Source organism: Nitratireductor lacus, assembly GCF_056431025.1.
In genome coordinates this window covers 53,998-261,378 of record NZ_JBWKMB010000003.1, presented here as the reverse complement: position 1 = coordinate 261,378, position 207,381 = coordinate 53,998, and the positions used below count along the sequence as shown (strand labels likewise).

Annotated in this window: 188 protein-coding genes, 3 tRNA genes, 1 pseudogene and 1 other annotated feature (1 of these 193 only partly in view); of the genes and pseudogenes, 93 read left to right on the top strand and 99 right to left on the bottom strand. The window is 62.6% G+C overall.

The features are described from left to right. Positions 1-83: 83 nt before the first annotated feature. Positions 84-476 carry an ACT domain-containing protein gene (locus tag AC07E3_RS04320; RefSeq protein ID WP_478360399.1) on the top strand — a complete coding sequence of 131 codons (393 nt, stop codon included), beginning with the start codon at positions 84-86 and terminating at the stop codon, positions 474-476. 479 nt (positions 477-955) lie between these two features. On the opposite strand, the gene rpmF is transcribed toward AC07E3_RS04320, so the two are convergent. Together rpmF and mtgA are read right to left on the bottom strand one after the other, a co-directional pair. Next, the gene (rpmF, locus tag AC07E3_RS04315) at positions 956-1,138 is read right to left on the bottom strand and encodes a 50S ribosomal protein L32 (RefSeq protein ID WP_007007560.1); all 183 of its coding nucleotides are present in this window, start codon (positions 1,136-1,138) and stop codon (positions 956-958) included. A 151-nt stretch (positions 1,139-1,289) separates the two neighbouring features. Next, on the bottom strand, positions 1,290-2,066 hold the full coding sequence (gene mtgA, locus AC07E3_RS04310) for a monofunctional biosynthetic peptidoglycan transglycosylase (protein ID WP_418793058.1): 777 nt from the start codon (positions 2,064-2,066) through the stop codon (positions 1,290-1,292). A gap of 139 nt (positions 2,067-2,205) precedes the next feature. Between mtgA and AC07E3_RS04305 the strand changes: the two genes are divergently transcribed. Then, complete coding sequence (locus AC07E3_RS04305; RefSeq protein WP_478360398.1) at positions 2,206-3,114, top strand: polyprenyl synthetase family protein; 909 nt, start codon at positions 2,206-2,208, stop codon at positions 3,112-3,114. A gap of 194 nt (positions 3,115-3,308) precedes the next feature. Then, a complete protein-coding gene (locus AC07E3_RS04300) occupies positions 3,309-5,768 on the top strand; it encodes a hybrid sensor histidine kinase/response regulator (RefSeq protein ID WP_478360397.1) in 2,460 nt (819 codons plus the stop codon). A 53-nt stretch (positions 5,769-5,821) separates the two neighbouring features. On the opposite strand, the gene AC07E3_RS04295 is transcribed toward AC07E3_RS04300, so the two are convergent. Next, positions 5,822-6,157, bottom strand: a complete 336-nt coding sequence (locus AC07E3_RS04295) for a cupin domain-containing protein (RefSeq protein ID WP_025029517.1) — start codon at positions 6,155-6,157, stop codon at positions 5,822-5,824. Positions 6,158-6,295: 138 nt separating this feature from the next. On the opposite strand from AC07E3_RS04295, the gene AC07E3_RS04290 reads away from it, so the two are divergent. After that, positions 6,296-6,823 carry a MarR family winged helix-turn-helix transcriptional regulator gene (locus tag AC07E3_RS04290; RefSeq protein ID WP_478360396.1) on the top strand — a complete coding sequence of 176 codons (528 nt, stop codon included), beginning with the start codon at positions 6,296-6,298 and terminating at the stop codon, positions 6,821-6,823. 3 nt (positions 6,824-6,826) lie between these two features. Here AC07E3_RS04290 and ispG read toward each other — a convergent pair whose 3' ends face one another. Further along, on the bottom strand, positions 6,827-8,104 hold the full coding sequence (gene ispG, locus AC07E3_RS04285) for a flavodoxin-dependent (E)-4-hydroxy-3-methylbut-2-enyl-diphosphate synthase (RefSeq protein WP_478360395.1): 1,278 nt from the start codon (positions 8,102-8,104) through the stop codon (positions 6,827-6,829). Between the two features lie 175 nt (positions 8,105-8,279). On the opposite strand from ispG, the gene AC07E3_RS04280 reads away from it, so the two are divergent. Continuing rightward, the gene (locus AC07E3_RS04280; RefSeq protein WP_223005429.1) at positions 8,280-9,077 is read left to right on the top strand and encodes a 3-hydroxybutyrate dehydrogenase; all 798 of its coding nucleotides are present in this window, start codon (positions 8,280-8,282) and stop codon (positions 9,075-9,077) included. A 62-nt stretch (positions 9,078-9,139) separates the two neighbouring features. Here AC07E3_RS04280 and AC07E3_RS04275 read toward each other — a convergent pair whose 3' ends face one another. Further along, on the bottom strand, positions 9,140-9,754 hold the full coding sequence (locus AC07E3_RS04275) for a TetR/AcrR family transcriptional regulator (protein ID WP_223005430.1): 615 nt from the start codon (positions 9,752-9,754) through the stop codon (positions 9,140-9,142). Positions 9,755-10,066: 312 nt separating this feature from the next. Between AC07E3_RS04275 and AC07E3_RS04270 the strand changes: the two genes are divergently transcribed. From AC07E3_RS04270 to AC07E3_RS04260, 3 genes are all read left to right on the top strand, one after another. Beyond that, on the top strand, positions 10,067-11,206 hold the full coding sequence (locus tag AC07E3_RS04270) for an efflux RND transporter periplasmic adaptor subunit (protein ID WP_336070147.1): 1,140 nt from the start codon (positions 10,067-10,069) through the stop codon (positions 11,204-11,206). A gap of 121 nt (positions 11,207-11,327) precedes the next feature. Beyond that, positions 11,328-14,489, top strand: a complete 3,162-nt coding sequence (locus AC07E3_RS04265) for an efflux RND transporter permease subunit (protein ID WP_336070145.1) — start codon at positions 11,328-11,330, stop codon at positions 14,487-14,489. Between the two features lie 130 nt (positions 14,490-14,619). After that, positions 14,620-14,778 carry a DUF3309 domain-containing protein gene (locus tag AC07E3_RS04260; RefSeq protein WP_007010814.1) on the top strand — a complete coding sequence of 53 codons (159 nt, stop codon included), beginning with the start codon at positions 14,620-14,622 and terminating at the stop codon, positions 14,776-14,778. 45 nt (positions 14,779-14,823) lie between these two features. On the opposite strand, the gene AC07E3_RS04255 is transcribed toward AC07E3_RS04260, so the two are convergent. Together AC07E3_RS04255 and pyc are read right to left on the bottom strand one after the other, a co-directional pair. Beyond that, positions 14,824-16,011: an MFS transporter gene (locus AC07E3_RS04255; RefSeq protein WP_478360394.1), complete on the bottom strand. Its 1,188-nt coding sequence runs from the start codon at positions 16,009-16,011 to the stop codon at positions 14,824-14,826. A 95-nt stretch (positions 16,012-16,106) separates the two neighbouring features. Then, positions 16,107-19,571 (bottom strand): pyruvate carboxylase, encoded by a 3,465-nt coding sequence (gene pyc / locus AC07E3_RS04250; protein WP_478360393.1) that lies wholly within the window; start codon positions 19,569-19,571, stop codon positions 16,107-16,109. Positions 19,572-20,217: 646 nt separating this feature from the next. Here pyc and AC07E3_RS04245 point away from each other — a divergent pair. The 9 genes from AC07E3_RS04245 to AC07E3_RS04205 all read left to right on the top strand — a co-directional run bounded on the left by AC07E3_RS04245 (position 20,218) and on the right by AC07E3_RS04205 (position 29,889). Next, the gene (locus AC07E3_RS04245) at positions 20,218-20,550 is read left to right on the top strand and encodes an ArsR/SmtB family transcription factor (RefSeq protein ID WP_478360392.1); all 333 of its coding nucleotides are present in this window, start codon (positions 20,218-20,220) and stop codon (positions 20,548-20,550) included. Positions 20,551-20,561: 11 nt separating this feature from the next. Next, the gene (locus AC07E3_RS04240) at positions 20,562-21,071 is read left to right on the top strand and encodes an arsenate reductase ArsC (protein WP_478360391.1); all 510 of its coding nucleotides are present in this window, start codon (positions 20,562-20,564) and stop codon (positions 21,069-21,071) included. Between the two features lie 9 nt (positions 21,072-21,080). Further along, on the top strand, positions 21,081-22,160 hold the full coding sequence (gene arsB, locus AC07E3_RS04235; RefSeq protein WP_478360390.1) for an ACR3 family arsenite efflux transporter: 1,080 nt from the start codon (positions 21,081-21,083) through the stop codon (positions 22,158-22,160). Between the two features lie 11 nt (positions 22,161-22,171). Further along, complete coding sequence (arsC, locus tag AC07E3_RS04230) at positions 22,172-22,570, top strand: arsenate reductase (glutaredoxin) (protein WP_478360389.1); 399 nt, start codon at positions 22,172-22,174, stop codon at positions 22,568-22,570. Between the two features lie 59 nt (positions 22,571-22,629). After that, on the top strand, positions 22,630-24,024 hold the full coding sequence (locus AC07E3_RS04225) for a DHA2 family efflux MFS transporter permease subunit (protein ID WP_478360388.1): 1,395 nt from the start codon (positions 22,630-22,632) through the stop codon (positions 24,022-24,024). A gap of 160 nt (positions 24,025-24,184) precedes the next feature. After that, the gene (locus AC07E3_RS04220; protein ID WP_478360387.1) at positions 24,185-25,987 is read left to right on the top strand and encodes a DEAD/DEAH box helicase; all 1,803 of its coding nucleotides are present in this window, start codon (positions 24,185-24,187) and stop codon (positions 25,985-25,987) included. Positions 25,988-26,056: 69 nt separating this feature from the next. Continuing rightward, positions 26,057-26,112, top strand: a sequence feature (sul1 is cis-regulatory element that is thought to sense ions involved in sulfur or methionine metabolism; They are found in Alphaproteobacteria). A 72-nt stretch (positions 26,113-26,184) separates the two neighbouring features. Continuing rightward, on the top strand, positions 26,185-27,669 hold the full coding sequence (locus AC07E3_RS04215) for a SulP family inorganic anion transporter (RefSeq protein ID WP_478360404.1): 1,485 nt from the start codon (positions 26,185-26,187) through the stop codon (positions 27,667-27,669). Between the two features lie 111 nt (positions 27,670-27,780). Then, positions 27,781-28,635, top strand: a complete 855-nt coding sequence (locus tag AC07E3_RS04210; protein WP_478360386.1) for a universal stress protein — start codon at positions 27,781-27,783, stop codon at positions 28,633-28,635. A gap of 87 nt (positions 28,636-28,722) precedes the next feature. Continuing rightward, on the top strand, positions 28,723-29,889 hold the full coding sequence (locus AC07E3_RS04205) for a diphosphate--fructose-6-phosphate 1-phosphotransferase (RefSeq protein ID WP_478360385.1): 1,167 nt from the start codon (positions 28,723-28,725) through the stop codon (positions 29,887-29,889). 127 nt (positions 29,890-30,016) lie between these two features. On the opposite strand, the pseudogene AC07E3_RS04200 reads toward AC07E3_RS04205, so the two are convergent. Then, positions 30,017-30,318: pseudogene (locus tag AC07E3_RS04200) on the bottom strand (alkylphosphonate utilization protein). 111 nt (positions 30,319-30,429) lie between these two features. Further along, positions 30,430-31,311, bottom strand: coding sequence for a LysR family transcriptional regulator (locus tag AC07E3_RS04195; protein ID WP_336070119.1), 882 nt, complete (start codon positions 31,309-31,311; stop codon positions 30,430-30,432). Between the two features lie 145 nt (positions 31,312-31,456). Here AC07E3_RS04195 and AC07E3_RS04190 point away from each other — a divergent pair, with 145 nt between their 5' ends. The 7 genes from AC07E3_RS04190 to AC07E3_RS04160 all read left to right on the top strand — a co-directional run bounded on the left by AC07E3_RS04190 (position 31,457) and on the right by AC07E3_RS04160 (position 39,529). Further along, positions 31,457-32,953: a CoA-acylating methylmalonate-semialdehyde dehydrogenase gene (locus AC07E3_RS04190; RefSeq protein ID WP_065818072.1), complete on the top strand. Its 1,497-nt coding sequence runs from the start codon at positions 31,457-31,459 to the stop codon at positions 32,951-32,953. 372 nt (positions 32,954-33,325) lie between these two features. Further along, the gene (locus AC07E3_RS04185) at positions 33,326-34,249 is read left to right on the top strand and encodes an ABC transporter permease subunit (RefSeq protein ID WP_336070116.1); all 924 of its coding nucleotides are present in this window, start codon (positions 33,326-33,328) and stop codon (positions 34,247-34,249) included. Then, on the top strand, positions 34,249-35,640 hold the full coding sequence (gene livM / locus AC07E3_RS04180) for a high-affinity branched-chain amino acid ABC transporter permease LivM (protein ID WP_336070114.1): 1,392 nt from the start codon (positions 34,249-34,251) through the stop codon (positions 35,638-35,640). The genes AC07E3_RS04185 and livM overlap by 1 nt, the downstream gene beginning before the upstream one ends. Next, on the top strand, positions 35,640-37,184 hold the full coding sequence (locus tag AC07E3_RS04175) for an ATP-binding cassette domain-containing protein (protein WP_336070112.1): 1,545 nt from the start codon (positions 35,640-35,642) through the stop codon (positions 37,182-37,184). The genes livM and AC07E3_RS04175 overlap by 1 nt, the downstream gene beginning before the upstream one ends. After that, complete coding sequence (locus tag AC07E3_RS04170; protein ID WP_065818076.1) at positions 37,181-37,915, top strand: ABC transporter ATP-binding protein; 735 nt, start codon at positions 37,181-37,183, stop codon at positions 37,913-37,915. Before AC07E3_RS04175 ends, AC07E3_RS04170 begins: the two co-directional genes overlap by 4 nt. After that, the gene (locus AC07E3_RS04165; RefSeq protein ID WP_065818077.1) at positions 37,915-38,268 is read left to right on the top strand and encodes a DUF6867 family protein; all 354 of its coding nucleotides are present in this window, start codon (positions 37,915-37,917) and stop codon (positions 38,266-38,268) included. Before AC07E3_RS04170 ends, AC07E3_RS04165 begins: the two co-directional genes overlap by 1 nt. Before the next feature lie 160 nt (positions 38,269-38,428). Further along, a complete protein-coding gene (locus tag AC07E3_RS04160; RefSeq protein ID WP_478360384.1) occupies positions 38,429-39,529 on the top strand; it encodes a branched-chain amino acid ABC transporter substrate-binding protein in 1,101 nt (366 codons plus the stop codon). 342 nt (positions 39,530-39,871) lie between these two features. Here AC07E3_RS04160 and AC07E3_RS04155 read toward each other — a convergent pair whose 3' ends face one another. After that, on the bottom strand, positions 39,872-40,699 hold the full coding sequence (locus AC07E3_RS04155; RefSeq protein ID WP_478360383.1) for a ferredoxin--NADP reductase: 828 nt from the start codon (positions 40,697-40,699) through the stop codon (positions 39,872-39,874). 195 nt (positions 40,700-40,894) lie between these two features. On the opposite strand from AC07E3_RS04155, the gene AC07E3_RS04150 reads away from it, so the two are divergent. Together AC07E3_RS04150 and AC07E3_RS04145 are read left to right on the top strand one after the other, a co-directional pair. Continuing rightward, positions 40,895-42,982 carry a hydantoinase/oxoprolinase family protein gene (locus AC07E3_RS04150; protein WP_478360382.1) on the top strand — a complete coding sequence of 696 codons (2,088 nt, stop codon included), beginning with the start codon at positions 40,895-40,897 and terminating at the stop codon, positions 42,980-42,982. After that, complete coding sequence (locus AC07E3_RS04145; protein ID WP_478360381.1) at positions 42,979-44,730, top strand: hydantoinase B/oxoprolinase family protein; 1,752 nt, start codon at positions 42,979-42,981, stop codon at positions 44,728-44,730. Before AC07E3_RS04150 ends, AC07E3_RS04145 begins: the two co-directional genes overlap by 4 nt. A gap of 189 nt (positions 44,731-44,919) precedes the next feature. Here the strand turns inward: AC07E3_RS04145 and AC07E3_RS04140 are convergent, their stop codons facing one another. From AC07E3_RS04140 to AC07E3_RS04120, 5 genes are all read right to left on the bottom strand, one after another. Beyond that, a complete protein-coding gene (locus AC07E3_RS04140; protein WP_478360403.1) occupies positions 44,920-45,837 on the bottom strand; it encodes an esterase-like activity of phytase family protein in 918 nt (305 codons plus the stop codon). 88 nt (positions 45,838-45,925) lie between these two features. After that, positions 45,926-47,812 (bottom strand): cobaltochelatase subunit CobT, encoded by a 1,887-nt coding sequence (gene cobT / locus AC07E3_RS04135; protein WP_478360380.1) that lies wholly within the window; start codon positions 47,810-47,812, stop codon positions 45,926-45,928. A gap of 24 nt (positions 47,813-47,836) precedes the next feature. Beyond that, a complete protein-coding gene (locus tag AC07E3_RS04130) occupies positions 47,837-48,184 on the bottom strand; it encodes a GFA family protein (RefSeq protein WP_478360379.1) in 348 nt (115 codons plus the stop codon). A gap of 74 nt (positions 48,185-48,258) precedes the next feature. Then, positions 48,259-49,245: a cobaltochelatase subunit CobS gene (cobS, locus tag AC07E3_RS04125; protein ID WP_336070100.1), complete on the bottom strand. Its 987-nt coding sequence runs from the start codon at positions 49,243-49,245 to the stop codon at positions 48,259-48,261. 102 nt (positions 49,246-49,347) lie between these two features. Continuing rightward, entirely contained in the window at positions 49,348-49,965 is a 618-nt protein-coding gene (locus AC07E3_RS04120; protein ID WP_090328565.1) for a J domain-containing protein, read from the bottom strand. Positions 49,966-50,110: 145 nt separating this feature from the next. On the opposite strand from AC07E3_RS04120, the gene AC07E3_RS04115 reads away from it, so the two are divergent. Then, positions 50,111-50,392, top strand: a complete 282-nt coding sequence (locus tag AC07E3_RS04115) for a BolA family protein (RefSeq protein WP_025029548.1) — start codon at positions 50,111-50,113, stop codon at positions 50,390-50,392. Positions 50,393-50,410: 18 nt separating this feature from the next. On the opposite strand, the gene AC07E3_RS04110 is transcribed toward AC07E3_RS04115, so the two are convergent. From AC07E3_RS04110 to AC07E3_RS04100, 3 genes are read right to left on the bottom strand one after another with little or no spacing between them, the layout of a single operon-like run. Further along, positions 50,411-51,676, bottom strand: a complete 1,266-nt coding sequence (locus tag AC07E3_RS04110) for an HlyC/CorC family transporter (protein ID WP_336070099.1) — start codon at positions 51,674-51,676, stop codon at positions 50,411-50,413. Further along, a complete protein-coding gene (gene aroB / locus AC07E3_RS04105; RefSeq protein WP_478360378.1) occupies positions 51,673-52,800 on the bottom strand; it encodes a 3-dehydroquinate synthase in 1,128 nt (375 codons plus the stop codon). Before aroB ends, AC07E3_RS04110 begins: the two co-directional genes overlap by 4 nt. Next, on the bottom strand, positions 52,797-53,417 hold the full coding sequence (locus AC07E3_RS04100; RefSeq protein WP_478360377.1) for a shikimate kinase: 621 nt from the start codon (positions 53,415-53,417) through the stop codon (positions 52,797-52,799). The genes aroB and AC07E3_RS04100 overlap by 4 nt, the downstream gene beginning before the upstream one ends. A 149-nt stretch (positions 53,418-53,566) precedes the next feature. Between AC07E3_RS04100 and AC07E3_RS04095 the strand changes: the two genes are divergently transcribed. The 3 genes from AC07E3_RS04095 to AC07E3_RS04085 all read left to right on the top strand — a co-directional run bounded on the left by AC07E3_RS04095 (position 53,567) and on the right by AC07E3_RS04085 (position 55,702). Next, positions 53,567-53,716 carry a hypothetical protein gene (locus AC07E3_RS04095; RefSeq protein WP_007010270.1) on the top strand — a complete coding sequence of 50 codons (150 nt, stop codon included), beginning with the start codon at positions 53,567-53,569 and terminating at the stop codon, positions 53,714-53,716. Between the two features lie 8 nt (positions 53,717-53,724). Beyond that, positions 53,725-54,651: a site-specific tyrosine recombinase XerD gene (locus AC07E3_RS04090; protein ID WP_336070476.1), complete on the top strand. Its 927-nt coding sequence runs from the start codon at positions 53,725-53,727 to the stop codon at positions 54,649-54,651. A 100-nt stretch (positions 54,652-54,751) separates the two neighbouring features. Continuing rightward, the gene (locus AC07E3_RS04085; protein ID WP_478360376.1) at positions 54,752-55,702 is read left to right on the top strand and encodes an acetyl-CoA carboxylase carboxyltransferase subunit alpha; all 951 of its coding nucleotides are present in this window, start codon (positions 54,752-54,754) and stop codon (positions 55,700-55,702) included. 7 nt (positions 55,703-55,709) lie between these two features. Here AC07E3_RS04085 and AC07E3_RS04080 read toward each other — a convergent pair whose 3' ends face one another. Together AC07E3_RS04080 and AC07E3_RS04075 are read right to left on the bottom strand one after the other, a co-directional pair. Beyond that, positions 55,710-56,357, bottom strand: coding sequence for a Vgb family protein (locus tag AC07E3_RS04080; RefSeq protein WP_478360375.1), 648 nt, complete (start codon positions 56,355-56,357; stop codon positions 55,710-55,712). Positions 56,358-56,392: 35 nt separating this feature from the next. Next, positions 56,393-57,613, bottom strand: a complete 1,221-nt coding sequence (locus AC07E3_RS04075; RefSeq protein ID WP_478360374.1) for an HTH domain-containing protein — start codon at positions 57,611-57,613, stop codon at positions 56,393-56,395. 112 nt (positions 57,614-57,725) lie between these two features. Here AC07E3_RS04075 and AC07E3_RS04070 point away from each other — a divergent pair, with 112 nt between their 5' ends. Further along, positions 57,726-58,502 (top strand): DUF899 domain-containing protein, encoded by a 777-nt coding sequence (locus AC07E3_RS04070; RefSeq protein WP_478360373.1) that lies wholly within the window; start codon positions 57,726-57,728, stop codon positions 58,500-58,502. Next, on the top strand, positions 58,489-59,013 hold the full coding sequence (locus AC07E3_RS04065; protein ID WP_478360372.1) for a copper chaperone: 525 nt from the start codon (positions 58,489-58,491) through the stop codon (positions 59,011-59,013). The genes AC07E3_RS04070 and AC07E3_RS04065 overlap by 14 nt, the downstream gene beginning before the upstream one ends. A gap of 15 nt (positions 59,014-59,028) precedes the next feature. Here the strand turns inward: AC07E3_RS04065 and AC07E3_RS04060 are convergent, their stop codons facing one another. The 3 genes from AC07E3_RS04060 to AC07E3_RS04050 are packed head-to-tail and all read right to left on the bottom strand — an operon-like array spanning position 59,029 to position 61,204. Then, a complete protein-coding gene (locus tag AC07E3_RS04060; RefSeq protein ID WP_336070091.1) occupies positions 59,029-59,760 on the bottom strand; it encodes an amino acid ABC transporter ATP-binding protein in 732 nt (243 codons plus the stop codon). After that, positions 59,757-60,431: an amino acid ABC transporter permease gene (locus AC07E3_RS04055; protein WP_336070090.1), complete on the bottom strand. Its 675-nt coding sequence runs from the start codon at positions 60,429-60,431 to the stop codon at positions 59,757-59,759. The genes AC07E3_RS04060 and AC07E3_RS04055 overlap by 4 nt, the downstream gene beginning before the upstream one ends. Before the next feature lie 29 nt (positions 60,432-60,460). Beyond that, a complete protein-coding gene (locus tag AC07E3_RS04050; protein ID WP_223005460.1) occupies positions 60,461-61,204 on the bottom strand; it encodes an amino acid ABC transporter substrate-binding protein in 744 nt (247 codons plus the stop codon). A 447-nt stretch (positions 61,205-61,651) separates the two neighbouring features. On the opposite strand from AC07E3_RS04050, the gene AC07E3_RS04045 reads away from it, so the two are divergent. Next, positions 61,652-62,926, top strand: coding sequence for a L,D-transpeptidase family protein (locus tag AC07E3_RS04045; protein WP_478360371.1), 1,275 nt, complete (start codon positions 61,652-61,654; stop codon positions 62,924-62,926). 2 nt (positions 62,927-62,928) lie between these two features. Continuing rightward, positions 62,929-63,159: a sulfurtransferase TusA family protein gene (locus tag AC07E3_RS04040; protein WP_478360370.1), complete on the top strand. Its 231-nt coding sequence runs from the start codon at positions 62,929-62,931 to the stop codon at positions 63,157-63,159. A gap of 228 nt (positions 63,160-63,387) precedes the next feature. On the opposite strand, the gene AC07E3_RS04035 is transcribed toward AC07E3_RS04040, so the two are convergent. Continuing rightward, positions 63,388-64,488, bottom strand: coding sequence for a CobW family GTP-binding protein (locus tag AC07E3_RS04035; RefSeq protein WP_478360369.1), 1,101 nt, complete (start codon positions 64,486-64,488; stop codon positions 63,388-63,390). A gap of 5 nt (positions 64,489-64,493) precedes the next feature. Further along, positions 64,494-65,609 carry a D-alanyl-D-alanine carboxypeptidase family protein gene (locus tag AC07E3_RS04030; RefSeq protein ID WP_478360368.1) on the bottom strand — a complete coding sequence of 372 codons (1,116 nt, stop codon included), beginning with the start codon at positions 65,607-65,609 and terminating at the stop codon, positions 64,494-64,496. A 402-nt stretch (positions 65,610-66,011) separates the two neighbouring features. Between AC07E3_RS04030 and AC07E3_RS04025 the strand changes: the two genes are divergently transcribed. The 3 genes from AC07E3_RS04025 (at position 66,012) to AC07E3_RS04015 (ending at position 69,485) form a co-directional block, all read left to right on the top strand. Then, a complete protein-coding gene (locus AC07E3_RS04025; protein ID WP_478360367.1) occupies positions 66,012-67,175 on the top strand; it encodes a M20 aminoacylase family protein in 1,164 nt (387 codons plus the stop codon). Positions 67,176-67,252: 77 nt separating this feature from the next. After that, positions 67,253-67,329 (top strand) — tRNA-Arg (locus tag AC07E3_RS04020). 140 nt (positions 67,330-67,469) lie between these two features. Further along, positions 67,470-69,485: a DUF4139 domain-containing protein gene (locus AC07E3_RS04015; protein WP_478360366.1), complete on the top strand. Its 2,016-nt coding sequence runs from the start codon at positions 67,470-67,472 to the stop codon at positions 69,483-69,485. A gap of 6 nt (positions 69,486-69,491) precedes the next feature. On the opposite strand, the gene AC07E3_RS04010 is transcribed toward AC07E3_RS04015, so the two are convergent. After that, on the bottom strand, positions 69,492-70,100 hold the full coding sequence (locus tag AC07E3_RS04010; RefSeq protein WP_478360365.1) for a hypothetical protein: 609 nt from the start codon (positions 70,098-70,100) through the stop codon (positions 69,492-69,494). A gap of 16 nt (positions 70,101-70,116) precedes the next feature. Then, positions 70,117-70,593 (bottom strand): MarR family winged helix-turn-helix transcriptional regulator, encoded by a 477-nt coding sequence (locus tag AC07E3_RS04005; protein ID WP_007010256.1) that lies wholly within the window; start codon positions 70,591-70,593, stop codon positions 70,117-70,119. A gap of 222 nt (positions 70,594-70,815) precedes the next feature. On the opposite strand from AC07E3_RS04005, the gene ectA reads away from it, so the two are divergent. The 5 genes from ectA (at position 70,816) to AC07E3_RS03980 (ending at position 75,681) form a co-directional block, all read left to right on the top strand. Continuing rightward, entirely contained in the window at positions 70,816-71,418 is a 603-nt protein-coding gene (ectA, locus tag AC07E3_RS04000) for a diaminobutyrate acetyltransferase (RefSeq protein ID WP_322340359.1), read from the top strand. A gap of 46 nt (positions 71,419-71,464) precedes the next feature. Continuing rightward, positions 71,465-72,754, top strand: a complete 1,290-nt coding sequence (gene ectB / locus AC07E3_RS03995; RefSeq protein WP_478360364.1) for a diaminobutyrate--2-oxoglutarate transaminase — start codon at positions 71,465-71,467, stop codon at positions 72,752-72,754. 5 nt (positions 72,755-72,759) lie between these two features. Continuing rightward, positions 72,760-73,152, top strand: a complete 393-nt coding sequence (locus AC07E3_RS03990; protein WP_065817039.1) for an ectoine synthase — start codon at positions 72,760-72,762, stop codon at positions 73,150-73,152. A gap of 87 nt (positions 73,153-73,239) precedes the next feature. Beyond that, a complete protein-coding gene (gene thpD, locus AC07E3_RS03985) occupies positions 73,240-74,175 on the top strand; it encodes an ectoine hydroxylase (protein ID WP_478360363.1) in 936 nt (311 codons plus the stop codon). 21 nt (positions 74,176-74,196) lie between these two features. Further along, positions 74,197-75,681 carry an aspartate kinase gene (locus AC07E3_RS03980; RefSeq protein ID WP_478360362.1) on the top strand — a complete coding sequence of 495 codons (1,485 nt, stop codon included), beginning with the start codon at positions 74,197-74,199 and terminating at the stop codon, positions 75,679-75,681. A 124-nt stretch (positions 75,682-75,805) separates the two neighbouring features. On the opposite strand, the gene AC07E3_RS03975 is transcribed toward AC07E3_RS03980, so the two are convergent. The 4 genes from AC07E3_RS03975 to AC07E3_RS03960 form a co-directional block, all read right to left on the bottom strand. After that, positions 75,806-76,099: a GNAT family N-acetyltransferase gene (locus tag AC07E3_RS03975; RefSeq protein WP_478360361.1), complete on the bottom strand. Its 294-nt coding sequence runs from the start codon at positions 76,097-76,099 to the stop codon at positions 75,806-75,808. Positions 76,100-76,101: 2 nt separating this feature from the next. Next, complete coding sequence (locus tag AC07E3_RS03970; RefSeq protein ID WP_478360360.1) at positions 76,102-76,722, bottom strand: alpha/beta hydrolase; 621 nt, start codon at positions 76,720-76,722, stop codon at positions 76,102-76,104. A gap of 3 nt (positions 76,723-76,725) precedes the next feature. Beyond that, positions 76,726-77,658 (bottom strand): ring-cleaving dioxygenase, encoded by a 933-nt coding sequence (locus AC07E3_RS03965; RefSeq protein WP_478360359.1) that lies wholly within the window; start codon positions 77,656-77,658, stop codon positions 76,726-76,728. 172 nt (positions 77,659-77,830) lie between these two features. Continuing rightward, entirely contained in the window at positions 77,831-78,862 is a 1,032-nt protein-coding gene (locus AC07E3_RS03960) for a PRC-barrel domain-containing protein (RefSeq protein ID WP_478360358.1), read from the bottom strand. Between the two features lie 212 nt (positions 78,863-79,074). Here AC07E3_RS03960 and AC07E3_RS03955 point away from each other — a divergent pair, with 212 nt between their 5' ends. Next, entirely contained in the window at positions 79,075-79,992 is a 918-nt protein-coding gene (locus AC07E3_RS03955) for a diacylglycerol/lipid kinase family protein (RefSeq protein ID WP_478360357.1), read from the top strand. 54 nt (positions 79,993-80,046) lie between these two features. On the opposite strand, the gene AC07E3_RS03950 is transcribed toward AC07E3_RS03955, so the two are convergent. The 4 genes from AC07E3_RS03950 to AC07E3_RS03935 form a co-directional block, all read right to left on the bottom strand. Continuing rightward, positions 80,047-80,556: a Dps family protein gene (locus AC07E3_RS03950; RefSeq protein ID WP_336070071.1), complete on the bottom strand. Its 510-nt coding sequence runs from the start codon at positions 80,554-80,556 to the stop codon at positions 80,047-80,049. Between the two features lie 45 nt (positions 80,557-80,601). Continuing rightward, complete coding sequence (locus AC07E3_RS03945; RefSeq protein WP_007010243.1) at positions 80,602-80,796, bottom strand: hypothetical protein; 195 nt, start codon at positions 80,794-80,796, stop codon at positions 80,602-80,604. An 87-nt stretch (positions 80,797-80,883) separates the two neighbouring features. Then, complete coding sequence (locus AC07E3_RS03940; RefSeq protein ID WP_244423529.1) at positions 80,884-81,309, bottom strand: hypothetical protein; 426 nt, start codon at positions 81,307-81,309, stop codon at positions 80,884-80,886. Positions 81,310-81,333: 24 nt separating this feature from the next. Continuing rightward, complete coding sequence (locus tag AC07E3_RS03935) at positions 81,334-81,672, bottom strand: ElaB/YgaM/YqjD family protein (RefSeq protein ID WP_065817031.1); 339 nt, start codon at positions 81,670-81,672, stop codon at positions 81,334-81,336. A 133-nt stretch (positions 81,673-81,805) separates the two neighbouring features. On the opposite strand from AC07E3_RS03935, the gene AC07E3_RS03930 reads away from it, so the two are divergent. Further along, a complete protein-coding gene (locus tag AC07E3_RS03930; RefSeq protein WP_478360356.1) occupies positions 81,806-82,999 on the top strand; it encodes an AI-2E family transporter in 1,194 nt (397 codons plus the stop codon). On the opposite strand, the gene AC07E3_RS03925 is transcribed toward AC07E3_RS03930, so the two are convergent. Beyond that, positions 82,929-83,678 (bottom strand): Crp/Fnr family transcriptional regulator, encoded by a 750-nt coding sequence (locus tag AC07E3_RS03925; RefSeq protein WP_065817029.1) that lies wholly within the window; start codon positions 83,676-83,678, stop codon positions 82,929-82,931. The genes AC07E3_RS03930 and AC07E3_RS03925 overlap by 71 nt on opposite strands. 143 nt (positions 83,679-83,821) lie before the next feature. On the opposite strand from AC07E3_RS03925, the gene AC07E3_RS03920 reads away from it, so the two are divergent. After that, a complete protein-coding gene (locus tag AC07E3_RS03920) occupies positions 83,822-84,223 on the top strand; it encodes a response regulator (protein ID WP_336070068.1) in 402 nt (133 codons plus the stop codon). Here the strand turns inward: AC07E3_RS03920 and AC07E3_RS03915 are convergent. Next, the gene (locus tag AC07E3_RS03915; protein ID WP_336070067.1) at positions 84,220-84,771 is read right to left on the bottom strand and encodes a sigma-70 family RNA polymerase sigma factor; all 552 of its coding nucleotides are present in this window, start codon (positions 84,769-84,771) and stop codon (positions 84,220-84,222) included. The genes AC07E3_RS03920 and AC07E3_RS03915 overlap by 4 nt on opposite strands. 5 nt (positions 84,772-84,776) lie before the next feature. Continuing rightward, complete coding sequence (locus tag AC07E3_RS03910; RefSeq protein WP_065817027.1) at positions 84,777-84,983, bottom strand: NepR family anti-sigma factor; 207 nt, start codon at positions 84,981-84,983, stop codon at positions 84,777-84,779. Positions 84,984-85,186: 203 nt separating this feature from the next. Here AC07E3_RS03910 and AC07E3_RS03905 point away from each other — a divergent pair, with 203 nt between their 5' ends. The 3 genes from AC07E3_RS03905 to AC07E3_RS03895 all read left to right on the top strand — a co-directional run bounded on the left by AC07E3_RS03905 (position 85,187) and on the right by AC07E3_RS03895 (position 86,699). Next, positions 85,187-85,981 carry a response regulator gene (locus AC07E3_RS03905; protein ID WP_223005837.1) on the top strand — a complete coding sequence of 265 codons (795 nt, stop codon included), beginning with the start codon at positions 85,187-85,189 and terminating at the stop codon, positions 85,979-85,981. Between the two features lie 132 nt (positions 85,982-86,113). Further along, on the top strand, positions 86,114-86,281 hold the full coding sequence (locus AC07E3_RS03900; RefSeq protein ID WP_007010234.1) for a DUF1328 domain-containing protein: 168 nt from the start codon (positions 86,114-86,116) through the stop codon (positions 86,279-86,281). A 91-nt stretch (positions 86,282-86,372) separates the two neighbouring features. Continuing rightward, positions 86,373-86,699 carry a hypothetical protein gene (locus AC07E3_RS03895; RefSeq protein ID WP_478360355.1) on the top strand — a complete coding sequence of 109 codons (327 nt, stop codon included), beginning with the start codon at positions 86,373-86,375 and terminating at the stop codon, positions 86,697-86,699. Positions 86,700-86,765: 66 nt separating this feature from the next. On the opposite strand, the gene phoB is transcribed toward AC07E3_RS03895, so the two are convergent. The 10 genes from phoB to AC07E3_RS03845 form a co-directional block, all read right to left on the bottom strand. Beyond that, positions 86,766-87,452: a phosphate regulon transcriptional regulator PhoB gene (gene phoB, locus AC07E3_RS03890; RefSeq protein WP_025030226.1), complete on the bottom strand. Its 687-nt coding sequence runs from the start codon at positions 87,450-87,452 to the stop codon at positions 86,766-86,768. A 37-nt stretch (positions 87,453-87,489) separates the two neighbouring features. Beyond that, positions 87,490-88,200 (bottom strand): phosphate signaling complex protein PhoU, encoded by a 711-nt coding sequence (gene phoU / locus AC07E3_RS03885; protein WP_007010231.1) that lies wholly within the window; start codon positions 88,198-88,200, stop codon positions 87,490-87,492. A 22-nt stretch (positions 88,201-88,222) separates the two neighbouring features. After that, a complete protein-coding gene (gene pstB / locus AC07E3_RS03880; protein ID WP_025030225.1) occupies positions 88,223-89,038 on the bottom strand; it encodes a phosphate ABC transporter ATP-binding protein PstB in 816 nt (271 codons plus the stop codon). Positions 89,039-89,052: 14 nt separating this feature from the next. After that, positions 89,053-90,369: a phosphate ABC transporter permease PstA gene (gene pstA, locus AC07E3_RS03875; protein ID WP_336070064.1), complete on the bottom strand. Its 1,317-nt coding sequence runs from the start codon at positions 90,367-90,369 to the stop codon at positions 89,053-89,055. Then, complete coding sequence (pstC, locus tag AC07E3_RS03870; protein ID WP_336070063.1) at positions 90,366-91,838, bottom strand: phosphate ABC transporter permease subunit PstC; 1,473 nt, start codon at positions 91,836-91,838, stop codon at positions 90,366-90,368. The genes pstA and pstC overlap by 4 nt, the downstream gene beginning before the upstream one ends. Positions 91,839-91,942: 104 nt before the next feature. Beyond that, positions 91,943-92,980, bottom strand: coding sequence for a substrate-binding domain-containing protein (locus tag AC07E3_RS03865; protein ID WP_478360354.1), 1,038 nt, complete (start codon positions 92,978-92,980; stop codon positions 91,943-91,945). A gap of 659 nt (positions 92,981-93,639) precedes the next feature. Beyond that, entirely contained in the window at positions 93,640-96,945 is a 3,306-nt protein-coding gene (locus tag AC07E3_RS03860) for a response regulator (protein WP_478360353.1), read from the bottom strand. 201 nt (positions 96,946-97,146) lie between these two features. Continuing rightward, positions 97,147-97,222: transfer RNA gene (locus AC07E3_RS03855), tRNA-Glu, on the bottom strand. Between the two features lie 51 nt (positions 97,223-97,273). Then, on the bottom strand, positions 97,274-97,678 hold the full coding sequence (locus AC07E3_RS03850; protein WP_478360352.1) for a VOC family protein: 405 nt from the start codon (positions 97,676-97,678) through the stop codon (positions 97,274-97,276). A 2-nt stretch (positions 97,679-97,680) separates the two neighbouring features. Then, the gene (locus tag AC07E3_RS03845; protein WP_478360351.1) at positions 97,681-98,055 is read right to left on the bottom strand and encodes a fimbrial protein; all 375 of its coding nucleotides are present in this window, start codon (positions 98,053-98,055) and stop codon (positions 97,681-97,683) included. Positions 98,056-98,081: 26 nt separating this feature from the next. On the opposite strand from AC07E3_RS03845, the gene AC07E3_RS03840 reads away from it, so the two are divergent. Beyond that, the gene (locus tag AC07E3_RS03840; RefSeq protein ID WP_478360350.1) at positions 98,082-99,131 is read left to right on the top strand and encodes an RluA family pseudouridine synthase; all 1,050 of its coding nucleotides are present in this window, start codon (positions 98,082-98,084) and stop codon (positions 99,129-99,131) included. 201 nt (positions 99,132-99,332) lie between these two features. Further along, positions 99,333-100,256 carry an RNA polymerase sigma factor RpoH gene (gene rpoH, locus AC07E3_RS03835; RefSeq protein WP_065817017.1) on the top strand — a complete coding sequence of 308 codons (924 nt, stop codon included), beginning with the start codon at positions 99,333-99,335 and terminating at the stop codon, positions 100,254-100,256. A gap of 166 nt (positions 100,257-100,422) precedes the next feature. On the opposite strand, the gene AC07E3_RS03830 is transcribed toward rpoH, so the two are convergent. After that, positions 100,423-101,910: a hypothetical protein gene (locus tag AC07E3_RS03830; protein WP_478360349.1), complete on the bottom strand. Its 1,488-nt coding sequence runs from the start codon at positions 101,908-101,910 to the stop codon at positions 100,423-100,425. 74 nt (positions 101,911-101,984) lie between these two features. Next, entirely contained in the window at positions 101,985-103,283 is a 1,299-nt protein-coding gene (locus AC07E3_RS03825; protein ID WP_336070055.1) for an adenylosuccinate synthase, read from the bottom strand. Between the two features lie 239 nt (positions 103,284-103,522). Here AC07E3_RS03825 and AC07E3_RS03820 point away from each other — a divergent pair, with 239 nt between their 5' ends. Together AC07E3_RS03820 and serA are read left to right on the top strand one after the other, a co-directional pair. Beyond that, positions 103,523-104,698: a phosphoserine transaminase gene (locus tag AC07E3_RS03820; RefSeq protein WP_478360348.1), complete on the top strand. Its 1,176-nt coding sequence runs from the start codon at positions 103,523-103,525 to the stop codon at positions 104,696-104,698. 66 nt (positions 104,699-104,764) lie between these two features. After that, a complete protein-coding gene (gene serA, locus AC07E3_RS03815; protein ID WP_336070053.1) occupies positions 104,765-106,363 on the top strand; it encodes a phosphoglycerate dehydrogenase in 1,599 nt (532 codons plus the stop codon). 54 nt (positions 106,364-106,417) lie between these two features. Here serA and AC07E3_RS03810 read toward each other — a convergent pair whose 3' ends face one another. Further along, positions 106,418-107,311 carry a DMT family transporter gene (locus AC07E3_RS03810; RefSeq protein WP_336070052.1) on the bottom strand — a complete coding sequence of 298 codons (894 nt, stop codon included), beginning with the start codon at positions 107,309-107,311 and terminating at the stop codon, positions 106,418-106,420. A gap of 294 nt (positions 107,312-107,605) precedes the next feature. Here AC07E3_RS03810 and AC07E3_RS03805 point away from each other — a divergent pair, with 294 nt between their 5' ends. Together AC07E3_RS03805 and AC07E3_RS03800 are read left to right on the top strand one after the other, a co-directional pair. Beyond that, positions 107,606-108,958: a sugar transferase gene (locus tag AC07E3_RS03805; RefSeq protein ID WP_478360347.1), complete on the top strand. Its 1,353-nt coding sequence runs from the start codon at positions 107,606-107,608 to the stop codon at positions 108,956-108,958. Positions 108,959-109,134: 176 nt separating this feature from the next. Then, positions 109,135-110,058 (top strand): sugar kinase, encoded by a 924-nt coding sequence (locus AC07E3_RS03800; protein WP_478360346.1) that lies wholly within the window; start codon positions 109,135-109,137, stop codon positions 110,056-110,058. Position 110,059: 1 nt separating this feature from the next. Here AC07E3_RS03800 and pbpC read toward each other — a convergent pair whose 3' ends face one another. The 13 genes from pbpC to AC07E3_RS03735 all read right to left on the bottom strand — a co-directional run bounded on the left by pbpC (position 110,060) and on the right by AC07E3_RS03735 (position 127,389). Beyond that, positions 110,060-112,129 (bottom strand): penicillin-binding protein 1C, encoded by a 2,070-nt coding sequence (gene pbpC, locus AC07E3_RS03795; RefSeq protein WP_478360402.1) that lies wholly within the window; start codon positions 112,127-112,129, stop codon positions 110,060-110,062. Positions 112,130-112,156: 27 nt separating this feature from the next. Beyond that, positions 112,157-117,619: an alpha-2-macroglobulin family protein gene (locus AC07E3_RS03790; RefSeq protein ID WP_478360345.1), complete on the bottom strand. Its 5,463-nt coding sequence runs from the start codon at positions 117,617-117,619 to the stop codon at positions 112,157-112,159. A gap of 117 nt (positions 117,620-117,736) precedes the next feature. Further along, a complete protein-coding gene (locus tag AC07E3_RS03785; protein ID WP_478360344.1) occupies positions 117,737-118,510 on the bottom strand; it encodes an aspartate/glutamate racemase family protein in 774 nt (257 codons plus the stop codon). Between the two features lie 4 nt (positions 118,511-118,514). After that, positions 118,515-119,831 (bottom strand): TRAP transporter large permease, encoded by a 1,317-nt coding sequence (locus tag AC07E3_RS03780; RefSeq protein WP_478360343.1) that lies wholly within the window; start codon positions 119,829-119,831, stop codon positions 118,515-118,517. Then, positions 119,831-120,328: a TRAP transporter small permease gene (locus tag AC07E3_RS03775; RefSeq protein WP_478360342.1), complete on the bottom strand. Its 498-nt coding sequence runs from the start codon at positions 120,326-120,328 to the stop codon at positions 119,831-119,833. The genes AC07E3_RS03780 and AC07E3_RS03775 overlap by 1 nt, the downstream gene beginning before the upstream one ends. Before the next feature lie 57 nt (positions 120,329-120,385). Beyond that, entirely contained in the window at positions 120,386-121,399 is a 1,014-nt protein-coding gene (dctP, locus tag AC07E3_RS03770) for a TRAP transporter substrate-binding protein DctP (protein ID WP_478360341.1), read from the bottom strand. Between the two features lie 61 nt (positions 121,400-121,460). Beyond that, positions 121,461-122,444 (bottom strand): 3-hydroxybutyryl-CoA dehydrogenase, encoded by a 984-nt coding sequence (locus AC07E3_RS03765; RefSeq protein ID WP_478360340.1) that lies wholly within the window; start codon positions 122,442-122,444, stop codon positions 121,461-121,463. Continuing rightward, on the bottom strand, positions 122,444-123,520 hold the full coding sequence (locus AC07E3_RS03760; RefSeq protein WP_478360339.1) for an NAD/NADP octopine/nopaline dehydrogenase family protein: 1,077 nt from the start codon (positions 123,518-123,520) through the stop codon (positions 122,444-122,446). Before AC07E3_RS03760 ends, AC07E3_RS03765 begins: the two co-directional genes overlap by 1 nt. Positions 123,521-123,579: 59 nt before the next feature. Then, positions 123,580-124,020, bottom strand: a complete 441-nt coding sequence (locus AC07E3_RS03755; RefSeq protein WP_007009260.1) for a RidA family protein — start codon at positions 124,018-124,020, stop codon at positions 123,580-123,582. Continuing rightward, positions 124,017-124,541: a MarR family winged helix-turn-helix transcriptional regulator gene (locus AC07E3_RS03750; protein WP_478360338.1), complete on the bottom strand. Its 525-nt coding sequence runs from the start codon at positions 124,539-124,541 to the stop codon at positions 124,017-124,019. Before AC07E3_RS03750 ends, AC07E3_RS03755 begins: the two co-directional genes overlap by 4 nt. Positions 124,542-124,553: 12 nt before the next feature. Beyond that, complete coding sequence (locus tag AC07E3_RS03745; protein WP_478360337.1) at positions 124,554-125,840, bottom strand: TRAP transporter large permease; 1,287 nt, start codon at positions 125,838-125,840, stop codon at positions 124,554-124,556. Next, entirely contained in the window at positions 125,840-126,349 is a 510-nt protein-coding gene (locus AC07E3_RS03740; RefSeq protein ID WP_322340333.1) for a TRAP transporter small permease, read from the bottom strand. Before AC07E3_RS03740 ends, AC07E3_RS03745 begins: the two co-directional genes overlap by 1 nt. Further along, complete coding sequence (locus AC07E3_RS03735) at positions 126,349-127,389, bottom strand: TRAP transporter substrate-binding protein (RefSeq protein WP_478360336.1); 1,041 nt, start codon at positions 127,387-127,389, stop codon at positions 126,349-126,351. The genes AC07E3_RS03740 and AC07E3_RS03735 overlap by 1 nt, the downstream gene beginning before the upstream one ends. Before the next feature lie 195 nt (positions 127,390-127,584). Here AC07E3_RS03735 and AC07E3_RS03730 point away from each other — a divergent pair, with 195 nt between their 5' ends. The 8 genes from AC07E3_RS03730 to AC07E3_RS03695 are packed head-to-tail and all read left to right on the top strand — an operon-like array spanning position 127,585 to position 136,029. Next, positions 127,585-128,550, top strand: coding sequence for a PDR/VanB family oxidoreductase (locus AC07E3_RS03730; protein ID WP_478360335.1), 966 nt, complete (start codon positions 127,585-127,587; stop codon positions 128,548-128,550). A 40-nt stretch (positions 128,551-128,590) separates the two neighbouring features. After that, on the top strand, positions 128,591-129,922 hold the full coding sequence (locus AC07E3_RS03725) for an aromatic ring-hydroxylating dioxygenase subunit alpha (protein ID WP_478360334.1): 1,332 nt from the start codon (positions 128,591-128,593) through the stop codon (positions 129,920-129,922). After that, the gene (locus AC07E3_RS03720) at positions 129,922-130,404 is read left to right on the top strand and encodes an aromatic-ring-hydroxylating dioxygenase subunit beta (protein WP_223005496.1); all 483 of its coding nucleotides are present in this window, start codon (positions 129,922-129,924) and stop codon (positions 130,402-130,404) included. The genes AC07E3_RS03725 and AC07E3_RS03720 overlap by 1 nt, the downstream gene beginning before the upstream one ends. 11 nt (positions 130,405-130,415) lie before the next feature. After that, the gene (locus AC07E3_RS03715; RefSeq protein WP_478360333.1) at positions 130,416-132,056 is read left to right on the top strand and encodes an AMP-binding protein; all 1,641 of its coding nucleotides are present in this window, start codon (positions 130,416-130,418) and stop codon (positions 132,054-132,056) included. Continuing rightward, positions 132,056-133,240 (top strand): thiolase family protein, encoded by a 1,185-nt coding sequence (locus AC07E3_RS03710; protein ID WP_478360332.1) that lies wholly within the window; start codon positions 132,056-132,058, stop codon positions 133,238-133,240. Before AC07E3_RS03715 ends, AC07E3_RS03710 begins: the two co-directional genes overlap by 1 nt. Continuing rightward, positions 133,237-134,496 carry an SDR family NAD(P)-dependent oxidoreductase gene (locus AC07E3_RS03705; RefSeq protein WP_478360331.1) on the top strand — a complete coding sequence of 420 codons (1,260 nt, stop codon included), beginning with the start codon at positions 133,237-133,239 and terminating at the stop codon, positions 134,494-134,496. Before AC07E3_RS03710 ends, AC07E3_RS03705 begins: the two co-directional genes overlap by 4 nt. Beyond that, positions 134,493-135,296 carry a cyclase family protein gene (locus AC07E3_RS03700; protein WP_478360330.1) on the top strand — a complete coding sequence of 268 codons (804 nt, stop codon included), beginning with the start codon at positions 134,493-134,495 and terminating at the stop codon, positions 135,294-135,296. Before AC07E3_RS03705 ends, AC07E3_RS03700 begins: the two co-directional genes overlap by 4 nt. Positions 135,297-135,300: 4 nt before the next feature. Then, positions 135,301-136,029 (top strand): SDR family NAD(P)-dependent oxidoreductase, encoded by a 729-nt coding sequence (locus AC07E3_RS03695; RefSeq protein WP_478360329.1) that lies wholly within the window; start codon positions 135,301-135,303, stop codon positions 136,027-136,029. Positions 136,030-136,143: 114 nt separating this feature from the next. Here AC07E3_RS03695 and AC07E3_RS03690 read toward each other — a convergent pair whose 3' ends face one another. The 3 genes from AC07E3_RS03690 to AC07E3_RS03680 all read right to left on the bottom strand — a co-directional run bounded on the left by AC07E3_RS03690 (position 136,144) and on the right by AC07E3_RS03680 (position 139,709). After that, the gene (locus AC07E3_RS03690; RefSeq protein ID WP_478360328.1) at positions 136,144-137,019 is read right to left on the bottom strand and encodes a LysR family transcriptional regulator; all 876 of its coding nucleotides are present in this window, start codon (positions 137,017-137,019) and stop codon (positions 136,144-136,146) included. Between the two features lie 33 nt (positions 137,020-137,052). After that, positions 137,053-138,504: an SLC13 family permease gene (locus AC07E3_RS03685; RefSeq protein ID WP_478360327.1), complete on the bottom strand. Its 1,452-nt coding sequence runs from the start codon at positions 138,502-138,504 to the stop codon at positions 137,053-137,055. Between the two features lie 119 nt (positions 138,505-138,623). Next, the gene (locus AC07E3_RS03680) at positions 138,624-139,709 is read right to left on the bottom strand and encodes a DUF418 domain-containing protein (protein WP_478360326.1); all 1,086 of its coding nucleotides are present in this window, start codon (positions 139,707-139,709) and stop codon (positions 138,624-138,626) included. Positions 139,710-139,927: 218 nt separating this feature from the next. Here AC07E3_RS03680 and AC07E3_RS03675 point away from each other — a divergent pair, with 218 nt between their 5' ends. Further along, entirely contained in the window at positions 139,928-140,527 is a 600-nt protein-coding gene (locus AC07E3_RS03675; RefSeq protein WP_478360325.1) for a TetR/AcrR family transcriptional regulator, read from the top strand. Beyond that, positions 140,524-141,735: a serine hydrolase domain-containing protein gene (locus AC07E3_RS03670; RefSeq protein ID WP_478360324.1), complete on the top strand. Its 1,212-nt coding sequence runs from the start codon at positions 140,524-140,526 to the stop codon at positions 141,733-141,735. Before AC07E3_RS03675 ends, AC07E3_RS03670 begins: the two co-directional genes overlap by 4 nt. A gap of 126 nt (positions 141,736-141,861) precedes the next feature. Here AC07E3_RS03670 and AC07E3_RS03665 read toward each other — a convergent pair. Continuing rightward, positions 141,862-141,951 (bottom strand) — tRNA-Ser (locus tag AC07E3_RS03665). 258 nt (positions 141,952-142,209) lie between these two features. On the opposite strand from AC07E3_RS03665, the gene AC07E3_RS03660 reads away from it, so the two are divergent. From AC07E3_RS03660 to AC07E3_RS03600, 13 genes are all read left to right on the top strand, one after another. Beyond that, complete coding sequence (locus AC07E3_RS03660; RefSeq protein WP_007009232.1) at positions 142,210-142,863, top strand: 50S ribosomal protein L21; 654 nt, start codon at positions 142,210-142,212, stop codon at positions 142,861-142,863. An 83-nt stretch (positions 142,864-142,946) separates the two neighbouring features. Then, positions 142,947-143,216, top strand: coding sequence for a 50S ribosomal protein L27 (gene rpmA, locus AC07E3_RS03655; RefSeq protein WP_007009231.1), 270 nt, complete (start codon positions 142,947-142,949; stop codon positions 143,214-143,216). Between the two features lie 123 nt (positions 143,217-143,339). Further along, positions 143,340-143,933: a GNAT family N-acetyltransferase gene (locus AC07E3_RS03650; RefSeq protein WP_065816987.1), complete on the top strand. Its 594-nt coding sequence runs from the start codon at positions 143,340-143,342 to the stop codon at positions 143,931-143,933. 110 nt (positions 143,934-144,043) lie between these two features. Further along, entirely contained in the window at positions 144,044-145,081 is a 1,038-nt protein-coding gene (gene obgE, locus AC07E3_RS03645; protein WP_478360323.1) for a GTPase ObgE, read from the top strand. Between the two features lie 7 nt (positions 145,082-145,088). Next, positions 145,089-146,243, top strand: coding sequence for a glutamate 5-kinase (gene proB, locus AC07E3_RS03640; RefSeq protein ID WP_478360322.1), 1,155 nt, complete (start codon positions 145,089-145,091; stop codon positions 146,241-146,243). Then, complete coding sequence (locus tag AC07E3_RS03635; RefSeq protein ID WP_478360321.1) at positions 146,244-147,530, top strand: glutamate-5-semialdehyde dehydrogenase; 1,287 nt, start codon at positions 146,244-146,246, stop codon at positions 147,528-147,530. Positions 147,531-147,544: 14 nt separating this feature from the next. After that, positions 147,545-148,186, top strand: coding sequence for a nicotinate-nucleotide adenylyltransferase (locus AC07E3_RS03630; RefSeq protein WP_255606394.1), 642 nt, complete (start codon positions 147,545-147,547; stop codon positions 148,184-148,186). A 138-nt stretch (positions 148,187-148,324) separates the two neighbouring features. Further along, positions 148,325-148,720 (top strand): ribosome silencing factor, encoded by a 396-nt coding sequence (gene rsfS / locus AC07E3_RS03625; protein ID WP_007009225.1) that lies wholly within the window; start codon positions 148,325-148,327, stop codon positions 148,718-148,720. 60 nt (positions 148,721-148,780) lie between these two features. Then, complete coding sequence (gene rlmH / locus AC07E3_RS03620; RefSeq protein WP_336069982.1) at positions 148,781-149,263, top strand: 23S rRNA (pseudouridine(1915)-N(3))-methyltransferase RlmH; 483 nt, start codon at positions 148,781-148,783, stop codon at positions 149,261-149,263. 157 nt (positions 149,264-149,420) lie between these two features. After that, positions 149,421-150,728, top strand: coding sequence for a murein hydrolase activator EnvC family protein (locus tag AC07E3_RS03615; RefSeq protein WP_336069980.1), 1,308 nt, complete (start codon positions 149,421-149,423; stop codon positions 150,726-150,728). Continuing rightward, complete coding sequence (locus AC07E3_RS03610; protein ID WP_336069978.1) at positions 150,718-152,043, top strand: S41 family peptidase; 1,326 nt, start codon at positions 150,718-150,720, stop codon at positions 152,041-152,043. The genes AC07E3_RS03615 and AC07E3_RS03610 overlap by 11 nt, the downstream gene beginning before the upstream one ends. Positions 152,044-152,243: 200 nt before the next feature. Further along, positions 152,244-153,419 carry a divergent polysaccharide deacetylase family protein gene (locus AC07E3_RS03605; RefSeq protein ID WP_478360320.1) on the top strand — a complete coding sequence of 392 codons (1,176 nt, stop codon included), beginning with the start codon at positions 152,244-152,246 and terminating at the stop codon, positions 153,417-153,419. Positions 153,420-153,436: 17 nt separating this feature from the next. Next, entirely contained in the window at positions 153,437-153,958 is a 522-nt protein-coding gene (locus AC07E3_RS03600) for an RNA pyrophosphohydrolase (protein WP_336069973.1), read from the top strand. A 70-nt stretch (positions 153,959-154,028) separates the two neighbouring features. On the opposite strand, the gene AC07E3_RS03595 is transcribed toward AC07E3_RS03600, so the two are convergent. The 8 genes from AC07E3_RS03595 to AC07E3_RS03560 all read right to left on the bottom strand — a co-directional run bounded on the left by AC07E3_RS03595 (position 154,029) and on the right by AC07E3_RS03560 (position 163,176). Next, positions 154,029-154,874, bottom strand: a complete 846-nt coding sequence (locus tag AC07E3_RS03595; RefSeq protein WP_478360319.1) for a M23 family metallopeptidase — start codon at positions 154,872-154,874, stop codon at positions 154,029-154,031. A 381-nt stretch (positions 154,875-155,255) separates the two neighbouring features. After that, positions 155,256-155,660 carry a F0F1 ATP synthase subunit epsilon gene (locus AC07E3_RS03590; protein ID WP_336069967.1) on the bottom strand — a complete coding sequence of 135 codons (405 nt, stop codon included), beginning with the start codon at positions 155,658-155,660 and terminating at the stop codon, positions 155,256-155,258. Between the two features lie 63 nt (positions 155,661-155,723). Further along, complete coding sequence (gene atpD / locus AC07E3_RS03585; RefSeq protein ID WP_336069965.1) at positions 155,724-157,262, bottom strand: F0F1 ATP synthase subunit beta; 1,539 nt, start codon at positions 157,260-157,262, stop codon at positions 155,724-155,726. Positions 157,263-157,285: 23 nt separating this feature from the next. Beyond that, positions 157,286-158,161, bottom strand: coding sequence for a F0F1 ATP synthase subunit gamma (locus AC07E3_RS03580; RefSeq protein ID WP_349365966.1), 876 nt, complete (start codon positions 158,159-158,161; stop codon positions 157,286-157,288). Between the two features lie 12 nt (positions 158,162-158,173). Next, on the bottom strand, positions 158,174-159,703 hold the full coding sequence (gene atpA, locus AC07E3_RS03575) for a F0F1 ATP synthase subunit alpha (RefSeq protein ID WP_223005511.1): 1,530 nt from the start codon (positions 159,701-159,703) through the stop codon (positions 158,174-158,176). Next, on the bottom strand, positions 159,703-160,263 hold the full coding sequence (locus AC07E3_RS03570) for a F0F1 ATP synthase subunit delta (protein ID WP_336069957.1): 561 nt from the start codon (positions 160,261-160,263) through the stop codon (positions 159,703-159,705). Before AC07E3_RS03570 ends, atpA begins: the two co-directional genes overlap by 1 nt. Positions 160,264-160,489: 226 nt before the next feature. Then, the gene (locus AC07E3_RS03565) at positions 160,490-160,885 is read right to left on the bottom strand and encodes an AGROH133_08824 family phage infection protein (RefSeq protein WP_478360318.1); all 396 of its coding nucleotides are present in this window, start codon (positions 160,883-160,885) and stop codon (positions 160,490-160,492) included. 104 nt (positions 160,886-160,989) lie between these two features. Beyond that, positions 160,990-163,176, bottom strand: coding sequence for a primosomal protein N' (locus tag AC07E3_RS03560; protein WP_478360317.1), 2,187 nt, complete (start codon positions 163,174-163,176; stop codon positions 160,990-160,992). 106 nt (positions 163,177-163,282) lie between these two features. Here AC07E3_RS03560 and fsa point away from each other — a divergent pair, with 106 nt between their 5' ends. Further along, positions 163,283-163,936, top strand: a complete 654-nt coding sequence (gene fsa, locus AC07E3_RS03555; RefSeq protein ID WP_090328692.1) for a fructose-6-phosphate aldolase — start codon at positions 163,283-163,285, stop codon at positions 163,934-163,936. 189 nt (positions 163,937-164,125) lie between these two features. On the opposite strand, the gene AC07E3_RS03550 is transcribed toward fsa, so the two are convergent. The 3 genes from AC07E3_RS03550 to leuS all read right to left on the bottom strand — a co-directional run bounded on the left by AC07E3_RS03550 (position 164,126) and on the right by leuS (position 168,459). Beyond that, entirely contained in the window at positions 164,126-165,136 is a 1,011-nt protein-coding gene (locus AC07E3_RS03550; RefSeq protein WP_478360316.1) for a GNAT family N-acetyltransferase, read from the bottom strand. Between the two features lie 115 nt (positions 165,137-165,251). Next, entirely contained in the window at positions 165,252-165,797 is a 546-nt protein-coding gene (lptE, locus tag AC07E3_RS03545) for an LPS assembly lipoprotein LptE (RefSeq protein WP_478360315.1), read from the bottom strand. Positions 165,798-165,843: 46 nt separating this feature from the next. Next, positions 165,844-168,459, bottom strand: coding sequence for a leucine--tRNA ligase (leuS, locus tag AC07E3_RS03540; RefSeq protein ID WP_478360314.1), 2,616 nt, complete (start codon positions 168,457-168,459; stop codon positions 165,844-165,846). A gap of 111 nt (positions 168,460-168,570) precedes the next feature. Here leuS and AC07E3_RS03535 point away from each other — a divergent pair, with 111 nt between their 5' ends. Then, on the top strand, positions 168,571-169,233 hold the full coding sequence (locus AC07E3_RS03535) for a YggS family pyridoxal phosphate-dependent enzyme (RefSeq protein WP_478360313.1): 663 nt from the start codon (positions 168,571-168,573) through the stop codon (positions 169,231-169,233). Positions 169,234-169,237: 4 nt separating this feature from the next. Here the strand turns inward: AC07E3_RS03535 and AC07E3_RS03530 are convergent, their stop codons facing one another. Both AC07E3_RS03530 and AC07E3_RS03525 read right to left on the bottom strand, forming a co-directional pair. Further along, positions 169,238-169,564 carry a hypothetical protein gene (locus AC07E3_RS03530; protein WP_322098565.1) on the bottom strand — a complete coding sequence of 109 codons (327 nt, stop codon included), beginning with the start codon at positions 169,562-169,564 and terminating at the stop codon, positions 169,238-169,240. 189 nt (positions 169,565-169,753) lie between these two features. Continuing rightward, positions 169,754-170,662: a LysR family transcriptional regulator gene (locus AC07E3_RS03525; protein ID WP_478360312.1), complete on the bottom strand. Its 909-nt coding sequence runs from the start codon at positions 170,660-170,662 to the stop codon at positions 169,754-169,756. A 122-nt stretch (positions 170,663-170,784) separates the two neighbouring features. Between AC07E3_RS03525 and AC07E3_RS03520 the strand changes: the two genes are divergently transcribed. Then, positions 170,785-171,972, top strand: coding sequence for an MFS transporter (locus tag AC07E3_RS03520; protein WP_478360311.1), 1,188 nt, complete (start codon positions 170,785-170,787; stop codon positions 171,970-171,972). A gap of 33 nt (positions 171,973-172,005) precedes the next feature. After that, positions 172,006-173,040, top strand: a complete 1,035-nt coding sequence (locus AC07E3_RS03515; protein ID WP_478360310.1) for an aldo/keto reductase — start codon at positions 172,006-172,008, stop codon at positions 173,038-173,040. A 71-nt stretch (positions 173,041-173,111) separates the two neighbouring features. On the opposite strand, the gene AC07E3_RS03510 is transcribed toward AC07E3_RS03515, so the two are convergent. Beyond that, positions 173,112-173,384 (bottom strand): usg protein, encoded by a 273-nt coding sequence (locus AC07E3_RS03510; RefSeq protein ID WP_007010905.1) that lies wholly within the window; start codon positions 173,382-173,384, stop codon positions 173,112-173,114. 295 nt (positions 173,385-173,679) lie between these two features. Between AC07E3_RS03510 and acs the strand changes: the two genes are divergently transcribed. Beyond that, positions 173,680-175,635 carry an acetate--CoA ligase gene (gene acs / locus AC07E3_RS03505; RefSeq protein WP_478360309.1) on the top strand — a complete coding sequence of 652 codons (1,956 nt, stop codon included), beginning with the start codon at positions 173,680-173,682 and terminating at the stop codon, positions 175,633-175,635. A gap of 562 nt (positions 175,636-176,197) precedes the next feature. On the opposite strand, the gene AC07E3_RS03500 is transcribed toward acs, so the two are convergent. Further along, positions 176,198-176,653, bottom strand: coding sequence for a thermonuclease family protein (locus AC07E3_RS03500; RefSeq protein ID WP_336069917.1), 456 nt, complete (start codon positions 176,651-176,653; stop codon positions 176,198-176,200). Between the two features lie 41 nt (positions 176,654-176,694). Continuing rightward, positions 176,695-176,901, bottom strand: a complete 207-nt coding sequence (locus AC07E3_RS03495; protein ID WP_336069915.1) for a DUF1674 domain-containing protein — start codon at positions 176,899-176,901, stop codon at positions 176,695-176,697. 122 nt (positions 176,902-177,023) lie between these two features. Here AC07E3_RS03495 and htpX point away from each other — a divergent pair, with 122 nt between their 5' ends. The 3 genes from htpX to AC07E3_RS03480 all read left to right on the top strand — a co-directional run bounded on the left by htpX (position 177,024) and on the right by AC07E3_RS03480 (position 181,207). Continuing rightward, positions 177,024-178,022 (top strand): zinc metalloprotease HtpX, encoded by a 999-nt coding sequence (gene htpX, locus AC07E3_RS03490; RefSeq protein WP_336069912.1) that lies wholly within the window; start codon positions 177,024-177,026, stop codon positions 178,020-178,022. Beyond that, complete coding sequence (locus tag AC07E3_RS03485) at positions 178,019-179,380, top strand: RsmB/NOP family class I SAM-dependent RNA methyltransferase (RefSeq protein WP_478360308.1); 1,362 nt, start codon at positions 178,019-178,021, stop codon at positions 179,378-179,380. Before htpX ends, AC07E3_RS03485 begins: the two co-directional genes overlap by 4 nt. Before the next feature lie 105 nt (positions 179,381-179,485). Then, entirely contained in the window at positions 179,486-181,207 is a 1,722-nt protein-coding gene (locus tag AC07E3_RS03480) for a heparinase II/III family protein (protein WP_478360307.1), read from the top strand. 201 nt (positions 181,208-181,408) lie between these two features. Here AC07E3_RS03480 and AC07E3_RS03475 read toward each other — a convergent pair whose 3' ends face one another. Next, positions 181,409-182,437 carry an alpha/beta hydrolase family protein gene (locus AC07E3_RS03475; RefSeq protein WP_478360306.1) on the bottom strand — a complete coding sequence of 343 codons (1,029 nt, stop codon included), beginning with the start codon at positions 182,435-182,437 and terminating at the stop codon, positions 181,409-181,411. A 156-nt stretch (positions 182,438-182,593) separates the two neighbouring features. Between AC07E3_RS03475 and AC07E3_RS03470 the strand changes: the two genes are divergently transcribed. Then, complete coding sequence (locus AC07E3_RS03470; RefSeq protein WP_478360305.1) at positions 182,594-183,607, top strand: AraC family transcriptional regulator; 1,014 nt, start codon at positions 182,594-182,596, stop codon at positions 183,605-183,607. Here the strand turns inward: AC07E3_RS03470 and AC07E3_RS03465 are convergent. From AC07E3_RS03465 to AC07E3_RS03455, 3 genes are all read right to left on the bottom strand, one after another. Then, positions 183,598-184,221 carry a LysE family translocator gene (locus tag AC07E3_RS03465; protein WP_065816955.1) on the bottom strand — a complete coding sequence of 208 codons (624 nt, stop codon included), beginning with the start codon at positions 184,219-184,221 and terminating at the stop codon, positions 183,598-183,600. The two genes, AC07E3_RS03470 and AC07E3_RS03465, sit on opposite strands and share 10 nt — an antisense overlap. 4 nt (positions 184,222-184,225) lie before the next feature. Further along, entirely contained in the window at positions 184,226-184,678 is a 453-nt protein-coding gene (locus tag AC07E3_RS03460) for an Lrp/AsnC family transcriptional regulator (RefSeq protein ID WP_007008348.1), read from the bottom strand. Between the two features lie 225 nt (positions 184,679-184,903). Continuing rightward, a complete protein-coding gene (locus AC07E3_RS03455; protein WP_478360304.1) occupies positions 184,904-185,329 on the bottom strand; it encodes a GNAT family N-acetyltransferase in 426 nt (141 codons plus the stop codon). A gap of 142 nt (positions 185,330-185,471) precedes the next feature. Here AC07E3_RS03455 and purH point away from each other — a divergent pair, with 142 nt between their 5' ends. Then, positions 185,472-187,088, top strand: a complete 1,617-nt coding sequence (purH, locus tag AC07E3_RS03450) for a bifunctional phosphoribosylaminoimidazolecarboxamide formyltransferase/IMP cyclohydrolase (protein ID WP_478360303.1) — start codon at positions 185,472-185,474, stop codon at positions 187,086-187,088. Between the two features lie 18 nt (positions 187,089-187,106). Here purH and AC07E3_RS03445 read toward each other — a convergent pair whose 3' ends face one another. Beyond that, a complete protein-coding gene (locus AC07E3_RS03445) occupies positions 187,107-188,507 on the bottom strand; it encodes an MFS transporter (RefSeq protein WP_478360401.1) in 1,401 nt (466 codons plus the stop codon). A 28-nt stretch (positions 188,508-188,535) separates the two neighbouring features. Then, entirely contained in the window at positions 188,536-193,320 is a 4,785-nt protein-coding gene (locus tag AC07E3_RS03440) for an NAD-glutamate dehydrogenase (RefSeq protein WP_478360302.1), read from the bottom strand. A 123-nt stretch (positions 193,321-193,443) separates the two neighbouring features. Between AC07E3_RS03440 and AC07E3_RS03435 the strand changes: the two genes are divergently transcribed. Next, entirely contained in the window at positions 193,444-194,025 is a 582-nt protein-coding gene (locus tag AC07E3_RS03435) for a peroxidase-related enzyme (protein ID WP_336069886.1), read from the top strand. Positions 194,026-194,050: 25 nt separating this feature from the next. On the opposite strand, the gene AC07E3_RS03430 is transcribed toward AC07E3_RS03435, so the two are convergent. Beyond that, positions 194,051-194,599: a L,D-transpeptidase family protein gene (locus tag AC07E3_RS03430; RefSeq protein WP_040665095.1), complete on the bottom strand. Its 549-nt coding sequence runs from the start codon at positions 194,597-194,599 to the stop codon at positions 194,051-194,053. 156 nt (positions 194,600-194,755) lie between these two features. On the opposite strand from AC07E3_RS03430, the gene AC07E3_RS03425 reads away from it, so the two are divergent. Then, on the top strand, positions 194,756-195,439 hold the full coding sequence (locus AC07E3_RS03425; protein ID WP_065816950.1) for a response regulator transcription factor: 684 nt from the start codon (positions 194,756-194,758) through the stop codon (positions 195,437-195,439). Positions 195,440-195,494: 55 nt separating this feature from the next. Next, positions 195,495-195,950: a cyclic nucleotide-binding domain-containing protein gene (locus tag AC07E3_RS03420; protein ID WP_336069879.1), complete on the top strand. Its 456-nt coding sequence runs from the start codon at positions 195,495-195,497 to the stop codon at positions 195,948-195,950. Positions 195,951-196,040: 90 nt separating this feature from the next. On the opposite strand, the gene AC07E3_RS03415 is transcribed toward AC07E3_RS03420, so the two are convergent. The 6 genes from AC07E3_RS03415 to tesB all read right to left on the bottom strand — a co-directional run bounded on the left by AC07E3_RS03415 (position 196,041) and on the right by tesB (position 203,279). Then, positions 196,041-196,850: an exodeoxyribonuclease III gene (locus AC07E3_RS03415; RefSeq protein WP_336069876.1), complete on the bottom strand. Its 810-nt coding sequence runs from the start codon at positions 196,848-196,850 to the stop codon at positions 196,041-196,043. A 135-nt stretch (positions 196,851-196,985) separates the two neighbouring features. Further along, positions 196,986-197,585: an outer membrane lipoprotein carrier protein LolA gene (locus AC07E3_RS03410; protein ID WP_478360400.1), complete on the bottom strand. Its 600-nt coding sequence runs from the start codon at positions 197,583-197,585 to the stop codon at positions 196,986-196,988. Positions 197,586-197,727: 142 nt separating this feature from the next. Beyond that, entirely contained in the window at positions 197,728-200,274 is a 2,547-nt protein-coding gene (locus AC07E3_RS03405; protein ID WP_478360301.1) for an FtsK/SpoIIIE family DNA translocase, read from the bottom strand. A 209-nt stretch (positions 200,275-200,483) separates the two neighbouring features. Next, positions 200,484-201,827 (bottom strand): ammonium transporter, encoded by a 1,344-nt coding sequence (amt, locus tag AC07E3_RS03400; RefSeq protein ID WP_090328731.1) that lies wholly within the window; start codon positions 201,825-201,827, stop codon positions 200,484-200,486. A 28-nt stretch (positions 201,828-201,855) separates the two neighbouring features. Then, entirely contained in the window at positions 201,856-202,194 is a 339-nt protein-coding gene (locus AC07E3_RS03395; RefSeq protein ID WP_065816944.1) for a P-II family nitrogen regulator, read from the bottom strand. 218 nt (positions 202,195-202,412) lie between these two features. Beyond that, positions 202,413-203,279 carry an acyl-CoA thioesterase II gene (gene tesB / locus AC07E3_RS03390; protein WP_065816943.1) on the bottom strand — a complete coding sequence of 289 codons (867 nt, stop codon included), beginning with the start codon at positions 203,277-203,279 and terminating at the stop codon, positions 202,413-202,415. Between the two features lie 124 nt (positions 203,280-203,403). On the opposite strand from tesB, the gene AC07E3_RS03385 reads away from it, so the two are divergent. The 3 genes from AC07E3_RS03385 to AC07E3_RS03375 all read left to right on the top strand — a co-directional run bounded on the left by AC07E3_RS03385 (position 203,404) and on the right by AC07E3_RS03375 (position 206,382). Next, positions 203,404-204,648: a ubiquinone biosynthesis hydroxylase gene (locus AC07E3_RS03385; RefSeq protein ID WP_478360300.1), complete on the top strand. Its 1,245-nt coding sequence runs from the start codon at positions 203,404-203,406 to the stop codon at positions 204,646-204,648. 46 nt (positions 204,649-204,694) lie between these two features. Beyond that, a complete protein-coding gene (locus AC07E3_RS03380) occupies positions 204,695-205,132 on the top strand; it encodes an OsmC family protein (protein WP_065816941.1) in 438 nt (145 codons plus the stop codon). Positions 205,133-205,260: 128 nt separating this feature from the next. Further along, complete coding sequence (locus AC07E3_RS03375) at positions 205,261-206,382, top strand: Glu/Leu/Phe/Val family dehydrogenase (RefSeq protein WP_478360299.1); 1,122 nt, start codon at positions 205,261-205,263, stop codon at positions 206,380-206,382. Positions 206,383-206,436: 54 nt separating this feature from the next. Here the strand turns inward: AC07E3_RS03375 and msrA are convergent, their stop codons facing one another. After that, positions 206,437-207,078, bottom strand: a complete 642-nt coding sequence (gene msrA / locus AC07E3_RS03370) for a peptide-methionine (S)-S-oxide reductase MsrA (protein ID WP_478360298.1) — start codon at positions 207,076-207,078, stop codon at positions 206,437-206,439. A 162-nt stretch (positions 207,079-207,240) separates the two neighbouring features. After that, on the bottom strand, positions 207,241-207,381 hold the end of the coding sequence (locus AC07E3_RS03365) for a succinate dehydrogenase iron-sulfur subunit (RefSeq protein WP_065816939.1). 642 nt of this gene lie beyond the right edge of the window; 141 of the gene's 783 nt are visible here — the last part of the coding sequence; the start codon falls outside the window, past its right edge — the gene reads right to left on this strand; its stop codon occupies positions 207,241-207,243.

Below are 207,381 nucleotides of genomic sequence, written 5' to 3'. Positions count from 1 at the left end.
ACCATCTCGAGCGCTGTCTGTTCGGGGGCCGGTGTCTTCAACATGACCCAGTGAATCAAAAACCCCCGGCAAATGCCAGGGGTTTGTCAGCAGTCTGGACGCCCGTTCTTACGACGGGCGTTTTCGTTTTCTGCTGCGTAGAGCGGGAGCGCGCCGCAACGCTTTATGCGGAAGCGGAAGGTGTTTTTCAGGAAGAGGAAGGCACGACGCTCGTGCTGCCGCTGGCGCGCGCCGGGGCGCTTGGCTTCGACACGCAGATGCCGATGCGCCGGATCGTTCTTGAAGTCTATTCCGCGCTCGACGGCGTGGGGCTGACAGCCGGCGTGGCGACGGCGCTGGCAGATGAAGGCATCCCCTGCAACGTGGTCGCCGCCTACCATCACGATCACGTCTTCGTGCCGGAGGAGATGGCCGAAGAAGCGCTCTCGATCCTGCAGGCGCTGCAGCGACGGGCAAAAGCCGGAAAAGATATCTGAAACAAAAAAAAGACCGGTGAGTGACCGGTCTCTTACAATCGAAACAACGTTCAATCATTTACGTCCTAAGCGCCATCGATCTGGATCGGGTAATCGGATAAGGGAGTTCGCGATCAAAACAACCCTACACCCTTCCTTTATTATCGGTGACCGAGTACAGCACTCAAACATTCCGCGTAGGTATCAAGAATGTACTGGCGATCAGGACTCTTTTCGTCGCGCACTGGCCCCTGCCTGAGATAATAACCCTCCACAGCCGCGACATGTATCAACAACTTATACGCAACCTGTTGCGGTGAGTTTTCACCGATGTGAATCACTGCCGGATCAGTCATTTTATCCTCCCGTTATTAGCAACAGTGAAATTTTAACAACGCCTACCTCAGTGTCGAGTCAGATATGTGCCTGGAAAGCAAAACAATTGACAAAAAAAGACCGGCCAGAGACCGGTCTTTTCGCAATCCACTGGAAAAAGGCGCTTATGCGTCCTTCGGCTCCAGAACCTGACGGCCGCGATACATGCCGGTCTTCAGGTCGATGTGGTGCGGACGACGCAGCTCGCCCGAATTCTTGTCTTCGACATAGGTCGGTGCCTTGATGGCATCGGCCGAGCGGCGCATGCCGCGCTTCGAAGGCGTCGTTTTCCTTTTTGGTACAGCCATTGTCCTGCTCCGCTAATCGGTCAAAGGCCGTTGCGGCCCCTTGATCCAGGGCCCAGCATTTCGGCCGGGAATTGGAAGTCGGCGTGCCTATACACCTCCAAACGGGTTTTGGCCAGTGGGGCGCAGCGCATTTTTTGGAGAATCGCCGTAATCAGGGTTTCAGGCACCCCACATAACCGCCCGCCTTGCGCGCCCGCTGCTCGATGTTTGCGGCGAGCCGGCTGAGGCCGCCCGATGGCTTTGCCGGGTTGCGCTCCAGCGGGTTGGGCAGCGTCACCGCCAGAAGGGCCGCCTGCCGGCGGGTAAGCTCGGAAGCCGGCCGGCCGAAATAGTGCTGCGCCGCAGCTTCAGCACCATAGATATTCGGTCCCCACTCGACGATGTTCAGATAGATTTCAAGAATGCGCCGCTTGGAAAGCACAAGGTCCAGATAGACGGCCAGGGGCAGTTCCAGCCCCTTGCGAACGAAGGAACGGCCCTGCCACAGATAGAGGTTCTTCACCGTCTGCATCGGAATGGTGGAAGCGCCTCGGGCCTTTTCCCCGGAAAGCGCATCATTGATGACAAGGTTCAGCGCCGCCCAGTCTATGCCATCATGGGCGCAGAACTGCCCGTCCTCCGACATCAACACGGAGTACTGGATCAGCGTGCCCATTTCCTCGAGCGATTTCCAGCGGCGGTCATACCCCTCAAGCGTCGCCAGGTCCCGCAGCATCAATGTAGAGACCGGATGAATGAACGGGACCTTGTAGAGAATTGTCAACCCGGCCGGAATCAGTGCCAGAACGGCAAGGACGATCACAACACGGCGAAGAAGCCATCCACGCCAGCGACGCGCAGACCCCGTCCGTGTTTTGCCGCTGCGGCCACGGCGTCTGCCGCCTCTGGCCGACGGCTTTTTCTCGGGATCGACTGTCGGGCCGCTCAAACCTGTTCCCCCGCTGTCATGTACGCCTCTAAAAAACAGCTTTTCGCATAGCGGTCCAATGCCTGCGGCGCAATGGCACCGGCAATCGGGCTTGACCCGGGCGCCCATTAGCGGCATCGCTCCGGGCATGGAAGAGACGATGATACTCCCGTTCGAGGTTAAACTGGCCGCTGGCGCGAGCCTGGTTGAGAACACCCTGCGCGATCTGCTCGATGCGCGCCCGCTTGAGGGTGAGCTTTATAGGCCCGAACGACTGCTCAAAGCCATGCGCCACGGCGTGCTGAACGGCGGCAAGCGCCTGCGTCCCTTTCTCGTTCTTGAAACAGCCGCGCTCTTCGATGCAAGCGACGACACGGCGGCGCTGCGCGTGGCGGCAGCGCTGGAGTGCGTGCATTGCTACTCCCTCGTCCATGACGACCTGCCGGCGATGGACGACGACGACCTGCGCCGGGGCCAGCCGACCGTGCATCGCGCATTTGACGAGGCCGCGGCGATCCTTGCTGGCGACAGCCTGCTGACCTACGCATTCGACATTGTGAGCGCCCCCGAGACGCCCTTGCCAGCAGAAGCGCGGCTCGCGCTCGTCAACCGGCTTGCCCGCGCTTCCGGCATCGGCGGCATGGCCGGTGGGCAGGCGCTGGACCTGGCCGCGGAAGGCTCGAGCCTCAGTGAAGAAGAAATACTTCGCCTTCAGGCCATGAAGACGGGAGCCCTGATTCGGTTCGCCTGCGAGGCCGGCGGCGTGGTCGGCGGCGCACAACCGGCAGAAATAGAGCGTCTTGGTGAATTCGGCGCTGCCATCGGACTGGCCTTCCAGTTGGCCGACGATCTTCTGGACCTCACATCCAGCAGCGAAACAATGGGCAAGGCGACCGGCAAGGACGCCGCCGCCGGCAAGGCGACACTGGCAGGCCTGCATGGCGTCGACTGGACGCGCCGTCAGTTGAATGGGCTTGTCGCCCAGGCAGAGGATATTCTGGAGCCATTCGGCGAGCGCGCAGAGACCCTGCGGCAGGCCGCGCGATTTGTGGCCGATCGACAGAATTAAGCCCAGCTTTCTGCATCTTTTTTCTTGCGAGCCGGCAACAATGCGGCTCGTCTTGCTTTTCTGAATGTGGAATTTGACGTCACTACGCCGCCTTCGATTTTGGAAGGCCGTGTAAAAACACGTTCTTTTAGCGTTAATCAGACATTAATCCGGATGCTCAATTCTTACGGTATTGGGATGTCTTGGGAAGAGTAATGCCTACCGTAGGTACACAGCAGTATATGCGCGGGCGCCTGGTCGTGCTTCTGATTGGCTTCGTGGTCGCGGTTGCCATGGGAACCGGGTTCCTTCTTTGGCAGACACAGGTCACCAAGAATCAGGTGCGCTTCGGTGCGTTCATCAGCCATATGGCCGATGCCACCAACGATGTGATTCACAATGCGCTGCGGCTGGAGCAGGCTGAGCTCATCTCGCGCGGCGACGCCGCCGAGACTGAAGCGAGCCACAGCGCGCTCGAGATGGCTCTGGCCAGATTGAACGACGCCTATCAGGCGCTCGAGTTCGCCATCAGCGGGGAAATAACCACGCTGGAAAGCCAGCGTCTTAGCAACCTTCAGGTCGGCGGCAACGCAGGCGCACCGGTCCCGCAAACCACCCCGACCGCGACCGACATTACGGGACATACCGTCCCGGCTTCGGTGCGGCGTATCTGGCTTGGCCAGAATGGGGAACCGGCGCTCCGCAGCCAGATCCGCGACATCATCTCGCTCGCCAACAGGCTGGAGGTGTTCACCGACTATGAGAACGCCACGGCACGTCGCGTTTTCAAGCAATTGCAGACACTGGCCAACACGCAGGTGCGCCCGGAGCTTAAGCGCATCTCCGATCTGCTCAATGCGGGGATGATCGAAAGCCATGGCACCCTCCAGTGGGGTCTCTTCGGCGTTGCCGTGGCCATGGTTAGCGCAAGCCTCCTGCTCGCGCTTCGCATTTTCGAGCCAATGATCCGCCGCATCTCCAAAGCGCACCAGGATCTGCACAGCGCCAACATTTCGCTCGCCGCCGAGAAGATAAAGGCGCAATCCGCCGACCGCACGAAATCGGAGTTCCTGGCCAATATGAGCCACGAGATCCGCACGCCGATGAACGGCGTCATGGGCATGGCGGAACTGCTCGCCCGCACCAATCTCGACCAGCGCCAGGCGATGTTCGTCGACGTGATCGTCAAGTCGGGCACCGCTCTTCTGACGATCATCAACGACATCCTTGATTTTTCCAAAATCGATGCCGGTCAGCTCAAACTGGTCGAGGCACCCTTTCGGCTTAGAGAAGCGATCGAGGATGTGGCCGCACTCGTCTCGTCTCGCGTGGCCGAAAAGAATCTGGAACTCATCGTTCGTGTTGACCCGGAGCTCTCCGCGTCCTTTATCGGTGATGTGGGGCGTTTCCGGCAGATCGCCACGAACCTTGTCGGCAATGCCGTAAAGTTCACCGAACGGGGGCATGTGCTGATCGACGTTTCGGGGAAAACCGAAGGAGGCACAACGCAGGTTACGGTTCGTGTGGAAGACACCGGCATTGGCATTCCGCCGGACAAACTGGAAGCGGTTTTCGACAAGTTCGCGCAGGTCGACTCCTCCTCCACCCGCCGTCACGAAGGAACGGGTCTCGGGCTCGCCATCGCCGTGAAGCTTGCCGAACTGATGGGTGGTTCGATTGAAGCGACAAGCGAGGTCGGAAAAGGCTCGACCTTCATTTTCACCCTGCCGTTCGCCATTGACACGGCAAACGTGATACAGGCGACAGCACCCGTCGACGTTTCCGGGGCCCGTGTTTTCGTGATCGACGACAATCCGATCAACCGCGAAATCCTTCTGGAACAGCTGAACAGCTGGGGCTTCGAATGCGCTGCCGCGGAAAGCGGCGCCGTTGGCCTTGCCTTCCTTCAGCGCTCTGCCCAGCTCGACGCACGCGTGGACTGCGTGATCCTCGATTACCAGATGCCCGACATGAACGGCGCCGACGTCGCCAAGAAGATCAAGGCCGATGCGGCACTCGCCGGCATCCCGCTTGTCCTCCTGACATCGGTCGATCAGACGGACACCGCGAGTCTCGTCAGCGAATGCGGCATCGCCGCCCATCTCAACAAGCCAACGCGCTCATCCATGCTTCTCGAAACACTCGTCTCCGTGATGCAGGTAAGCCGCGCCCTCCCAGATCAGCCGCAGGGCGATGCCCCTGCCCCGGCGAAGCCGATCCAGATTCATGCCTCGACACCGCTTGAGCGCGGTCTTTCGGGGTCGCGCGGCGCCAACGGGCCGCTCGACGTTCTGGTCGCCGAGGACAACGAGGTGAACCAGCTGGTGTTCAGCCAGATTCTTGATGGAATGGGCCTGAAATACAGGATTGCAGGCAACGGCAAGACGGCAGTGGAGATGCTGCGCACGCTGAAGCCCGGGCTCGTTCTCATGGACGTTTCCATGCCGGAGATGAACGGCTACGAGGCAACGGCCGCGATCCGGGAGCACGAAGCCGCGAGCGGTACGCATACTCCGATCATAGGCATCACCGCGCACGCACTGAGGGGCGACCGCGAAAAATGCCTGGGCGCCGGCATGGACGATTATCTGCCCAAGCCGATCTCCCCGCAGAAACTCGCCGAAAAGATCACGCACTGGCGCAACGATCCGGAACAGCTTACCGCAAGCGCCTGAGAGAGGCCGGTGAGCCACAGACCCGCCGGCCCCGCCGGCCCCGCCTGCATGCCTTAAAGGTTCTCCTGCTCGATGCGACCCGACGCATGGATGCAGACAATGTCGAGACGTTCAGATCCGACATTGGCAAAGCTGTGCGGCGTGTCGGCCGGGACGACGACAATATCGCCGGCATGCGCCCGCACCGTCTCATCGCCCACCGTGAACTCCGCCTCACCCGAATGCAGCACCCAGGTTTCCGAATAGGGATGCTTGTGCAGGCCGGTGGCGTGGCCGGGCGGACTGTTCATGACAAACATCGAAACCTGTCCGCCATATGGTTCTCCCTCGAACGTCACGGTCCCCTTCGGGCTCGGCTTCTGCTGTGAACGTCTGATGATCTCAAACATGGCTGTCTCTCCCTTCCTCCTCAAGTGTCCGCAGGCGATGGCCTGAGAGCTAGTATCTTAACGCAAAGATAGTTGCAATATATCTTTGTGTCAATATATATAGTGAGCATTCGGAGTCGCAGACGATAGAGGGCCTTGATGAGCATTGAGAAAACCGGCGAGGATCATGTCGATCGCCTGCGCGCGCAGTGGGCACGCGAGCTTCCTGACCTGGACACGAGCCCCATGAGCATTCTCGGCCGCATCTACCGGCTTTCAATGCTTGTCCGCCCCGGTATCGAGGAAACCTTCGCCGCCTTCGATCTCGATCGCGGCGAGTTCGACGTCATCGCCACCCTGCGCCGCGCGGGGCCGCCCTACCGGCTGACGCCAACCGAACTCTACAAATCCCTGATGATCACTTCGGGCGGCCTGACACACAGGCTGAAACGCCTTGAAAAGGCCGGCCTGGTCGAGCGTATCCCCTCGCCCGAGGATGGGCGCAGCATGATCGTCGGTCTGACGAGCACCGGGATAAAGCGTGCTGAAGAGGCCTTCCGGGCAGACATGGAAAGCGAGCTCGCCCTCTTCGCCTCGATGCCAGCCGCGCGTCGCGAACTTCTGGCGGAACTCTTGCGCGAGCTCACCCAGAATGTGACGTCAAACCTGGCAGACCGGGAAAACTAAACTTTATTCCGCCGCCTCGCGGGAGCCGAAACGCTTTTCGATATAGTCGCCGACCATTTTTTCAAACTCCGCGGCGATGTCCCCGCCCCGCAGCGTCGCGGCCTTCCTGCCGTCGATGAAGACCGGTGCAGCGGGAGTCTCGCCCGTGCCAGGCAGCGAAATGCCGATATCGGCATGTTTGGATTCGCCCGGCCCATTGACGATGCAGCCCATCACCGCAACCTTGAGGCTTTCCACTCCCGGATACTTCTTGCGCCAGACCGGCATGTTCTTGCGCAGATCGCCTTCGATCTTCTGGGCCAGTTCCTGAAAGACGGTCGACGTCGTACGGCCGCAGCCGGGGCATGCGGCAACCACCGGCAGGAACTGGCGGAAGCCCATGGTCTGCAGAAGCTCCTGTGCCACCTGCACCTCGCGGGTGCGGTCGCCACCGGGCTCCGGCGTCAGCGAAATGCGGATCGTGTCGCCAATACCCTGCTGCAGCAGGATGCCCATCGCCGCCGACGAGGCAACGATACCCTTCGTGCCCATCCCGGCTTCCGTGAGCCCGAGATGCAGCGAATGGTTGGAGCGCCGTGCGAGTTCGGTATAGACCGCGATCAGGTCCTGCACCTGGCTCACCTTGGCCGACAGGATGATCCGGTCACGGCCGAGGCCGATCTCCTCGGCAAGTTCCGCCGAAAGCAGCGCCGACTGCACGATGGCCTCGCGCGTCACCTCCTGCGCCGTCATGGGCGAGCCATTGTCCTGGTTCTCGTCCATCAGGCGCGTCAGCAGCTCCTGGTCGAGCGACCCCCAGTTGACGCCGATGCGCACCGGCTTGTCGTATTTGATCGCCGTTTCGATGATCGCAGCAAACTGGCGGTCCTTCTTGTCCTTGAAGCCGACATTGCCGGGGTTGATGCGATATTTCGCCAGCGCCTCTGCACAGGCCGGATGATCGGCCAGCAGCTTGTGGCCTATATAGTGGAAATCGCCGACCAGCGGCACGAAAATGCCGACGCGCTCCAGCCGCTCGCGGATGCGCGGAACGGCAGCCGCCGCCTCGTCGCGATCGACCGTGATGCGCACCAGCTCCGAGCCCGCGCGGTGAAGCGCCGCCACCTGCGCGACCGTGCGGTCCACATCCGCCGTGTCGGTGTTCGTCATCGACTGGACGACCACGGGCGCATCCCCGCCGACAATGACGTTGCCGACGGCAACACCCACCGCATCACGCCGCGGGAATGGCGAAGAGAAATAGCCGCTCACAGATTTGCTGGCCGTGAATGTTCCGGTCATGGGGGAACTGTCCCGTTTTCAGCCGTATCGGGCTTGAGGTGGCCGAGACCGGCCCGAATGTCAATGGCGCAGAAGCGCATTTGCGCAGATCGCCTCGCTTGACAGCGTCTGCATCCGTCGCTTTGCTGCGCTGCAGCATCACTCCAGTTCCCCAGCTTCAACGAAGGGCCATGCCATGCAGGACGAACCGGGCAAGCACAATCGGACCGCTGTCATCACCGGTTCAACCTCCGGCATCGGCCTCGGTGTCGCCGAAGCGCTGGCAGCCAGCGGCTGCAACATCGTGCTGAACTCGTTCACCGACAGCGCCGACGACCACGCTCTTGCAGAGAAGCTTGCCGATGATCACGGCGTGAAAGCGACCTATGCGCGCGCCGACATGTCGGACCCGAACGCCTGTCGCGAGCTTGTCGAACACGCGGTAAAGCGCTTCGGTGGCCTCGACATTCTCGTCAACAATGCCGGCATACAGCATGTCGCTCCGGTCGAAGAGTTTCCCGTCGAAAAGTGGAACGCCATTCTGGCGATCAATCTTTCGTCATCCTTCCACACCATCGCCGCTGCGATCCCGCACATGAAGAAGGCCGGCCGCGGCCGCATCGTCAACATAGCGTCGGCGCACGGCCTGCGCGCCTCACCCTTCAAATCCGCCTATGTGGCCGCCAAGCATGGCGTCGTGGGCCTGACCAAGACAGTCGCTCTGGAACTGGCTGAGACCGGCATCACCTGCAACGCCATCTGTCCCGGCTATGTGCTCACGCCTCTGGTGGAAGCGCAGATTCCCGACCAGATGAAAGTGCATGGCATGGATCGTGAGACGGTCGTACGCGAAGTGATGCTCGCCAGACAGCCGACCCGCGAATTCGTCACCATCGAGGAACTGGGTGGGCTGGTGGTCTTCCTGTGTTCCGACCATGCGGCCCAGATGACCGGCACGGCCCTGCCCATGGATGGCGGCTGGACGGCACAATAGAACTGGCCGGGGCCGATTCCGCTGCAGGGATTGCAGGAATGCAAACGCCCCGGATCAGGGCCTCAGCCGCGCCCCGGCTGCGCCGCGGCCATGGAAATCTCGAGAATGCGCACCAGCCGCCCCGCGCCTTCTATCGCCGGCTTACCGCACAGTCCGCGCATGCGCATGCCTTCGAGACCGTCAAGCAGGATCTCGGCCAGCCCCCGCGCGGAGAGACCCTGCCCCTCGAGATCGGCACGCGTCCGGGCTGCCTCGTCCGCCACCGCCGCCTCGACGATGGAGGTTAGCCCGTCACGCCACTCGGCGATGATGTCGGCGGCGATCTTGTTCTCCATATCGAGAATCTCCTGCCCGTGCGCCGACTGGTCGATGGTTTCGATCAGTCCGAACAGGGCGCGATCGAGCGCCGTCATCATTCGCTCGCCAAAAGTGCCGTCTTCAGCCAGTCCCTGCCGCGCGCCCTCGAGCGACTGTTCGAGAACACACGCGCCAATGGCGCGAAAAATATCGGCCTTGTTGCGAAACTGGAGGTAAAGCGCGGGCCGGGAGACCTCGGCCGAGCGGGCAATGTCGTCCATCGTGGTTCGCGCGAAGCCATAGGCGAGGAACACCTTCATGGCGCCATCGAGGATACGCTCCCGCTTCGGATCATCGGTACATCTGGCGATCAGATTCATTGCCTGCACTTTCTTTCAATGACCATTGACAAAATAACGGATTTTGTCAATATGTCCCAACCTTCGCGCAACATGCGCGCAGAGGCCGCCTGTATTTGCTCGCACTCTGGTTCCGGGCCAACGTTCGTTGATGTCAGGAGCAATAGCCGTTTGGCTTTTGTAAAGCCCGCGCGTGCGATATAGGAGCGTGCTTTTGTCGCAAGATACGGGCTTCGTGCCCTTGCGCCCAGGCGAATTGAATTCTGCGCGGGCAGTCCCCATATCGGGCCAGTCCTTACTTGACCGGCCGGCTCTATCGCATCGGAAAACGACATGCCGAAGATAAGGTTGCATAAACTTGCCGCGATTGCCGTTCTGGTCGCGACAACCGCCTGGATCGCTACGGGGGAATTCTCCTCTGCCGGCAGCGCCAGCGAGGAAACACAGACCGTTGCGCAGCGCCCGGAGAACAAACCGGCGGAAGCGCAGACGGTTACCGTCGCCACACCGCCGCGCATCGATCATTCACGCACAATCCGCGTTTCCGGCAAGACCGCCGCAGACAAGCGCTCCGCCCTGGCCCTGCGTGCCGGTGGCGTCGTTTCGGAACTGCCGGTTTCCAAGGGTGACAATGTCTCTGCCGGCGACCTGATCCTGAGGCTTGAGACCGAGGACAAGGAAGCCGCGGTCGAAACCGCGCGCCAGGTCCTGGCGCAGCGCGAGGCCGAATCCGAAGCCGCTGACCGTCTGGCCAAGTCCGGAAATCTGGCACGACTGCAACTCGACAGCGCCCGTTCTGCACTGGCCAGCGCCCGCTCACAGCTTGAAGCGGCCGAAGCCGACCTTGCACGCATTACGGTTCGCGCCCCCTTCGACGGCATCATAGATAAAGTCGACGTGGAGCTCGGTTCCTCCGCCATGCAGGGCCAGGAAGTCGCCACGCTCATCAAACTCGACCCGGTGATTGCCGTGGGCGAGGTCAGCGAACACGATCTCGGTTCCGTCGATGTCGGCGACGGTGCGGAGGTTCGGCTTGTCAACGGCTCCAGTGTCAGGGGCGAAGTGCGCTTCGTCAGCCGTGAAGCCTCGGAACAGACCCGCACCTTCCGCATCGAAGTGGCGGTACCCAATCCGAACGGCGACATCCCAGCGGGCATGACTGCGGAGATCAACATTCATGCCGAGCCGGTGGAAGCTGTGGCCCTGCCGCGCTCCGTGGTCACGCTGAACGAGGACGGTGAACTCGGCGTCCGCGCCGTTAATGACGACAGCAAGGTCGTGTTCTACCCCATCGATCTGGTCGACGACACGCCGCGCGCCCTCTTCCTTGCGGGCATCCCGGCCGACGCCCGGGTGATCGTTTCCGGGCAGGATCTGGTGACCGAGGGCGATGCGGTGAAGACCGAGGTTGCCGATCAGAAGCTGATACGGGAACTGGCCGGCGTCCTCGCCTCTGAAATGACCAGCCGCTGAGGCAGTCCGCAACGGCGGAATCCGGTTTCCGCCCGGGAGGCTGCAAGACAACGAAACAGAGCGCCTCCGTTATCAGGAGAACGACGGCAGTGCGCTGACGGGACAAGACAGGACCTGCCCGATGGACATCGTCCGTATTGCAATTCAGAACGCCAGGCTGACCTTATCCATCCTGCTCTTCTTCGTGATCGCCGGGTCGCTGGCCTATGTCAGCATTCCGAAGGAAGCCGAGCCGGATGTTCCGATCCCGATCATCTATGTGAGCCTGACCTATCAGGGTATCTCGCCCGAGGATTCGGAACGGCTCCTGCTTCGCCCCATCGAAACCCGGCTGAAAAGCCTGGAGGGCGTCAAGGAAATGCGCTCCTCCGCCTATCAGGGCGGCGGTTTTGTCCTTGTCGAGTTCCAGGCCGGCTACGACTTTTCCAACGCCATCGAGGATGTGCGCGCCAAAGTGGCCGATGCCCGGCGCGAGCTGCCGCAGGGCGCCGACGAACCTTCGGTGCATGAGGTCAATATCTCGGAATTCCCAATTCTGGTCGTAACGCTCGCCGGCAATGTGCCGGAGCGTGTCCTGTCCACCGCTGCGCGGGAGCTCAGGGACCGGATCGAGGAAATTCCCGGCGTGCTCGAAGGCACGTTGCAGGGCTCACGGGACGAACTGGTCGAGATTCTCATCGATCCGATGAAACTGTCGTCCTACGGCCTGCAGCTCGACCAGATGATCAATGGTGTCAACGCTTCGAACAGCCTGGTGGCAGCCGGCTCGCTGGAAGGCGAAGCCGGACGCTATGCGGTCAAGGTGCCTTCATTGATCGAAACGGTCGAGGACGTGGCCAACCTGCCGATCGTCTCCAGCCCGGATGCCGTTGTGCGCGCCCGCGATCTGGCCGCGATCCGCTCCACGTTCAAGGATGCCGAGACCATCACCCGCCTGAATGGCAGAAACGCGATCGCCATCGAGGTCAAGAAGCGCGTCGGCGCCAATCTCGTCGAAACGGTCGATTCGGTTAAGGCCGCGGCCGCCGAATTCGAGCAGGCCGCCGATGGCAACATCACCGTGTCCTACAGCCAGGACAAGTCGGTGATGATCCGCGATATGCTGAAGGACCTTCAGAACCACGTCCTGATCGCCGTGATCCTGGTCTTCATCGTTGTCCTTTACACCCTCTCCGGCCGCGCCTCCCTGCTGATCGGCCTTGCGGTTCCCGCATCCTTCCTGATGGGCATTTATGCGCTCTCGCTCGGTGGTTTCACCGTCAACATGGTGGTGCTCTTCAGCCTCATTCTGGCAGTCGGCATGCTGGTGGACGACGCGATCATCGTGACCGAATTCGCCGAACGCCGCATGACCGAAGGCATGGACAAGGCGCAGGCCTTCGAGCTGGCGGCCAAACGCATGGCCGGTCCCGTCATTGCCGCTACCATGACCCGCATCGCTGCCTTCTCGCCACTCCTCTTCTGGCCGGGCATTGTCGGCGAGTTCATGAAATACCTGCCGATCACGCTGATCGTCACGCTCAGCGCGTCCATGATCTACGCCCTGATCTTCACCCCCACTCTCGGCGCGATTTTCGCCAAGGCGCATGTCGAGGAAGAGCAGAAGCCCGATGGCTGGTATATGAAGCTCGTGAAGCAGGCCGTCCGCTTTCCGAAAACCGTCCTGCTTCTTACGGTCGGACTTCTCGGCGGCATCATCTATTCCTACTCGCAATACGGCGCCGGCGTTGAATTCTTCCCCAATGTCGAGCCGGAATACGGCCTGATGTATGTCCACGCCCGCGGCAATCTCTCTCTCGAAGAGATGGACAGGCTGACAAAGCCCGCCGAGGAAAAGCTGCTCAACTGGCCGGGCATCGAATCCGTCTACACCCGCGTCGGCAAGACCCGCGGCGGCGGGCAGGACATCGATGAAGATGTCATCGGCGTCATCCAGTATGAGTTCATCGACTGGCGCGAACGTGAGCCGGCCAGCAAGATTCTCGACGATCTGCGCCGTGAACTCGCCGGCACGCCGGGCGTTGAGATCGAGGTTCGCGTGCCCGATGCAGGGCCGCCAACGGGACAGCCGATCCAGATTCGCCTTTCGGCAGCGGATCCGGCCAACCTGAACGATCAGGCTGCGGATGTCGCGCGGGCGATCGCGAATGTTCCGGGAGTCATCGATATCTCTGATGGTCTTCCCCCGCCCGGCATTGACTGGGCGATCAAGGTGGACCGCGCCCGGGCCGCGCAGTACGGGATCAGCCCTGTCTCCGTGGGTACCGTGGTTCAGCTCGTGACCAATGGTCTGAAGCTCTCGGAATACCGGCCCGCCGGCGTCGACGACGCTGTCGATATCCGCCTGCGCCTGCCCGAGGACCGGCGTACTCTCTCCGCGCTCGACCAACTGCGTGTGCAGACTTCGCAGGGGCCGGTGCCGATTGCCAACTTCGTCTCGCGCGAACCCGAACGCTCGACCGGCATCCTCAACCGCATCGACGGTCAGCGCACCATCGTGGTCAGCGCCAATGTGGCAAGCGGCTATCAGGTCTCCGCTGTTCAGGCCGAGGTCACCCAGACGCTGAGCGATATGGATCTCGGCGCAACGCGCTGGAAGCTCGCCGGCTCGAACGAGGAAAGCGAGGAGGCGAGCGCCTTCCTGTCAAAAGCGTTTGGCGCGGCGATCTTCCTGATTTTCGTGGTGCTCCTTGCCCAGTTCAACAAGTTCACCAGCGTCTTCCTTGTGCTGATGACCGTTGTCATGGCCACCATCGGCGTGTTCCTCGGCCTGCTCATCACCGGTCAGCCCTTTGGCATCGTCATGTCCGGCATCGGCGTGATCGCGCTCGCCGGCGTGGTGGTGAACAACAACATCGTGCTGATCGACACTTATGACAGGCTGCGGCACGAGGGCTGGAAAAAGCAGGAGGCCATCCTGCAGACCTGCCGCGAGCGCGCACGGCCGGTGATGTTGACGGCCATCTCTGCCGTGCTCGGCGTTCTGCCGATCGCCTTTGGTCTGGGCCTCGAACTGTTCCACCAGGAGATCACCATCGGCGCACCCTCCACTCAGTGGTGGATTTCGCTGTCCGGCGCCATCGTCTACGGCCTGACCTTCGCAACGGCTCTGACCCTCATCGTGACCCCCTCGGCCCTGATGGTGTTCACGCGCGAAACCCTTCCGGCCGGACAGAAGCGGCGCGGCCTGTTCGCGCGTCTGTTCCGGCGCGGAAAAAAACAGGAGGCTTCGACGAAGACTTCCGACATTCCGGAAGCCCCCTTCCCCAGACCGGCTGAATAGCAGGCCCAGCCTGTCAGATTTGCGGGCCGGCACGCTCTTCGCAGCGTGCCGGCCCGTTTTTGTCTCGAGGGAACCTGAAGCCATCTGAAGCGTTGAATTGCAAGGCTTTCAAGACAGCGAGGAGAACGCGATGTCGCTCGGCACAATCCTCATCATCATTCTCATCCTCATCCTGCTCGGTGCCATTCCCGCGTGGCCGCATTCGCGTGGATGGGGCTACGGACCGTCAGGCATACTCGGCCTGATCCTTGTCATCGTCCTGATCCTGATGCTGATGGGCAATATTTAGAGCATCGGATCCAAAAGGGGGTACGCTCCAGGCCCGGATCCGGTGTCAGGCTCCGCCAGCTGGCTGGACGGCGATCGTGTCAGCGGAGCTGACGAGATTGGCCAGCATCAGGACGCAGGCGAGCAGAACCGAAAACGCGATGAAGATCGGTGCGAAACCGGTTCTCTCGGCGATGAACCCCACAAGCGAGGGGGCAACGAGCATGCCGGAATAGCCGATCGTGGTTGCAACGCTCATGCCTGCTCCAGGTGAGAGCCCGGGCTGATTGCCGGCCGCGGAAAAGACGATCGGCACCATGTTGGCGATCCCCATCCCGCTTAACGCAAAGGCGATCGTCGCCAGCATGGGCGTCGGGGCAAGCCCTGCCCCGAGCATGCCGACAGTCGCAACGACCCCCGAATAACGCAATGTGCGCACGGCACCGAAACGGTTGCGCAGCCGGTCGCCGGCAAACCGCATCATCGCCATCGTGCCTGAAAACGCCGTGAAGGCGAGGCTCGCCTCGGCAATGCCGGCGCCCATTTCCTGCCGCAGGTAGAGTGCAGCCCAGTCGAGCACCGCGCCTTCCGGCAGCATGCAGATGAGTGCGACCAGTCCCGTCACATAGATCATGGGGTTGCGCGGCAGCCCGCCGCGCCCATGCCCCGCCTGCCCCGCCTGCCCCGCCACAGGCCGCGCTTCGACAATCAAAAAGGGAAGCGCGATGAGCACAAGCGCAAAGGCGAACGCAACCACCATGCCCGCATGCGCCATGTAGCCGTAGCGCTCGAGAAGCAGACCGCCGACACCGGCGCCGACAAAGCCGCCGAGGCTCCAGAAACCGTGCGAGGAGGACATCACCGCCCGCCCGAGCGACCGCTCCACCGCCACGGCATTGGCGTTCATGGAAATGTCCATCGCCCCAAGAAACGCACCAAAAAAGACCAGCGCCGCAACCATCTGCCAGATCTGCGTGGCCGCGACCAGACCGGCAAAGGACAGCGCGCATATAAAAGCGGCGACCCGCAGGATGGCGCGGGAACCGAAACGGCCGATCAGATAACCGCAGAGCGGCATGACCGACACCGCGCCGCAGCCGAAAACGAGGATCAACAGCCCAAGTGCCGTCTCACTCAGATCGAAACGCGAAGCAACCACGGGGATCTGCGGTGCCCAGCTACCCACCATGAAGCCGTTGACAAAGAATGAGGCCGCAACGGCCCAGCGCCCGATGGACGCGTTCCGGAAAGACATGTGGGGCTCCAAAAAGGAAACGGCGCATCAGGAAAACCACCTGATTGCGCCGCATCTAAATCGGTTTAATCGCGCACGTCAATCCATGGCGTCAATCACCCACTCTCGAACACGACCAGAAGGTCCTTGGCGTCGATCTGATCGCCGGCGCCCACAAGAACCTCGGCAATCGTCCCGTCGCGTTCGGCGTGAAGCGCGGTTTCCATCTTCATGGCCTCGATGGACAGAAGCACATCGCCGGACTGCACGCTCTGTCCCGGCTTGACGGCGAGCGTGGAAACCACACCCGGCATCGGCGCCCCCACATGCGCCTCGTTTCCGGCCTCCGCCTTGCGGCGGGCAGCGGAAGCGGATGCACCGTGAACCCTGTCGGGAACCTTGACCCGGCGGGGCTGGCCATTGAGCTCGAAGAAGACGGTGACCATGCCCTTTTCGTCCACCTCGCCGACGGCAAGACAGCGAATGACGAGCGTCTTGCCGCGCTCGATGTCGACGAAGATCTCATCCTCCGGCTCCATGCCGTAGAAATAGACCGGTGTCGGCAGAACGCTGACGGGGCCGTAGCTTTCCGATGCGGCGGCAAAGTCGGTGAAGACTTTCGGATACATCAGCCAGGACGAAAACTCGTACTCGCTGACCTTCCGGCCAAGCTTCTCTTCCAGCGCCTTCCGGTCGGCCTCAAGGTCTGCAGGTTCGAGCAGGGAGCCCGGGCGCACGGTGATCGGCTTGCCGCCCTTCAGAACCTTCTTCTGCAGGGCCACCGGCCAGCCCGCAGGCGGTTGACCGAGATCGCCATGCAGCATGGAGACGACCGAATCCGGGAAGGCGATATCCTTCTCCGGGTTTTCGACATCGGCGACCGTCAGGTCCTGCGAGACCATCATCAGTGCCATGTCGCCCACGACCTTGGAGGAGGGCGTGACCTTGACGATGTCGCCGAACATCATGTTGACGTCATGATAGGCGCGCGCGACCTCGTGCCAGCGGGTCTCTAGACCCAGCGAGCGGGCCTGCTCCTTCAGATTGGTGAACTGCCCACCCGGCATTTCGTGCAGATAGACCTCGGAAGCCGGGCCTTTCAGGTCGCTCTCAAAGGCCGCATACTGGTTGCGTACGGCCTCCCAGTAGAAGGAGATGCGGCGCACCCATTCACGGTCGAGCCCGGTATCGCGGGCATCCCCCTTGAGCGCCTCGACGATGGAGCCGAGACAGGGCTGCGACGTATTGCCGGAGAGCGCGTCCATTGCCGCATCCACCGCGTCCACGCCGCTTTCCACGGCAGCAAGCACCGTCGCGGCGGAAATGCCGGACGTGTCATGCGTGTGGAAATGGAGCGGCAGGTCGGTCGCCTCGCGCAGCGCCTTGAACAGCACGCGCGCAGCACCCGGCTTCAGAAGGCCCGCCATGTCCTTGATGGCGATGATGTTGGCACCGGCAGCTTCAAGCTCGCCAGCGAGACCGACATAGTATTTGAGGTCGTACTTGGCGCGGTCCGGGTCGAGCAGATCGCCCGTATAGCAGATCGTGGCTTCACACAGCTTGCCTTCGGAGCGCACCGCGTCCATCGCCACGCGCATGTTCTCCACCCAGTTGAGGCAGTCGAACACACGGAAGAGATCGATGCCGCCTGCGGCCGCCTGCCTGACGAAATGCTGCACGACATTGTCGGGATAATTGGTGTAACCGACGCCATTCGCCCCGCGCAAAAGCATCTGTAAAAGCAGGTTCGGAGCGCCCTCGCGGATGCGTGAAAGGCGCTCCCACGGGTCCTCCGTCAGGAAACGCATGGCGACATCGAAGGTCGCCCCGCCCCAGCATTCCAGCGAAAGAAGCTCTGGAAGCGCGCGGGCATAGACACCGGCAATGCGCGCCATGTCGAAGGTGCGCATGCGTGTTGCGAGCAGCGACTGGTGCGCATCGCGCATGGTGGTGTCGGTGACGAGCACACGCTCCTGCTCGCGCATCCATTTTGCGAACCCCTCGGCGCCGAGACTGTCGAAAGTCTGCTTGCTGCCATCCGGCACCGGCATGTCCACATAAGGCACATGCGGTGCGGCTGCCTCGGCATTGGGCAGTGCCCGACCGCGCGCCTCGGGATGGCCGTTCACCGTGACATCGGCCAGATAGTTGAGGAGCTTGGTGGCGCGATCCTGCCGCCTGACCTGCGTGAAGAGCTCGGGCGTCTCATCGATGAACCGCGTCGTATAGGAAGCGTTGCGGAAATTCGGGTGACTAATGATCGCTTCAAGGAAGGTCAGGTTGGTCGCCACGCCGCGAATGCGGAACTCGCGGAGCGCACGGTCCATCCGGGCGATCGCCTCTTCGGGCGTCGGCGCCCAGGCCGTGACCTTTTCCAGGAGCGGATCGTAGAACCGCGTGATGACGGCGCCGGAATAAGCCGTACCGCCATCGAGCCGGATGCCGAAACCGGTCGCGCCGCGATAAGCGGTGATGCGGCCGTAATCGGGAATGAAATTCTGCTCCGGGTCCTCGGTGGTGATGCGGCACTGGAGGGCATCGCCATTGAGGCGGATATCGGCCTGCGCGGGCACGCCCGACGCCTTGTCGCCGATCTTCTTGCCTTCCAGAATGTGGATCTGCGCCTTCACAATGTCGACGCCGGTGACCTCTTCGGTGACCGTGTGCTCCACCTGGATACGCGGATTGACCTCGATGAAATAGAATGCGCCCGTATCGGCATCCATGAGGAATTCGACCGTGCCGGCACCGATGTAATTGGTCGCCTCCGCAATCTTCAGCGCGTATCCGCACAGTTCGGCGCGCTTCTCGTCGTTGAGATAGGGTGCGGGCGCACGCTCCACGACCTTCTGGTTGCGGCGCTGGATGGAGCAGTCGCGCTCGAACAGATGCACGGCATTGCCATGCGTATCGCCCAGCACCTGCACCTCCACATGGCGCGCGCGCTCGACCAGCTTTTCCAGATAGACCTCGTCCTTGCCGAAAGCGGCCTTGGCCTCGCGCTTCGCCTCGGTGACTTCATGCTCCAGGTCCTCGCTGCTGCGGATAACGCGCATGCCGCGCCCGCCGCCGCCCCAGGAAGCCTTGAGCATGACCGGGAAGCCCACCTCCTCGGCCATCTCGGCAACCCTGGCCATATCGTCCGGCAGCGGCTCCGTTGCCGGAACCACCGGCACACCGACCTCAATGGCCAGATTGCGGGCAGCAACCTTGTTGCCAAGGCGGCGCATGGTCTCGGGCTTCGGTCCAATAAAGACAATGCCGTTTTCCGCACAGGCTTCGGCGAATTCCGGGCTCTCCGACAGGAGACCGTAGCCTGGATGAATGGCATCCGCGCCCGAAAGTTTGGCAACGCGGATCACCTCATCGATCGACAGATAGCTCTCGATGGGGCCGAGATCGCGTTCCAGATGCGGCCCGCGCCCGACCTGATAGGATTCGTCCGCCTTGAACCGGTGCAGCGAATACTTGTCCTCCTCGGCCCAGATGGCCACCGTTCGGATATCGAGTTCATTGGCTGCGCGAAAGACGCGGATGGCGATTTCGGAACGGTTTGCGACGAGGATCTTCTTAATCTGCACTGGCAAGAACTCCGGGAAGAGAAGGATGGTGCGGGGTTGCCCGGCGCGAAACTCCCCTCCGCGCCAAAACGACGCGGTATGATTAGCGTGGACGATGCTGCGGTGCAAACTTTCTTGACGTGGAGGAAGATTCGCGGGTTTCGAAGCAACGATTCTCCGTTTCGTATGGTACCGCCCCCCCCTGCTTCAGCCTGATGGATGGCTCCATCTTCTTCGTCCAGGCGGACGGGAGCGAGACGCGGGGCCCATTGAGAGGCGGCTCGAGGTGCCGCAGAGTGCGCAGGAACACAGCCAGGTGCTCGCTCATGCTCCGTTTGAAGAGTGCACGCCAGCGTCAAACGCCCCCCTCTCCCCGTTTGCGGTTAGAAGGTGAGGATGAGGGGCAGGCGCCATCACCTGCAAGGATGCCGACAGAGGTGGAGAAGGCCGCAAGGCACCGCCAGCCCCTCATCCCCCTGCCGGGACCTTCTCCCCGTCAGGACGGGGAGAATGAGGTCGTCATCCCGGGCTTGACCCGGGACCCATTGGGAAAATGAGCAAGAGCACGGCCCGGTTTTCATCCAGCCACCTCCCAATGCGTCTTGACGCCATTCCGCAACCATGCAAAAAACACTTTAATATATCGATAAATCCGGATATTTCGATAATGCAGAGAACCGAAGCCATAGACGCTCTCGCCGCGCTCGGTCAGGAGACCCGGCTCGATGTGTTCCGCCTGCTCGTCAAGGCAGGGCCGGAGGGGCTGCCGGCGGGCGAGGTCGCGGTGCGGCTGGGTGTCGTGCAAAACACCGCCTCCGCGCATCTCAAGGTTTTGGCACAGTCGGGCATGATCCGAGCCGAGCGGGAAGGACGCGTCATTCGCTACTCCGCCGACATGACCGGCTTCCGCGATCTCCTCGCCTTCCTCATGGAAGACTGCTGCAACGGAAACCCCGAACTGTGCCGCCCCGCCATCGAGGCGGCGACCTGCCATTGCTAGGAGGCGAGACCATGCGTGATCAGCCCTTCAACGTGCTCTTTCTGTGCACCGGGAACTCGGCCCGCTCGATCCTCGCTGAAGCCATCCTGAACCGCGTTGGCGCAGGCCGCTTCAACGCTTACTCGGCGGGCTCCCAGCCGCGTGGCGCGGTGCATCCCTATGCGCTGGAACTGCTGGAGCATATGAACCACGACGTTACCTTCGCACGTTCGAAAGACTGGGTAGAGTTTGCAACGCCCGATGCGCCGAAGCTGGATTTCGTCTTCACCCTTTGCGATAGCGCCGCCGAAGAGGCCTGTCCGGTCTGGCCGGGCCAGCCGATGACGGCGCACTGGGGCCTGCCGGACCCGGCGGCAGCCACCGGCACCGAGGCCGAAAAGCATCTGGCCTTTGCCGACACCTATCGCATGCTCAACAACCGCATTTCCATTTTCACGGCGCTGCCGCTCGCCTCGCTCGACCGGCTTTCCCTGCAGCGCCGCCTAGATGATATCGGCCGCACACGGGCTCACTCCGAATAGGATTCACTGATGACCGACCATATTCTGAACCACAGTGACGCCCCGGCGGGTGGCATCGGCTTCTTCGAGAAATACCTGTCCGTGTGGGTGGCGCTCTGTATTATCGCAGGCATAGCGCTCGGCAATCTGGTCCCGGGCGTGTTCGGTTTTCTCGCTTCACTCGAATACGCCTCGGTCAACCTGGTCGTCGCCGTTCTCATCTGGGCGATGGTTTTTCCGATGATGGTCAATGTCGACTTCGCGAGCCTCAGCCATATTGGCGACCGCCCCAAGGGGCTTGTCCTGACGCTCGCCGTCAACTGGCTCATCAAGCCCTTCACCATGGCAGCCCTTGGCGTTCTGTTCTTCGAATATGTTTTTGCGCCGTGGATCGAGCCCGCCGATGCGCAGCAATACATTGCCGGCCTCATCCTTCTGGGTGCAGCACCCTGCACGGCGATGGTTTTCGTGTGGAGCCAGCTCACCCGGGGCGACGCCACCTACACGCTCGTGCAGGTCTCTCTCAACGATGTGGTGATGATCTTCGCCTTCGCGCCCATCGTCGCTCTGCTGCTCGGCGTGACCGACATCGCCGTGCCGTGGGAGACGCTGCTTCTGGCCACCGGCCTTTATGTGGTGATCCCGCTTGTCGCCGGGTTCCTGACCCGGAAATGGCTGACCGCCCGCGCCTCGGGCGCGGAGGCGCAAAAGGCGGTTGCGGATTTCACCGCTTCGCTGAAACCCGTTTCCGTGATCGGCCTTCTGGTCACTGTGGTGCTGCTCTTTGGCTTTCAGGGGCATGTCATCGTCGAGCGGCCGATCCTGATCGTGCTGATCGCGGTGCCGCTCCTGATCCAGTCCTATGGCATCTTTTTCCTGACCTATTTCGCGGCCCGCATCTGGAAAGTGCCGTTCAATGTCGCCGCGCCCTGCGCCCTTATCGGCACGTCGAACTTCTTCGAGCTTGCCGTCGCCGTCGCCATCAGCCTGTTCGGCTTGAATTCCGGCGCGGCACTTGCCACGGTGGTCGGCGTTCTGGTCGAGGTGCCGGTGATGCTGTCGCTGGTGGCCTTCGCCAACCGCACCCGAGACTGGTTTCCCACGAGCTGAGCGAGACAAACATGACCGTCACCATCTATCACAATCCCAAATGCGGCACCTCGCGCAACGTGCTGGCCATGCTTCGCGAAGCCGGCGAGGAGCCACAGGTGATCGAATATCTCAAGACCCCGCCCGGCCGCGAAAAACTGGTGTCGCTGATTGCCGCCATGGGCGTGTCGCCACGCGCGATCCTGCGCCAGAAGGGCACGCCCTATGACGAGCTTGGCCTTGGCGAAGACAAGTGGAGCGACGATGAACTGATCGACTTCATGGTCGCGCACCCGATCCTGATGAACCGCCCCATCGTGGAAACCCCGCTTGGCACAAAGCTCTGCCGCCCGTCTGAGACCGTGCTGGAGCTCCTGCCGGAGGGCGCGGTGAAAGCGTTCACCAAGGAAGACGGCGAGGTGGTGCGGTAGCAGGCTGCGACGTGATCGCGCGTTGACTTCAGCTCCGGGCCGGTTGAGAGTTCCGGCCCGTGAGCACGGATCGCAAGACACCGCCGCCGGCCATCCCCGCGCGGATATGGAAGATCGCCGCCGTCACCGGCGCCGGCGCCTTCATGGCGATGCTCGATTCCACGGTCGTCAATCTCGCGCTCGAAACGATACGGGAAGATTTCGCCACCACGCTGCCTTTGATCCAGTGGATTGCCACTGGGTATCTGGTCGCGCTGGCAATCTCCCTTCCGGCCGCCGCCTGGCTCGGAAACCGTTTCGGCTATGGCCGCCTTTGGGCGTTCAGCCTTGCGGGGTTCACGGGCGCATCGGTGCTCTGCGCCATCGCGCCCGGGCCGTGGTCACTGATCGCCGCCCGTTTTCTTCAGGGGCTGGCCGGTGGTCTCATGGTGCCGGCGGGACAGGCGATCATCGGCGCAACCGCAGGCCCCAGGCAGCTTGGCCGCATCATGGGCGCGCTTGGCCTTGTCGTTGCGCTGGGACCGGCCATCGGCCCGGCGATTGGCGGGCTCCTGCTCGATCATGCGTCATGGCGCTGGCTGTTCTGGATCAACGTTCCGGTCGGCGTTGCAGCGCTTCTTTTCGCAAAGGGGCTTGTGCCAGCCGGCGACCGGGACGAGACGCGGCATCTCGATATTGCGGGCCTGCTTCTGCTCGGCGCCGGGCTGCCGCTCTTCCTCTATGGCGCCACCGAATTCGGTGCCGAAGGCCTCACACGCACCAATCTTGTCTGTGTCGTCGCCGGCCTCGTCCTCGTCGCAGGTTTCGTCGCAAACGCCACACGTGCGCGGCCACCCCTTATCGACCTCGCGCTTCTGCGGAGGCCGGTCTTTGCCACGGCCACGCTCACAACCGGCCTGACCGGTGCCAACATGTATGGCGGGCTCCTGCTTCTGCCGCTTTACCTCCAGGTGATCGCGGCCCGCGACACGGTGGAGACCGGATTTCTGCTTTTGGCCATGGGGCTCGGCAGCGCTCTGGCCCTGCCGGTCGGCGGCGCGCTGACAGACCGTTTCGGCGCGGGACGGGTAACGCTTGTCGGCGCACTAGCGCTCCTCCTGAGCACCTTGCCCTTCCTTCTGCCCACGCCGCTCCCGGCCCTGTGGCTGGCACCGCTTCTCGTCGTCAGGGGCATCGGCATGGCGCTTGGCCAGATGCCGGCCATGACGGCTGCCTACGCCGCCGCGCGCAAGGAAGAAATGGGCGATGCGGCAACGCTGGTCAATATCGTGCAGCGTGTCGGCGGTGCGGTTGGTGCTGTCCTGATCGTCGTCCTTCTCGCCCATGCGGATGGTGCCAGGGGCTATTTCAATGCGTTCGTGACGCTCTCAATCGTCTCGGCGGCCACCATGCTTCTCGCCCTGGTCATGATGCGCCTGACGGCGCGAGACGAGCGCGAGGCCGCTGCCGGCTGAGCGTTCGAAGCAAAGGGAATTTGACACCCCCCGCTGTACATTTGCCTCAGACACGCGTAGTAGGGCGCAAAAGCGTTGGTGAAATCGCCGCGCTGCGCGCCCTCCAGACCATCTGCCACAGACGATCTCACAAAGCGCGCTCATTTCCGAAAGAAGATGAATGACCGAGTTCGAAGGCATTGTGCCAGCGCTTGGCCGGGCGTTGGACAAGCGCGGCTATACCGAATTAACCCAGGTTCAGAAGGCTGTTCTGGAACTGGAACCTGAAGGCGCCGATGCGCTTGTTTCCGCGCAGACAGGCTCCGGCAAGACCGTCGCCTTCGGCATCGCGCTGGCGCCAAGCCTGCTTGACGGCGCGGAAAGCTTTGATCGTGCCGCCGCCCCGCTCGGCCTCGCCGTTGCGCCGACGCGCGAACTGGCGCTTCAGGTCAAGCGCGAGCTGGAATGGCTTTACGCCGAAACCGGTGCCGTGATTGCCTCCTGCGTCGGCGGCATGGACATCCGCACCGAGCGCCGCGCGCTGGAGCGCGGTGCCCATATCGTCGTCGGCACACCCGGCCGCCTGTGCGACCACATCCGCCGCAATGCGCTCGACATGTCGGACCTGCGCGCTGTCGTTCTGGACGAGGCGGACGAGATGCTCGATCTCGGCTTCCGCGAGGATCTGGAATTCATTCTGGATGCCGCTCCCGCCGAGCGCCGCACGCTCATGTTCTCGGCGACCGTCTCGCGCACCATCGCCAATCTGGCGAAGAATTATCAGCGCGATGCAGTGCGCATCACCACGGCTGCCGAGCAGAAGCAGCATGGCGACATTGAGTATCGCGGCTTCCTTGCCATTCCGCAGGAGCGCGAGAACGCCATCATCAACGTGCTGCGCTATCATGAGGCGCGCAATGCGCTGGTGTTCTGCAACACGCGCGCCACGGTCAACCATCTGACGGCGCGGTTCAACAATCGTGGTTTCTCGGTCGTGGCCCTCTCGGGCGAGCTCAGCCAGAGCGAGCGCACCCATGCGCTGCAGGCCATGCGCGACGGGCGCGCCCGTGTCTGTGTCGCGACGGATGTTGCTGCCCGCGGCATCGACCTGCCCAATCTCGAGCTCGTGGTTCATGCGGATCTGCCAACCAATTCCGAAACGCTGCTGCACCGCTCTGGCCGCACCGGCCGTGCAGGCCGCAAGGGTGTCAGCGCGCTCATCGCTGCGCCCAATGGTCGCCGCCGGGCCGAGCGCCTTCTGCGCGATGCCAAGGTGCGGCTTGAGTGGACAAGCCCGCCCTCCGCTGAAGAGGTTCTTCAGCGCGATGACGAACGCCTGATGGCTGATCCGCACCTCGAAGACCCCATTCAGGAAAACGAGGGAGACTTCGTCAAAGCGCTTCTTGAGAAGCACGGGGCCAAGCAGATTGCGGCGGCCTTTGTCCGGCTTCACCGCGCAAAACTCTCTGCGCCGGAGGATGTCACGGAAGTGACCATCCAGGATGGTGGCGGCATGCGCGAGGAGCGCGCGCCGCGCCGTGAGGAATTCGACGAGAGCGTCTGGTTCTCGCTGTCGGTTGGCCGCAAGCAGAATGCCGAGCCACGCTGGCTCATCCCGCTTCTGTGCCGCGCGGGCGAGATCACCAAGCGTGAGATCGGCGCGATCAAGATGCAGCAGGACGAGACCTTCGTTCAGCTCGATGCCGCCTGTGTTGACCGGTTTCTTGCCGCGATCGGCCCGCAGGCCGTTCTGGAGCGCAGCATCCGGGTTGTGCAATTGGACGGAGCGCCTGATTTCGCAGCGCGCAGCAGCGGGCCAAAACCCTTTGCCGGAAAGCGCAGGCCGGCCGGCAAGCCGCACCGCAAGGGCGGCGAATGGCGCGACGATGCCAAGCCATGGGCGAAGAAAGACGGCAAACCCGGCAAGCCGAAATTCGCCAAGCCCGCTGGCGGCAAGAAGAAGGCGCGCAAGAAGCCGGACTGACGCAAGCCCCTTCAGGAGACGAACAATGTTGCGCCGCAGCATCATCCGGGTTAAACACCGCGCATCCGCTTAGGACCCGGTGAAACTCCGGGTGGCTCTGCCGGCCGCTGATCCGCCGGCGCAACCTCGATCGTTTCTGTCTTTCCCGGCCGCAGAAGCCTGTCGGCGGTTGGGAGGTCATGTCTCCTGAAGGTTCCATGTTCTCGCTTTCCCATTACCGTGACGAATGGTTCGGCAATATTCGCGCCGATCTCCTTTCCGGCCTCGTGGTCGCGCTTGCGCTCATCCCCGAAGCCATCGCCTTTTCCATCATTGCCGGTGTCGACCCCAAGGTCGGGCTCTACGCCTCCTTCTCCATCGCCGTCATCACCGCCATTGCCGGTGGCCGGCCGGGCATGATCTCCGCGGCGACCGCCGCCACGGCCGTGCTCATGGTCACGCTGGTCAAGGAGCATGGGCTGCAATATCTGCTCGCCGCCACGGTGCTGGCCGGCCTGTTGCAGATCGGGGCGGGGCTCTTGAAGCTCGGCCATCTGATGCGCTTCGTCTCGCGCTCGGTCATGACCGGCTTTGTCAACGCTCTGGCGATCCTGATCTTCATGGCGCAGCTGCCCGAGCTGATCGGTGTGCCGAACCTCACCTATGTGATGGTCGCCGCCGGCCTTGCCATCATCTATCTGTTCCCGCGCCTGACCAAGGCGATCCCGTCGCCGCTCATCTGCATCATCGTGCTCACCACGGTGTCCATCGCCTTCGGCCTTGATGTGCGCACGGTGGGCGACATGGGCGAGCTTCCCTCCACCTTCCCGGTCTTCCTCATTCCGGACATTCCGCTCAATCTGGAAACGCTGCAGATCATCCTGCCCTATTCGGCGGCGGTGGCAGCGGTTGGCCTTCTGGAATCGCTCATGACAGCCTCGCTGGTGGATGAGCTCACCGACACGCAGAGCAACAAGAACCAGGAATGCGTCGGACAGGGTCTTGCCAACACCGCCACCGGCTTTATCGGCGGTATGGCCGGCTGCGCCATGATCGGCCAGTCGATGATCAATGTGAAATCCGGCGGGCGCGGGCGTCTTTCCTGCTTTGTCGCCGGTGTCTTTCTCCTGTTCATGATCGTGCTTCTGGGCGACTGGGTGCGGCAGATCCCGATGCCCGCACTTGTCGCCATCATGATCATGGTCTCGATCGGCACCTTCTCATGGTCGTCGATCAGGAACCTGCGCGAGCATCCGCTCTCCTCCTCCGTGGTCATGCTCGCCACGGTCGTCTGTGTGGTGGCAACCCACAATCTCGCCATTGGCGTGCTGGTCGGCGTGCTTCTCTCCGGCATCTTTTTCGCCGGCAAGATCGCTCAGATCTTCCGCGTCACCTCCACCCTTTCGGAGGATGGGCGTCAGCGCACCTACCGTGTCGAGGGCCAGCTCTTCTTCGCTTCCGTCGAGGATTTCAACGCTGCTTTCGACTTTAAGGAAGGGCTGGACAAGGTCACCATCGATGTATCGCGCGCGCATATCTGGGACATTTCCAGTGTTGGCGCACTGGACATGATCGTGCTCAAATTCCGCCGCGACGGTGCCGAGGTGGAAATCGTCGGCATGAACGAGGCCAGCGAAACCATCGTCGACAGGCTCGGCATTCACGACAAGCCGGGCGCGCTTGAGAAGCTGATGGGTCACTAGATCGCCGTGCGTCCTTTCGGACGCACAAAGGACGATCTAAATTTTTGATTGAGCATCGGTATTCCCGAAAACCGGATTCCACTTTTCGGCCCGATGCTACAGGGGAAATAGATGTCAAAGATCACCGCATTCATCGACGGCTCCATCTATTCGCAGAGCGTCTGCGAACACGCGGCATGGATCGCCGGAAGGCTCGAAGCCTCCGTGGAGCTTCTCCACGTCCTTGGCCGCCGTGAGACGGGCAGCGCCCCGTCGGATCTCTCCGGTAACATCGCGCTTGGCGCGCGGTCATCGCTTCTCAAGGAGCTGTCCGAGCTTGACGAGCAACGCGCGCGCCTTGCCATGAAGCGCGGCCGTGCAATCCTCGAAGATGGCGAAGCCGCCGTGCGCGCCGCCGGCATTGAAAAGGTCTCGGGCCGCATTCGCCATGGCGATGTGGTCGAGACGGTGGCCGAAGTGGAGGAAGGTTCCGATCTTCTGGTGATCGGCAAGCGCGGCGAGGCGGCGGATTTTGCGAAGCTGCATCTGGGCTCCAATCTCGAGCGCGTGGTGCGGTCGAGCCACCGCCCGGTCTTCGTCGCCAACCGCGCCTTCAAGCCGATCGACAAGGTGCTCGTCGCCTATGATGGTGGTGCGAGCAGCATGAAGGCGGTGGATGCCATGGCGCGCTCGCCGCTCTTCGCCGGCCTGTCCGTCAAGCTTCTCACGGTGGGAAGCGACACCAGCGAGGCGCGCAACCGGCTCGCCGATGCCGAGGCCGTGTTGCGCGGCGGTGGCATCGAGGCGACAAGCGAAGTGCTGCCCGGTCAGCCCGAAACGGTCATCTCCGAGCGCGTCGAGAGCGAGAATTTCGGTCTGCTCGCCATGGGCGCCTACGGCCACTCGCGCATCCGCAGCCTGATCATCGGCTCGACGACGGAGGCGATGCTGCGCTCCTGCAAGATTCCGGTCATGCTCTTCCGCTAATCCTGCATGCGGGCACGGCGGCTCTTTTCAGCGTCGCGCCCGCCATGCCATGAATGGCAGACCCGGATTGCAAGGAAAGAGCGAACCATGGCCGAAACCTTCGTCATCGCCCAGGGCGGCGGTCCCACCGCCGTCATCAACCAGACCGTTGCCGGTGCGACGCTGGAAGCCATGAAGCTCTATCCCGGCTGCCGGGTGCTCGGTGCGCTGCATGGCGTGCGTGGCATTCGCGACGGGCGCTTCGTCACTCTCTCCGATCTCACCGAGATCGAGCTTCGGCGCATCGCTGCGACGCCGAGTGCCGCGCTCGGCTCCACCCGCGACAAGCCCGACGCGGCCTATTGCGAAGAGATCATGAAAGGTCTGAAGGAAGTCGGCGCCGACGCCTTCATCAACATTGGCGGCAACGACACGTCGGGTACACAGGCCATTCTGCGCGATGCATCGGGCGGTGGCATGACCTTCATGCACGCGCCAAAGACCATCGACAACGATCTGATGGAAAACGACCACACGCCGGGCTTCATCTCGGCGGGCGAAATGGTCGCCGGCGCCTTTCTGAGCATCGATCTCGATTTCCGCGCTCTGCCCGGTGTCTATGTGGGCATCGTCATGGGCCGCCATGCGGGTTTCCTGACAGCAGCCGCTGCCGCCTGGGCGCTCGATGAAGAAAGCGGCCCGCATCTCGTCTATGTGCCCGAACGCGCCTTCGAGCGCGGCCGCTTCATCGAGGATGTCAAGGCCACGGTCGCCCGCCACGGGCGCTGTGTCGTGGCCATGTCGGAGGGGGTCTCCGATGCCGATGGGCGCTCGCTCATCGAAACGCTGGTGCCAGCCGAGATGCAGGAGCGTGATGCCCACGGCAATCTCAAGCTCTCCGGCAGCGATCTCGGTCAGGCCATCGAGCGCATTCTGGCCGAGGATCTTGCCGGCCAGCGCGCCCGCGTCGACACGTTCGGCTATCTGCCGCGCGGCAACATCGCCACGACCAGCGAGACCGATGCGCGTGAGGCTTTCGAGGCCGGCGCCTTCGCTGTCCGCTCGGTGGAAAAGGGCGACGGATCCGTCGCGCTTCAGTTCGATGGCGAAAGGACGGTGTGCCGTCTGGTCGATCTCGATGCCGTTGCCGGCAAGACGCGCCACATGCCCGAGACCTATCTCAAACCGGATGAAAACCGTCTTTCAGACGAGGGCCTCGCCTATCTGCACCGTCTCCTGCCGCGCCGCTACGATCCGGCAAGGCCGTTTGTGTAAGCTTCGCTTTCTTGGAACGTGTCGCGCTTGCGTTGGGGCTTCGAAGGCCTACAGCGCCGCGCGTCTTATAAGACGCGCAAAGGACGCTGTAACACTTTCAAATGAATTCATTTGAAAGCGACATGCATTAACGTTTGCGCACGAATTCCGTGCGCAGCACAAGACCCTTGATGCCTTCGTGACGGCAGTCGATCTCTTCCCTGTTGTCCGTCAGGCGGATCGTCTTAATCACGGTGCCCCGCTTCAGCGTCTGGCCCGCGCCCTTCACTTTCAGGTCCTTGATCAGCGTTACGGAATCGCCATCCGCCAGCGGATTGCCTCAGCGTCGACGACCGCACTGCGCTGCGCCTCAAGGGCGGCCATTTCCGAGGCCGGCATCCATTCGCCGGTCACGTCGTCATACACATACTCGTCATTGCTGTCGGTCATATCGTGCCTTTCCTGTGCCGTGCTCCGGCATGTCTGCAATCGGTTCCATAGCCCACGCATACGACCTTGGCCACCTCCGTGCGGAGTTGGGAGGCAACAGGCAGACAGCCGTCAGCAGAAGAGATGCCGCTCCCTGTCCACCAGCTCGCCGATGAAGGCTGACGTCACCTGAATGCGGCGCGTCGGGCGCATGGATTCGTGATAGACCGTCCAGTAGCTGCGACGGATCGGTTCGGCCCAGTCGAGTGCGATCAGCTCTTCATCCCCGCGCGCGATAAAGGTGTGCAATATGCCAATGCCCGCGCCGGAGCGCACCGCTTCCACCTGGCCCATGGCTGAGGAAACGGCAAAGTCGGCAGTCCAGTTTTCCGAGATTTCAGCGGCGTAGTCGAGCGTCGGGCTGAACACGAGATCGGGCACATAGCCAACAAGCCGATGACGGCCAAGGTCGGCGGCACGCTTCGGCAGATCGTGTTTCCTGGCATAGGCGCGGGAAGCATAGAGCCCGAGCGTGTAATCCACCAGCTTGGCGGCCACAAGCCGGCCTTCCGTTGGGCGGTCCACCGTCACGGCAATATCGGCCTCCCGGCGCGATAGCGAGAGCGAACGGGGAACGGGCACAAGCTGTACGGAAAGTCCCGGGTGCCGCTCGGTCAGGGCGCCGAGTCGCGAAGCGAGGAAAGCCACGCCGAAACCGTCCGGCGCGCCGATCCGCACCGTGCCGGTCACATCCTCGCTTTCGCCGGCGATTTCCGCCCGCGCGGCGATCATGTCGGCTTCCATGCGCTCGGCGGTTGCCAGCAACTGCTCGCCCGCGGCCGTGAGTTCGGTTCCGGTGGTCAGTCGGTGAAAGAGCTTTGCCCCGATGGACACCTCCAGTGCCGCCACGCGGCGAGAGACCGTCGCATGGTTGAGTCCGAGCCGCTTCGCCGCGCCAAGAATCTGCCCGGCCCGCGCGACGGCCAGAAAAACGCGCACATCGTCCCAATTCAATCGACCCTCCCATGCTCGATATTTTTCGCACGCGACATTTTATTTCGACTTTATTTTTTGCACAACGGTTGCTGTGCGTGTCACGTTGCAAATCCGGGAGCGAGTAGAGAGAATGGCGCCAACTTCAAAATCAGGGAGAAGTCTTATGGAGGATTTCGGTCACTTCATCGGCGGTAAGCATGTCGCCGGAACGAGCGGGCGCAGTCAGGACGTCATGCAGCCCATGGATGGCACGGTGCGCTGCAAGGTTGCTCTTGCCAGCGCCGCCGAAGTGCGCGCTGCGGTCGAGAATGCGAAAGCAGCACAGCCCGGATGGGCGAAGACCAATCCACAGCGCCGCGTGCGCGTGCTCATGAAATTCCTTGAACTCGTGCACCGCGACTATGACGAGCTTGCCGAGCTTCTCGCCCGCGAACACGGCAAGACCATTCCCGATGCCAGGGGCGATATTCAGCGCGGGCTCGAAGTGGTCGAGGTGTGCATCGGCGCGCCGCACATGATGAAGGGCGAATACACCGAGGGCGCGGGCCCGGGCATAGACGTCTATTCCATGCGCCAGCCGCTCGGCGTGGTGGCGGGCATCACGCCCTTCAACTTCCCGGCCATGATCCCGCTCTGGAAGATCGCGCCGGCCATTGCCTGCGGCAACACTTATGTGCTGAAGCCTTCCGAGCGCGATCCGGGTGTGCCGATGCGCATTGCCGAACTGTTCCTCGAGGCGGGTTTGCCCGAGGGGGTTCTCAATGTCGTCAATGGCGACAAGGAAGCGGTCGATGCGCTTCTCGACGATCCGGACATCAAGGCTGTCGGTTTCGTGGGCTCCACGCCGATCGCGCAATACATTTACAGCCGCGCCACCGCCAACGGAAAACGCGCGCAGTGCTTCGGCGGTGCGAAGAACCATCTTATCATCATGCCGGATGCCGATATGGATCAGACGGTCGATGCGCTGATCGGTGCCGGTTACGGCTCCGCCGGCGAGCGGTGCATGGCCGTTTCGGTGGCTGTGCCGGTCGGCAAGGAGACGGCCGACAGGCTGGTTGAGAAGCTCATCCCGCGTGTCGAGAGCCTCAAGGTCGGTCCCTCTACTGATGCTTCTGCCGATTTCGGCCCCCTCGTCACCCAGCAGGCGCTGGAGCGCGTGAAGGGGTATGTGGACCTCGGCGTCAAGGAAGGCGCGAAGCTTGTCGTCGATGGCCGCGATTTCAAGATGCAGGGCTATGAGAACGGCTACTATATGGGTGGCTGCCTCTTCGACAACGTCACGAAAGACATGCGCATCTACAAGGAAGAGATATTCGGCCCGGTGCTCTCCGTGGTGCGCGCCAACACCTATGAAGAAGCGCTCGCGCTGCCGAATGACCATGAGTTCGGCAATGGCGTTGCCATCTTCACCCGCGACGGTGACGCGGCACGTGATTTCGCAGCCCGCGTGGATGTCGGCATGGTGGGTGTGAATGTCCCCATTCCAGTGCCGATTGCGTATTATACTTTCGGAGGATGGAAGGCGTCCGCTTTCGGCGATCTGAACCAGCACGGGCCGGATGCGTTCCGCTTTTACACCAAGACCAAGACGGTCACCTCACGCTGGCCTTCAGGCGTGAAGGATGGTGCGGAATTCGTCATTCCGACAATGAATTAGGCGGATTTCCGCCTCTTTTCTCCAGCGTTTCGCAAGGCCCGCATCTGCATACGATGCGGGCCTTTTCTCTGTTGGTGTGGATGAAGCCGTTTTGTTCTTTTTTGTCTAAAACTTGCAATATTGATGCGAGTTTACCGTAAATTCCGAGAGAATCTGCGCAAAGCGCTCAAATTTTTCCCGTCAATGCAATGACATTGCATTGGTCCAGTGCTAGCTTCCCGCGTCAACAAGAGCCGGAGAAACCGGCCTTCGGTCTGGAGCCGGTCGTGGGAAGTTTGCCGTTGCAATCGGGCGTCATTCCTCTACGACTATCAAGGGGAAAGAATAAGAAATGCGCCTGAGTGGCGACATTTCAGGGGAGTTGCATATCACATGGAATATTTCGTCCAGCAGCTTATCAACGGGCTGACGCTGGGTTCCATCTATGGGCTGATCGCCATTGGCTATACCATGGTCTATGGCATCATCGGAATGATCAACTTCGCGCATGGCGACGTCTTCATGATCGGTGCGTTCATCGCTCTGGCGATGTTCCTCATCCTGACGACCGTGCTCGGGTTCGCGTTCCTGCCCGTGGTGTTGCTCATCGTGCTCATCGTGGCCATGATCTTCACGTCCGCCTGGGGGTGGACGGTCGAGCGGCTCGCTTACCGGCCCCTGCGCGGTTCCTTCCGCCTCGCTCCGTTGATCACCGCAATCGGCATGTCGATCGTTCTGCAGAACTTCGTCCAGATCACGCAGGGTGCGCGCGTCAAACCGCTGCCGCCGCAGATCCAGGGTGGCATAACGCTGATGGAAGGAAGCGCGACCGGCATTTCGGTTCAGCTTTCCTACATGCAGATCATCATCATCCTGACGACCATTGCGCTGATGGCGGGCTTCACGCTGCTGATCACCCGCACGCCGCTCGGTCGCGCGCAGCGCGCCTGTGAGCAGGACCGCAGGATGGCTGCGCTTCTGGGCATCAATGTCGACCGCACCATCTCGCTCACCTTCGTCATGGGGGCGGCACTGGCTGCCGTGGCCGGCCTGATGTTCGTGCTGCTTTACGGCGTGATCGATTTCTACATCGGCTTCCTTGCCGGCGTTAAGGCGTTCACCGCGGCTGTTCTGGGCGGCATCGGCTCGCTTCCCGGCGCCATGCTGGGCGGGCTTCTGATCGGTCTGATCGAGGTGTTCTGGTCGGGCTATTTCTCGGTCGAATACAAGGATGTCGCGGCCTTCTCGATCCTGGCAATCGTGCTGATCTTCCTGCCCTCCGGTCTTCTCGGCCAACCTGAAGTGGAGAAGGTCTGATGGCGACGAACGGTTCGAACAGGGCGGTCGCTGGGCCGCAGAACGACCCCAATTCCTTTGCCGCTTCGGTTAAGGACGCCGCTACTGCCGGCTTCCTTGTCGCGGTGCTCGGCTTCTTCTTCATCGGCATCCGCACGGACATCGCGCCCGGCGGTCTTGATCTCAAGATGCGCTGGGGCGCGTGGATCGTCTCGATCCTCGTCGTCTTCGCGGGCCGGCTCCTCCTCAATCTCTTCGTGCTCAAGACCGACAGTCCGGTCACGCGGAAGATTGCCGGCGCGATGCCGAGCGGCTCGCGCTTTGCCGGAACGGGCAAATGGCTCATGCGGGCGCTCTTTGCCTTTGCGCTCGTGCTGCCCTTCTTCTTCACCACCTTCTTCCCGGGCAAGGATCGTCAGTTCATCGATCTGGCCATTCTGATCATGACCTACATCATGCTCGGCTGGGGCCTGAACATTGTGGTGGGGCTCGCAGGCCTTCTCGATCTGGGTTATGTCGCCTTCTATGCGGTCGGCGCCTATTCCTTCGCGCTGCTTGCACAGTATCTCGACATGGGCTTCTGGTTCGCGCTGCCGCTGGCAGGCATTCTCGCAGCCTGCTGGGGCATCGTGCTTGGCTTCCCGGTGCTGCGCCTGCGCGGTGACTATCTGGCGATCGTCACACTTGCCTTCGGTGAGATCATTCGCGTCGTGCTCCTGAACTGGTACGAGTTCACCAATGGGCCGGACGGCATCTCGGGCATTCCCAAGCCCACATTCTTCGGTCTGGAGCTGAAGCGTGGCGAGGGCGGCTTCGCCGATTTCTTCGGCATCGCCTACGATCCGATCCAGCGTTTTATCTTCCTCTACTACATCATCTTCATTCTGGCGCTGATCACCAATTTCGTGACCATGCGTCTGCGGCGCCTGCCCATCGGGCGCGCCTGGGAAGCGCTGCGTGAGGATGAGATCGCGTGCCGTTCGCTCGGCATCAACACGCGCAACACCAAGCTTACGGCCTTCTCCATCGGCGCAATGTTCGGCGGTTTTGCAGGCTCCTTCTTCGCCACGCGCCAGGGCTTCATCTCGCCGGAGAGCTTCACCTTCCTGGAATCGGCGATCATTCTCGCCATCGTGGTTCTGGGCGGTCTCGGCTCGCAGGTGGGCGTGGTGATCGCGTCGATCGTGATGATCGGCGGCATCGAGATGCTGCGCAATCTCGGCTTCCTTCAGCAGGTCTTCGGCTCCGGTTTCGACCCGGTACAGTATCGCATGCTGATCTTCGGCCTCGCCATGGTGCTCATCATGGTGTGGAAGCCGCGCGGCCTGATCTCGACCCGCGAGCCATCCGTGGTTCTGAAGGAAAAGAAACGTATCGGCGCCGATATGGTGGCTCAGGGTGAGGGACACTGATGGACGCGGCAACGACCATGAAAAACTCTGATCCGTCGACGCCCGGCTGGGACCGCGATCCGGTCCTGAGCGTCGAACATCTGACCATGCGCTTCGGCGGCCTCGTGGCCGTCGGAGACCTCTCCTTCAATGTCGGCCGGGGCGACATCACCGCCCTGATCGGCCCCAATGGTGCGGGCAAGACCACGGTCTTCAACTGTGTCACCGGCTTCTACAAACCGACCGAAGGGCGCATCGTGATGCGTCATGGGCCCGGGCGGCAGCAGGATGACGTGGAAACGGTGACTGATAGCGGCAAACGCTGGAAGACCACCGGAAACGGTGCCGTCTATCTTCTTGAGCGGATGCCCGATCACGAGATCTCGCACAGGGCCAAGGTGGCGCGCACCTTCCAGAACATCCGCCTGTTCGGCGGCATGACCGTTTTGGAAAACCTGCTTGTCGCCCAGCACAACCCGCTGATGGTGGCTTCCGGTTTCTCCATCGGCGGCATTCTGGGCCTTCCGAGCTACAAGAAGGCGCAGAAGGAGGCCGTCGACAGGGCTGTCTACTGGCTGGAGCGCACGAATCTCATCGATCGAGCCGACGATCCGGCGGCCGATCTGCCCTATGGCGCGCAGCGCCGCCTGGAGATCGCGCGCGCCATGTGCACGAAGCCGCAGCTTCTGTGCCTCGATGAGCCGGCCGCCGGCCTCAACCCGCGCGAATCCGCCGAGCTCAACGAGTTGCTGAAATATATCCGCGACGAGCACGACGTGTCGGTGCTGCTGATCGAACATGACATGGGCGTGGTGATGGAAATCTCCGACCATGTGATCGTGCTCGATTACGGTGTGAAGATCTCCGACGGGCCAGCGGATTTCGTCAAGAACGATCCCAAGGTCATCGCGGCCTATCTGGGTGTCGACGACGAGGCTGAGATCGACATGCCCGAAGTGCGCGAGGACATCGAAAAGGTTGCAGGCGACGGGCCTGAGAAGAAAAAGACGGCGGCCAAGCCCAGAGCCGTCCCCGCCGAGAAGAAGACGACATCAAAGGCAAAACCGTCGTCAAAGGCCTCGACTGCGAAGACATCAACGACCAGATCCACGGCAACAAAAGCGCCCTCTACAAAGGCTTCGAGCGCCGCAGCGAAACCGAAATCCGCTCCGTCCGCCAGCGAGGTGAAAATCGCCAATGCCGGCGACTATCCGGGCAGCCAGCCTCATGGCACAAAGAAGCCGCGTGCGGGTGGGGCCAACAATCTCACCCGCGTCAAGGGCATCGGCCCCGCCAGCGAAAAGAAGCTGAATGCACTCGGCATCTGGCATTTCGACCAGATCGCTACGTGGAAGAAGGCCGAGGTGCAGTGGGTCGGCTCCTATCTCGCCTTCCCCGGTCGCATCGAGCGTGAAGAGTGGGTCAAGCAGGCGAAGGTGCTCGCCAAGGGCGGTGAGACCGAGTTCTCCAAACGTGTCGACAAGGGTGAGGTGGCCAGCAGCGTTCCCGGCAAGCGTGGCGCACAGCCCAAAAAGAAGACCACCGGTAAGGGAGGCAAGGCATGAGCGCTCAGAACGAACCCTTGCTCTCGGTGCGCGGCGTCGAGACCTACTACGGCAACATCGTCGCTCTGCGCGGTGTCGACATGGATGTTCATCGCGGCGAGATCGTCACCATGATCGGCGCCAATGGCGCCGGCAAGTCGACGCTGATGATGACCATCTGTGGCGATCCGCGGGCCCGCAATGGACAGATCGTCTATGACGGCATCGACATCACCATGATGCCGACGCACGACATCGTCAGCCTCGGCATCGCCCAGTCGCCGGAAGGCCGACGCATCTTCCCGCGCATGACGGTGATGGAAAATCTGCAGATGGGCGCAGCCCTCGTCGATCCAAAGTATTTCGACGAGGACATCGCCAAGGTCTTCAAGCTGTTCCCGCGCCTCAAGGAGCGGATTGGCCAGCGCGGCGGAACGCTCTCGGGCGGCGAGCAGCAGATGCTCGCCATCGCGCGGGCGCTTATGAGCCGGCCCAAGCTTCTGCTTCTGGACGAGCCGTCGCTCGGTCTTGCACCGCTGATCGTGAAGCAGATCTTCGACGCCATCCGCGAGTTGAACGAGAAAGAGGGGCTGACGGTCTTCCTGGTCGAGCAGAATGCATTCCACGCGCTGAAGCTCGCCCATCGCGGCTATGTCATGGTCAACGGCAATGTGACCATGAGCGGCACGGGCGCGGAGCTTCTCAAGAAGGAAGAAGTGCGCGCGGCGTATCTCGAAGGCGGGAGGCACTGATGGAACACGCAAACGGACCGATCTGGGAAGTCACTTTCTGGGAGTTCTTCTTCGTCACAATTCTTCTTGCAGGCAGTGCAGCCTACCTTACGGGCCGCGCCATGGCGCGCACCTGGCAGGCCGATGCACAGCTTGCCTTCTACATCGTGCTTCTGGCGGCAGCGACGCGCTTCATCCATTTCGCGCTGTTCAGCGGCACGCTGCTCTCGCTTCACTACTACATCGTCGACCTGATCGTGTTGCTGATTATCGCTTTTGTCGGCAAGCGTATTACGCGCGCCGGGCAGATGGCGACACAGTATAGCTTCCAGTATCGGCGCAGTGGACCGCTCGGCTGGCAGCGTTCAGGCTGAACGGATTCATGATTAACTGGTATGAAGCCTTTATTTCTTTTTTGAATTGGGGTTTCATGCCGATTAAGCGGGCCGGTGCGGTCCGCAAAGGCCAAACCGGAAAACCAAACACCATTTCCGGAGAGCCAAGGGAACTTCTGGTGTTTTAAAGGGAGAAGTCATGAAAAAGGCACTTATGGCTGGCGCAGCACTCAGCCTCATGATGACCGGTTCCGCCTGGGCGGACATCACGATCGCAGTCGCTGGCCCCATGACGGGTCAATATGCTTCCTTCGGTGAGCAGATGAAGGCCGGCGCTGAACAGGCCATTGCCGACATCAACGAAGCCGGCGGTGTCAACGGCGAGATGCTGAAGCTGGAAGTGGGTGATGACGCCTGCGATCCCAAGCAGGCTGTCGCTGTTGCCAACCAGTTCGCAGGCTCCGGCGTTTCCTTCGTTGCAGGCCACTTCTGCTCGGGTTCGTCCATCCCGGCATCGTCGGTCTATGCCGAGGAAGGCATTATCCAGATCTCGCCGGCTTCCACCAACCCGGCTTTCACCGACAACCGGCCCGGCCCGGGCATCTTCCGCGTCTGCGGTCGTGACGACCAGCAGGGTGATGTGGCAGGCAAGTTCCTCGTCGAGAACTTCGGCGACAAGAAGGTGGCCTTCGTCCACGACAAGACCGCCTACGGCAAGGGTCTCGCCGACGCGACCATGGCGGCTTACGAGGCTGCTGGCGGCAAGCCGGCTCTCTACGAAGCCTACACCGCCGGTGAAAAGGACTACACCGCGCTCGTCTCCAAGCTGAAGCAGGAAGGCATTGGCGTTCTCTATGTCGGCGGCTACCACACGGAAGCCGGCCTCATGGCGCGCCAGATGCGCGAGCAGGGCATGGACACGGTGCTCGTCTCCGGTGACGCGCTCGTCACCGACGAGTACTGGGCCATCACCGGCGATGCGGGTGAGGGCACGCTGATGACCTTCTCGCCCGATCCGCGCAAGAACGAGATCGCAAAGCCGGTCGTCGACAAGCTGCTTGCCGCCGGCAAGACGGCTGAAGGCTATGCGCTCTACACCTATGCCGCCATCCAGGCATGGAAGGATGCCGTCGAGGCAGCCGGTTCCACCGACTACGATCCGGTCGTTGCCGCACTCAATGACGGCACGTTCTCGACCGTTCTCGGCGACCTGTCCTTCGACGACAAGGGCGACGTCACGCTGCCGGGCTATGTCTTCTACGAGTGGAAAGGCGGCAAATACGACTACCTCGAGCAGTAAGCCACTGGCTTGATGTGAGGTCTGGCGGCCCGGCAGCGATGCCGGGCCGTTTTCTTTTGGTGAAGGGCCTGCCACCAACGTCTATCCGCCTGCCACCCCGCTCTCTTCGTCATCCTCGGTCCTGAACCGAGGACCCATGCCTGAACATCAAGCATAAACCGCAGCTTCTGAAGAACGCTCGTCTCTATTGCGCCTGCGCCTGCGCGACGGCATGGATCCTATGGTAAGCCATCGGATGACGAGGCAGGGGTTTGCATTGAGGTGCTCAGACGCGTCAGCCGGTAGGGCAAAGGGGAATGAGGCGTTAGCCGCACCTCCTTCGTAACCTCAATGCAAGAGCAATCAGCCGACGAAAGCGCGTTCGACGACGAAATCGGCCGGCTCGGCGTTGGAGCCTTCCTTGAGGCCCGCCTTCTCGACCAGTGCCTTCACATCCTTGAGCATGGCCATGGAGCCGCAGATCATCACGCGGTCGTTCTCGCGGTTGAACGGCTCGGTGCCGAGCGCCTTGAACAGACCGCCATTCTCGATCAGCGTCGTGATGCGGCCCATCACGGGCGAGGTTTCGCGCGTGGTGGAAGTGAAATGGGTCAGGCGCCCGTCGACCAGCTCGCCGATCAGCGGATCGTCCCTGAGAGCGGTCACCAGTTCCTTGCCGTAGTCGAGCTCGGCCACGTCGCGGCAGGTGTGGGTGAGAATGATGTTGTCGAACTTCTCATAGGTCTCCGGATCGCGGATCAGGCTCGCAAAGGGCGCGATGCCCGTGCCGGTGGAGATCATGTAGAGGTTTTTCGCCGGCGTCAGCGCATCATTGACCAGCGTGCCCGTGGACTTCTGACGCATGAGCACCGTGTCGCCGGGCTGGATCTTCTGCAGATGCTGGGTCAGCGGACCATCCGGCACCTTGATGGAGAAGAACTCCACTTCCTCGTCCCAGGCGGGACTGGCGATGGAATAGGCGCGAAACACCGGCTTTTCCGCATTGGGCAGGCCGATCATCACGAACTCGCCGGAGCGGAAACGGAAGCTCTGCGGACGGGTGATGCGGAAGGCGAACAGATTGTCCGTATAATGCTTCACCGACGTTACACGCTCGGCAAAACAGCCGGCGGGAATCGGGAATTCGGTGGTCTTTTCGGCCTCGGTTTCGCGGAGCGCAGCGCTGTCCATCGGTACTTTCCTCGTTCGATCGGAAGTCTCTATGCCTGTTTCGGGTGCGGACGCAAACTCAAATCACGGCATTAATGGCGGCTCTTGCCTACCGAGATTATTAGTATACAAATGAATTTGACGTCAAGTTTCGAGCGTTCGACACCTATTTCATATCGTCGGGTCAAAAAAGGTTTCGCATTCCGGATTTTCCCAATGAATGAGAAAAAAGGCATCAATTCGGGTTCTGTGGTCGCCGGCATCGATGTGGGCGGCACCTTCACTGACCTGATCCTGATCGACACACGCGAAGGGTCGGATATGGGGCCTCGTGTGTGTGTCGCCAAGACCCCGACCACCATCGAGAACCAGGCCTTCGGCGTCGTCAACGCCATCCGCGAGACGGAGGTTCCGGCCTCCGAGATCGGCCTGATCGTGCATGGCACGACCACCACGACCAATGCGGTGCTGGAGCGGCAGCTTGCCAGAACCGGCATGATCACCACCGCCGGTTTCCGCGACATCATCGAGCTTGGCCGCCGCACACGGCCACAGGCCTATGGCATGACAGGAACCTTCACTCCGGTGGTGCCGCGCAACCTGCGGCTCGAAGTGGATGAGCGCATGGACGCCGCCGGCAATGTGCTCACACCGGTCGATGAGGATGGCGTGCGCGCGGCGGTGAAGGCGCTGCTCGAAGCGGGCTGCGTTTCGCTGGTGATCCACTTCCTGCATGCCTATGCGAACCCGGCGCATGAGAAGCGCGCTGCCGAAATCGCCGCCGAGATCTGGCCCAACAATTACATCACCACTGGACATGCACTTCTGTCGGAAGCGCGCGAATTCGAGCGCGGCGTGACGGCCGCCGTCAACGCCTCGGTGCAGCCGATCCTGGAGCGCTATGTCGCCCGGCTTTCCAATGAGCTGCGAGAGCTCGGCTATGCGCGCGACTTTCTGGTGATGAACGGCAATGGCGGCATGATTTCGGCTGCCCATGTGGCCCGTGAGGCCGCCAAGACGGTGATGTCCGGCCCGGCCTCGGGCGTGATGGCCGCCGCCTTTACCGCGCGGCGGGCGGGCGTCGACAATCTCATCACCTACGATATGGGCGGCACCTCCACCGACGTGGCGCTGGTGCGCGGGGCGCAGCCTGCCGTCTCCAACGAGATCGAGGTGGAATATGCCATGCCGATCCACGTGCCCATGGTGGACGTGCATACAGTCGGTGCCGGCGGCGGCTCGATCGCGCGCGTCAACGATGCGGGGCTTCTGGAAGTGGGGCCGCAGAGTGCGGGCGCAAAGCCCGGCCCGATCTGCTATGGCCGTGGCGGCACGGAGCCGACCATCTCCGACGCCAATCTTCTTCTGGGCCGGCTGAACTCGAAAAAACTTCTCTCGGTCGACAATCCGGTTTCCGTTTCCGATGTGGAGGCGATCTTTGCAGACAGGCTTGGAAGCCGTCTGGGACTTTCCGGCGTGGAAGCGGCGGGAGCGGTGCTGCAGATCGCCAATATCAAGATGGCGGGCGCGATCCGCATGGTTTCGCTCGGCAAGGGGCACGACCCGCGCGACTTTGCGCTGTTTGCCTTTGGCGGCGCGGGGCCGCTGCACGCGGCGGCCCTTGCCCGCGAACTGGGCATTCCGCGCGTGATGGTGCCGGCGCGCCCCGGCATCACCAACGCGCTTGGCTGCGTGGTGGCGGACCTCAGGCACGATTTCGTGCGCACGGTGAACCGGCCTGTCGCGAGCCTCGACGTGGCGCTGGTCAAAAGCGTGCTCGAAGAGCAGCGCGCCGAGGGCGAGGCGCTGATCGCGGAAGAGACGGTGCAGCCGGAACGCATCGAATGCGTGCACACGGCGGACATGCAGTTTGTCGGGCAGACGCATCTCATCAATGTGCCGCTGCCCGGCCCCGAGATCGATCGGGACACGCTGCAGACGCTTTTCGAGGACGCCTATTACAAACGCTTCAAGGTGCGGCTGCCGGAGATCCGCGCCAATCTCGTCAATCTCAACACGTCCGTGATCGGTGTGCGCGCCGATATCGATCTTGCCAGCCTGATCGACCCGGCGGGACGTGTGGCAACGCTGGCCGAAGCGCTGAACGAAAAACGACAGGTCTGGTTTGCCGGCGACTGGCACGACACGCCGGTCTATGCCCGCGAAAAGCTGCCGCTCGATGCGGTGATCGAGGGACCGGCGATCCTTGAACAACTCGACACGACAACTGTGATCGAACCCGGCGACCGGGCCGCATCCGATGCCGATGGGAACATCATCATCACGGTGGGAGCGGGCCGATGAACGACACCTCTTCTCTCGACGCCATAACGCTCTCTGTGATCCAGGCGGCGCTACAGCAGGTGTGCGACGAGATGGACCTGACCTTCTCGCGCGCCGCCTTCTCGCCCGTCATCGCCGAGGCAAACGACCGTTCGGACGGCATCTACGCCGCCGAGGATGGCGCGCTGATTGCGCAGGGCTCAGCCGGTCTGCCGGTCTTTGTCGGCGTGATGCAATATTCCACGCGCACGCTCATCGAGCGCATCGCGGGTGGCGAGACGGCAGCGCCCGAACCCGGCGACATCTACATCGTCAACGACCCGTATCTCGGCGGCACGCATCTCATGGATGTGCGCTTCGCCATGCCCGTGTGGCGCGATGGGAAAATCTTCTGCTGGCTTTCCAACACCGGCCACTGGCCGGACATTGGCGGCGCGGTTCCCGGCGGCTTTTCCGCCTCCGCCACCGCGGTGGAACAGGAAGGGCTGCGCCTGCCGCCGGTGAAGCTTTTCAAGAAGGGCGAACTCGACCCGGAAATCTACGCGATCATCTGCTCCAACATCCGCGTTGCCGACCAGCGCATCGGCGATATTCGCGCGCAGGGCGCGGCTTTGGAAGTGGGTGCCGAGCGGCTGACGCAGGTGCTCGACCGCTATGGCGACGAGACGGTGCGGCAGGCCATCGCCGAACTGCGCACCCGCGCGGCGACACAGATGCGCGCGCTGATCGCGCCGATCCCCGACGGGGTTTATCGCGGCGAGGCTTTCGTGGATTCCGACGGCGTGGTGGACGAACCGCTGATCATCGCGCTGGCCATCGAAAAGAAGGGCGACACGCTGACCTTCGATTTCGAAGGATCGAGCCCGCCCTGCATTGGGCCAATGAACAGCGTGCTCGCGACAACGCTTTCCTCCGTCTATCTGGCCATGCGCCACATCTTTCCCGAAGTGCCACTGAGCGCCGGCGCGTTCGAGCCGCTGATCATCAATCGGCCGGAGGGCACGTTTCTTGATGCGCGCTATCCGCGCCCGGTCTCGGGCTGTGCGGCAGAGGTTTCGCAGCGCATTGCCGAGGCCGTGTTCGCCGCCATGGTGAAGGCTCTGCCGGAAAAGGTCACCGCCGCGCCTGCCGGCTCCAGCGGAAATTTTGCGCTTGGCGGGCATGACCCGGCGCGTGGGCGCGATTTCGTGATGTACCAGATTTCCGGCGGCGGCTATGGCGGCAATGCCGACCATGACGGGCTGACCAATGGGTGCTCCACCATCGGCATCTCGAAATCACCTCCGGTGGAGGTGATGGAACAGGCCTTCCCCGTGCTCTACCGGCGCTATGCGCTGCGCGAGGGCTCCGGCGGTGCCGGCGAGCATCGCGGCGGGTTCGGCCTTTCCTATGAGGTGGAGCTTCTGCGCGGCGACGCCCGCGCCTCCTTCGTGATGGACCACGGCTGCACCGGCCCGCAGGGCGTGCTCGGCGGCAGGGACGGCAGGGTGAACGAGGTGACGGTGTGGCGCGATGGCAGCGCCCATGTGCCGCCGCATCTTTCCAAGGAACAGGATATTCCGCTGAAAGCCGGTGACCGGGTTTGTGTCGGCACGCCGGGCGGCGGCGGCTATGGCGATCCGCTGAAGCGCGCGCCGGAGAAGGTTTTGCGGGACGTAGCGCTCGGATATTACACGGCGGACGAGGCCGAGGCGCTGTTTGGCGTGGTGCTCAGCGCGAATGGTCAGGCGGTGGACGAAGTGGCAACGCAGGCGAAGCGCAGCGGCTGAGAGGGTTGAGCCAGGCGCCCTCGCCCTTCGCCTTTCGGCAAGCTCAAGAAGCTCAGGATGAGGGCTGTTGATATGCTCGCGTGTTTCAGCAGTTGCTTCGTGCGGCGACGCTCAAGTAGCCCTCATCCTGAGCTTCTTGAGCTTGCCGAAAGGCGAAGGGCGAGGGTGCTTGGTGCCATAGGGCGCCACTCACTCCCCAAGCAGCCGAAACTCCAGATAGAGATTGCGCTGCAGGAGCGAGTGGTTGTCGTCGGACATGAGCGAGACCATGGTCGCGCCATCGGCGCGCTGCCAGACATCGAGCGCTTCCATATTGTCGATCTGATGATCCATGCCGGCGGTGAAGAGCACCGGGCCGTCGGCCACCCTGCCCGGCGCAATGGTTGCGCTATCGATCCGGCGAATGCGCATGGCCACACCGCTGGCGAAGGTGAAGCGGCGCTCCAGCAGAAGCAGATCGCCATCGGGCAGAAACGCGCCATCGGTGATGTCGAAACCCTCGGAGCGTGCGACGGTGAAGACGCCCTTCATCGGCCCTTCGAGAATGGCGGCAAAGCAATTGCCATCCTCATCGATGCTGCGCTCGGCAACGACGACACGCGCCCCGTCCAGCCGCCCGCCCGGCGGCGCATAGGCGATGGTTTCGAAGCCGCGATTGCTGCGCAACTCCTCTCGCGGAACGAGATAGTCCAGATCGCGGATGGCAGCCCCCATGGCATCGCGCTCGATCTCGAACTCGGCAATGCGCTGAACGCGCTCGAAGCTCACCGTCGCCAGTTCGCCCCTGACGGCAATGCCTTCGGCATCGGTGGTCCATTTCTCGCGGGTGGAGTTGCCGTCGCCGTCCACCATGGGCTGCATGGAGAACTCGGCAAAGCCGGACGGACGCCCCTCGGCATCCCGGGTCAATGTTCCGAAGAACCAGAAGCCGGTGTCGGAAACGCCGATGAGACTGGCACCGGGCGAGGTGAAGCGAAAAGACGAAAACGCGCCAAAATGATCGACCGGCGAGGTCATGGAAAGACCGCCGACAAACTCCAGCGGTCCGAAACGCGTGTCGTGAGAACCGACGGCAAAATGGCGGATGGGCACCGCATTGACCGCCATGGGAATGGCCGGTTCCTGAGCCTTTACCGGGATGGCGATCGCAAGGGTGAGCGCCGCAAGAAACAGGCGCAGGCCCAAGGGACGCAGACTAGCCCGCACGCCGCACCGCGCCGCCGCCGCGGCGCGCGCCCTCTTCCTCGAAGAGCGAGGCTAGCTGCTCGGTCATGGCGCCGGCCAGTTCCTCGGCATCGACAATGGTGACGGCGCGGCGATAATAGCGCGTGACGTCGTGGCCGATGCCGATGGCGAGAAGCTCGACCGGCGAGCGGGTCTCGATCAGATCGATGACCCCGCGCAGATGCCGCTCCAGATAATTGCCGGGATTGACCGACAGGGTGGAATCGTCGACCGGCGCGCCATCGGAAATCATCATCATGATCTTGCGCTGCTCGGGCCGCGCCATCAGGCGCTGGTGCGCCCACAACAGCGCCTCGCCGTCGATGTTTTCCTTCAGAAGCCCCTCGCGCATCATCAGGCCGAGATTGCGCCGCGCGCGGCGCCAGGGCGCGTCGGCGCTCTTGTAGATGATGTGGCGCAGATCGTTCAGGCGGCCGGGATTGGCGGGCTTGCCATCCTTCAGCCATTTCTCGCGCGCCTGCCCGCCCTTCCACGCACGCGTGGTAAAGCCGAGGATTTCGACGCGCACGCCGCAGCGCTCCAGCGTGCGGGCCAGAATGTCGGCGCAGGTGGCGGCCACCGTGATCGGCCGGCCGCGCATGGAGCCCGAATTGTCGAGCACCAGCGTCACCACCGTGTCGCGGAAATTGGTGTCGCGCTCCTGCTTGAAGGAGAGCGGCTGCATGGGATCGATCACAAGGCGCACCAGACGCGCCGTGTCGAGCACGCCCTCTTCCAGATCGAAATCCCAGGAGCGGTTCTGCTGCGCCATCAGGCGGCGCTGCAGCCGGTTCGCCAGACGCCCGACCACGCCCTGCAGATTGGCAAGCTGCTTGTCGAGGAAGGCGCGCAGGCGGTCGAGCTCCTCTTCGTCGCAAAGCTCTTCGGCACCGATGGTCTCGTCGAACTCGGTGGTGAAAACCTTGTAGTCGATATCGCGGGCGGCCTGGTCGAACGGGCTGTCTGGACGGCGCGCCTCTCCGGGCGTTTCCGAATCGAGCTCGTCATCCTCGGAAACATCGTCGGCGGTGGTATCGCCGGCTTCGCTTTCGCCGGTCTCGGTGTCCTCGCTCTCGCCGCTGGATTCCTCGCCCTCGCTCTCTTCTCCGCCGGATTCGTCCTCTTCGCTCTGCTCGGCCTGTTCCTGGGCCTCGGGCGCGTCGCTGTCTTCCTCGCTTTCCTCGGTCTGCTCCTCCTCGGCAAGGTCCTCGCCAAGGTCGATGGAGGAAAGGAGTTCACGCACGGCGCGGGCAAAGCCGTTCTGATCGTCGATCTGGCTCGCAAGCGCCTCAATGTCGGCTGACGCCTTGTCTTCGACCCAGTCGCGCCAGAGCGACACGAGCTTTTCGCCGCTCTTCGGCGCAGGGCGGCCCGTGAGCTTTTCGCGCACCATCAGCGCGATGGCCTCCTCAAGCGGCGCATCGGCCCTTTCGGTCACGTCGGCGAGGTTGGCGCGCTCATATTTGTCCTGCAGCATGGCGGCGATGTTGTCGCCCATGCCCTGCATGGCGCGCGAACCGATGGCCTCGACGCGCGCCTGCTCGACGGCATCATAAATGGCGCGCGCCTCATTGCCTTCCGGCGCGAGGCGACGATGCAGGTCGATGTCGTGGCAGGCACGGCGCAGCGCCATGGAATCGCCAATGCCACGCGTGACGGTGAGCGCCTCGGCGCTCACCCGCTTGGGCAGATCCGGAAGCCGCGCGCGGCTGCCCGTGAGCGATGGCTTGTCCTTGGAGAAGGACACCTCCAGCTCGTGATCGCCGGCAACGGCGCGCATGCAGGCAGTGGTGGCCCGCTTGAACGGGTCGAGCGGTGCATCGGCGGGTTGTCCGGGCTTTCGGTTGGTCTGGCTCACGGGTCGTCTTTTCTCGCGATCGGCTCAGCGGGCGCGGCCGTCATATTCCTGCGGCTTGAGACCGTTGAGGTCGACACCGTCGAGGCAGCGCACATTCACCGCCGCCATTTTCGTGCCGTCCGGCATCGCGCCCCGCGCGAAGGATTCCATACCGCAGCTTGAGCAGAAGAGATGCTCGATCGTGTCGGTGTTGAAGCGATACTCCGTCAGGCTGTCATCGCCCTTTTCCAGAGTGAAATTGTCGAGCGGCGTAAAGGCGAGAATGCTGCCGCGCTTGCTGCAATAGGAGCAATTGCAGGTGATCGGATTCTTGAGATCGACATCGGCGCTATAGCGCACGGCGCCGCAATGACATCCACCCTGGTAACGCATCCGTTCCTCCTGGAACTGTGTGTTTTTCCGCATTTCTGCGGACGTCAGGTGTTTCCACCTGACTGCAAAATGCTTTAGCTCAGCGCAACGTTGGCAGCGCTCTCCGGCAGTTCCTCGCCAAAAGCGCGCTGGTAGAACTCGGCGACAAGCGCCCGCTCCAGTTCGTCGCACTTGTTCAGGAAGGTCAGGCGGAAGGCGAAGCCGACATCGCCGAAGATCTCGGCGTTTTCGGCCCACATGATCACCGTACGCGGGCTCATGACGGTCGACAGGTCGCCATTCATGAATGCCGAGCGCGTCAAATCGGCAACGCGAACCATGCGCGAGATCGTCTCGCGGCCCTTCTCGTTCTGGAAGTGCTTGTTCTTGGCCTGAACGATGGCGACTTCATCGTCATGCGGCAGATAGTTGAGCGTGGTGACGATGGACCAGCGGTCCATCTGCGCCTGGTTGATCTGCTGCGTGCCGTGATAGAGGCCGGTCGTGTCGCCGAGGCCGACCGTGTTGGCGGTGGCGAACAGGCGGAAGGCAGGATGCGGACGAATGACGCGGCTCTGGTCGAGCAGGGTCAGGCGGCCCGACGATTCCAGCACGCGCTGGATGACGAACATCACATCCGGGCGGCCGGCGTCATACTCATCGAAGACGAGCGCGACATTGTGCTGGTAGGCCCAGGGCAGGATGCCGTCCTTGAACTCGGTGATCTGCTTGCCTTCCTTGACGACGATGGCGTCCTTGCCGACGAGGTCGATACGGCTGACATGGCTATCGAGATTGATGCGGACGCAGGGCCAGTTGAGACGGGCGGCCACCTGCTCGATATGGGTCGACTTGCCGGTGCCGTGATAGCCGGCAACCATCACGCGGCGATTGTGCGCAAAGCCTGCCAGAATGGCGAGCGTCGTCTGCTTGTCGAACAGATAGTCGGGATCGACATCCGGCACGTGGGAATCGGCCACGGAATAGGCCGGCACAACCATGTCGGACTCAAAGCCGAACGTGTCTTTCACCGAAACGGTCGTATCGGGCAAATTGGCGATATCGCGGTCAATCTTGTTCATCATGCCTCCAGCGGCCAGGCCCGTGCCTGCATCGCTTGAACTGTTCGTTTTTCCGGAGCGTCTCATCAGACTTTGTTCAACGCGTCTTATCAGACGCCCGCTTTAACAGAAACCCGCCTGTTTCAACAGACGGTATGCTTCAAGCACGCTTCTGAGCCGGTCTTCAGAACCCCGGTCGCCACCATTCGCATCGGGATGGTGCTGCTTCACCAGATCCTTATACCGCGACTTGATCTGTTCGCCAGTCGCTTGTGCCCCCAGGCCCAGTGTTTCCAGCGCCTTGGCCTCAAGCGGCTTCAGCCGCTTTTCGCGCGGCTTGCGCGCGGCCTGCTGCTCGCCGAACATGTTGAACGGGTCGCCCATCCGGTTGTGATAGGCAGCACGTCCCGAGCGATAGGTCGAAAAATCGGCCGCTGCACGCGTCTCGCCACTGCCGCCCATCTTCCAGGTGGGGCGATGCCCGGTCAGCGCTTCCTTCTGGTAGCGCGCGACTTCCGTGTCGCTGAGACCCGAGAAGTAGTTGTAACCCTTGTTGTATTGCCGTGCGTGATCGACGCAGAAGCGGAAATACTGCCCCTCCGCGTGACGCCCCACGGGCGCACGATGCATGCCAGGCTCATCGCAGCCATCCCACTGGCAGCGTGGCGCGCGAGATTTCGCCTCCGCCTGCGGGTCGGGTCGAATGCGAATTTTCTCGAAATATTTCGAGTAGGGTTTCATATCGGACTGCGTGTCACCAAATCAGTGTGGAAGTATGGCCGCTCAGCGCCGGGATACAAGAATTGACTTTTGGCCAAAGTTCGACCTAGCGCTTGAATCGAACGTGAATTTGGGGATGTCCCCCATATGGTGTGAGGAGACGCGATTGTCCATCCAGTCAACGATAGAAAGCAAGCTGACCAGCGCATTTTCGCCGGAGCGGCTTGCCGTGATCAATGAAAGCCACCTGCACGCGGGCCATCAGGAGCATTTCGACGGAACCGGCGAGACGCATTTTCGTGTGCGGATTGTCGCAGAAGCCTTTGCCGGCATGAGCCGCGTCGAGCGGCACCGCGCGGTCAACGAACTGCTTGCCGAAGAGCTCAAGGACCCCGTACACGCGCTGGCCATCGAGCCCGCAGCGCCGGGCGAGCCGACGCGCTGGTGATACGGCAGTACCGGGCGGTTACCCCAGCGGCCTGATCCGCAGCCTTGTGATGCGGTTCTTGTCACGCTTCATGACGATGAAGCGCTTGCCGAAGAAGGTGAACGCCTGCTTCTCGTCCGGAATGGTCTGGGTCTCGTGGATGACGAGACCCGCGATCGTCGTCGCCTCCTCGTCCGGCAGGTCCCAGTCGAGTGCGCGGTTCAGGTCGCGGATCGGCACGGAACCTTCCACGACGATGGAGCCGTCTGCTTCCTGCTTGACGCCCTGCACCTCCACATCGTGTTCGTCGGCAATGTCGCCGACGATTTCCTCGATGATGTCCTCGAGCGTTACCAGGCCCTCCACCTCGCCATACTCATCGACAACGATGGCGATGTGCGCCTTGCGGCGCAGAAAGGCGTTGAGCTGGTCCTGCAGCGTGGTCGTGTCGGGCACGAACCATGGTTTCGACGCCACTTTGGCGATGTCGATCCTGGTATAGTCGTTCTGCACATCGCCCAATGCGCGCAGCAGGTCCTTGGCGTGGACCACGCCGACAATGTTTTCCGTCGAGCCCTTCCAGATCGGGATGCGGGTATAGGGGCTTTGAAGGATCTCGCGCACCACGACTTCGGGCGCCTCATCCGCATTGACCGAGCGCATGTTGGTGCGGTGGATCATGACGTCGGAGACTTCCAGTTCATGCAGATCGAGCAGACCTCCGACGCGATCACGATCCTGCTTGACCACAGCGCCCTCGCGGTGCAGGACCTCCACGGTGCCGCGCAGCTCTTCATGAGCTGAGAGCATCGATTCGCGGCTTTGCAGGTCGACGCCAAAGATGGCCAGAAGAAGCCGGACGATGCCATTGGCGAGCGACGACAGGAAGCCGAACAGAAGAACCACGACGCGCGCGAAGGGCGACACGGTGAGTGCGAAAAGCTCCGGCTTCGCCAACGCCCAGGACTTGGGCAGGATCTCGGCGAAAATAACAAGAAGAACGGTCATCATCACGGTGGCATAGAGCACGCCAGCGTCGCCGAAGAGTTTCAGGAACAGGCTGGTCGTCAGCGCCGAAGCGAGGATGTTGACCAGATTGTTGCCGATCAGCAGCGCACCGACGAGCCGGTCGCGCCGCTGGATCAGCCGGTCGACCAGGCCGGCGCGTGCGTCGCCATTTGCCTCCATCGTATGGAGCCTTGCCCGCGAGACGGCGGTCATACCTGTCTCGGTTCCCGAAAAGAGAAAGGAGAGCGAGATCAGGCCCAGAATGATTCCACCAGTGATCCACATCTCGGCTGTCATTGCGAAAGAGCTCCCTCAAGAAAGGACAGGACCTGGCTGGTCGGCACGTCTTTCGCAACGAAAGACTGGCCGACGCCGTGGGTGAGAATGAAGGTGAGCGCGCCGCGCGACACCTTCTTGTCCTGCGCGATATAGGTCAAAAGCTGTTCTGCGCCAGGCAGCCCCCCCGGCACGTCGGAAAGCCGGGTCGGCAGGCCGACAGCGGCGAGATGCGCCTCGACGCGCTCGGCATCGTCGGGGCTTGCCAGATTGAGCTGCGTGGAGAAGCGATGCGCCAGAGCCATGCCGATGGCCACGCCCTCGCCATGCACAAGACGCGCGCTGTCATAACCGGTGGCTGCCTCCAGCGCGTGACCGAATGTGTGGCCGAGATTAAGCAGTGCGCGGTCGCCCTTTTCCAGCTCGTCGCGGGCCACCACATCGGCCTTGGCCTGACAGGACTGCGCGATCGCCTCAACCCGCTCGGACCCGCCGGCAAACACCGCCTGCCAGTTTTTCTCCAGCCAGGCAAAGAACTCCGGCCGGTCGATGAGGCCGTATTTGGCGACTTCGGCGTAGCCCGCGCGGAACTCGCGCGGCGAGAGCGTGTCGAGCACCGCCGTATCGGCAATGACAAGCTGCGGCTGATGGAACACGCCGACGAGGTTCTTGCCATGGGCGGTGTTGATGCCGGTTTTGCCGCCGACGGAGGAGTCCACCTGGGCGAGCAGCGAGGTGGGTGCCTGCACGAAGTGCATGCCGCGCCGCACGATGCCGGAAGCGAAGCCCGCCAGATCGCCCACAACGCCACCGCCAAGCGGAATGACGATGTCGCCGCGCTCGAGCCGCGCATCGAGAATGCCGGACACCACCTCTTCAAGCGTTGCGAAACTTTTCGAGCGCTCGCCGGGGGCAACGGTGATGGCGGTCGCCTCGATGCCGGCGTCAGCGAGACTGCCCTGAAGCGTCGCCAGGTGATTTTCCGCGACATTGGCGTCGGTGATGATGGCAGCGCGCACGCCGGGAAGACGGCGCGCGATCTCCGCACCCGCCCGCCGAAGCAGGTCCGGCCCGATCAGGATGTCATAGGAGCGCGCGCCAAGCGAAACATGCACTTTGGCGGGCGCGGCATTCACATCGTTCATGATCGGGTGTCCTTCCGGCGTTCGTCCTCCCCTTTCGGGGCCTGGTTCTGCAGATGGTCGTCAAGGGCGGCAATCACCTCGGCGACGATGACCTCCTTGGCCTCGTTGCGCGAGTGAACAACGATGTCGGCCTCGGCATAAAGCGGGTAGCGCTCGTCCATCAGGCGGCGCATGACCCCTTCGGGATCGTCATTGTTCAGGAGCGGCCGGTTGGAGCGGCGGCCGACGCGTTCCATCAGGGTCGGCAGGTCGGCCTTCAGCCAGACCGAGATGCCGCGGCGCGCGACGGCCCGCCGTGTCTGCGCGCTCATGAACGCGCCGCCGCCGGTGGAAACGACACGCGGCCCGCTTTTAAGCAGACGCGCGATCACCCGACGCTCCAGCGAGCGGAATTCGCTCTCTCCATAGGCCGCGAACAGGTCCGGCACCGTCATGCGCGAAACGGTCTCGATCTCGTGATCGCTGTCGATGAAGGGCAGCTTCAGTGCATCGGCCACACGCCGGCCAATCACCGTCTTGCCGGCACCCATCAGGCCGACGAACACAAGCGAGCGCCTGCCAAGCCGGTGGGCGAGATTTTCGATATCTGGAACGGGTAGGTTTTCGGTGACTGTCATGCTCGCGCCTCTGCCTGCCGGTTTCGACACAAAAGCCATGATCCGTCAAGCGCTTGACAGGCAGGCAACGCAGTTACCCGCTTGCAATCGACAGACCGGCATCCCATAAACGGACTGGGCAGGGGAAGTCAGAATGGGGCATTGAAGGCATGCCGACGCTTTTTCGGCTATTGATGATCATCGCGGTGCTGGCCGGGCTGGTTTATGGTGCGATGGTCGCCCTCGTGACCTTCGTGGAACCGCAGACCGGCGAGATGAGCGTGCGGATCCCGGCAGATAAACTGAACCCGTCACAATGACCTCCCGGATCGGCAGCGGCGCGCGGATCGAGGCCTTTCTGGAGATGATGGCCGCCGAGCGCGGCGCCAGCGACAACACGCTTGCCTCCTATCGCCGCGACCTGGAAGACGCCGCCCTGCACATCGCAGCAAAGGGACAGGCCCTGCAGGATGCCGGTGCTGACGATCTGCGCGATTTCCTCACCGCCCTCTCCGCTCAGGGTTTTGCGGCAACGACCCAGACCCGCAAGCTCTCGGCGCTCAGGCAGTTTTTCCAGTTTCTCTATGCTGAAGGCCTGCGCGGCGATGACCCGACAGGCGTGCTCGACAGCCCGAAAAAGGGGCGCGGCCTGCCGAAGACGCTGAGCGAGGAGGAGGCCGGAAACCTGCTGGAACGGGCTGAAACGGAAGCTCGCGAAGCCGCCCCGGGCACCCCGGAACACATTGCCGCATTACGGCTCCATGCGCTGCTCGAAGTGCTCTATGCCTCGGGGTTGCGCGTTTCGGAGCTGGTGAGCCTGCCGGTCACGGTTGCGCTGCGGGACGAGCGCTTTTTCGCCGTGCGCGGCAAGGGCGGCAAGGAGCGCATCGTGCCGCTTTCAGGCAAGGCGCGCGCGGCCATGCAGGCCTGGCTCGCGGTGCGAAAAGCAAACCCCTCCCGGGCAGAAAGCACCTGGCTCTTTCCCGCCGGTTCCGAGAGTGGTCACCTGCCACGGCAGGTCTTTGCACGGGAATTGAAAGGGGTCGCCGCGCGGGCGGGCATCGACACGGCAAAAATCTCGCCGCATGTGCTGCGCCACGCCTTTGCAAGCCATCTTCTGCAGAACGGCGCGGACCTGCGCGCCGTGCAGGAACTGCTCGGCCATTCGGACATATCCACGACGCAAATCTACACGCATGTGCTTGAAAAACGCCTTGCCGAGCTGGTTCAAAAGCACCATCCGCTTGCCGATTAGCTTCATGAACGTTATGTGGAGCGTCACATTACCGGCGGCAGGCCGTGTTCAACCCAGAGATGCCTCTATCGCAGTGTCTCGTGTTCGATTTGGCGAGTGAATGTACAACTATCTCGATTTTGAAAAGCCCGTTGCCGATCTCGAAGGCCAGATCCTTGAACTGAAAAAGCTCGCCGAAAGCGGCGAAGCGGTGGACGTCGCCGATGAGATCGCACGCCTTGAGAAGCGCTCCAAGGATGCACTGGTAGAAATCTACCGGTCTCTGACGCCCTGGCAAAAGGCACAGGTGGCCCGCCATCCCGACCGCCCGCACTGCCTCGATTATGTGCACGGGCTCTTCACCGACTTCACGCCGCTGGCCGGCGACCGCGCCTATGGCGAAGACAATGCGGTGATCGCCGGCTTTGCACGTTTCAATGGCGAATCCGTTGCGGTGATCGGGCAGGAAAAGGGCAATGACACGCAGAGCCGGCTGAAGCACAATTTCGGCATGGCCCGGCCCGAAGGCTACCGCAAGGCGGTGCGTGTGATGGACCTGGCGGACCGTTTCGGCATCCCGCTGATCAGCATCGTCGACACGACCGGCGCCTATCCCGGCATTGGCGCGGAAGAACGCGGGCAGGCGGAGGCCATCGCCCAGTCAACGTCCAAATGCCTTGGCCTGAAGGTTCCGAACATCGCCGTCGTTATCGGCGAAGGCGGGTCGGGCGGCGCAATTGCGATTGCCACCGCCAACCAGGTCTACATGCTGGAACACGCCATCTATTCGGTGATTTCACCCGAGGGGGCCGCCTCCATCCTGTGGCGGGACTCCGCACGCGCCAAGGATGCGGCCACCAACATGAAGATCACCGCGCAGGACCTGATGACCCTCAAAGTGATCGACGGCATTGTCCCCGAGCCGATCGGCGGCGCGCACCGCGCACCGGAAAAGGTGATCGCGGCGGCCGGCGACCAGATCGAGAAGGGTTTTGCCGAGATGGCCAGCGGCAAGATGGATTACCGCGAGCATCGCCGCGAGAAGTTCCTCGCCATCGGCCGGACTCTATAGGTCTCGATCAGGCGGCGGAAGCACGCTGCGGTCTGCGCACCACCCGGACGGTGCCGCTGTTTCCGCCACCGCAGAAAAAGCGGTCTCCGCCGTCGGATTCAAGACCCGAAATGCCCATACCGGATGGCATGTCCAGTTGGGTTAGCACTGCCCCGGTTTCAGGGTTGATGCGTCTCAATTCGCTTTCGTCTCCTTCCCACGTACCGTGCCATAGCTCTCCGTCCACCCAGGTGACACCCGTAACAAATCGGGTGGATTCGATGGTACGCAGGATTGCACCGGTCTCCGGGTCGATCTTGTGGATTTTCCGATCACGATACTGACCGACCCAAAGCGCGCCATCGGCCCAGGCGAGACCGGAGCAGCCTCCGTCCTGCGGTGCAGGAATGCTGGCCAGCACCGAACCCGTTTTCGGGTCGATTTTCTGAATCCGGTCTTCCGCGATCTGAAACATGTGCGTGCCGTCGAAAGCCGTGCCCGCCATAGCCGTCATCTCGATCGAGCGAACGATCTGGCCGGTTCCGGGATCGACTGCGTTCAACCTGTCTCCCGAAGCAAACCACACGTTCTGCCCGTCATGGGTGACACCGTGAACGGCCTCCACGTCCGGGAAGGGGCCGTATTCCTGAATGATGTCTGCGCTTGATCTGGTCATGATCCGTTTCCTTTCCGGTTGATCATGGCCCGAGCCTAGCCGCCGGTGATTTTGGCAGGGAGTAACAAGTTTGTCGGGAATCCTGGCAGCGTCGGCACGACCCAGCGACAGGCCCGCCCGCGCCCGAAAGACCGCACCTTACCCTCCTCCCTCAACCGTTCGAGCGCCCGCTGCACGGTGCGGGAGCTGACGCCGAGCGCAAGCGCAAGGGCAGCGCTGGACCACGCCTCACCATCGCCGAGCAGGGCAAGCACATCGGCATGGCTGTCTTCGACAGGCTGCGCCAGAACGGCCACGTCGCGTCCGCTTGCGATGGTCAGCACGAAACCGTCTTTCGTGGCACGCAGCTTTGCATGCGGGCGCAGCAACGCGCGCAGTCTGCCGATCTCCACCCGCAGCCGCGCACGGTGGGACTCATCCGCAACCTTGCCTCCAAAGGCCCGCGCCACGAGGTTTGCGCGTGAAGCGTCTCGCGGCCAGGCTTCCGCCAGCGTTCGCGCAAGGGCAAAAAGAACCGGGCGTGTTCCGAGCCGGATCGTCTCGCCGGCACTGCGCACCACGTACCGGCAGGCATCCACAACGACTGTATCCGACGCAAAAAGCGCCTCCACCTGATCGAGCTGGAGCAGCCCTTCACGCCCTTTCGCGATCAACCTGGCAGCCGGCGCCGCCAGCGCCCGCCTGGCAGCATCGACCTCGCTCACCAGCGCTGGGATGCCCGCCTGCACTGCAGCCGCGGCGGCGCGTTCCAGCGCGGCTCTCGCCTTGCCTGCCTCGACGCGGCGCATGGCGATGCCGGCGACCACCATCTCGTATCCGGCCTGCGCCTGCAGAGGCAGAAGCCCCGGATCGAGCGCACCAAGCTCCCGCTCGGCCTCATCCAGACGGCCGATCAGGAGGAGATGCCGGGCTGAGAGATAACGGGCATAGGCGGCGTTGACGGTATCGCCGTGGCGCGACAGCATTCTGCGTGCGCGCTCAAGCGCCTTCTCCGGCCAGCCGAGATCGCGCGAGACAAGGGCAATCTCGGCTTCCGCCACGACACAGCGCGCGCGGGCCCTGTGTTCGCGCGGGCTGAAGGCACGGCCGGCACGACGCAGGAGCGCCTTGGCAATATCCAGATCTCCAAGCTGCGCCATGGCGATGCCGCGCAATGCCAGCGCCGGCGCATCGCTGCGCAGGGCGATGCGATTGAGCGCGCCCAGAGGGTCACCCGCCGCCAGGGCACGGCCCGCTGCCGTGATCAGAGCGTCCATCTAAATCGCGCCACGATTGTCACTCTCACCCCTGAAAACCGGCCTCTACTCTACCGGACAGCCGCCAACCGACAAGACGCGGATGAAGGGCGGCGGAGAAAAGGAGAAAACCATGACCACACACGCGATCGGAACACGCGAGGAATGGCGCGAAGCGCGCCTGGCGCTTCTGCAGGAAGAAAAAGAGCTCACCAGACGCAGCGATGCGCTGGCGCAGAAGCGCCAGCAACTTCCCCGGGTGCGCATCGACAAGGCGTATCGCTTCGATACCGAGGCGGGCGAAGCCACGCTGGTGGACCTTTTTCAGGGACGCTCGCAGCTTCTTGTCTATCATTTCATGTTCGGCCCGGACTACGAGGCGGGATGCCCCTCCTGCTCGGCCATTGCGGACGGATTTGACGGCTCGGTGGTGCATCTGGCCAATCACGACGTGACCCTGATGGCCATATCCCGCGCGCCGCTTTCAAAGCTGATGGCTTTCAGAAAGCGGATGGGCTGGTCCTTCCCGTGGGCATCTTCCGGCCGGAGCGATTTCAACCAGGATTTCGGTGTGAGCTTCACGAAAGAGCAGCAAAGCGAGGGCATCGAATACAACTTCCGGCGCGAACCGCCGATGAAGAACACACTGGCCGGCAAGACGATGCAGACCTGGGAGGGTGACAGCCCCGTTGCCCAGACCGCCGCGATGACGGGAACCGACGTGCCCACCTTTACACGCGAAAGGCCGGGTGCCAGCACCTTCGTGCTGGAGGACGGAGTGGTTTACCACACCTACTCCACCTATGCCCGCGGACTGGACGGGCTGTGGGGCATGTATCAGTGGCTCGACCGCGCGCCCATGGGGCGCAATGAAACGGGCATGTGGTGGCGCCACCATGACAAATACTAGAACGCTGCCCGTGGCCCTGGCCCTTGCGGCAACGCTGGGGCTGGCAGCCCTCTGCTGGGGCTTCATGGCACAGACGATGGGCGACATGCAGATGGGACCGGCTGCCTCGCCCGGCCCGTTTCCTGCCTTCATCGCCATGTGGATCGCAATGATGGCCGCGATGATGCTGCCCGGCATCGCACCAACCGTCGTGAAGACAGCCAGAGACGGCGCTTCCAGTCCCGCCGTTCTGGGCTTCGTTGCAGCCTACCTCATCGTCTGGGCCGCGATCGGCCTGCCGGTCTATATGCTCTACCAGCCGCACGGCACCACCATGGCGGGCATCGTCACGATGGCTGCGGGCCTTTACGAGTTCACACCCATCAAGAAGGAAGCGCGCCGTCGGTGCTGCCGCGGTCCCCTCTCGTCGGGTCTTGAGTGCGGGTTCTTCTGTGTCGTCATGACGATCGGGCTGGGGCTCGCCATCATCGCCGTTCCGGAACACGTGCCCGGCCTCATGCCGACCATGTGACACCAGCCGGCCCGGTCAAAGCACCTTGCGCAGAAATGCGCGGGTGCGCGGGTCCTTCGGATCGGTGAACATCGCGTCGGGCGGACCCTGCTCGACGATCTTCCCGCCATCCATGAACAGGATGCGGTCGGCTATGTCGCGGGCGAACTGCATCTCGTGGGTGACGATCAGCATCGTCTGGCGCGCATCGGCGACGCGCTTCAGCAGTTGCAGCACCTCGTCCACCCATTCGGGATCGAGCGCCGAGGTGGGCTCGTCGATCAGCATGATCTCGGCCTCTGCCGCCATGGCGCGGCCAATGCCGACGCGCTGCTGCTGGCCGCCGGAAAGTGCCGCCGGGTAGCTCTGCGCCTTGTCGGCGAGACCGATCGTTGCAAGAATCTCCTCGGCGCGGGCGTGCGCCCTGGCCTTCTCCCAGCCCCGGACGGTGATCAAACCCTCGGCGATGTTGTCGCGCGCGGTCATGTTGGCAAAGAGCGCATAATTCTGGAACACGAAGGAGGTCTGTCGTCTGAGCGCGAGTTCTTCTGCGGCCCTGACCCGGCGTGCATCCACCGTTACCGGGCCAATGGTGATCATCCCCTCATCGGGCTTTTCGAGAAAGTTGAGCGAGCGCAGCAAAGTCGACTTCCCTGTGCCGGACGGGCCGATGATGGCAACACGCTCACCCGAACGGATATCGAGATCGATGCCATCCAGAACGGTATTGTCGCCGAAACGCTTGGTGAGCCCCCGGACAGAGATCATCGCGCCACCGCCTTCCCGAGCCGTGCTTCGAGCTGGCGCTGGACGACCGTCAGCGCCTCGACGATGACCCAGTAGACAATGGCGACGAGAATGAAGGCCTCGAAATAGAGAAAGCTGCCGGCCGCTTCCTTCTGTGCCGCGCCCATCAGCTCCGTCACACCCAGCGTGAAGGCAAGCGAGGTGCTCTTGATGATATCGACGAAGTAGTTGACGAGCGTCGGAGCAGCTATGCGGGCCGCCTGCGGCAGGATGATGCGACGCATCATCTGCGCTGTCGTCATGCCGACGGAGCGCGCCGCTTCCCATTGTGAACGGTCAACCCCGAGGATCGCGGCGCGAATGCTTTCGGCCATATAGGCCGCGAAATGCAGGGTGATCCCCATGATGGCCGCGGTGACGCCATTGATGGCTGTCAGGAACGAAAACACCTGCGGCAGGCCGTAATAGAACAGGAAGAGCTGCACCAGAAGCGGCGTGCCGCGAAAAAAGCTGATGAAAACCTGAGTGAAGCCGTCGAGCAGGGGCACGCGCATGACGCGCACAATGGCCATCAGCGAGGCGAGCAGCAGCGCAAAAACCATGGCCACCGACGCCATGGCGAGCGTCAGCGGCACATATTTGAGAAGCACGGGGACGAGCCCCAGCATGTAGTCGAGATCAAGCGGTCTCATCGTCCCCGGCTCTCATTGGCGTTGCGTGTTTACTGGGTAATGTCGGTGCCGAACCATTTCTGCGAGATTTCGGTCAGCGTGCCGTTTTCCTTCAGCGTGGTGATGGCCGCGTCCACGCGGTCGCGCAGCGCCTTGCCTTCATCGTCGTTGCGGAACGGGAGCGCGTTGCGGATCTCGGAGAAGGGCTGGCCGGCGAGCGCCAGCGGCAGCGGCGTTTCCTTGATCACCTGGCTGGCGCTGACGCGGTCCATGACGAAAGCGTCGACGCGGCCGAGCGCCGTGTCCTGCTCGAGATTGCTCTCATAGGTCTTGATGTCGATCTCGTCGGCATAAGGCAGTTCGCGCAGAAGCTGCTCGAAATTGGAGCCGAGATTGACGGCGACCGAGCGGCCCTTGAGGCTTTCGGGTCCGGTGATCTCACCCTCATTGCCCTTCTTCACGACCACCTGCGCACCGTCGATCACATAGGGCTGCGAGAAGGCGAATTTCGCTTCGCGCTCGGGCGTGATGGTGATCTGATTGGCGATGGTGTCGATGCGGTTCGATTCGAGCGCGCCGACGAGGCCGGAAAAGCTCATGGTGACATATTCCACCTCGTCACCCGTCTCCTTGACCACGGCATCGATGAAATCCACCTCGAAACCCTGAAGCTTGTCCTGCTTGACGAAGGTGAACGGGAAATAGCCTCCCGACATGCCGACACGAATGGTCTCTGCCTGGGATGCCGAAACGGTGGCGGCGAAAATTGCGGCTGCTAGTGCCAGTTTGCGCATTGTAATCTCCAGCGGCGCCCTGCGCCTGCGTGTTGCTTGGTGCGGCACAAATAGTCAGTGTAGAAAAATTTTCTATAGGTCTGCCGATTTCCTTATTTAAAAAGCAAAATTCTTATACTTATGGCGCAGAGAAGCGTATCGGATGCCAAAAATAGGGATTGTTTGAGTATGATTTAACCGCTTTGTCATAGGCACGAAGGCGATCTACCGGGCAGAAAGCCAACTCGCGAACACGCTTCAGCCTCTTGCGCGCACAACATTCCTCCCCTAGAAGCCGCGAAAAGGCCACAAAGCCCGACAAAATGCCACGAAATGGTCACGGCATGGCTGCAATGCCTAACGAGCCGGGTAATCTTTTCGAAAGCATAAGGGTTCATTTTCTATAAGCGGAGTGCCATTTTAGATTCTCCGCACGGGGGCCAAATAGGCGGGACACGACAACCATCCATGACACGCCTGATCAAATACGCCTTCTTGCTGTCGACAGCGTTTGCGCTGGCTGCATGCAACGAAACACTTGAAGACATCGCGCCGAAGGCCGAGCGTCAGTTGCCGGCGCGCGTCGTGCAGACGATGAAGGCCAAGGGGATGAGCAAGACCTCTCCCGTGATGATGCGCATCTTCAAGGAAGAGGGAAAGCTGGAAGTCTGGAAGGCCAAAACCAATGGCCGGTACGACATCATAGCCAGCTATGACATTTGCAAATGGTCGGGCCAGCTCGGGCCGAAATTCACCGAGGGCGACCGCCAGGCGCCGGAAGGTTTCTACACGATCCGCCCCGGCCAGATGAACCCGAAGTCGAGCTATTACCTCGCCTTCAACATCGGTTTTCCGAACGCTTACGATCAGGCCAATGGCCGCACCGGCAAGCACCTCATGGTGCATGGCGCCTGCTCGTCCGCAGGCTGCTACTCGATGACCGACGAACAGATCTCGGAAATCTATGCTTTCGCCCGCGACTCCTTCAAGGGCGGGCAGCGTGAGTTCCAGGTCCAGGCCTTTCCGTTCCGCATGACGGCTGAAAACATGGCCCGCTACCGTAGCGACCCGAATTACGATTTCTGGAAAATGCTCAAGGAAGGTTACGACCACTTCGAGCTGACCAAGATCCCGCCGAAGGTGGATGTGTGCGGCAAGCGCTATGTGTTCAACCGTGAGGCCGCGGACGGAGAGCGTCTTTCGCCGACCGCTGCATGCCCGCCGATGAGCCAGCCCGAATCGCTCCTTACGGCCTACCGGCAATACCAGGCGCAATACGACATCGCTTTCAACAGAGCCCTGAAGGCACAGTCGACCGCTACACGCTCCGAGACCATCGCCGGGCACGAGGAAGCGCGCCTGGTGGCGGACTGGAGCAAACGCCGCGCGCGGGGCGAAAAGGTCTCGCGCCTGCCGCCCAACATTCCCTCGCCGACCGCGGTCGCCGAGGCGCCTCAGCCGGCATCGACACCTGCCGTTGCAGCCACGGCTTCGGCCTACACGGCAGAGCCTGCCTCACGCCTTCAGAATGCGCTGGAAGCCGTCGCTGGCCAGCCTGAACAGCAGGAGCCGGCGGAAAGCACCGCCGCAGCCGTGGCACCGGTGCCGACAGAGGGCGCCGTTCCGAGCCCGACACCGCGACCGGACGCGAGCGCTGAACGCACAGCCTCCGTCCCGGCTCCGGCAACGGGTGGCCAGGCCCCTTCGCTGCGGCGCCGCATTCAGAACATCTTCAGCCGCTGACCGTGACGGTTGCACCGCAGACATACGACCTCAAGGGGCTAAACTGCCCCTTGCCGGTGCTGAAAGCGCGCAAGCGCCTTGCCGGCATGCCGCGCGGCGACCGACTGTGGCTCGAAACCACCGACCCGCTGGCGGTGATCGACATTCCCGCCTTCTGCAACGAGAACGGACATCTGCTCGTGGAGACGGAAGCGACAAGCGGCGGGCATCGCTTTCTCGTGGAACGCGGTTAGAGCATCGGACCGAAAAGTCGAATCCGGTTTTCGGATTGTTCCGATGCTCCATTTACAGTTTAGATCGTCCTTTGTGCGTCCGCATGGACGCACGGCGATCCAAGCCGGCGGTCAGCAGTGGCGTTAAATGACCTGAACTTTAAACGGCGCAGAAATCAGAGACATATCCGTCCCACATTCTTCCCAAACACTGGGTCAGCGCCCAATTGCGTCGACGCGGCGCGCGGTTCAACGGCGAAAGCCCGCTATGGCGAGCGGATTGTCCTCAAGGGCAGCCCTGTCGGGCGTGTCGACCGCCGCATCGCCCATGAACGCCGAGAACAGCCCCTTCACATAGGCTTCGTCGAGCCCCGTACCGATGATGACGAGACGCACGCCGCGCGTATCGTCAGGCCATTTCGCCAGAAGGCGCGGTTCGTGCAGAACCTGTCGAACCCCCTGCACGACAAGCGGACGATCCGGCTGCCCGTGCAGTTCGACAATGCCCTTCAGCCGCAGGATCTGCGGTCCGCACTGGCTGCGCAGAAGGTCGAGAAAATTATCGAGCGCCGGGCCTGAAATGGGCCGGTCGTGCGTCAGCAGGATCGTGTCGTAGGCTGCACTGTGCCCATGGTCATGGTGATGGTCGTGCCCATGATCGTGTCCATGGTCGTGATCGTGATCGTGATGATGATATGGCTGAGCATCACGCAACGCCCCGGCGGCGCGTGCGCCGATGTCGAGCGCACTGCAGTCAATGATGGCAGCAGCCTCCATCCCCTCTGCCACGAGCGGCTGGAGACCCGGTGCAAGCTTTGCGAGGTACGATTCCAGACCGAAGAGCGCGTCCGCCACAACCGCATCGGTCTTGGTGAGGAGAAGCCGGTCGGCCACCGCCACCTGATGCCGCGCCTCTTCGTGCGCTTCGAGCGTCTCACGCCCGTGCATCGCGTCAACCAGCGTGACAACGCCGTCCAGCCGGTAACGCGCAGCCAGGGCCGGATGCGCGGCGAGAGCCTGCAGAACCGGCACCGGATCGGCAAGGCCGGTGGTTTCGATGACAACGCGTTTGAGACTGTCTGCACGGCCATCCGCGAGGCGCTCATCCAGCCCCAGAAGCGTGTCGACCAGCGCGCCGCGGACCGTGCAGCACAGACAGCCATCCGACAGTTCGATGATGCCGTCGGATGCCTCTTCCACCAGCAGATGGTCGATGCCCACGGCACCGAACTCGTTGACGATCACGGCGGTGTCCGAAAGTGCCGGATCGCGCAGCAGCCGATTGATCAGGGTTGTCTTGCCGGCGCCGAGAAAACCCGTGACGAGGGTCAACGCGATGGTGCGGGACATGGTGATCAGCCACCCTGCGCGGTGTCGGCGGTGGCGCTTTTCAGCGGATATTCCGGCCGCGGCGTGGGGATCGGCACATCGGCATAGCGCGGCACCGACGGTGCCGGGCCGGTGGCGCCGCCCAGAGCGATCGTTACGGCGCGCGGCTCGTGGTCCATCGCCGACAGGTAAGGCGAGCGCTGAACCAGGAGACCGTCGTCGTCACCGCGCTCGAACCGGGCCTTGACCGCCGCTTCGGAACAGACCTCGGGGCGCAGGTCGACCGCCACATTGCGGCCTTCGCCATAAGGCGCGAACGCGGTGATGGAGGGCGAGACCGAGCTCTGAATCCTGAAGCCCTCGGCAAGCAGGCGTGCGGCTTCCTCACCGCGCTCCACCTGCGATGGAGCACCCAGCACGATCGTCGCAAGCGTGCGGCCGTTGCGCGTGGCCGTGGCAGCGAGATTGAAGCCGGACGAGCACACATACCCCGTCTTCATGCCGTCCGCGCCGGGAAAACGGCCGATCAGCCAGTTGTAATTCGGCAAAACCCTGTCGCCGGTGCGGATGGCCTCCATCGAGAAATAATGCGCGTGCTGCGGGAACTCGGTGCGGATGGCCCGCACGAGAAGCGCCAGATCACGGGCGGTGGTGTATTGCTCGGTTGAGAAGAGACCGTGCGGGTTTACGTAGTGCGTGCCGGACATGCCAAGCTTGCGGGCAGCCGCATTCATGCGCTTTGCAAACGCATCGACCGAACCGCCGACGTTCTCGGCAATCGCCGTAGAGACATCATTGGCGGACTTGACCATGATCAGCTTGATGGCGTTGTCGAGCGTCAGCACCGAGCCTGCCGGATAGCCCATCTTGCTTGGCGGCTCCCGCGTCGCACGTTTGGAGATCGTCACCGGAGAGTTGAACTGCAGCTCGCCATCCCTGACCGCCTCGAACGCCACATAGGCCGTCATCAGCTTTGTGAGCGATGCCGGATACCAGCGCTGGAATGCGTCTTCATGAGACAGAACCCTGCCGCTGTTGACGTCGAGAACGATTGTCGGCCCTGCCGACGCCGGCATGACTGCCGCGACCATCCCCATCACTGCCCCGGCCACCATCGGCGCGGCAAACCTTGCGAAACACATGCGCATTATCCGAATTTCATGTCCGCCTGAAATATCAGGCTCCGTTGTTGACCCGTATACCGGTTATTGTCACCTGTGCCTGCGACAGATGGTCAACGACCGGCCTCAAGCCCCGTTCGCTCCATATCGGCGCGTCCGGGTGCATTTAACGCGAACCGGGCACTTATAGCAAAAAACCACAAAGCCGGCGCCTGCTTCGCGCTCCAGAATACCGATGCGGGGCGAACAAAAGCCCAAGCTGGTCCAACCGGATCAGCTTGCAATCACGCGTGATCACATCTTACCTATTGCTGACTTCAGGAAGATGACCACGGGATGCATGCGGCCCCTCCGGTACCTGCGCGAAACCCGCCTCGTCATGAAGGGCAAATGCCGGCAAAAATTTGAAGGGAACAGCAAAACATGCCGATTTTGAATCGTTCTGCGGAATTGCAGGCCGAAATCGCCGAATGGCGCCGTGACATCCACCGTCATCCCGAGCTTCTCTTCGATGTGCAGCGCACCGCCGGCTTCGTGACGGAGAAACTCACGGAATTCGGCTGCGGAGAGGTTGTGACCGGGCTCGGCAAGACCGGTGTGGTGGGCATCATCGAAGGCAATCTCGGCGACGGGCCGACCATTGGCCTGCGCGCCGACATGGACGCTCTGCCGATGACGGAGATGACGGGCAGGCCCTGGGCCTCCACCATTCCCGGCAGGATGCATGCCTGCGGCCATGACGGGCACACGGCCATGCTGCTCGGCGCTGCGAAATATCTCTGCGAAACGCGCAATTTCAGGGGCCGTGTCGCGGTGATCTTCCAGCCCGCCGAAGAAGGCGGCGGTGGTGGCAACGAGATGGTCAAGGATGGGATGATGGAGCGCTTCGCCATCGAGCGTGTGTTCGGCATGCACAATCTGCCGGGCCTGCCCGTCGGCCAGTTCGCCATCCGCCCCGGGCCGATCATGGCGGCCACGGCGGAGTTCGTGATCACCGTGAAAGGGCGCGGCGGCCACGCTGCCATGCCGCATACGGTGGTCGACCCGATTCTCGCTGCAAGCCAGATCGTGACGGCACTGCAAAGCATCGCTTCGCGCAATGTGCATCCGCTCGATTCGGTGGTGGTTTCGGTCACAAAGTTCCACGCCGGCGACGCCTTCAACGTCATTCCCGATTCCGTGGAGCTCGCCGGCACCGTGCGCACCCTGAAGAAGGACGTGAACGCCGATGCCGAAAGCCGCATGCGCGCGATCTGCGCGGGCGTGGCTGCCGCCCATGGCGCCACGGTGGAGGTGGACTACGATTCCAACTATCCGGTGACGTTCAACCATGCCGACGAGACCGCCTTTGCGAGTGCGATAGCAAGCGAGATTGCCGGCGCGGCCAATGTGGACACCGACATCACGCCAACGATGGGCGGCGAGGATTTCTCCTACATGCTGGAAGCCCGCCCGGGCGCTTTCATCTTCATCGGCAATGGCGACAGCGCCGCGCTGCACAACACGGCCTACGATTTCAACGACGACGCCATCCCGCACGGGGTGAGCTACTGGGTGCGCCTGGCCGAGACCGCCCTGGCGGCATGACGCAGGGGACGGCGCCCTGCACGCCGTCCCATTTGATCTTGGCGAACCGGCTTCATCGCGTTATGAGAGGGCTCAGCGGTCCCGTAGCTCAGCAGGATAGAGCATCAGATTCCTAATCTGAGGGTCACAGGTTCGAATCCTGTCGGGATCGCCATTTTTGCTGGGTCCAGCCCGATGACATCGCCCTGCCGGCCTGCGATGCGCACTTTTCCCCAAACGCGCCACGATCCAATCCAGATACACTGATAACGAAGGTGCGTTCAGGACTTTCTCAAGGCAGCGTGGAGACATGACGTGACAGCGAAACCTTTCCCCGGCGTGAACCGGAAAATTGCCCGCACCGCCCTGTTCGGCGCCTGTTTTGCATTTGCTCAGGCTGTGCCACCGGCCCTTGCCGACATCATCGATAGCGGGAGAATCGAAAGAATCACGCTCTCATCCGGCGGGCTGGCCGAGATCAGGCGCTCCGCCCGCATCGACGGGGATGGCACGCTGCGCATCGACATTCCGCTCGACCAGGTGGATGATTTTCTGAAAAGCCTGGTGGTGAGCGATCCCGCAGGCACGATCGATGCCGTCACGCTCGACGGGCTCTCGCCGGTCGAGGAGACGTTCCGGCGGCTGCCCTTCAGCCCCGGTGAAATGGGCTCCGTGCCGGCGCTGGCCGCTGCGCTTCAGGGCATCTCCGTGCGCGCCACCTCGGGCGGACGCACCGTCGAGGGCATGATCCTCGGTGTCGAAACGCAACAGACGGGCAGCGAAACGGCCCCCCGCATCGAGCGGGTTCTCTCGGTGATGACGGCGGACGGAACGGTTGAAGTTCTGAAGCTTGGAACCGACACCCAGCTCGATATCCGCGACGAGGCGATGCGGGAGCGGCTGCGGGAGGCGGCGAAGGTGAGCGGACGCGGGCGCACCGACGCCATCCGCTCCGTGGCGGTCACGCTATCGGGAACGCGCGCGCGCGACATCGCCCTCTCCTATGTGGTGCCGGCGCCCGTGTGGAAGACCGCCTACCGGCTGGTTTCGGCCGGAGAGGAGACCGCCCGCCTGCAGGCCTGGGCGGTGATTGAAAACGCGACCGGCGAGGACTGGGAAGGCATCGGGTTGACGCTTTCTTCCGGCGCGCCGGTGACCCTCGCCCAGAGGCTGCATCAGCGCTACTGGAGCGAACGCCCGGACATTCCCGTTGCCGTGGGCAACGCCGCGCCGCCGCGGCCGGACGATGCAGCTGGCATCGAGATGGCCGAAATGAACGCCGCCCCCCGGCACATGCGCGCCCTGGGCGGGGCAGCAGCACCCGCCCCGATGGCGGATATGGCCATGATGGAGCCTTCGGCACCGACCAATGGCAGCCAGGCGCGCGAGGGCGAGACGAGCGCCACCTACCAGTTGCCGAACGCCGTCGACCTCGCAGCAGGGCAGAGCCTTTCCGTGCCGTTCGTGGACGCAAAGGTCCGGGCAGAGCGGGTCTCGGTCTTCCAGCCTGAAAACGGCGGAATCCACCCTGTCGCAGCCGTGTTTCTGAGAAACGACACCGAGGCAAGCCTGCCGCCCGGCATCGTCACGGTCTATGACGGGGCGAACGGCTATGTGGGCGATGCGCAGCTCCTGGGCATTCCCGCCGGCGAAAGCCGAATGGCAAGCTTCGCCAGCGACCGCAAGGTCGAGATCACGACCGAAACGAAACCGCACGAGATCGTCGGCAAGGCGGCCATCACCGATGGTATCCTGCTCACGACGACGGTTTCGCGGATCACCACGACCTATGCGATCAAGGGCGCTGCGGACGCGAAACGCACCGTTCTGATCGAGCACCCGCGCCGTGACGGATGGCAGATGACCTCTGACGCGCTCGACAGCGCCACACCGACGCATTACCGCCTGCGCGCCACTGTGGAGGCCGGAGGGAAATCCACCGCCAGGACCGTGATGGAGCGCAGCCGCACGGAGAACTTCGCCCTCATCGATGCCAGCGCCGACGCGCTTTATGTCTGGGCCGGCTCGGCAGCCGACGACGAAACCACGAAGAAGCTGAAGGCGCTCGCCGCGCTCAAACGCGAGGCGGCGACTGCCGAACGCACGCTCGCCAGTGTGCAGCAGGCGCTGGAACGAACCGCCGGAGACCAGGCCCGCATCCGCGACAATCTGGGCTCGGTTCCCCGCGAAAGCGCATTGGCAGAACGCTATATGCGCATGCTTGAAGAACAGGAAAACCGGATCGCCTCGCTCGGTGAGGAGAGAGCCCGGGCAGAAACCGAGATGGAACGCCTGAGCAGCGAGGTGCGGGCGTTTATCGACGGGCTCTGATCACTCTCAGGCGTCATCCATGGAGCCGGCTCCAAACGCTGCGCCGGCTCCGACTGGCGCCAGCGCACCGGCTGCACCGTCACGGTCGGCAAGTCGCGCCAAAAGAAAGCGACGAAGCCCAAAGAGCCCCATGACCGGGAGAGCGACCGTCGTGAGAGGACCGCCGCCGGCAAGGAAGAAAGACCAGAGGATCGTGATCGCAGACGCAAGGAGAAGCGCCAGCGAATAAGGGCGGTGAACGCCCGGCGCCCCGTCGACGCCGATAAAGCCCCGGCGCGTGAAGATCAGCGCGCATCCGGTCACGAAGATAGTGATCAGAACGCCCTTATAGGCGACCTCGACAATGGCGTCCCCCCAGGCGGGCATGCCAAAACGGTAGAGACCGACGATCAGCGGCGTGATCACGAGAAGGTGGATGTTGATGCCGAGAAGCACCGGGTGGAACCGCCAGCGGCAGACACGGAAGCCCACAAGCATGCATGCGGCAAGCGCTGCCCCGATCCAGCCCGTCAGTTCCTGATCTGCTCCACTGCGCCACAGCGCGACAAAAACCAGCGACGGCAGGCTTTCGACAATATCCGTCAGCCATTCGCGCTGCATCGACGTCCCGAACATGCCTCTTTACCCTCTCCTATTTGCGATCCACCGCACCGACGTCCAGCAGCGGTGCGGCATCGAGCGCGCCGGCATTGAGCATTGCACCGACACGCTCAAGGGCTGCAACGATCATGCCCTGTTCCCAGTCCGGCAGGGCCTGAAACTGCTCTGAAAAGGTCTTCTGCAATGGATCGGGCGCAGCGCTCAACAGCGCCCGGCCCTCTTCCGTCGGCGCCACCCAGACCACACGCTTGTCGCGCTCACTGCGCGTGCGGGTGACGAGGCCACGCGCCTCCAGCTTGTCGACCAGAGAGGTGGCGGTCGCCTGCCCGACACCGGCCTTGCCGGAGATGTCCTTCGGGGTGGCCCGGCCTGCCGCAGCGACAATTTCAAGCACGATGAGCTGCGGTGTTGTCAGCCCTGTCGCCCGGGCAAGTGTGCGCGCGTTGAGCTCTGTTGCACGCAGGATTCGCCGCAGCGCGATCAGGCTTGTTTCAGTACGATCTTCCATGCCGCCATTCCCCAGGACTTCGGAGGCCGAAGGGGCGATTCTCGGTCGCCGCTCTCCACTCGCACACAAATAGCAGAGAAAAGATATTTTGATTAGCGAATAAAATCTTCCTCGGAAACCATTGCATTTCATGGGCTTGCGCAGCTCGTGGAACCATTTTCAATTCCAGCGGTTGAAATATCCTTCGATAGTCATAATATTCGGCGCGCTATGAGGAGACCAATGGCCACCACTGATATCAAGCTTGTACGCAAGCGATCGTCCGAAATTGTCTATCGCCCCCCGCGCAAGGAAGACGGCGCGGACGTATGGCGGCTCATCCAGTCCTGCGAGCCGCTCGACGAAAATTCCCTTTATTGCAATCTCTTGCAGTGCGACCATTTCGGCGACACATGCATTGCCGCCGAAAGAAGCAGCGACGGCGCGCTGGTCGGCTGGATTTCAGCCTATCTTCTGCCGGACGAGGACAACACATTGTTCGTCTGGCAGGTCGCCGTGGACCAGAGCGTCCAGGGCATGGGCGTCGGCAAGAAGCTGCTCGCCGCACTGCTCGACCGGGAAGCCTGCGAGAACGTGCAGGCGCTCAAGACCACCATCACCTCCGACAACAAGGCAAGCTGGGGTCTGTTTTCCTCGCTTGCCCGCAGGCGCGGCGGCCAACTGAGCCACGAGCCTTATTTCCGCAAGGATGCGCATTTCGATGGCAGGCATGCCACCGAACACATGGTGACGATCCGGTTCACCGAAGACGCATCCGGCGAATTAGGCGGAAACTGGATTTCTCTGCGCAATGCAGACGAAGCCCGGAGCGACGATGCCGCCTGACGGCGACACAAAAATCCGCACGACCGAACAATCCGAAGGAAAAAAGATGACGACCGTTACGACGGACGACAAACAGATTTTCACGCGACGCGAATCGGAAGCGCGCAGCTATTGCCGCAGCTTCTCCACCGTGTTCACAAAAGCCAGCGGCTCGACCCTGACAGACGCCGAAGGCCGGGACTACATCGACTTTCTGGCCGGCTGCTCGAGCCTGAACTATGGTCACAACGACCCGGACATGAAGGCCGCGCTGATCGAGCATATTGAGCGCGACGGCGTCACGCACGGGCTCGACATGCACACCGATGCCAAGGCCGAGTTCCTCAAAACCTTCGAGCGTCTCATTCTTCGCCCGCGCGACATGGATCATCGTGTCCTGTTCACCGGCCCGACGGGCGCCAACGCCATCGAGGCCGCGCTCAAGATCGCCCGCAAGGTGACGGGACGCCAGAATGTGGTGTCCTTCACAAACGGCTTCCACGGCGTCACGCTCGGCGCGCTGGCGGCAACCGGTAATGGCTATCATCGTGGCGGCGCCGGCGTGCCGCTCAACCATGTAACGCGCATCCCCTACGACGGCGCGATGGGCGGCGATATCGACACGGCCGATCTCTTGAACCGGATGCTTTCGGAGCCTTCCAGCGGCGTTGAAAAGCCGGCTGCAATCCTGCTCGAAACCGTGCAGGGCGAAGGCGGGCTTAATGCCGCATCGCGCGAATGGGTGCGCCGGGTTAGCGAGATCGCCCGCGCTCATGGCGCGCTGCTCATCATCGATGACATTCAGGCGGGCTGCGGCCGCACCGGCAATTTCTTCTCCTTCGAGGAGATGGGCATTTCGCCGGACATCATCACCATGGCGAAATCGCTGTCCGGCTACGGCCTTCCGTTCGCAACGGTTCTGGTGAAGCCGAAATATGACGTCTTCGGCCCGGCCGAGCACAACGGCACCTTCCGCGGCAACAACCATGCCTTTGTCACCGCACGCGTGGCGCTTGAAAAATTCTGGGCGGACGACACGTTCCGCGCCACGATCGCCGAGCGCAGCGCCTATCTCGAAAAGCACCTCAGCGAGATCGCCGCGCTTCTGCCCGAGGCCCGCGTGAAGGGCCGTGGCATGATGATGGGTGTGGATGTGGGCTCAGGCGAGCTGGCGAGCGACATTTGCAAGCGCTGCTTCCGCGATGGCCTGATCATCGAGACCTCCGGCGCGCATGACGAGGTGGTGAAAATCCTCTGCCCGCTCAACATCGATCAGGAAACCTTTGCACGCGGCCTGGATATTCTTCAGTCTGCCGTCGCCGAGACAACCCAGAACACGAAAATCGCAGCGGAGTAACGAATATGATCGTGCGCGACCTGAACGAAGCGAAAAACACCGAACGCCATGTCCACTCGGAAGGGTGGGACAGTGTGCGTCTTCTCCTGAAGTCGGATGAGATGGGTTTTTCCTTCCACATCACCACCATCCACGCCGGCGCCGAACTGCACATGCATTACAAGAACCATCTTGAATGCGTCTATTGCGTCGACGGTACGGGCTCCATCGAGGATTGCGCCACTGGCGAGGTCCACAAGATCAGGCCCGGCGTCATGTATGCGCTCGACAAGCACGACAAGCACATTCTGCGCGCCGACGCAGAAAAGCCGATGATCATGGCATGCACCTTCAACCCGCCGGTAAGCGGCAAGGAAGTGCACCAGGCCGACGGCTCATATGCGCTGGAGGATGCATAACCTTCCTGAAGCCTGGCACCCTCCAACATCGGGGTGCCGGGCTCATGCATCCGCCGGCGAAAACCCTGAAAGAAAAGGAGAACGACCATGACAGCGATGTCGAAGGAACGTGACCGAAGACGTCAGGATCCCTACCCCAGCAGGCTGCCCGAAGAACACTGGCTGCCCCGCCAGGACCGGACCGTATGGAGCCAGTGGCGCCCCGATGCGCCCCTGACAGCACAGCAGGCCGACCAGTTTGACCGTGAGGGCTTCCTGATCCTCAAAGACATTTTCACGGCTGAAGAGGTCGAGGCGCTGAAGGCCGAATCCGCCGCCATGCGCAATGGCGAGCGTGACCTGATGGATGGCAGCGTGATCACCGAGCCCGGCTCGGATGAGGTGCGCACCATCTTCAAACTGCCCGAGCAGAGCTCCCTCTTCAACCGTCTGGCCAGCGACCGCCGCGTTGCCGGCGTCGCCCGTTTCCTTCTCGGTGACGAGGTCTACATCCACCAGTCGCGGCTGAACTACAAGCCGGGCTTTACCGGCAAGGAATTCTACTGGCACTCGGATTTCGAGACCTGGCACGCCGAGGACGGCATGCCGCGCATGCGCGCTGTCTCCGCCTCGTTGCTTCTGACCGACAATGATGCGATGAACGGCCCTCTCATGCTGATGCCGGGCTCGCACAAGCAGTTCATCGCCTGTGCGGGTGAAACACCCGATGAGAACCACAAATCCTCGCTGAAGAAGCAGGAGGTGGGTGTGCCCTCGCACGAGGCGCTGACCAAACTCGCGAGCGAGCACGGCATCACCGCCGCCACCGGCAAGGCAGGCACGCTGGTGCTGTTCGACTGCAACACGATCCACGGCTCCAACGGCAATATCACGCCGTTTCCGCGCTCCAACGCCTTCTTCGTGTTCAACGCCGTATCAAACCGGCTTGAAGAGCCCTATGGCGCGAAAAAAGCCCGCCCCGATTTTCTCGCAGAGCGCGGCGAACCCACCCCCGTCGAAATCAAGACCGGGAAACTGGCATAAGCCAAAACCGAACTGGACATCATGACTGACCGACAAGAAAGCGGTGCGGCCGAGAAGGGTCGCACCAACCAGCAACAACGAGGCATCCACACCGTCGAGAAGATCGGCGGCACGTCGATGAGCCGCGCGCGCGAGCTGCTCGACACGATCCTGATCGGAAAACGCAAGGGCGATGCACTCTACAACCGCGTCTTCGTCGTCTCCGCCTTCGGCGGCATCACGGACAGGCTGCTGGAACACAAAAAGTCAGGCGAACCCGGTGTCTATGCATTGTTCGCCCATGCCGACAACGAACATGGGTGGATGGAGGCGCTGAGCGCTGTGAGCCGCGCCATGCACGCGATCAATGAAGAGATGTTTGACGAGGCCGCTGACCGCCACGCCGCCGACGATTTCGTGCGTGAACGCATCGAGGGCGCGCGCGGCTGCCTGATCGACCTGCAACGCCTGTGCTCCTACGGGCATTTCCAGCTCGGCGAGCACATGCAGACGATCCGTGAGCTCCTCTCGGCGCTGGGTGAAGCGCATTCGGCCAACAATCTGGCCCTGCTTCTGCGTCGCTCGGGCGTCAACGCCCGCTTCATCGACCTTACCGGCTGGCGCGATGAAACGCAGCCGAGCCTCAACGAACGCATCGAACAGGCGTTTGCCGAGATCAACCTCTCACGCGAGCTGCCCATCGTCACCGGCTACTCGCAATGCCGCGAAGGGCTGATGCGCGAATTCGACCGCGGCTACTCCGAAGTGACCTTCGCCACCATCGCGGCGCTGACCGGCGCGCGCGAAGCGATCATTCACAAGGAATTCCACCTTTCGAGCGCCGATCCGCGCCTTGTGGGACCGGAGAATGTGCGCAAGATCGGCCGCACGAATTACGATGTCGCCGACCAGCTTTCCAACATGGGCATGGAGGCGATCCACCCGAAGGCGGCAAAGAAGCTGCGCCAGGCCGGCGTGCCGCTGCGCGTTGCCAATGCCTTCGAGCCGGAGGATCCCGGCACGCTGATCGATGCCGAACCCGCCGATGGTGTCGGTGTCGAGATGGTCACCGGCCTGCCCGTGACCTCGCTCGAACTCTTCGAGCAGGATATGGTCGGCGTGAAGGGTTATGATGCGGCGATTCTTGAATCGCTCACACGCCATAAAGTGCGCATCGTCTCGAAAAGCTCCAACGCCAACTCGATCGTCCACCATCTGGAGTCGACGCTGAAATCCGTGCGTCGCGTGGAACGCGATCTCGCGGAACGTTATCCCGCCGCGCGCATCACGGCGCGTCGCGCCGGCATGGTGTCTGTGATCGGGCGCGACCTGACCGGGCTCGGCGTGATGCTGGAAGGCCTGAAGGCCCTCGACGAAGCAGGCGTGGAACCGCTCGCCTCCCAGGAGACGGGCCGCGGCGTCGACGTACAGTTTCTTGTCCGCAGTGAAGACCTGGAAAAAGCCGTCAAGGCACTGCACCGGGCCTTCATTGAAGAGGGGGAGGAGACGTTGAAGGAAGCGGCCTGAGTGTCGTTTCCTTCAGCGTGACCCTAGAGCACTTCCGCTTTTCGTTGAATCGCGAAAGCGCTCCAACTTATTGTTTTTCGCAATTCCGGACGGAAAACCGGTTCCCACTTTTCCTGGAATTGCTCTAGCGCGCCAGAACGTCGGCCCATTCCGGATGGCGCCGAAACTGGGCGGCTGCGAAGGGGCACAGCGGCCTGATCTTGATGCCATTGGCGCGCGCGTCTTCCACGGCGCGCGTGACCAGCGCGAGGCCGACACCTTGACCACGAAAGGCGTCCGGCACATCCGTGTGGTCAATGATGATCTGACTGGTGCCGACCTTGGAGAAAGTCATCTCGGCCTCGTGGCCGTCGGCGCGATAGAGATACCGCCCCTTGCTGTCAGTGTCTTCGACAACGATGGATTCGCTCACGCTCATTTTCACTCTCCCTCAAGAAACGGCAGCAGAAAACGCCCCACCGCCACGGTTTCGTTCGGGCGGATTTCGTGCCCGCCCTCATGCCATTCGATCTCGGTCTCTGCACCGGCACCCTCGAGATAATCCGTGAGCCGTGTGGTGAGCCGTTCCGGGCAAATTGGATCCTTCCGCCCTGCCGTGACCAGAAACCGCGTCCGCACTGCACCCTCGCCCCAGACCGGCGCGAACGGGATCAGCGGGTGCATCAGCACCGCGGCATCAAAGAGCTGCGGCGCGGAAAAGGCCACGGAAGCAAGAATGTTGGCTCCGTTTGAATAGCCGAGGCCAAGAACCGCACCCGGTCTCTCCCGCTCCACATGAGCGGCGATGAAATCGCGCATACGGCCGGTCGCCCGCGCCAGATCGTCCATATCGTAGACGCCCTCGCCGGTGCGCCGGAAGAAGCGCGCCGCGCCCTGTTCGCTGACATCGCCACGCGGTGAAACAAGGCCGGCTCCGGGCGCCAGCTCCGCACCCAGCTGCAGGAGCTGGCGCTCGTCGCCGCCTGTTCCATGGAAGAGGAACAGGAGCGGCTTTCCCGGCCCCGCCGAGGCCAGGTGATAGACGTAGTTGTCGGTCGCCATGTGCTAGCCTCCGATTTTCGGCAATGACGCCTCGAGCCGCTCGCGCAGATGCGCATGCTGGCTGGGCAGTTTCAGGGCCTCGCCCAGATGCGCCATGTCTTCATCATTGGCGAAACCCGGCTCGTTGGTGGCGATCTCGAAGAGGACACCCCCGGGGGCACGGAAATAGATGGAGTGGAAATAATCCCGGTCAATCACCGGCGTGATCTGAAAGCCTTCCGCGACCAGTGCGTCACGCACGGCGAGTTGCGCGGCATCATCGGCAACGGCAAAGGCAATGTGATGGACAGAGCCGGCACCCTGCCGCGCCACGGGCGCATCCGGGCGGGTTTCAAGGTCGATCAGGTCAGCACCATTGCCGCCGTCTCTCTTCATGCGTAGTATGCCGTTCTCTTCGGCAAGCGGCTCGTAACCCATCAGCGAAAGAAGCGCCTCGGTGCCGCGACGGTCGCGCAGCACCAGCGAAGCGGAATGAAAGCCGCGGATTGCCACGTCGACGGCAATCCCCGCGCCATTCCACGGTTCCCGCGCGTCGCCCTTCATCTCGTTCAAGGCGAAGCCGTCGCCATTCACACCGTCGAAAAGCAGGCGCGCTTCGCCGAAGCGGGTCTCGCGCGCCAGACCGGTCACACCGTGTTCCTCAAGACGCTTCTCCCAGAAATCGAGGCTGCCTTCGGGAACGGCATAAACGGTCGTTCCCACCTCGTCCGCCCCGCGCCTGCCGGCAACGATGTTGGGAAACGGAAAGTAGGTCATGACCGTGCCGGGCCGGCCCGTGCCGTTGGCATAATAGAGATGGTAAACTTCCGGCGCGTCGAAATTGACGGTTTTCTTCACGCGGCGCAGGCCGAGCGTATCGGTGATGAAACGGTCCGTCGCCTGCGCATCCCGCGCCATGGAGGTGATGTGGTGAATGCCTTCAATCTGGGTAAGCATGGCAATTCCTTTCCGCGCCTGGCCATTCTTCATGCACAGGCCAGCTGGCTCCAAGATGGCAACGAAAATGCGTCAATGAAAGCAGCAACGATCAAACGCATTGTCAATGCGAGAGAAACAAAGGGCTCCGCGCATCGCACGGAGCCCTTCGTTTCAATACGGTACGCGCAGATTACTGAACCTGCATCCGCATTTCGTCGCGACGCTCACCATAGCTCGCCTCGTCGTAGGCTGGCTGCTGCTCCAGCTCTTCCTGCGTGAACTCGGTGTAGAGATAGAGCGAGCCGTTGCCGTCGGTCATGAAGGCGAGATTGTCCATGCCGATGGCCACTTCCTTCTCGCCAATGCCGAGGAAACCACCGACATCGACGATGATGGCATCGACCTCGCCGTCCTGCGAGATGATGACGTCACCGATCTCACCGATATTCTCCTCATTGGCACCATAGACCGTGGTGCCCGTGAGCTGCTCGGTGCGTATTTCGTTCGCCGGCATCTCCTGCAGGCTTGAGCGGTCGATGGCGGACGTCATCGTGTCATCGGTCGCCGGGCGCTCTGCATCCGCCGTCTGACCGGCGGGCGCCGTGGAAGCATCCGTCTCCGGAGCGGGCGCCGCCGCCATACCATCAGTATCCGCGGCTTCGTTGCCGCCCATCGTGTCGGTGGCAGGCGCCATCGCGGTCTCTTCCGCGTTCTCGTCAGCCTTGACCGGCGCGTTGGCCAGATCGTCCCTGGAAGCAGGCTTCGCTTCCGATACCTCTGCATCGGCCGGCATCGGGCGATAGGCAGAGCGGTCGAACTCTTCCTGGGCCTTGAGCGCATCGGCCGTGGTCTCTACGACGAGCCAGCGGTCGCCATCCTGCTCGGCCCATTCGACCAGATCGTACTCAAGTGCAACTTCCTTCTGACCGATGCCGAGGAAGCCGCCGACACCAACGACAATGGCGCTTACCTCACCTTCTTCATCAAGGACGAGGTCGTTGACTTCGCCGATGTTCTCGGCGTCTTCGCCTGTGCCGTTATAGACGGTCTTGCCGATCAGATCGGTGGCCAGGTGGCCGTCAGCGCGCACCACCATTTCAGTGGGCTGCTCGGTGGGTGCAGCAGCCGGTGCGCCAGTTCCAGAAGTGGTCGACGTCTGTGCGACCGCGCCGGTCGCGACAAGCGTTGCAATAGCGGTGGTCGCCAAAAGGTTGCGGAACATGATAAGCTCTCCGTGTGCAGTGTTTCTGTACAGGCCACGCACCGAACCGAACCTGCCAGGGAGGATTGGTGTGTGGCCGTTTGCATCCTTAGAACGCGCCGCCCCGATTCTTGTTCCGCCATTTTCTTCTCGCGCCGGCAGACTTCTTTTTGGAACCTTCCTTCGGCTCCCCCTTAAAGACCAACTGCAGCGAAACCTTCAGGAAGCCCGCAATGCATGTTCTGGCCGTTCTCAACCGCAATGGAGGAACGCTCCGAAACCTCGACACGAGTGCGCTCGCCGACAAGATGAAAAACATCTTCGAAACGGAAGGGCATTCTCTCGAGATCAGGCTCTGTGCGGGGGATGAGCTCGTGCCGACGATGGAAGAGGCAGCCCGCGACGAGAAAGCCGATGTTTTGCTGGCGGGTGGCGGCGACGGCACCATTTCGCTGGCTGCCGGTCTGCTTGCTCATTCCGACAAGGCCCTTGCCATTCTGCCCGCCGGCACGATGAACCTGTTCGCGCGCAGCCTTGCCATCCCGCAGGACCTGCACGCGGCCATGAGCGCGCTCGCCCGTGGCGCAGTGCGGGAGGTGGACATAGCCGAGGCCGACGGAACCTTTTACGTGCACCAGATGTCGATCGGCATGCACCCGCAGCTGATCCGGTTGCGCGAGCGCATGGAGTTCCGCTCCCGGCTCGGCAAGATCTTCGCCTCGGTGCGCGCAGCCCTCGTCACGATGATCAGGCCGCCCAGGCTGGAGCTGGAATTGGAGTTGCCCGACACAAGGCTGCTCGCCACCACATCGAACCTGGCGGTGACAAACAATCTCTATGGCGAAGGCCAGCGCCTGCCGTTCGCCGATCGGCCCGATGGTGGCCAGCTCGGCATCTACATCACCCACGCGCGGACACGCGGCGAGATGCTTCTCTTCTTCCTCAATATGGGGATCGGGCGCTGGCGGAAGAACGAACAGGTGGAAATTCATCAGGCCGCCGAGGTGACGGTGCGCGTCCGTTCCAGACGGCGCCGGTTCAAATGCGCCATCGACGGTGAACTCCGACCGCTGCCAAAGGAAACCCGGATCGTCCTTCACCCGAAGGCGCTGCGTGTGCTCACACCGCAAAGCGACGACCGGACGTCATAAGAAAAACCCGGCCGGGACGAACCGACCGGGGTTTTCGTGGAAGCGGATCATGCATCAATCGGCAATGATCGCGCGCAGCATCCAAAGCGCCTTTTCGTGGAAGGTCAGCCGGTCTGTGAGCATGTCGGCTGTGACAAGGTCGCCCTTTTCATCTGCCTTTGTGCCGATCTCGCGCATCTTGCGCACGGCTTCCTCGTGATCGTCGACCAGATCCTGAACCATCTCCAGCGCCGAACGGCCGGAGGCACGAAGCTCGATCGATGTGTCGACGCCCTTGCCGCTGAGGATGGGCGCGTGATGACCCAGCGCCCGCACGCGTTCGGCAATGATGTCGGTCGCCTCGAACAGCGTGTTGTACTGCTCCTCGGTCAACACATGGATCGAGTGGAACAGCGGACCGACCACGTTCCAGTGGTAGATATGCGTCTTGATCAGGAGACGATAGGTATCGACGAGTATCTCCGAAAGACCGGCCGAAATCTCCTTTCGGTCCGCTTGGGAAAGACCAATGTTCATTTTCTCCGCATGGGTTTTCGGCTTGAGAACTTCAGCGGCATCGCTCATGGGTTTCTCCTTGGATTAACATGTTTTGGGAAGTTATCGGGCGGATCAGCCGGTCGGATCGTCCTGGGCAGCAGGAAGTTCTATGGCCTGCTGATCGTCGAGCATCAGGCCGTAGACTTCGACACCCCACCAGACCACCGCAGCCAGCAAGAGGCCGCACACCAGCACCATCAGTACGGGAAAGCCTCGACGCCCCTGGCGGGCTTCCTCCGGCGTTGTCTTTCTCTCGGTTTCAGGCATGGTCACCGCTCCTGTTGTTTCCCTGGTTCAATGCCGAGGTCAGGAGAGAGTTCCAAGAAAATGCAGGAAGGAACCTGCAGCACCCGGTCACTCGTCGTCGGGGTCGCGACCGGCATTTTCCCGATAGATCGCATAACCAAGGACGGCCAGAACCGGCAGTGCGATGGTGCCAAGCCGCCCGGTACGCGAAAGAAGGGAGGGTAGCAGCGTCAGGGCTGCGGTACCGGCCAACACGCCTGCATCCGATACCCGACGGCGCCGGGCACGGCGCGCCTGGATCCGGCTCCAGACCTTCAGGCTGACGAGAACGACCATCGCCATCGCCATGAATGCGATGCCGAAGCCAAGTGCCGCTTCAATCACACCCCAGTGCCGGGATGCTGCAATGAAGCCGGCGAGCACCAGAAAGCCAAAGCCGAACAGGCCGAGAAACGCGGCCAGCGCATAGAGCGCCGTTGCGACCCGCATGCGCCTGACGACGCCTGAAACCTCTCCGGCCGCCAGTGAAGCCAACAGCCTTGCCATCATGGCGAAGGCCTAGCGGCGCGTTGCAAGGGCGATGAGAAACCCGGCCCCCACGGCGAGCGCCAGCGAGGTGAATGGGCGCTCACGCACCGTGCGGGCCAGCTCCTGTTCCAGCTCCTGCGTGCTGTCCTTGACACTGTTCAGGGCGGCTTCGCCCTGCCCGCGCAGATGCTCGATGCGCTCGCTCGCCGCCTTGCGTGCCGCCTCTCCGGACTGGCCACCCATGTCTTTCAGATGATTGACGAGCTGCGCCATATCGGCGCGCAGCTGCTGGATGTCCTTTTCAAGGTCGCCTGTCGTGATCTCGCTGCTTTTCTGGGCCCGGGCGGATTTCGCAGTCGTCGTTGCCATGTGCAATCTCCCATGCTTCGCTCACAATGTTTCGCTCACAGCCCAACGCAAAACACTCCGTGAAGTTCCCGACCCCAAGGAACCATTTGCCCGTCATCGCGCTTTTCCATGAAAAGGCCACCGGAAAAACTGCATGGATCACGCATCACGGAACCGCCCGGGCAAAAGCTCGCATATCATGACGCTCGACATGGCGCTGACCTATGGCGCGCAGGCTTCGATTCTGTTTCTGGGTCTGCTTGCCCTCATTGTCGCGCTGCACTATGGGCGCTTCCTCCTCGCGCCCATGTCGCTCGCGGTCTTCATCGGCCTGATGCTTGGCCCCATCGCCACGCGCCTGGAACGGATCGGCGTCTGGCCGGCCGTCTCGGCGGTCGTCGTGGTGCTGATCTTCATCGCGCTTGTGGGCGGCTTTCTGACCGCCATCGCGGCCCCGCTGACAGCCTGGGCCGACCGCCTGCCCCAGATATGGAACGAACTGCAGTTGCAGCTTTCCAGTCTCAGACAGCCCCTCAACACGATCAAGGACCTTCAGGAGCAGATTCGCTCTGTCACCGGGGGCTCAAGCGTGACGGTAGCGGTGAAGGAAGACACCACCGTGGAGAATGTGGCAGTGCTCGCCCCCTCGCTGCTCGCGCAATTGCTGATCTTCTTCGCCAGTCTCTATTTCTTCGTGGCCACCCGGCATGAAACGCGGGCGGCCATTCTGCGCCTCTGTTTCAATCGTCGTCTGCGCTGGCGCGTTGCCCACATCTTCCGCGACGTCGAGAACGCGGTCTCGGACTACCTGCTGTCGATCACGATCATCAATATTGGGCTTGGGATCGCCGTCAGCATCGCCCTCTGGCTGCTCGGCGTCCCCTCTCCCGCCCTCTGGGGAGCCATGGCGACACTGTTGAACTTCGTGATCTATATCGGTCCGGCGGTGATGGCCTGCGTTCTGCTGGCCGTAGGCCTTGGCACTTTCGACACTCTGACGGCGAGTTTCCTGCCGCCGCTGACCTATCTGGGATTAAACGCGATCGAGGCGCAGTTCGTCACGCCAACCGTTATCGGCCGGCGGATGACGCTCAACCCCTTCATCGTTTTTCTGGCAATCGCATTCTGGCTCTGGATGTGGGGACCCATCGGCGGGTTCATTGCGATCCCTGCATTGCTGACGCTTTACGCAGTCGCCGGCAACATCATCCCGGGCATAGAACCTCCAGCGCCCACCAGACCGCGCTCAAGGGCACGGCCGGTCGTGCCGCATGCGCCTATAGAAAAGGCCGCTTCCCCGCTCGCTCGGCCGTCCAGCCCGCCAATTCGGCCAAGGCCTCCGGATTGAGAATTCGGCAACCGCCGTCTTCCCATTTCAGGTGACCGCGCTCCATGAGGCGGGCGATGGTCTTGTTGGTGTGAACGACCGATATGCCGAGCGTATCGGCCACATGCTGCTGCGTGATGGAAAGCGTACCGTTCTTTGTCAGGCCGCTTTGCCGGCTACGCTCGAGGATGAACACCAGCAGATAGGCGACTTTTTCCAGCGCGGTGCGCCGCCCCACCGTCAGCAGATTGTCGTCCAGCATGCATTCTTCGCGCGACGCGATCCAGGTGATGTCGTAGGCGAGCTCGGGAAACTTCCGATAGAGCGAAAACAGCTCTGCCTTCTCGAACACGCACAGGACCATCTGAGAGAGCGCCTCGACGGAATGTTTCATCTCGCCAAGCAGGCTGCCCTGCAGACCGACCAGATCCCCGGGCATTACGTAATTCACGATCTGCCGGCGGCCGTCCTCAAGAAGTTTGTAGCGAAAGCCCCATCCGGAAAGAACGGTGTAAAGATGCGGATTGTGCGCCCCCTCGACCAGGACGGTTGCGCCCTTCTTGACCGCGAGATCGCCTTTTTTGAAACGACCGACGAAATCGAGTTCGTCGGCTTCAAAATCACGAAAAATATTGCGCTTTCGCAGAGGACATTTTTCACACGGTAAACTGTTGTGAGTGAGTTCTTGTTCTTTTGTCACGGGTTGCCTCAATCCGCTGATAAAGTGGAACGCCATCTGGGACTGTCCGGTTCCGTCAGGGGTATGTCTTTTTTTAATGACAAGTCAGTCAACTAATGAGAGTTCAAAAGGAATGGATTCTCTGGCTTCGGAAGGATGCCCGCTTGAAGAAAACCCTGGACGGCGCACGCGTTCTTCTTGTCGAAGACGAGACCATGATTGCCATGAATATAGAGGCACTCTGCAAGGAACACGGCGCCGAGGATGTGCTGACCATCGCCTCATTCAACGCGCTTGGGCCTGATATTCTCGAAGCGGGCCGCATCTCGACCGCGATTCTCGACATCAAGATTTCAGACAACTGGACGGACGAATTCGCCCGCCTTCTGCAAAGCCGGCGCATACCCTTTATCTTTGCAACGGGCTATGCCGCCAACCATCAGGTCTTCGAGACCTTCAACGGCGTCGCGATTGTCGAAAAACCCTACAAGGACAGCGATCTTATCGAAGCGCTCGCGCAGGCGATCGGCTCTTCGCCTGCCGGGGCCGGACAGCAATCCGATTAAGCGGTGAAGACCGAATTGGTGATCTGGGTGGAGATGGCATCCGGCCCAAAATCATTCTCACCGGATATAGCCAGAATTTCCTGCAACCGCGTCCGGGCGCGGCTGACACGGCTCTTGATCGTGCCGACGGCGCAGCCGCAGATCTCGGCGGCTTCCTCATAGGAGAAACCTGACGCGCCGATCAAAATGATCGCCTCGCGCTGATCTTCTGGCAACTGCTCGAGCGCACGGCGGAAGTCCTTGAGGTCGACCGACCCCTCCTGGGGCGGATGAACGGAGAGACGGGCCGTGATGGCACCATCGCTGTCCTCGACCTCGCGTTTGCGCTTGCGCATCTGAGAATAAAACTCGTTCCGCAGGATGGTGAAGAGCCATGCCTTCAGATTTGTGCCCGGCTGATAGCTTGCCTGCTTGTCCCACGCCTTGACGAGCGCCTCCTGAACCAGGTCATCCGCCCGGTCGGCATTCTTCGAAAGCGAAACCGCGAACGCGCGCAGACTGGGCACGGCAGCCAGAAGATCGTCACGAAAGCCCGGATACACACTCATAGATATCAATCCTCGTTTCCGGCGGTACCAGCACTGCTCTTCTGCTCGAGCTGATTGAGCAGGTCGCTGAACCGATCCGGAATGTCTTCCGCAATCAAATCGTCGTAATATTGCCTGAGCTTGCGCCCGATCTCGGAGTTTGCGCCGAGAGGATCATCGTCCTTGCCACGCCTATCCAGGCCGCTTCGGGTGTTGGGTTTGCCGTAATTCATGCCCTGTCTTCATCCATGAGGTCTTGTCTCCCACTGGCCCGGACATATGCGATTGCCCCGCGCCATCACTGTCTCGTGTCTTGCCAAACGCCGCCGTTCGGAAATCGTTCCGTCCCCGCGGAACATTTTCGCGGAACGGGCGTTTCACACATCATAAATGTACATTGTTCCCATTGCCACGTTACGAGGGAGACCTGAAATCCATGACCCTGTCAGCGCGTATCGCTCCGCACCTTCCCTATCTGCGGCGCTTTTCAAGAGCGGTATCCGGTTCTCAATCGAGCGGTGACGCCCTGGTGGCCGCGGTGCTTGAAGCGCTTATTGCCGACACGAGCATCTTTCCCGAAGCGTCGACCGACAGGATCGCGCTCTTCAGGCTGTTCACATCGCTGTTCGAAACGCTTGATGTGCCAGTGCCCGACACCGCCCCTGCCTCTGCCTGGGAACAGCGCGCCTCGAGCAATCTGTCATCCCTCGCGCCACGTCCACGCCAGGCTTTCCTTCTGGTGGCGGTCGAGAACTTTCGGCCGGAGGAGGCAGCGGAGATTCTTGAGACCGATCTCAACGGTATCAACGCAATGCTGCACGAGGCCAGCGAGGAGATCTCCCGCCAGGTGGCAACCGATATCCTGATCATCGAGGATGAGCCTCTGATTGCCATGGATATCGAGGAGATGGTCGAAAGCCTCGGTCATCGGGTTGTCGGCAACGCCCGCACGCACAAGCAGGCCGTAGAGATGTTCGCGAAGACACAGCCGAAAATGGTGCTTGCCGACATCCAGCTTGCGGATGGAAGCTCGGGCCTCGATGCCGTGAACGAAATTCTCGAAGCGGCGACCGTTCCCGTCATCTTCATCACGGCTTTCCCGGAGAGATTGCTGACCGGTGAACGCCCGGAGCCGACTTTCCTGGTCACCAAGCCGTTCAGTCCCGAAATGGTCAAGGCGCTGATCAGCCAGGCGCTGTTCTTCGATCACCAGGCACGCGCCGCTGCCTGATTGAGTGCTGGCTTCGCCGCTTCCGAAGGGCCGCCCCTCCACGGCGGCCTTTTATTTTGCCGGTTTTCTTTCGACCGGGAACCAATCTCCCTGCGCAGACGTTTAACAGCCATAACTAAACGGAGAGACAGCATGCTTTACTGGGCACTCATATTTCTGGTCGTCGCGCTCATCGCCGGCGCCCTCGGCTTCGGTGGGATTGCAGGCGCGTCCGCAGGGATCGCGCAGATCCTGTTCTATATTTTCCTCGCTCTTCTTGCCATTTCCCTGATCATGGGGCTGCTGAGGAGACGCGGTTAAACAAAGGGACAATGACGTAAACGAATGCGGCACCCGGCGAGGCGGACCATCCATGGCTTCCGCTTCGGGGAGACAGTGAAAGGAGAACGCCATGGAACACATCGCTGCGCTTCTTCTGATTGTCGGCTGCTCCGGCAACATGGCCGAATGCCGCGAACTTCCCGCCCCCACGCCTGTCTATGAGACATTCGAGGAGTGCGAGGCGGAAAGGCCCGTCTCGATGCGTGAGCTCGAAAACGAGGCTCCGCGTGTTATGGCGACATGTGTCTATGTTGATCCGGCGCTCGTCTATGACGACGCGGTTCTGGAATGGGACGTTACGGACGACGGCAAGCTGACGGCCACCCTTGAGCCGGTGACGAGCTTTGCGGTTGCCCGGAACGAACATGGCAGGCCCGCAAGCACGCTCATGAAGTGATCGAACCGACTGCAACGACATGCAAAAACCCCGGCAATTGCGCCGGGGTTTTTGTGTCGGTCTGTCTCAGGCTTCACGGATCGCGTAGCCGGCGCCGCGAATGGTGCGGATCACGTCGGGAAGCCGGCCCTGATTCACAGCCTTGCGCAACCGGCCCACATGGACGTCAACCGTGCGCTCGTCGATATAGATCGTTTCACCCCAGACATTGTCGAGCAACTGGCTGCGCGAGAAAACGCGGCCCGGGTGCTGCATCATGAATTCCAGAAGACGGAACTCTGTCGGCCCGAGACGGATTTCATTCTTGCGCCGGTAGACGCGGTGCGATTCCCGGTCGAGCACGATGTCGCCGACGGAGAGAACCGTTGACAGCACTTCCGGCTTGGCCCGGCGCAGGAGCGCGCGGACACGCGCCACGAACTCCGGCGTCGAAAAGGGCTTCACGAGATAATCGTCGGCCCCGGTGGAAAGACCACGAACGCGGTCGCTTTCCTCACCGCGCGCGGTGAGCATGATGATCGGCAGGCGCTCGGTTTCCGGGCGCATGCGAAGCCGGCGACACAGTTCGATGCCCGACACAGCCGGGACCATCCAGTCCAGAACGAGCAGATCCGGGACATTTTCCTGCAGGCGCACCTCGGCTTCATCGCCGCGCGATATCATCTCTACCTGATAACCCTCGGCCTCCAGATTGTATTTCAGCAGGACGCAGAGCGGTTCGTCGTCTTCAACGACCATGACCTTGGGGGCAATCATGGAAGGCATTCTCCTAGGGCATTGCTACGGCCGTCTACGCATCCGCATCGACCGTCATCTGTGTTTCATCGAGCTTCGGCCGCTGGACCGGAAGCTGTTCCCCCGTCACCACATAATAGGCATTTTCGGCGATATTCGTCACGTGATCGCCGATGCGTTCGAGATTCTTGGCGCAGAACAGAAGATGCGTGCACGACGTGATATTGCGCGGATCCTCCATCATGTAGGTCAGCAGTTCGCGAAACACCGACGTATACTGGATGTCGATCTTCTCATCCTCGTCGCGCAACCGGATCAGCGCTTCGGCATCGCGCTTCACATAGTGCTCGACCACCGCATTGACCTGATGCAGCACCAGACCTGCCATCGCATCGATGGAATGGGCGAGCGTGCGCGGCGTGGCGCTCTGCCCGACCGCGCTCACGCGCTTGGCGATGTTCTTGGCGAGATCGCCGATGCGCTCCAGATCGGCTGCCATGCGAATGGCACCCACAACGCTGCGCAGGTCCTGCGCCATCGGCTGGCGCTTGGCGATCAGCGTAATCGCACGCTCGTCGAGATCGCGCTGCTTGGCATCCATGATCGTGTCGTCGGAGATGACACGCTGCGCGAGCGCAGTGTCGGAGTTGAGCAGGGCATTGGTTGAGGCGCGGGTCATCGCACCGGAGAGATCGCCCATATCGCGGATGAGGCGGTCGATCTCACCGAGTTCCTCATCGAAGGAGCTGACTGTGTGCTCGCCCATGATCTGGTTCCTTATCTGTGCGTCAACCGAAGCGGCCGGTGATGTAATCCTGGGTGCGCTTGTCATCCGGGTTGGTGAACATCTTGTCCGTCGGACCTTCCTCGACAAGGTTGCCCAGATGGAACATGGCCGTGCGCTGCGACACGCGCGCCGCCTGCTGCATGGAGTGCGTGACGATGACGATGGTGTAGTTCTCGCGCAGCTCGTCGATCAGCTCCTCCACCTTGGCGGTGGCGATGGGGTCGAGCGCCGAGCACGGTTCGTCCATGAGGATCACCTCGGGCGAAACCGCGATGGCGCGCGCAATGCATAAACGCTGCTGCTGGCCGCCGGAGAGACCCGTTCCAGGCTCATGCAAACGGTCCTTCACCTCGTTGAAGAGACCGGCCTTTTGCAGGCTGGACTCGACGATCTCGTCGAACTCCGCCTTCTTCGATGCCAGACCGTGAATGCGCGGTCCGTAGGCGATGTTCTCATAGATCGACTTGGGGAACGGGTTGGGCTTCTGGAACACCATGCCGACGCGGGCACGCAGTTCCACCACGTCGATCCTGGGATCGTAGATGTCCTGCTCGTCGAGCGTGATCCTGCCTTCGATGCGGCAGATATCGATCGTGTCGTTCATGCGGTTGAGACAGCGCAGGAACGTGGACTTGCCGCAGCCCGAAGGGCCGATCAGCGCCGTGACCTGGTTCTCCAGGACATCCAGGTTCACATCGAAAAGCGCCTGCTTCTCGCCGTAGAAGACACGCACATTCTCGCCGCGCATCTTGAGGGGCCTTGGCTTCTGGCTCGCATCCAGTGCTTCTTCAACAGCAGCATCAGTGAGCATATTCATGTCCTTCCACTCCGTTACCAGCGACGCTCGACGCGCCGCCGCAGAATAATGGCGGTGATGTTCATCACGGCGAGGAACAGCAGCAATACGATGATAGCGCCCGAAGTGCGCTCGACAAACGCGCGTTCGGCTTCGTTCGCCCACATATAGATCTGAACCGGCAGCGCCGTTGCGGGATCGAGCGGCGTGGTCGGGTAATCGGCCACGAAAGCCACCATGCCGATCAGAAGCAGCGGTGCCGTTTCGCCGAGCGCCTGCGCCAGACCGATGATCGTACCCGTCAGGATGCCGGGCGCGGCCAGCGGCAGCACATGGTGAAACACCGTCTGTGTGCGCGAGGCGCCAAGGCCGAGGGCTGCCGCGCGGATCGACGGCGGCACGGCCCGCAGCGCCGCGCGCGTTGCGATAATGATCGTCGGCAATGTCATCAGCGTCAGCACCAGACCGCCCACAAGAGAAGCGGATCGTGGCAGATGCATGAAATTGATGAACACAGCGAGGCCGAGGAGGCCGAAGACGATGGACGGCACGGCCGCCAGATTGTTGATGTTGACCTCGATCAGATCGGTCAGCTTGTTCTGCGGTGCGAACTCCTCAAGGTAGATCGAGGCGGCAACGCCGATCGGCAGCGCCAGGACGAGCACGATCAGCATCATGTAGATCGAGCCGACAATAGCGACGCCCATGCCTGCCGTTTCGGGCCGGCTCGATGCACCGCGGGTGAAAAGCCCCGAATTGAAGCGCTGTTCCAGAACGCCATCGGCTTCCATCGTGCGCATCCATTCAAGCTGCTGGTCGGAGACCTTGCGGCGGCTTTCATCCACGTCGAGGTTGACCTGCCCCTTCACGGCAGAATCCACATCGCCGCTCGCGAGCACCCACACATTCCGGGTCGTACCGATGATCGACGGGTCCGCCACCACCATGTCGCGCAACTGGGTGCGAACCCCGTTCGAGATCAGACCACCCACCTCGCGAACCAGCTTGCGGTTCTCCGGATCGACCCCTAGCTTCGTCACCAGGGCATCTGTCGCAAGTTTCGGATAATTGGCCGTCAGAAGCGCGTTCGGGTCGGTGGCGCGCTCATTGTCCGGATCGATCACGTTCTCGGCGAAGGTGACATCCAGATTGATGGAGCTCTGCCAGAAAGCGGTGTAACCGTTGGACACCACCGACCACAAAAGCGCGGCCAGAAAGAAGATGCCGATGGCGATCGCGATGATGCCGTACATCCGGAACCGCTGCTCTGCCGCATAACGCTTCTTGATGCCGATGTCTCGGCGCGCGGCTGCGCGGGGAGCATCGCCCCCTTTGTAGACAGCGTCGGTCATTCGTATTGCTCCCGGTATTTGCGCACGATGTACAGCGCGAAGATGTTCATGCCGAGTGTGAGCACGAACAGGGTCATGCCCAGCGCGAAGGCCACCAGTGTCTGCGGCGAGGTGAACTCGAGGTCACCCGTAAGCTGGTTGACGATCTTCACGGTGATGGTCGTCATCGCCTCAAACGGGTTGAGCGTGAGGTTGGCCGCAACACCGGCAGCCAGCACAACGATCATGGTTTCGCCAATGGCGCGGGAAGCCGTCAGCAGCAATGCGCCGACAATGCCCGGCAGCGCGGCTGGCATGATGACGCGCTTGATGGTCTCGGAACGCGTCGCGCCAAGCCCGAGCGAACCGTCACGCATGGCGCGTGGCACGGCGGTGATGATGTCGTCCGACAGCGACGAGACGAACGGGATCAACATGATGCCCATAACGAGACCCGCCGTCAGAACGCTCTGGGCCTGAATAAAGCCGGGGCCGCCGGCAATCGCCGCGCTCATGTCGCGCAGGAACGGACCGACCGTGACCAGGGCGAAGAAGCCGTAGACGATGGTCGGAATGCCGGCCAGAACCTCAAGCAGGGGCTTGACCACCGAACGCACGCGCTTGGAGGCGTACTCGGCCATGTAGATCGCAGCCATCAGACCGACCGGAACGGCGAACAGCATCGCCACGAAGGCGATATAGACCGTGCCGGCAAGCAGCGGAATGAGACCGAACTGCCCCTCCTGCGCCTCTGCACCGGCAGCGGCGAAACGCGGGTCCCAGACGGTTCCGAAAAAGAAGTTGCTCAGCGACACCGAGCGGAAGAAGTGGATCGTCTCGAACAGCATCGAGAAGACGATGCCCACCGTCGTCAGGATGGCGATGGTGGAGGCGGCTAGCAGGCCCCAGGTAATGACACGCTCGACATTGTTCCTGGCCCGGCCGCGCGGACGCACGCTCCGCAGACCGAGAAAGGCGCCGCCAAGCGACAGAAGGATCGCGATCACCGTACCGATCAACGCTGCATTGTCCTGCATGGCGTTGAGATCGAGTGCGATGGGGATCATGTAGTCCTGCGTATCCGAGGCAAGTGCCACGCCGCGTTCGGCAAGAACGGGACGCAGTGCCTCGAAGCTTTCCGGCACTTCGGCGAAGGCGGGATCGCCCTCGATCCTGCGCAGACCGGCTGCCAGATTGCGGACCATGCCCAGGGCGAGCGGGCGGCTTGCGATCGCGCTGTCGGCGGTTTGTTCGGGCATGCGTTCGCTGATCGCGCGATCCACATAGGCGTAGCTGCCAGCCGACCAGGCCGCCATGAAAAGCAGCGTCGGCAAAACGGCGAGCAGGAATACCCACCAGCCATGATAGTGCGCACGCGAATGCGGCTTCTCGGTCGCCGATGCACTTTGCTTTTTTGCACGCGCACTGCCGAGAACATAGCCGACAACGCCGATGAACACGATGATGGTAAGGAGAAGTCCCCAGGCCACGAAGCCCCCTCTCCGGCACCTGGCCGGGCGTCCAGTTCACAACCTCTCCGCAAAGATCGAACGCAGGCGGCATGAGCCGCCTGCGTTGTCATGCGGAAACCGGATTACATGGTTTCGCCAGCTTCGAAAGCTTTGCGCTGAGCGTCACGCTCCGCGTCCGGAGCCGGAACCAGACCGTAATCGGCGAGCGGGCTTTCCGGGCCGACCATCTGGTCGTCGAGGAAGAACTCGACATATTCCTTGAGGCCCGGAATGACGCCAATGTGGGCCTTCTTCACGTAGAACTGAAGCGGACGCGACACCGGGTATTCGCCGGTGGAGATCGTATCGACCGACGGCGTGATGCCGTTGATGGTGGCGACCTTCAGCTTGTCGGCATTGTTCTCGTAGAAGGAGAGGCCGAACACGCCGACACCGGTCTTGTTGGCGTCGATACGGGCGAGCGTCTCGGTGTAGTCGCCGTCGATATCGACCGCGCCACCGTCCTTGCGGACCGCGATGCATGCGTCTTCGGCAGCATCCTCGTCGAGACCAGCCTCTTCGGCTGCCTTGAGGCCGCCAGCAACTTCACAGCCGGCCGCAAGCACCTTCTCCTCGAAGACTTCGCGGGTGCCATGCTTTTCGCCCGGAATGTAGGCTGCAATATCCCAGTCCGGCAGATCCGGATTGACTTCGTTCCACTTCTTGTAGGGATTGTCGACCAGCTTGCCGTCGACAGCGACCTTCGCCGCCAGAGCCTTGTAGACATCGACCGGCTCGAGCGCCCAATCCGGACCCTGGATATCCGTGGCGAAGACGATGCCGTCATAACCGAACTGGACTTCCTGGATTTCCGTCACACCTGCTTCCGCGCAGGCTGCGACTTCCTTTTCGCGGATTTTGCGCGATGCGTTGGCGATGTCGATCGTGGCCTCACCGACGCCCTTGCAGAACTCTTTCAGGCCAGCGGACGAACCACCGGACTCGACGACCGGCGTCTTGAAGTTCGGGAAGGTTTCGCCGAAGTTCTCGGCAACGATCTTTGCATAGGGGAGAACGGTCGACGAACCGGCGATCTGCACCTGATCGCGAGCCGCGGCCGCACCGACCGCACCGGCAAGGGCGATCGTGGCCGCCGAAGCGGTGAGAAGGAATTTTTTCATTGGAGACAGCTCCCTGTTCGGAATTCGGTCAGACGCCCTGCCGGCGTCGAGGAGCGGAATAACAACTCTGTGTAACAGTTCCATGACACTTCCGTGTCAGCCCGATTACGATGACGAAATGACAGGTTTTTCGGACAACGGAACGGGTTGCGGATCGCAACGGTACGGACAGCAAGGCCAGTGTGACACTGCTGTTTTTCTGCAGGCCCTTCGGCACAGCCGCGCTGCCAGAGGAGGATGTCCCTTTCGGCTCTGTATCTGTATCACACCGAGTATGTACATCGCCCCGGATGATCCCACCTGGCGATAATACCGGCTGGGTTATCGCCGGTATAAGAAGCGGGAGCCAACTGAAGTGTGCAGGAACACCGCACTGGACGGCAGAGCCAAAAAAGCCGGGCGGGGGAAAGACCATATAGAATGGCAAATCACACTTGGCTGGGTTTAAAACCCGGATAGATCCTGTTGGGGCTCGTTTGGATCACCCACGGCCTGCGGACATCCGCCCGCCCGGAAAATCTAGATCGGTTATCGACCATTTGTCTCAACTTTAATGAGAACACCAGGCACCCTAAATGGTGCGATCGCGCTAGTTCACAAGAAAGCCGGAGCAGAGGGAAATAACTCATAAACAACAGTGTGTTAATTAATTTTCTTACTCATTTAATGATTGATTTCGAGTGCACAAAACTCACCCAGGAGTTGATTTTCTCCAGAAGTGCCCTGGGGCTGATCGGCTTGGAAAGGTAATCATCCATCCCCGCTTCCAGACAAAGCTCACGGTCACCTTTCAAGGCGTGAGCGGTAACACCGATGATCGGAACCCGTGTCCGCATCTCCCGTTCAAGGTGGCGTATTTCCCGCGTTGCCTCCAATCCGCTCATACCGGGCATCGAAACATCCATCAGGATGAGGCGCGGTTTCCTGCGCCGATGTGCTTCCAGGGCATGTTTGCCACTTTCGACGATATCGAAACGCAGCCCTGCCTCACTCAGGATCTGCCGGAAGACCAGCTGGTTCACTTCATTGTCTTCGGCAACCAGAACGTCGATGTCGGACGAAACCTCACCATCACCTTGCAGCGCCGCATCGTCCGCTTCGGCAGATCGCGTTGCGCCTTCCGGGACGGGTTCCCGCGCCATTCCAGCTTCACCAACGGGCGCTGCAGCCTGTGTCGGCTGCATGGCGGCAACCATTGCCTCGAGAAGTGCCGAAGATCGCGCTGGCTTGATCAGGTGCGAAGCGATGGACAATTCGCGTGCTCCAAAGCCGGAAAGCGACTGGTCGACGGACGTCAAGAGAACCACTGGAACGTCCGCGATTGCCCGTTCCGCCCTCATCGCCTCCACCATCTCCAGCCCGTTCATGCCCGGCATCTGATAGTCGACGACCACGCAGTCGACGCGCAGTCCCAGCTTTGCAGCCGCACGCAGCACATCCAGACCTTCGCCGGCATCCCGGGCAATGCAGGCGTCAAAACCCCAGTGCTCCATCTGCTCGCGGAGGATCATCCGGTTGACGGAATTGTCATCGACAACAAGAACGCGGGCGTTCGAGACTTCACGGGGTGCGAGGGGTTGCGGGGTCGCGCCAGCGGCCTTGGGCAGAATCAACGTGAACCAGAACGTCGATCCACGCCCCTCCACGCTCTCGACACCGATTTCACCGCCCATGAGATCGACGAGGCGCGAGGTGATGGCGAGCCCGAGGCCGGTTCCCTCGTGGCGGCGGGTCGACGACGCATCGACCTGGCTGAACTTGTCGAAGATCAGGTGGAGCTTTTCGTTTGGAATTCCGATGCCCGTGTCGGTGACACTGAACTGCAGCGCCAGCGCACCTTCAGGCGTGTCGCTGCCGCTCACATTCACCAGAACATGTCCTTTTTCGGTGAACTTGACGGCGTTGCCCACAAGGTTCGTCAAAATCTGCCGGACGCGGCCGACATCACCCACCACGGCGCGCGTGATGCCCGGATCCACCCGGACGATCAGCTCGAGATCCTTCTCCTTTGCGCGCGACGACATGAGGGTTGCCACATCGCCGACCGCCTCTCCGAGATAGAACGGCTCGGCCTCAAGGACGATATGGCCCGCATCGATCTTGGAGAAGTCCAGGATATCGTTGATGATGGTGAGAAGCGCGTTGCCCGATTTCAGAATGATGTCGGCAAAGGTCTTCTGCTTGGCCGTAAGCTCTGTCTTTGCCAGCAACTCGGTCATACCGAGAACGCCGTTCATGGGCGTTCGGATTTCGTGGCTCATATTGGCGAGGAACTCGGACTTTGCCCGGTCGGCGAGCACCGCCTCTTCGCGTGCGGCCTGCAATTCGGCCTCACGCTGTTTCAGCTCGGTGATATCCACCCGCACGCCAACGAAAGTGCCATCCTCGGTGCGTGTATCGATGGCCTTGACCCAGCGCCCATTGGCATGGCTGCGCTCAAAGATGCGATGACGCACGTGATAGGAACGCAGATAGCCCGTGATCCACGCTTCCCGATCGGTGTCATAAAGCGCATCGAGATCCGGATCGCCGCTTTGCCGGAAATATCCCGCATCGTGCGCGAGCTCGACCGCATCCCGCAGCGATTTTCCCGGCCGCATCGCCGGTATCATGGCCGGCAGTGCCTCCTGCATCTTGCGATTGGCCAGAACATAGCGGTCGTCGCGATCGTAGATGACAACACCGGCCGGAAGCGTCTCCAGAACCTCGGCAAGCTGCCGGCGCGCATCTTCGGCATCGTTCTCGCGCTTGCGGATATCGGAAATGTCGAACAGCGCCCCCACCACATAGGGCGTGCCGCTCTCCGTCTCCACGCGGCATTTGCGCACGATACGGTACTTGCCGATACCGGGCTGGTCGAAGTCTTCCTCGACCTCGAAATCCTCGCGGGTTTCGAGCACGCGCCGCTCGCTGCTCTCGAATGTCTCGGCAAGCTCCGGTGTCGTGAAATCGGCGGCACGCCGACCGAGAATCTCAGTCGCTTCGTCGCCAAGCGTACGCTTGAAGGCCCGGTTGGCCAGAACGAACCGCAGTTCCCGGTCCTTGGCGAAAACCGGATTGGGCAGTTCATCCAGGATGGCTTCGGCAAGCTTTGCCTTTTCGAGAGCCTCGGCCAGCGCACCTTCATGCCGCTTGAGCCTGGTGATGTCGGTGCAGATGCCAATGGCCCCGCCATCGTCAGTCCGCTTCTCGCGATGCATGACCCAGCGCCCGTCCGTGAAACGGAGCACGCTTTCAAAGGCCTCTTCACGGCTGCGCAGATCCAGAACCCTGCGAAGCCACACCTCCGGTTCGAGCCCTTCCGAAGACAGTATTCTGCGCTCGAGACCGGCACGCAAAAGCGCCTCGAAAGACGTCCCCGGGCGGATGACGTCTTCCAGACCTGCATACATGTCCAGCATCGCCTGGTTGCTGAGCACCAGGCGGTCGTCTGCGTCGTAGCAGCAGAACGCGTCGCGGGTGACATCCAGCGCAGCCATCAGCCTTGCAAGATGCCCGCCGCTGCCCGTGCGATGCTCGTGCAGACCCGCTCCATCGCCTGCCCCGGCGGCCCCGCGAAGGAGCTCCATCATCGGCGTGACGTTGCAGGCTACACCCCGATAGCCGTAAAATCGGCCATGGTCATCGAAAAGCGGGAACCCGGATACAGAAATCCAGCGGCAGTCGGGAGGTCCACCTTCCAGGTCATAAACGAACTGGCTGAACGGCTCACGCGCCGCGAGCAGTCTCTCATGGGCCTCGACATCGCCGACGGGATGAAACGCATTGCGGGCCAGCGTGATGCGCGAACGGCCGATGAAACGCCCACGATTCAGCCCGGTGATTCTCTCGAATTCCTCCGAGATCCAGGTCAGCCGGTGGGCTTCGTCGGCTTCCCAGACCCAGCCGGGCGCAGACCGCAGCAGAGCAGCCAGTTCATCGCCGCAAAAACGCTGCCCAACGTCTGAATCCTCGCCGGTCCCCAAAACTCTCCGCTCCCCAAAAAGGCACAAACCGAGCCTTCTCGTGACCTCAACGCATCGACGCCAGTGTGGTTGCCAAGGCTTAACGATTTGCAAAGCATAAGAAGTGTTCGTAGCACACCCTGCCAGACGGAGCTTGCCCGTCGCTGGAGCGCAGCACGGTCAGCCTGCAAATCAAAACTATGTGTGCGACTTGGGGGGAAGTGGCACTCCCAAGGGGAATCGAACCCCTGTTTCCGCCGTGAGAGGGCGGCGTCCTAGACCGCTAGACGATGGGAGCGCAGCGATTGCGGCGATATAGTCGCCTTCGCCGGCAAATGCAACAGCGGTTTTACGTTCCCTGTGAATTTGGCTGCAAAAGATCCCAGAGATTGCCATAAAGGTCCGAAAAGACGGCCACGGTTCCATAGGCCTCTTCCCGTGGCGCCTCACGAAACGTCACGCCGGCCTCGCGCATGGCGCGGTAGTCGCGCCAGAAATCATCCGTGTGCAGGAAGAGGAACACGCGCCCGCCCGCCTGGTTGCCGATGCTGGCGGATTGTCCGTTTCCCGAAGCCCGCGCCAGAAGCAGCGCACCGGGTGCCCCGGCTTCTGGCGCCATGACCACCCAGCGCTTTTCGGTGGACAGGGCGGTATCTTCAAAAAGGTGAAAGCCAAGCTTCCCGCGATACCAGGCGATTGCCTCGTCATAGTCGCGAACGACAAGCGTGGTCAGCGCGATGTGGCGGCGGGACATGGTCAGGGCTGCAGCGCGAACCGGGCGATCATCCGGCCACTCGCCAGGTCGTAGAGACGCAGCTCCTCGGCGCCGTCGGCAAGGCGCAGATGCAGCGACACGCGCATGCCGTCCAGAGACTGGGAGACGACGCGCGCACCCTCGGGAAGGTCGATGCTCCCTTCAACGGCATCGCCCGGCAGGGCAATCGTCGCGGCGGGTTCTTCGGGGCCGCTGCTGAGTGTCTTGTAGACAAAGGCGAGCACGACAGCCATAACCGCTGCGAACAGAATGCCCAGGTTGATGGCCATAAAGCGGACCATCTTGCGGCGCACACGCTCGGCCGCCGGGTCGAGCTCTTCTTGCTCCAGGTCTTCCTGTTCTTGTGGCGTGGCCATGTCTCACCGTTTCGAAAGCAGTTCCAATGGGCGATCCTGATACCGAAGACGACAACGATTGGGAAGACACGCGTGCGCGCAAAGCGTTTGCCGTCGAAGCAGAACATGCCGGAGAACGGCTGGATCGCTGGCTTTCAGACCGGTTGGGCGCGTCCGTTTCACGCAGCCGCCTGCAGACGCTTATCCGCGCCGGTGCAGTGACAACGGGCGGAAACCCGGTCACCGAGACAAAGCACAGGGTCGCGGAGGGCGAGGTCTACGCGCTGGCCATACCCGAAGCGGAACCCGCCGAGCCCAAAGCCGAGGCGATCCCGCTCGAGGTTCTTTACGAAGACGATGCACTGATCGTGATCAACAAACCGGCCGGCCTTGTCGTTCACCCCGCCCCCGGCAACTGGTCCGGAACGCTGGTGAATGCGCTGCTGCACCATTGCGGCGCCTCCCTCTCGGGCATTGGCGGCGTGCGCAGGCCGGGCATCGTGCACCGCCTCGACCGCGATACAAGCGGCGTCATGGTCGTTGCCAAGACGGACAATGCCCATCGCCTTCTTTCGGAGACCTTTGCCGATCATGGCCGGAGCGGCGACCTGGAGCGCGCCTATATCGCCCTCGTTTGGGGTGCCCCGGAGCGGATGGCGGGAACCATCGACGCTCCGCTCGGACGCCATGCACAGAGCCGGACATTGCGTGCCGTCGTGCCGGCGGGGCGCAGCGATGCGCGCCACGCGGTGACCCGCTATCAGGTGCAGAAGCGTTACGGAACCGATGGCAGCGGCAAGGCGTTTGCCGCGAAAGTGGAATGCAGGCTGGAAACCGGGCGCACCCATCAGATCCGTGTCCATATGGCCCATATCGGTCACCCGCTTATCGGTGACGCGGACTATGGCCGCGCATTCCGCACGAAGGTAAACCGCCTGCCGGAAGACATACGCCCTACAGTCGCCGCTTTTCCGCGTCAGGCTCTTCACGCGCGCCTGTTGGCTTTCCGTCATCCGGAGACCGGCGACCTCATGCGTTTCGAGGCCGATCCGCCTCCCGACATGATGGCATTGACAAGGGCGCTGGATATTTTGTAATTATCGGTACAATAATATTATTGTTCACCGCCTGGTGACATAATGTTGACAGCAGGATGAAACTTTAACCGTCGGAATTCGTTCCTATATAGGATATGGTGCGATGCATCAAAGATGGTCGCACTGTCTCTCATTTCAGCAAACGCCAAGATTTCAAGGCGTCCCCGCATGAGGGCATATCCGGCAAAGGAGGGTGCTTAAATGGCCCAGACATTACCTAGCATCGCTTCGGGTGAAGGCGGACTGACCCGCTACCTGGAGGAAATTCGCCGCTTCCCCATGCTTCAGCCTGAGGAAGAGTACATGCTCGCGAAGCGTTATTCCGAGCATGACGACACGGCCGCGGCCCACAAGCTAGTCACGAGCCATCTGCGTCTCGTGGCGAAGATCGCCATGGGATACCGCGGCTATGGCCTCCCCATCGGTGAGGTTATTTCTGAAGGCAATGTCGGCCTGATGCAGGCCGTGAAGAAGTTCGAGCCGGAACGCGGCTTCCGTCTCGCCACCTACGCCATGTGGTGGATCAAGGCTTCGATCCAGGAATATATTCTGCGCTCTTGGAGCCTGGTTAAGATGGGCACCACTGCGAACCAGAAGCGTCTGTTTTTCAACCTTCGCAAGGTGAAGAGCAAGATTCAGGCACTCGATGACGGCGACCTGAACCCCGAACAGGTTTCGGAAATCGCCACGCGCCTCAATGTCAGCGAGGAAGAGGTGATTTCGATGAATCGCCGCCTGTCCGGCGACGCTTCGCTCAACGCGCCCATCCGGGCGACCGAGGGCGAATCGGGCGAATGGCAGGACTGGCTGGTCGACGATGGCGAAAGCCAGGAGGACATGCTGGTCGAGCAGGACGAACTGGAAACCCGCCGCCGCATGCTCGGCGACGCCATGTCGGTGCTGAACGATCGCGAGAAGCGCATTTTCCAGGCCCGACGCCTTTCCGAGGATCCGATGACCCTGGAAGAACTTTCAGGCGAGTTCGACATCAGCCGCGAGCGCGTGCGCCAGATCGAGGTCCGCGCCTTCGAGAAGGTTCAGGAAGCCGTGCAGAATTCGGCTCGCCAGCAGGCACTGGCCGCCAAGGCCATGGCAGCCGAGGCACACCGCCAGGCAGGCGCCTGATACGAAAACGTGCAACTTGCATGAAGTGAAAAAAGCCGGTGGTCTCCCACCGGCTTTTTTTCTGGGTTGTTTCTAGAGCATCGGAATAATCCGAAAGCCGGTTTCCACTTTTCGGTCCGATGCCCCATCAACGATCTAAACGACCTGCGGGAAAGCCACCGTCCCCTCAGCCGCTCGTCGCATTCTGCCAGGCGTTGAGCACATCGGTGAAAACCTTCTCACCGGGAATGCCCTTCTCGATCGTGATAAGCGCACGGCGTCCCGACTTGTAAACCACGGGTATGTCGATCCAGCTCTGGCGGCGCAGAAGGAGCATATTGGTCTCGGCATCGGCAGTGCTGTCGCTGAGCGCAACGAGGAAGAAGCCGTCGGCGATCTTGGCCGGGATGCCAAGCAGCGGATTGCCCGTATCCTGCTCTGACCGTTTCAGGGAAACCCGCAGGACATTATCGATGCCACCCCCGTCGAAATCGTCCGGTGTGAGGAAGATGATCTCGAGAATATGGCTGGCAGGCAGGGACTCGTCGGCATTGCGCCGGATCGTCATCTTGAGCTGCAGATTTTTCTCGGGGATCGTTGCATCGGCCCGAATGGCCGGCTCGGGTGGAAGATCATTGCCGGGCGATTCCTGCACCACGGACCAGACGACCGCGCCGAGATCCGCAGACCCCTGCGAAACGCTCGTGCGCTCTTCATAGAAGATCGCCTTCTGGCCCACCGGCAGCGCTTCGCCGGCGCCCGGGCTCTCCGGCTGACCGTTCTGAACCGGTGCCGGCTGCACCGCTGTTTCATCGCCCTGTACCGTTGCCTGCGCCACGGACGTGCCTTCGCCAAGGCCGGGTTCTCCGCCGGCTGGGCCCTCATCGACCTCGCGTCCATCTTCGAGCAGGCGCTGGGTGAACTTGCGAACCGGCGCCGGCTCGGCGGGCCGAGTGGCTTCGGCGCTGCCGCTCTCGGCTGCCGCCTGCTCGGTTTCCTGAGTATCCGCCGGCGCACCGTCTCCTGCCTCCGAGCGGGTCTCACCACTCTCAGCGACCGTTTGCCCATCGCCCTCGAAATCAGCGAGCCTGGAAAGATCGTCCCTGTAGAACCAGGCGCCTGCGGCAATGGCAGCCACGAGAAGCAAAACCAGGCCGGCAACCAGCCCGGATACACCACCCTTGCGCGGCCTGGCGCGCGGCGGCGGCGGAGGTGTCTCCAGGGCGACATCCTCACCTGAAGACGAGATCGGCGCTTCGGAGCGCACGACATGGTCCGTTTCGCTCCCTTCTGACGCAGCCTCGGCTTCCTTCTGCGCTTCCGCAGCCGGGGGAGCAGGTTCCGGCGTCGGAGCCGGCGTCTCGAAGGCGGGAGGAGCAGAACCACCCGGCTTCGCCGGATCGACATCCAGTTCGGCAAAGATCTGGTCTAGTTCATCCTGTGCTGGTTCGTCAGGCTGGGGCGGGGGCGCATATTCGGCCTCGACCTTGGCGATTGCGTCTTCAAGCAGCTTGCGCTGGCGGTCAGCCACCGCAGCGGACGGCGCCGGGTCCATGCCCGCAAGCTTGTTCTCGATCGTCGTCCGGGCCTTCTGATAGATGCGCTCGCGCGCCGCCGGAGTGTTTTCCGACAACGCCTCGATCGTCTTCTTCAGAACCGCAGAAAAATCCGCCATGCCTTACAAACCTGTTTTACTTCCTGAACGCGCGGCCATTCCCACAGACACGCTAAGCAACTCTGCCCGCGAAACTAGTCCTGAAAAGGATCGGTCACAAGTATGGCGTCTTCGCGTTCGGGACTGGTGGAAAGAATCGCCACCGGCGCGCCAATCAGTTCCTCCACGTGGCGGACATATTTAACCGCCTGAGCCGGGAGGTCCGTCCACTTGCGTGCGCCTTTGGTGGTGCCCTTCCAGCCTTCAAGTGTCTCATAAACGGGCTCGAGGCGGGCCTGCGCGCCCTGACCTGCCGGGAGATAATCGATCAGTTCGCCGTCGAGCCTGTAGCCGGTGCAGATCTTGATCTCGTCCATCCCGTCCAGAACATCGAGCTTGGTGAGCGCAATGCCGTTCATGCCGTTGGCGACGACTGCCTGGCGCACCAGAACCGCATCGAACCAGCCGCAGCGCCGCTTGCGCCCGGTAACGGTGCCGAACTCATGGCCGCGCGTGCCAAGGAACTCGCCGACCTCGTTGTCCTGCTCTGTCGGAAACGGCCCTTCGCCGACGCGTGTCGTATAGGCCTTGGTGATGCCCAGCACATAATCGATGGAACCCGGCCCGAGACCGGAACCGGTGGCCGCCTGGCCGGCAACGGTGTTGGAAGAGGTGACGAAGGGATAGGTGCCATGGTCGATGTCGAGCATGGTGCCCTGTGCGCCCTCGAACAGGATGCGCTGGCCCGCCCGGCGCGCATCCTCAAGAATTTTCCAGACACGATCCACATAGGGGAGGATCTTGTCAGCCACCGAGGTGAGCTCGTCCATGATGGCCTGGTGCGTCACCTCTTCATGGCCGAGCCCCCGGCGCAGGGCGTTATGATGCGTGAGCAGGCGGTCGATCTTCATCGGCAGCGTGTCGGTGTTGGCCAGATCCATGACACGGATCGCGCGGCGGCCGACCTTGTCTTCATAGGCCGGGCCAATGCCGCGACGGGTGGTGCCGATCTTCGTACCCGAATTGGAAGCGGCATCCTCGCGGAACCCGTCCAGCTCGCGGTGGAGCGACAGGATCAGCGCCGTGTTCTCGGCAATCTTCAGCCGGTCCGGCGTCACCTCGATACCCTGCTCGGCAAGACGCCCCATTTCCGCGACGAAAGCATGTGGGTCAAACACGACACCATTGCCGATGACCGAGAGCTTTCCCGGACGCACAACACCGGAGGGCAGCAGTGACAGCTTGTAGCTCACGCCGTCGATGACGAGGGTATGACCGGCATTGTGGCCACCCTGGAAACGCGCCACCACATCGGCACGCTCCGACAGCCAGTCCACGATCTTGCCCTTGCCCTCGTCGCCCCACTGCGAGCCGACAACCACCACATTTGCCATGAAAACGTCCTTCCGGCGCAACGTCCGGCGGGTCCCCCGCCTGGATGACTTAAGAAATCGAAACGCCTCTATAGAGCCTCAAAGCCCCGGTGGGAACCATCTCGCGCCATGCAGAACCGATTTCCCGTCTCCAGAGGCACTCATGTCGCACTTGACGAAAAAACCGGATCGGCGTAACTCCGTCCGTGGGCCACCTCTCCCCACCGAGAGGCGTGCTATCTGGAAGGATAGGATATATCATGAGCACACTCCCCACGCCGGACCTCCGTCCGGCCAATACGCATTTTTCCTCAGGTCCCTGCACAAAACGTCCCGGCTGGTCGCTCGAAGCGCTTGCCGACGCTCCCCTTGGCCGGTCGCATCGTTCCTCCATCGGCAAGGCGAAACTGGCAGAGGCCATCGATCTTACCCGTGAAATTCTGCAGGTTCCGGCCGATTACCGCATCGGCATCGTGCCTGCATCCGACACCGGCGCCGTCGAGATGGCGCTCTGGTCGCTTCTGGGCGAGCGCGGCGTCGACATGGTTGCCTGGGAATCCTTCGGTGCCGGGTGGGTCACCGATGTGGTCAAGCAGCTGAAACTCGACGATGTGCGCCGCATCGAAGCCGATTATGGCGATCTGCCGGATCTCGGCTCCATCGATTTCGACCGCGACGTGGTTTTCACCTGGAACGGCACCACCTCCGGCGTGCGCGTGCCCGATGGCAATTTCATCCCCGCGAACCGCGCTGGCCTGACCATCTGCGACGCAACGTCTGCGGCCTTCGCGCAGCGCCTGCCCTTCGACAAGCTCGATGTGGTCACCTTCTCCTGGCAAAAAGTGCTTGGCGGTGAAGGCGCCCATGGCGTGATCATCCTCTCGCCGCGCGCTGTCGAACGGCTGGAAAGCTATACACCCGCATGGCCGCTGCCCAAAATCTTCCGCCTGACCAAGGGCGGCAAGCTGATCGAGGGCATCTTCCGTGGTGAGACGATCAACACGCCGTCCATGCTGTGCGTGGAAGACTATCTGGACGCGCTGAACTGGGCGAAGGCGATTGGCGGCCTCGACGGTCTCGTTGCCCGCGCCAATGCGAACTTCGCCGTGATCGACGAATTCGTGCGCCGCACGCCCTGGGTCGACCATCTGGCGAAAGTGCCGGCCACGCGCTCCAACACATCGGTGTGCCTGTCGATCGTCGATCCCGAAGTCGCCGCACTCGATGCGGGCGAGCAGGCAGCCTTTGCCAAGGGGATGGTCTCCGCACTCGCCAAGGCGGGCGTCGCCTATGACATCGGTCACTATCGCGATGCGCCCTCGGGCCTGCGAATCTGGGCCGGCGCCACGGTGGAAGCTTCCGATCTGGAAGCGCTGATGCCCTGGCTCGATTGGGCGTTCCAGTCCCAGAAGGCGCAACTCAAGGCCGCAGCCTGACACGATACTGCGGCTCCTGAACCGGAGCCGCCTCCCCAATTCAATGCATTGAAACAGGAGGCCGCCATGGCGCCCCGCGTACTCGTATCCGACAAACTGTCGCCCACTGCCGTCGAAATCTTCAAGGATCGCGGCATCGAGGTGGATTATCTTCCCGAACTCGGCAAGGACAAGGAGAAGCTTCTGTCCGTCATCGACCAGTATGACGGCCTTGCCATCCGCTCGGCCACCAAGGTCACCGAAAAGCTGATCAACAATGCCACCAATCTGAAGGTGGTGGGCCGCGCCGGCATCGGCGTCGACAATGTCGACATTCCGGCCGCCTCGCGACGCGGCATCATCGTGATGAACACCCCGTTCGGCAACTCCATCACGACCGCCGAGCACGCCATCGCCATGCTTTTTGCGGTTGCCCGCCAGATACCGGAGGCCAACGCCTCCACGCATGACGGCAAGTGGGAAAAGAACCGCTTCATGGGCGTCGAGATCACCGGCAAGACGCTGGGCGTGATCGGCTGCGGCAATATCGGTTCCGTGGTCGCGATGCGCGCCATCGGCCTGAAGATGCATGTTGTGGCCTTCGACCCGTTCCTTTCGGCCGAGCGTGCCTCCGAACTGGGTGTCGAGAAAGTCGAGCTCGACGAGCTGTTCAAACGCGCCGATTTCATCACCCTGCACACGCCGCTGACGGACAAGACGCGTGGCGTGATCAACAAGGATGCGATCGCCAAGATGAAGAAGGGCGTGCGCATCATCAACTGCGCCCGCGGCGGCCTTGTGGTCGAGGCCGACCTCGTCGAGGGTCTGAAATCCGGCAAGGTCGCGGGTGCGGGCATCGACGTGTTCGAGACGGAACCGGCGACGGAGAACCCGCTCTTCAACATGCCCAACGTGGTCTGCACACCGCATCTGGGCGCGTCGACCAGCGAGGCGCAGGAGAACGTGGCCATCCAGGTGGCGGAGCAGATGGCGGACTATCTGACCAAGGGGGCTGTGACGAACGCGATCAACATGCCTTCGATCAGCGCCGAGGAAGCCCCGCGTCTGAAACCCTTCATCAAACTCGCGGAAGTGCTTGGCGCATTCGTCGGCCAGGTGACCGACGAGGCCATAGAGGAGGTGGAAATCCTGTTCGACGGCGCCACAACGGAGATGAACCGTCGTGCACTCATCAGCGCCGCCCTTGCCGGCCTGATCCGCCCGCAGGTGGCCGATGTCAACATGGTCTCGGCCCCGATCATGGCCAAGGAGCGCGGCATCATCCTGTCCGAGGTCAAGCGCGACAAGTCGGGCGTGTTCGACGGCTATATCAAGCTGACGGTGAAGACCTCCGAGAAGACGCGAACCATCGCCGGCACCGTGTTCTCGGATGGCAAGCCGCGCTTCATCCAGATCAAAGGCATCAATCTCGATGCCGAGGTCGGACAGCACATGCTCTACACGACCAATTACGACGTGCCGGGCATTATCGGCCTGCTGGGCTCGATCTGCGCCAAGCACCAGGTCAACATCGCCAACTTCCAGCTCGGCCGCAACCGGCCGGGCGGCGATGCCATCGCCCTGCTTTACCTCGACGCGCCCTTCCCGCCGGAGGTCCTGCGCGAGCTGCGCGCAACCGACGTGATCCTTTCGGCCAAGCCATTGTCCTTCGACGTGGCGGCATAGGGGTCAAACAGTCTTTTCAGAAATGCGATGCCGGCGCCACGCGCCGGCATTTGCCTATCTGGAAGCCAGTTTCCGGCCACCATGCTCGGCCAGCCAGATCCCGCCAAGCACCATAAACAGCGCGACGGCGTGATAGGTGAAGAAGGCTTCACGCAGAATGACGATCGACAGGAGCGTGCCGAAGATCGGCACCAGATTGATGAACAGGCCGGCACGGTTGCCGCCGATCAGCTCATTGCCGCGAATGTAGAGCGTCTGCGCGAAGATGGAGGGGAACAGCACAACGTAAAGCACCACCATCCAGCCCTGAAAGTCGGGGGCGATGAGCCGGTCCGTTGCGATCTCCCAGGCCACCAGCGGCAGGGACGCCAGAAGCGCAAAGAACGAGAGCACGAACATCAGGCTCAGCCAGTGAATGTTCGGCTTCAAACGCAGCCCGACCGTGTACCCCGCATAGAGCAGGACGGCGACAAGCATCAGCGCGTCGCCGAAGTTTACGTCCAGGTCGAGAAGGCGGGAAAACTCGCCATGGCTTGCAACCAGCGCCACGCCGACCAGAGACAGAACGAAGCCGGCAATCTGCAGAAAACTCACGCGCTGGCGAAACAGGACAAAATTGGCAACGAAGATAACCATCGGCACCGCACCCTGCTCGATGGCGATGTTGATGGCCGAGGTAAACTGGGCGGAACTGTAGAAAACAGCGTTGAACCCAGTGAAACCAAGCGTGCCCAGCGCCGCCAGCAACGGCAGTTTCGGCCGGATCGCCGGCCAGTCACGCCGGAGATGCGGCCAGGCAAAGGCGGCGAGCAGCGCGCAGCCGATGATCCAGCGAAGCGTTGTCAGCATCATCGGCGAAACGTGACCAACAGCCAGCCGGCTGGCCACGGCATTGCCGCCCCAGAAGAGCGTGGTCAGGCAGAGAAAGACGTAGGCTTGGCGGTGCATGGGTTCATAGTCAGAACAGCGATAGGTTCCGCCTGATAGAGCCTCGAACTGAAATCGTAAATGCCAACGTCATAAATCGACATTCAAACTGCTGCACAAAGAACGGCGTGCGGTTGAACGTTTCCATGAAACAATGAACCGGTCTAAGGTCGGTCGAATCGATGCATAACCGACCGCCTGCATCCGGGTTGTCTGTGGACATGCGAACAATCGTTGATTGCGCTTCCGGTTCCTGCATGGCAAAGCGCGGTCGTATGAGCTCTTACGTGCGGGCGAGAAGTAACGTTGAACGACGTGTCCAAACCAGCGGGCAAGGGTGACGGCCCCGCCAATCGCAGCGCCAGGCGCGTTCTGAAACGCAGCCCAGCCGAGCCCAGCCCCGATCTGGAGGACGTGCTCCAGCGCGGCGCATCTCTGCGCAAGCGTCGCCTGCTGAGAAACCTGCGCCCCATGCTGCCCGAGATCCTGGCCGCCGGCATTTTGCAGTGCATGGTCTATAGCGCTTTCATTCTCAATGCGTCGCGCAGCGACTGGTACAATCTGGCAATCGTCTGCTCGGTGCTGTTCGTTCTGCCCTTCGCCGTCGCGCTGGCTCTGCTTGGCTTTCGCAGGCAACGCAACACGTTTTCCATCGCGATCTTCGTCACCTTTGTGTGTTTCAACGTGGCTGTCGCGGTTCTGTCCGCCCTGCGCATTCCGGTGAGCTATTCGGCTCTTCTGACCGCCTATCCGATCGCCACGATCGCCATGATCGTCGCCAATCTGAGGCTTCACCGGTCTCTGGAGGACCGCGTTGCCCTGCTCGACTTCCCCCAGGCGACCCAGGTTGCAGCGAGGCTCGCAGGCCATGTGGCCGTGATCAGCGACAAGACAGCGGATATCGGCGCCTATGACCGACTGCTGATCGACACCGGAACACACCACAATCCGGAATGGTCGGCCTTTCTGACAAAGGCCTATATGGTGGGGATCGACGTTACCCCCTGGTTCAACTTTCTCGAACTGCGCGAAGGCCGCGTGGATGTGGGCGCGTTCGACGTTTCGCACCTCGCCTACACGCCGAGCCAGATCTACTATTCCAAGGCGAAACGCGCGCTTGATCTTATCGCCGTCATCGTCACGGCGCCGATCACCATCCCGCTGGGGTTTGCCGTCTGGCTCTATATCCGGACCCTCGATGGCGGACCGGCGATCTTCGTGCAAACCCGCCGGGGCTATGGCGGGCGCCCTTTCAACATGCTCAAGTTTCGAACCATGTATCATGGCAGGCAGGGCGGAGCGACGCGCACGAACGACGACCGGATCATCAAGGGATGCCGGCTGCTGCGCCGCCTGCGGCTGGATGAGCTTCCCCAGCTCATCAATATCTGGCGCGGAGAAATGAGCCTCGTGGGACCACGCCCCGTGGCCGAATACGTGGCGCAGGCGAGTGAGGCAGAAGAGCCAAAATTCATCCACCGCACCATGGTGCTGCCCGGCATTACCGGCTGGGCACAGGTGAATTCCGGCTATGCGGGCACAACCCAGGAAGAGATCTACAAACTCTCCTACGACCTCTATTACATCAAGCACCTGTCATTCGATCTCGACATGCTCATCATACTTTCAACGATCAGCACCGTCCTGTTCGGTCGCGGCGCCCGCTAGAGTATTTTGCAGTCAGGTGGAGTGGCGCAGCGTTTCCATGAAACGGTGAACCGCTCCAGGTCCTGAGGCCGGGCTCTCCACGCATGGTGAAAAATCTTCTCCCAAGAGACATTCACCATTGGCGCACAATCGCTTAAAGAGAAGCGCACGCTGCGCAAGGGGAGGAGAACACCGTCATGAGCCATCCGAAGATCATCTGCATGGGCGAACCGATGATTGAGTTCAACCAGGTGGACGACACGGGCCGCTATCTCTTCGGCTACGGCGGCGACACCTCCAACTGCGCCATCGCAGCCGCGCGCGCCGGCGCATCGGTCGGGTTCTTCACTGCGCTCGGCGCGGACGAGTTCGGCGACAGCCTGATGCAGCTCTGTGCGGATAATGGCGTGGACGCCAGCCAGGTCCTGCGCAATCCGGATGCCCATACGGGTGTCTACTTCGTCAGCCATGGCGAGAACGGCCACGTCTTCTCCTATCTGCGCAAGGGTTCGGCAGCGAGCCGCGTCGCCCCGCGCGACCTGCCCCGCAGCGCCATCGAGAACGCCGACATTCTGCATCTGTCGGGCATCTCCATGGCCATCAGCGCCGATGCGAGCGATGCGGTTCTCGAAGCGATCGACATTGCGCGGGCTGCCGGGACAAAGGTTTCCTTCGACACCAATCTGCGCCTGAAGCTGTGGCCGCTGGAGCGCGCCCGCGCACTCACCGAAGCCGCCATGCGCAAGGCCGACATCGCGCTTCCCGGTCTGGAAGACGCCGAACAGCTGGTCGGCATCAGCGACCCGGACGCCATCGCCGATCATTATCTGGGTCTTGGCGCTGGCATCGTCGCGCTGACGCTCGGCAAGGATGGCTGCCTCGTCGCCACGCCGGATGAACGCCGCCGCGTGCCCGGCATCAGGGTCAACGCCGTCGACGCCACTGGCGCGGGCGACACGTTCGATGGCAATTTCCTCGCCGAGCTCAATCGCCATGGCGACCCGTTCGAGGCAGCGCGCTACGCCAATGCGGCCGCCGCCCTTTCCACGCAGGGCTTTGGCGCAGTCGCCCCCATGCCCATGCGCGAAACGGTTTTGAAGGCGCTCGCGGAAGCCGCCTGATCTATTCCAGGAAAACATCCACGCTGGCGGAACGTCCGGCAGCGTCGATCACCGTCAGGGTGGATGCGCCACCGCCATCGGGCACCCAGCTTGCCCGGCGCCGGCGATAGGCCTCCGGCAGCGGCTCGCCATTGGCCAGCCAGCGAAACGGCGCGCGCCCGCCATTGATCTTGAGCGCCAGCGGCATGACCCGCGCGCCACGCGCAAGCCCCACATCGATGCGCGCACCCTGCGGCGGGAACACGATTTCCGGCGCGGGCTCCACCGGCGCGCCGGCGCGAAACCCGCCGCCCGAGGCGGAGAACCGTCGCATGGGAAACGGAAGATCGGACGCGGCAAGCCGGATCGCGCCTGCCGGCGCGGGCGGGAATGGAACGATGCCCACGCCCGAGCGCGAAAACGCCTCGAACAGGATGGGGGCGGCGGCCAGATAGCCGGTCAGTCCCGGCACCGAGCCGCCATCGGGCCGCCCGGCCCATACGCCCAGCACATGCCGCCCGTCATAGCCCACCGACCACGCATCGCGATAGCCATAGGACGTGCCCGTCTTGTAGGCGATGCCGAGGCGCGGCGCGTCTCTGGGCGGCGCGACACCGGACAGGATGTCGGCAACCTGCCAGACGGCCTGCGGCGTCAGAACGGAAGGAGGATGCGCGGCAATCTCTGTATCTTTCAGATAGTGCAGCGGGCGCACCCGCCCTCCATTGGCGAGCCCGCCATAAAGCTGCACCAGCCCTTCCAGCGTCAGCCCTGCACCGCCAAGCCCGATGGCAAGACCCGGTGTTTCGCCGGGCGGCAGAGCGGGCGGCACGCCGGCCTGCCGCATGCGCGCCACCAGCCGCACCGGCCCCACCGCATCGAGCAGCCGGATCGCCGGCACGTTGAGAGACATCTGCAAGGCCGTGCGCACCGAAACATCGCCCTGATAGGCCATGTCGAAATTGCGCGGACGATAGCCAGAGAAATTGCCGGGCCGGTCTTCGATCATGGTTTCCTGCATCACCAGCCCCTCCTCGAAGGCAAGGCCATAGATGAAGGGTTTGAGCGTGGAGCCCGGCGAGCGCTCCGCCACGCTCATGTCGATCCAGCCGGCGCGCGCGGCATTGAAATACCCCGCCGATCCGACCCGCGCGAGCACCGCGCCGGTCTGCGCATCCGCAAGCACCATCGCCACGGAAACGCGCGGGCCGAGCCCGCGCGCCGCCTTGGCTGCCACCGCCTCCAGACTGGACTGCGCGGCCCGGCTGATGGTCAGGCGATGCACACGCTTTTCCGGCTCCGCCTGCACCACCGCATCGGCCAGATGCGCAGCATAGGCGGGCATGGGCAGACGACGCCCGGCAAGCTTCGCCTCAGAGGCGCGCGCGACCTCGCTTTCGATGATGACACCGGCCCCCGCCATACGCGCAAGCACGCGGTCGCGCGCGGCTTTTGCCGTCTGCGGATGCCGGTCAGGCCGGCGCGCTTCCGGCGATTGCGGCAAGGCGACCAGAAGAGCAGCCTCCTCCAGCCCCAGCTTGTGCGGCTCCTTGCCGAACCAGGCGAGGCTTGCCGCGCGCACCCCTTCAAGATTGCCGCCATAGGGCGCGAGCGTCAGATAGCGTTCCAGTATTTCCCGCTTGGAAAGCCTGCGCTCGATCTGAAGCGCCCGCGCGATCTGCCGGAACTTGGCGCTGAAGCTGCGCGCCTCGCGCGGCTCGGTGAGGCGTGCAAGCTGCATCGACAGTGTTGAACCGCCCGAGACGATGCGCCCGTTCCACAAAAGCTGCAATGCGGCGCGGCCAAGCGCGCGCATGTCGACACCCGGATGCGACCAGAAGCGCTTGTCCTCATAGGCGACCAGCATCTTGAGAAACTGCGGATCGAGCGTGTCGATATCCGCCGGAAGACGCCACCGCCCGTCGGACGCCGCATAGGCCCGCAGCAGCGCGCCGTCGCGGTCGAGCACCTCCGCCGAAAGCGGGGCGGGATCGAGCGGCGGCGGATAGGCCGCGTCCAGCCGGTCGAGCGTCACCGCCCCGCCAATGGCGAGCAGGGCTGCAAGGCCAGCGGCCATGGCGACCCGGCGCATATGTCGACGCGTCTTCATCGCCGCCGCCTACTGCCCCGTGATCTCCATGAAGCCCGTGGCCGTGCGGGCGGAGAATTGCGGACGGTACATGTCTTCCACGCTCGCCGCCGGATGCGTGTAGACGCCCGGAGTCACCGCACGCACCACATAGGCGAGCCGGAACTTGCCGCCCCCATTGCGGTCGAAGGCGGCGATGAAGCGGTCGTCGCGGAACTCGGCGTGAACCGCATCCGTCCGACCAAGCCACTCGAAATTCGCCAGTTCCGCACTGCCGACAAGGCGCGGATTGTCGATCTCAAAGCCCGCCGGCAGCAGGTCGGAGACCAGCACGCGCGAGGGCCAGGCGTTCTGTTCCGTCATCTCCAGAACCACCACATAGCGCTCGTTCTGGCGCGCTTCGGAGACATTCGCCTCCCTGCCGTCGAGCGTGTAGTAGCGCCGCTCGATGGCGAAGCCCTCACCGCCCGCCGGCAGCGGCTGCTGCGGCGCGGCAACGACTGTCATCACCGCATCGACTGGCTCATCGCCCTGATTGGCCACCGTCAGCGGCGCTGCCTCGATCTCCAGCCCGGAGAGCCGCCGCGAGAATGCGCCCTGATGCGCATTGCCGTCCACGGTCAGGCTCAGATCGTCGCTCGACTGGCTCAGCGCGCGGGCGGCAAGGAGCATCCACGCCTCGTCCTGCGTGCTCATGTAACGCGTGTCACCGCGCACATCGGCCACCAGATCGATCATCTGCGGCACCAGCGCCGGTTCGGGCCGGCTCTCTGCCGCCAGCGCCAGCATCGCCGCGCCGTCGCGCAGACGCGATCCGTAATCGGAGCGCGCCGTGTAGCGCCCGCTCATGCCCTGAGCGAGACGGAAGGCGGAGGCAAAGCCCCGTTCCGCACGTTCCGCATCGCCATAGAGCGCGAGACCCGCGGCAAGCTGCGCACGGGCCAGCGGCGTGGAGAACTCATCGAGCCGCGTGTCGAGATAGTAGCGGAGGTCGCCGGCGGAAGCCTTACGGTTGCGCGCCAGCACATAGAGCGCATAGGCGATCTCGCTGCCGCGCGAGGAGACATCCGTGTCATAGGCGAGCGTGTTCGAGAGGTTCTGCAGCGCTTGGCCCATCGCCGCCTCGGGCACGGCAAAGCCCTGCTCGCCAGCGCGGGTGAGGAAGTCCGTCACATAGGCGTCGAGCCACAGATCGCCCGATCCCGGTCCCCAGAGACCGAAACCGCCAGACGAAGACTGGGCGGCAAGCACGCTTGTGATGGCGTCCTCGATGCGCCCTTTCAGCGCCGGATCGTCTTCCAGCCCGGCAGCCTTTGAAAGCTCGCTCACATAGAGCAGCGGCAGCGCGCGGCTAGTGGTCTGCTCCGTGCAGCCATAGGGGTAGCGGTCGAGCGACATCAAAAGTGCCGGAATGTCGAACCCGTCGGCCCGCGAGATGTTGAGGCTCACCGACGCGTTCTCGGCAAAGCTGTCTTCCAGAAGCGCGCCGTCCAGCGTGACGCTGCCGCCATTGGCCGCAAGCGTCACCACGCTGCGGGTGGCGACCGGCATCACGCCGGGCCGCACCGGCAGGGACACGCTCTTCTCCACGGAAAGCCCGCTCTCATGCGCAAGCGCCACCGTCAGCGCGCCCTCTCCCGTCTGGTTCGTCGCCGAAACAGGCACGGAGAGCGTTGCCCTGCCGCCCGCCTCAAGCGTCACCGTATCGGAGAGCGACCGCAGATCGGCGCTGACCGGCCCTTCAGCCATCACCGTGAGGCGATAGTTGCCGGCAGGGCCATCCGTGTTGGCGATTTCAAGCAGAAGCCGCGCCTCGTCGCCCGGAGCCAGAAAGCGCGGAAGGCTGGTGGTCAGCACAACGGGATCGCGGATGATCACATCCTGCTGCGCGCTGCCCACACCCTTCTTCGACCAGGCGACCGCCATGATGCGGGCCGTGCCGTTGAACTGCGGAATGTCGAAGGAGACCTCCGCTTTCCCGTCATCGTCCACCTTCACGATGCCGGAGAAGAAGGCGACCAGCTTCTGCGTCGGCGCGCTGCCGGTCGACGTCATGCCGCCGCCATCGCCGCCAGTGCGCAGCCGCCCCATCGCGCCCAGCGAACCGTCGATCAGCCGCCCGTAAATGTCGCGCATCTCGATGCCCAGCATGCGCTGGCCGAAATACCAGGCGTCCGGCTGTGGCGGCTCGTAGCGCGTGAGGTTGAGAATGCCCACGTCGACCGCCGCCACGGTCACATAGGCTTCTTCGCCCGGTGCCAGCCCGCCAACGCTGACGGGGATGGAAAGGCTCTCATCGGGACGCGCCTGTTCCTTCACGCCGAGTTCAACCGAAAGATCGCGCGCACCCGGATCGACCTTGAGCCAGCGCACGCCGATGGCGCGCATGGGGAGACGATTCTCCACATCGTCGCCGGGGCGGAACAGCGTTGCGGTCACATAGGCCCCAGCCCCGAGTGCATCGGTCACCGGAATGTCCACGGTCGCGCCGGCTTCCGGCACTTTTGCGGTGAAGGTTTCCAGAAGGCTCTCAGAGCCCACCGTCACCAGAACCTCGCCGGCAAAGCGTGGCGAAATCTTCAGCTTCGCCGTCTCGCCCACCGCATAGGCGTCGCGGTCGAGCGCCACTTCCAGCCCGTCCGGCGTTTCGGTGGAACCGGCCTCCACATACCAGCCGGAATCGAACGCCGCGCTGGTGATCGGCCCGCCCGCATCCGGGCTCTCCACCTCTAGGCGATAGCGCCCCCAGTCCACGGAAACGCCGATCTGCGGTTCGCTGTCGGCCTTCGCGTCCACCGTTCCCTCGCGCACGAGGCTCGTCGTGGTGATCGGCTCATAGTTCCAGGAACCGCCATCGCGATACCACTGATAGTGTCGCTCCACCTTCAGCAGTTTCCATTCGAGGCCGTCCATGGCGATGCGCTCACCCTTCGGATCGACCGCGATCACGCGGAAATTCGCCGTGGCACCCTCGGCAACGCGCCCGCCGGTGAATTCCGGCTTCAGGCCGATCATCGCGCTTTCCGGCTCGACATCGATCTCCAGCGCGCGCTCCACGGCGCGGCCACCGGCCTCGCGCATGCGCACGCTCACCTGCGCTTTCAGGAGACGCGTGGTCGAAGGCGCGCCATCCAGCGCCACCGGGAACTGCGCCTGCCCCTCCGCATCGGTCTCGGGCAGGCCGGGCAGCGAGACGCGCAGCGCCTCCACGTCTTCTTCATCATCGAGGCCGAAGACATAGCCGGGGAAGGCTTTCCATTCGCGCGTCGGCGCGACCGTCAGTTCGCCTTCAAGCGCAAGCCCCGCCGCCGGCGCGCCATAGAGATAGCGGCCATCGACGGTCACATCCGTCGCACCACCGACCGGCACGGTCTCATCGGCGCTCGCAAGCGCGAACTCGGTGCGGTCGGGCACGAAATCCTCGACCAGAAAATTCTTCTCGGCCAGCGCCGGCTTTTTCGGATCGGCATAGATTCCGAGCACCCACGTGCCGCGCATCGCGCTTCCGGGCAGATCAAGCGCCACCGCATGACCGCCAAGCGCTGCGCCATCGGAAACGATGCTCCGGTCCTCCACACCGTCGGGACGGCGGAAGATGAAGGTCAGCGGCAGATCCTCCACCGCATCCGAAGCGGGATTGCGCGTGAGCGCGCTCGCATGCACCGTCTCGCCGGTGCGATAGATGCCGCGCTCCGTCCAGGCGAAGACGTCGAGCGGCCCGGGCGAAGGACGCCCCGCCACGCCGCGATCCGAAAGATCGAAGCCAGCGCGCGTCATGTCGAGGAAGACGAAATCCTCAGTCCCATTTTCAGCGATGATCGCCGCCGGTGCGAGACCGGAAGAGCCGCGCGCCAGACCGGGATCAAAGCGCGCATGACCATCGCCATCGGTCTCCGCCTCGCCAAGCACCTCATTGTTGCGCGCCACAAGTCTGAGCTTCAGACCATCGAGCGGCTTCGCGTTCGCCAGCGAACGCGCGAAGACCGAAAGCCCGTCCTCGCCGGCAAAAGTGGAAAGCCCGATATCGGAGACAAGGAACCACTGCGTGGCGCGGTTGTCCCAGTTCTGGCTCCGGTCGCCTTCCGGCACTGCCGTCATCATGTAGACGCCGGGTTTGCGCTCCGGCACCGCCTCATCGATGGGAATGCTGGTGACGACATCCTTGTTCAGTTCAGCGTCAACCTCGATCGTGCCTTCCCAGACGGGCGCACCCATCTGGTCGGCCACCTCGTCCACCGCATATTCATTGAGCTGGCGCAGGAACTGCCCCTCACTCAAAAGACGCGCAAGCGCACGGTCACCAACGCGGTAGACGGACAGCGTCGCACTGTCGGTGTTCACGGAAACGAACGGAATGCCCCGGCGCGCCGAAGACGGCAGCACGAAATTGTCGCCGGTAAAGCGCAGCGAAGGCGCACGGTCCCGCACGTAGATTTCCAGCGGCACCGGCTCGGCGATCACCTCGCCAATGGCTGCCGGCAGGCCCTGCCGGATGACGATGCGATACTGCTCGCCATGCTTCAGTCCGCTGACGCAAAGCTCCTTGTCGCTGCGGTCGACGGCGAAGGAGCGCAGATTGTCGACGGTCACGAACTGGGTGTAGTCGACGCCGCTCTTCACCAGTTCCTCGGAAAACTGCACGCAGGCGCGCGGGGTGGCGCTGTCGGAATCGACCGAATGGTCGATCACGCGGAACCCCTTGCGGCGCTTGAGATCGGCATAGGCCTCCTGCACATCGCGCGCGGTCCTGAGCGCCAGGCTCGCCTCATAGGCGCTGAGCGCGGGGCGGAACAGGTTGCGTCGCTCAAGAGCCGGCGCAAGAACGGCCAGCGCCTCGGCGCGGTCATCGGTGCTGCGCGACAGATTGTAGGCGTTCACGGCTGCACCCGTGCCGGCGCGCTGGAGACGATAGAGGTTCATGTCGCCGGCCGGCTGCGCCACCGTCGCGGCGCGCGCAAGCTGAGACCACAGGCCCGCATTGTCCGGCTCCACCACAAGTGCGGCGGAATAGGCCCGGATCGCATTGAGTGGATCATTGTTCGCCAGCGCCTGACCGCCCGCAGCGGCCAGCGCCGCAAAACCGGCATTGACGGAATTCTGCGTGCGCAGCACCTCGTCACGATATTGATCGGCCTCGCGCAGCACATGGTCGGGCACGAAGCGCAGCGCCGGCGGCGCGCCAAGATCGGCAGCAGCCCCGCTCACCACAACCTTGCCGGCCACCGCGCCCGCGAACGGATCGAGGCGATTGAAGTCCGACTTCAGAAAGCACCATTGAGCGCTGGTGTTGTAGGTGAAGGCCCGGCACTGCGGATCGGCAAGGCACACCGCCTTGCACTGGTCGAGCGTCACATCCTTTTCGGTGCGCAGGTCGAAGCCGAAATAATCGGCATTCTCGCTGGTCACGATCCGGCGCGCATCCTGCGCGGCAGCCATTGCTGCAAACCCGAAAACAAAAATGAAAAACAGGGAGAGTCCGCGTGCCGCACGCATAGCAATCCTCCAGGCGCTGCCGATGTCGTCCCCTTGATATTGGGGCAGCTTTGCAAAAGCCAGTCAACAGGCCAGGAGAATTATTGCCTAAAGGCGCGAAGACGCTCTGATTTTTGCTTACAGACCCTTCGGGTGGGTCATGAACTCTTCGATGATCTCTTCCGGCGGCTTTACGAAATCCGAGGTGCGGCTGACGCTGAGGCCGGTCAGCCGCTTCAGCTTCACCGCCATTTCCGCCAGCTTCACGACAATCGGAATGCCGTTGATCACCGGCGCGCCATCCACCCGGTGCGCCTGCAATTGCGAGAACAGAAGCATGGGAATGCCACCGCCGGGAATGAGCACATCCACGCCCTGTTCCACCAGCGGCCGGGCCTGCTCCTCAAACAGGGCGCGCACGGTTTCAAGCCGCTCATCGGAACCGAAGGCAGCAAGGATCTGCCCCGGCTCGAAATCCATGGCGTGCACGCCGGTCACGCGTTCGCCGAGACCGTATTTGCCGATCTGGTGGTGAAACCAGGGAATGTAACGCCGGTTGATGGTGACGATGCCCGAGCGCTGGCCAAGCTGGCAGGCATGCAGCATGGACGCCTCCCCCATGCCCAGCACCGGAATGTCGACCACCGACCGCGCCTCATAGAGGCCGGCATCCTGAAAATGGCCGATGATGAAGGCGTCATAGCCCTCGCGCTCGGCCCGCACCGCATTGCAGATCACCTCGCGCGCGCAGCGAAACTCCACGATGGCGTGGGCATAGCTGTCATGCGGGGTAATGCCCTTGATGTCGATCTCGGTGCCGGGATCGACAATCGCATCGAGATGCTTCCGCAGTTCATCCCAATATCCCGCGCCGTTCTCGTAATCGACATAGCTCTGATACCAGATCTTCATGCGGTCAGCTCCTGATGAGGCCCGGCAGCCAGAGGGCCAGTTGCGGGAAAAGCGCCAGCAAGACCACCAGCAAAAGCGTGCAGGCGATGTAGGGCAGCGCGGCCCGCGCCACCTGCCCGATGGTCGTGCCGGCCGGGCTCACCCCAACCATGACGAAGAGCAGAAGGCCGAAGGGCGGGGTCGCAAGGCTGAGCTCCAGCGCCAGAAGCATCACCACGCCGAACCATATCTGATCGAACCCGTAGAGTGCCACCAGCGGCATGAAGATCGGGAGCGTCAGCATCATGATCGAGAGCTGATCCATGAACATGCCGAGAAGCAGAAGCACCAGGAACATGATGGCAAGCACCACATAGGCGTTCAGCTCGAAACTGGTGGCAAACGCGATCAGCCCGGAGGACGCGCCGGAGAAGGCAAGGATCTGCGAAAAGGTCGTGGAGCCCACGATGATCATCAGCATCATGGCCGACACTTTCAGCGTGCCGGTGAGCGAACGAACGACGGCCTCCCAGCTCAGCGTGCGATAGCAGGCCGCGAGCACCACCACCGACAGCGCGCCAAAGGCGGCGGATTCGGTCGGCGTCGCCCAGCCGAGCAGGATGAGCCCGACCACGGCAAAGACCACGATGCCCATGGGCAGGACATCGACAGCAAGCGCGCGGGCGATCTCGGAGACGCTTGCCCGTTCCGCCGCATAGCCAGGTGCCGCCTCTGGATCGAGCGCGATCTGTATGCGGATCGTCGCAAGGAACATGAGCGCCAGCACAAGACCCGGAACCAGACCCGCGATCAGCAGAGCACCCACATCGATCCGCGCCAGCGATCCGAGCAGCACGGCCAGCGAGGATGGCGGAATAATCATGGCTAGACCGCCGGTCGCCAGGATCGGCCCCATGATCATGTGCGGCTTGTATCCGCGCTTGATCATGTCGGGCATCAGCGTGGTGCCGAGCATCGCCGTGTTGGCCATGGAGGAGCCCGACAGGGTGGCGAAGATCGTGCCGCCGCCCACTGTCAGATAGGAAAGCCGCCCCTTGATGCCGCCAAAACACTTGTCGAGCGCATCGAAAACGCGAATGGCAAGCCCCGTGTGAAACAGAAGCTCGCCCATGATGAGAAAGAGCGGCACCGGCACCAGCGCGAAACTCGTCACCGATGTGGAAGCATTGGCGACCAGCTGATCGATGCCGATCATGCCACCCATGAAAATGACAACGCCGACAATGTTGATCGCCAGAAAGGCGATGGCCACCGGCATGCCAAAGAACATCAGCGCGAGCAGCCCGCCGATCATTAGAAGTGTGGCTTCATACCAGGCCATCAGTGCGCTCCCCCGCTACCCGTATAGGTTTCGCCCCGCAACAGCATGCGCAGGAACTCCAGCGCCATCAGGCCGAAGCCTACGGAAAGCATCGCGTAGAGAACCCATGAGGGAATGTTGATGGAGCGCATGTCGACCGCGCGCGACTGCACCATTTCCAGCCCCACCGCCGCCGAGCGCCAGCACAGGAGGCCAAGCGTCAGGATGGCGAGAACCAGCACGACCCGCCCCGCCAGAAGGCGCGCGCCGTCTGGCATCGCTCCCACGAAGGAGGAGATCGCCACATGCCCGTTGTTGCGCACCAGCCAGGGCGCAGCCGCCATGGTGGAGAAGAGCATCACATATTCGACGATGGCGCTTGTCGACTGGAATGGGCGAAACCCGGTGTTACGCAAGACAACGTCGACAATGATGGCAAGCGAAATGAAAACGAGACTGGCGGCGCCCAGCACGGCCAGCCCGGTGATGATCCGGTTATAGAGACGTATCAGAAACATGGCGCGCGGCTTTTCAAAGGGAGTGCGGCGGGAGCCTGGGCCCCCGCCGGTACGGGATCAGCGATCGTAATAGGCTTCGCGCAATGCGTCGTAATATTCCGACCCCGAATCCTTCATCCGCTTCCAGGCGCTGTCATAGGCCAGATCAAGGAACTTCGCCTGCGCCTCGCCCTCCAGCGTGATCACTTCCATGCCCTTCTCGCGAACCGCCTTGTCGGTCTCCTCGATCACCTTCTGGAAGTTCTCATAGGATGTCTGCTCATATTCGGCCGCAGCTTCGTTGATGATCTTCTTGGCCTCGTCGCTCAGGCTGTCCCATTTCGCCGGGTTCACCACAACGGCGAGGTCGGTCTGGAAGAAGCCCGGATCGATGCGGTAACGCAGGAACTTGTCCCAGGAGAGATCCTGAATGCCGACAATCGGCCAGCCCGAACCGTCAAACGTGCTGCGCTCGAGACCCGTATAGACATCCGGCACAGGAACGGAGACGGGAATGGCCCCCAGCGCTTCAAAGAAGGAATTGTAAATCGGCTGCGAGCGGATGCGCTGACCGTCGAGATCGATGCCGCCATCCTCGGTCCGCTTTGGCTCGTTGATCGTGTAGATGTAGAACTGCACGCCGGTATCGAGATGGGCGAGCAGATTCACGCCGAGCTTCTTGGAAAAGGCTTCCTGCATGATGCCGAAGCCGCCATTCTCGCGTGCCTTCGCCGCCGTCACGGTCGAGCCGACCCAGGCATCCGCTTCCGGCATCGTGCCGAGATAATAGGAAGCGGGGCCATACTGCATGTCAACGACGCCGCGACGGACCGCATCCACCTGCTGGTTCGGCGGGAACATTTCCGGCCCGCCCGCATAATTGATCTGGATGACGCCCTTGCCGCGCTCGTTCACGAGGTCGACAAAGCCCTTGAAGCTTTGCGAGAAGGCGAGCGACTGCGGGAAGGCGGAAATCGCCTTCAGCGTTTCTTCCGCACTGGCCTGTCCGGCAAAGGCGATGCTGGTCAGCGCCGTTGCAAGAAGGCCGTTTCTGATGGTCCTGGCGATCGATCTGGTCTTGGCTTGGTACATTTTTCTTCGTCCTCTCTGGTTGTCCGGGCTTGTTCCACCCGGTTTTGGTTTCAACTGTTCCCTAAAGCTTTGGCGGCCGCACAAGCCCCGCATTGTCGAGCGCCTTCAGGAAGGCGGCCATGCGGCGCTGGCGATAGGCATCGACATCCATGCCGGAGTAATCGAAGAAGCCGGAGCCGGTCTTCAGACCGATACGCCCCTCTTCCATATTGCGGCTGATGATCTCCGGTGCCTGGTAGCGCTCATCCTCAAACGCCCCGGCGAGATATCGGCTTGCATAATAGAGAATGTCGCCACCGCCCCAGTCGATGAATTCCAGAAGGCCCAGCACGCCGAAGCGCAGGCCGAAACCGTAGGTCACCGCCTTGTCGACATCCTCGGCGCTAGCAACGCCTTCCTCCACGATCCGCGCCGCCTCGTTCATGGCGAGCGCCTGAATGCGCGGCACGATGTAACCGGGCGAAGCCTTGCAGACGATCGGAACCTTGCCGATGCCTTCAAGATAGGCGCGCACGAAAGCGGTCGTTTCCGCATCCGTCTCGTCGGCCGGGGCGAGTTCCACCAGCGGCATCAGAAATGCCGGGTTCAGCCAGTGCGCATTGAGAAAGCGCTCCGGCGCAGAGGTGAAACCCGCCAGCTCCGTCGACAGCATGGTTGAGGTGGTCGATGCCAGAATGGCGTCGCCATCCGCATGGGCGTCGAACAGCGCAAACGCATCGCGCTTGGCGTCCGTCACCTCGGGTACGCCCTCGAACACGATCCGCGCGCCGGAAAGGCCCGCCGCCGCCTCGCCGCGCGGCACGATGCTCACCCGCTCCATGATCTGCGGAACGGCATCGACTTTGAAAGCACCGAGCGCAGCGATGGAGGCGAGCGCCGTGCGGATCTCGTCCAGCGCCTCGTCGCGCAGTTTTGCGAAGGCGTCGGCGTCACGCTCCTTGGCATCGATCAGCCGCACCTGATGGCCCGCATAGGCAACGCATTGCGCTATGCCCCGGCCCATGCGCCCGGCGCCGATGCAGGCGATGGTCACGTCGCCCGCCATCACAGCCCCTCGCGCAGCATGGTCTGCACCGCCTCGCGGCTCTCGCCCGCAAGACCGATCTGCTCCATCGTGCGACCCTCGGCGCGGAAATCGCGCTCGGCCACCGCACCGGCAATCGCCAGGAGGCCGGTCGCCACCGGGCAGGGCACGCCTGCCCATTCACCGACCGAAACCATGAAGGCGAGGCCCATGCCCACATCCTCCAGCATGTAGCGGTGCGATTTCAGGTCCAGCTTCTCGTGCCAGTCGCCGGAATCCACCAGTTTGTCATGGGCCAGATTGCCATACATCCAGTTGCTGGTCTCGTAGTGATCGGCGAGCGGAAAATGCGGTGCGCCATAGCCCAGCGCCTCGCGGATCGCCATGCGCTCATTGTCGAGCGCGGTGTGCGTGCGGCGGATGGAGGGCTGCGTTCCCTCATTGTGAATGTCCCAGCGGTCGAAATGCTCGATGGGACCGGCGTTCATGAGGATCAGCGGCGGGTGGATGATCGGGCCGGCGTTCATCAGCGCGCCCGACAGCGCATCCTCCACCGGCTCGATGGATGCCGGGAACACCGCTGCAATGGCCTTGATCGCATGATCCGTGTGCCGCGCCGGCAGCACGCCGGTCGGCAGGCGCGAGGCCCGCGTCGTCACGCGCACTTCCAGCGGCCCCTGCTTGCGCGTCAGCCATGGCAACGTGCCCGTCTCGGCAATCGCGATGTCGGCCTTCGAGCCCGCTTCGCGAATCCGCTTCATCATCAGGTAGGAGCCGAACGTGCCGGGCGGCAGGTAGATCACCTGCCCGTCCTCCAGATGCGGCGCGAGCTTCGTGGCGATGTCCTCCTGCGCGAACGCCGGCGTCGGCGCAACGATCAGCTCCGCGCCTTTCAGCGCTGCAGCAAGATCGTCGGTCGGCACGACCGCGATCTTCCGGCTGCCCTCGTGATCCGTCAGGGTGATGCCGCCTGCCTCCGCGACATCGGCGAAACTGGCGCGGTCGCGCCGCCACCAGCGGACATCATGCCCCGCCTCGGCGAAATCCGCAGCCGCAGCATAAGACCCGTTGCCTCCACCCAGAACAGCTACTTTCATGTCTGCACTCTCCTCCTCGCCCGCACTCAGTCACGGGCATTCATTTCACGCACGCTGGTTCACCCCCGGGGCAGAACCGCCGTCGCCTCGATCTCCACCACCGCCTCCGGCTCCACCAAGCGCGTTACCTCCACCGTGGCCATGGCCGGAAAACAGCGGCCGAAAACATCGCGATAGGCTCTTCCCAGTCCTTTCGGGTCGGCCAGATAGTCTTCCACGCTCGTCACATACCAGGTGAGGCGCGTGAGATGTTCCGGCCCAGCGCCAGCCGCTTCGAGCACGTCGCGGATGTTGCGAAACGTCTGGTGCGCCTGGGCGACGAACCCTTCCGGGAAACGGCCCTCCCGGTCCCACCCGACCAGCCCGCCCGTATAGATGATGCCGCCATCGGTCATCACGGCATTGGCGTAGCCCTTCGGCTGCGGCCAGCCTTCCGGGCTCACCGTTTCGTGCAGCAGGCGCGGCTCGGCAGCGTTCGGGGCGTTCTCGGTCTCGCTCATGTCGCTCTCGTCTCCAGTTTCACCGGTCCGGCGACCGGCGCGGGCGCAACGCCGCTGCCGGCGCGGTACAGCGCGTGAATGTGCCTCAGGGCGTCTTTCAGCAGCGCCGCCTCGCCGGGGCGAAGCCGGGCGATGATCGCCCGCTCATGGGCCTGCGCCTCATCTACCAGACGCCCGCCAAGCTCGCGTCCGGCCGGTGTCAGGAACACGCGCACGCGACGCCGGTCGCGTTCGTCGCTGCGGCGTTTCACCAGTCCCTTCGATGCCATGTGATCGATGATCTTGGTCAGATGCGACTGCTCCATCAGCGCAAGCTGGGCGAGCTGCGTCACCATCTGACCATCCTCGTCGCAGAGGCAGGCGAGGATGCGCCATTCCGGCACGCGCAGCCCCTGCTCGCGCACATGGGCATGAAAGTCCGTGCTGGCCGCATCGCTGGCGGCGGCGAGCAGATAGAGCAGGTAGTCGCCGACAAACCCGGCATTGCGGTCGATCTCGATCCTGTCTTCGTCGTTCGCCATCATCTTTTCCGGTCACATGGAATTGGGTATCAGAAGCGCCATCGCCGGCAGCGCGATCAGAAGCGCCAGCCGCACCACATCCATCGCCACAAAGGGCAGAATGCCGGCAAAAATGCGCTCCAGCGGAATGTCGGGCGCCACCGTGCGCATGACGAAAACGTTCATGCCGATGGGCGGCGTGATGAAACTCAGTTCGGTGGCGATCACCACGAAGATGCCGAACCAGATCGGGTCGAAGCCGAGCCCGGTGACAATCGGAAACAGGATCGGCACCGTCAGCGTGATCATCGAGATGCTTTCAAGCAGGCATCCCAGCACCAGATAAATCAGCACGATCATGAAGATGACCGGGTACGGGCCGACGCCGAAGGCGTTGATCCAGTTGCGCAGGTCACCGGTCAGGCCGGAGAAGTTCACATAGTTCAGGAAATAGAGCGCTCCGAACAGGATGAAGAACATCACCGCCGTGGTCTTTGCCGTGTCAAAGAGCGTGGAAAGCGTGGCCCGCAGGGTCAGCCGGCCGCGCATGAAGGTGAGGAGAAACGCCCCGCCCGCACCCATGCCCGCCGCTTCCGTCGCCGTGAAAACGCCAAGATAGATACCGCCCAGAACGAAAGCGAAAAGCGCCAGCGCCCACACGACGCCACGCAAGGCGCGAATGCGGTCGATCAGTGGGAGCTTCGGCTGTGTCTCCAGATGCTCAGAATAGACCACCAGCGACAGACGCACGGCGATCATGTAGCCAATCACGCCGACGACACCGGGCAAAAGGCCGGCCAGAAACAGCTTGCCGATGTTCTGCTGCGTGAGGATGCCGTAAATGACGAGGATCACCGACGGCGGAATGAGAATGCCGAGCGTGCCACCCGCCGCGATGGACGAGGCCGCCAGCCGGTCGGAATAGCCATATTTGCGCATCGCCGGCAGCGAGATGCGGGCCATGGTCGCCGTGGTGGCAAGCGACGAACCGCACACGGATGAGAACCCGCCGCAGGCAACGATGGTCGCCATGGCAAGCCCGCCCTTGCGGTGGCGCAGCCAGGCATTGGCCGCCGCATAGAGATCACCCGCCACGCCCGACTGAACCACGAGATTGCCCATCAGAAGGAACAGCGGCACGACGGAGAGCGTATAGCTCCTGCCACTGTCGAAAAAGACCTGCCCCAGCATGGCCAGCGCCGGGTGCCAGCCAACGATCGAGACAACGCCGATCAGCCCCACCGCCGTCATCGCAAAAGCGATGGGCACGCCCGCGAAGATGAGCGCCAGAAGCAGCGCCATTCCGACCGGCCACGCCATCAAACGCCCCCGCCATCGCTTTTGGGCAGGCGCAGCACCGCCATGACAAATGTAACCACCGCACAGACACCGGTTATGACTGCCGTCGCCTTGGCGAACGGCCCGAGCGGCGCACGCAGATACACCGTCACCTCATTGTAGCTGTCGAGCTGGGTTCCGTGTTTCCAGAGCTGCCAGGAAACGAGCCCCAGCACCACGGCGACCACAAGCCGGGCAAGATTGAGCTGGATCCTTTCGGCCACGCCCTTGAGCCCGGCCGTCAGTAGATCCACGCTGACATGCCCGTCATCCAGACACACCGCCGGCAGCCCCACAAACACGATCGCCATCAGGAGGATTTCGGTATATTCCGCGGCACCCGGTAGCGGCGACGACAGGAGATAGCGGCCGATCACATCGACCACTGTCACCAGCGTCAGCGCCACCAGAAACGCGCCGCAAAGCACGGCGGTCGCCAGTCTTAGCCACCGCCGAGCCCGCATTGCGATCCGCTCGGAGGAGGCGGCCATTATTCAGCCGCCACCGCTTTGATTTCGTCCTTGAGCTTGCCCATGACGACGTCGAAATCGAGTCCCTTGGCCTCATAGGCCTTGGCCAGATCGTCGAACATGGGCTGCGTCTTCTCACGCAGCGTCGCAAGCTCTTCCTCGGTCGCATCGTGGAAATCGACGGTCGATCCGATCACGTCCATGCCGGCTGCATCCGCCGCATCCCAGGCCTGACCGGCCATGCGCGAGAACGCCTCGCCGGAAACCTCTTCGATGGCCGCCTTGTCCTCATCCGACAGGCTGTCGAACTTCGCCTTGTTCATTACGAAGAAGAACGAGACATTGTAGAGACCGCCGGGCACACGCAGCGCCTTGTCGACCAGTGTTTCGAGCTTGAAGAAGGGCACGGATTCGACCGGGAAGAAAATACCGTCCGCGATGCCGCCCGACAGGATTTCATAGGACTGCGGAGACGGTGCCTGGATCGACACCATGTCCATCGCTTCGGCGAGCTTGTTGGTGATGTTGCCGGCAACGCGGATCTTGGCACCGGACAGGTCCGAAAGAGGCGAAACCGGCTTGCCCTTGGTGAACAGGAGCCCCGGCCCATGCCCGAAAACGCCCAGCACCTTGGTGCCGCGATGCTCCTCGGCCTGCGCCAGATCGCTCTCGAACACACGCCAGAAGGCCACCGAAAGGCTCTCGGACGTATCGGCGAGGAACGGCATTTCTGCGATTTCCGTCAGGGTAAAGCGCCCCGGCGTATAACCATGAACGCCGAATGTCAGGTCCACGGCGCCATTGGCGGCAAGATCGAAATGCGCCGGCGGCGGCCCAAGCGGCGCATCCAGAATTTGCACCTCGATGCGGCCGTCGCTGGCCTCTTTCAGCTTCTCCGCCCACGGGATCATCATGTCCCTGACAATCGGATGAGACGGCGGCAGCCAGTTCGACATGCGCAGAACCGTCTCCTGCGCCATGGCACCAAAACTCATGGCTGTCGATAGAATAGATGCAGATACAAGTGTTTTGATCATGCGCGTCATCGTTGTTCCTCCCATGACGGCCTCCTCCAGCCCTGAGGCTTCCACAAGTTTCAGCGCGCTTCAAGCTTAAAAAGATGAAATTTCACTTTTTTAGGCTTGAAGCTTGACAAGGCATAAATATGCGAATTCATATTAATTGGAAACTGTGGCTGACAATCCGCCCGCCGAGCGGATTAAATGGAGGAGCCGCAGAGGGAGGAGATTTCGGCAATGGGCGAACTGAAGCTCAAGGTGCGCGCGAGCGAAGCGCTGACCCCACAAATTCGAACGCTCGAGCTGGAAGCAGCCGATGGCGGCACGCTGCCCGGATTTTCTGCCGGCGCACATATCCGCGTTGCGCTGCCCGATGGCTCGGACCGGCACTATTCCCTAATCAATACCAGCGTGGAACCCGGAGCCACCGACGCGCCCGCCACCTATCGCCTCGGCGTGCGCCTCGAAGAGGACAGCAAGGGCGGCTCCCGCTTCATGCATGGGTTGAAAGCAGGCGACGTCATCGAAACATCGGCCCCGCGCAACGACTTCGCGCTGGTCGAAGCGCAAGCGCCTGTTCTTCTCATCGCCGGCGGCATCGGCGTCACGCCGCTTATCTCCATGGCTGCCGAACTCAAGGCGAAGGACCGCCCTTTCTCGTTTCACTATGCCGGTCGTTCGCGCACGCTTCTGGCCTTTGTCGATGCGCTTGAGGCCATCGAAACCAATGCCCTCACCATCCATTGCGACGACGAGCCCGAAACCTGCATCGACCTGAAGGCGCTGATCGGCAAGGCGCCGGCGGAAGGCCACATCTATGTGTGCGGCCCGCGCGGCATGATCGAGGCGGTGCGCGAGATCGCCCATGCCCGCGGCATCGTGAAGGACCATGTGCATTTCGAACTCTTCGAGGCGCATGAGGCCGAAGCGGGCGACAAGCCCTTCGAGGTCGAAATCAGTTCCACGGGTCAGGTCTTCACCATTCCGCCGGGCAAGTCCATCATCGAAGTGCTCGAGGAAGAAGGCGTCGACCTGATCTACGATTGCCAGCGCGGCGATTGCGGCATCTGTCAGACAACGGTCCTGTCCGGCATTCCCGACCACCGCGATGTCATCCTCACCGACGATGAACGCGCGGCAAACGACGTCATGCAGATCTGCGTGTCACGCGCAAAATCCGACCGGCTCGTCCTCGACCTCTAGGAGATCGACTGGACGGCGGCCAGCAAGGGAGCAGCAAGCCATGAGCCGTTACGCGAACAACCCGCAGGCGATCAGAAATCTGATCCGGCCCACGGAAGTCCACCGCGACGTCTATATCGATCAGGAAGTGTTCGAGCTGGAGATGAAACATCTCTTCGCTAACACCTGGGTCTTCGTCGGCCATGAGAGCCAGACGCCCAACAAGGGCGATTATTTCACCACCGAGATCGGCACCAAGCCGGTCATCATGGTGCGCCACTCCGACAACGAGATCTACGTCCTGCACAATCGCTGCCCGCACAAGGGCACGAAGATCGCCATCGACCGCACGGGCAACACGGGCAAGTTTTTCCGCTGCCCCTATCATGCATGGTCGTTCAAGACGAATGGCTGCCTGCTCGCGATCCCGTTGCGCAAGGGCTACAAGGACACCGGGCTCGAAGAAAGCGAATCCGTCAATGGCATGGCACCGGTCGGTGCGGTGAAGAACTATCGCGGATTCATCTTCGCCCGCCTCAACAGGGAAGGCCCGGACTTCGAAAGCTTCTTCGGAGAGGCGCTGAGCTCCTTCGACAACATGGTCGACCGCTCGCCCGAGGGCCGTCTGGAGGTGGCCGGGCCGCCGCTACGCTACATGCATCGCTGCAACTGGAAAATGCTGGTCGAGAACCAGACCGACACCTGCCATCCCATGGTCGCACATGAAAGCTCCGCCGGCACGGCCATCGACCTGTGGGAGAAGATGGACAAACCCGAGGGCACGCAAAAGCCCATGGCCATGGAGGTGATCGCCCCCTTCATGAGCCCTTACGAATTCTTCGAGAACATGGGCATCCGCACCTGGCCAAACGGCCACGGCCACACCGGCGTGCATCACTCGATCCACTCCGACTATTCGGCCATTCCCGGCTATTACGAGCAGATGGTCGAGGCCTATGGCGAGGAGCGCGCAAAGGCGATCCTCGGCGAGAACCGGCACAACACGGTCTATTTCCCCAACATCATGATCAAGGGGCCGATCCAGCAATTGCGGCTGTTCACCCCCATCGCCGCCGACAAAACCCTGGTCGAAAGCTACATCTACCGGCTGGTGGGCGCGCCCGACATGCTTCTGGAGCGCACCGCCATGTACAACCGCATGATCAACGCGCCCACCTCCATGGTCGGCCATGACGATCTGGAAATGTATGAGCGCGCGCAGGAGGGCCTGCACTCCGACGGTCTGGAATGGGTCAATGTCCAGCGCCTTTACCAGGAAGGCGAGAATTTCGACGAGATCGCCGTCGAGAACGGCACCACCGAGCGCCAGATGCGCAACCAGTTCCACGCGTGGGAAAAATACATGACGATGACGATGGAAGGAGACGCGTGATGAAGGCTCCCACCCGCGAAGACCTGATCGACTTCGTCTATGAAGAAGCCCGCATGCTGGACGATGGCCGGTTCGACGAATGGCTCGATCTGTGGACCCATGACAGCTATTACTGGATGCCGCTCGACTACAATCAGGAAGACGCCAAGCACGTCACCTCGCTGCTGCATGAAGATGCCTTCATGCGCAAATTGCGCGTCGAGCGTTTCAAGGGCGAGCGCACCTTCTCCCAGAAGCCGAAGACCCGCTGCCACCACGTTCTGAACCGCCCCTTCATCGACCATATGGACGATGAGAAGGGTGAGTATGTCACCCATACGGCATTCCACTATGTGGAGACGCGGCTCGACGACCAGATCCTGCTCGCCGCCACGGCACGTCACGAGTTGAAACTCATCGAGGGAAAGCTGAAGATCACCCACAAGCGCGTCGATCTGCTCAATTCCGATGCCGCCTTCGGCAATATCCAGATGTTCCTTTAAAGGCGCAGCAGATGAAATCGCAGATCCCGCCGTTCGACACCGTGTTCGCGGCCTTTGCCGACACCGCCGGGCGCTGGCCCGAGCGCCCTTTCCTGCACGTGCTGAAGGAGACGGCCACGGTCTACGACATTCCCGCCGGCGAACTCTCCTATGGCGCCGCACTTGCCGAGATTGAACGCCTGAGGGACGCCTATGCTGCCGGCGGCTACCGCGCCGGCATGCGCGTCATGCTCCTGATGGAAAACCGGCCGGGCTTCTTCCTCCACTGGTTCGCCTTGAATGCGCTGGGGCTCTCGGTCGTGCCGGTCAATCCTGACCTGCAATCGGCTGAACTGGAATACATGGCCGGGCACGCGCGCCCGGTTCTGGCCGTGGCCATCGCGAGTCGTGTGACAGATCTCGAACAGGCGGCTGCCGCGTCCGGCGTCGGCTTTCCGGTTGTCACGCCCGAGGCGGACACCCCGCCACTCGATCCGCGCTTTGCCTACATGGAGACGCCGCAGGGTGCGCCGCTCACCCGCGAAGCGGCGATGCTTTACACCTCCGGCACCACGGGCAAGCCCAAGGGCTGCGTTCTCTCCAACCTCTATTTCCTGCATTCGGGCCGCTGGTACGCGAAGGCGGGCGGGCTGTGCGCCATGAACGAAGACGGCGAGCGCATGATCACGCCGCTGCCGATCTTTCACATGAACGCCATGGCCTATTCGCTGATGGCGATGGTCACGGTCGGCGGCTGCCTCATCGCGCTCGACCGTTTCCACCCGCGCAGCTGGTGGCAGAGCGTGCGTGACAGCCGGGCCACCTGCCTGCATTATCTGGGCGTCATGCCGTCCATTCTCATGAAGGCCGAACCCACAGAACAGGACAGGGCGCACAATGTGCGCTTCGGTTTCGGCGCGGGCATCGATCCCAAGCTGCACGGCCCCTTCGAGGAGCGCTTCGGCATTCCGCTGATCGAGGGCTGGGCGATGACGGAGACGGGGGCCGGCGCGGTCATCGTCGCCAATCACGAGCCCCGCAAGCGCGGCACGAACTGCCTTGGCCAGCCCGGCCCGGACATCGAGGCCCGCGTGGTCGCGGACGATGGCAGCGAGGCAGCCCCCGGCCAACCCGGCGAGCTTCTGGTGCGCCATGCCGGCGAGGATCCGCGTTTCGGCTTCTTCTCCGAATACTACGCCAACCCCGAAGCCACCGCCGAGGCATGGGACGGCGGCTGGTTCCACACCGGCGACATCGTCATGCGCGACGCCGATGGCGACTTCTTCTTCGTCGACCGCAAGAAGAACGTGATCCGCCGTTCCGGCGAGAACATCGCCGCCGTGGAGGTGGAATCCTTCCTCATGCAGCATCCCGACATCAAGGCCGCAGCAGTCGCAGCAGCACCCGACGAGCTGCGCGGCGACGAGGTCTTCGCCTGTCTCGTGGTCGAGAACGGCGAACGCGATGAGGCGCGCGCCCGCGAGATCGCCGAATGGTGTCTGGACCGCGTCGCCTATTACAAGGTTCCGGGCTACATAGCCTTTGTCGACGCCCTGCCCCTGACCTCGACGCAAAAGATCCAGCGCGGCGAACTGAAAACACTGGTCGCCCGGCTTCTCACCGATCCGGGAACGGTCGACACACGCTCAATGAAGAAAAGGCGCGCGGCCTGATGGCGGGTCGCATCTCAAGACGGATGGGCTATGAGGGCGTGGTGCTCGCCGCGCCCGCCACCACGCCCTATCAGCGCTTCTCCAAGGAAACAGCGCATTGGTGGATCGCCCGCGCGCTGCGCCAGTCGCTTCAAAGCGCCGGCCTCAGCCCCCGCGATGTCGACGGCTTCTCGGTGGCAAGCTTCACGCTCTTTCCCGACACGGCGGTCGGGCTGACCCAGCATCTCGGCCTCACCCCGCGCTGGCTCGATCACATCCCCATGGGCGGGGCAAGCGGCGTCGTGGCGCTCAGGCGCGCAGCCCGCGCGGTGCAGGCCGGCGACGCCGACATCGTTGCCTGCGTTGCCGGCGACACCAATCATGTCGACAGTTTCCGGCGCATGCTCTCAAGCTTCAGCCGCTTCGCGCAGGATGCATCATACCCTTACGGAGCAGGCGGACCGAATGCCTGTTTCGCGCTCCTGACCGACCATTATATGAGCGCCTATGGCGCGACCCGCGAGGATTTCGGTCGCATCTGCGTCGCCCAGCGCGACAATGCGCTCCAGAACCCGCACGCGGTGATGAAAAAGCCGCTCACCATGGATCAGTATCTCGGCGCGCGCATGATCTCCGATCCCATCGCGCTGTTCGATTGCGTCATGCCCGTCAGCGGCGCAGAAGCGTTTCTCGTGATGCGTGAGGAGGACGCCCGCGCCGCCGGCCTTCCTCACGCGCATATTCGCGGCAGCATCGAACGTCACAACGCCTTCCCCGAAGACCCGATCCAGATGCGCGGTGGCTGGGCCATGGATATCGATGAGCTTTACGCCATGGCCGACGCCAGGCCCGACGACATGGACCTGTTGCAGACCTATGACGACTACCCGGTCATCTCCATGATGCAGTTCGAGGATCTGGGGTTCTGCGGGAAAGGTGAGGGCCCGGCCTTCGTGCGCGAGCGCGATCTCACCATTGCCGGCGATTTTCCGCACAACACGTCGGGCGGTCAGCTTTCAGCCGGACAGGCAGGAGCCGCCGGCGGCTTTATCGGGCTGGTCGAGGCCATCCGCCAGGTCACCGGCACAGCCGGTCCCACCCAGGTGGAAGGTGCCACGACCGCCATGGTCTCGGGCTTCGGCATGATCAATTACGACCGTGGCGTCTGCTCCAGCGCCGCCATCATTTCGGGAGCAGGCACATGACCGACGCCATCCTGCCGCCGCCGAAGAAAGACCCGCAAAAGCGCACCCGCACACAGACCCTGCCCTCGGGCCTCAGAAGCCGCGCGGCGCTGGGGCTCACGGCGGCTGCCGCCGAAGGGCGCTTCATGCTGCAGGTCTGCGGCGAATGCGGCGCGCTGCAATATCCGCCGCGCGACGCCTGCTCCACCTGCCTGTCGACCGAGCTCCCATGGCGCGACATCGACCCGGCGGGCGAGCTCATCGCCGAAACCACGGTGCGCACCAGCACCAACACCTATTTCCGCGAACGCACCCCCTGGCGTGTCGGCACCGTCCGGCTCGACGCCGGCCCCTCCGTCATGTGCCACGTCCATGGCGACGCGCCGCGCGGCGGCCGGGTGCGCATCATTAACCGGCTCGACAAGTCGGGCCAGGGCGTTCTCTACGCCCTGCCTCCCGAAGGGACGCCCAACATGGAAGACGATCCGCAACTGCGCGAAATCACCGCCGATCCGAAATACCGCCGTGTGCTCATCACCGATGCGCGCAGCGAAAACGCGCCGGCGCTGGCCGAGGCCTTTGCGAAGGCCGGCGCGTCGATCATCTTCATCGGCGAGCCCGAAGGCTGGCGGCCCTATCCGCACCGCGCCGCGCTCGAAGCGATCCCCAATGTCCAGATCGTGCCGCTCGACGTCACCGACACCGCGTCGGTCGCCGAGCTTGCCGGCGAGATCGGCGGCAAGACGGACATTCTCGTCAACAATGCCCGCTTCGTGCGCCCCGGCGGCATCATGGACCGTGGAGACACCGTGTTCGCCCGCGACGAGATGGAAGTGAACTATCTCGGCCTGATGCGGCTTGCCCAGTCCTTCGGCCCGGCCATGCGCGGGCGCGGCGCGGATGGCGACAACAGTGCCGCCGCCTGGGTCAACATCCTGTCGGTCTACGCTTATTCCAACATGCCGGCCTTTGGCGCGTTCTCCGCGTCCAATGCCGCCGCCTACTCGCTGTCACAGTGCCTGCGCGCGGAGATGCGGCCCGGCGGCGTGCGCGTGATGAACGTCTATACCGGCCCGACGGACGACGCCTGGCACCAGCCCCTGCCGCCGCCCAAGGTCGCGCCCGCAGCACTTGCCCGGGCCATCGTCTCCGGCCTCAAAGACGGGCTGGAAGACGTGTTCGTCGGCGATGTGGCGAAAGACCTGATCGAGCGCTGGCGCGCCGGCGCAAAAGTGCTGGAGCGCGAGATGAGCGAAACCGACGGAGGCGGCGCATGAACGTCCACGCAACTGACCCATCCGCCCTTCTGGGCAATCTGGCGGAGGCGCTCGCCACCGGCGCCATAGAGGTGGTGGACCTCACCCACACGCTCGATCAGGATTTTCCGGTCATCGTGCTGCCGCCCGAATTCGGCCAGTGCGCCCGCTTCCGCATGGAAGAAGTGTCCGCCTATGACCATCGCGGCCCGGCGTGGAAATGGCACAACTTCACCTGCAGCGAGCACACCGGCACCCATTTCGATGCGCCCTCGCACTGGATCTCCGGCCGCGACGTGCCCAATGGCAGCGTCGACGAGATTCCCGCCGAGCGCTTTATCGGTCCGGTCTGCGTGATCGACTGTTCGGACGGCGCTGCCGCCGACGAGGATTTCGAGCTGACGCCGGAGATCATCGAGGCGTGGGAGGCCGAGCATGGCCGCATTCCCGCCGAGAGCTGGGTTCTGATGCGCACCGACTGGTCGAAGCGCCGGGGCGCGGCCTATCTCAACATGCGCGAGGATGGCGCGCATTCGCCCGGCCCCTCACCGGCGGCGATAAGACTTCTGGTGGACGAACGCGGCATTCGCGGTTTCGGCACCGAGACCGTCGGCACCGACGCCGGTCAGGGATCGCACTACACGCCGCCCTACCCGGCCCATTTCTATCTTCACGGCGCGGGGCGCTACGGCCTTCAATGCCTCAACAATCTCGACCGGCTGCCGCCCACCGGCGCGATGCTGATCGCAACCCCGCTCAAGATCAAGAACGGCACCGGAAGCCCGCTGCGCGTGGTGGCGCTTGTGCCCGGCAGGACCTGACACGATGGACAAAGAGCTTACAGCCGTCATCACCGGCGGCAACAAGGGCATCGGCGCAGATCTCGCCCGCACCATGCTGGATGCCGGCTACCGCGTCATCTCGGTCGCGCGCCGTGCGCCGGAGTTCTCGCATGAGCGGCTGAGCTCGGTCGAAGCCGACCTGCTGGACGACGCAGCCGTGCGTGAAGCCGCAGCCGAGATCGCCGGCAGGCACGACGTCACCCATTTCGTGCAGAATGCGGGCCTCATCTGGCCGAACCTCATCGAAGACGCCAGCGCCGAAGACATCACCGGCCTCGCCCAGCTTCACCTGGGTTCCGCCCTCACGCTCCTGAAAGCCTTCCTGCCTTCCATGAAGCAACGCCGCTTCGGCCGCGTTCTCTTCAATGGCTCGCGCGCAGCACTGGGCGCACAGACCCGCACCGCCTATGGCGCATCCAAGGCCGGCATGGTGGGCATGGCACGCACCTGGGCGCTGGAACTCGCCCCCCATGGCATCACCGTGAATGTGGTGGCGCCCGGGCCGATCCAGACCGACAATTTCTGGGGCATCATCCCGAAGGGCAGCGAGCGGGAAGCAGAGCTTGCCAAACGCATTCCCGTTGGCCGGCTCGGCGCGGTGGAAGACGTCACCAACGCCTTCATGTTCTTCGCCGATCCGAAGGCGAGCTTCGTCACCGGGCAGACGCTCTATGTCTGCGGTGGCGCAAGCGTGGGCAGCATGCAGCTTTGACAGCGGCCCACGTTAGAGCGGCTCACCGTTTCAGGAAAACGCCGCTCCGCTCTATCTGTCTGTTTCTCCGCATTTGTGCGGGCGTCAGGTGATCCCACCTGACTGCAAAATGCTTTAGTCGGCGGCGGTAACGATGGAGCGCGCCGCCTGAAGCAGCGGGTCGTCGTCCCTCTCCCTGAGGCTGGCAAAAACGAGCCGTGCGGCAGCATGCGCCTTGCAGATGAGGTCCACCTCGCCGTCTGCCTCCGCCGAGCGCGCAGCATCCGCATGCAGCAGACCGACGCCGACACCCCCTGCAATCAATGTGCGCGTAACCTGCTCCCGGTCCACACTGATGATGCGGGTGGGCCGAAAATTATGCCTGCGAAAGAGCGCCTCGGCCGCCTCCCCACAGCACGTGTCAGGGGCCGGGCAAATCCACGGCATCTCCGCCAGTTCCTGCCAGTCGGGCTTGTCTTTCGCGGCCACGGTCCCAGGCGGAACGGCGAGATAGATGGCAAAGCGCAGGACATCGACCACATTCAGATCGTCGCCGGGCTCGCCTGTCTCGTTGTAAAAGCCGGCATCCAGACCGCCGCTGCGAATGCCTTCGGCAATGGAGCGCGAGGTTCCATGCCGCAGCACGACATCCACCTGCGGATAGCGTTCGGCAAAACCCGTCATCAGCCGCCCGAGCGCCTCAGGCCCGGAGTTGCAACCCATGCCAAGCCGCAGGCGCCCGGTGAGGCTGCCCTTGAGACGGGATGCCTCCTCTAGCAGTTCACGGTGGGCACCCAGCGTCTGCTCGGCCCTCGCAAGCAGGCGTTCGCCATCCCCCGTCAGGATCATGCCGCGCGGGGTGCGCTCGAACAGCGAAAGCCCGAGCGTCTCCTCCATCGCCTTGATATGCGCGCTGACGGCTGGCTGGCTGAGATGGATGCGCTCCGAGGCCCGCGTGATGCTTCCCTCACGGGCAACGGCGACAAATGTCCTTAGCTGCTGAATGTCCATTCCCGCCTCATCGCTCGGTAGCCAGACGCATGTCTACACCATGCCAAGAGCATACCACCACAGGAGATCGAGCGGCATGAGTACGAGCGCGCCGATAGCGAACATCACCAGGCAGAGCCGGACCACCGCACCCGTCGGCAGGTCACCCAGTTGCATTGCCGTTATCAGCGGCGGTGCCTGGTAGGGCAGAAACACGTTAGAGAAGGCCAGCACCTGCGTCATCAGCACCGTGGTGAGCGGCAGCCCCGTCAGCGCCGCAAGGTTCTCCGCCACCGGCGTCATGATCGCGGGCACGCCGGGCAGGTTCGTGATCATCGCCACCAACGTCGAAATGCCCGTCAGCATGGCGACGTTCCAGAAAGGCCGATCTGCCTGAAATCCGGCAAGGCCGCTCAGATTGTCCACCACCACTTCGCCCAGCCCGGTTGACGAAAGCACCGTGCCAAGACCGAGAATGCCGGCGACGAAAAAGAGCGAGGCGTAGTTCACGTCCTCATTGATGCACTTCTTCGAGGTGAGCCCGGACCCGGGCCACAGGCAATAGAGGCCGGCGGCCAGCGCGATCCAGCCCGGCGAGATATGGTGGAGCGTATCGGTCAGCCACAGGGCAAGGCACAGCCCCAGCACCATTGTCAGCCGCCTTTCCGCCGGGGACATCCCCGGCAGGTCCGCCGGCACCTCCGGCTGGCGCTGCGGATCACCATCGGGGAACATCTTCAGGATGAGCACAACGAGCACGCCCGCCTTCAAAAGCCCCAGCACCGGGAAATGAATGGTGAGATAAGACCAGTAGGAAATGCGCGCGCCATAGAGCGTCTCGGCCATACCGGCCAAAATCATGTTGGGCGCGTTCGCCGGCAGGATGGTGAAGGCCGGCAGGCAGGTCCCGAAAGCCGCGGCCAGGATCATGCCGGTCCGCCCGCTGGAGCCCTTGCCATATCCCATGTGATCGGCGAGCGCGATGACGATCGGCAGAAGCAGCACGATGCGCCCGATGGAAGACGGCATGACGAAGGCCAGCGCCAGACTGAAACCGGTCACACCCGCAATGACCGTGACATAGCGCGTGCCGAGCATCCCGGCGAGCATTGCCGCCATGCGTTTGCCAAGGCCGGTGTACCGGATCGATACCCCCAGAATGATGCCCCCGAAGAGCAGCCAGAAGGTCGATGAATAGAAGCCGGAAAACACCGCCTGCGCCGGGGCGATACCGGAAAGCATGGCGATGAGAAAGAACATCAGCGCCGTCCAGTATTCGGGGACCGCGGCTGTCGCCCACATGCCGATGCAGAACACGGCAAGCGCCGCCGCAAGCGCCATCGGAACCGGCAGCGAGAGCCCGGTGACAAACCCGACGGCACAGGCGGCAACCACGATGGCTAATGATTTTATAGTGTTCCCCGTCGGGGGCCCCATGGACGCGCCGCTTGTTCGCGCATCTTTGGGGGCCTGCGCGGCAGCAGGCGAAAGCGTTTGGTTGGACATGGAAAGAGAAGGCCTCCAGGAAGCAGTGTCATGCCGGCGACATTGCTCTTTTCACCCTTCTCCGATCCAATCGTTTGTTGAAAAGCCTGCCCTCAGGAAAACCGAGGGCAGCGCCTGCCCTATCCGGCGAGCTCCCGCATCAGCATCTCGACAGGCCCACGCCTGAAGGCGCGCGACCACAGCCAGGCAAACAGCACCGCGGCGAGACAGAAGATCAGCGACGCCATGACCGACACTCCGAGTGTCTGCCCGCCCAGCATGCCGAGCGCTTCGATCACCCCCATGCCAACCATGATGTGGGCAATGTAGAGCGTGAGCGTCTGCCGTCCGGCGGGCACAACCACCCGCATGAACGGCGCCATGGCAGCCAGCTCCGCAAGCCACAGGCAGAGACCGACCACGAACGACGCCATTCCCATGCCGGCCAGCATATAGAGCGGCATGGGCGGCACCGGCCCCGTTGTCGCCAGATAGGCAAGCTCGGGATCGAGCGCCGCCAGAAGCGGGCGCAGTTGCACACCGAGCAGCTCGGCCAGCAGATACGCCGCCACGCCGCCAAGCATCAGGGCGTTGCGAACACGCCTTTCGCCGAGCCTCAGCCGGCTGAGGATGACACCGAAGAGCAGAAAGCCCAGCCACGGAATGACCGGGTGCCACCCATTGAAAAAAAGGTTCCGCACAAAGCCCGCCGGTGTCCAGAAATCGGCATAGCTGTAGTCCACCCAGTTGCGGCCCGTGTCGTAGTCGAAAATGAAGTTCATGCCGACAAAGGCAATGTTGAGCGCCACGATCACGGCGATCAGCGTTGGCGTCGGCACGGAGAGAAGAAGCGCGCCAAACAGGAAATAGAACGCGTAGTAGTGCAGGATGTCGGCATCGAAAACCAGCGTGTTGGCGAGGCCCAGCACGAGAAGGAACACCGCGCGCCTGATCGTGACCGGCACGGTGCTTTCCACCCCGCGCCCGGCCGCAAGGCCAAGGCCAAGGCCGGCGAGCACCACGAATGTGGCCGCAGCCCGCCCCTCAAGCGCCAGCGTGAACCAGGCAAGGGGTCCCTCGCCCCCTTCCGCCCCCATCCCTTCCGCCCCCATGACGATCGTAAAGTTGACGATCACCATGCCGACGAAAGCGAAGAAGCGTGCGAGGTCCAGGCCTTCCAGCCTCCCGGTTCGCGCCAGTCGTTCGACCTGATCAGAAACGGTCATGCCGCGCCTCCGCCGTCGCATACCGCGGTGCCGCGCGGCAGGGTTCCCCACCGGCCACGCATCTGCCTGCGTCGACCATGGACCGGGCTCCTCTCTGCGAGTGCCGGTCTCCTGATTTTCTGTGTTTATCGCGCCGCATCCCTTGCTCCATCTCGATATATCAGCCATATTATGAACGATCGTTCGTTCATATATCTGCCAATTGTGAAACCTGCAAGATGATTGGAAAGAAAACGGCGCCTTCGCCTCCCCACCCGCGCAAGCAGCGCATCATCGAGGCTGCGGTCACCTGCTTTCTGGAAGCCGGCTATCATCAGACGGGCGTGCGCGACATCGCCCACCGGGCGGGTATCAGCCTCGGCAATCTCTACAATCACTTCTCCGGCAAGGAGGCCGTCCTGGCCGAGATCGCACGGATCGAGGCACAGGAACTGGAAGCGTTCCACACACTGCTCGCCGCAGGCCCGGACCCGAAGGCGACGCTGAAGCGCTTTGTTGAAGACTTTGCGGAATACGCAGCCCGCCCGGAGAATGCGGTTCTGGGGCTCGAAATCCTGTCCGAAGCCATCCGCGCGCCGCAGATCGCCACATTGTTTTCCGGCAACCGCGCCGGGCTTGTGAGCGGTCTGGAAGAGCTGCTTGAAAAGGGTACGCGCACTGGCCATTTCCGCGCGTTCGAAGACCCGCGGGAAACGGCAGGCCTCATACTCGACGCCATCGAGGGGCGCGCGCTGAGGGTATTGCTGAAGGACGCGAAAGGCTCTGCAAAGACCACGCTGTGGCGCTTCATCGATGCAGCGACACAGGTGAAGCCGTGAAGCTTGCCCTGATATGTGGCGCAATATCGGTTCTCATTGCCGTCTGCGCCTTCGTCGCGTTGGAATATGTGACCCTGAAGCTGCCCAAGCTTGTCATATCGCCAAACGCGCCGCTCGCGGAAAGGACGCGTGCCCTGGAAGACTGGTTCGACGCACTCGAGCACGCCAGAAAATTCAACGGCACGGTCCTGATCGTCCAGGGAGGCAGCACGGTTTTCGAGCGCCATGTCGGCTTCGCCGACGCCGCGACAGGGCGCGCCATCACCAGCAACACATCCTTCAACCTGGCCTCGGTCTCAAAGCATGTCACCGCTTTCGCGGTCCTGTTGCTTGCGCATGAGGGCAAACTCTCGCTGCACGACCCTCTTGTACGGCACATTCCCGAACTGGGCCGCCATGACGGCGTGACACTCGATCATCTACTTTCTCATACGTCCGGCATTCCTGACTATGCGCGAAGCCGGAAACTGGCGAAGAGACTGGAGCGGGACGGGGATATCCTGACGCCCGCAAAGCTGATCGCCTGGCTTGCCACGACGGATGACGGTCCGATGTTTACCCCGGGCGAAAAGGAAAACTACTCGAACAGCAACTATGCGCTTCTGGCCGAAATCGTTGCACGCGTCTCGAGACAGTCATTCGCCGACTTCCTGCAATCACGCCTGTTCACTCCTCTGGGAATGCACCGCACGGCAGTCGTCAACGGCATCGAAAACACCAGCCTTCTGGAAGACAGGGCTCTCGGTTTTCGCAGGCGCTTCCTCTATTTCGGTTCTGACGTCCCCGACGATCTCAACCGTTTTGACGGTGTGGCCGGGGACGGAAACATATATGCGAGCGCCCGCGACCTCATCATCTGGGATCAGGCCCTGCGCCAGGGCACACTGATGCCCGCAGAAGCCTACGAGCCCGCCTATGCGCCCGGGCGCCTGGCGAATGGTGAGATCATTCAGGAAACCGTATTGGGCAAAACCCTCCAGCCCGGCCTGGGCTGGAATGTACAGGATTTCCCCATCGTCACGTCCTACGGTCTATGGCAGGGGTTTTCGAATTTCTACTGGCGCGATCTGGAGAACGACACGACCCTCGTCGTCCTCAGCAATGCCGGCATCTTTCTGCGCACGGTGATGATCGGTGAAAAACTCGTCGAGTTTGCGCAGACGCTGAGCGCCGACCCGCAGCAAAGCTCAACGTCTGTGCAGCCGTGAGTGAAATTATGGCGGAGGGGATGGGAGAGATTTCGAACCTGACGCCGCAGACCGCGACCGCGGCCCGGGCTTTCGCCCGCCCTATCGGAGCCGTGAGCGAAGCGAACTGGCGTGAGATCGAGAAAATGGCGGAGAGGGAGGGATTCGAACCCCCGATACCCTTGCGAGTATGCCGCATTTCGAGTGCGGTGCTTTCAACCACTCAGCCACCTCTCCGCGAGATGCTGGTCTGCTGTTGCCAGCGCGGCGCACTAGATAACCGGTGATCGGATTCGATACAAGGGCCAATCGCCGTCAATCTGCGGCATTTTTGCCGCCTCTGCTTGACCTGCCACCCCTCTTCCGTTATGGACACGCGACCTGCGGCGCGGGAAAACCCCGGCGCCGTTTGTTGTTTAACCATCCAGACTGGCAAAAAGACGGCAGGCCGCGCCTTGCGGACCCAAGCCGGACCGGACACTGAAAGGCAAAAAGATGTTCGCAGTCATCAAGACCGGCGGTAAGCAGTACCGCGTTTCCGCAAACGACCTGCTTCAGGTCGAGCGCGTCACCGGCGAGCCCGGTGAGATCATTCAGTTTGCAGACGTTCTGGCCGTTGGCGAAGGCGAGGACGTGACCATTGGCGCGCCGCTCGTCGATGGCGCCAGCGTGGCCGCCGAAGTGGTCGAGCAGGGCCGCGGCAAGAAGGTCATCGCGTTCAAGAAGCGTCGCCGCCAGAATTCGCGCCGCAAGCGCGGCCATCGCCAGCTTCTCACCACCGTGCGGATCTCCGAGATCCTGACCGGCGGTGCGAAGCCCTCGAAGAAGGCCGCTGCGAAGCCGGCTGCCAAGGCCGAGGAAAAGCCGGCGAAGAAGGAAGCCGCGCCGAAAAAGGCCGAAGCAAAGACGGAAGCGCCGGCAGCGGCTGCTCCGCTCTTTACCGCTCCGGCCGGCGAGCCCGACGATCTGACCAAGATCAAGGGCATCGGCCCGGTTGCCGCCGGCCAGCTCGCCGAGCAGGGCATCACCACCTACGCACAGGTGGCCGCTCTCACCGACGAGGACGTGGTGCGCATCGACGAGGCCATGCCGTTCAGCGCCGACCAGATCAAGGACTGGCGCGAGCAGGCCAAGGAACTGGCGAAATAATCCTTCGCCAAAGGGTTGAAATTCAGCGCCTGACAGCGCATTAGGAATGCAAGCGCTCTCGACGGGCGCAAAGGAGCAGAAGAATGGCACACAAAAAAGCTGGTGGTTCGTCGCGCAACGGTCGCGATTCCGAGTCCAAACGCCTTGGTGTGAAGAAGTTCGGCGGCGAGAAGGTTCTCGCTGGCAACATCATTATCCGTCAGCGCGGCACGAAATGGCATCCCGGCGTCAATGTCGGCATGGGCAAGGATCATACGATTTTTGCGAAAGAGGCAGGTGCTGTCTCCTTCGCGAAAAAAGCCAATGGTCGAACCTACGTGTCCGTAAACCCGATTACGGAGGCAGCGGAGTAGCCGGTCCGCTTCACCAACACCGGCGACCCATCTCGGGGACCGGTGTCTGGACATTCCGGAAATAGGTTCGAAAGGGGAGATGGGTCGCCATCTCCCCTTTCTTTTTGTCCGGAGGAAAAAACGATGGTTGCCGAAAGTGAAGACATCGAGAGTGAAAGTCCCAGAGTCGAGATAGATTGCCCGGTCCTCGTCACCGAGCGCCTCGTTCTGCGCATCCCGCGCGACGACGACGTGACCGAACTGGTGGAACTCGCCAACAACCGGCGTCTGGCCGAAATGCTCGGCCGCCTGCCCAACCCCTATCGCGTGACCGATGCGCAAAGCTTCCTGAGCCGCGTTCGCGCCGGCGAGATCAGTGGCTGCACCTACGCCATCACGCTTTCGGAGACCGGCGCCTTCATCGGCTGTGCCGGTGTTGAAAACCGTGCGAATGGCCTGGAAATGGGCTACTGGATCGGTGAGCCCTACTGGGGGCGCGGCTACGCGACAGAGGCTGCGCATGCGCTCGTCGATCTGGCCTTCCGCGCCACTGATATCGACCGGCTGAATGTGTCCTGCCGCGTCACCAACACCGCCTCGCGGCGCGTCATCCACAAATGCGGTTTCCAGTATGCCGGTCAGGGCATGATGGATTCGGTTGTGGCCGGCAAGGTTCCGGTTGAGCGCTATCAGCTCGACCGCAGCACCTGGGTCAGCCTCAGAAGCTGGGGCGCCTGAACGGAAGCTGAGAGCAGGCAAGTCCGCGGTCGGGACCTGTCTGCTCTCGCACTTCTGCGCGTGATGCTGTAGACGGTTCTGCGCAACGATACGGAAAGACGGTCAAACCCATGAAATTCCTCGATCAGGCCAAGGTCTATATCCGCTCCGGCGATGGCGGCGCGGGCTCCGTTTCGTTCCGGCGCGAGAAATACATCGAGTTCGGTGGTCCTGACGGCGGCGATGGCGGCCGCGGCGGCGATGTGTGGGTCGAGGCCGTTCAGGGCCTGAACACGCTCATCGACTATCGCTATCAGCAGCATTTCAAGGCCAAGACCGGCGTGCACGGCATGGGCCGAAACCGCACCGGCGCCAAGGGCGAGGACGCGATTCTCAAAGTACCCGTCGGCACGCAGATATACGAGGAAGACAACGAGACGCTCATCTGCGACCTGACCGAAATTGGCCAGCGCTTCAAGCTGGCCAGCGGCGGCAATGGCGGTTTCGGCAACCAGCATTTCAAATCCTCCACCAACCAGGCGCCGCGCCGCGCCAATCCCGGCCTGCCGGGAGAAGAGGCATGGATCTGGCTGCGCCTGAAGCTCATCGCCGATGCCGGTCTGGTCGGCCTGCCCAATGCCGGCAAGTCCACATTTCTCGCCACGGTCACGGCGGCCAAACCCAAGATTGCCGATTATCCGTTCACCACGCTGCATCCCAATCTGGGCGTGGTGCGCATCGACGCGCGCGAATTCGTGATGGCCGATATCCCCGGCCTCATCGAGGGCGCCCACGCGGGCGTTGGCATCGGCGATCGCTTTCTCGGCCATGTGGAGCGCACGCGCGTTCTGCTCCATCTCGTCTCCGCGCGCGAAGAAGACCCCGCTGCCGTCTACAACACCATTCGCGGCGAGCTTGCCGCCTATGGCCACGGCCTCACCGACAAGGCAGAGATTGTTGCACTCAGCCAGGTGGACCTTCTGGATGAGGAAGCGCGGGCCGAAAAGCAGGCAGCCCTTGCAGAAGCCTGCGGAAGGAAGCCCCTCCTCCTCTCCTCGGCCACCGGCGAAGGCGTACAGGACGTGCTGCGCGCCCTGATGAAGATCATCCAGGACGCGCGCGCCGAAGAAGAAGATGCAGAAGCGGCTGACGACCGCTGGCAGAGATAGGCCAAACATGACCCGCCCCGCGCTCAGCAGCCACCGCCGCATCACGGTCAAGATCGGGTCTGCCCTTCTGGTGGACCGCAAGAAGGGCCTGAAGCGCGAATGGCTTTCCGCGCTGGTCGATGACATTGCGGCACTCAATGCCGATGGCGTGGACGTGCTGGTGGTGTCGTCCGGGGCCATCGCGCTTGGCCGCACGATCCTCGGAATTGAACGGCGCACGCTCAAACTTGAGGAAAGCCAGGCTGCCGCCTCCGTCGGCCAGATCGCGCTCGCCGGCGCATGGGACGAGGAGCTGCGCAAGCGCGGGCTAAAATCCGGACAGATTTTGGTGACGCTCGGTGATACGGAAGAGCGCCGCCGCTATCTCAATGTGCGCGCCACCGTCTCCACCCTTCTCAAGATGGGCGTCGTTCCCGTCATCAACGAGAATGACACGGTCGCCACAAGCGAAATCCGCTATGGCGACAATGATCGCCTCGCCGCCCGCATCGCCACCATGCTCGGCGCAGACCTTCTGGTTCTCCTGTCCGATGTGGACGGGCTCTACACGGCCCCGCCGGCGAGCGACCCCGATGCCCGCTTTATCCCGGTGGTGGATGCCATCACGCCAGACATCGAGGCCATGGCCGGAGCTGCCGCTTCCGAGCTATCGCGCGGCGGCATGCGCACAAAGCTTGATGCAGGTCGCATCGCGACAGCGGCAGGCACAGCGATGGTGATCGCTTCGGGCACGCGGCTCAACCCGCTTGCGGCTATAGACAACGGCGCGCGCTCCACCCTCTTCAAGGCAAGCGACACCCCCGTTCGCGCCTACAAGACATGGATCGCCGGTCAGCTGGAGCCGGCGGGCTCGATCACGGTCGATGCCGGCGCGGTTCTGGCGCTTGCCGCAGGAAACTCGCTCCTGCCCATCGGCGTTACCCATGTTTCCGGCAGTTTCGCCCGCGGCGACACCGTGGCCATCCACGGCCCCGACGGGCGCGAAGTGGCGCGCGGGCTGGTTGCCTATGACGCGACTGATGCCGTAAGAATCGCCGGACTGAAAAGCGGCGACATTGCCGAAGTGCTCGGATATGAAGCGCGCGCTGCCATGGTGCACCGCGACGATCTGGTGACAACGACGCATGCGCGGAATCACCTGAAGGAAAAGGCGGAGGGTTGAATGCTGATGGAAAACAGGCAGGGCAGCGCGGACATTGCCGCGTTGATGAACGATCTCGGTGCGCGCGCCCGCGCCGCCGCCGGCCCGTTGTCCATCGCCACCCCGGATGAGAAGAACGCCGCGCTGGAAGCCATGGCCGAAGCGCTGACGCGCAATGAGGCGGCGATCCTCGAGGCCAACCGCGAAGACATGACGCGCGGCGAAGAGGCCGGCCTGTCGCCCGCCCTTCTCGACCGGCTTAAGCTCGATCCCGCGCGCATCGCCGGCATGGCCGAAGGCATCCGCGCCATAGCCGCGCTGAAAGACCCCATCGGCGACGTGATCGCCGCGTGGGAGCGTCCGAACGGTCTTCAGATCGAGCGCGTGCGCACGCCGCTCGGCGTCATCGGCGTCATTTATGAAAGCCGCCCCAACGTGACCGCCGATGCAGGCGCGCTCTGCCTCAAGGCCGGCAATGCGGTGATCCTGCGCGGCGGGTCCGATTCCGCCCGTTCGTCCGCCGCCATCCATGCCTGCCTCGTGGAGGGGCTGGAAAAGGCGGGTCTGCCGGCCGACGCAATCCAGCGTGTGCCGGTCACCGACCGCGCCGCCGTTGGCGAAATGCTGAAAGGCCTTGGCGGCAATGTCGACGTGATCGTCCCACGCGGTGGACGCAGCCTCGTCGAGCGCGTTCAGAGCGATGCACGCGTCCCGGTCTTTTCGCATCTGGAAGGCATCTGCCACCTTTATCTCGACCGCTCGGCCGAGACCGACATGGCGATTTCCATTGCCGTCAATGCCAAGATGCGGCGCACCGGCATCTGTGGCGCTGCCGAAACCCTGCTCGTGGATCGCGCCGCTGCCGACCGGCTTCTGGTTCCGGTTCTCTCCGCCCTGGAAGAGGCCGGCTGCGCCATTCGCGGCGATGAAGAGGTCTGCGCCCGCTTCGCCTCGGCCACGCCTGCCACAGACGAGGACTGGGGCACGGAGTATTTAGATGCCATCATCTCGGTAAGGCTGGTGGACGGCGTCGATGAAGCGATCCGCCATATCGCCACCTGGTCCTCGCACCACACCGAGGCGATCGTCGCGGAGGATGCACAAGCCGTCGAGCGCTTCTTCAACGAGATCGATTCGGCAATTCTGCTGCACAATGCCTCTACCCAGTTCGCCGATGGCGGGGAATTCGGCATGGGTGCCGAGATCGGCATCGCCACCGGCAAGATGCATGCGCGCGGGCCGGTCGGCGTCGAACAGCTCACCTCGTTCAAATACCGGGTTCGCGGCTCCGGCCAGACCCGGCCGTGAGCCCGGATGATTTGATGCCGGTGCCTGCTTCGCCTCCCTCTGTCCCGGCGCGCTATCTGCGCATGCCCCATGTGGAGCCTGGCATGGCTGTCGGGCTCTTCGGCGGGTCGTTCAACCCGCCCCATGCCGGCCACGCGCTGGTCGCCGAAATCGCCATGCGGAGGCTCAGGCTCGATCAGCTCTGGTGGATTGTCACGCCCGGCAATCCGCTGAAAAGCCACCGCGAGCTCGCGCCCCTTTCCGAGCGCATCGCGCTTTCTGAAAAATGCACCAGCGATCCGCGCGTCAAGGTGACCGCCTTCGAGGCCGGCCATCGCATCCGCTACACCGCAGACACGATAGACCTTGTTCAGATGCGCAATCGTGGCATCGATTTTGTCTGGATCATGGGGGCCGACAGCCTGCGCGACTTCCACCGCTGGGAGCGCTGGCGCCACATTGCCCGCTCCATGCCCATCGCGGTGATCGATCGCCCGGGCTCCACACTGGCCTTTCTCTCATCCACCATGGCCAAGACATTCGACCATGCCCGTATCGATGAGGACGACGCGCCAATTCTTGCTCGCAGCAGACCGCCTGCCTGGACATTCATCCACGGTCCCCGCTCCTCGCTGTCCTCGACGGCCATCAGAAATGCGGCGAAAGAGGCGCAGTAACCGCCAGGCTCCGTGAAAACATGTGATCGGCGATGTCTTGAAACTGTTAAGAGACTCTGCCTATCTATTGGGTACCGTTGGCGCGCGCGCCGACGGTGAGCTTGTTCTTATTGGAAAGGAAAGACACTGAGAACAGCAATGACGAAGAAGGCTGACGTGGTGCCTTCGCCGGCCGAGGCCAGTCGGAATCTGGTTTCTCAGGCCGTTGAAACAGCCCTCACGAGTCTGGAAGACTCCAAGGCGGAAAACATTATCTCCATCGACATCCAGGGCAAATCCCCGCTCGCCGATCATATGATCATCGCGTCGGGGCGCTCGCATCGCCATGTCGCGGCGGTGGCGGATCATCTTATCCGTGCACTCAAGGAGGCCGGTCTTGGCAATGCCAAGGTCGAAGGTCTGAGTGGCGCCGACTGGGTGTTGATCGATACGGGCGACATTGTCGTTCACGTCTTCCGTCCGGAAGTTCGGGAGTTTTACAACATCGAAAAGATGTGGCAGGCCCCCGATCTGGAGGATGAAACGGTTCACTGACCGCCGTCGGCAACGACGGCGCCCATGAGCCACCTCCGCCCACCGGGCAGAGAGGCTGGAATGCATATCGCGATTTGTGCCGTGGGCCGGATGAAGGCCGGCCCCGAGAGGGATTTGGCGGACCGTTATCTGGAGCGTTTCGCAAGGAGCGGCCCGGCTGTCGGCCTGGAGTTTTCCGGCGTCAGCGAGATCGCCGAAAGCCGCGCCAAATCCACCGACGAACGGCGGCGCGAGGAAAGCCGCAGGATCGCGCAGATGCGCCCGGACGGGGCAGCCCTTTTTCTGCTCGACGAGCGCGGCAGGAACCTGACGTCCCGACAGTTGAGCGAGGCAATCGCGGATTTGCGCGATCAGGGCCGGCGCAACCTCACCATTGTCATCGGCGGACCTGACGGGCATGACGCCGAATTGCGCCAGGCGGCGGACCGCACCATCGCCTTCGGCGCGCAGACATGGCCGCACCAGATCGTGCGTCTCATGTTGGCCGAACAGCTCTACCGGACGTCGACCATTCTTTCCGGTCATCCCTATCATCGCGATTGAGCGGTTTTTGACGGTGTTTTCACATCCGCGCATTGACATCCGGCAAAATACAACCAAAAATTGCATACGGCTGCCACATGGTTGATGTTTCCTTAAGGAAACTTGGACTATGCTGTCTCTGAATGACCTCCACCCCGCGTAGAACGGCAGACCAGGGATGAAGAAAGCGCTCGCGCCGCGCCCATATCTCGCCCGTCTCAGGACGGCCGCTACTGCTGCGGCCGTCTTCTGCGTTCTCCCTGCCCCTGCCCTTGCACAGGATGGAATTCAGGTCCTGGAGACCCAGCACAACAAGAGCCAGGTTGAGTTTCAGGACGTTAATCGAGAGATCGCCCTGACCGAAAAGCGGCTGGCCGAGATCGCCGCCGAAATCGATACGATCAAGAACGACAATGCCGCAATCACGGCAGCCCTCATCCAGGCAGCGAAGACGGAACGCAAGCTCAGCGAGGACATCGATACGATTTCGCTGCGCCTGACCAGGCTGCGGCATGAAGAGAGCTATCTGCGCGAATCGCTCCAGTCCCGGCGCGGCGTGCTGGCCGAGGTGCTCGGCGCGCTGCAGCGCATGGGCCTGAACCCGCCGCCGGCCATTCTCGTGCGCCCGGAGGATGCCCTCGCATCGGTGCGCAGCGCCATCCTTCTCGGTGCAGTCGTGCCTGAACTGCGCGCGGAAACGGAAATCCTGATCGGCGACCTGCGCGATCTTTCCCGCATCGTCACATCGATCGAGGGCGAGCGCGACAAACTTCAAAAAACCGTGACCGAACAGGCCGAGGAGAAGAAACGGCTCGCCCTGCTTCTGGATGAAAAGAAGCGTCTCCAGCAGGAAGCGGAGAACCGCATGGCAGCCGAGCAGCAGCAGGCAGAGGCACTGGCCGCGCGCGCCACCAGCCTGCAGGAGCTGATCGGATCGCTCGAGACGGAAATCTCCTCTCTGCGCAAGGCTGAAGCCGAGCGTGCGCGGCGGTTGAGCGAACCGACCTCGCCCGAAAACCGCCTTGGCGCCGGTGCGACATTTGCGAAACGTACCGGCGGGGTGGCCCTGCCCGTGTCGGGCCAGTTTGCAGCCCGGTTCGGCGAAGACGACGATACCGGCGCGCCACTTCAGGGCGACATTCTAAGAACACAATCCGGCGCAATCGTTACCGCACCTGCGGGGGCGACGGTACTGTACGCAGGGCCGTTCCGTTCCTATGGTCAGCTATTGATACTCAATGCCGGCGACGGTTATCATATCGTGCTTGCCGGCCTGGATAAGGTAAGCGTGAGGCTGGGGCAATCCGTTTTGGCGGGCGAACCAATCGGCATGATGGGGGAAGCTCGTCTGGCAAGCATCGCAGGCCCGGGGACCGAGGACGTTACACCCGAGCTGTATGTCGAGTTCAGGAAGAACGGAAAACCGATCGATCCTAAACCCTGGTGGGCTCCGGGACACTCTGGAAGGACAGGAAATGAAACGTAACTTGTCGCTATTGTTTGCCGGCGCCCTGGTGGGCGCATCCGCGGTTTCGCTTCTCCATGGTACGAGCGGCTTTTCGGCGAACGCCGCTGGTTCGGATACCTACCGGCAGCTTGCGATCTTCGGCGACATCTTCGAGCGCGTGCGCTCTCAGTATGTGACCCCGCCCGACGACAAGAAGCTGGTGGAGAGCGCCATCAACGGCATGCTCACCTCGCTTGATCCGCACTCGTCCTATCTCGACCCCGAAGCCGCCAAGGACATGCGGGTTCAGACCAAGGGCGAGTTCGGTGGCCTTGGCATTGAAGTGACCATGGACAATGAGCTCGTGAAGGTTGTCTCCCCCATCGACGACACACCCGCCTCGCGCGCCGGTGTTCTGGCCGGCGACCTGATCTCCGCAATCGACGGTGAAGAAGTGCGCGGCATGTCGCTCAACGACGCCGTCGACAAGATGCGCGGGCCGGTCAACACGCCGATCGAGCTCACCATTCTGCGCGAGGGCGCGGACAAGCCGATCGAACTGACGATCGTGCGCGACATCATCAAGGTAAAGGCCGTCAAGTTCCGCGTGGAAGAAGACGTCGGCTATCTGAAGATCACCTCCTTCACCGAGAAGACCTTCGATGACCTGATGAGCGCCATTGATACGATCAGCAAAGAGGTGCCGGACGACAAGCTGAAGGGCTATGTGCTCGATCTGCGTCTCAATCCGGGTGGCCTGCTCGATCAGGCGGTCAGCGTCTCCGATGCTTTCCTCGACCGCGGCGAGATCGTCTCGACGCGCGGACGCGAGGCCAACGACATCGCCCGTTTCGATTCGCGGCCTGGCGACGTGCTCAACGGCAAGCCTGTGATCGTGCTCATCAACGGCGGTTCGGCAAGTGCCTCCGAGATCGTTGCCGGCGCGCTGCAGGACCACCGCCGTGCCACGGTCCTCGGCACCCAGTCCTTCGGCAAGGGTTCGGTGCAGACCATCATCCCGCTCGGCGAGAATGGCGCCCTGCGCCTCACCACCGCGCTCTACTACACGCCGTCCGGCGAATCGATCCAGGGCAAGGGCATCACGCCCGACATCAAGGTCGATCAGCCGCTGCCCGAAGAGTTACAGGGTCGCGACCTGCGTCGGGGCGAATCGGACCTTCGCGGCCACATCAAGGGTGAGGAAGAGAATGAGGAAGGTTCCGGCTCGATCGCCTATGTCCCGCCGGATGCCAAGGACGACATGCAGCTCAATGCAGCGCTCGAACTGCTCCGCGGCGAAAAAACTGATCCCGCCTTTCCTCCAAATCCTGACAAAGCGGTCATGAATCAGTAAGTATCGAAGTGTCATCGCCGGTTTCGAACGAACCGGCGATGACATCCGGGCGACACAACACGCCGGTAAACCGAATTTCGCACGCGGCGATGCGCTTCGCGGCCTGAAATTTGGAATGACTGAACATTGGAGCGGCAATCCTTCAGCGAAGGAGATGACCGGTCTGGATTCTTGGCCCTCGGCCATCGTAACGGGTGGGTATGATTTCGGGGAACAGAGACATAGACCGGCCCCTTGGCCGCGATAGAAGGCCCGAAAAGCCGAAACGACGGGGCATCTTCACCACAGAACGCATATTGGTGAGCCTTGCCGTGATCGCCATTCTCGGCGTCTCCACCGCCGTTGCCCTGCGCGACCGCCCGTTCCGCACGCCCTCGGCAATCGCCGTAACGGAGCCGGTGGAGCAGACAATTGCCGAAGCGACGGCGCCGGAGCCCACGGCGGAAGCGCGGGAACAGGGCGCGCCGAACGCCTCGATCACGCGTCTTGGCCCAGAAGAACCCGCCAGCAACGGTGTCATCGTCATCCGCGATCCTTCGGCCATGGGGCAGCACCCGAGGCTTGCACATCTTCCCGACCGGGCCCTGATCGAGGAATCGGAAACGGGGCCGTTGCCCGTGCGCGATGCCGGTGGCCGCCGCCCGTTCGACGTCTATGCCCGTTCGTGGTCGGGCACCCGGGGCGCCAGGATCGCCGTCATCGTCGGCGGCCTGGGGCTTTCGCAGACAACCACGCAGGAAGCGATTGAAACGCTGCGCCCGGAAATCACGTTGGCCTTCGCGCCGGCCGGCAACAGTCTGGGCCGCTGGATGCAGGCCGCGCGCAAGGCAGGGCACGAGGTTGTTCTGCAGGTGCCAATGGAGCCCTTCGGCTACCCCGCGCCCAATCCGGGCCGCAACACGCTCACCGTGGATGCCTCGCCCGCGGAAAACCTGTCCCGCCTGCGCTGGGCACTTTCGCGCATCACCAACTATACCGGCGTCATGAACTATATGGGCGGGCGTTTCACCGCCGATTCGGAGCCCATGGGCGACATCATGGCCGAGCTGGGCAAGCGCGGGCTTATGTATATCGACGACGGCACATCCGCGCGCAGTGTTGCGCAGGACCTCGCGCTTCAGGAAGGGGTTCCCTTCGCCGCGTCCGACGTGCTGATCGACCCCACCGGAAACAGCCGCCGCCCAGAGCGTGGCGAGATCCTGAAGAAACTCGACGAACTGGAGCGTATCGCCCGCGCCAGAGGCTTTGCCATCGGCACGGGCTCGGCGTTCGATGAAACCATAGATACCGTGGCCGAATGGGCTGGCGAGGTCACCGCGCGCGGGATAGAACTCGTCCCGATCTCGGCCCTCGCCGCCGACCCACAGCCCCGATAGCATTGGAACCCCCAGCAATGGCCAGGAACAACATGTCCGCAGATGACCTGCCTTATCGCCCATGCGTTGGCATCATGGTGCTGAATGACAGGGGCCTCGCCTGGGCGGGCCGGCGCATCGTACAGCCGGATACCGACGAACTGTCCGGCGCAACGCAGCTCTGGCAGATGCCGCAGGGCGGTGTCGACAGGGGCGAGGACCCGCGCGAAGCGGCCTATCGCGAGCTCTACGAGGAAACCGGCATCAAGTCCGTCTCATTCCTCGCTGAAACGCCTGAATGGATCACCTACGATCTGCCCGAGCATCTCATCGGCGTAGCGCTCAAGGGCAAGTATCGCGGCCAGAAGCAGAAATGGTTCGCCTTCCGCTTCGAGGGGCAGGATACGGAGATTGCCATCAACCCCCCGCCCGGTGGCCACGAGGCCGAGTTCGACATGTGGGAATGGAAGCCCATGACGGACCTGCCGAAGCTGATCGTGCCGTTCAAGCGCAAGGTCTATGACAGCGTGGTCGACGCCTTCCGTCATCTGGCGCCCTGAAGCAGTCTCATCAAAACAATGCGCTGAGACCGCCAAGCCTGAAATCACCGTGCTCTCTCTGGGCAGGCACTCAATCCCCGACGATCACCGTCTGCCCGCGCACGGGCTCCCCGCGTTCCTGCAACACGCCATCGGCCCTGTAGTTCCGGAACTGGGCCGGCAGCCCTTCGCCGGCAGCGAGGTCCGGCGTGGTCTGCATGTGCATGTGCAGATGCGGTTCGGATGTGTTCCCGCTATTGCCGCAGCGGCCGATTTGCTGGCCGCTGCGCACGCGCTCACCAGCCTCGACCGTCACCGAGCCACGGCGCAGATGCGCAAGGAACACGAACTCCCCCTCTCCCAGGTCCAGCACCACATGATTGCCCGCCGGCCGCTGCGCGTCCGTCTCGCCGATGGCCTGATCGGGCAAACCGTCTACGCGTGCGACCACCGTTCCGTCTGCCGGCGCAAGGATCGTACGGTCCCAGCAATGGTAATCCGTCAGCCTGGCCCCGTCTCCGCTGTGCGATTTCCCGTCTTTGTGAACCACGAAGTCATAGGCAAAGCGCTGTGCCGGGTTCTCGGCGTGGTAGTTCTCCTCCAGAGTGCGGCCACCCCAGAAGACATACCACTCACCCTCGAAGGGCAGGCGAAGCGCGGCGCGTGTTTCGTAGTTGAGATACCCGGACTCAGCTTCCTCGGGCACACGCCGCACATAGAAGCCCTCGATATTATCGTCAGGGCCAAAACTCCATTGCCAGACGACATCCGCCCCGCTCGCATGGGTGGCGCGACGGCGATAGGTGCGGAGTGTGCTGCGACGCTCCGTCCGCTCATCGAGAATGTTCGTCTGCGGGCCGAATGTCAGCCTGACCGAAGCCTGGAAGCCCTTGAGATGATTGAGGCTGCCAAGCGCGGCCTGCATCTTGTCCGACATCCGTGACCAGACATCTTCCGCAGAACCCGTTTGAAAAACCTCGGTGAAGTGTCGGCCGTGCTGCAGTGTCCGGAGATCCGGTTCCTGAGCGTACACGCTACTGCCTGTCGCAACCGCGACAACACCGGGCAACAGGCCAGTCAGCTTGCGCATAATCATCGAAATCGCTCCAGATCACGGTCCGCGTTATTCTAGATCGCCGTGCGTCCATCCGGACGCACAAAGGACGATCTAAACTATTGATGGGGCATCGGAGTAGCCCGAAAACCGGATTCCACTTTTCGGTCCGATGCTCTAACCCGGCAATCTCATCTGACTGTTACATGCTCAAACGAAAAAAGCCGGGCGCTGGCCCGGCTTTTCCCTCAAACAAACGGCCAATCAGGCTGGAAGGATAGCGCCTTCCAGCGTCGTTAGCTGATGCAGGAACTCTTCGGCGCGCAGGCGCGTCTCGTGGTCCTTGGCGTCCTCGATATCCTCGCGGGCATCCTGGATGCGACGCGCAAGGTCTTCACGATTGATATCGTCCACATGCACTGCCGATTCGGCCAGAACGGTGCAGCTATCGGGAAGAATGTCGGCGAAGCCGCCGAAAACCACATAGCGTTCCGTTTTGCCGTCGGCAGCAACGGCCACCACGCCCGGCTTGATGCTGGTCATGGTCGGCGCGTGGGTCGCCATGACGGTCATTTCACCCTCGGTGCCGGGAATGACAACCGATTCGACATCCTGGGAAACCAGAAGCCGCTCGGGCGAGACCAGATCGAATTTGAAGGATTGAGCCATCGTGTCCTACCGGTTTGGCATGAAGGCGGGAGGTTCGTGCGAACCTCCCGGTCATTGCCTGGATCAGGCCGCTTCCGCTGCCAGCTTCTGGGCCTTCTCGACAGCCTGCTCGATCGTGCCGACCATGTAGAAAGCGGCCTCCGGCAGGTGATCGTACTCGCCGTTGCACAGCCCCTTGAACGAGCGGATCGTGTCTTCCAGATCAACGAACAGACCCGGCGCGCCGGTGAAGACCTCGGCCACGTGGAAGGGCTGCGACAGGAAGCGCTCGATCTTGCGGGCGCGGGCAACCGTGAGCTTGTCCTCTTCGGAAAGCTCGTCCATGCCGAGAATGGCGATGATGTCCTGCAGCGACTTGTAGCGCTGAAGAATCTCCTGCACCTGACGGGCCACCCGGTAGTGCTCTTCGCCGACAATCATCGGGTCGAGCATGCGCGAGGTGGAGTCCAGCGGATCCACGGCCGGGTAGATACCCTTTTCCGAAATGGCGCGGTTCAACACGGTCGTTGCGTCCAGGTGGGCGAACGAGGTTGCCGGCGCCGGGTCGGTCAGGTCGTCGGCGGGCACGTAAATGGCCTGCACCGAGGTGATCGAACCCTTGGTGGTCGTGGTGATGCGTTCCTGCAGGGCGCCCATGTCGGTCGCCAGCGTCGGCTGATAACCCACGGCCGAAGGAATACGGCCGAGAAGCGCCGACACCTCGGAACCCGCCTGCGTGAAGCGGAAGATGTTGTCGACGAAGAACAGAACGTCCTGGCCCTGGTCGCGGAAGTGCTCGGCAACCGTCAGGCCGGTCAGAGCAACGCGGGCGCGCGCGCCGGGCGGCTCGTTCATCTGGCCGAACACGAGGGCGCACTTGGAGCCTTCGGTGGAGCCGTCATTCTTTGCCGGGTCCTTGTTCACGCCGGACTCGATCATCTCGTGGTAGAGATCGTTGCCCTCACGGGTACGCTCACCAACGCCGGCGAACACGGAGTAACCGCCATGCGCCTTGGCGACGTTGTTGATCAGTTCCTGAATGAGAACCGTCTTGCCAACGCCGGCGCCGCCGAACAGGCCGATCTTGCCGCCCTTGGCGTAAGGAGCCAGCAGGTCCACAACCTTGATGCCCGTGACGAGAATTTCGGCTTCGGTGGACTGGTCCACATAGTCGGGAGCCGGCTGGTGGATGGCGCGGGTGCCGTCGCCCTTCACCGGGCCGGCTTCGTCGATGGCCTCGCCGACCACGTTCATGATGCGGCCGAGCGTGGCGTCACCGACCGGAACCGCAATCGGGTTGCCCGTGTCGCGCACTTCCATGCCGCGAACCAGACCCTCGGTGGAGTCCATGGCGATGCAGCGGACCGTGTTCTCGCCGAGATGCTGCGCCACCTCGAGCACAAGGCGGTTGCCTTGGTTCTCGGTCTCCAGCGCGTTCAGGATCGCCGGCAAGTTATCCTCGAACTGCACGTCAACCACGGCGCCGATAACCTGACGGATCGTGCCGGCCGCGCCGGTTGCTTTCTTTGCTGCGGTGCTGCGGGTGGAAGCCGTCTTGCGTGCCGGAGCCGCCTTCTTTGCGGCAGTCGCGGACGCCGTCTTCGGGGTCGCTGCTTTGGCCATGTTCGTTTAACCTCTTCGGTCCGTTAGAGCGCTTCCGCGCCCGAAATGATTTCGATCAGTTCCTTGGTGATCTGCGCCTGGCGCTGGCGGTTGTAGGTGATCGACAGCTTGTCGATCATCTCGCCTGCGTTGCGCGTCGCGCTGTCCATGGCGGTCATCTTGGCGCCCATCTCACCGGCTGCGTTCTCAAGGAGCGCGCGGAAGATCTGCACCGAGATGTTGCGCGGGATGAGATCAGCGAGGATGGAAGCCGCATCCGGCTCATATTCGTACACCGCGTCCGAACCTTCGCCGGCGTCCTCTGTGGGAACGGCTGCGGGGATGATCTGCAGCGCGGTCGGCACCTGAGACATCACCGACTGGAATTCGGAGTAGAACAGCGTGCAGATGTCGAACTCGCCCTTCTCGAACAGGCCGATCACCTGACGGGCGATCTCATGCGCGTTCTCGAAGCCGATCTTCTTCACCTCGCGCAGGTCCACGCGATCGATGATCAGGTCGCCATGGTCACGGCGCAGGATGTCGTAACCCTTCTTGCCGACGCAGAGCACCTTCACGGTCTTGCCGTCCCGCAGAAGTGCGCGGATGTGCTCGCGTGCCTTCTTGGCGATCTGGCTGTTGAAGCCGCCGCAAAGGCCGCGCTCGGCCGTGGCGACGACCAGAAGATGCACGTCGTCCTTACCGGTGCCGGCCATCAGCGGCGGCGCGTCGGTTCCCGACACGGCGCCGGCAATGTTGGCGAGCACGGTTCCCATGCGTTCGGCATAGGGCCGCGCAGCCTCGGCCGCCTCCTGGGCGCGCTTCAGTTTCGCCGCGGCGACCATCTGCATCGCCTTGGTGATTTTCTGCGTCGCCTTGACCGAGGCGATCCGGTTGCGAAGTTCCTTGAGGGAAGCCATGCTCGCTCAGCCTCAGGCGAAGTTCTTGGCGAATGCGTCGATCTGTGCCTTGAGCTTCTCACGCAGATCGTCGGAAAGCGCCTTTTCCTTGCGGATCGCTTCCAGCACGTCCTTGCCATCCGCACGCATGTGCGAAAGCAGGCCCTGCTCGAAACGGGTGACATCGCCAAGCGGCAGCTTGTCGAGGTAGCCATTCACACCGGCAAAGATCACGGCAACCTGCTCTTCCGTCTTCAGCGGCGAGAACTGCGGCTGCTTCAGGAGTTCGGTCAGGCGTGCACCGCGGTTGAGCAGGCGCTGGGTCGAGGCGTCGAGGTCAGAACCGAACTGCGCGAACGCAGCCATTTCACGGTACTGGGCGAGCTCACCCTTAATGGAACCGGCAACCTGCTTCATGGCCTTGATCTGGGCTGCGGAGCCGACGCGCGACACCGACAGACCTACGTTCACAGCCGGGCGGATACCCTGGAAGAACAGGTTGGTCTCGAGGAAGATCTGACCGTCGGTGATCGAGATCACGTTGGTCGGAATGTAGGCCGACACGTCGTTCGCCTGCGTCTCGATGACCGGCAGAGCCGTGAGCGAACCGGCGCCCTGCTCGTCGTTCATCTTCGCCGCGCGCTCGAGCAGGCGGGAGTGCAGGTAGAACACGTCACCCGGATAAGCTTCACGGCCCGGCGGGCGGCGCAGCAGAAGCGACATCTGACGGTAAGCAACGGCCTGCTTGGACAGATCGTCATAGGCGATCACGGCATGCTTGCCATTGTCGCGGAAATATTCGCCCATGGCGCAGCCGGCAAACGGAGCCAGGAACTGCATCGGAGCGGCGTCGGAAGCGGTTGCGGCGACGATGATCGAGTATTCGAGAGCGCCGCGCTCTTCCAGAACCTTCACCAGCTGTGCAACCGTGGAGCGCTTCTGGCCAACGGCGACATAGACGCAGTAGAGCTTCTGGCTCTCGTCGTCACCGTCGTTGAGCGGCTTCTGGTTGAGGAAGGTGTCGAGAACGATGGCGGTCTTGCCGGTCTGGCGGTCGCCAATGATCAGCTCGCGCTGGCCGCGGCCAATCGGGATCAGGGCGTCAACGGACTTCAGACCGGTCGACATCGGCTCGTGAACCGACTTGCGGGGAATGATGCCCGGCGCCTTCACGTCGACGCGGCGACGCTCTTTTGCCTTGATCGGGCCCTTGCCGTCGATCGGGTTGCCGAGCGCGTCAACAACGCGGCCGAGCAGCTCCGGACCGACCGGAACGTCCACGATGGCGCCGGTACGCTTCACCGTGTCGCCTTCCTTAATGTCACGGTCGCTACCGAAGATAACGACGCCGACATTGTCGACTTCCAGGTTGAGCGCCATGCCGCGGATGCCGCCGGGGAACTCCACCATCTCACCGGCCTGGACATTGTCCAGACCATAGACGCGGGCAATGCCGTCGCCCACGGAGAGCACCTGGCCAACTTCTGAAACTTCGGCTTCCTTGCCGAAGTTCTTTATCTGATCCTTCAGAATTGCGGAAATTTCCGCCGCACGGATGTCCATCAGCCGACCTCTTTCAGTGCAAGCTTGAGCGAATTGAGTTTGGTTTTGAGCGATGTGTCGATCTGGCGCGAGCCCATCTTGACCACCAGCCCGCCGAGAATGGAGGGATCAACGGAAACGTTGATCGAAACGTCCTTGCCGGCCACTGCTTTGAGGGCGGCCTTCAGTTCCTTCTCCTGCGTCGCGTTGAGCGCATGTGCTGCGGTCACGTCCGCCGTCGTCTCACCGCGATCTTCTGCGGCAATGTGGCGGAATGCGCGGATCATCTGCGGAACGGCGAACAAACGCCGGTTCTTCGCAACGACACGCAGAAAATTGCCGACCAGACCCGTGATCTTGGCCTTGTCGAGAACGGCGCTGATCGCCTTCAGCTGGTCATCAGCCGAGAACACGGGGCTCTCGACGAGACGCTGCAGGTCGTCGCTGCCTTCAAGAAGTTTCTCGAAACGGTCGAGGTCGGTCTCGACTGTGGAAATCGCCTTGGCTTCCTTCGCCAGTTCGAAAAGCGAACCAGCGTAGCGCCCTGCCATTCCGGAAATCATGGAGCCAGATTGTGCCACGGGATGGTCATCTCTCACGCCTAGAAGGCCACAAGATTTTCTGCTGGAGCGCCAGGCTCGGGCTAAATCTCTGACCTGATTGAATTTTTCCCCTCGCAAAAAGACATGGGACATGCCCTTCTGCCGAAAGCCGATTGCCGTCTAGCACAGGCTTCCGAGAGTCGCAACACGCATAGCCCCCGGCAAACCGGCTGCTTTGTCGCAGTTTCGACGCATTTTTGATCCGTCAGGCGACGAATCCCATCACAAAAGCCAGCGGCAGCACCGCCAGAATGAGCGACAGGAGCAGAAACAGCCAGCTATAAAGCGCCTTCGCACCATCCGAGAGCATCGAGATCACACAGCCGAAAACCGACACGGCCCACGCCGCCCCCAGCGCCAGATAGATGAAGGGCTGCGCCAGCATCATCGCCGCCAGCCCGAAGCCGATGTAGAAACCGCCGATGATGGCGCGCGGCACGACCAGCATTTCGGTGCGCTCCGCCGCCGGCTGCAGCCGGAATAGGCGCAGGGCCAGCCTGGGCATGAACATGACGAACAGGCCGATGAAGATCGTCACCGCCGCCGCCGACCATGCCAGCCATTCGCCCTGGGTTACCGGCCATGGAAAGGAGAACTGCATCTGAAACCCCCGTTTGCGGATTGCGACCCGAAAAAGGCCTATTTCAAGCTTCGGCTCTCTTATCCTGTTTCAACCCTCGCGCGGCATAGCGGACCTGCCACACTTCACAGAAAACTCTGCGGATCGATATCCACCTGCACCCGCACCGAGCCGCGCGGCCTCGGTCCCGCCTTGATCATGTCACGCAGAAAGCCCTGAATGTCCGCTCGGCGCGTGCCCTGCACGAGAAGCCGGAACCGGTGCCGGCCGGCAACCAGCGCCAGCGGCGCCTCCGCTGGCCCCAGCACATCCACTTCATCGGCCCTTGGTGCCGCACGCCGCAGCGCGCGTGCATGGCTTTCGGCCTCCTGCCGCGTGGCCGCACTCACGATGATGCCGGCAAGCCTGCCAAATGGCGGAAGCCCCGCCCGTTCCCGCTCGGCCGTCTCGCGCTCGTAAAACGCCTCCGCATCTCCCGTCACGATCGCCCGCATCACCGGGTGCTCCGGCTGATAGGTTTGCAACAGGCCGAGGCTCTTTCGCCCCGTGCGGCCGGCACGCCCCGTCACCTGCGCCAGAAGCTGAAAGGTGCGCTCCGCCGCGCGCGGGTCGCCATTGGCAAGGCCGAGATCCGCATCCACCACCCCCACCAGCGTCATGCCGGGGAAATTGTGCCCCTTGGCCACAAGCTGCGTGCCGATGATGATGTCCGCCTCGCCCTTGGCAATGGCTTCCAGTTCCAGCCGCAGCCGCTTCACGCCCCCCATCATGTCGGAGGAGAGCATGATGGTGCGCGCATCGGGAAAAAGCTGATCCACCTCTTCGGTGATTCGCTCCACCCCCGGCCCGCAGGCCACCAGATGATCGAGCGTGCCGCATTCCGGGCACGCTTCCGGGCGCGGCTCGTTGTAGCCGCAGTGATGGCAGACAAGCTGCCGCCGAAAGCGATGTTCCACCAGCCAGCTCGAACAGTCCGGACATTGAAACCGATGCCCGCACACCCGGCACAGCGTGAGCGGCGCATAGCCGCGTCTGTTCAGGAACAGAAGCGACTGCTCGCCCCGCGCCAGCGTCTTCTTCATCTCCTCGATGAGCACCGGCGAGAGAAACCCGCCACGCTCTGGCGCCGCCTTGCGCATGTCTATGGTGGCAAGATCCGGCAACGCCGCATCGGCAAAGCGCGAGGAAAGCACGATCCGCTCATAGCGGCCCTGATTGGCATTGACCCGGCTTTCAAGCGATGGCGTTGCAGACGCAAGCACCACCGGAAAGCCGCCGATATGCCCCCGCACCACGCCCATGTCGCGCGCATTGTAGAAAACACGGTCTTCCTGCTTGTAGGCCGGATCGTGCTCCTCATCGATCACGATCAGGCCAAGCTCGCGAAAGGGCAGGAAAAGCGCCGAGCGCGCACCCGCCACCACGCGCAATTGCCCTTCCGCGACCTGCCGCCAGACCCGCTCGCGTTTCTTCGGCGCAAGGTCGGAGTGCCATTCGGCGGGCTTCGCACCGAACCGGTCGTGAAAGCGTTCCAGAAAGGCCTGCGTCAGCGCGATTTCGGGAATGAGGATCAAAACCTGCTTGCCCCGTTCCAGCGCCGCAGCCACCGCTTCGAAATAGACTTCCGTCTTGCCCGATCCCGTTACGCCGTCGATCAGCGTCACGCTAAAGGCATCGGTGCCGGCCTTTTCCCGCAAACGATCCGCCGCTTCCGCCTGACCGTCGGTCAGCGTCGCGCGTCCGAATACCGGGTCGGGCGCGGCCACAACGGGGCGCGGCGGGATCGAAACCGTTTCGAACACGCCCTGCGTGCGCAAGCCCTCGATCACGCTGGAGGAGACGCCAGCGGCATGGGCAAGCCCCGCCTTGGTCCATGCCTGGCCGTCGGCGGCCATTTCCAGCACGCGTTCGCGGGCTGCCGTCAGCCGGTCGGGGCCCATGCCCTCCACAAGCCGCAGCCCCTCGGTCGGCGGTTCGGGATCGAACGCCGCCGGCGCACGCAGCAGCATGCGCGCCACCATACCGGGCGGCGAAAGCGTATAGCTCGCCACCCAGTCGACGAACCGGCGCATCTCTTCGGGGATCGGCGGACAGTCGAAGACCCCGGCAATGGCCCGAAGCCTTTTCGCCGCCACCGCCTCGCCCGGCCCGTCCCAGACAATCCCCGCCACCTCGCGCGGCCCCAAAGGCACGCGCACGATCGAGCCCGGCTCCACGCGCATGCCATCCGGCACCGCATAGGAGTAGGGTCGCTCGGCCGGCATCGGCACCATGACCGGAACAACGGAGCTCATTGGCGAATCTTTTGTCATCGGGCGTGACCTTGCCCTGTTCTTGCATTAGAGCAAAGACCGAACATATGGAGGATGAGTGTGCATCCTCTCAATCCCCGCCTTCGGACTGCCTAAGGAGTTTGCCATGAAGTTCTTCGTCGACACCGCCGACGTCAATGAAATCCGCGAATTGAGCGACACCGGTCTGCTCGATGGCGTCACCACCAATCCGTCGCTGATCATGAAGTCGGGCCGCGACATCATGGAAGTGACGAAGGAAATCTGCGGCATCGTCGATGGCCCGGTCTCCGCCGAAGTGACCGCGACGGATTTCGAAGGCATGATGAAAGAGGCTGATGTTCTCTCGAAGATCGCCGACAACATCTGCATCAAGGTGCCGCTCACCATGGACGGCCTCAAGGCCTGTAAGGCGATCACCTCTTCAGGCCGCCTCGTCAATGTCACGCTCTGCTTCTCGGCAAACCAGGCGCTGCTTGCCGCCAAGGCCGGTGCAACCTTCATCTCGCCCTTCATCGGTCGTCTCGACGACATGGGCATCGATGGCATGGACCTGATCGCGGAGATTCGCACGATCTACGACAATTACGATTTCGGCACCGAGATCCTCGCCGCTTCCATCCGCACCGTAAACCATGTGAAGCAGGCCGCCCTGATCGGCTCCGACGTGGCAACCGTCCCGCCGTCCGTTTTGAAGGCGCTGGTCAAGCACCCGCTCACCGACAAGGGCCTTGAAGCCTTCCTCGCCGACTGGGCGAAAACCGGCCAGAAGATCGGCTGAGGCTAAACAGCCGGAAGTAACCTCGGTGCAAGATTTGCACCGACACAGACGCCCCTTCTCCCCGCCCGCGGGGAGAAGGTAAGGATGAGGGGCCAGCGCCAGCAACAACAGCATGCGCGCCCTTCTTCTCCGAAAACTGATTTCTAACGTCGCACGCCCATGGGCATACGTGCCGCTAACCTTCGGCCGCTAACCTTCAAAGGTCGCGTCCGGGTCTTCGCGCAGCCGGTGCACCGTGTGCTCCTGAAGACGCGCGGCCACATCCGCCGGCTCACCCTCACCCAGCGCGTCCGGCATGATCGGCTTGCCGATCACCATGCTGATCGCCCGGCCCTTCTTGTTCAGAAGCTCGTGGAACAGCGTCATGTCGCGCAGTTCTGTCGAATAGCGCGAGAGCAGATAGAACAGGCCCGAATTGCGCGCCGTCATGTTCATTGGAATGACCGGCACCTGATAGCGCCGCGCCAGTGCGACCACGGAAGGCTGCCAGGGGCGTTCGGTCAGCTTGTCCTTGTTCCAGTAGGCAATGCGCCCCGAGGGAAACAGGATGATCGCCTTTTCGGCATTGAAGGCCTTGGCCGTCATTTCCAGCGTATCGCGGCTTTTGGCGTGGGATTTCTCCCTCGCGCGCCATTCCACCGGTATGATCAGATCGCGAAAGCGCGGGTTCACACGCAGGGCATCCCGATTCGCGAAAATCGCCATGTCCGAACGAACGACCTTCATCATGTCATAGACGGCGATGCCGTCGGCAATGCCCGTCGGGTGATTCGGCGCAAGAATGAAGCCGCCTGAAGCCGGGATATGCTCCAGCCCGCTTGCCGAAATTTCCAGCGAAAGAAGCCGGCTGATATAGGCGAAGGCATCCCGGCCGGATAATTCGGCGACCTCGTCGGCCATTATCACAGCCTGCCGATAGTGCAGAAAGCGGTAGAGAAAGGGCTGGGCCAGAGGCCACAGCATATTCTGCGAAAGATGCGTGGTGCGCTCGGCAATCAGTTGATCGACCACATGCGGCGTTTCGGGCGCATAGACGTCGCGTCCCAGAACGCGGCTGCCAAGAACCGCAGCGACCGAGGTCAGCGTCGTGTGCAGAGCCATGGACGAAGTGCCCCCTGCAGCATTTCGGTTCTCGTCATCACCGTCATTCCGCTCCTTCGACTTGTCGGAAGATGAGCTTCCACGGAAATAGCGCAACATTCAGAGATCACGCCTCACAGGCTGTTTCACCGAATACTGTGACGACGCAATGACACGAATGCAAGATTACAACGTCCATGTGCAGCGAACCCACGACCGCTGAAGGGCAGCAGTGTTATGATCCGTTCTCCGCGCGCGCCAGGTCCTGCCCCAGCGCCAGGCGCAATTGCTCTGCCAGTTCGCGGGCAGCGCGGTTTTCGGCATCGCGTTCTGCGCGCAGCGCGGCGAACTCCTGTCGCGGCACATCGTAGGCCGAGGAAATCTGGCGGCGCCCGGTTGCAACCACACTGCCGGTGCTGCTGTCGGTAACCTTGTAATCCGCCGTCATCGTCATGAGGCTGGAGGTGGGCTCATTGTCGGTACGAACCTGCACGCGTGCCGCCGCGGAGCTCGACCGTGTCACGGAAAGATCGAGCGTATACCGTGCGCCTGCGGGCTGGCCGGCTCCGCCATTGAGCAGGAAAATCAGGTGGTTGCGAACCTCCTGCCCATAGCGTGTATCGACCGGCGCAATGGTGATGGACGACAGGGCGGGCACGGAGGCATAGCCGCTTGACGTTACATCCGGCGTGGCCATCAGGGGGCGCACCGTGCAGCCGGACGCCCCCGCCAATGAAAGTGCCAGACCGGCCAGAAGCGAAACGCGAAACGTCGGGTTCAAGCTTTCCCCCTGTTTTCCAAACAGCATCAATCCGGGTCCCGCGGCATCAGGCAACGATGTTGACGATACGCTGCGGAACGACGATCACCTTGCGCGGCTCAGAGCCGTTCAGCGCCTTCTGGACGAAATCGAGCTGGAGCACCGCATCTTCGACCGCAGATTGATCTGCGTCGCGCGCAATTGTCAAATCACCGCGCTTCTTGCCGTTGATCTGAACGGGCAGGACGATTTCATTGTCCACGACCAGCGCCGGATCGAACGCCGGCCAGGCGCTCGCAGCGACCAGCCCCTCACCGCCGATCGCAGCCCAGCACTCTTCGGCCAGATGCGGCATGAAGGGCGCGACCAGATGGATCAGGATGTCGACGGCCTCGCGCGCTGCGCCCTTCGCCGCGTCGTCCGCGCCGGCCAGCGCCGACAGCGGTTCCTGCAGATCGTTGACGAGCTGATGAACGCGCGCGATGGCACGGTTGAAGGCCAGCTTCTCGATGTCTTCGCCCACGGCCTTCAAGGCCTTGTGCGCCGCCTTCGAAGTCGCAACGGCAGAGCCCTCATGCGCCGCCTTCGGCGCCACACCACGCACATGATCCGCAACTTCGGAGACCAGACGCCAAACACGCTGTACGAACCGGTGCGCGCCCGTCGCGCCATCGTCCGTCCATTCCACGTCGCGCTCTGGCGGGGAATCGGACAGCATGAACCAGCGCGCCGTATCCGCACCGAAGGACTCGATGATGTCCTCCGGGCTCACCGTGTTCTTCTTGGACTTCGACATTTTCTCGAGCGAGCCGATCGATGCAGGCTCACCCGTGGCGATCTCCACCGCCTTGCGGCCATCGCCGGAACCCGCGATCTCCACCTCGTTCGGAGCCAGCCAGCGGCCATCGGGTGCACGATAGGTCTCGTGCACCACCATGCCCTGCGTGAACAGGCCCTTGAAGGGCTCGGCCACATCCAGATGGCCCGTCGCGCTCATGGCGCGGGCAAAGAAGCGCGAATAGAGCAGATGCAGGATCGCATGCTCGATGCCGCCGATATACTGGTCGACCGGCAGCCACTCATTGGCGGCCTTCGGGTTGGTCGGGTCGTTCTCCCACGGTGCGGTGAAGCGCGCGAAATACCACGACGAATCGACGAATGTGTCCATCGTGTCCGTCTCGCGCCGCGCATCCGCACCGCATTTCGGGCACTTCACATGCTTCCAGGTCGGGTGGCGGTCGAGCGGATTTCCGGGACGGTCGAACTCGATGTCGTCGGGCAGCTTGACCGGCATGTCGGCCTTCGGCACCGGCACCACACCGCAATCGTCGCAGTGGATCATCGGGATCGGGCAGCCCCAGTAACGCTGGCGCGAAACGCCCCAGTCACGCAGGCGGAAGTTCACCTTGCGCTCGCCCACCGGGCGGCCATTGATCGTCTCGGAGGAGAGGCGGTTGGCCACTTCCTCGAACGCCGCCTTCGGCTTCATGCCGTCGAGAAAGCGCGAATTGATCATCACGCCATCATCGGTGAATGCCTCTTCGGTGATCTGGAAGGTCGCGGCATCCGCACCTTCCGGCATCACAACCGGCGTCACCGGCAGGCCGTATTTGTTGGCGAAATCCAGATCGCGCTGATCGCCCGAGGGGCAGCCGAAAATCGCGCCCGTGCCGTAGTCCATCAGCACGAAATTGGCGACATAGACCGGCAGCGTCCATTCCGGATCGAAGGGATGGCGCACGCGCACGCCCGTGTCGAAACCCTTCTTCTCCGCCGTCTCCAGCGCCGCAGCCGAGGTGCCCATGCGGCGGCACTCTTCGCAGAATGCGGCAAGCTCGGCCTTGTCGGCGGCCAGTGTCTTCGCCAGCGGATGATCGGCGGCAATCGCCATGAAGGACGCGCCGAACAGCGTGTCGGGCCGGGTCGTGTAGACCTCCAGCTCGTTCACGCCCTCAGGCGCCGTCTCTTCGGCCAGAGCCCAGCGGATCAGCATGCCTTCCGAACGGCCGATCCAGTTGCGCTGCATCAGGCGCACCTTTTCCGGCCACTGGTCCAGATCGTCGATGGCATCGACCAGGTCCTGCGCGTAATCGGTGATCTTGAAGAACCACTGCGCCAGCTCGCGCTGCTCGACTTCCGCGCCAGAGCGCCAGCCGCGACCGTCGATCACCTGCTCGTTGGCAAGCACGGTCTGATCCACCGGATCCCAGTTGACCTTGGAGGTCTTGCGCGTCACCAGCCCCTTCTCGAAGAAATCGACAAACAGCATCTGCTGGCGGTGATAGTAATCCACGTCACAGGTGGCGAACTCGCGGCTCCAGTCGAGCGACAGACCGAACGTCTTCAGCTGATCGCGCATCACCGCGATGTTCTGATAGGTCCACTCCTTGGGGTGCACCTTGTTCTGCATCGCCGCGTTTTCCGCCGGCATGCCGAACGCGTCCCAGCCCATCGGGTGCAGAACATTGTAGCCCCTGGCGCGCTTGTAGCGCGCCACCACGTCGCCCATCGTGTAATTGCGCGTGTGGCCGATGTGAATGCGCCCGGATGGATAGGGGAACATCTCGAGCACATAGTATTTCGGCCGCCCGTCATCATTGCTGGCCTCGAACAGCTTTGCCTCGTCCCAGGCTTTCTGCCAGCGGGGTTCTGCGACACGGGGATTGTAACGTTCGGTTGCCATGGCCGGATTTTCACAAGATAAGAAGCGGAAATGATGTCGGCGGACCTTCACCATGGTTTCGCCGAAGCGTCAACTCCAAGAGGCTTTTTTGGAAGAGGGATCAGCGAACCGATGAGCCACGCCGTCGAAAATCTGCGAGACGTCAAAGCGAAGATCGCCGCCGCCGAAAAGGCTGCAGACCGCGCTCCAGGCGCCGTCACGCTTGTCGCCGTTTCCAAGACGTTCGAGGCCGATCAGATCCGTCCGGTCATCGAGGCGGGCCAGCGTGTTTTCGGCGAAAACCGTGTCCAGGAAGCCCAGGGCAAATGGCCCGCGCTAAAGGAGGCCCATCCCGATATCGAACTGCGCCTCATCGGCCCACTGCAGTCCAACAAGGCCGCCGATGCTGTCGCCCTGTTCGACGTGATCGAGAGCGTCGACCGCGAAAAGATCGCCCGCGCACTTTCAACCGAGATGCAGAAACAGGATCGGCACCCGCGTCTTTATGTCCAGGTCAACACCGGCCTCGAAGAACAGAAAGCCGGCATCGACCCTCGCCAGGCCGTCACCTTCGTCAAACATTGCCGCGAGGAATACGGCCTCGCCATCGAAGGGCTGATGTGCATTCCGCCCTTCGATGAAAACCCCGGCCCGCATTTCGCACTGCTGAAAAAGCTCGCCGCCGAAGCCGGCGTCGAGAAATGCTCCATGGGCATGTCCGGTGACTACGAGAAAGCCATCGCCTTCGGCGCCACCAGCGTGCGTATCGGATCAGCGATCTTCGGCGCGCGCTGAGGGATCAGGCACCCGCCGCTGAGCGCCCCGTGGCGCGCACGACAATAATGAGAAACAGCAGCGCTCCGAGCAGGATGAGCACCGCGCCGGCTTTCGCCAGCCCCTCGCCCATTCCCAGGATCGCAAACGCAATGCCCGGCGCCGTGACGATCACTCCGAGCTGGGCAAGAAGCACCTGCAATCTGGCCAGCCGCCCCTCCGCAGCCTGCGGCACCAACGTGTAAAAGGCACCGTAAAGCCCAATGGTGACCCATCCGAGTAGGTTCAGATGTCCATGCGCGGGCGCCAGAGTGTGGTCGCCCGACGCCGCCATGTAAATTCCAAAGCTCATCCCAAGCACCGCATAAAGCGGAGCCGTGATCCAGCATACTCTCGCAAGCCCGTTCATAGCTGCCCCTTCCGCCACTCGGCGCGGCAACCGGGTCACATCGGTTCCGGTCCCGTGGCGCCCTGTTCCGTGAGGCAACAGTCTACATCGGGGGCGAAGGGGTAGGAATATAGGCACAATGGCTGCCCCGAATTAGGCGATCTTGACCTTCTCGGCCAGAAAATCGAGGAATGCCCGGACGCGGGTCGGCAGGAATTTTCCGTGTCCGACATAGACCGCATAGACACCTTCGCGATCGCCCGGATTGAAATCCTCCAAGAGCGGCACCAGCCGCCCCGCATCGATGTCCGGCTGGATGTGCCAGCGGGCATGACGGGCGATGCCCGCGCCCGCCAGCGCCATCAACCGCATGGCCTCACCGTCACTGACAAGCGTGCCGCCGGTGGGCGGGATGCTGCTTTTCAGCCCCTCCGGTCCGATGAAGGGCCACCCTTCATGAATGCGCGAAAAGCAGAAGCCAAGCAACGCGTGGCCGGCAAGGTCGGCCGGGCTCTCCGGCCGTCCATGTACTTCCAGATAAGAAGGCGCGGCCACGACGGCCATGCCGCTATCACCAAGCTTGCGCGCGATCAGGCTCGATTCGGCGAGCGCTCCGGCACGGATGGCGACATCCGCCCGCTCCTCGATCAGATCGATCACCCGGTCCGTCAACACCAGATCCACCACCACATCCGGATAACGGGCCGTGAATTCTGGAAGCAGCGGGATCAGCCGGTTCTGGCCGAAAGGCACGTTCGAGTTGACCCTGAGGCGCCCGCGCGGCGCGGATCCCGCCGCAGCTTCCTGCTCAGCCGCCTGGATATCCGCCAGAATGCGCACACCGCTTTGATAGAAAGCGCTTCCCTCCGGGGTTATCTGAAGCCGGCGCGTGGAGCGACGCAGCAGCCGCGTTCCAAGCCGGGCCTCGAGCCGCGCCACCAGCTTGCTGACGGCGGACGGCGTCATCTTCAGATCGCGCGCTGCGGCTGAAAAACTCTGCAATTCCACCACCCGCACGAACACTTCGATCTCACCGGAACGGTTTATGTCGATACGCGCCATTTATGAATTGAATTCCATGATGATTTTATTTTTCGAAGTCTAATTCATCAATCGGCAGACGTCCATCTAAGCGCAAGTGGTCAATCCAAATTCGCCCTTCCGCAACGACAAGAGCCTTTGACATGCCCCTTGCACTCTACGCGCTGACCGCCGGCGCTTTCGGCATCGGCGTTACCGAATTCGTCATCATGGGTCTGCTTCTGGAGGTCAGCGCCGATCTTGACGTCACCATCTCCGCTGCCGGCTTGCTCATCTCGGGTTATGCGCTCGGTGTGGTGGCCGGCGCGCCCATCCTGGGCGCTCTGACCGGGCGCTGGTCCCGCAAGACCCTGCTGATCGCCCTGATGGTCATCTTCACGCTCGGCAACCTCGCCTGCGCGCTTGCGCCCAACTACTGGGCCCTCATGGCCGCGCGCGTGCTGACGGCCTTTGCACACGCATCGTTCTTCGGTGTTGGCTCCGTGGTGGCCACTGGCCTTGTCTCCCCCGACAGGCGTGCCTCGGCTATCGCCATCATGTTCACCGGCCTCACCGTGGCAAACATTCTCGGTGTGCCGTTCGGCACCTGGCTCGGTCAGGCTTTCGGTTGGCGATCCACATTCTGGGCCGTCACGCTGGTGGGCCTTGCAGCCCTGGCCATCATCGCCGCCTTTGTTCCACGCGACGATGCTTCCGCTGGTGAGGACGACAGCGGAAACACGCTCGCCGTGCTGGCCCGCCCGCAAGTGCTTCTCGGCCTTCTGACAACGGTGCTGAGCTGGGTCGGCGTGTTTGCTGCCTTCACCTACATTGCGCCTATCCTCACACGCATCACCGGCTTTTCAGAAAGCGCGGTCTCACCCATCCTGCTCGTCTTCGGCGGCGGCCTCATCGCCGGAAACCTCATCGGCGGGAAATTCGCCGACCGATGGCTCGGACCGGCTGTTCTCGGATCACTCGCCCTGCTCTCGGCCGTCCTCTTTGCCATGAGCTTCGCCGTCCACGAAAAGGTCGGCGCCGTGATCGCCATCGGGGTGTTCGGTGCTGCCGCCTTCGCCACCGTGCCGCCGCTGCAGATGTGGGTGCTCGAAAAAGCCGAGGGCGCCGGCCAGGGTCTCGCCTCCTCCTTCAACATCGCCGCCTTCAATCTCGGCAATGCGATCGGCGCCTGGCTGGGCGGCGCGGTGATCGACCACGGCCCGGGCCTTGGTGCCGTCATCTGGATCGCCGGCCTTGTGCCCATGGCGGCTTTCGCTGTCGCTTTCGCCGCTCAGCGCATGGAGCACCGGCGCACAACGCGGGAAGCCGTCTGCGACCCCGCCACATCCTGACCTTTCATCCTCTATCCAACCAGGGAGCAAACCATGGAATACAGAAATCTCGGCGCATCGGGCCTCAAGGTTCCGGTCTTGAGCTTCGGCACGGGGACCTTCGGCGGCACTGGCCCCCTTTTCGGGGCTTGGGGCACCACTGACGCGAATGAAGCCCGCCGTCTCATCGATATCTGCCTCGACGCCGGGCTCAATCTCTTCGATACAGCGGATGTCTATTCAGACGGCGCTTCCGAAACGGTTCTGGGCGAAGCTATCAGGGGCCGGCGTGATGCGGTGCTGATCTCCACCAAGACGGCCCTGCCCATGGGCGAGGGTCCGTCCGATGCCGGCACCTCACGGGCCCGTCTCGTTCGCAGTGTCGACGCGGCCCTGAAACGCCTTGGAACCGACTATATCGACCTCCTGCAACTGCATGCCTTCGATGCCGCGACACCGGTCGAGGAGGTTCTGTCGACCCTCGACGATCTCGTGCGTGCCGGCAAATTGCGCTATCTCGGCGTGTCCAATTTTTCCGGCTGGCAGGTGATGAAGTCGCTGGCGGCCGCTGAGCGTCATGGCTGGCAGCGCTATGTCGCTCACCAGGTCTACTATTCGCTGGTCGGTCGCGATTACGAATGGGAATTGATGCCGCTCGGCCTCGATCAGGGTGTCGGCGCGCTGGTCTGGAGTCCACTCGGCTGGGGCCGGCTTACCGGCAAGATCCGTCGTGGCGTTCCCCTCCCCGAGGGCAGCCGCCTGCACGATACGGCCAGCTTCGGCCCGCCCGTTGACCAGGAACAGCTTTATCGCGTGGTGGATGCGCTGGAGGACGTGGCCGAGGAAACCGGGAAAACGGTTCCACAGATAGCAATCAACTGGCTTACACGCCGGCCGACCGTCTCCTCCGTCATTGTCGGTGCCCGCAACGAGGAGCAGCTACGCCAGAATCTCGGCGCCATCGGCTGGTCGCTGTCGGATGAACAGATCGCGAAGCTGGATGCGGCAAGCCTCACCGATGCCGCCTATCCCTATTTCCCCTACCGGCGGCAGGAGGCGTTCGCCCGCCTCAGCCCGCCCGCCGTCTGACCCCGCGATGCGGCCGGGCATGGAGTGAGGAGGAGGCTCCACGCCCGGCAGCGGCCTGACCCCAACAGGCATCAGTGCAGGACAAGCTCTCCGGCCACGCTACGCCACTCGCTCGGCGAGATCAGTTTCCTGTGCGTGTAGGTGACCGAATGAAGCGGTCCGTCAAGCGTCTCGTTCCAGAAGTCGATAAACCGGTAGAGTGCCGGAAAATCCGGTGCTGTGTCGTAATGCTGCCATAGAAAACTCTGCAGGATCGTCGGATGATCCGGCATGTGATAAAGAAACTCTGCCGTCGTCAGTCCATAGCCCCGGAGCATCAGCTCCATTTCGCCCTTCTGCTGCATGTGCTTCCTTTCCGAATCGGGTTCCGGATTGAGAAATTGTGCGGCGAAAGCGATTCTTCGTCCAGCCTGATGCTGTCACATATGCGTAAATTTATCGTGTAAATACAAATTGTTAGCAGCCGGAATCCATCGGTGCTAACGCTCTGGCCCATGCGTTTTGTGCGGTTCTACCGCTGCCACCAAATGTCTAATGTTGTAGCGGCAGGCAGAATGGTAATAATGCGCGCGAGCCAGCGGACCCTGCGTCTCGATGCGCAGCTCCAGTCCCAGCAAGTGCCTACCCGGAGGAGGAAAAATGTCCGAAGTGCACGTTCACCGCGTCAAATCCGCGTGGAAGAAAAACGCGCTCATCGACGATGAGACGTATCTCAAATGGTACAAGGACAGCGTCAGGGATCCGGAAAAATTCTGGAAGAAGCACGGCAAGCGCATCGACTGGTTCAAGCCTTACACCAAGGTGAAGAACACGTCCTTCAAAGGCAAGGTTTCGATCAAATGGTTCGAGGACGGCGTGACGAACGTCGCCTACAACTGCATCGACCGCCATTTGAAAAAGCGCGGCAACCAGACCGCCATCATCTGGGAAGGTGACAATCCCTACGACGACAGGAAGATCACCTATAACGAGCTCTACGATAAAGTCTGCCGGCTCGCCAACGTGCTGAAGTCGCGCGGCGTCAAGAAGGGTGACCGCGTCACCATCTACATGCCGATGATCCCGGAAGCCACCTATGCAATGCTCGCCTGCGCGCGCATCGGCGCGGTGCACTCGGTCGTGTTCGGCGGGTTCTCGCCCGATTCGCTTGCCGGCCGCATTGAGGACTGCCAGTCCGATTTCGTCATAACCGCCGATGAGGGTCTGCGTGGCGGCAAGAAGATTCCGCTCAAGGAAAACACCGACAAGGCCATCGCACTGGCCGAAAAGGCTGGCGCAAAAGTGCGCCACGTTCTGGTTGTCCAGCGCACTGCCGGCAAGATCAACTGGTTCGAGGACCGCGATCTCTGGTATCACGAGGAAACCGCCAAGGCGAAGCCCGAGTGCAAGCCGGAAAAGATGAAGGCGGAGGACCCACTCTTCATCCTCTATACATCGGGCTCGACCGGCAAGCCGAAGGGCGTTCTGCACACCACGGGCGGCTATCTCGTCTATGCCTCGATGACGCACGAATATGTCTTCGACTATCACGAGGGCGACGTCTACTGGTGCACCGCCGATGTGGGCTGGGTCACCGGCCACAGCTACATCGTCTATGGGCCGCTGGCCAACGGCGCCATCACCCTGATGTTCGAGGGGGTGCCCAACTATCCGGACGCCTCCCGCTTCTGGCAGGTTGTCGACAAGCACAATGTCAACATTTTCTACACCGCCCCCACCGCGATCCGCGCCCTGATGGGCGCCGGCGACGAATTCGTCACCCGCGCCTCGCGCAAATCCCTGCGCATTCTGGGTTCGGTCGGCGAGCCGATCAATCCGGAAGCCTGGGAGTGGTATTACAACGTCGTCGGCGACAAGAAGTCGCCGATCGTCGACACCTGGTGGCAGACGGAAACCGGCGGCATTCTCATCACGCCGCTTCCGGGGGCAACCGACCTCAAGGCGGGTTCCGCCACGCGTCCGTTCTTCGGCGTCCAACCGCAGCTCGTCGATGGCGAGGGGCAGGTGCTCGAAGGCGCGACCAGCGGCAATCTGTGCATCACCGATTCCTGGCCCGGCCAGATGCGCTCAGTCTATGGCGACCATGAGCGCTTCATCCAGACCTATTTCTCCACCTACAAGGGCAAGTATTTCACCGGCGATGGCTGCCGCCGCGACGAGGACGGCTATTACTGGATCACCGGGCGCGTCGATGATGTCATCAACGTCTCCGGCCACCGCATGGGCACGGCCGAGGTGGAATCCGCGCTTGTCAGCCACGACAAGGTGTCGGAAGCCGCCGTTGTCGGCTACCCGCATGACGTGAAAGGCCAGGGCATCTACTGCTACGTGACGCTCATGGCCGGTGAGGAAGGGTCCGAGGAGCTCAAGAAAGAGCTGGTCGCCCATGTGCGCAGCGAGATCGGTCCGATCGCCTCGCCCGACAAGATCCAGTTCGCCCCCGGCCTGCCCAAGACGCGTTCGGGCAAGATCATGCGGCGCATTCTGCGCAAGATCGCCGAAGACGATTACGGCGCGCTTGGCGATACATCGACCCTCGCCGATCCGGCCGTGGTCGACGATCTGGTGGAGAACCGCCAGAACAAGAAGGGCTGACAGTCCGAAGCGCCGCGTGCCCTGCGCGGCGTTTTTGCCCTCCCCCTTGCGGAAATGAGCGATCGCCTCCACATTGGGTGTGTCGTCAACGAACCGAAAGGAGGTGATCCAATGTCGAGTGATTTCCGTTCAAGCGTGGTCTCGATGGATTGCCTTCGCGGGGAGCAGTCTTCCCGTTGAAGCGCATGAAGCGCGGATGGTCTGCCACCGCAGACCGGCCATGACCGCGTGCGAATTCGAAAACACGGGGCCGTTCCTTCGGGAACGGCCTTTTGTTTTTGAGCGCGGGTCGCATGTTTGAAAAGAAGGCGCTGGCCCCTCATCCCCCTGCCGGGACCTTCTCCCCGCCTGCGGGGAGAAGGACGCCATTCTCGAGCATCGGACCCAAAAGCGGAAATTCGGCTTTCGGTCATTCCAACGTTGCATCACGTTCTTTGCGCACCCGGGTGACACAGGGCTATCCAATGGGAAGGCGCTGACTTCGAAGCCCCCTTCTCCCCGTGCACGGGGAGAAGGTGAGGATGAGGGGCGAGCGCCGACGCATCAGAAAATCACGCCACCATCAACACACGAACGAAACCCGCCGCCCGCCGCCATAGGCCGCCACAAGCCGGGCGTCCAGCAGACGCGATGCAACATCCCCGCCCGGTTCCGTCGTCACGTCGGCAAGCACGCGCCCGTAATACTTGCCGCCACTGATATCGCTGATCCAGACGGAACCTTCTGCCAGCAAGCGGTCGAGCACCGCACGCGCCTTACGTGCTGCCGCTTTTTCAGCAGCGCAGCGGCTTCGCATTTCGGGTGCATCGACGCCGCGAATGCGCACGCTCACCGTGATGCGCTGCCCCGGCCAGACATGCGCCTCGGCAACAAATGTATCTCCGTCGATCACGCGAACGACACGCGCTTCGACCGGACCCGAGATCATCTCTCTGCGCGCTGCAACGGCAGCGGGCTGTGCGCTCAGCAGAACGGCAAGCACAAGTGTGGCAATCGGTTTGGGATGCAGAACGGGCATATAAGGAATATATTCCTCTAATGCGTTTCGCGCAACCCATATCAGAAGTCGGTGGCGATGCCCTTCACTTCCCAGTCGCCATAGCGGGCGGGATCCTGTCCGCCGCGCCCGCCAAGCTCCTTCGGGGCCTTCGCGGCCTCTGCCGCATAGGCCCTGCGCCTTTCCTCAGCTTCCGCCAGCGCGCGCCTTGCCGCAGGCGTCAGCGCCTTCTTCGGCTGCTCTTCCTGTCTGTCCGTCTCGTCTTTCACGGCGAATTCCTCTCGAAAACGGGGAAATATTGAATACACGAACCGCGTTCCCCATCATATAAGCGATTGGTCGCGCGTTCGAAAATGCCCGGCGCAGCCTCATTCTGGAGCTTGAGACGACGATGAACTTGATACGCACCGCGATGCTCTTGGCCCTCATGACGGCGCTCTTCATGGGCGTGGGCTATCTGATCGGGGGCACCGGCGGCATGATGATCGCATTCCTGATCGCGGCGGGCATGAATCTGTTCAGCTACTGGAACGCCGACAAGATGGTGCTCCGGATGCACAACGCCGTCGAGGTGGATGAGCGTAACGCGCCGGAATATTTCGGCATCGTGCGCGATCTGGCTGCCCGCGCCGGCCTTCCCATGCCGCGTGTCTATCTCATCCAGAACGACCAGCCCAACGCCTTCGCCACCGGCCGCAACCCGCAGAACGCGGCGGTCGCCGCCACCACCGGCCTGCTCGACCGGCTGAGCTATGAGGAAGTGGCGGGCGTCATGGCGCACGAGCTTGCCCATGTCCAGAACCGCGACACGCTCACCATGACCATCACCGCGACGCTGGCCGGCGCGATCTCCATGCTCGGCAATTTCGCGTTCTTTTTCGGCGGTAACCGCGACAACAACAATCCACTCGGCTTCATCGGCGTTCTTGTGGCGATGATCGTCGCACCGCTCGCCGCCATGATGGTGCAGATGGCCATCAGCCGTACACGCGAATATTCGGCCGACCGGCGGGGCGCGGAGATCTGCGGCAACCCGCTGTGGCTCGCTTCCGCGCTCGACAAGATCGCCCGGCGGGCAAAGCAGGTGGTCAACCAGGATGCCGAGCGCAATCCAGCCACCGCGCACATGTTCATCATCAACCCGCTCTCGGGCGAGCGCATGGACAATCTGTTCTCCACCCACCCCGATACGGACAACCGCATCGCCGCCCTTCAGGCATTGGCCGGCGAAATGCGCGCGACGCCTGAGCCGCAGCCCCGTGAGGAGAACCACGGTCCATGGGGAGCGCGGACCGAAGCGCCCGAACCCCGGCCCCAACCCAAATCCGAGTCCAAATCCGAGCCCCGCTGGGGCCGTGACGCCAAAGGGCGCAAAGGCCCGTGGTCGTGAGCCGCCCCACTGCGCGCCGCGCCACCCCCGAGCCCCTCGACAAACCCGGTCTTGAAACCCGCCGCGTGGCCACAAAGCTGCTCGCCGCCGTGGTGGATGCCCACGCCTCGCTCGACGGTCTCACCGACCCCGCCCACGGCCAGCCCAATTTCCGCGCGCTCGATGCGCGGGACCGCTCGCTCGTCCGCGCCATCCTGATGAGCGCGCTCCGCCACCGCAGCACCATCGAGGCCCTGCTTTCCCGCCGCCTGGAGCGTCCCCTGCCCGCCAACGCCCGCGCCCTCTCGCACGCGCTGCATGTGGCGGCGGCGCAGATCCTCTTCCTCGACGTGCCCGACAGCGCCGCGGTCGACCTCGCCGTCACCCAGGCAAAAAACGACCCGCGTCTTGCCCGGTTTTCAGGCCTCGTCAACGGCGTTCTTCGCAATCTGATCCGCGTCAAGGCACGCGCGCTCCCCGCCGCCCTTGCCCAGACGCGTGAAGCGCCCAAGTGGTTTGCCGCGCGGCTGGAAGCGGCCTATGGCGTGGAAAAGACCGCCGCCATCCTCGCCATGCACCGGCTGGAACCGCCGGTGGACTTCACCGTCAGGCAAGACCCGCAACGCTGGGCCGAGGCGCTGGGCGGCATCGTCCTGCCCACCGGAACGGTACGCATCGCAAAGCTTGAGGCCGGCGTCGACACGCTCCCGGGCTTCGAGGAAGGCGCATGGTGGGTGCAGGACGCAGCCGCCAGCCTGCCCGCGAAACTGCTCGGCAACATCGCCGGCACGCGCGTGGCCGATCTCTGCGCCGCCCCCGGTGGCAAGACCGCACAGCTCATCCATGCCGGCGCGGCTGTCACCGCAGTCGACCTTTCGAAAAGCCGGCTGAAACGCCTTGCCGAAAACCTGAAGCGACTTCGCCTAGAAGCGCAGATCGTCGAATCCGACATCCGCAAATTCGAGCCAGAAACCCCGTTCGATGCCATCCTCATCGATGCCCCCTGCTCCTCCACCGGCACGGTGCGGCGGCATCCGGATGTGCCGTGGACCAAGACACCGGAAGACATCGAGAAACTGGCCGCCCTCCAGCGCGCGCTTCTCGACCATGCGGTAACGCTGGTCAGACCCGGCGGGCGGATCGTCTTTTCCAACTGCTCGCTCGACCCCGCCGAAGGCGAGGCGATGCTCAACGCGTTTCTAACCGAAACCTCAAAGGTCTCGCTCGATCCCATAAAGCCGGACGAGCTGCCGGGCATCAGCACCTTCGTCACGCCGGAAGGTTTCCTGCGCACGACGCCTGCCGACAGGCTTGGTGAGGAACCACTCGCACAGGGGCTCGACGGCTTCTTCGCCGCCCGTCTGATACGCGAGCCCTGAGCTGGTCCTGCCATCTGTGCGCGCTGATATATTTCAACTTCGCACAAATCCTTGAATCATTTAGACTCTCGCCTGATTTGGGGTCACGGAAAGAAAAGTCGGTCGTTGGATCAAGCACGGGGACACTCCCCCCACGAGCTGTGGGGCCTTGTTGCGCGGCAGGCATGGGCGCGCCTGCGGCGACGCCTGCGCGCGGGCCCGTCCTATCGCTGGCGCTATTCCGGGCGCACGCCTGAACGCGTGTTGATCGCCCCGCCGGACCTACGCATTGCAGATCCCCAGGTCGCGCGCGACATCTATCACGGCCAGTTCCTGCTTGCGGGCCAGCTTGTCGAGACGCGCGGCCAGTCACCCTTCCGCGCTCCTGTCAACGACCTCCCATGGCAGGATGCCCTGCACAGTTTTCGCTGGCTGCGCCACATGCGCGCCGCCCAGAGCGACCTCGCCTCGGCCAATGCCCGAGCTTTGGTGGAAGAATGGATGGCGCTCTACGGCAGGCGCGTCTCCGGCATGCCGTGGGAGCCGGGCACCACCGCCCGGCGCCTCATCGCATGGCTTCAGCATTCCTCCGTCGTGCTGCAGGGCGCCGAGCTTCCGTTCTATCGCCAGTTCCTGAAAATGCTCGCCGTGCAGATGCGCTATCTGCGCACAAACGCCCGCGAAATGCCTGATGGCGAAGACCGGCTGCGCGCCCGCATCGCGCTGGCATTCTGCGCCCTGTCGCTGCCGGCACCCGCCACCGCGGTCAAGGCCGCCAGCCGCAATCTTGCCCAGGAACTTGACCGGCAGATACTCGCCGACGGCGGCCATGTCTCGCGCAATCCACGCGCGATCATGGAACTTCTGACCGACCTTCTGCCGCTCAGGCAGACCTATACCAATCAGGCGGAGCAACCCCCGCAGGCACTCATCGACGCCGTCGAGCGCATGCTGCCGGCACTGCGCTTCTTCCGTCACCGCGATGGTTCCATCGCCCGTTTCAACGGCATGGGCATCACCCAGCACGACAGTGTCGCCGCCATCCTGCGCTATGATGATACCGGCGGCGCACCGCTTCTGCATGCACCGCATTCGGGCTATGAGCGTCTGGCGCTGGGCGCCACCACGGTCATTGCCGACACGGCGCCGCCACCACCGGCCGACCTTTCTCATTTCGCCCATGCGGGCTGCCTGTCTTTCGAAATGTCGTCCGGCCGCCATCAGTTTGTGGTCAACAGCGGCATCGACAATTACGGCGACGACAGCTACCGACCGCTTGCGCGCACCACGGCGGCGCACTCCACCGTCACGCTCAACGACACGTCGCAGGCCCGCTTCAGCCTCTCCCCGAAATGGAGCGACCTGATCGGCACGCCGTTGATCGGCGGACCCCGCAAGGTCGAATGCCTGCGCGACGATGGCGCGGGCGTCCACCGCTTCACCGCCAGCCACAATGGCTATGTCTCGCGGTTCGGCCTGATACATGAGCGCGCCCTCTCCCTTTCCGAAGAAGGCGCGGTGCTTGAAGGCATCGACCGTATCGTCCGGCCCGACGGATCTCCTTCAACGGCAGTCGGCGACGATGCGGTGGCCGTGCGCTTCCACATCCATCCCGACATCGACATCTACCGCGACCCCGAAGGCCGCCACATTCTGGCGGGCGAGGCCACCGACACCTGGCTCTTCACTGTCGAGGGCATCGTTCCCGTGGTTGAGGAATCGATCTTCTTCGCAGGCCTTGGCGGCCCCCGCAGGAGCCGCCAGATCGTTCTCTACACAACGGCCTCCGAGCATCCAGAGATCCGATGGCGGCTCCGCAGGACGCACGCCATAAACGGCAACGGCTAGATCGGCCCAGATTGGGCGTGGTTCGACAAGCTCACCATGAGGGTGGTGGTGGCTGGCAAACCCGCCCCACGGATTGTCGACCCATTCCGCAGCACCTTGAAGCAGCATCCCCGCCCCTCATGGTAAGCTTGTCGAACCACGCACCACGCACCACGTCAATGCTGCAAAGCCTGCTCAATCACCCCACATGATCAGGCCAGATCAAAGCCCGGCAAACGCCGCGATCTCGTCGACAATCGCCTCGTGAACTGCCGCCCGATCGGTCCCTTCGGGATCGTCACAAACCGGGTCGTCCTTTTCCGCGGCGAGCATCGCTGCCCCTTCCGCCTTGCACTTAGCAAGGAAGGTGAAGTGATGCGCAGGCGCAATTGTCTTCAGCACCGCAGACGGCAGCTTTTCGGCCAGGTCGCTCCCGTCCGGCCCCACATCCGCAGCCTTGAACAGATGGGTCCGACCGAGATTGATGAGCAGCACCGGCATGTCGGTCCGGGCGACGCTTTCCGGCGTCGCCGCATAGGTCATGCCAGGGTCGATGGCGATTGCCTGTCCGATGCGATCATCGCGCAGCGCCGCGCCGAACCCTTCGGGAAGCGCCTCGAGATCGACGCCTCCCTTGGCGAAGAACACGCAGTCCTGACCTTCGTCCCCGATCCATGCGCAATAGGCAGCATACGCATCAGGGTCGAAGCGCAGCCCGGCAAGGTTCAGCGCCGTGGCGCCGCCAAGCGAAAAGCCAAGCGAGGCAATGCGCGAACGATCCACGTGATCGGCAAACGCAGGCTCATCGAGCAGCGCGTCGAGTGCAGCGCTGAGGTCGCCCGCCCGCTCATCGAGCCGCACCGAGCGGCGCGGAGAAGAATCGCCCGACGTGCTGCCTGGATGATTGACCGCCAGCACCATCGCGCCGCGCATCGCCAGCGCCGAGGAAAGCCAGGAGATGGCGTCCATGTTGCCGCCAGAGCCATGCGAGAGCACGAAGAGCGGGAAACGTCCGTCCGCCACCGCAGCACCGACATAGGCCGAAGAGCCCTGAAAAACGGCATTGTCGCCCACCAGTCCGCGATAGGTCGCCGTACCTGCCGGATACCACACCGAGGCAGCCAGAACCGATGGGCGGTGATCCGCCTTCACCGTAAACCGGTCAAAGCCGGCATAGGGTTCAGCCATGGCTGCGCCCGTCAGGCCCATGCCGATGAGAAAAGCAGAAAGCAGTTTTTTCATATCCGTCATTCTTTCATCTGGATGACGCCAATCTGCTCAACCCGCGCTCTGCCCGCGTCCTAAAACCGGTTTCAGGTCGCGCCGAACCGGTTTTCGAACCAGGTGTTTTTGCAGATGTTGCCACCGTCTGGTGGTGATGCCACAACCCAGACTCTTGCAGGAAACATGCAGACGCCATTCATGCTGGTCCTTCCCATTCCAACAATCGTCGCACTCGTTCTCGGTGCGTTCCTGATCCGGATCGCCATTTCCGGCGAGCGCGCGCCATTCCTGATGGCACTGCTTGCCGCCTGCGCGCTGCAAAGCCTGATCGTTTCGCTGCGCCAGCATTATGGCATCGGCGCACTTCTGCCCCTTCAGCCCGTCACCGCCACTTTCGTGCCGCCGCTCACCTGGCTCGCTTTCCAGACGGCCTCGTTCCGGCCATTCTCACTGCCACGCGATCTTATGCACCTGGCAGCACCTGCCTTCGCGGCTTTCTGCGTCGTATCCGCGCCCGGTACGCTCGATACGGTGGTGCCGGCAATCTTCGTTCTCTATGGTCTCGCCATTCTTGTGAAGCTGCACCGCAGCGGCGATGACCTGCCTCTGGCACGGCTTGAGGCCGGACGCCTTCCAGCCCGAATCTGGGGTGGCATCGGCCTCGCCCTCATCCTGTCGGCGCTCAGCGACGCGCTCATCGCGCTCGCCATCATGACCGGCCAGACCGGGCTGCCGCCAGTCATTGTCAGCGTCTTTTCGTCGGCCGCACTGCTTGCCATCGGATTGCTCAGCATTTCACCCAATGCCATGGGTGAGACGGAGGCGGAATCCCCGCCGCAAAGTCCCCACCCCAGCGAGGAAGATGCCCATCTCGTCCAGCGGCTCGATGCGCTCCTTCAGACCGACACGCTCTATCTCGATCCCGCACTCACCCTTGCCCGGCTCGCCCGGCGATTGCATGTACCGGCGAAGCAGCTCTCCTCCGCCATCAATCTGGTCAGTGGCGAAAACGTTTCGCGCTACATCAACCGGCATCGCATTCATCACGCCTGCCGCGCACTGGAAGATGGCACCAATGTCACCGAAGCCATGCTTTCAAGCGGCTTCAACACCAAATCCAATTTCAACCGCGAGTTCCGGCGCATCACCGGAACAACGCCGCGCGAATGGCGGCCGGAAGCCGGCAATCAGAGATAGCTGCGCACAACCGAACCGATGGCGAAAGCCGCAAAGGCCAGCAGGACCACACCGGAAATGCGCGACACCCACCGCGACAGGCTTTCAGGCAACCGTGCGCGCGCCAGCGCCACGCCGCCGCTCAGAATGAACCACCAGAGAAGTGAGCCGAGAAAGACGCCGGTCACCACGACCAGCGCATCGGCGGGGTGCGGCGTGTCCGCCAGCCCGAGACCGGCAAACATGGCCGCAAAGGCCAGAATGGTCATCGGATTGGTGATTGTCAGGAAGAACGTGGCGGCGGCGGTTCCGAAGAGATCGCTTGCCCGTGCCTCGGCAGCCGCCCGCAAAGGTGCCGGCGAAAAGCTCTTCCATCCGAGCCACGCCAGAAACGCACCGCCGGCAAGCTTGAGCGGCACGTCGACCACCGCAAGGGCCGCCGCAAACGCTGCAAAACCGATGGCCGCCAGCGCCGCATAGACGGCATCGGCAAGTGCCGTGCCCAGACCGCCGGCAACACCGGCCCACAGCCCGTGCTCCAGCGTCCTGTTCACGCACAATGCGCCGATCGGCCCGAGCGGCGCCGCCACCGCCAGCCCAAGCAGCAGGCTTTTGCCGAAGAGCAGCGCGTCCAAATCGTCAGCCCTTCTCGACCGGCGCGAAGGACCCTGGCTCCACCGTCGACAGGGCGACGACGGACTCGCTGCGGGCCAGAAAGCCATGTTTCTTCATGTCTTCCAGCACGCTTTCCACATCGGCGAGCGAAGGCACCCGCGCCTTGATCAGATAGGACCACGGCCCCGTCACGTGGTGGCATTCCTCCACCGCCTTGTGGGCCGCGGCAAACACCCGGAATGCCTCTTCATTGACGTTTTGCACCAGCGACACCCAGATGAAGACGAGCACCGGGCAGCCCAGCGCCGCCGGGTCGGCATCCACCGTGAACCGCCGGATAACACCGCTGGCCGAAAGCCGGCGAATGCGCTCATTGACCGCGGATGCGGAAAGCCCCACCACGCCACCAATATCGGCGAGCGAACGGCGTGCGTCCTCGGCCAAAAGGGTCACGATTTTATGGTCGATTTGATCCATGACAATCTTCCTGCAAATCCATTAACCGGACAATTTGCAGAAGAAAGGCAGATAGTCAATAAAATATGCGGTGAAAATATAGAAACGCCGCAAAAATTAGCAAGGCACTTCTTAAAGCACATCCGGGTTCCCTGATTGCCACAGGCGGCCGCTCTTGTCGAGTAAGCCAGTTGCCATGCGCGATATGAGACCATTGCCTCCACCGGCGGTTCGACTGGTGCTGTCTCAACGCTCCCGGCGGAACCAGAAGGCATCGTCGATCCGTCCCATGCCGATGCGTTCGTAAAAGCCCACCGCTTCCGGCACAGACGCCAGCATGAGGCCAACGTCAGGGCCAAGCTGGCGACGTGTCTCGTCAATCAGGCCCTGGCCGATCCCCAGCCCCTGCGCGTTCGAGGAGACGGCGAGATCGGAAAGGTAGGCGCACCAGGAAAAGTCGGTCACGGAGCGGGCAACACCCACCAGCGGTCTACCCTCCACATTGCGGCGCGCCGTCACGATGAGACCGGCGCCGGCGATCATGCGCCGAAGCCGCGCTTCATCATCGATCGGGCGGATCGCGCCCAGCCCGGACTCACGCAGCACCCGGCCGAACTCGACGGCTTCAAGGTCCGGTTCACACGCATAAAGGATTTCTGGTTTCTCGCTCATGCCCGGCACCAATGCCCTTTTGCGCGGCCGATGCAAGCCTGTTTCGCCGCCAAAAGCGGCAATAGCCCGCCGCCAAGCTTGATTTGCATCCCGCCTGCCGGTACGTCCCCCACATCCTTTCCCAAAGCCGGAGCCGCCTCGCATGTCCGTTGCCGCCAAGAACATTCCCGCACCCGATCTCGTTCCCGTCCGCCGTGCGCTTCTGTCGGTCTCCGACAAGAGCGGCATTGTCGATTTCGCCCGCGCGCTCTCAGGCCGCAATGTCGAGATCGTCTCCACCGGCGGCACGTCCAAGACGCTCTCCGGCGAGGGTATCCCCGTGCGCGACGTTTCGGAGCTGACCGGCTTCCCCGAGATCATGGACGGGCGCGTGAAGACGCTGCATCCGGGCGTCCATGGCGGCCTGCTCGGCATTCGCGACGATGCCGACCATGCGGGCGCGATGAAAGAGCACGACATCGCGGCCATCGACCTTCTGGTCATCAATCTCTACCCGTTCGAAGAGGTGCGCTTCGGCGGCGGCGATTATGCGACCACGGTCGAGAACATCGATATCGGCGGTCCGGCCATGCTGCGCGCGGCAGCCAAGAACCACGCCTATGTGGCCGTGGTCACGGAGCCGGCCGACTATGCCCGCATCCTCGAGGCGCTTGCCGAAAACGATGGTGCGCTGCCCTACAGCCTGCGTCAGGAGCTGGCCGCCAAGGCCTTTGCCCGCACCGCAGCCTACGACGCGGCCATCTCCGGCTGGTTCGCTGAAACGCTCGCGGTCGACGCACCGGATTTCCGCGCCGTCGGCGGCAGGCTCAAGGAAGTGATGCGCTACGGCGAGAACCCGCACCAGAAGGCAGGTTTCTACGTCACCGGCGAAAGCCGCCCCGGCGTCGCCACCGCGACCCAGCTTCAGGGCAAGCAGCTTTCCTACAACAACATCAACGACACGGACGCCGCCTTCGAACTCGTCTCCGAGTTCTCGCCCGAGCGTTCCGCCGCCGTCGCCATCATCAAGCACGCCAATCCGTGTGGCGTGGCCGAGGGCGCGACGCTGCGCGAAGCCTATGAGAAGGCGCTCGCCTGCGACCCCGTCTCCGCGTTCGGCGGCATCGTGGCGCTCAACCGCCCGCTCGACGCGGAAGCGGCCACCGAGATCGTCAAGATATTCACCGAGGTCATCATCGCGCCCGACGCGACCGAAGAGGCCCGCGCCATCGTCGCCGCCAAGAAGAACCTGCGCCTGCTCGTCACCGGCGGCCTTGCCGACCCGCGCGCACCCGGCCTTGCCGTCAAGACCGTTGCCGGCGGCCTGCTGGTCCAGTCGCGCGACAATGGCGTGGTCGACGATCTAGACCTGAAGGTCGTGACCAAGCGCGCGCCGAGCGAGAAGGAAATGGCCGATCTCGTCTTCGCCTTCCGCGTCGCCAAACACGTGAAATCGAACGCCATCGTCTATGTGCGCGATGGCGCGACGGTGGGCGTGGGGGCCGGCCAGATGAGCCGTGTCGATTCCGCCCGCATCGCCGCACGCAAGGCGGAAGACGCAGCCGAAGCTTCCGGCAATGCCGAGCCGTTGACCAAGGGCTCGGTCGTCGCCTCCGACGCCTTCTTCCCCTTCGCCGACGGCCTTCTCTCCGCCGTGGAAGCCGGTGCCACCGCCGTCATCCAGCCGGGCGGCTCCATGCGCGACGACGAGGTCATCGCCGCCGCCGACGAGCATGGCATCGCCATGGTCATGACCGGTATGCGCCACTTCCGTCACTGACGCAGGCTGTGCAAAGGATCAGGAGGCGCTCGCCTCCTGATGCCGGCTCTTCACGAAGGGCAGAAGCACCAGCCCGATGAGAAACAGCACCAGGATCGGCGTCACGCCAAGCCGCTGCGCGTCCTCGACCGAGAAACCAAAGGCTTCCGAGGCGAAATACCCGGTGGCGATTGCGATGGCGAACGGCCCGATAAAGGTCGTAGCCTTGCCGGAAAGCGCGTAGAGCCCGAAGGCTTCCGTCACCCGTTCGCGCGATACCTGATCCACCAGCAGCGTGCGCGACGCCGCCTGTATCGACCCGCCGGCAGCCCCGATGAAGGCCCCCGCCACGAAGAAGGCAATGTCCGGCAGGCTGCTTGCCCCAGCCCCGCTGATCTGCATGAAAAGAAGCTCCTCACGCGTGGTGGAAATCACCAGCAGCGCGCACAGCGTGAGCACCAGGATGGACACGCTCACCACCAGCTTCGGCCCGAAGCGCCCGTCCATGCGCCCGCCGAGCCATGCGCCGAGTGCGCCGGTGACATTGGCCAGAATCCCGAACAGCCCGATCTGCGTGATCGACCAGGAAAGCACGCCCGCCGCATAGATACCGCCAAAGGCATAGAGCGCGTTGAGCGCATCGCGGTAGAACATGGACGAGAGCAAAAAACTGAAATAGCTGCGCTCGCCCGGCAGCCGCTTCAGCGTGGCGCCGAGACGCGCCATCCCTTCGCGGATCGCCCCCGTCGCTGCCCTGCGGCGCGGCGCATCGGGCGTGAAGAGGAACATCGGCAGCACGAAAAGCGCATACCACAAGCCGGTCAATGGCCCCGCCGCCCGGTCACCCTCACGCGCCGCCGCATCGAGCCCGAAGATCGGCTCCAGCCCCAGAAGCGTGCGGCCCGTATCGGGCTGTGCCGCCATGAAACCGAGCACCAGCACCAGCGATAAGAGCCCGCCGACATAACCCAGCCCCCAGGCTGAACCCGAAAGCCGCCCCAGCTCCGAGCGCGGCACGAGATCGGGCATCATCGCATTGTTGAATACGGCGGCGAATTCCATGCCAAACACGGCGAGCGCCACGGCAAGCAGAACGAGCCCCATATGCCCGCCGCCCGGTGTGGCGAACCACAGCGATGTGCAGGCCAGAACGCCAATCACCGAGAACACGAAGATCCACGGCTTGCGCGGCCCCGTCGCATCGGCAATCGCGCCAAGAACCGGCGAGGAAAGCGCGATGGCAAGCCCGCCAATGCCCGTGGCGAACCCCCACAATTCCTGCCCCCGCGCCGCATCGGGCGCGACGGCAGAGGCGAAATAGGGCGCGAAGACAAAGGTGATGATAAGCGTGTGAAAGGGCTGCTGTGCCCAGTCGAAGAACATCCAGCCCCAGATGCCGCGGCGGGGCACGGTTCCGTGCTCCGCCGGTGGCATGTTCATCCCGGCGTCTTCCGGCGCCCCGGCGAGATCAGACACTCAGATCGCTCATCAGACCGGACGCAACGGTGAGGCGCGAAACGCTGATCTCACCGCCCTCCACGAGAGACTGCAGCCTGTCGCGGACCCGCACCACGTGTTCGCCGCCGGCCTCGACCCACCTTTCGGCCGGATCGTCCTCCTTGCCGTATTCGGTAAGGGCGGCGATTGTCATGCCGCGTCGCGCCGCGCTGATCATGTCGGTCGCGCGGAACAGCGCCAGCCCGTCATAATAGTCCGAAGGCACGATCGTGTGCGCCGCGTCCTCGATGCGCCCGATGCGGAACGCGTCGGTAACACCGAAGAAGGCTTTCGCGGCCTTTTCCAGAGGCGCACCCGCTTTCTCCGCCACAAGCTCGATATCCGGCACCATCTCCGCAACGGAAAGGAAGGCGAGCTTCTTCGCCAGATCCTCCGGCGCCCCAAGCGCCACGAGCTGCCCCCGCCGGCTCTCCAGACGCTCGCGCATGAAGGCCGGCAGCATCGGCATGAGCTTGCCTTCCAGCGCCTTGCGCGCCGCCTGCAGCCGGTCGATCCGCGCGCCGACCGTTTCCTTTTCGCCATCGTTCTTGAGCTGCCAGGACGTCGCCGAATAGATCAGCCGCCAGACGATCTGATAGAGATCGAGCTGCGCCATGCCGTCGATTCTGTTGTCCAGCGCATCGATGGCCTTGTAGATCCTGCGCAGTTCAAATCCCTCACGCACCACGGCAAAGGCGGCAACGATGTCGGCTGCCGGTCGGCCTGTCAGATCCTGCAGCCGCGTGACGAAGCTCGGCCCGCCGCGGTTGATCACGTCATTGGCCAGTTCCGTGGCAATGATCTCGCGCTTCAGCCGGTGCGAACGGATTTCTTTCTCGTACTTCTTCGCCATGCGGCTCGGGAAATAGGCGAAAAGGTCTTCCTCCAGATGGGGGGCGTCCGGCACCTTGCTGGCGACGATCTCGTCGAAGAGCACGATCTTCGCATAGGCAAGCAGCACGCCCACTTCCGCACGCGTCAGCGGCTCGCCCCGGCTTTCCCGATCCGCCAGTTCCTGCGGCCCGGGCAGGAACTCGACCGCCCGGTCGAGCAGCCCGCGCTGTTCGAGCAGGGTCATCATGCGCGCCTGATGCGGCATTTCCGGCATACCACGCTTCTGAACCTGCGAGATGGCCAGCGTCTGCTGGTAGTTGTTGGCAAGAACCAGCCCGGCGACTTCATCCGTCATCTCGGCCAGAAGCTTGTCGCGCGCCGGTCGTTCCAGCGCGCCCGAGCGCATCGCCGCCGCCAGCGCGATCTTGATATTCACCTCCACGTCGGAGGAGTTCACGCCGGCCGAGTTGTCGATGGCGTCGGAGTTGCAGCGCCCGCCATTCAGGCCGAACTCGATGCGCGCAAGCTGCGTCATGCCAAGATTGGCGCCCTCGCCAATCACCTTGGCACCCACCTCCCGCGCGGTCACGCGGATCGCATCATTGGCCCGGTCGCCCACCTCCTGATTGCTTTCGGTGTGGGAGCGCACATAGGTGCCGATGCCGCCGAACCAGAGGAGATCGACCGGTGCTCGCAGGATCGCCATCATGATCTCGGTTGGCGAGGCCGTGGTCTTGCCAAGCCCGATGGCCTCGGCTGCCGCCTTGCTGAGCGTGATGGACTTCTGCGCGCGCGAAACGATGATGCCGCCCTTGGAGAGCTTGCTCGTATCGTAGTCCTGCCAGCTCGAGCGCCCCATGTCGAAAAGACGCTTGCGCTCTGCATAAGAGACAGCCGGATCCGGATCGGGGTCGATGAAGATGTCGCGGTGGTCGAAAGCGGCCACCACCTTCGTGCAGGTAGAAAGCAGCATGCCGTTGCCGAACACATCGCCCGACATGTCGCCCACGCCCACGGCGGTGAACGGTTCCGTCTGAATATCGCGGTTCATCTCGCGGAAATGCCGCTTCACCGCCTCCCAGGCACCGCGTGCGGTGATGCCCATCTTCTTGTGGTCATAGCCCGCCGAGCCGCCGGAGGCGAAGGCGTCGTCGAGCCAGAAATCATGCGCCTGGCTGATCGCGTTGGCCGTGTCGGAGAAGGTCGCCGTGCCCTTGTCGGCCGCCACTACGAAATACGGATCGTTGCCATCGTGGCGCACCACGCCTTCTGGCGGAATGACCTTGTCCCCATCCAGATTGTCGGTCAGCGACAAAAGACTGGAGATGAAGTTGATATAGGCCGCGCGGCCTGCCTCGAACACCTCCTGCCGGCTGCCATTCTCCGGCAGGAGGCGCGGGTAGAAACCGCCCTTGGCACCCACCGGCACGATCACCGCATTCTTGACCTGCTGCGCCTTCACAAGGCCCAGCACCTCGGTGCGGTAGTCCTGCGCCCGGTCAGACCAGCGCAGGCCGCCGCGTGCCACCGGCCCAAAGCGAAGGTGAACACCCTCCACCTCCGGCCCGTAGACAAAAATCTCACGCCATGGGCGCGGCTGCGGCAGGCCGGTGATAGCGCGTGAATCGAATTTCAGCGCCAGCGAGCGAACGGTCTCATCCGCTTTCGGCCGGTAATGGTTGGTCCGCAGCGTCGCCTCGATCAGATTGAGGAAACGCCGGATGATCGTGTCATCGTCGAGATTGGGCACCGCATCGAGGTCTGTCTCGATGGCCGCCGTCAGCGCCGCCGCCTCTTCGCGCGCCTTTGCCTGTTCCGCCCGCTTGGGATCGAAGCGCAGCACGAAGAGCTCGAACAGCTTGCGCGCGATATGCGGATAGCGGTTCATCGTTGCCGCGATGAAGTCCTGGCTCTGGGGAATGCTGGCCTGATGCAGGAAGCGGCTATAGGCCCGCAGAATCGCAATCTCGTCGACGCGCAGACGCGCCGTCTGTGCAAGCGCATTGAGCCGGTCATCGTCGTGCTCCCTGCGCCAGACCGAAAGGAACAGCTCTTCGAACAGCGCGCCCCTGTCCGACAGGTCGATCGGTCCGTCGAATGCGTTTTCCAGCTCCATGTCGTGGATGAATATCTGTGCGCTCTCTTCATCGTCGGCATCGCCGATCTCGAAAGTGCGCTCGCTGATCACGCGGAAGCCCATGTTTTCCAGAAGCGGCACACGCTCGGTGAGCGGGACCGGCGTGCCGTGATGATAGATTTTCAGCGCCGCCTGCGTTTCGTTCTGGTCTTCATGGCGGTGAAAATCGATGGCGATCGGGTTGTCGGCAGACAGCTTCGCCATACGCTCGGCATCGATCAACGCCGTTTCGGCGGAGAAACCGTTGCGGTAGCTCTCGGGAAAGGCCGCTGCCACGCCCGCAAACCTGCGGTCTGCGCCGGTCTCTTCAAGCGCTTCCTGCAACGCATCGTCCCAGGTCCGCACGATCTTGAGAATACCGGCTTCCAGCGTCTCCGTATCGATGCGCGGCGTCTTGCCGCCGGAACGGCCGATGATGAAATGAACACGCGCCAGCGTCCCTTCGGGGAAGGCCGGGTAGTAGGCCGAAACGCGCCCCTTGAAGACGGTCTTGAGGTAGTTTCCGATCTCGATGCGGACCTGCGAATCGTAACGGTCGCGCGGCACGAAGACGATCACGGAGACGAAACGGTCGAACTGGTCGATACGGTAGAGCGCCCGGACACGGGGCCGCTCTCCCAGCGCCAGTATGGCCTCGGCATGTTTGCGTAGGATCGGCAGGCCGATCTGGAAAAGCTCGTCGCGCGGATAGGATTCCAGCACATTGATGAGCGCCTTGCCCGAATGGTCGGTGGGCGCAAAACCGGACTTCGTGATCACCGCCTCGGCCTTGGAGCGCAGATACGGGATCTTCATCACCGAACGGGTGTAGGCGGTGGAGGTGAACAGGCCGACGATACGCAGTTCGCCAGTGAGCTTGCCCTTATCGTCAAAGGTCTTGATCCCGATATAGTCGAGATAGGCACGGCGATGGACAACCGACTTGGCATTCGCCTTGGTCACGATGAAGGGATCGGGACCATGGAGGAAGGCACGGATTTCCGGCGTCGTTGAGACCGCTTCCTTGCCACGGCGCAGGACAAGAACGTCGGGATCGGCCAGGATGCCGAGGCCCTTCTTGTTGGCACGCTCCAGCGTGCCGCTTTCCTCGCCGCCCGAATAGCGGAATTCACGCATGCCGAGGAACGTGAAATTGTCGTCACGTAGCCATTCCAGAAACGCGATGGCCTCCGCCACGGCATCCTTTTCGAGCGGCACCGGCGCATAACGCAGCTCGGTTATCTCCTGGTCGAGCCTGGCAAGCATCGGCTTCCAGTCAACAACGGCCGCGCGCACCTGCTTCAGGGTCGCGTTGAGGCGCGTCTCCAGATCCGCGCTCTGCTCGTCGGAAAGCTTCGGCAGATGCACGTGGATCAGGCTGATCTTGTCCTCATCCGGGCCGACCTTGGTGCTCGCGGCATCGCCGATGATCGCATCCACGCCTTTCTTGCCGTGTTTGACGACCAGAACCGGATGCACAACCAGCGTCGCCTCGACACCGAAATCGCTGAGTTCACCCAGAACCGAATCGAACAGGAACGGCATGTTGTCGTTCACGACGGTCAAAAGGCTGACCGCACGACCCAAACGCTCGATCCCCGAAGCATTGTCCACCCGCACCACGCTGGTGCCGGGCTTGTGGACCTTGATCGCCGTGACCGCATCCTCGGCGGCACGCAGCAGCGCTGCCTCGTCATAGGGGCGCAGATCCTCCGCCGGTGTCCGCGCGCTGATGATCTCATGCAGGACCTTGCCCATCGGTCCGCCCTTTTTCGCGGTCTTGGAGGTCTTTGCTTTGGCTACCATGCCGAAAATCCCTGTTGGTTGACCAAACTGGCCCATCGTATTCAGACAAAAGCGGTTTGACGACCCGTCATTCCACCGTGCAGGCTGAATACAACCTATTCCTATCGAAAGGGTGTCTGCATCATGACGAAACCGGTCACTGCCCTGCATTTTCCCCCACTCGAAGCGCTGAGCGACGAAACCCGGGCCTATTTCGACAAATGCGAGGAGAAGCTTGGCCTCGTGCCCAATGTCCTGCGCGCCTACGCGTTTGACGAGAACAAGCTCAGGGCCTTTACGCAGATGTACAACGACCTGATGCTGAGTGATTCGGGTCTGTCGAAGCTCGAACGCGAAATGATTGCCGTCGCGGTCTCAAGCATCAACCACTGCTTCTACTGCCTCACCGCCCATGGCGCAGCCGTGCGCCAGCTCTCCGGCGACCCGGTGCTGGGCGAGCTCATGGTTATGAACTACCGGGCCGCGAAGCTGGAGCCGCGACAAAAGGCCATGCTCGATTTCGCCGTTAAACTCACCGAGACCCCCGCGAAGATCGAGGAGTCGGACCGCAGGGCGCTGCGTGAGGCCGGGTTTTCCGAACACGACATCTGGGACATCGCCGCCGTGGCGAGCTTCTTCAACATGTCCAACCGCATGGCGGCAGCGGTCGATATGCACCCGAACGAAGAGTATCACGGCATGGCGCGGGAACCGGCCTCCGACTGAACCGCGGAGGACCGCCGCTGCCGGATCATCGATAGATCCTGATTCGCGTATGAGGCCCGATGAGCGGCAGTATGCGCGCCATGGCGAGCGGCGAGACGGCTATGCAGCCCTCGGTGGGCGGAAATCCGGGTTTGGCAATGTGAAAGAAGATCGCGCTGCCGCGATTGCGGATCGCCGGCCGCATGTTCCAGTCGGACACCATGCAGACATCGTAGAGGCGGTCCTCACGCGCCATGCGCTCATGGCTGGCCGGATAGGGCAGCCTGACCGGGCGATTGTAGTTGCGGTCGCCCGAAGCATCACACCATCCGTCGCGCGCGTCGATCCGAGTGAGCGGGAACCGGCTTAAAGGCGGGCCGGCAGGCGCCCTGTCTCCCCGAAAATAGCCATAGAGCAGCAGCAGATCGCCAACCGGTGTGGCGCCATCGCCTTCGCGCTTCAGCATCGTCGTGCCTGTTCGCCCGAGGGCACAGGGGAAGACGAGCGGCCCTACGCTCAAGAGCCCCTGGGTCGGCCTTCCCGGCCTGCGGCGCACCTCGATCAGACCAATCGATTTGCCGGCTTTACACTTCATATTGAGGGAAACCTGCCTGTCAGCTTACGTTAAATTGATTGGAACAAATGTTCGCCATGGTGTTTTCGCACTGTTAGGTTCCGCATAAAGCTGGAACGGTCAACACTGCAATTCCATTTGAATCGGCAGTCTTTTTCCTGGATAGTGGATTTAACCATGACGTCACGCACCATCCTAATCGTCGATGATGACGAAGACCTGAGGACGACGCTCGTCGAGCAATTGTCGCTCTATGAGGAATTCGACATTCTTCAGGAAGAAACGGCGACGAAGGGCATCCAGTCTGCGCGCAACGCGATTGTCGACCTGCTCATCATGGATGTGGGCCTGCCGGACATGGATGGACGTGAGGCGGTCAAGCTTCTGCGCAAGGGCGGCTATCGCGCGCCGATCATCATGCTGACCGCGCAGGATACCGATTCGGACACGATCCTTGGCCTTGAGGCCGGCGCCAACGACTATGTGACCAAGCCATTCCGATTCGCCGTGCTTCTCGCCCGCATCCGCGCGCAGCTTCGCCAGCACGAGCAGAGCGAGGATGCCACCTTTGCCGTTGGCCCCTACACGTTCAAGCCCTCGCAGAAACTCCTCATCGATGAGCGCGGCGGCAAGATCCGCCTGACGGAGAAGGAAGCCGCGATCATCAAATATCTCTACCGCGCAGAACAGAAAGTGGTGACCCGCGACATCCTGCTGGAAGAAGTCTGGGGATACAATTCAGGCGTCACCACCCACACGCTCGAGACCCATGTCTATCGCCTGCGGCAAAAGATCGAGCGCGATCCTTCCAAAGCTGAAATTCTTGTGACAGAAAGCGGTGGTTATAAGCTCGTTCCGTGAGACAGCGCCATGAAGGCGCTCGGGGATCACCGGGAACGGGTCGGGGACGACTTCAATGGCGCTGGACGATGACATTCGCATTCTGTCCGGCGTGGGTCTGTTTGACGGGTTCACGCGCGAACAGTTGCGCCTCATGGCCTTCGGCGCCGAAAGCATGACGCTTTCCGCCGGGCGGGACATCTATGCCGAGGGTGCGCCGGCCGACTGCGCCTTTATCGTCGCCTCCGGAAGCGTTGTGCTGTTTACGGAACGGGACGGCGAGCGCCAGATTGTCGAAAGGCTCGGCCCCGGCGACATGATGGGCGAATTCGCGCTCATAACCGAAGGCCGCCGCATGACAAACGCGATGGCCGAAAGTGAAACCCGGCTGGTCAGGATCAGTCGCTCAAGCTTTCACCGGATCCTTGAAGAGTTTCCCGAAACGGCAATCCGTCTGCATGAGAGAATTGCCGAAAACCTGCAACTCATGATCGCCCGAATGGAGCGAATCGCGGCGCGATTCGCCGACTGATTTTTTTTCGTAGAAACACACGCGTTTCATCCCTTTTTCCTCCAAAAAGGGCGTTTTCTCTGAAAATCCGTGAAATTCCCGAAAAACCGGTCAGCCGAAGTCAAAACCTGCGATAACAGGAACATGGTCGGATGGCCGGTCCCATCCACGCGCCTCGCGCAACACTTCGATCCGGTTCAGAGCCGGTGAGAGATTGGGCGACGACCAGATATGGTCGAGCCTGCGCCCACGATCCGAAAGCGCCCAGTCCTTGGCGCGGTAGCTCCACCAGGTGAAGATCTTCTCTTCCGGCGGTATCTTCTCACGCATCAGATCCACCCAGCCGCCTTCCATGCGCAGCCTTTCGAGCCCTTCGGTCTCGACCGGTGTGTGGCTGACGACTTTGAGAAGCTGCTTGTGCGACCAGACATCGGTTTCGAGCGGCGCGATGTTGAGATCGCCGACGAGAATGGTCCCCGAATTGCCGTTTTCTTCCGCCCGAAGCGCATGCATTTCGGCCAGAAAGTCGAGCTTGTGGCGAAATTTCGGATTGATGGCGGGATCCGGTTCGTCACCACCTGCGGGCACATAGAAATTGTGCAGAAGAACCGAACGGCCCGCTCCCGCATCGACGGAAACGGAGATATGCCGGCTATCGCCCATCCCGCAAAATTCGCGCTTTTCAACGAGTTTCAGCGGACGGCGGGCGATGGTGGCGACACCGTGATAACCCTTCTGACCATGGATCGCCATGTGCTCATACCCGGCCTTGCGGAAAGCGGCGGCGGGGAACTGGTCATCGGCGCATTTGGTTTCCTGAAGACACAGAACGTCCGGGCTGTACCGCTCCAGAAACTGCTCGACAAGCGGCATGCGCAGCCGCACGGAGTTGATGTTCCAGGTGGCGATGGTGAAGGGCATGGAATGGGTCCGGGATTGATCGCTTGCAGGAAGCGCAAAACTGCCCGGAACAGAAAAGGAAGACAAGCGCAACGGCCTGCCTGAACCGAAAAGGCCGGGCTGTCCACAGCCCGGCCAGGTATCAGTAAGCTGGTGTCAGCGCTTGTTGCGGCTCATCGCGTCGACACGGCGGTAATCGATCTTGAAAACGCTCGGGTCGAAGGTCACGCCCTGCTGAACGTTGAAGATCATGACCGTTGTGTCCTTGCCCTGTGCGTCGGTGATGGTCCACTGGCGCAGGTCGTATGAGTTGGTGTCGAACATCATCGTGATGGTCGAATTGCCGAAGACAGACTTGTCGGACATCTTGATCGTTGTGAGATCATTGTCCTCTCGCACGGTCTGAACCTTGTCGCCCGAGAGATCGATGCGCTCGTCGAGAAGCAGCTTCAACGGCGTTTTCGAGAGCGGGTAAAGGTCCGCCGTGTTGAGCTTCTTGTTCATGATGACCACCGAACTGCCGTCGGAGGTGACACGGAAGCCTGACGGCTCTTCATAGTCGAAGCGGATCTTGCCCGGGCGTTCGATATAGAACTTGCCGCCGGTCTGCTCGCCGCGCGGCCCGAATTGCACAAATTCGCCCATCATGGTGCGCACGCTGGAAAAATGCGCCGCGATCTGGTCGGCGCTCTGGGCAGCCTGGGCTGCTATCGGCGCAACGCAGAGCGCCGCCAAAGCCATCGCTGCAACGGCCATCCGCCGCGCCAGAAAGTCGGTTACCCCAAGAATCATCGTGTTCGATCTCCACATTTGCCCTTCCGGATAACCACCCAGTAGGGCCGAAATTTGGCTGCCCGATAACGGTCCGCGCCGGCGCCGGTTCCAGCGCCGCTCTTGATCAGACTTCGTCCTGCTCGGTCGGCACGAGAATTTCGCGTTTGCCGGCATGGTTGGCGGGGCCGACAATGCCCTCCTCCTCCATGCGTTCGATGATCGAAGCAGCCCGGTTGTAACCGATGCCGAGACGGCGCTGGATATAGCTGGTGGATGCCTTTCCGTCGCGCAGCACCACGGCAACCGCCTGATCGTAGGGGTCAGCGGAATCGCCCAGATTGCCGCCACCCGACCCGCCGCCGCCAGCAGACCCGCCGTCATCTTCCTCGTCATCCTCGGTGACAGCGTCGAGATAGTCCGGCACGCCCTGCATCTTCAGATGATTGACGATGCTTTCCACCTCGCCATCGGAGACGAACGGACCGTGGACGCGCTGTATGCGCCCGCCGCCAGCCATGTAGAGCATGTCGCCCATGCCCAGAAGCTGCTCTGCGCCCTGCTCTCCCAGAATGGTGCGGCTGTCGATCTTCGACGTCACCTGGAAGGAGATGCGCGTCGGGAAGTTGGCCTTGATCGTGCCCGTGATGACGTCCACCGAAGGACGCTGCGTGGCCATGATCACGTGGATGCCCGCAGCACGCGCCATCTGCGCCAGACGCTGCACCGCGCCCTCGATGTCCTTGCCGGCGACCATCATCAGGTCGGCCATCTCGTCGATGATGACGACGATGAAGGGCATCGGCTCGAGATCCAGATCCTCGCTCTCGTAGATCGCCTCGCCCGTCTCGCGGTCGAAGCCGGTCTGGACCGTGCGCTTGATCGTCTCGCCCTTCTTCTTGGCCGCAACGACACGCTGGTTGAAGCCCTCGATGTTGCGCACGCCGACCTTGGACATCTTGCGGTAGCGGTCTTCCATCTCCCGCACGGTCCATTTGAGCGCGACGACCGCCTTCTTGGGGTCGGTCACGACCGGGGTGAGGAGATGAGGAATGCCATCATAGATGGACAGTTCCAGCATCTTCGGGTCGATCATGATCAGGCGGCACTGCTCGGGCGTCATGCGGTAGAGCAGCGACAGGATCATGGTGTTGATGGCGACCGACTTGCCGGAACCGGTGGTACCGGCCACCAGAAGGTGAGGCATCTTTGCGAGATCGGCGATCACCGCTTCGCCATTGATGGTCTTGCCGAGCGAAAGCGCCAGTTTGGCCTTGCTCGCCTCGAAGTCGCGGCTGGCAAGAAGCTCCCGCAGATAAACGGTTTCGCGCGTGGAATTCGGCAGTTCGATGCCGATGGCGTTGCGGCCGGGAACGACCGCGACGCGGGCGGCGATAGCGCTCATGGAGCGCGCGATGTCATCGGCAAGGCCAATCACACGCGACGACTTGATGCCGGGAGCCGGCTCCAGCTCGTAGAGTGTAACCACCGGGCCGGGGCGCACATGGATAATCTCGCCCTTGACGCCGAAATCCTCCAGAACGCCCTCGAGAAGGCGGGCATTCTGCTCCAGCGCGTCTCTGGAAAGCGAAGGGTCCTTTGTCGAGGTTTTTGGCTCCGCAAGCAGATGAAGTTCGGGCAGTTCGAACGTGCCGCTGTCGAGAAAGGACGGCTGCGCCTCGCGGCGCACACGCGCGCCCTCCACCGGGCGGGGCGCAGGATTTTCAACCCGCTGCGCGGCGGGCACCGGCTCGACCTGGCGAGGCTGCGCGGCAGCAGGCCTCGGCGCCGGAGCGTCGAACTCAGGCTCGACGCGCATACGGGGCGCTGCCGGCGGTTCGTCGAAATCCGGCTCGACCCGCGCGTCCATGTCGAAATCCTCGAAGGCTGCGTCTTCATCCTCGTCCGGCTCGATCACGCGCGACCGATGGGCATCGCGGGGGCCGGCACGCACGAGGTTGCGACGGAAGAATGCGCAGAAGGACAGCCACCAGTGCGCCAAATAGCCAAGGACGACCGAGCCCCCGCTTTCTTCCTCATCGTCCAGCGTGTCGAAGGCCGCTTCGTCTTCCATATCGTCTGCGAAGTCGTCTGCACCCGGACGCGAAATCAGACCCGCACCGTAGGCAAGCAGCCAGCCGGCAGGCACCGCAAGAATGGCAGCGATGACGAAGCCGGCGAAGCCACGCGGATAAGCACCGATGAACTTGGCCGGGAGGGACAGAATCATGTCGCCAAGAACACCGCCAAGGCCGGTGGGGAGGGGCCAGGTGGGCGGCGGTGCGAAGGCGCCGACGATGCCCGCGGCAAGGACGGCACCAAGGAACCAGGCACCGGCACGCCTCACGCCGCGATCGATCTGCCGGCCAAGCAGAAGAAGAGCGCCCCAGCAAACCGCCGGCACGAGCCCGACCAGTGCCGCAAGACCATAAAACTGCATGGCGAGATCGGAGAACACCGCGCCGGGATAACCCATCGCATTGGTGACGGGATTGGCCGTCGCATGGCTGAAGCTGGGATCGGCCACGTTCCAGGTGGCGAGCGCCGCCACCGCAAACGCCACGAAGGCCAGAAGCGCAAGGCCACCCGCTCGTGCTGCCTGCCGGCGCAGGAAAGCCTGCAGGCCATAGCTGTTTTCATCCATCGCCAGGAATGCCGAAGACCCGGAACTCATGCGCACAATTCTCCGCTCGCGCGTTGCTTTCGACGCGAAACGCGCCGTGATGACTCGCCCTCGACCCTAGCGAGCGGATGGTTAAGACGGCATTAACCATGGAGGATCGGGGCACAATTTCTCAAACCATGAAAAAAGGGCCCGGCGAACCGGGCCCCTCAGGAAGGCAACCGGCCCGAAGGCCGATTGTCAGGCAAGTGAATTTTCGATCAGCGCCCATGCATGGGCATGAACTCCGGATAGGCTTCGACGCCCACCTCGGCGACGTCGAGACCACTCATCTCGTCTTCCGCGCTCACGCGCAGTCCCATGGTCGACTTGAGGATCATCCAGACCACGAAGGACACGGCGAAAGTGAAGACACCATAAGCGACGATGCCGACGATCTGCACGCTGAAGCTCGCATCGCTGTTGGTGAGCGGAACGGCGAGCGTGCCCCAGATACCGGCGATGAGGTGCACGGGGATCGCGCCCACCACATCGTCGATCTTGAGCTTGTCGAGCAGCGGCACGGTGAGCACCACGATGACGCCGCCGACAGCACCGATGACGATGGCCATGAACGGGCTCGGCGTGAGCGGCTCGGCGGTGATGGACACGAGACCGGCCAGAGCGCCGTTCAAGACGAAGGTGATGTCGACCTTCTTGTACAGAATCTGCGTGAGGATCAGCGCAGCGACGACACCTGCAGCGGCAGCCAGGTTGGTGTTGGCAAAGATGCGGCTGATGTCGGATGCATCGGCATTGGACCCCATGGCAAGCTGCGAGGCGCCGTTGAAGCCGAACCAGCCGAGCCAGAGAATGAAGGTGCCAAGCGTGGCGAGCGCCATGTTGGAACCCGGGATCGGCGTCACCTTGCCGTCTGAAGCAAACTTCCCGTTGCGTGCGCCAAGAAGGAGCGCTCCGGCGAGAGCCGCCCAGCCGCCCACGGAGTGAACCAGCGTGGAGCCGGCGAAATCCTGGAAGCCCATGGCGTCGAGCCAGCCTGCACCCCACTTCCACGAGCCGGCGATCGGATAGATGAAGCCGGTGAGCACGACAACGAAGATGAGGAACGGCCACAGTTTGATTCGCTCGGCCAGCGTGCCCGAAACGATGGAGGCGGCGGTGGCGACGAAGACCATCTGGAAGAACCAGTCGGAAGCGACGGAATAATCGCCCTCATTGGCGGTACCTGCCGCCGGCCAGCTATAGGGCGCGAAGGTGCCGATATAGCTCGACACATCCACATACATCAGGCTGTAACCCACCACCCAGTACATGATGCCGGCGATGGAATAGAGCGCGATGTTTTTCAAAAGCTGCATGGAGACATTCTTGGTGCGCACCATGCCTGCTTCGAGCATGGCAAAGCCGGCCGCCATCCACATGACCAGAAAACCGCCCATGAGAAAGAGCAGCGTGTTGAAAATGAATGCCGTCTCGGAAGCCGAGGCAAATTCGGGCGCGGCCTCGGCGGATTCCTGTGCCAGAGCCGGAAAGGACATGGCCGCCAGCGCAAGCCCGCCCAGCGCCAGCGGGCCTGCGGCGCTTTTCAGTGTTCGATACATCATCTGATTCTCCATCGGAATGTGCTGCCGCTTAAAGGGCTTCGACGCCGGACTCGCCGGTGCGGATGCGCACAGCCTTGTCGAGCGCGTGGACAAAGACCTTGCCGTCGCCGATCTGTCCGGTGCGGGCGGCCTCGACGATGGCCTCGACCACCTGGTCGACCATGTCGGAATCGACCGCCACCTCGATCTTGACCTTGGGCAGGAAGGTCACGGCATATTCGGCGCCGCGATAGATTTCCGTGTGTCCTTTCTGTCGTCCATAGCCCTTCACCTCCGTGACGGTGAGGCCTTGTATGCCGAGGCCGGTGAGCGCTTCGCGCACGGCCTCCAGCTTGAAGGGCTTGACGATTGCCATCACTATTTTCATGGCAGTTCACCTTTGCTGTTGCGGGATCCCGCGGGTTGCCTGCATCGCGCGAACCGCCATGCGGACCGCGACAGCAAAGGAGAATCAAATGCCGTGCCAGTTCGAGAGAACCAGATTCAAGTTATTGAAAAATATATTGAAATATTCCGGCAATTCGGGCGAAGGAGACTCTCACGCTTCGCGAATTGCATAATAAATAGGCAAAACTTTCATTTTGCCTATTTTGTGCGCAGTCGCACCAATCCCTCTTGAGCGACAGACGCGATCAGTGTGCCATCGAGCGAATAGAGACTGCCCCGGGAGAAGCCGCGCGCGCCCTGCGCCGAGGGGCTGTCCTGCGTGTAGAGCAGCCAGTCATCGAGCTTGTGTTGCCGATGAAACCACATGGCGTGGTCGAGGCTCGCCATCTGGATATCCGGATCGAAGCCGTTTCGGCCATGGGCGAAAGTCGAGGTGTCGAGCAGCGTCATGTCGGAAAGATAGGCGAGCACCGCGGCCTGCAGAGCACGATCGTCCGGCACCGGACCCGTGGTGCGGATCCACACGTCCTGGCGCGGCGGCAGCTTGTCGCGGCTGGTATAGTGCTCGATGATGACCGGTCGCACCTCAATGGGACGCTCGCGCGCCCAGTAGCGGCGGATGTTCTCCGGCACGCGCTCACCGAATTCGGCGAGAAACTCGCGCTGGGTGCGCAGGTTTTCCGGAGGCGTGACGCCTTCAGGCATGGGAAGCTGATGGTCGAGACCGGGCTCCTCCTTCTGAAAGGACGCCGAGAGAGAAAAGATCGCGTGGCCATGCTGGATCGCGACAACACGGCGCGTGGTGAAGCTGCCGCCATCGCGGATGCGGTCCACTTCGTAGATGATCGGCACTGCCGGATCGCCGGGCCGCATAAAGTAGCAGTGGAGCGAGTGGACATGACGGGCGGCATCGACGGTGCGCTGGGCGGCGACGAGCGCCTGACCGATCACCTGCCCGCCGAAAACACGCTGCCACGCCGATTGAGGGCTGCGACCACGAAACAGATTGTGTTCGAGCGTCTCAAGATCGAGTATGGCAAGCAGGTCTTGCATGGCCGACGACATGAATGGCTTCCCTCCGGCAGCGAATGATATGGCTGATGATGTCCAAGACGAAGGCGGGAACCAAGTCAAGGCCCCCGAACTGGGGCAAAGACACTGCAACGCTGATGGCAAATGAGGTGCCGCTATGGCCAGGAATACCAAACAGACATCCGAGCGCGAACTGGACATCCTGATCGCCGGGGCTGGCTATGTTGGTCTGGCGACCGCTGTTTCCATCGCCCGCGCACAGCCCGGCCTCAAGGTGGCGTTGGTGGACGCTGCGCCGGAAGGCGTGTGGCAGCGCGATGGCCGCGCATCGGCAATTGTGGCCGCGGCCTGCCGGATGCTCAAACGGCTGGATTGCTGGACGGAGATCGAGCCGGAGGCGCAGCCCATCACCGAGATGGAGATCACCGATTCGCGCACCGCCGATGTGGTTCGTCCGGTGTTTCTCACCTTTGGCGGCGAGGCTGGAGAGGGCGAACCCTTTGCCCATATGGTGCCGAACCGGGTGATGAACGGCGCGCTGCGCGCCCGCGCCGCCGAAAGCGGGATCGAGATCATCGAAGGCGTGGCGGTGGACGGTTTCGCCAATATGGGCGGGTATGTGACGGTGAGCCTCGCAGACGGCTCCACATGCCGCACACGGCTTCTGGTCGCCGCCGATGGCGTTCGCTCGCGCCTGCGCGACATGGCCGGCATCAAGACGGTGAAGTGGGATTACGGCCAGTCGGGCATTGTCTGCACCGTGGCGCATGAGCGCCCGCACAATGGCCGCGCCGAGGAGCATTTCCTGCCCGCCGGCCCGTTTGCCACGCTGCCGCTGACAGGCAACCGCTCGTCCATTGTGTGGACCGAGCGCACGGAAGATGCAGAGCGGCTGGTCAATGAAGATGACCTCGTCTTCGAGCAGGAGCTGGAGCTGCGCTTCGGCCTGAAGCTCGGCGAGATCCGCGTGGAAGGCCCACGCCGCGCCTGGCCGCTGGGCCTCACTCTGGCGCGCGAATTCGTAAAACCCCGCTTCGCGCTGGCAGGCGATGCGGCGCATGGCATCCACCCCATTGCGGGGCAGGGTCTGAACCTCGGCTTCAAGGACGCGGCAGCGCTGGCCGAGGTGATTGTCGAGGCCGAACGGCTGGGCGAGGATATCGGCGCGCTCGACGTGTTGCAGCGCTATGAGCGCTGGCGGCGGTTCGACACGGTTCAGATGGGCGTGACGACCGACGTTCTGAACCGGCTGTTCTCCAACGATATCGGCCCGGTGCGGGCGCTGCGTGATTTTGGTCTTGGCCTGGTTGAACGAATGCCGGCCATGAAGCGTTACTTCATCCAGCAGGCCTCGGGACTGGCCCCCGGCACACCGAGACTGCTGCGCGGAGAGGCAATCTAGCCTTTCGACTTCAACGCACTATGTCCACAAGGAGAAGACCATGGCTATGAAACGGCATGCGAATGTCACCTGGAAGGGATCCCTGGTCGAGGGCTCAGGCAGCCTCGACACGCAGAGCGGTGCGCTTTCGGCCCTGCCTCTCGGCTTCAAGGCCCGTTTCGAGGACGAGAGCGGCAAGACGGGCACCAATCCCGAAGAGTTGATCGCGGGTGCCCATGCCGGTTGTTTCGCCATGCAGCTTTCGCACATGCTGGCGGAGGGCGGCACGCCGGCAGACAAACTGGACGTGCGAGCCGATGTGACACTGCAGCCGGCAAAAGGCGGCGGTTTCGAGATCGTCAGGAGCGCGCTGTCGCTGGTTGGCAACGTGCCCGGCCTCGACGAAGCGAAATTCCTCGAGATCGCCGAGAAGGCCAAGGCCTCGTGCCCCGTCTCCAAGGCGCTCGGCGCGATCGAGATCACGCTTGACGCCAGATACGGCTGACGACACTTTCGCGATGAAAACCGTCGGCCGGCGCAATGGAAGGTCGTTCGATGGCGAGACTTCGCAACCAAAAATCAGCCCATGCAGCTAGAATTCCCTTACGGAACAAGTCGTTCGGGAGGAATGACATGCTGCAGACCCAGACACCGCGGACACTGAAGACCGTGGCACAGAAGTCCACACTCACCATCACCGACATCACGGCCGAGGCCGCGAAGCTGGACGCGTTCGACAATCATGAGCGCGTCTGGCACGGCCGCGACGAGGAGCGTGGCCTGAACGCCATCGTGGCGATCCACAACACCGCGCTTGGCCCCGGCCTCGGCGGCACGCGCGTTTGGCCGCACGAAACCTTCGAGGCAGCGCTGACAGATGTCCTGCGCCTGTCGCGCGGAATGACCTTCAAATCAGCCGTGGCGGGGATGGATTTCGGCGGCGGCAAGGCGCTGATTATCGCCAATTCTAAAACCGACAAGACGCCGACCCTTCTCGAAGCCTATGCGGAAATGCTGATAGCACTCAACGGTCAGTATTTTACCGGCGAGGATGTGGGCTTCACGGTTGCCGATGCGGACTTTCTCCGCGAACGCACCCCCAATGTGACGGGCACCACCGTTGGCGGCAGCGGCAACCCCTCGCCCGTGACCGCCCATGGCGTGTTTCTGGGGATCAAGGCCGCGCTGAAGCACCGTGGCGTTGCCACGCTCGACGGCGTGCATGTGGCCGTGCAGGGGCTTGGCTCGGTGGGCTGGACACTGTGCGAAAAGCTTCACGCGGAAGGCGCGAGGCTTTCGGTGACCGACATCGACGCAGCCCGGATGGAGCAGGCGAAAGACACATTCGGCGCAACCCCGGTTGCGCTGGACGACATTCTGAAAGTGAACGCTGACGTGTTCGCGCCCTGTGCGCTGGGCGGCGTGCTTTCTGCCGAAACGATTCCCCTGCTCGGTGCGAAGATCGTTGCGGGTGCTGCCAACAACCCGCTCGTGCGGCACGAGGATGCCCGGCTCCTGATGGAGCGCGGTGTGCTCTATGCGCCGGACTATGTGATCAATGCCGGCGGGCTTCTGAATGTCGCAGCCGAGCTCGCGCCCGGCGGCTACGACCGCGAAGCCACGATGGCAAAAGTTGCGAAAATTCCCGAGACGCTGGCAGACATTTTCGCGCGCGCCGAGGCGCAGAAACGTCCGACCAACGACGTGGCGGCAGAGATCGCATTCGAGCACATCAATGCAGCGCGGCAGCGCTGAACAACTGGCGGGTTGCGCGCTCGATGGGCGCAACCCGCTCCGTCACAACGCGGATCACTTGATCCCCGTAAAGGCCGCCTCGCCCCAGACCTGGCGAACACGCGCATCGCGGCCACAGCCTTTGCGGTAGCCCTTGTAGGCGTCCTTCTTCTTCACCAGCCCAAAGCGGGAGAGAATGCGCTCGTCGCTCTGGTAATAGTTCTGGTGGTAATCCTCCGCCGGCCAGAATTTCGCAGCCCCGAGTATCGGTGTGACGACCTTGCCGCTGAGTGCCGTATTTGCTTCCTGTTTGGCTTTATCGGCGGCAGCCTTCTGCGCATCGTCAAGCGCATAGACTGCCGTTGAATAACTCTCGCCCCGGTCGCAGAACTGACCGCCGGCATCGGTCGGATCGACCGAGCGGAAGAAGATTTCCAGAAGCCGGTCATAGCTGACCTTCGCATCGTCGAAATCGATCTTCACCACCTCGCGGTGGCCGCCTGAGGAATAGGTGCGGTAGGTCGGATTCTCGGTGCTCCCGCCCGCATAGCCGGACACCGTGTCGAGCACGCCTGGAACCTTGTCGAAATCGGCCTCGACACACCAGAAACAGCCACCTGCGAAAATCGCCGTCTGCTTTTCAGCCGTCGCGGGCTGCGAAACCGCCACCATGGCAGTGAAGGAAAAGGCCGCGGCCAAAAGGGAACGTCGCAACATCAATGTCTCTCCTGTGTTCGCCACAGAGCTACCGCGCCGGGCGGCAAATTCAAATCAAGCCGCTACACGCTTGCGTGAAGGGCTGATGCCGGAGAGAGAAGGCGGGAAATGACGTTCGTCCTCCCTGCCGCGACGTATCGACGAGCAGGGAGGAAAGAATTTTTAGACGCGGCGCTCGACCATCATCTTCTTGATGTTGGCGATGGCCTTGGCCGGGTTCAGGCCCTTGGGGCAGGCCTGCGTACAGTTCATGATCGTGTGGCAGCGATAGAGCCGGAAGGGGTCTTCCAGATTGTCGAGACG

What these genes read in the sequence shown, in the direction of transcription:
- rpmF (WP_007007560.1), bottom strand. Translation starts at nt 1,138, where the DNA reads ATGGCTGTACCAAAAAGGAAAACGACGCCTTCGAAGCGCGGCATGCGC.
- AC07E3_RS04305 (WP_478360398.1), top strand. Translation starts at nt 2,206, where the DNA reads ATGATACTCCCGTTCGAGGTTAAACTGGCCGCTGGCGCGAGCCTGGTT.
- AC07E3_RS04300 (WP_478360397.1), top strand. Translation starts at nt 3,309, where the DNA reads ATGCCTACCGTAGGTACACAGCAGTATATGCGCGGGCGCCTGGTCGTG.
- AC07E3_RS04295 (WP_025029517.1), bottom strand. Translation starts at nt 6,157, where the DNA reads ATGTTTGAGATCATCAGACGTTCACAGCAGAAGCCGAGCCCGAAGGGG.
- AC07E3_RS04290 (WP_478360396.1), top strand. Translation starts at nt 6,296, where the DNA reads ATGAGCATTGAGAAAACCGGCGAGGATCATGTCGATCGCCTGCGCGCG.
- ispG (WP_478360395.1), bottom strand. Translation starts at nt 8,104, where the DNA reads ATGACCGGAACATTCACGGCCAGCAAATCTGTGAGCGGCTATTTCTCT.
- AC07E3_RS04280 (WP_223005429.1), top strand. Translation starts at nt 8,280, where the DNA reads ATGCAGGACGAACCGGGCAAGCACAATCGGACCGCTGTCATCACCGGT.
- AC07E3_RS04275 (WP_223005430.1), bottom strand. Translation starts at nt 9,754, where the DNA reads ATGAATCTGATCGCCAGATGTACCGATGATCCGAAGCGGGAGCGTATC.
- AC07E3_RS04270 (WP_336070147.1), top strand. Translation starts at nt 10,067, where the DNA reads ATGCCGAAGATAAGGTTGCATAAACTTGCCGCGATTGCCGTTCTGGTC.
- AC07E3_RS04265 (WP_336070145.1), top strand. Translation starts at nt 11,328, where the DNA reads ATGGACATCGTCCGTATTGCAATTCAGAACGCCAGGCTGACCTTATCC.
- AC07E3_RS04260 (WP_007010814.1), top strand. Translation starts at nt 14,620, where the DNA reads ATGTCGCTCGGCACAATCCTCATCATCATTCTCATCCTCATCCTGCTC.
- AC07E3_RS04255 (WP_478360394.1), bottom strand. Translation starts at nt 16,011, where the DNA reads ATGTCTTTCCGGAACGCGTCCATCGGGCGCTGGGCCGTTGCGGCCTCA.
- AC07E3_RS04245 (WP_478360392.1), top strand. Translation starts at nt 20,218, where the DNA reads ATGCAGAGAACCGAAGCCATAGACGCTCTCGCCGCGCTCGGTCAGGAG.
- AC07E3_RS04240 (WP_478360391.1), top strand. Translation starts at nt 20,562, where the DNA reads ATGCGTGATCAGCCCTTCAACGTGCTCTTTCTGTGCACCGGGAACTCG.
- arsB (WP_478360390.1), top strand. Translation starts at nt 21,081, where the DNA reads ATGACCGACCATATTCTGAACCACAGTGACGCCCCGGCGGGTGGCATC.
- arsC (WP_478360389.1), top strand. Translation starts at nt 22,172, where the DNA reads ATGACCGTCACCATCTATCACAATCCCAAATGCGGCACCTCGCGCAAC.
- AC07E3_RS04220 (WP_478360387.1), top strand. Translation starts at nt 24,185, where the DNA reads ATGACCGAGTTCGAAGGCATTGTGCCAGCGCTTGGCCGGGCGTTGGAC.
- AC07E3_RS04215 (WP_478360404.1), top strand. Translation starts at nt 26,185, where the DNA reads ATGTTCTCGCTTTCCCATTACCGTGACGAATGGTTCGGCAATATTCGC.
- AC07E3_RS04210 (WP_478360386.1), top strand. Translation starts at nt 27,781, where the DNA reads ATGTCAAAGATCACCGCATTCATCGACGGCTCCATCTATTCGCAGAGC.
- AC07E3_RS04205 (WP_478360385.1), top strand. Translation starts at nt 28,723, where the DNA reads ATGGCCGAAACCTTCGTCATCGCCCAGGGCGGCGGTCCCACCGCCGTC.
- AC07E3_RS04190 (WP_065818072.1), top strand. Translation starts at nt 31,457, where the DNA reads ATGGAGGATTTCGGTCACTTCATCGGCGGTAAGCATGTCGCCGGAACG.
- AC07E3_RS04185 (WP_336070116.1), top strand. Translation starts at nt 33,326, where the DNA reads ATGGAATATTTCGTCCAGCAGCTTATCAACGGGCTGACGCTGGGTTCC.
- livM (WP_336070114.1), top strand. Translation starts at nt 34,249, where the DNA reads ATGGCGACGAACGGTTCGAACAGGGCGGTCGCTGGGCCGCAGAACGAC.
- AC07E3_RS04175 (WP_336070112.1), top strand. Translation starts at nt 35,640, where the DNA reads ATGGACGCGGCAACGACCATGAAAAACTCTGATCCGTCGACGCCCGGC.
- AC07E3_RS04170 (WP_065818076.1), top strand. Translation starts at nt 37,181, where the DNA reads ATGAGCGCTCAGAACGAACCCTTGCTCTCGGTGCGCGGCGTCGAGACC.
- AC07E3_RS04165 (WP_065818077.1), top strand. Translation starts at nt 37,915, where the DNA reads ATGGAACACGCAAACGGACCGATCTGGGAAGTCACTTTCTGGGAGTTC.
- AC07E3_RS04160 (WP_478360384.1), top strand. Translation starts at nt 38,429, where the DNA reads ATGAAAAAGGCACTTATGGCTGGCGCAGCACTCAGCCTCATGATGACC.
- AC07E3_RS04155 (WP_478360383.1), bottom strand. Translation starts at nt 40,699, where the DNA reads ATGGACAGCGCTGCGCTCCGCGAAACCGAGGCCGAAAAGACCACCGAA.
- AC07E3_RS04150 (WP_478360382.1), top strand. Translation starts at nt 40,895, where the DNA reads ATGAATGAGAAAAAAGGCATCAATTCGGGTTCTGTGGTCGCCGGCATC.
- AC07E3_RS04145 (WP_478360381.1), top strand. Translation starts at nt 42,979, where the DNA reads ATGAACGACACCTCTTCTCTCGACGCCATAACGCTCTCTGTGATCCAG.
- AC07E3_RS04140 (WP_478360403.1), bottom strand. Translation starts at nt 45,837, where the DNA reads ATGGCGGTCAATGCGGTGCCCATCCGCCATTTTGCCGTCGGTTCTCAC.
- AC07E3_RS04130 (WP_478360379.1), bottom strand. Translation starts at nt 48,184, where the DNA reads ATGCGTTACCAGGGTGGATGTCATTGCGGCGCCGTGCGCTATAGCGCC.
- cobS (WP_336070100.1), bottom strand. Translation starts at nt 49,245, where the DNA reads ATGAACAAGATTGACCGCGATATCGCCAATTTGCCCGATACGACCGTT.
- AC07E3_RS04120 (WP_090328565.1), bottom strand. Translation starts at nt 49,965, where the DNA reads ATGAAACCCTACTCGAAATATTTCGAGAAAATTCGCATTCGACCCGAC.
- AC07E3_RS04110 (WP_336070099.1), bottom strand. Translation starts at nt 51,676, where the DNA reads ATGACAGCCGAGATGTGGATCACTGGTGGAATCATTCTGGGCCTGATC.
- aroB (WP_478360378.1), bottom strand. Translation starts at nt 52,800, where the DNA reads ATGAACGATGTGAATGCCGCGCCCGCCAAAGTGCATGTTTCGCTTGGC.
- AC07E3_RS04100 (WP_478360377.1), bottom strand. Translation starts at nt 53,417, where the DNA reads ATGACAGTCACCGAAAACCTACCCGTTCCAGATATCGAAAATCTCGCC.
- AC07E3_RS04095 (WP_007010270.1), top strand. Translation starts at nt 53,567, where the DNA reads ATGCCGACGCTTTTTCGGCTATTGATGATCATCGCGGTGCTGGCCGGG.
- AC07E3_RS04085 (WP_478360376.1), top strand. Translation starts at nt 54,752, where the DNA reads ATGTACAACTATCTCGATTTTGAAAAGCCCGTTGCCGATCTCGAAGGC.
- AC07E3_RS04080 (WP_478360375.1), bottom strand. Translation starts at nt 56,357, where the DNA reads ATGACCAGATCAAGCGCAGACATCATTCAGGAATACGGCCCCTTCCCG.
- AC07E3_RS04075 (WP_478360374.1), bottom strand. Translation starts at nt 57,613, where the DNA reads ATGGACGCTCTGATCACGGCAGCGGGCCGTGCCCTGGCGGCGGGTGAC.
- AC07E3_RS04070 (WP_478360373.1), top strand. Translation starts at nt 57,726, where the DNA reads ATGACCACACACGCGATCGGAACACGCGAGGAATGGCGCGAAGCGCGC.
- AC07E3_RS04065 (WP_478360372.1), top strand. Translation starts at nt 58,489, where the DNA reads ATGACAAATACTAGAACGCTGCCCGTGGCCCTGGCCCTTGCGGCAACG.
- AC07E3_RS04060 (WP_336070091.1), bottom strand. Translation starts at nt 59,760, where the DNA reads ATGATCTCTGTCCGGGGGCTCACCAAGCGTTTCGGCGACAATACCGTT.
- AC07E3_RS04055 (WP_336070090.1), bottom strand. Translation starts at nt 60,431, where the DNA reads ATGAGACCGCTTGATCTCGACTACATGCTGGGGCTCGTCCCCGTGCTT.
- AC07E3_RS04050 (WP_223005460.1), bottom strand. Translation starts at nt 61,204, where the DNA reads ATGCGCAAACTGGCACTAGCAGCCGCAATTTTCGCCGCCACCGTTTCG.
- AC07E3_RS04045 (WP_478360371.1), top strand. Translation starts at nt 61,652, where the DNA reads ATGACACGCCTGATCAAATACGCCTTCTTGCTGTCGACAGCGTTTGCG.
- AC07E3_RS04035 (WP_478360369.1), bottom strand. Translation starts at nt 64,488, where the DNA reads ATGTCCCGCACCATCGCGTTGACCCTCGTCACGGGTTTTCTCGGCGCC.
- AC07E3_RS04030 (WP_478360368.1), bottom strand. Translation starts at nt 65,609, where the DNA reads ATGTGTTTCGCAAGGTTTGCCGCGCCGATGGTGGCCGGGGCAGTGATG.
- AC07E3_RS04025 (WP_478360367.1), top strand. Translation starts at nt 66,012, where the DNA reads ATGCCGATTTTGAATCGTTCTGCGGAATTGCAGGCCGAAATCGCCGAA.
- AC07E3_RS04010 (WP_478360365.1), bottom strand. Translation starts at nt 70,100, where the DNA reads ATGTTCGGGACGTCGATGCAGCGCGAATGGCTGACGGATATTGTCGAA.
- AC07E3_RS04005 (WP_007010256.1), bottom strand. Translation starts at nt 70,593, where the DNA reads ATGGAAGATCGTACTGAAACAAGCCTGATCGCGCTGCGGCGAATCCTG.
- ectA (WP_322340359.1), top strand. Translation starts at nt 70,816, where the DNA reads ATGGCCACCACTGATATCAAGCTTGTACGCAAGCGATCGTCCGAAATT.
- ectB (WP_478360364.1), top strand. Translation starts at nt 71,465, where the DNA reads ATGACGACCGTTACGACGGACGACAAACAGATTTTCACGCGACGCGAA.
- AC07E3_RS03990 (WP_065817039.1), top strand. Translation starts at nt 72,760, where the DNA reads ATGATCGTGCGCGACCTGAACGAAGCGAAAAACACCGAACGCCATGTC.
- thpD (WP_478360363.1), top strand. Translation starts at nt 73,240, where the DNA reads ATGACAGCGATGTCGAAGGAACGTGACCGAAGACGTCAGGATCCCTAC.
- AC07E3_RS03980 (WP_478360362.1), top strand. Translation starts at nt 74,197, where the DNA reads ATGACTGACCGACAAGAAAGCGGTGCGGCCGAGAAGGGTCGCACCAAC.
- AC07E3_RS03975 (WP_478360361.1), bottom strand. Translation starts at nt 76,099, where the DNA reads ATGAGCGTGAGCGAATCCATCGTTGTCGAAGACACTGACAGCAAGGGG.
- AC07E3_RS03970 (WP_478360360.1), bottom strand. Translation starts at nt 76,722, where the DNA reads ATGGCGACCGACAACTACGTCTATCACCTGGCCTCGGCGGGGCCGGGA.
- AC07E3_RS03965 (WP_478360359.1), bottom strand. Translation starts at nt 77,658, where the DNA reads ATGCTTACCCAGATTGAAGGCATTCACCACATCACCTCCATGGCGCGG.
- AC07E3_RS03960 (WP_478360358.1), bottom strand. Translation starts at nt 78,862, where the DNA reads ATGTTCCGCAACCTTTTGGCGACCACCGCTATTGCAACGCTTGTCGCG.
- AC07E3_RS03955 (WP_478360357.1), top strand. Translation starts at nt 79,075, where the DNA reads ATGCATGTTCTGGCCGTTCTCAACCGCAATGGAGGAACGCTCCGAAAC.
- AC07E3_RS03950 (WP_336070071.1), bottom strand. Translation starts at nt 80,556, where the DNA reads ATGAGCGATGCCGCTGAAGTTCTCAAGCCGAAAACCCATGCGGAGAAA.
- AC07E3_RS03945 (WP_007010243.1), bottom strand. Translation starts at nt 80,796, where the DNA reads ATGCCTGAAACCGAGAGAAAGACAACGCCGGAGGAAGCCCGCCAGGGG.
- AC07E3_RS03935 (WP_065817031.1), bottom strand. Translation starts at nt 81,672, where the DNA reads ATGGCAACGACGACTGCGAAATCCGCCCGGGCCCAGAAAAGCAGCGAG.
- AC07E3_RS03930 (WP_478360356.1), top strand. Translation starts at nt 81,806, where the DNA reads ATGGATCACGCATCACGGAACCGCCCGGGCAAAAGCTCGCATATCATG.
- AC07E3_RS03915 (WP_336070067.1), bottom strand. Translation starts at nt 84,771, where the DNA reads ATGAGTGTGTATCCGGGCTTTCGTGACGATCTTCTGGCTGCCGTGCCC.
- AC07E3_RS03910 (WP_065817027.1), bottom strand. Translation starts at nt 84,983, where the DNA reads ATGAATTACGGCAAACCCAACACCCGAAGCGGCCTGGATAGGCGTGGC.
- AC07E3_RS03905 (WP_223005837.1), top strand. Translation starts at nt 85,187, where the DNA reads ATGACCCTGTCAGCGCGTATCGCTCCGCACCTTCCCTATCTGCGGCGC.
- AC07E3_RS03900 (WP_007010234.1), top strand. Translation starts at nt 86,114, where the DNA reads ATGCTTTACTGGGCACTCATATTTCTGGTCGTCGCGCTCATCGCCGGC.
- AC07E3_RS03895 (WP_478360355.1), top strand. Translation starts at nt 86,373, where the DNA reads ATGGAACACATCGCTGCGCTTCTTCTGATTGTCGGCTGCTCCGGCAAC.
- phoU (WP_007010231.1), bottom strand. Translation starts at nt 88,200, where the DNA reads ATGGGCGAGCACACAGTCAGCTCCTTCGATGAGGAACTCGGTGAGATC.
- pstB (WP_025030225.1), bottom strand. Translation starts at nt 89,038, where the DNA reads ATGAATATGCTCACTGATGCTGCTGTTGAAGAAGCACTGGATGCGAGC.
- pstA (WP_336070064.1), bottom strand. Translation starts at nt 90,369, where the DNA reads ATGACCGACGCTGTCTACAAAGGGGGCGATGCTCCCCGCGCAGCCGCG.
- AC07E3_RS03865 (WP_478360354.1), bottom strand. Translation starts at nt 92,980, where the DNA reads ATGAAAAAATTCCTTCTCACCGCTTCGGCGGCCACGATCGCCCTTGCC.
- AC07E3_RS03850 (WP_478360352.1), bottom strand. Translation starts at nt 97,678, where the DNA reads ATGTCCCGCCGCCACATCGCGCTGACCACGCTTGTCGTTCGCGACTAT.
- AC07E3_RS03845 (WP_478360351.1), bottom strand. Translation starts at nt 98,055, where the DNA reads ATGGCCACGCCACAAGAACAGGAAGACCTGGAGCAAGAAGAGCTCGAC.
- AC07E3_RS03840 (WP_478360350.1), top strand. Translation starts at nt 98,082, where the DNA reads ATGGGCGATCCTGATACCGAAGACGACAACGATTGGGAAGACACGCGT.
- rpoH (WP_065817017.1), top strand. Translation starts at nt 99,333, where the DNA reads ATGGCCCAGACATTACCTAGCATCGCTTCGGGTGAAGGCGGACTGACC.
- AC07E3_RS03830 (WP_478360349.1), bottom strand. Translation starts at nt 101,910, where the DNA reads ATGGCGGATTTTTCTGCGGTTCTGAAGAAGACGATCGAGGCGTTGTCG.
- AC07E3_RS03825 (WP_336070055.1), bottom strand. Translation starts at nt 103,283, where the DNA reads ATGGCAAATGTGGTGGTTGTCGGCTCGCAGTGGGGCGACGAGGGCAAG.
- AC07E3_RS03820 (WP_478360348.1), top strand. Translation starts at nt 103,523, where the DNA reads ATGAGCACACTCCCCACGCCGGACCTCCGTCCGGCCAATACGCATTTT.
- serA (WP_336070053.1), top strand. Translation starts at nt 104,765, where the DNA reads ATGGCGCCCCGCGTACTCGTATCCGACAAACTGTCGCCCACTGCCGTC.
- AC07E3_RS03810 (WP_336070052.1), bottom strand. Translation starts at nt 107,311, where the DNA reads ATGCACCGCCAAGCCTACGTCTTTCTCTGCCTGACCACGCTCTTCTGG.
- AC07E3_RS03800 (WP_478360346.1), top strand. Translation starts at nt 109,135, where the DNA reads ATGAGCCATCCGAAGATCATCTGCATGGGCGAACCGATGATTGAGTTC.
- pbpC (WP_478360402.1), bottom strand. Translation starts at nt 112,129, where the DNA reads ATGCGCCGGGTCGCCATGGCCGCTGGCCTTGCAGCCCTGCTCGCCATT.
- AC07E3_RS03790 (WP_478360345.1), bottom strand. Translation starts at nt 117,619, where the DNA reads ATGCGTGCGGCACGCGGACTCTCCCTGTTTTTCATTTTTGTTTTCGGG.
- AC07E3_RS03785 (WP_478360344.1), bottom strand. Translation starts at nt 118,510, where the DNA reads ATGAAGATCTGGTATCAGAGCTATGTCGATTACGAGAACGGCGCGGGA.
- AC07E3_RS03780 (WP_478360343.1), bottom strand. Translation starts at nt 119,831, where the DNA reads ATGGCCTGGTATGAAGCCACACTTCTAATGATCGGCGGGCTGCTCGCG.
- AC07E3_RS03775 (WP_478360342.1), bottom strand. Translation starts at nt 120,328, where the DNA reads ATGTTTCTGATACGTCTCTATAACCGGATCATCACCGGGCTGGCCGTG.
- dctP (WP_478360341.1), bottom strand. Translation starts at nt 121,399, where the DNA reads ATGTACCAAGCCAAGACCAGATCGATCGCCAGGACCATCAGAAACGGC.
- AC07E3_RS03765 (WP_478360340.1), bottom strand. Translation starts at nt 122,444, where the DNA reads ATGGCGGGCGACGTGACCATCGCCTGCATCGGCGCCGGGCGCATGGGC.
- AC07E3_RS03760 (WP_478360339.1), bottom strand. Translation starts at nt 123,520, where the DNA reads ATGAAAGTAGCTGTTCTGGGTGGAGGCAACGGGTCTTATGCTGCGGCT.
- AC07E3_RS03755 (WP_007009260.1), bottom strand. Translation starts at nt 124,020, where the DNA reads ATGAGCGAGACCGAGAACGCCCCGAACGCTGCCGAGCCGCGCCTGCTG.
- AC07E3_RS03750 (WP_478360338.1), bottom strand. Translation starts at nt 124,541, where the DNA reads ATGGCGAACGACGAAGACAGGATCGAGATCGACCGCAATGCCGGGTTT.
- AC07E3_RS03745 (WP_478360337.1), bottom strand. Translation starts at nt 125,840, where the DNA reads ATGGCGTGGCCGGTCGGAATGGCGCTGCTTCTGGCGCTCATCTTCGCG.
- AC07E3_RS03740 (WP_322340333.1), bottom strand. Translation starts at nt 126,349, where the DNA reads ATGGCCGCCTCCTCCGAGCGGATCGCAATGCGGGCTCGGCGGTGGCTA.
- AC07E3_RS03735 (WP_478360336.1), bottom strand. Translation starts at nt 127,389, where the DNA reads ATGGGAGGAACAACGATGACGCGCATGATCAAAACACTTGTATCTGCA.
- AC07E3_RS03730 (WP_478360335.1), top strand. Translation starts at nt 127,585, where the DNA reads ATGGGCGAACTGAAGCTCAAGGTGCGCGCGAGCGAAGCGCTGACCCCA.
- AC07E3_RS03725 (WP_478360334.1), top strand. Translation starts at nt 128,591, where the DNA reads ATGAGCCGTTACGCGAACAACCCGCAGGCGATCAGAAATCTGATCCGG.
- AC07E3_RS03720 (WP_223005496.1), top strand. Translation starts at nt 129,922, where the DNA reads ATGAAGGCTCCCACCCGCGAAGACCTGATCGACTTCGTCTATGAAGAA.
- AC07E3_RS03715 (WP_478360333.1), top strand. Translation starts at nt 130,416, where the DNA reads ATGAAATCGCAGATCCCGCCGTTCGACACCGTGTTCGCGGCCTTTGCC.
- AC07E3_RS03710 (WP_478360332.1), top strand. Translation starts at nt 132,056, where the DNA reads ATGGCGGGTCGCATCTCAAGACGGATGGGCTATGAGGGCGTGGTGCTC.
- AC07E3_RS03705 (WP_478360331.1), top strand. Translation starts at nt 133,237, where the DNA reads ATGACCGACGCCATCCTGCCGCCGCCGAAGAAAGACCCGCAAAAGCGC.
- AC07E3_RS03700 (WP_478360330.1), top strand. Translation starts at nt 134,493, where the DNA reads ATGAACGTCCACGCAACTGACCCATCCGCCCTTCTGGGCAATCTGGCG.
- AC07E3_RS03695 (WP_478360329.1), top strand. Translation starts at nt 135,301, where the DNA reads ATGGACAAAGAGCTTACAGCCGTCATCACCGGCGGCAACAAGGGCATC.
- AC07E3_RS03690 (WP_478360328.1), bottom strand. Translation starts at nt 137,019, where the DNA reads ATGGACATTCAGCAGCTAAGGACATTTGTCGCCGTTGCCCGTGAGGGA.
- AC07E3_RS03685 (WP_478360327.1), bottom strand. Translation starts at nt 138,504, where the DNA reads ATGTCCAACCAAACGCTTTCGCCTGCTGCCGCGCAGGCCCCCAAAGAT.
- AC07E3_RS03680 (WP_478360326.1), bottom strand. Translation starts at nt 139,709, where the DNA reads ATGACCGTTTCTGATCAGGTCGAACGACTGGCGCGAACCGGGAGGCTG.
- AC07E3_RS03675 (WP_478360325.1), top strand. Translation starts at nt 139,928, where the DNA reads ATGATTGGAAAGAAAACGGCGCCTTCGCCTCCCCACCCGCGCAAGCAG.
- AC07E3_RS03660 (WP_007009232.1), top strand. Translation starts at nt 142,210, where the DNA reads ATGTTCGCAGTCATCAAGACCGGCGGTAAGCAGTACCGCGTTTCCGCA.
- rpmA (WP_007009231.1), top strand. Translation starts at nt 142,947, where the DNA reads ATGGCACACAAAAAAGCTGGTGGTTCGTCGCGCAACGGTCGCGATTCC.
- AC07E3_RS03650 (WP_065816987.1), top strand. Translation starts at nt 143,340, where the DNA reads ATGGTTGCCGAAAGTGAAGACATCGAGAGTGAAAGTCCCAGAGTCGAG.
- obgE (WP_478360323.1), top strand. Translation starts at nt 144,044, where the DNA reads ATGAAATTCCTCGATCAGGCCAAGGTCTATATCCGCTCCGGCGATGGC.
- proB (WP_478360322.1), top strand. Translation starts at nt 145,089, where the DNA reads ATGACCCGCCCCGCGCTCAGCAGCCACCGCCGCATCACGGTCAAGATC.
- AC07E3_RS03635 (WP_478360321.1), top strand. Translation starts at nt 146,244, where the DNA reads ATGCTGATGGAAAACAGGCAGGGCAGCGCGGACATTGCCGCGTTGATG.
- AC07E3_RS03630 (WP_255606394.1), top strand. Translation starts at nt 147,545, where the DNA reads ATGCCGGTGCCTGCTTCGCCTCCCTCTGTCCCGGCGCGCTATCTGCGC.
- rsfS (WP_007009225.1), top strand. Translation starts at nt 148,325, where the DNA reads ATGACGAAGAAGGCTGACGTGGTGCCTTCGCCGGCCGAGGCCAGTCGG.
- rlmH (WP_336069982.1), top strand. Translation starts at nt 148,781, where the DNA reads ATGCATATCGCGATTTGTGCCGTGGGCCGGATGAAGGCCGGCCCCGAG.
- AC07E3_RS03615 (WP_336069980.1), top strand. Translation starts at nt 149,421, where the DNA reads ATGAAGAAAGCGCTCGCGCCGCGCCCATATCTCGCCCGTCTCAGGACG.
- AC07E3_RS03610 (WP_336069978.1), top strand. Translation starts at nt 150,718, where the DNA reads ATGAAACGTAACTTGTCGCTATTGTTTGCCGGCGCCCTGGTGGGCGCA.
- AC07E3_RS03605 (WP_478360320.1), top strand. Translation starts at nt 152,244, where the DNA reads ATGATTTCGGGGAACAGAGACATAGACCGGCCCCTTGGCCGCGATAGA.
- AC07E3_RS03600 (WP_336069973.1), top strand. Translation starts at nt 153,437, where the DNA reads ATGGCCAGGAACAACATGTCCGCAGATGACCTGCCTTATCGCCCATGC.
- AC07E3_RS03595 (WP_478360319.1), bottom strand. Translation starts at nt 154,874, where the DNA reads ATGTCGGACAAGATGCAGGCCGCGCTTGGCAGCCTCAATCATCTCAAG.
- AC07E3_RS03590 (WP_336069967.1), bottom strand. Translation starts at nt 155,660, where the DNA reads ATGGCTCAATCCTTCAAATTCGATCTGGTCTCGCCCGAGCGGCTTCTG.
- atpD (WP_336069965.1), bottom strand. Translation starts at nt 157,262, where the DNA reads ATGGCCAAAGCAGCGACCCCGAAGACGGCGTCCGCGACTGCCGCAAAG.
- AC07E3_RS03580 (WP_349365966.1), bottom strand. Translation starts at nt 158,161, where the DNA reads ATGGCTTCCCTCAAGGAACTTCGCAACCGGATCGCCTCGGTCAAGGCG.
- atpA (WP_223005511.1), bottom strand. Translation starts at nt 159,703, where the DNA reads ATGGACATCCGTGCGGCGGAAATTTCCGCAATTCTGAAGGATCAGATA.
- AC07E3_RS03565 (WP_478360318.1), bottom strand. Translation starts at nt 160,885, where the DNA reads ATGCAGTTCTCCTTTCCATGGCCGGTAACCCAGGGCGAATGGCTGGCA.
- AC07E3_RS03560 (WP_478360317.1), bottom strand. Translation starts at nt 163,176, where the DNA reads ATGACAAAAGATTCGCCAATGAGCTCCGTTGTTCCGGTCATGGTGCCG.
- fsa (WP_090328692.1), top strand. Translation starts at nt 163,283, where the DNA reads ATGAAGTTCTTCGTCGACACCGCCGACGTCAATGAAATCCGCGAATTG.
- AC07E3_RS03550 (WP_478360316.1), bottom strand. Translation starts at nt 165,136, where the DNA reads ATGTTGCGCTATTTCCGTGGAAGCTCATCTTCCGACAAGTCGAAGGAG.
- leuS (WP_478360314.1), bottom strand. Translation starts at nt 168,459, where the DNA reads ATGGCAACCGAACGTTACAATCCCCGTGTCGCAGAACCCCGCTGGCAG.
- AC07E3_RS03535 (WP_478360313.1), top strand. Translation starts at nt 168,571, where the DNA reads ATGAGCCACGCCGTCGAAAATCTGCGAGACGTCAAAGCGAAGATCGCC.
- AC07E3_RS03530 (WP_322098565.1), bottom strand. Translation starts at nt 169,564, where the DNA reads ATGAGCTTTGGAATTTACATGGCGGCGTCGGGCGACCACACTCTGGCG.
- AC07E3_RS03525 (WP_478360312.1), bottom strand. Translation starts at nt 170,662, where the DNA reads ATGGCGCGTATCGACATAAACCGTTCCGGTGAGATCGAAGTGTTCGTG.
- AC07E3_RS03520 (WP_478360311.1), top strand. Translation starts at nt 170,785, where the DNA reads ATGCCCCTTGCACTCTACGCGCTGACCGCCGGCGCTTTCGGCATCGGC.
- AC07E3_RS03515 (WP_478360310.1), top strand. Translation starts at nt 172,006, where the DNA reads ATGGAATACAGAAATCTCGGCGCATCGGGCCTCAAGGTTCCGGTCTTG.
- AC07E3_RS03510 (WP_007010905.1), bottom strand. Translation starts at nt 173,384, where the DNA reads ATGCAGCAGAAGGGCGAAATGGAGCTGATGCTCCGGGGCTATGGACTG.
- acs (WP_478360309.1), top strand. Translation starts at nt 173,680, where the DNA reads ATGTCCGAAGTGCACGTTCACCGCGTCAAATCCGCGTGGAAGAAAAAC.
- AC07E3_RS03500 (WP_336069917.1), bottom strand. Translation starts at nt 176,653, where the DNA reads ATGCCCGTTCTGCATCCCAAACCGATTGCCACACTTGTGCTTGCCGTT.
- htpX (WP_336069912.1), top strand. Translation starts at nt 177,024, where the DNA reads ATGAACTTGATACGCACCGCGATGCTCTTGGCCCTCATGACGGCGCTC.
- AC07E3_RS03475 (WP_478360306.1), bottom strand. Translation starts at nt 182,437, where the DNA reads ATGACGGATATGAAAAAACTGCTTTCTGCTTTTCTCATCGGCATGGGC.
- AC07E3_RS03470 (WP_478360305.1), top strand. Translation starts at nt 182,594, where the DNA reads ATGCAGACGCCATTCATGCTGGTCCTTCCCATTCCAACAATCGTCGCA.
- AC07E3_RS03460 (WP_007008348.1), bottom strand. Translation starts at nt 184,678, where the DNA reads ATGGATCAAATCGACCATAAAATCGTGACCCTTTTGGCCGAGGACGCA.
- AC07E3_RS03455 (WP_478360304.1), bottom strand. Translation starts at nt 185,329, where the DNA reads ATGAGCGAGAAACCAGAAATCCTTTATGCGTGTGAACCGGACCTTGAA.
- purH (WP_478360303.1), top strand. Translation starts at nt 185,472, where the DNA reads ATGTCCGTTGCCGCCAAGAACATTCCCGCACCCGATCTCGTTCCCGTC.
- AC07E3_RS03445 (WP_478360401.1), bottom strand. Translation starts at nt 188,507, where the DNA reads ATGAACATGCCACCGGCGGAGCACGGAACCGTGCCCCGCCGCGGCATC.
- AC07E3_RS03440 (WP_478360302.1), bottom strand. Translation starts at nt 193,320, where the DNA reads ATGGTAGCCAAAGCAAAGACCTCCAAGACCGCGAAAAAGGGCGGACCG.
- AC07E3_RS03435 (WP_336069886.1), top strand. Translation starts at nt 193,444, where the DNA reads ATGACGAAACCGGTCACTGCCCTGCATTTTCCCCCACTCGAAGCGCTG.
- AC07E3_RS03430 (WP_040665095.1), bottom strand. Translation starts at nt 194,599, where the DNA reads ATGAAGTGTAAAGCCGGCAAATCGATTGGTCTGATCGAGGTGCGCCGC.
- AC07E3_RS03425 (WP_065816950.1), top strand. Translation starts at nt 194,756, where the DNA reads ATGACGTCACGCACCATCCTAATCGTCGATGATGACGAAGACCTGAGG.
- AC07E3_RS03420 (WP_336069879.1), top strand. Translation starts at nt 195,495, where the DNA reads ATGGCGCTGGACGATGACATTCGCATTCTGTCCGGCGTGGGTCTGTTT.
- AC07E3_RS03415 (WP_336069876.1), bottom strand. Translation starts at nt 196,850, where the DNA reads ATGCCCTTCACCATCGCCACCTGGAACATCAACTCCGTGCGGCTGCGC.
- AC07E3_RS03410 (WP_478360400.1), bottom strand. Translation starts at nt 197,585, where the DNA reads ATGGCCGTTGCAGCGATGGCTTTGGCGGCGCTCTGCGTTGCGCCGATA.
- AC07E3_RS03405 (WP_478360301.1), bottom strand. Translation starts at nt 200,274, where the DNA reads ATGAGTTCCGGGTCTTCGGCATTCCTGGCGATGGATGAAAACAGCTAT.
- amt (WP_090328731.1), bottom strand. Translation starts at nt 201,827, where the DNA reads ATGATGTATCGAACACTGAAAAGCGCCGCAGGCCCGCTGGCGCTGGGC.
- AC07E3_RS03395 (WP_065816944.1), bottom strand. Translation starts at nt 202,194, where the DNA reads ATGAAAATAGTGATGGCAATCGTCAAGCCCTTCAAGCTGGAGGCCGTG.
- tesB (WP_065816943.1), bottom strand. Translation starts at nt 203,279, where the DNA reads ATGTCGTCGGCCATGCAAGACCTGCTTGCCATACTCGATCTTGAGACG.
- AC07E3_RS03385 (WP_478360300.1), top strand. Translation starts at nt 203,404, where the DNA reads ATGGCCAGGAATACCAAACAGACATCCGAGCGCGAACTGGACATCCTG.
- AC07E3_RS03380 (WP_065816941.1), top strand. Translation starts at nt 204,695, where the DNA reads ATGAAACGGCATGCGAATGTCACCTGGAAGGGATCCCTGGTCGAGGGC.
- AC07E3_RS03375 (WP_478360299.1), top strand. Translation starts at nt 205,261, where the DNA reads ATGCTGCAGACCCAGACACCGCGGACACTGAAGACCGTGGCACAGAAG.
- msrA (WP_478360298.1), bottom strand. Translation starts at nt 207,078, where the DNA reads ATGTTGCGACGTTCCCTTTTGGCCGCGGCCTTTTCCTTCACTGCCATG.